The sequence below is a fragment of the Pseudotabrizicola formosa genome (genome assembly GCF_002900965.1).
Lineage (GTDB): Bacteria > Pseudomonadota > Alphaproteobacteria > Rhodobacterales > Rhodobacteraceae > Pseudotabrizicola > Pseudotabrizicola formosa.
Genome location: NZ_PJOM01000002.1, coordinates 342,631 through 573,316, shown reverse-complemented (window position 1 = coordinate 573,316; position 230,686 = coordinate 342,631). Strand labels below are relative to the sequence as shown.

212 protein-coding genes and 6 tRNA genes (2 of these 218 running past the window's edge) are annotated in these 230,686 nt (G+C 62.3%); 100 read left to right on the top strand and 118 right to left on the bottom strand.

What is annotated here, in order from left to right; genetic code table 11:
• Positions 1–793, top strand: the final stretch of a protein-coding gene (locus CXR43_RS06780) for an aminopeptidase P family protein (RefSeq protein WP_103333287.1). 1,001 nt of this gene lie to the left of the window's left edge; only the last 793 of its 1,794 coding nucleotides appear in the window; the start codon falls outside the window, past its left edge; its stop codon occupies positions 791–793.
• On the opposite strand, the gene CXR43_RS06775 is transcribed toward CXR43_RS06780, so the two are convergent.
• Positions 790–1,197 (bottom strand): SufE family protein, encoded by a 408-nt coding sequence (locus CXR43_RS06775; RefSeq protein ID WP_103333286.1) that lies wholly within the window; start codon positions 1,195–1,197, stop codon positions 790–792. The two genes, CXR43_RS06780 and CXR43_RS06775, sit on opposite strands and share 4 nt — an antisense overlap.
• Positions 1,198–1,332: 135 nt before the next feature.
• Between CXR43_RS06775 and CXR43_RS06770 the strand changes: the two genes are divergently transcribed.
• Positions 1,333–1,788 (top strand): hypothetical protein, encoded by a 456-nt coding sequence (locus CXR43_RS06770; protein WP_103334066.1) that lies wholly within the window; start codon positions 1,333–1,335, stop codon positions 1,786–1,788.
• A 23-nt stretch (positions 1,789–1,811) separates the two neighbouring features.
• On the opposite strand, the gene rnd is transcribed toward CXR43_RS06770, so the two are convergent.
• The gene (gene rnd, locus CXR43_RS06765) at positions 1,812–2,969 is read right to left on the bottom strand and encodes a ribonuclease D (RefSeq protein ID WP_103333285.1); all 1,158 of its coding nucleotides are present in this window, start codon (positions 2,967–2,969) and stop codon (positions 1,812–1,814) included.
• A 171-nt stretch (positions 2,970–3,140) separates the two neighbouring features.
• Here rnd and CXR43_RS06760 point away from each other — a divergent pair, with 171 nt between their 5' ends.
• Entirely contained in the window at positions 3,141–4,142 is a 1,002-nt protein-coding gene (locus CXR43_RS06760; protein ID WP_103333284.1) for a Hint domain-containing protein, read from the top strand.
• A gap of 120 nt (positions 4,143–4,262) precedes the next feature.
• Here CXR43_RS06760 and CXR43_RS06755 read toward each other — a convergent pair whose 3' ends face one another.
• The 3 genes from CXR43_RS06755 to purM all read right to left on the bottom strand — a co-directional run bounded on the left by CXR43_RS06755 (position 4,263) and on the right by purM (position 7,151).
• Complete coding sequence (locus CXR43_RS06755; protein WP_103333283.1) at positions 4,263–5,321, bottom strand: glycerophosphodiester phosphodiesterase family protein; 1,059 nt, start codon at positions 5,319–5,321, stop codon at positions 4,263–4,265.
• Positions 5,322–5,508: 187 nt separating this feature from the next.
• A complete protein-coding gene (purN, locus tag CXR43_RS06750) occupies positions 5,509–6,108 on the bottom strand; it encodes a phosphoribosylglycinamide formyltransferase (RefSeq protein ID WP_103333282.1) in 600 nt (199 codons plus the stop codon).
• The gene (gene purM / locus CXR43_RS06745) at positions 6,105–7,151 is read right to left on the bottom strand and encodes a phosphoribosylformylglycinamidine cyclo-ligase (RefSeq protein ID WP_103333281.1); all 1,047 of its coding nucleotides are present in this window, start codon (positions 7,149–7,151) and stop codon (positions 6,105–6,107) included. The genes purN and purM overlap by 4 nt, the downstream gene beginning before the upstream one ends.
• A gap of 157 nt (positions 7,152–7,308) precedes the next feature.
• On the opposite strand from purM, the gene CXR43_RS06740 reads away from it, so the two are divergent.
• Positions 7,309–7,384 (top strand) — tRNA-Ile (locus CXR43_RS06740).
• Between the two features lie 121 nt (positions 7,385–7,505).
• Here CXR43_RS06740 and CXR43_RS06735 read toward each other — a convergent pair.
• Together CXR43_RS06735 and CXR43_RS06730 are read right to left on the bottom strand one after the other, a co-directional pair.
• Positions 7,506–8,120, bottom strand: a complete 615-nt coding sequence (locus CXR43_RS06735; RefSeq protein WP_168219769.1) for a PEP-CTERM sorting domain-containing protein — start codon at positions 8,118–8,120, stop codon at positions 7,506–7,508.
• A 122-nt stretch (positions 8,121–8,242) separates the two neighbouring features.
• A complete protein-coding gene (locus CXR43_RS06730) occupies positions 8,243–8,986 on the bottom strand; it encodes a 2-keto-4-pentenoate hydratase (protein WP_103333279.1) in 744 nt (247 codons plus the stop codon).
• Positions 8,987–9,390: 404 nt separating this feature from the next.
• On the opposite strand from CXR43_RS06730, the gene CXR43_RS06725 reads away from it, so the two are divergent.
• Positions 9,391–10,098 (top strand): inorganic diphosphatase, encoded by a 708-nt coding sequence (locus CXR43_RS06725; protein ID WP_103333278.1) that lies wholly within the window; start codon positions 9,391–9,393, stop codon positions 10,096–10,098.
• 115 nt (positions 10,099–10,213) lie between these two features.
• Here CXR43_RS06725 and CXR43_RS06720 read toward each other — a convergent pair whose 3' ends face one another.
• Positions 10,214–11,338, bottom strand: a complete 1,125-nt coding sequence (locus CXR43_RS06720) for an ABC transporter ATP-binding protein (RefSeq protein ID WP_103334065.1) — start codon at positions 11,336–11,338, stop codon at positions 10,214–10,216.
• Between the two features lie 93 nt (positions 11,339–11,431).
• Here CXR43_RS06720 and CXR43_RS06715 point away from each other — a divergent pair, with 93 nt between their 5' ends.
• From CXR43_RS06715 to CXR43_RS06665, 11 genes are all read left to right on the top strand, one after another.
• Positions 11,432–12,127 (top strand): GntR family transcriptional regulator, encoded by a 696-nt coding sequence (locus CXR43_RS06715; protein ID WP_103334064.1) that lies wholly within the window; start codon positions 11,432–11,434, stop codon positions 12,125–12,127.
• Positions 12,124–13,101: an alpha/beta hydrolase gene (locus CXR43_RS06710; RefSeq protein WP_103333277.1), complete on the top strand. Its 978-nt coding sequence runs from the start codon at positions 12,124–12,126 to the stop codon at positions 13,099–13,101. The genes CXR43_RS06715 and CXR43_RS06710 overlap by 4 nt, the downstream gene beginning before the upstream one ends.
• Positions 13,101–14,324: an ABC transporter substrate-binding protein gene (locus tag CXR43_RS06705; RefSeq protein ID WP_246831296.1), complete on the top strand. Its 1,224-nt coding sequence runs from the start codon at positions 13,101–13,103 to the stop codon at positions 14,322–14,324. Before CXR43_RS06710 ends, CXR43_RS06705 begins: the two co-directional genes overlap by 1 nt.
• 96 nt (positions 14,325–14,420) lie before the next feature.
• On the top strand, positions 14,421–15,320 hold the full coding sequence (locus tag CXR43_RS06700; protein ID WP_103333275.1) for a carbohydrate ABC transporter permease: 900 nt from the start codon (positions 14,421–14,423) through the stop codon (positions 15,318–15,320).
• A complete protein-coding gene (locus tag CXR43_RS06695; protein WP_103333274.1) occupies positions 15,317–16,150 on the top strand; it encodes a carbohydrate ABC transporter permease in 834 nt (277 codons plus the stop codon). Before CXR43_RS06700 ends, CXR43_RS06695 begins: the two co-directional genes overlap by 4 nt.
• 11 nt (positions 16,151–16,161) lie before the next feature.
• Positions 16,162–17,049 (top strand): sugar phosphate isomerase/epimerase family protein, encoded by an 888-nt coding sequence (locus tag CXR43_RS06690; protein WP_103334063.1) that lies wholly within the window; start codon positions 16,162–16,164, stop codon positions 17,047–17,049.
• Complete coding sequence (locus CXR43_RS06685) at positions 17,046–18,056, top strand: Gfo/Idh/MocA family protein (RefSeq protein WP_103333273.1); 1,011 nt, start codon at positions 17,046–17,048, stop codon at positions 18,054–18,056. The genes CXR43_RS06690 and CXR43_RS06685 overlap by 4 nt, the downstream gene beginning before the upstream one ends.
• Before the next feature lie 643 nt (positions 18,057–18,699).
• Positions 18,700–19,578: a glycosyltransferase family 2 protein gene (locus CXR43_RS06680; protein WP_103333272.1), complete on the top strand. Its 879-nt coding sequence runs from the start codon at positions 18,700–18,702 to the stop codon at positions 19,576–19,578.
• Positions 19,575–20,678: a glycosyltransferase WbsX family protein gene (locus CXR43_RS06675; RefSeq protein ID WP_103333271.1), complete on the top strand. Its 1,104-nt coding sequence runs from the start codon at positions 19,575–19,577 to the stop codon at positions 20,676–20,678. The genes CXR43_RS06680 and CXR43_RS06675 overlap by 4 nt, the downstream gene beginning before the upstream one ends.
• Before the next feature lie 211 nt (positions 20,679–20,889).
• Positions 20,890–22,449 carry a glycosyltransferase family protein gene (locus CXR43_RS06670; protein ID WP_146036489.1) on the top strand — a complete coding sequence of 520 codons (1,560 nt, stop codon included), beginning with the start codon at positions 20,890–20,892 and terminating at the stop codon, positions 22,447–22,449.
• The gene (locus tag CXR43_RS06665; RefSeq protein WP_103333269.1) at positions 22,446–23,486 is read left to right on the top strand and encodes a hypothetical protein; all 1,041 of its coding nucleotides are present in this window, start codon (positions 22,446–22,448) and stop codon (positions 23,484–23,486) included. Before CXR43_RS06670 ends, CXR43_RS06665 begins: the two co-directional genes overlap by 4 nt.
• A gap of 24 nt (positions 23,487–23,510) precedes the next feature.
• Here CXR43_RS06665 and CXR43_RS06660 read toward each other — a convergent pair whose 3' ends face one another.
• The 5 genes from CXR43_RS06660 to CXR43_RS06640 form a co-directional block, all read right to left on the bottom strand.
• Positions 23,511–24,470, bottom strand: a complete 960-nt coding sequence (locus CXR43_RS06660; RefSeq protein WP_103333268.1) for an FkbM family methyltransferase — start codon at positions 24,468–24,470, stop codon at positions 23,511–23,513.
• A 139-nt stretch (positions 24,471–24,609) separates the two neighbouring features.
• Positions 24,610–26,394: an ABC transporter ATP-binding protein gene (locus CXR43_RS06655; RefSeq protein WP_103333267.1), complete on the bottom strand. Its 1,785-nt coding sequence runs from the start codon at positions 26,392–26,394 to the stop codon at positions 24,610–24,612.
• Between the two features lie 255 nt (positions 26,395–26,649).
• Positions 26,650–27,405 (bottom strand): SDR family oxidoreductase, encoded by a 756-nt coding sequence (locus CXR43_RS06650; RefSeq protein WP_103333266.1) that lies wholly within the window; start codon positions 27,403–27,405, stop codon positions 26,650–26,652.
• Positions 27,406–27,522: 117 nt separating this feature from the next.
• Complete coding sequence (locus tag CXR43_RS06645) at positions 27,523–28,518, bottom strand: MDR family oxidoreductase (protein WP_103333265.1); 996 nt, start codon at positions 28,516–28,518, stop codon at positions 27,523–27,525.
• Positions 28,515–29,285: a FadR/GntR family transcriptional regulator gene (locus CXR43_RS06640; RefSeq protein ID WP_103333264.1), complete on the bottom strand. Its 771-nt coding sequence runs from the start codon at positions 29,283–29,285 to the stop codon at positions 28,515–28,517. Before CXR43_RS06640 ends, CXR43_RS06645 begins: the two co-directional genes overlap by 4 nt.
• 200 nt (positions 29,286–29,485) lie before the next feature.
• Here CXR43_RS06640 and rocF point away from each other — a divergent pair, with 200 nt between their 5' ends.
• Complete coding sequence (gene rocF / locus CXR43_RS06635; RefSeq protein ID WP_103333263.1) at positions 29,486–30,409, top strand: arginase; 924 nt, start codon at positions 29,486–29,488, stop codon at positions 30,407–30,409.
• A 176-nt stretch (positions 30,410–30,585) separates the two neighbouring features.
• Here rocF and CXR43_RS06630 read toward each other — a convergent pair whose 3' ends face one another.
• The 3 genes from CXR43_RS06630 to corA form a co-directional block, all read right to left on the bottom strand.
• Positions 30,586–33,675, bottom strand: a complete 3,090-nt coding sequence (locus CXR43_RS06630; protein ID WP_103333262.1) for an efflux RND transporter permease subunit — start codon at positions 33,673–33,675, stop codon at positions 30,586–30,588.
• A 10-nt stretch (positions 33,676–33,685) separates the two neighbouring features.
• The gene (locus CXR43_RS06625; protein ID WP_103333261.1) at positions 33,686–34,852 is read right to left on the bottom strand and encodes an efflux RND transporter periplasmic adaptor subunit; all 1,167 of its coding nucleotides are present in this window, start codon (positions 34,850–34,852) and stop codon (positions 33,686–33,688) included.
• A 208-nt stretch (positions 34,853–35,060) separates the two neighbouring features.
• Positions 35,061–36,026, bottom strand: a complete 966-nt coding sequence (corA, locus tag CXR43_RS06620; protein ID WP_103333260.1) for a magnesium/cobalt transporter CorA — start codon at positions 36,024–36,026, stop codon at positions 35,061–35,063.
• A 106-nt stretch (positions 36,027–36,132) separates the two neighbouring features.
• On the opposite strand from corA, the gene CXR43_RS06615 reads away from it, so the two are divergent.
• Positions 36,133–36,206 (top strand) — tRNA-Cys (locus CXR43_RS06615).
• 74 nt (positions 36,207–36,280) lie between these two features.
• Here the strand turns inward: CXR43_RS06615 and CXR43_RS06610 are convergent.
• The 3 genes from CXR43_RS06610 to CXR43_RS06600 all read right to left on the bottom strand — a co-directional run bounded on the left by CXR43_RS06610 (position 36,281) and on the right by CXR43_RS06600 (position 38,049).
• Positions 36,281–37,351, bottom strand: a complete 1,071-nt coding sequence (locus CXR43_RS06610; RefSeq protein WP_246831295.1) for a tyrosine-type recombinase/integrase — start codon at positions 37,349–37,351, stop codon at positions 36,281–36,283.
• The gene (locus tag CXR43_RS06605; RefSeq protein WP_103333259.1) at positions 37,338–37,586 is read right to left on the bottom strand and encodes a hypothetical protein; all 249 of its coding nucleotides are present in this window, start codon (positions 37,584–37,586) and stop codon (positions 37,338–37,340) included. The genes CXR43_RS06610 and CXR43_RS06605 overlap by 14 nt, the downstream gene beginning before the upstream one ends.
• Positions 37,587–37,806: 220 nt before the next feature.
• Positions 37,807–38,049, bottom strand: coding sequence for a helix-turn-helix domain-containing protein (locus CXR43_RS06600; RefSeq protein ID WP_103333258.1), 243 nt, complete (start codon positions 38,047–38,049; stop codon positions 37,807–37,809).
• Between the two features lie 148 nt (positions 38,050–38,197).
• Between CXR43_RS06600 and CXR43_RS06595 the strand changes: the two genes are divergently transcribed.
• Positions 38,198–38,740 (top strand): hypothetical protein, encoded by a 543-nt coding sequence (locus tag CXR43_RS06595; RefSeq protein ID WP_146036488.1) that lies wholly within the window; start codon positions 38,198–38,200, stop codon positions 38,738–38,740.
• The gene (locus CXR43_RS06590) at positions 38,733–39,083 is read left to right on the top strand and encodes a hypothetical protein (RefSeq protein ID WP_103333256.1); all 351 of its coding nucleotides are present in this window, start codon (positions 38,733–38,735) and stop codon (positions 39,081–39,083) included. Before CXR43_RS06595 ends, CXR43_RS06590 begins: the two co-directional genes overlap by 8 nt.
• A 73-nt stretch (positions 39,084–39,156) precedes the next feature.
• On the opposite strand, the gene CXR43_RS06585 is transcribed toward CXR43_RS06590, so the two are convergent.
• The 4 genes from CXR43_RS06585 to CXR43_RS06570 all read right to left on the bottom strand — a co-directional run bounded on the left by CXR43_RS06585 (position 39,157) and on the right by CXR43_RS06570 (position 42,799).
• A complete protein-coding gene (locus tag CXR43_RS06585; RefSeq protein ID WP_103333255.1) occupies positions 39,157–39,546 on the bottom strand; it encodes a hypothetical protein in 390 nt (129 codons plus the stop codon).
• A 64-nt stretch (positions 39,547–39,610) separates the two neighbouring features.
• A complete protein-coding gene (locus CXR43_RS06580; protein ID WP_103333254.1) occupies positions 39,611–41,485 on the bottom strand; it encodes a phage major capsid protein in 1,875 nt (624 codons plus the stop codon).
• The gene (locus CXR43_RS06575) at positions 41,466–41,873 is read right to left on the bottom strand and encodes a hypothetical protein (protein ID WP_103333253.1); all 408 of its coding nucleotides are present in this window, start codon (positions 41,871–41,873) and stop codon (positions 41,466–41,468) included. Before CXR43_RS06575 ends, CXR43_RS06580 begins: the two co-directional genes overlap by 20 nt.
• Before the next feature lie 323 nt (positions 41,874–42,196).
• Positions 42,197–42,799, bottom strand: coding sequence for a hypothetical protein (locus tag CXR43_RS06570; protein WP_146036487.1), 603 nt, complete (start codon positions 42,797–42,799; stop codon positions 42,197–42,199).
• 847 nt (positions 42,800–43,646) lie between these two features.
• Here CXR43_RS06570 and CXR43_RS06565 point away from each other — a divergent pair.
• The 4 genes from CXR43_RS06565 to CXR43_RS17835 all read left to right on the top strand — a co-directional run bounded on the left by CXR43_RS06565 (position 43,647) and on the right by CXR43_RS17835 (position 46,445).
• On the top strand, positions 43,647–44,273 hold the full coding sequence (locus CXR43_RS06565) for a hypothetical protein (RefSeq protein ID WP_103333251.1): 627 nt from the start codon (positions 43,647–43,649) through the stop codon (positions 44,271–44,273).
• Positions 44,274–44,304: 31 nt separating this feature from the next.
• Positions 44,305–44,431: transfer RNA gene (locus CXR43_RS17840), tRNA-Cys, on the top strand.
• A gap of 182 nt (positions 44,432–44,613) precedes the next feature.
• Positions 44,614–45,726 (top strand): DegT/DnrJ/EryC1/StrS family aminotransferase, encoded by a 1,113-nt coding sequence (locus CXR43_RS06560; protein WP_168219768.1) that lies wholly within the window; start codon positions 44,614–44,616, stop codon positions 45,724–45,726.
• An 11-nt stretch (positions 45,727–45,737) separates the two neighbouring features.
• Positions 45,738–46,445, top strand: a complete 708-nt coding sequence (locus CXR43_RS17835) for an LbetaH domain-containing protein (protein WP_103333249.1) — start codon at positions 45,738–45,740, stop codon at positions 46,443–46,445.
• On the opposite strand, the gene CXR43_RS06550 is transcribed toward CXR43_RS17835, so the two are convergent.
• From CXR43_RS06550 to CXR43_RS06540, 3 genes are read right to left on the bottom strand one after another with little or no spacing between them, the layout of a single operon-like run.
• The gene (locus tag CXR43_RS06550; protein ID WP_103333248.1) at positions 46,420–47,982 is read right to left on the bottom strand and encodes a glycosyltransferase; all 1,563 of its coding nucleotides are present in this window, start codon (positions 47,980–47,982) and stop codon (positions 46,420–46,422) included. The two genes, CXR43_RS17835 and CXR43_RS06550, sit on opposite strands and share 26 nt — an antisense overlap.
• On the bottom strand, positions 47,979–50,288 hold the full coding sequence (locus CXR43_RS06545) for a rhamnan synthesis F family protein (protein ID WP_246831293.1): 2,310 nt from the start codon (positions 50,286–50,288) through the stop codon (positions 47,979–47,981). Before CXR43_RS06545 ends, CXR43_RS06550 begins: the two co-directional genes overlap by 4 nt.
• Positions 50,289–50,297: 9 nt before the next feature.
• On the bottom strand, positions 50,298–51,341 hold the full coding sequence (locus CXR43_RS06540) for a glycosyltransferase family 2 protein (RefSeq protein WP_168219767.1): 1,044 nt from the start codon (positions 51,339–51,341) through the stop codon (positions 50,298–50,300).
• Positions 51,342–51,903: 562 nt separating this feature from the next.
• Here CXR43_RS06540 and ytfQ point away from each other — a divergent pair.
• From ytfQ to CXR43_RS06515, 5 genes are all read left to right on the top strand, one after another.
• Positions 51,904–52,875: a galactofuranose ABC transporter, galactofuranose-binding protein YtfQ gene (gene ytfQ / locus CXR43_RS06535; protein WP_103333246.1), complete on the top strand. Its 972-nt coding sequence runs from the start codon at positions 51,904–51,906 to the stop codon at positions 52,873–52,875.
• A gap of 105 nt (positions 52,876–52,980) precedes the next feature.
• Positions 52,981–54,507, top strand: a complete 1,527-nt coding sequence (locus tag CXR43_RS06530; RefSeq protein ID WP_103333245.1) for a sugar ABC transporter ATP-binding protein — start codon at positions 52,981–52,983, stop codon at positions 54,505–54,507.
• Positions 54,504–55,520 carry an ABC transporter permease gene (locus CXR43_RS06525; protein WP_103333244.1) on the top strand — a complete coding sequence of 339 codons (1,017 nt, stop codon included), beginning with the start codon at positions 54,504–54,506 and terminating at the stop codon, positions 55,518–55,520. Before CXR43_RS06530 ends, CXR43_RS06525 begins: the two co-directional genes overlap by 4 nt.
• The gene (yjfF, locus tag CXR43_RS06520) at positions 55,517–56,494 is read left to right on the top strand and encodes a galactofuranose ABC transporter, permease protein YjfF (protein ID WP_103333243.1); all 978 of its coding nucleotides are present in this window, start codon (positions 55,517–55,519) and stop codon (positions 56,492–56,494) included. Before CXR43_RS06525 ends, yjfF begins: the two co-directional genes overlap by 4 nt.
• Position 56,495: 1 nt before the next feature.
• Positions 56,496–57,227, top strand: a complete 732-nt coding sequence (locus CXR43_RS06515) for a FadR/GntR family transcriptional regulator (protein ID WP_103333242.1) — start codon at positions 56,496–56,498, stop codon at positions 57,225–57,227.
• 84 nt (positions 57,228–57,311) lie between these two features.
• On the opposite strand, the gene CXR43_RS06510 is transcribed toward CXR43_RS06515, so the two are convergent.
• The 6 genes from CXR43_RS06510 to CXR43_RS06485 are packed head-to-tail and all read right to left on the bottom strand — an operon-like array spanning position 57,312 to position 64,451.
• The gene (locus tag CXR43_RS06510; RefSeq protein WP_103333241.1) at positions 57,312–58,694 is read right to left on the bottom strand and encodes an FAD-dependent oxidoreductase; all 1,383 of its coding nucleotides are present in this window, start codon (positions 58,692–58,694) and stop codon (positions 57,312–57,314) included.
• Positions 58,691–59,557 carry an isocitrate lyase/PEP mutase family protein gene (locus tag CXR43_RS06505; RefSeq protein ID WP_103333240.1) on the bottom strand — a complete coding sequence of 289 codons (867 nt, stop codon included), beginning with the start codon at positions 59,555–59,557 and terminating at the stop codon, positions 58,691–58,693. The genes CXR43_RS06510 and CXR43_RS06505 overlap by 4 nt, the downstream gene beginning before the upstream one ends.
• A complete protein-coding gene (locus CXR43_RS06500; protein WP_103333239.1) occupies positions 59,554–60,159 on the bottom strand; it encodes a cysteine hydrolase family protein in 606 nt (201 codons plus the stop codon). The genes CXR43_RS06505 and CXR43_RS06500 overlap by 4 nt, the downstream gene beginning before the upstream one ends.
• A complete protein-coding gene (locus tag CXR43_RS06495) occupies positions 60,149–62,212 on the bottom strand; it encodes a hydantoinase/oxoprolinase family protein (protein ID WP_103333238.1) in 2,064 nt (687 codons plus the stop codon). The genes CXR43_RS06500 and CXR43_RS06495 overlap by 11 nt, the downstream gene beginning before the upstream one ends.
• A complete protein-coding gene (locus CXR43_RS06490; protein WP_103333237.1) occupies positions 62,209–63,894 on the bottom strand; it encodes a hydantoinase B/oxoprolinase family protein in 1,686 nt (561 codons plus the stop codon). The genes CXR43_RS06495 and CXR43_RS06490 overlap by 4 nt, the downstream gene beginning before the upstream one ends.
• Positions 63,891–64,451 (bottom strand): tautomerase family protein, encoded by a 561-nt coding sequence (locus CXR43_RS06485; protein ID WP_103333236.1) that lies wholly within the window; start codon positions 64,449–64,451, stop codon positions 63,891–63,893. The genes CXR43_RS06490 and CXR43_RS06485 overlap by 4 nt, the downstream gene beginning before the upstream one ends.
• Positions 64,452–64,597: 146 nt before the next feature.
• On the opposite strand from CXR43_RS06485, the gene CXR43_RS06480 reads away from it, so the two are divergent.
• The 6 genes from CXR43_RS06480 to CXR43_RS06455 all read left to right on the top strand — a co-directional run bounded on the left by CXR43_RS06480 (position 64,598) and on the right by CXR43_RS06455 (position 70,351).
• Positions 64,598–65,410: a GntR family transcriptional regulator gene (locus CXR43_RS06480; protein WP_103334060.1), complete on the top strand. Its 813-nt coding sequence runs from the start codon at positions 64,598–64,600 to the stop codon at positions 65,408–65,410.
• A complete protein-coding gene (gene leuC, locus CXR43_RS06475; RefSeq protein ID WP_103333235.1) occupies positions 65,407–66,792 on the top strand; it encodes a 3-isopropylmalate dehydratase large subunit in 1,386 nt (461 codons plus the stop codon). The genes CXR43_RS06480 and leuC overlap by 4 nt, the downstream gene beginning before the upstream one ends.
• Positions 66,789–67,388 carry a 3-isopropylmalate dehydratase small subunit gene (gene leuD, locus CXR43_RS06470; RefSeq protein ID WP_103333234.1) on the top strand — a complete coding sequence of 200 codons (600 nt, stop codon included), beginning with the start codon at positions 66,789–66,791 and terminating at the stop codon, positions 67,386–67,388. Before leuC ends, leuD begins: the two co-directional genes overlap by 4 nt.
• A 63-nt stretch (positions 67,389–67,451) precedes the next feature.
• Positions 67,452–68,480 carry a TRAP transporter substrate-binding protein DctP gene (dctP, locus tag CXR43_RS06465; protein WP_246831292.1) on the top strand — a complete coding sequence of 343 codons (1,029 nt, stop codon included), beginning with the start codon at positions 67,452–67,454 and terminating at the stop codon, positions 68,478–68,480.
• Between the two features lie 60 nt (positions 68,481–68,540).
• On the top strand, positions 68,541–69,047 hold the full coding sequence (locus CXR43_RS06460) for a TRAP transporter small permease (RefSeq protein ID WP_103333232.1): 507 nt from the start codon (positions 68,541–68,543) through the stop codon (positions 69,045–69,047).
• Complete coding sequence (locus tag CXR43_RS06455; RefSeq protein ID WP_103333231.1) at positions 69,044–70,351, top strand: TRAP transporter large permease; 1,308 nt, start codon at positions 69,044–69,046, stop codon at positions 70,349–70,351. The genes CXR43_RS06460 and CXR43_RS06455 overlap by 4 nt, the downstream gene beginning before the upstream one ends.
• Before the next feature lie 152 nt (positions 70,352–70,503).
• Here the strand turns inward: CXR43_RS06455 and CXR43_RS06450 are convergent.
• Together CXR43_RS06450 and CXR43_RS06445 are read right to left on the bottom strand one after the other, a co-directional pair.
• Positions 70,504–70,579 (bottom strand) — tRNA-Thr (locus tag CXR43_RS06450).
• A 42-nt stretch (positions 70,580–70,621) separates the two neighbouring features.
• On the bottom strand, positions 70,622–72,280 hold the full coding sequence (locus tag CXR43_RS06445) for an ABC transporter permease (protein ID WP_103334059.1): 1,659 nt from the start codon (positions 72,278–72,280) through the stop codon (positions 70,622–70,624).
• 181 nt (positions 72,281–72,461) lie between these two features.
• Here CXR43_RS06445 and CXR43_RS06440 point away from each other — a divergent pair, with 181 nt between their 5' ends.
• Entirely contained in the window at positions 72,462–73,334 is an 873-nt protein-coding gene (locus CXR43_RS06440) for a hypothetical protein (protein ID WP_103333230.1), read from the top strand.
• A 34-nt stretch (positions 73,335–73,368) separates the two neighbouring features.
• On the opposite strand, the gene CXR43_RS06435 is transcribed toward CXR43_RS06440, so the two are convergent.
• Complete coding sequence (locus CXR43_RS06435) at positions 73,369–73,623, bottom strand: DUF2312 domain-containing protein (protein WP_103333229.1); 255 nt, start codon at positions 73,621–73,623, stop codon at positions 73,369–73,371.
• Between the two features lie 122 nt (positions 73,624–73,745).
• Between CXR43_RS06435 and CXR43_RS06430 the strand changes: the two genes are divergently transcribed.
• A complete protein-coding gene (locus CXR43_RS06430; RefSeq protein WP_103333228.1) occupies positions 73,746–73,961 on the top strand; it encodes a hypothetical protein in 216 nt (71 codons plus the stop codon).
• On the opposite strand, the gene CXR43_RS06425 is transcribed toward CXR43_RS06430, so the two are convergent.
• The gene (locus CXR43_RS06425; RefSeq protein WP_168219766.1) at positions 73,954–75,744 is read right to left on the bottom strand and encodes an enoyl-CoA hydratase-related protein; all 1,791 of its coding nucleotides are present in this window, start codon (positions 75,742–75,744) and stop codon (positions 73,954–73,956) included. The genes CXR43_RS06430 and CXR43_RS06425 overlap by 8 nt on opposite strands.
• A gap of 372 nt (positions 75,745–76,116) precedes the next feature.
• Positions 76,117–76,443: a TraR/DksA family transcriptional regulator gene (locus CXR43_RS06415; RefSeq protein WP_103333225.1), complete on the bottom strand. Its 327-nt coding sequence runs from the start codon at positions 76,441–76,443 to the stop codon at positions 76,117–76,119.
• Positions 76,444–76,710: 267 nt separating this feature from the next.
• Between CXR43_RS06415 and CXR43_RS06410 the strand changes: the two genes are divergently transcribed.
• Entirely contained in the window at positions 76,711–77,136 is a 426-nt protein-coding gene (locus CXR43_RS06410; RefSeq protein ID WP_103333224.1) for a protein tyrosine phosphatase family protein, read from the top strand.
• A gap of 109 nt (positions 77,137–77,245) precedes the next feature.
• Here the strand turns inward: CXR43_RS06410 and CXR43_RS06405 are convergent, their stop codons facing one another.
• The 6 genes from CXR43_RS06405 to CXR43_RS06380 form a co-directional block, all read right to left on the bottom strand.
• Entirely contained in the window at positions 77,246–78,349 is a 1,104-nt protein-coding gene (locus CXR43_RS06405) for a FliM/FliN family flagellar motor switch protein (RefSeq protein ID WP_146036485.1), read from the bottom strand.
• A gap of 9 nt (positions 78,350–78,358) precedes the next feature.
• Positions 78,359–81,046, bottom strand: a complete 2,688-nt coding sequence (locus CXR43_RS06400; RefSeq protein ID WP_103333222.1) for an ATP-binding protein — start codon at positions 81,044–81,046, stop codon at positions 78,359–78,361.
• A 12-nt stretch (positions 81,047–81,058) separates the two neighbouring features.
• Entirely contained in the window at positions 81,059–81,352 is a 294-nt protein-coding gene (locus tag CXR43_RS06395; protein ID WP_103333221.1) for a hypothetical protein, read from the bottom strand.
• A 4-nt stretch (positions 81,353–81,356) separates the two neighbouring features.
• Complete coding sequence (locus tag CXR43_RS06390) at positions 81,357–81,725, bottom strand: response regulator transcription factor (protein ID WP_103333220.1); 369 nt, start codon at positions 81,723–81,725, stop codon at positions 81,357–81,359.
• Between the two features lie 96 nt (positions 81,726–81,821).
• Positions 81,822–83,144 carry a helix-turn-helix domain-containing protein gene (locus CXR43_RS06385; RefSeq protein ID WP_103334058.1) on the bottom strand — a complete coding sequence of 441 codons (1,323 nt, stop codon included), beginning with the start codon at positions 83,142–83,144 and terminating at the stop codon, positions 81,822–81,824.
• A gap of 190 nt (positions 83,145–83,334) precedes the next feature.
• Positions 83,335–83,940 carry a TetR family transcriptional regulator C-terminal domain-containing protein gene (locus CXR43_RS06380; RefSeq protein WP_103333219.1) on the bottom strand — a complete coding sequence of 202 codons (606 nt, stop codon included), beginning with the start codon at positions 83,938–83,940 and terminating at the stop codon, positions 83,335–83,337.
• A gap of 204 nt (positions 83,941–84,144) precedes the next feature.
• Here CXR43_RS06380 and aptA point away from each other — a divergent pair, with 204 nt between their 5' ends.
• Positions 84,145–85,470 carry an omega-aminotransferase AptA gene (gene aptA, locus CXR43_RS06375; protein WP_103333218.1) on the top strand — a complete coding sequence of 442 codons (1,326 nt, stop codon included), beginning with the start codon at positions 84,145–84,147 and terminating at the stop codon, positions 85,468–85,470.
• A gap of 68 nt (positions 85,471–85,538) precedes the next feature.
• Here the strand turns inward: aptA and CXR43_RS06370 are convergent, their stop codons facing one another.
• On the bottom strand, positions 85,539–86,246 hold the full coding sequence (locus CXR43_RS06370; RefSeq protein ID WP_246831291.1) for a GntR family transcriptional regulator: 708 nt from the start codon (positions 86,244–86,246) through the stop codon (positions 85,539–85,541).
• A 99-nt stretch (positions 86,247–86,345) separates the two neighbouring features.
• Here CXR43_RS06370 and uxaC point away from each other — a divergent pair, with 99 nt between their 5' ends.
• The 13 genes from uxaC to iolB all read left to right on the top strand — a co-directional run bounded on the left by uxaC (position 86,346) and on the right by iolB (position 100,702).
• Entirely contained in the window at positions 86,346–87,752 is a 1,407-nt protein-coding gene (uxaC, locus tag CXR43_RS06365) for a glucuronate isomerase (RefSeq protein WP_103333216.1), read from the top strand.
• Positions 87,753–87,777: 25 nt separating this feature from the next.
• Positions 87,778–88,761 carry a TRAP transporter substrate-binding protein gene (locus tag CXR43_RS06360; RefSeq protein WP_103333215.1) on the top strand — a complete coding sequence of 328 codons (984 nt, stop codon included), beginning with the start codon at positions 87,778–87,780 and terminating at the stop codon, positions 88,759–88,761.
• Between the two features lie 92 nt (positions 88,762–88,853).
• Complete coding sequence (locus tag CXR43_RS06355; RefSeq protein WP_103334057.1) at positions 88,854–89,381, top strand: TRAP transporter small permease; 528 nt, start codon at positions 88,854–88,856, stop codon at positions 89,379–89,381.
• Positions 89,381–90,661 (top strand): TRAP transporter large permease, encoded by a 1,281-nt coding sequence (locus CXR43_RS06350; RefSeq protein WP_103333214.1) that lies wholly within the window; start codon positions 89,381–89,383, stop codon positions 90,659–90,661. Before CXR43_RS06355 ends, CXR43_RS06350 begins: the two co-directional genes overlap by 1 nt.
• 6 nt (positions 90,662–90,667) lie before the next feature.
• Positions 90,668–90,976 (top strand): cupin domain-containing protein, encoded by a 309-nt coding sequence (locus CXR43_RS06345; protein WP_103333213.1) that lies wholly within the window; start codon positions 90,668–90,670, stop codon positions 90,974–90,976.
• Between the two features lie 12 nt (positions 90,977–90,988).
• Entirely contained in the window at positions 90,989–91,813 is an 825-nt protein-coding gene (kduI, locus tag CXR43_RS06340) for a 5-dehydro-4-deoxy-D-glucuronate isomerase (protein ID WP_103333212.1), read from the top strand.
• A complete protein-coding gene (gene kduD, locus CXR43_RS06335) occupies positions 91,810–92,532 on the top strand; it encodes a 2-dehydro-3-deoxy-D-gluconate 5-dehydrogenase KduD (RefSeq protein WP_103333211.1) in 723 nt (240 codons plus the stop codon). The genes kduI and kduD overlap by 4 nt, the downstream gene beginning before the upstream one ends.
• Positions 92,522–93,934: a mannitol dehydrogenase family protein gene (locus CXR43_RS06330; protein ID WP_435530786.1), complete on the top strand. Its 1,413-nt coding sequence runs from the start codon at positions 92,522–92,524 to the stop codon at positions 93,932–93,934. The genes kduD and CXR43_RS06330 overlap by 11 nt, the downstream gene beginning before the upstream one ends.
• Positions 93,935–94,212: 278 nt before the next feature.
• On the top strand, positions 94,213–95,214 hold the full coding sequence (gene iolG / locus CXR43_RS06325) for an inositol 2-dehydrogenase (RefSeq protein ID WP_103333209.1): 1,002 nt from the start codon (positions 94,213–94,215) through the stop codon (positions 95,212–95,214).
• A complete protein-coding gene (locus tag CXR43_RS06320) occupies positions 95,214–97,112 on the top strand; it encodes a bifunctional 5-dehydro-2-deoxygluconokinase/5-dehydro-2-deoxyphosphogluconate aldolase (RefSeq protein WP_103333208.1) in 1,899 nt (632 codons plus the stop codon). Before iolG ends, CXR43_RS06320 begins: the two co-directional genes overlap by 1 nt.
• Before the next feature lie 3 nt (positions 97,113–97,115).
• Entirely contained in the window at positions 97,116–98,939 is a 1,824-nt protein-coding gene (iolD, locus tag CXR43_RS06315; protein ID WP_103333207.1) for a 3D-(3,5/4)-trihydroxycyclohexane-1,2-dione acylhydrolase (decyclizing), read from the top strand.
• A complete protein-coding gene (gene iolE / locus CXR43_RS06310; protein WP_103333206.1) occupies positions 98,936–99,835 on the top strand; it encodes a myo-inosose-2 dehydratase in 900 nt (299 codons plus the stop codon). The genes iolD and iolE overlap by 4 nt, the downstream gene beginning before the upstream one ends.
• Positions 99,836–99,895: 60 nt before the next feature.
• A complete protein-coding gene (gene iolB, locus CXR43_RS06305) occupies positions 99,896–100,702 on the top strand; it encodes a 5-deoxy-glucuronate isomerase (RefSeq protein ID WP_103333205.1) in 807 nt (268 codons plus the stop codon).
• Between the two features lie 20 nt (positions 100,703–100,722).
• Here the strand turns inward: iolB and CXR43_RS06300 are convergent.
• The 6 genes from CXR43_RS06300 to tgt form a co-directional block, all read right to left on the bottom strand.
• Positions 100,723–100,798: transfer RNA gene (locus CXR43_RS06300), tRNA-Val, on the bottom strand.
• A gap of 146 nt (positions 100,799–100,944) precedes the next feature.
• Positions 100,945–101,019, bottom strand: a tRNA-Val gene (locus tag CXR43_RS06295).
• A 12-nt stretch (positions 101,020–101,031) separates the two neighbouring features.
• A complete protein-coding gene (locus CXR43_RS06290; protein ID WP_103333204.1) occupies positions 101,032–101,451 on the bottom strand; it encodes an HU family DNA-binding protein in 420 nt (139 codons plus the stop codon).
• A 174-nt stretch (positions 101,452–101,625) separates the two neighbouring features.
• Positions 101,626–104,034: an endopeptidase La gene (lon, locus tag CXR43_RS06285; RefSeq protein WP_103333203.1), complete on the bottom strand. Its 2,409-nt coding sequence runs from the start codon at positions 104,032–104,034 to the stop codon at positions 101,626–101,628.
• 253 nt (positions 104,035–104,287) lie between these two features.
• Positions 104,288–104,878, bottom strand: a complete 591-nt coding sequence (locus CXR43_RS06280) for a hypothetical protein (RefSeq protein ID WP_146036484.1) — start codon at positions 104,876–104,878, stop codon at positions 104,288–104,290.
• Positions 104,879–105,008: 130 nt separating this feature from the next.
• A complete protein-coding gene (gene tgt / locus CXR43_RS06275; RefSeq protein WP_103334056.1) occupies positions 105,009–106,139 on the bottom strand; it encodes a tRNA guanosine(34) transglycosylase Tgt in 1,131 nt (376 codons plus the stop codon).
• A gap of 203 nt (positions 106,140–106,342) precedes the next feature.
• Here tgt and CXR43_RS06270 point away from each other — a divergent pair, with 203 nt between their 5' ends.
• Entirely contained in the window at positions 106,343–106,930 is a 588-nt protein-coding gene (locus CXR43_RS06270) for a PDC sensor domain-containing protein (protein WP_103333201.1), read from the top strand.
• Positions 106,931–106,981: 51 nt separating this feature from the next.
• On the top strand, positions 106,982–109,612 hold the full coding sequence (locus tag CXR43_RS06265; RefSeq protein WP_103333200.1) for a methyl-accepting chemotaxis protein: 2,631 nt from the start codon (positions 106,982–106,984) through the stop codon (positions 109,610–109,612).
• A gap of 108 nt (positions 109,613–109,720) precedes the next feature.
• On the opposite strand, the gene efp (CXR43_RS06260) is transcribed toward CXR43_RS06265, so the two are convergent.
• Positions 109,721–110,287, bottom strand: coding sequence for an elongation factor P (gene efp, locus CXR43_RS06260; protein ID WP_103334055.1), 567 nt, complete (start codon positions 110,285–110,287; stop codon positions 109,721–109,723).
• 125 nt (positions 110,288–110,412) lie between these two features.
• Between efp (CXR43_RS06260) and epmA the strand changes: the two genes are divergently transcribed.
• Positions 110,413–111,453, top strand: a complete 1,041-nt coding sequence (gene epmA, locus CXR43_RS06255; protein WP_103333199.1) for an EF-P lysine aminoacylase EpmA — start codon at positions 110,413–110,415, stop codon at positions 111,451–111,453.
• A gap of 4 nt (positions 111,454–111,457) precedes the next feature.
• On the opposite strand, the gene CXR43_RS06250 is transcribed toward epmA, so the two are convergent.
• A complete protein-coding gene (locus CXR43_RS06250) occupies positions 111,458–112,105 on the bottom strand; it encodes a TetR/AcrR family transcriptional regulator (protein ID WP_103333198.1) in 648 nt (215 codons plus the stop codon).
• A 125-nt stretch (positions 112,106–112,230) separates the two neighbouring features.
• On the opposite strand from CXR43_RS06250, the gene CXR43_RS06245 reads away from it, so the two are divergent.
• The 6 genes from CXR43_RS06245 to CXR43_RS17735 all read left to right on the top strand — a co-directional run bounded on the left by CXR43_RS06245 (position 112,231) and on the right by CXR43_RS17735 (position 118,919).
• Positions 112,231–113,481, top strand: coding sequence for a Zn-dependent hydrolase (locus CXR43_RS06245; protein WP_103333197.1), 1,251 nt, complete (start codon positions 112,231–112,233; stop codon positions 113,479–113,481).
• 75 nt (positions 113,482–113,556) lie between these two features.
• Positions 113,557–115,011 carry a dihydropyrimidinase gene (gene hydA / locus CXR43_RS06240; protein WP_103333196.1) on the top strand — a complete coding sequence of 485 codons (1,455 nt, stop codon included), beginning with the start codon at positions 113,557–113,559 and terminating at the stop codon, positions 115,009–115,011.
• Between the two features lie 5 nt (positions 115,012–115,016).
• Positions 115,017–115,814, top strand: coding sequence for an ABC transporter ATP-binding protein (locus CXR43_RS06235; RefSeq protein WP_103333195.1), 798 nt, complete (start codon positions 115,017–115,019; stop codon positions 115,812–115,814).
• A gap of 95 nt (positions 115,815–115,909) precedes the next feature.
• Positions 115,910–116,776 (top strand): ABC transporter permease, encoded by an 867-nt coding sequence (locus CXR43_RS06230; protein ID WP_103333194.1) that lies wholly within the window; start codon positions 115,910–115,912, stop codon positions 116,774–116,776.
• Positions 116,773–117,627, top strand: a complete 855-nt coding sequence (locus CXR43_RS06225; RefSeq protein ID WP_103333193.1) for an ABC transporter permease — start codon at positions 116,773–116,775, stop codon at positions 117,625–117,627. The genes CXR43_RS06230 and CXR43_RS06225 overlap by 4 nt, the downstream gene beginning before the upstream one ends.
• A 206-nt stretch (positions 117,628–117,833) precedes the next feature.
• Complete coding sequence (locus CXR43_RS17735; RefSeq protein WP_146036483.1) at positions 117,834–118,919, top strand: hypothetical protein; 1,086 nt, start codon at positions 117,834–117,836, stop codon at positions 118,917–118,919.
• A gap of 43 nt (positions 118,920–118,962) precedes the next feature.
• Here CXR43_RS17735 and CXR43_RS06220 read toward each other — a convergent pair whose 3' ends face one another.
• The 4 genes from CXR43_RS06220 to CXR43_RS17725 form a co-directional block, all read right to left on the bottom strand.
• The gene (locus tag CXR43_RS06220) at positions 118,963–119,313 is read right to left on the bottom strand and encodes an H-NS histone family protein (protein ID WP_168219765.1); all 351 of its coding nucleotides are present in this window, start codon (positions 119,311–119,313) and stop codon (positions 118,963–118,965) included.
• Between the two features lie 630 nt (positions 119,314–119,943).
• Entirely contained in the window at positions 119,944–121,986 is a 2,043-nt protein-coding gene (locus CXR43_RS06215; protein WP_103333191.1) for a hypothetical protein, read from the bottom strand.
• 623 nt (positions 121,987–122,609) lie between these two features.
• Positions 122,610–124,013, bottom strand: a complete 1,404-nt coding sequence (locus CXR43_RS17730; protein ID WP_146036482.1) for a hypothetical protein — start codon at positions 124,011–124,013, stop codon at positions 122,610–122,612.
• Complete coding sequence (locus tag CXR43_RS17725) at positions 124,003–124,383, bottom strand: hypothetical protein (protein ID WP_146036481.1); 381 nt, start codon at positions 124,381–124,383, stop codon at positions 124,003–124,005. The genes CXR43_RS17730 and CXR43_RS17725 overlap by 11 nt, the downstream gene beginning before the upstream one ends.
• A gap of 1,370 nt (positions 124,384–125,753) precedes the next feature.
• On the opposite strand from CXR43_RS17725, the gene CXR43_RS06205 reads away from it, so the two are divergent.
• The 3 genes from CXR43_RS06205 to CXR43_RS06195 all read left to right on the top strand — a co-directional run bounded on the left by CXR43_RS06205 (position 125,754) and on the right by CXR43_RS06195 (position 128,237).
• Positions 125,754–126,419 (top strand): hypothetical protein, encoded by a 666-nt coding sequence (locus tag CXR43_RS06205; RefSeq protein WP_146036480.1) that lies wholly within the window; start codon positions 125,754–125,756, stop codon positions 126,417–126,419.
• Positions 126,420–126,590: 171 nt separating this feature from the next.
• Positions 126,591–127,148 (top strand): DUF6634 family protein, encoded by a 558-nt coding sequence (locus tag CXR43_RS06200; protein ID WP_146036479.1) that lies wholly within the window; start codon positions 126,591–126,593, stop codon positions 127,146–127,148.
• 201 nt (positions 127,149–127,349) lie between these two features.
• Entirely contained in the window at positions 127,350–128,237 is an 888-nt protein-coding gene (locus tag CXR43_RS06195; protein WP_103333187.1) for a metallophosphoesterase family protein, read from the top strand.
• A gap of 9 nt (positions 128,238–128,246) precedes the next feature.
• Here CXR43_RS06195 and CXR43_RS06190 read toward each other — a convergent pair whose 3' ends face one another.
• A complete protein-coding gene (locus tag CXR43_RS06190) occupies positions 128,247–128,732 on the bottom strand; it encodes a ribonuclease toxin HepT-like protein (protein ID WP_103333186.1) in 486 nt (161 codons plus the stop codon).
• Positions 128,733–128,755: 23 nt separating this feature from the next.
• On the bottom strand, positions 128,756–129,205 hold the full coding sequence (locus CXR43_RS06185) for a hypothetical protein (protein WP_103333185.1): 450 nt from the start codon (positions 129,203–129,205) through the stop codon (positions 128,756–128,758).
• Positions 129,206–130,191: 986 nt separating this feature from the next.
• Here CXR43_RS06185 and CXR43_RS17720 point away from each other — a divergent pair.
• Positions 130,192–130,551, top strand: a complete 360-nt coding sequence (locus CXR43_RS17720) for a hypothetical protein (protein ID WP_146036478.1) — start codon at positions 130,192–130,194, stop codon at positions 130,549–130,551.
• Positions 130,552–130,667: 116 nt separating this feature from the next.
• Here CXR43_RS17720 and CXR43_RS17715 read toward each other — a convergent pair whose 3' ends face one another.
• From CXR43_RS17715 to CXR43_RS18220, 4 genes are all read right to left on the bottom strand, one after another.
• Entirely contained in the window at positions 130,668–131,069 is a 402-nt protein-coding gene (locus CXR43_RS17715; RefSeq protein ID WP_146036477.1) for a hypothetical protein, read from the bottom strand.
• A gap of 42 nt (positions 131,070–131,111) precedes the next feature.
• The gene (locus CXR43_RS06175) at positions 131,112–131,699 is read right to left on the bottom strand and encodes a thermonuclease family protein (protein ID WP_103333183.1); all 588 of its coding nucleotides are present in this window, start codon (positions 131,697–131,699) and stop codon (positions 131,112–131,114) included.
• A 48-nt stretch (positions 131,700–131,747) separates the two neighbouring features.
• Positions 131,748–132,008 (bottom strand): zinc ribbon domain-containing protein, encoded by a 261-nt coding sequence (locus CXR43_RS06170; RefSeq protein WP_103333182.1) that lies wholly within the window; start codon positions 132,006–132,008, stop codon positions 131,748–131,750.
• 363 nt (positions 132,009–132,371) lie between these two features.
• Entirely contained in the window at positions 132,372–132,749 is a 378-nt protein-coding gene (locus CXR43_RS18220) for an Ltp family lipoprotein (RefSeq protein ID WP_103334054.1), read from the bottom strand.
• A gap of 692 nt (positions 132,750–133,441) precedes the next feature.
• Here CXR43_RS18220 and CXR43_RS17710 point away from each other — a divergent pair.
• The 5 genes from CXR43_RS17710 to CXR43_RS06135 all read left to right on the top strand — a co-directional run bounded on the left by CXR43_RS17710 (position 133,442) and on the right by CXR43_RS06135 (position 142,977).
• On the top strand, positions 133,442–134,281 hold the full coding sequence (locus CXR43_RS17710) for a hypothetical protein (protein ID WP_146036476.1): 840 nt from the start codon (positions 133,442–133,444) through the stop codon (positions 134,279–134,281).
• Positions 134,282–134,761: 480 nt separating this feature from the next.
• Positions 134,762–135,394 (top strand): recombinase family protein, encoded by a 633-nt coding sequence (locus tag CXR43_RS06150; RefSeq protein WP_103333179.1) that lies wholly within the window; start codon positions 134,762–134,764, stop codon positions 135,392–135,394.
• 396 nt (positions 135,395–135,790) lie between these two features.
• Positions 135,791–139,963, top strand: coding sequence for an HTH domain-containing protein (locus CXR43_RS06145; protein WP_146036475.1), 4,173 nt, complete (start codon positions 135,791–135,793; stop codon positions 139,961–139,963).
• Positions 139,956–141,857 carry a hypothetical protein gene (locus CXR43_RS06140; protein ID WP_103333177.1) on the top strand — a complete coding sequence of 634 codons (1,902 nt, stop codon included), beginning with the start codon at positions 139,956–139,958 and terminating at the stop codon, positions 141,855–141,857. The genes CXR43_RS06145 and CXR43_RS06140 overlap by 8 nt, the downstream gene beginning before the upstream one ends.
• A gap of 304 nt (positions 141,858–142,161) precedes the next feature.
• Positions 142,162–142,977, top strand: coding sequence for a hypothetical protein (locus CXR43_RS06135; RefSeq protein WP_146036474.1), 816 nt, complete (start codon positions 142,162–142,164; stop codon positions 142,975–142,977).
• A gap of 363 nt (positions 142,978–143,340) precedes the next feature.
• Here CXR43_RS06135 and CXR43_RS06130 read toward each other — a convergent pair whose 3' ends face one another.
• Positions 143,341–144,687 carry a Fic family protein gene (locus CXR43_RS06130; protein ID WP_103333175.1) on the bottom strand — a complete coding sequence of 449 codons (1,347 nt, stop codon included), beginning with the start codon at positions 144,685–144,687 and terminating at the stop codon, positions 143,341–143,343.
• 263 nt (positions 144,688–144,950) lie between these two features.
• On the opposite strand from CXR43_RS06130, the gene CXR43_RS17705 reads away from it, so the two are divergent.
• Positions 144,951–145,994, top strand: coding sequence for a hypothetical protein (locus tag CXR43_RS17705; protein WP_146036473.1), 1,044 nt, complete (start codon positions 144,951–144,953; stop codon positions 145,992–145,994).
• Between the two features lie 322 nt (positions 145,995–146,316).
• Positions 146,317–146,502, top strand: a complete 186-nt coding sequence (locus CXR43_RS17700; protein ID WP_146036472.1) for a hypothetical protein — start codon at positions 146,317–146,319, stop codon at positions 146,500–146,502.
• A gap of 250 nt (positions 146,503–146,752) precedes the next feature.
• Here CXR43_RS17700 and CXR43_RS06125 read toward each other — a convergent pair whose 3' ends face one another.
• On the bottom strand, positions 146,753–148,075 hold the full coding sequence (locus CXR43_RS06125) for a tyrosine-type recombinase/integrase (RefSeq protein ID WP_103333174.1): 1,323 nt from the start codon (positions 148,073–148,075) through the stop codon (positions 146,753–146,755).
• Positions 148,076–148,354: 279 nt separating this feature from the next.
• Between CXR43_RS06125 and CXR43_RS06120 the strand changes: the two genes are divergently transcribed.
• Complete coding sequence (locus tag CXR43_RS06120) at positions 148,355–149,344, top strand: ABC transporter substrate-binding protein (RefSeq protein ID WP_103333173.1); 990 nt, start codon at positions 148,355–148,357, stop codon at positions 149,342–149,344.
• 168 nt (positions 149,345–149,512) lie between these two features.
• On the opposite strand, the gene CXR43_RS06115 is transcribed toward CXR43_RS06120, so the two are convergent.
• From CXR43_RS06115 to CXR43_RS06100, 4 genes are all read right to left on the bottom strand, one after another.
• Positions 149,513–150,796 carry a DUF3422 family protein gene (locus CXR43_RS06115; RefSeq protein ID WP_103333172.1) on the bottom strand — a complete coding sequence of 428 codons (1,284 nt, stop codon included), beginning with the start codon at positions 150,794–150,796 and terminating at the stop codon, positions 149,513–149,515.
• A 167-nt stretch (positions 150,797–150,963) separates the two neighbouring features.
• Entirely contained in the window at positions 150,964–152,397 is a 1,434-nt protein-coding gene (locus CXR43_RS06110; protein ID WP_103333171.1) for an NAD(P)(+) transhydrogenase (Re/Si-specific) subunit beta, read from the bottom strand.
• Positions 152,398–152,410: 13 nt separating this feature from the next.
• Entirely contained in the window at positions 152,411–153,988 is a 1,578-nt protein-coding gene (locus CXR43_RS06105; protein WP_103333170.1) for a Re/Si-specific NAD(P)(+) transhydrogenase subunit alpha, read from the bottom strand.
• Between the two features lie 119 nt (positions 153,989–154,107).
• Entirely contained in the window at positions 154,108–154,581 is a 474-nt protein-coding gene (locus CXR43_RS06100; RefSeq protein ID WP_103333169.1) for a methyltransferase family protein, read from the bottom strand.
• A 178-nt stretch (positions 154,582–154,759) separates the two neighbouring features.
• On the opposite strand from CXR43_RS06100, the gene kynU reads away from it, so the two are divergent.
• On the top strand, positions 154,760–155,956 hold the full coding sequence (gene kynU / locus CXR43_RS06095) for a kynureninase (RefSeq protein WP_103334053.1): 1,197 nt from the start codon (positions 154,760–154,762) through the stop codon (positions 155,954–155,956).
• Positions 155,957–156,172: 216 nt separating this feature from the next.
• Positions 156,173–157,225, top strand: coding sequence for a L,D-transpeptidase (locus CXR43_RS06090; RefSeq protein WP_103333168.1), 1,053 nt, complete (start codon positions 156,173–156,175; stop codon positions 157,223–157,225).
• A gap of 88 nt (positions 157,226–157,313) precedes the next feature.
• Here the strand turns inward: CXR43_RS06090 and CXR43_RS06085 are convergent, their stop codons facing one another.
• From CXR43_RS06085 to CXR43_RS06075, 3 genes are all read right to left on the bottom strand, one after another.
• A complete protein-coding gene (locus CXR43_RS06085) occupies positions 157,314–158,000 on the bottom strand; it encodes a D-lyxose/D-mannose family sugar isomerase (protein ID WP_103333167.1) in 687 nt (228 codons plus the stop codon).
• A gap of 70 nt (positions 158,001–158,070) precedes the next feature.
• Positions 158,071–158,862, bottom strand: coding sequence for a gamma-glutamyl-gamma-aminobutyrate hydrolase family protein (locus CXR43_RS06080; RefSeq protein ID WP_168219764.1), 792 nt, complete (start codon positions 158,860–158,862; stop codon positions 158,071–158,073).
• A gap of 178 nt (positions 158,863–159,040) precedes the next feature.
• Positions 159,041–160,264 carry a pyridoxal-phosphate-dependent aminotransferase family protein gene (locus CXR43_RS06075; protein WP_103334052.1) on the bottom strand — a complete coding sequence of 408 codons (1,224 nt, stop codon included), beginning with the start codon at positions 160,262–160,264 and terminating at the stop codon, positions 159,041–159,043.
• A gap of 123 nt (positions 160,265–160,387) precedes the next feature.
• On the opposite strand from CXR43_RS06075, the gene CXR43_RS06070 reads away from it, so the two are divergent.
• Positions 160,388–162,184 (top strand): ABC transporter ATP-binding protein, encoded by a 1,797-nt coding sequence (locus tag CXR43_RS06070; RefSeq protein WP_435530785.1) that lies wholly within the window; start codon positions 160,388–160,390, stop codon positions 162,182–162,184.
• Positions 162,181–162,942, top strand: coding sequence for a CAF17-like 4Fe-4S cluster assembly/insertion protein YgfZ (gene ygfZ / locus CXR43_RS06065; protein ID WP_103333165.1), 762 nt, complete (start codon positions 162,181–162,183; stop codon positions 162,940–162,942). Before CXR43_RS06070 ends, ygfZ begins: the two co-directional genes overlap by 4 nt.
• Before the next feature lie 88 nt (positions 162,943–163,030).
• Here the strand turns inward: ygfZ and efp (CXR43_RS06060) are convergent, their stop codons facing one another.
• Positions 163,031–163,594 (bottom strand): elongation factor P, encoded by a 564-nt coding sequence (gene efp / locus CXR43_RS06060; RefSeq protein ID WP_103333164.1) that lies wholly within the window; start codon positions 163,592–163,594, stop codon positions 163,031–163,033.
• Between the two features lie 217 nt (positions 163,595–163,811).
• Between efp (CXR43_RS06060) and CXR43_RS06055 the strand changes: the two genes are divergently transcribed.
• Positions 163,812–164,138, top strand: coding sequence for a DUF6280 family protein (locus CXR43_RS06055; protein WP_103333163.1), 327 nt, complete (start codon positions 163,812–163,814; stop codon positions 164,136–164,138).
• A 97-nt stretch (positions 164,139–164,235) separates the two neighbouring features.
• On the opposite strand, the gene CXR43_RS06050 is transcribed toward CXR43_RS06055, so the two are convergent.
• From CXR43_RS06050 to CXR43_RS05970, 17 genes are all read right to left on the bottom strand, one after another.
• Positions 164,236–165,066 carry a hypothetical protein gene (locus CXR43_RS06050; RefSeq protein WP_168219763.1) on the bottom strand — a complete coding sequence of 277 codons (831 nt, stop codon included), beginning with the start codon at positions 165,064–165,066 and terminating at the stop codon, positions 164,236–164,238.
• A 184-nt stretch (positions 165,067–165,250) separates the two neighbouring features.
• Positions 165,251–166,612 (bottom strand): TolC family outer membrane protein, encoded by a 1,362-nt coding sequence (locus tag CXR43_RS06045; RefSeq protein ID WP_103333161.1) that lies wholly within the window; start codon positions 166,610–166,612, stop codon positions 165,251–165,253.
• Between the two features lie 109 nt (positions 166,613–166,721).
• Positions 166,722–167,375, bottom strand: coding sequence for a protein-L-isoaspartate O-methyltransferase family protein (locus CXR43_RS06040; RefSeq protein WP_103333160.1), 654 nt, complete (start codon positions 167,373–167,375; stop codon positions 166,722–166,724).
• 134 nt (positions 167,376–167,509) lie between these two features.
• Positions 167,510–168,277: a hypothetical protein gene (locus CXR43_RS06035; protein WP_103333159.1), complete on the bottom strand. Its 768-nt coding sequence runs from the start codon at positions 168,275–168,277 to the stop codon at positions 167,510–167,512.
• Positions 168,278–168,331: 54 nt separating this feature from the next.
• Positions 168,332–170,254: a 1-deoxy-D-xylulose-5-phosphate synthase gene (gene dxs, locus CXR43_RS06030; RefSeq protein ID WP_103334050.1), complete on the bottom strand. Its 1,923-nt coding sequence runs from the start codon at positions 170,252–170,254 to the stop codon at positions 168,332–168,334.
• Positions 170,255–170,447: 193 nt separating this feature from the next.
• Entirely contained in the window at positions 170,448–170,690 is a 243-nt protein-coding gene (pufX, locus tag CXR43_RS06025) for an RC-LH1 core complex protein PufX (protein ID WP_103333158.1), read from the bottom strand.
• Positions 170,691–170,700: 10 nt separating this feature from the next.
• Positions 170,701–171,624, bottom strand: coding sequence for a photosynthetic reaction center subunit M (gene pufM, locus CXR43_RS06020; protein WP_103333157.1), 924 nt, complete (start codon positions 171,622–171,624; stop codon positions 170,701–170,703).
• Complete coding sequence (gene pufL / locus CXR43_RS06015; protein ID WP_103333156.1) at positions 171,617–172,465, bottom strand: photosynthetic reaction center subunit L; 849 nt, start codon at positions 172,463–172,465, stop codon at positions 171,617–171,619. Before pufL ends, pufM begins: the two co-directional genes overlap by 8 nt.
• 128 nt (positions 172,466–172,593) lie before the next feature.
• Positions 172,594–172,770 (bottom strand): light-harvesting antenna LH1, alpha subunit, encoded by a 177-nt coding sequence (gene pufA / locus CXR43_RS06010; protein ID WP_103333155.1) that lies wholly within the window; start codon positions 172,768–172,770, stop codon positions 172,594–172,596.
• 13 nt (positions 172,771–172,783) lie between these two features.
• A complete protein-coding gene (gene pufB / locus CXR43_RS06005) occupies positions 172,784–172,933 on the bottom strand; it encodes a light-harvesting antenna LH1, beta subunit (protein WP_100198094.1) in 150 nt (49 codons plus the stop codon).
• Between the two features lie 207 nt (positions 172,934–173,140).
• Positions 173,141–173,353, bottom strand: a complete 213-nt coding sequence (pufQ, locus tag CXR43_RS06000; protein ID WP_103333154.1) for a cytochrome PufQ — start codon at positions 173,351–173,353, stop codon at positions 173,141–173,143.
• A complete protein-coding gene (gene bchZ / locus CXR43_RS05995) occupies positions 173,350–174,837 on the bottom strand; it encodes a chlorophyllide a reductase subunit Z (RefSeq protein ID WP_103333153.1) in 1,488 nt (495 codons plus the stop codon). Before bchZ ends, pufQ begins: the two co-directional genes overlap by 4 nt.
• A gap of 88 nt (positions 174,838–174,925) precedes the next feature.
• Positions 174,926–176,467: a chlorophyllide a reductase subunit Y gene (bchY, locus tag CXR43_RS05990; protein ID WP_103333152.1), complete on the bottom strand. Its 1,542-nt coding sequence runs from the start codon at positions 176,465–176,467 to the stop codon at positions 174,926–174,928.
• A gap of 63 nt (positions 176,468–176,530) precedes the next feature.
• Complete coding sequence (locus tag CXR43_RS05985) at positions 176,531–177,535, bottom strand: chlorophyllide a reductase iron protein subunit X (protein WP_103333151.1); 1,005 nt, start codon at positions 177,533–177,535, stop codon at positions 176,531–176,533.
• Positions 177,532–178,476 carry a chlorophyll synthesis pathway protein BchC gene (gene bchC / locus CXR43_RS05980; RefSeq protein ID WP_103333150.1) on the bottom strand — a complete coding sequence of 315 codons (945 nt, stop codon included), beginning with the start codon at positions 178,474–178,476 and terminating at the stop codon, positions 177,532–177,534. The genes CXR43_RS05985 and bchC overlap by 4 nt, the downstream gene beginning before the upstream one ends.
• Positions 178,477–178,636: 160 nt before the next feature.
• Positions 178,637–179,752 carry a methyltransferase gene (locus CXR43_RS05975; RefSeq protein WP_435530784.1) on the bottom strand — a complete coding sequence of 372 codons (1,116 nt, stop codon included), beginning with the start codon at positions 179,750–179,752 and terminating at the stop codon, positions 178,637–178,639.
• 3 nt (positions 179,753–179,755) lie between these two features.
• Positions 179,756–180,625, bottom strand: a complete 870-nt coding sequence (locus tag CXR43_RS05970) for a polyprenyl synthetase family protein (RefSeq protein WP_103333149.1) — start codon at positions 180,623–180,625, stop codon at positions 179,756–179,758.
• Between the two features lie 124 nt (positions 180,626–180,749).
• Here CXR43_RS05970 and crtD point away from each other — a divergent pair, with 124 nt between their 5' ends.
• Both crtD and crtC read left to right on the top strand, forming a co-directional pair.
• A complete protein-coding gene (gene crtD / locus CXR43_RS05965; RefSeq protein ID WP_103333148.1) occupies positions 180,750–182,330 on the top strand; it encodes a 1-hydroxycarotenoid 3,4-desaturase CrtD in 1,581 nt (526 codons plus the stop codon).
• A 5-nt stretch (positions 182,331–182,335) separates the two neighbouring features.
• Positions 182,336–183,157 (top strand): carotenoid 1,2-hydratase, encoded by an 822-nt coding sequence (gene crtC / locus CXR43_RS05960; RefSeq protein ID WP_290426951.1) that lies wholly within the window; start codon positions 182,336–182,338, stop codon positions 183,155–183,157.
• Positions 183,158–183,297: 140 nt separating this feature from the next.
• Here crtC and tspO read toward each other — a convergent pair whose 3' ends face one another.
• The 3 genes from tspO to CXR43_RS05945 form a co-directional block, all read right to left on the bottom strand.
• A complete protein-coding gene (gene tspO, locus CXR43_RS05955; RefSeq protein WP_103333147.1) occupies positions 183,298–183,774 on the bottom strand; it encodes a tryptophan-rich sensory protein TspO in 477 nt (158 codons plus the stop codon).
• A gap of 231 nt (positions 183,775–184,005) precedes the next feature.
• On the bottom strand, positions 184,006–185,010 hold the full coding sequence (gene crtB, locus CXR43_RS05950) for a 15-cis-phytoene synthase (RefSeq protein WP_103333146.1): 1,005 nt from the start codon (positions 185,008–185,010) through the stop codon (positions 184,006–184,008).
• Positions 185,007–186,581 carry a phytoene desaturase gene (locus CXR43_RS05945; protein ID WP_103333145.1) on the bottom strand — a complete coding sequence of 525 codons (1,575 nt, stop codon included), beginning with the start codon at positions 186,579–186,581 and terminating at the stop codon, positions 185,007–185,009. Before CXR43_RS05945 ends, crtB begins: the two co-directional genes overlap by 4 nt.
• A 111-nt stretch (positions 186,582–186,692) precedes the next feature.
• Here CXR43_RS05945 and crtA point away from each other — a divergent pair, with 111 nt between their 5' ends.
• Genes crtA through bchO form a run of 4 tightly spaced genes read left to right on the top strand, consistent with a single transcriptional unit; the run spans position 186,693 to position 191,051 of the window.
• The gene (gene crtA, locus CXR43_RS05940; protein WP_103333144.1) at positions 186,693–187,448 is read left to right on the top strand and encodes a spheroidene monooxygenase; all 756 of its coding nucleotides are present in this window, start codon (positions 186,693–186,695) and stop codon (positions 187,446–187,448) included.
• The gene (gene bchI, locus CXR43_RS05935; RefSeq protein WP_103333143.1) at positions 187,448–188,518 is read left to right on the top strand and encodes a magnesium chelatase ATPase subunit I; all 1,071 of its coding nucleotides are present in this window, start codon (positions 187,448–187,450) and stop codon (positions 188,516–188,518) included. Before crtA ends, bchI begins: the two co-directional genes overlap by 1 nt.
• 3 nt (positions 188,519–188,521) lie before the next feature.
• Positions 188,522–190,183 carry a magnesium chelatase subunit D gene (locus CXR43_RS05930; RefSeq protein WP_103333142.1) on the top strand — a complete coding sequence of 554 codons (1,662 nt, stop codon included), beginning with the start codon at positions 188,522–188,524 and terminating at the stop codon, positions 190,181–190,183.
• A gap of 4 nt (positions 190,184–190,187) precedes the next feature.
• Positions 190,188–191,051: an alpha/beta fold hydrolase BchO gene (gene bchO / locus CXR43_RS05925; protein ID WP_103333141.1), complete on the top strand. Its 864-nt coding sequence runs from the start codon at positions 190,188–190,190 to the stop codon at positions 191,049–191,051.
• Between the two features lie 78 nt (positions 191,052–191,129).
• Here bchO and idi read toward each other — a convergent pair whose 3' ends face one another.
• The 6 genes from idi to CXR43_RS05895 form a co-directional block, all read right to left on the bottom strand.
• Entirely contained in the window at positions 191,130–191,678 is a 549-nt protein-coding gene (idi, locus tag CXR43_RS05920) for an isopentenyl-diphosphate Delta-isomerase (RefSeq protein WP_103333140.1), read from the bottom strand.
• Positions 191,675–192,868: a geranylgeranyl diphosphate reductase gene (locus tag CXR43_RS05915; protein ID WP_103334047.1), complete on the bottom strand. Its 1,194-nt coding sequence runs from the start codon at positions 192,866–192,868 to the stop codon at positions 191,675–191,677. The genes idi and CXR43_RS05915 overlap by 4 nt, the downstream gene beginning before the upstream one ends.
• Before the next feature lie 2 nt (positions 192,869–192,870).
• Complete coding sequence (locus CXR43_RS05910) at positions 192,871–194,166, bottom strand: BCD family MFS transporter (protein WP_103333139.1); 1,296 nt, start codon at positions 194,164–194,166, stop codon at positions 192,871–192,873.
• Positions 194,163–195,071: a chlorophyll synthase ChlG gene (chlG, locus tag CXR43_RS05905; protein ID WP_103333138.1), complete on the bottom strand. Its 909-nt coding sequence runs from the start codon at positions 195,069–195,071 to the stop codon at positions 194,163–194,165. The genes CXR43_RS05910 and chlG overlap by 4 nt, the downstream gene beginning before the upstream one ends.
• Before the next feature lie 210 nt (positions 195,072–195,281).
• On the bottom strand, positions 195,282–196,646 hold the full coding sequence (gene ppsR / locus CXR43_RS05900; protein ID WP_103333137.1) for a transcriptional regulator PpsR: 1,365 nt from the start codon (positions 196,644–196,646) through the stop codon (positions 195,282–195,284).
• Between the two features lie 91 nt (positions 196,647–196,737).
• Positions 196,738–197,526, bottom strand: a complete 789-nt coding sequence (locus CXR43_RS05895) for a cobalamin B12-binding domain-containing protein (protein ID WP_168219762.1) — start codon at positions 197,524–197,526, stop codon at positions 196,738–196,740.
• Positions 197,527–197,855: 329 nt separating this feature from the next.
• Between CXR43_RS05895 and bchF the strand changes: the two genes are divergently transcribed.
• The 15 genes from bchF (at position 197,856) to CXR43_RS05820 (ending at position 214,200) form a co-directional block, all read left to right on the top strand.
• Positions 197,856–198,359 (top strand): 2-vinyl bacteriochlorophyllide hydratase, encoded by a 504-nt coding sequence (gene bchF / locus CXR43_RS05890; RefSeq protein ID WP_103333135.1) that lies wholly within the window; start codon positions 197,856–197,858, stop codon positions 198,357–198,359.
• Positions 198,356–199,690: a ferredoxin:protochlorophyllide reductase (ATP-dependent) subunit N gene (locus tag CXR43_RS05885; RefSeq protein ID WP_103333134.1), complete on the top strand. Its 1,335-nt coding sequence runs from the start codon at positions 198,356–198,358 to the stop codon at positions 199,688–199,690. The genes bchF and CXR43_RS05885 overlap by 4 nt, the downstream gene beginning before the upstream one ends.
• The gene (bchB, locus tag CXR43_RS05880; protein ID WP_103333133.1) at positions 199,687–201,288 is read left to right on the top strand and encodes a ferredoxin:protochlorophyllide reductase (ATP-dependent) subunit B; all 1,602 of its coding nucleotides are present in this window, start codon (positions 199,687–199,689) and stop codon (positions 201,286–201,288) included. Before CXR43_RS05885 ends, bchB begins: the two co-directional genes overlap by 4 nt.
• A gap of 19 nt (positions 201,289–201,307) precedes the next feature.
• Positions 201,308–204,874 carry a magnesium chelatase subunit H gene (locus tag CXR43_RS05875; protein ID WP_103334046.1) on the top strand — a complete coding sequence of 1,189 codons (3,567 nt, stop codon included), beginning with the start codon at positions 201,308–201,310 and terminating at the stop codon, positions 204,872–204,874.
• 106 nt (positions 204,875–204,980) lie between these two features.
• A complete protein-coding gene (gene bchL / locus CXR43_RS05870) occupies positions 204,981–205,883 on the top strand; it encodes a ferredoxin:protochlorophyllide reductase (ATP-dependent) iron-sulfur ATP-binding protein (protein WP_103333132.1) in 903 nt (300 codons plus the stop codon).
• A gap of 2 nt (positions 205,884–205,885) precedes the next feature.
• Entirely contained in the window at positions 205,886–206,554 is a 669-nt protein-coding gene (gene bchM / locus CXR43_RS05865) for a magnesium protoporphyrin IX methyltransferase (RefSeq protein WP_103333131.1), read from the top strand.
• Complete coding sequence (locus CXR43_RS05860; RefSeq protein WP_103333130.1) at positions 206,551–207,990, top strand: PucC family protein; 1,440 nt, start codon at positions 206,551–206,553, stop codon at positions 207,988–207,990. The genes bchM and CXR43_RS05860 overlap by 4 nt, the downstream gene beginning before the upstream one ends.
• Positions 207,991–208,009: 19 nt before the next feature.
• On the top strand, positions 208,010–208,777 hold the full coding sequence (puhA, locus tag CXR43_RS05855) for a photosynthetic reaction center subunit H (protein WP_103333129.1): 768 nt from the start codon (positions 208,010–208,012) through the stop codon (positions 208,775–208,777).
• A gap of 65 nt (positions 208,778–208,842) precedes the next feature.
• Complete coding sequence (gene puhB, locus CXR43_RS05850) at positions 208,843–209,514, top strand: photosynthetic complex putative assembly protein PuhB (RefSeq protein ID WP_103333128.1); 672 nt, start codon at positions 208,843–208,845, stop codon at positions 209,512–209,514.
• Between the two features lie 12 nt (positions 209,515–209,526).
• A complete protein-coding gene (gene puhC, locus CXR43_RS05845; RefSeq protein WP_103333127.1) occupies positions 209,527–209,994 on the top strand; it encodes a photosynthetic complex assembly protein PuhC in 468 nt (155 codons plus the stop codon).
• A 12-nt stretch (positions 209,995–210,006) separates the two neighbouring features.
• The gene (locus CXR43_RS05840) at positions 210,007–210,303 is read left to right on the top strand and encodes a hypothetical protein (protein ID WP_103333126.1); all 297 of its coding nucleotides are present in this window, start codon (positions 210,007–210,009) and stop codon (positions 210,301–210,303) included.
• Positions 210,300–211,412, top strand: coding sequence for a magnesium-protoporphyrin IX monomethyl ester (oxidative) cyclase (gene acsF, locus CXR43_RS05835; RefSeq protein WP_103333125.1), 1,113 nt, complete (start codon positions 210,300–210,302; stop codon positions 211,410–211,412). The genes CXR43_RS05840 and acsF overlap by 4 nt, the downstream gene beginning before the upstream one ends.
• Before the next feature lie 99 nt (positions 211,413–211,511).
• The gene (puhE, locus tag CXR43_RS05830; RefSeq protein ID WP_103333124.1) at positions 211,512–212,360 is read left to right on the top strand and encodes a putative photosynthetic complex assembly protein PuhE; all 849 of its coding nucleotides are present in this window, start codon (positions 211,512–211,514) and stop codon (positions 212,358–212,360) included.
• The gene (gene hemA / locus CXR43_RS05825) at positions 212,350–213,561 is read left to right on the top strand and encodes a 5-aminolevulinate synthase (RefSeq protein WP_103333123.1); all 1,212 of its coding nucleotides are present in this window, start codon (positions 212,350–212,352) and stop codon (positions 213,559–213,561) included. Before puhE ends, hemA begins: the two co-directional genes overlap by 11 nt.
• 168 nt (positions 213,562–213,729) lie before the next feature.
• A complete protein-coding gene (locus CXR43_RS05820; RefSeq protein ID WP_103333122.1) occupies positions 213,730–214,200 on the top strand; it encodes a c-type cytochrome in 471 nt (156 codons plus the stop codon).
• 92 nt (positions 214,201–214,292) lie between these two features.
• Here the strand turns inward: CXR43_RS05820 and CXR43_RS05815 are convergent, their stop codons facing one another.
• From CXR43_RS05815 to CXR43_RS05770, 10 genes are all read right to left on the bottom strand, one after another.
• Positions 214,293–214,568, bottom strand: coding sequence for a hypothetical protein (locus CXR43_RS05815; protein ID WP_210402057.1), 276 nt, complete (start codon positions 214,566–214,568; stop codon positions 214,293–214,295).
• Positions 214,565–214,786 (bottom strand): ribbon-helix-helix domain-containing protein, encoded by a 222-nt coding sequence (locus tag CXR43_RS05810; RefSeq protein ID WP_210402056.1) that lies wholly within the window; start codon positions 214,784–214,786, stop codon positions 214,565–214,567. The genes CXR43_RS05815 and CXR43_RS05810 overlap by 4 nt, the downstream gene beginning before the upstream one ends.
• Before the next feature lie 184 nt (positions 214,787–214,970).
• On the bottom strand, positions 214,971–215,666 hold the full coding sequence (urtE, locus tag CXR43_RS05805) for an urea ABC transporter ATP-binding subunit UrtE (protein WP_103333120.1): 696 nt from the start codon (positions 215,664–215,666) through the stop codon (positions 214,971–214,973).
• A complete protein-coding gene (urtD, locus tag CXR43_RS05800; RefSeq protein ID WP_103333119.1) occupies positions 215,663–216,412 on the bottom strand; it encodes an urea ABC transporter ATP-binding protein UrtD in 750 nt (249 codons plus the stop codon). Before urtD ends, urtE begins: the two co-directional genes overlap by 4 nt.
• Positions 216,409–217,641, bottom strand: a complete 1,233-nt coding sequence (gene urtC, locus CXR43_RS05795) for an urea ABC transporter permease subunit UrtC (RefSeq protein ID WP_103333118.1) — start codon at positions 217,639–217,641, stop codon at positions 216,409–216,411. The genes urtD and urtC overlap by 4 nt, the downstream gene beginning before the upstream one ends.
• Before the next feature lie 82 nt (positions 217,642–217,723).
• Positions 217,724–219,667, bottom strand: coding sequence for an urea ABC transporter permease subunit UrtB (urtB, locus tag CXR43_RS05790; RefSeq protein ID WP_435530794.1), 1,944 nt, complete (start codon positions 219,665–219,667; stop codon positions 217,724–217,726).
• A 103-nt stretch (positions 219,668–219,770) separates the two neighbouring features.
• Complete coding sequence (urtA, locus tag CXR43_RS05785; protein ID WP_103333116.1) at positions 219,771–221,048, bottom strand: urea ABC transporter substrate-binding protein; 1,278 nt, start codon at positions 221,046–221,048, stop codon at positions 219,771–219,773.
• 425 nt (positions 221,049–221,473) lie between these two features.
• Positions 221,474–222,091, bottom strand: coding sequence for an urease accessory protein UreG (gene ureG / locus CXR43_RS05780; protein ID WP_168219761.1), 618 nt, complete (start codon positions 222,089–222,091; stop codon positions 221,474–221,476).
• Positions 222,088–222,723 carry an urease accessory protein UreF gene (locus tag CXR43_RS05775; RefSeq protein WP_103333114.1) on the bottom strand — a complete coding sequence of 212 codons (636 nt, stop codon included), beginning with the start codon at positions 222,721–222,723 and terminating at the stop codon, positions 222,088–222,090. Before CXR43_RS05775 ends, ureG begins: the two co-directional genes overlap by 4 nt.
• Before the next feature lie 8 nt (positions 222,724–222,731).
• Entirely contained in the window at positions 222,732–223,298 is a 567-nt protein-coding gene (locus CXR43_RS05770; RefSeq protein ID WP_103333113.1) for an urease accessory protein UreE, read from the bottom strand.
• Positions 223,299–223,402: 104 nt separating this feature from the next.
• On the opposite strand from CXR43_RS05770, the gene CXR43_RS05765 reads away from it, so the two are divergent.
• Positions 223,403–223,582, top strand: a complete 180-nt coding sequence (locus tag CXR43_RS05765) for a hypothetical protein (RefSeq protein WP_103333112.1) — start codon at positions 223,403–223,405, stop codon at positions 223,580–223,582.
• A gap of 7 nt (positions 223,583–223,589) precedes the next feature.
• Here CXR43_RS05765 and ureC read toward each other — a convergent pair whose 3' ends face one another.
• From ureC to CXR43_RS05715, 10 genes are all read right to left on the bottom strand, one after another.
• Positions 223,590–225,341, bottom strand: a complete 1,752-nt coding sequence (ureC, locus tag CXR43_RS05760) for an urease subunit alpha (RefSeq protein WP_103333111.1) — start codon at positions 225,339–225,341, stop codon at positions 223,590–223,592.
• 16 nt (positions 225,342–225,357) lie between these two features.
• Positions 225,358–225,672, bottom strand: coding sequence for an antifreeze protein (locus CXR43_RS05755; protein WP_103333110.1), 315 nt, complete (start codon positions 225,670–225,672; stop codon positions 225,358–225,360).
• A gap of 11 nt (positions 225,673–225,683) precedes the next feature.
• Positions 225,684–225,989, bottom strand: coding sequence for an urease subunit beta (locus CXR43_RS05750; RefSeq protein WP_103333109.1), 306 nt, complete (start codon positions 225,987–225,989; stop codon positions 225,684–225,686).
• A 10-nt stretch (positions 225,990–225,999) separates the two neighbouring features.
• Entirely contained in the window at positions 226,000–226,572 is a 573-nt protein-coding gene (locus CXR43_RS05745) for a HupE/UreJ family protein (RefSeq protein WP_103333108.1), read from the bottom strand.
• A gap of 13 nt (positions 226,573–226,585) precedes the next feature.
• Positions 226,586–226,888, bottom strand: a complete 303-nt coding sequence (locus tag CXR43_RS05740) for an urease subunit gamma (protein ID WP_103333107.1) — start codon at positions 226,886–226,888, stop codon at positions 226,586–226,588.
• A gap of 10 nt (positions 226,889–226,898) precedes the next feature.
• Positions 226,899–227,729, bottom strand: a complete 831-nt coding sequence (locus tag CXR43_RS05735; RefSeq protein ID WP_103333106.1) for an urease accessory protein UreD — start codon at positions 227,727–227,729, stop codon at positions 226,899–226,901.
• Between the two features lie 164 nt (positions 227,730–227,893).
• Positions 227,894–228,538: a sugar transferase gene (locus CXR43_RS05730; RefSeq protein WP_246831290.1), complete on the bottom strand. Its 645-nt coding sequence runs from the start codon at positions 228,536–228,538 to the stop codon at positions 227,894–227,896.
• A gap of 163 nt (positions 228,539–228,701) precedes the next feature.
• Positions 228,702–229,625, bottom strand: a complete 924-nt coding sequence (gene rbsK, locus CXR43_RS05725) for a ribokinase (protein ID WP_210402055.1) — start codon at positions 229,623–229,625, stop codon at positions 228,702–228,704.
• A 2-nt stretch (positions 229,626–229,627) separates the two neighbouring features.
• A complete protein-coding gene (locus tag CXR43_RS05720) occupies positions 229,628–230,080 on the bottom strand; it encodes an RbsD/FucU family protein (RefSeq protein WP_103333103.1) in 453 nt (150 codons plus the stop codon).
• 101 nt (positions 230,081–230,181) lie between these two features.
• Positions 230,182–230,686, bottom strand: partial view of a Crp/Fnr family transcriptional regulator gene (locus tag CXR43_RS05715; RefSeq protein ID WP_103333102.1) — the 3' portion only. The gene runs 170 nt beyond the window's last position; 505 of the gene's 675 nt are visible here — the last part of the coding sequence; the start codon falls outside the window, past its right edge; it ends in the stop codon at positions 230,182–230,184.

The window sequence follows — 230,686 nt, the reverse complement described above, 5'->3', positions numbered from 1 at the left end:
GCTCGACCGCCAGCCGGCGGGCAGCCTGACCGAAATTGACGTGGTGACCGCACTGGAAGGATTCCGCCGCGCCACCAATGCGCTGCATGACATCAGCTTTGACACTATCTGCGGCGCGGGGCCCCACGGGGCCATCATGCATTACCGCGTCACGCGAGAGACCAACCGGGCGGTGCGGGACAATGAACTGCTGCTGGTGGATTCCGGCGCGCAGTACCGCGACGGCACCACCGACATCACCCGCACGGTTGCGGTGGGCGACCCGGGCGAGGAAGCGCGGGCCTGCTATACCCGGGTGTTGCAAGGCATGATCGCGATTTCGCGGGCGCGCTTTCCCAAAGGCGTGGCGGGGCGCGATCTGGACCCGCTGGCCCGGTTTGCGTTGTGGGTGGCGGGGTTCGACTTCGACCACGGCACCGGGCATGGCGTGGGGGCGTTCCTGTCGGTGCATGAAGGGCCACAGCGGATCAGCCGGCTGTCCGAGGTGCCGTTGGAGCCCGGGATGATCCTGTCGAACGAGCCGGGCTATTACCGCGAAGGCGCGTTCGGCATCCGGCTGGAAAACCTGATCGTAGTGCAGGTCGCCTCGGATCTGGGCGACAAGCGGGCGCAGTACAGCTTTGAGACGCTGACCTTCGTACCGCTGGACCGCCGGCTGATCGTGACGGCCATGTTGTCGCCAGAGGACCGGCTCTGGCTCGACGCCTATCACGCACAGGTTCTGCACAAGATTGGCCCGCGGGTATCGGGCGCGGTGCGCGACTGGCTGACCGCCGCCTGCGCGCCGCTTTAGGCGGCTGCGGCGACCGATCGGATGCGGTCCACCATGGCGCGCACCCCGTTGGAGCGTTGTGCCGACAGGTGATCGTTCAGACCCAGCCGCCCCAGTTCGGCCGGCGCGTCGATGGAGGCCACCTGATCGACCGGCACCCCGGAATAGAGCGCGTGCAGGATGGCGATCAGGCCGCGCACGATCATCGCGTCACTTTCGCCCTGAAAATCGAACCGGCCTTCTGCCACTACGGGGCGCAGCCAGACCTGACTGGCGCAGCCATCGACCTTGAGCGCGGGCACCTTGAATTCATCGGGCAAGGGCGGCATCGCCTTTCCCAATTCGATCACATGGCGATAGCGGTCTTCCCAATCGTCGAGGAAATCGAAGGTTTCGGCAATGTCTTCAAAGGCGGGGGTGGCCATATGCGGGGCTCCTTTGCACAGGGAGGTAATGCCCTGCCCCGGATTGGTCCAGCCCCCTTGCCGCAAATCAACACCCGCCCTTTTCAAAAGCAGGCTGATCGGCTACCCAAGATCAAAGCCAAGATGGATGCACCGATGAAAACTCCTGTGACCGCCGCCCTTGTTGCCGTTCTGGTTCTGACATCCTGCGGGGCGGTGCGCGAGTCGCGGCTGAACCCGTTCAACTGGTTTGGGCGCTCTGAGCGGGTCGAGACCCTGGCATCGCAGCAACAGGCCGCCGATCCGCGTCTGCTGGTGGCGGATGTGACCGAGCTGAGTGTGGAGCCCTACACCGGCGGGGCCATCGTGCGGGCCACCGGGGTCATGGAAAGCCAAGGCTGGTGGGAGGCTGAACTGGTCGAGGTCAAAGGTGAGGACCCAACCCATCTGATGCTGGAGTTCCGCATCCTGCCGCCGGTGACGCAAACACCTGTCGGCAGCCAGCGGACACGGGAAGTGACCGCCGCAATGGCGATCAGCCCGCGCCGGCTGGAGGATATTTCGCGTATCACCGTGCAGGGTGAGCGGTCGGCGCGCACCACGGGCCGTTAAGGTTCCGGGGCGCGCGGATCAGGTCAAAGCCTTATCACCCGCACCTCATTGCCCTTGGCCGACAGGGCAATCTCGCCCCGGCACAGGGCAAGCGCGTCATTCCCGAAGGCTTCCTTGCGCCAGCCGCCAAGGGCTTCGACCTCGCGCCCACCGGCAGCGATGGCGTCCAGATCGGCAGAGGACGCGATCAGCTTCGGGGCCACCCCAAGGCTTTCGGACTTGGCTTTCAACAGCACCCGCAACAGGTCGGCCAGAGCGGGGTTGACCTGAATCTGCTCGCGCTCATCCGCGACCTTTGGCATGTCTTCCGGCTTCATCGCCAGCCCGGCCTTGACAGCGGCCAGAATGCCATCGGCAATCTCGGGCTTGCGCCCTTCGCGCATCAGCAGGCGCGACCGCCCCAACTCTTCCACCGACGTGGGCCGGGTGGAGGCCAGTTCCAGCAGGGCATCATCCTTCATCACCCGGCTGCGCGGCACGTTGTTCTTTTGCGCATACTCCTCGCGGAACCGCGCCAATTCCTTGACCACGGCCAGAAACCGACCCGAGGTGGTGCGGGTCTTGATCCGCAGCCAGGCCTCTTCGGGGGTGGTGGTATAGGTCTCGGGGTTCACCAGCACGGCCAGTTCTTCGCCCACCCAATGTGACCGGCCATTCTTGGCCAGTTGGGCCGCCAGCCATTCATAGATCACCCGCAGATGGGTGACATCGGCAATGGCATATTCCTTTTGCGCATCGGTCAGCGGGCGGCGCGACCAGTCGGTGAACCGGCTGGTCTTGTCGAGGTTTTCCTTGGCGATCTTGCGCACCAGCGTCTCATAGCCCACCTGTTCGCCAAAGCCGCAGACCATGGCGGCGATCTGGGTATCAAACAGGGGTTCGGGAAACACATTGCCTTCGACGAAGAAGATCTCCAGATCCTGCCGGGCCGCGTGGAACACCTTGACCGTCGCCTTGTGGCGAAACAGGTCATAGAGTGGCTCCATGCTCATGGCCTCGCCCTCGATCGGGTCGACCAGCACCGCATCGCCATTCTTGCCGGGCAAGGCCATCTGGATCAGGCACAGCTTTGACCAATAGGTCCGCTCACGCAGGAATTCGGTGTCGATGGTAACGTAAGGCTGGGCTTTGGCAGCCTCGCAAAAGGCGGCGAGGTCTTCAGTCGTGGTGATGGTGCGCATAGGTCGCGTCTTTCAAGGGGCCGCGGGGGCATCCCGCAACGGGTGTCCTTCCGCTATAGGCGGCGGCCTTCACCTTGAAAAGCCCCGGCTTTCCAATTTTAGGGGTTTTCACTGCGACAGGTGCTGGCAAGGCTGCTAGGTTTCCGGCAAGCAGCGCAGAAGTTTCCCAAGATGGCACAGACAGAACTTTTCCTGCGTGGCGATCAGATCGCCACGTATCGATCGCTTGCGTCCTCTGGCAATGGCGATAACATGACGGTGACCCTGGCCGGGGTGGAACCGCTTGGCGCGGCCGACCGCACCTTTCGGGTGGTGGTGCGGCAGGTCAATCCGGGCGAGACCCATTTCAGCAACGGCCAGTTCGTCGATATCTATGCCTGGCCGGAAACTGATCCGCCGGAACGCCCGCTGGTCCGAAACCTGAACCCACAGCATGATCAGTATCAGGGGCGCGCGTCCTCTGGCGGACATGAGATTTTCACCAATCCTGCCAAAATCCTGTTCCAGGTCGATGGGGTTTCTGCCGGCAGGGTCCAATACGGGCCGGGTATCAACCCGCCCCGGGCAGAGAAACTGCCGTTCAGCGCCTTTGCCGACAGCCCGCCCGCCATTCCCTGCTTTGTTGCGGGCACCCGGATTCTGACCCATCGCGGCATGCTGGGGGTCGAAGGTCTGCGTCCCGGCGATCTGGTGCAGACCATGGACAACGGCTATGCCCCGGTGGTCTGGGCCGGGCGGCGCACGGTCTGCGGGCTGGGCAGCATGGCCCCGGTGCGCTTTGCCGCCGGCGCAATGGGCAACCAGCGCGATCTGCTGGTGTCGCCCCAGCACCGCATGCTGGTCAGTGGCTGGCCATCCGAGCTGACGACGGGTGAGCGCGAAACCCTTGCCGCCGCCCGTCATCTGATCAACGGGCGCACGATCCGGCGCTTGCGCCGGCCCACGGTGACCTATGTGCATATCTTGTGCGAAGATCATCAGGTGATCTTTGCCGAAGGCGCCGCAACCGAGAGCCTGTTCGCCGGCGGGGTGGCGCTGTCCGCCTTTGACCGGCAGGCGCGCGATGAGATTCGCCGGCTGTTTCCAGAGTTATGCCCGGTGACCGGCACCGGCAGCGGGCTGGCGCGACCGCTCTTGCCAGCGGTTGCGGCGCGTCTGGCAGGTTTTTGTTAGCCTGTCCTGATGATCCGCAAGCCGGTTTGCCCGTTTCCGGGCAAACCCTTGGTTCTGAGCGGCGGCAGATCCGGGCGGAACGCACCTGTGCGGTTTGCCGCCACGCAACGTTGCCCAGGCTCAGGCTGCGAGACGCGCCGCTTTGCGCCGGGCAAAGGCCAGCGTGCCAAGGGCACCCAGCAGCAACAGGCCACCAGCAGGCAGCGGCACGGGCGATGGCGGCAAGATCGCATCGAGGCTGGCACGGGTGCGGTCGGTGTAATCGGTGAACCAGCCGTCATAGCCCAAGGCGAACAGACCGGCGATCTGCACATCCGAAGCCTCTTGGTCCAGAGGCCGCAGGGTATAGCCGTGAACGATCAGACCAAGCGCATGGGCGGCATCGACAAAGCCTTTGGTCAGGGCCTGCCCCGACAAGCTGACACCAACGCCGTCCGCAAAGGTGGCGATCTCGGCCAGGGTCATGCCGCCGATGCTGTACTCGCCAGTGACCAACAGGCTTACACTGCCAAGGGCCGCAAGACGCTGGCTGCTGTCTTCCTCTTCCTGAATCGCGGCAATGGCGCGCAGGGCGGCGAGGTCAAAGCTCTGGATGAACACTTTGTCATTGGCACTGTTGAAGCCGGCGGCGTTCAGCTGTTGCACGATCTGACGGCTGCCGAATGCAGAGGTTGGCGATTTGGCCTCTGGATAGATGCCAATCTCGGTGCCGTTGGCGGTATTATACTCCACCAGAAAATCGAGCACTTCCTGGAAGGTCGGGACACGATAGGGGTTATCCATCGATGGCGTGAAGCCGGGATAGCTGGTCCCCGCCTGCTGGCCGCGCGGCTTGACGGTCAGCTGCTGGATCTCAGCATAGGTGAAGTTGCGCACAGGGTCGAACTCACGGCCCGGGAACACGGTTGCGACATCGGTTGTGCCACGCAAGGTCGAGTCGTGCATGGCGACAAGGACACCATCCTTGGTCAGCGCCAGATCGGGCTCGATATAATCTGCCCCCATCTTGATCGCCAGTTCATAGCCGCCCAGCGTGTGCTCTGGCAAATACCCTGCCGTCCCGCGATGGGCGATGACGATGGGGGCCTGCCCGTCGAGTGTGTTCAGGGTTGCCGCAGCACCCGGACCGGGCAGGGCAAAGGCCGCGATCAACGCCGCGGCGAGGACGTGAAATTTCATGTCAGTTCCTTTTCAAGCCGTGCCCGTTAACGATTTGGACACGCTTGTGCGGCTACCAGCGGCGCATGACAGGTTTGTTGCGAGATTGCGAACAATTGTTCACAGTTTTGCGCCGCTGCGCCGGTCACCAGCAGCGGATCCCGCCAAAATGGGCGCAAAATGGAAACAGTTGTGCGCTGGCGGTCGGTTATCGGTCGGAGTCCAGAAACACTGGCTCCCGTTGCCCCGCTACAAAACGGCGCAGCACCTCAGGGTAGAGCCGATGCTCTTGCACCAGCACCCGGGCGGATAGTGTTTCCGCCGTATCGCCGGGCAGAACCGGCACCACCGCCTGCCCCAGCACCGGGCCTGCGTCCAGTTCCGCTGTCACCTCATGCACGGTGCACCCTGCTGCCGTATCGCCCGCGTCAAGCGCACGCTGATGGGTGTGCAGGCCAGGATATTTCGGCAGCAAGGAGGGGTGGATGTTCAGCATCCGCCCGTCAAACCGGCGCACGAAGCCGGGGGTCAGCACCCGCATGAACCCGGCAAGGCACAGCACATCCGGCTTTGCCGCAAGGATCGGCTGCAGCAACTCTGCTTCAAACCCCGCGCGGTCACGGCCAAAGCTGCGATGATCCACCGCTGCCGTTGGCACGCCGCAGGCTGCCGCCCGGGCGAGCCCCACCGCTTGCGGATCGTTGGAGGCCACCAGAACCGGCTGCGCATAGCCGCCGGCCTGCATGTCCTGCACCAGCCGCAGCATGTTGGAGCCACCCCCTGAAATCAGGATGGCAACCCGTGTCACAGCAGACGGCCCGTGTAGATCACCCCATCGCCCGGCACGACCTGCCCCATGCGGATCACGGTTTCGCCTTCGGCCCGCAGCAGATCGGTCAGCGCATCGGCGCGGTCCTGGGCCACCACCAGCATCATGCCGATGCCGCAGTTGAAGGTCTTGAGCAGCTCGGGTTCCGACATGTTTGCCGTCCGCGCCAGCCAGTCGAACACCGGCGGCAGATCCCAGCAGTCCAGATCGATCTGACAGGCCAGCCCTTCGGGAATCACGCGCGGCGGGTTTTCGGTCAGCCCGCCACCGGTGATATGGGCCAGGGCACGCACGCCCCCTGCCCGCACCGCCGCAAGCGCCTGCTTGACATAAAGCCGGGTCGGCGCAAGCAGCGCGGCACCCAGCGTGCCGTCACTGAACGGCGACGGCGCATCCCACGCCAGCCCCGACAGCTCTACCACCTTGCGCACGAAACTGTAGCCGTTGGAATGTACCCCGTTCGACGCCAGCCCCAGCAGCACATCGCCCTGCCCCACGCCCGATGGCAGATCGGCCCCGCGCTCCATTGCGCCGACGGCAAAACCGGCAAGGTCGAAATCACCGCCGTGATACATGCCCGGCATTTCCGCCGTCTCGCCGCCGATCAGCGCACAGCCGCTCGCTTCACAGCCCGCGGCGATGCCGGTGATGATGCGGGTGGCCTGATCCAGATCAAGCTTGCCAGTTGCGAAATAGTCGAGGAAAAACAGAGGCTCAGCCCCCTGACACACCAAATCGTTGACGCACATCGCCACCAGATCGACGCCGATGGTATCGACAGTGCCGGTGTCAATTGCGATGCGCAGCTTGGTGCCCACACCATCGGTGGCCGCCACAAGGATCGGATCGGTATATCCTGCGGCCTTGAGGTCGAACAGCGCGCCAAAGCCGCCCAGCCCCCCCATGGTGCCCGACCGCATCGTGCGCTTGGCAGCCGGCTTGATCCGCTCGATCAGCGCATTGCCCGCGTCAATATCCACGCCCGCATCGGCATAGGTCAACCCGTTGTGGCCTTTGGTCATTGCCCGTCTCCGTAAAGGGAATCCGCTGTTGGCGTCCTTTACGCGTTTCAGGATGCACGCGCAACAAACGAGGCCGGTCCTGGCCTGCGCCGCCGGTCTTGGCCAGCCGAGCCGTTCTTGACCTGCCCGTCTGATCTGCTAGGCAAGGCGGCGGTACGGGGCTGTAGCTCAATGGTTAGAGCCGGGCGCTCATAACGCCTTGGTTGGGGGTTCGAGTCCCTCCGGCCCTACCACCCCCCCCCCGCGTGTGACAGGTCCGATGGAAGGCCAGGGTTCAGGGGAGCGGCCAGCCTTGCATGAGGGCAAGGGGCATCGCCAAGCCCGCGCCGGCAGATGCGGCTGTGCCGAGATCGATCAGCTTGCCAGGGCTGCGGCTTTGCGGCGGCGCAGGGCCAGGACGCCAAGCCCGCCGAGCGCCGTCAGCATCAGGGCCAGTGTGGCAGGCACCGGCACCACCGCCGGAGCGGCGTCTGCCGGGGCAGGAAGCGCGCTGGAGGAAATGGTGTAGCGCAGCGGGTTGGAATGGGTGCCGTAAAGCCCAAGCCACAGCTGACCGGCAAAGTCATCACCCAGTTCGATGGTGCGCTGGATCGGCGTTCCGGCATTGTTATAGCCAAAACTCACCCCGCCACCGGCTGCGGCGGTGCCATCCCAACCCCAGCGAAACGCCGAGGTGCTGAACAGCACCGACCCACCGGCAGAATAGCTGTAGCCAAAGCCGGGAATGGCGTCAAAGATCAGGGTCAGCGTCTGCTGCCCGACGGGCAGAAACTTGAAGCTGAAAATGTCATAATCATTTGAACCGGACCATGTGCCTGACACAGAGGTGACACCCGCGCCGATGGCTGTGGGGGTTTGCCAGCTGTTGGAAAAATCGCCCAGATCACTTTCAAGCAGTGTTGTCGCCTGCGCCGCGCCCGCTGTCAGCGACAAAAGCACGGCAATGGGGGCCACAAGGGTCTTAAACATGATCTTCTCCAGACTGGGGTCACAGGGTCTTGCGGGCAGTCCTACGAGGCGGGTTTGGGCAAAATAAGGCAGAAAGACGGCCATTGCTGTGGAGCAGAGCGCGATGACGCAGCGTCTGGCGGTTAGAGCCGGGTGTCGCTGTGCAGATGCACCTCACCAATGCCGCCTGCGGTCGCGCGGATCTGCGGACCGGCCGGGATCGGCATCGGGCCAAGCCGCGCCCCGGTGATGATGATCTGTCCCCGGCGCAGCGGCAGGCCGCGCCGCGCGGCGTGATCTGCCAGCCAGATCACCGCCTCTGCCACCTGCGCGCTGCCGGGGCCTGTTTCGGTGCGCTGCAGCAGCTGGCCATCGCAGAAGATCTCCAGCGGCACGTCTGCCAGGTCTTGCCGGCCCCAAGGCACCCCGGCAGAACCGGCGACAAAGGCACGGTTGCTTTGGGCATCGGCCAGCCCGGTGAGGGCCGGTACCGCCGAACCATCGGCAAAGCGCGAGTCCAGGATTTCAAACGCCACACAAACCTCCCCCAGCGCCGCCAGCACCTGATCGGGTGTGGCGCGGTCAGGAACATCCTGTGCAAGGCGCAGCGCAAGCTCGACCTCCAGCAAGGGCGCTACCAATCCGCCGGGCAGCGCCCCACCGTCGGGCAGCAACCGCGATGCTGCGAGCGGGGCGGTACGGATCACCCCATCGCGGCGCGGGGCGACCTTCCAGCCGGCGACCGCTTCGCTCCCCAGAACGGCGGTCTGCACGGCATAGGCTTCGGCTTCGTCGCGCGGCGCGTACTGTGGCGGCAGCGCAGACAGGCGCGGGCCAGAAAAGGCACCGCGCAGGGCGCTGGCAAGCTGTGTAACATGGTCCGGCATCTGATCACTCCTGCAAGGGCTTGGGGGCCAGGACTTGCGTGCCCCGGCTATGAAACGAAGCGCTGCAGGGCGGGCCCCCAAGGCCCGTGACCTGCCCCCGTCCCGCCGCGCCTGTCAAGGCGTCAGTAGTGCCGGAGGCAACGGCTGAGCACGGTCAGGCGATGCGGAAAGGAAGAGCGGAATCATAGCGCAGCGTCACATCCTGCGGCGATGGCTGTGTCTGCTGTCGTTTGCGCCTGCAACGGGTCAACCGTTGTCTTGATGCCCCGCTTGGGCACCGAATGTGACAGGGACATGAAGGTTTCTCCTTCCGCCCGAACCGGGCCGCAGCGCGGCGAGGCTGTTATGGAACCGTCACATGGGCCTGCTATGCGCCTCTTTGACCCACATAAGGACGCTGTACCATGACCAAGACCCTGATGTTGACGACCGCTGCCTGTTTTGCCCTGCTTGCCCCGATCGCACAGGCGCAAAGCCTTGGTGATCTGGCATGGTCAGACACCACGCCGTTTGACGCCGCGATGACACAGCAGGACGATTTTACCATTGTGGGCAGCGAAGAGTTGATGGGCCTGAAGGCCATGAACGACGATGGCACCATCAAGGCCATCATCGAAATTCCGGCCGGCACCTCTGCCAAATGGGAAGTCAGCAAGGATGATCCGAAGGCCGTTTATTGGGAGCTGAAAGACGACAAGCCCCGTGTCATCAACTACCTGGGCTATCCCGCCAATTACGGATCGATCCCCGGCACTGCCCTGCCCAAAGAGCTGGGCGGCGATGGCGACCCGCTGGATGTGATCGTCCTGGGCCAGGCCGTGCCACGCGGCACCGTGGCCGATGTGCGGGTGATCGGGGTGCTGAAGATGCTCGATGGCGGCGAGCAGGATGACAAGCTGATCGCCGTGCTGGCCAAGGAGTCGCCCTTTGCTCACATCGAGTCGATGGCGCAGCTGGATGCCGAATTTGCGGGCGTAAGCCAGATCATCGACCTGTGGTTTGCAAGCTACAAGGGCCCCGATGGCGGTATGGAGGGCAAGGGTTTCGAAGATGCCGACACCGCCCGCTCCGTGCTCGAGGCGGCCGCCGCCAATTTTGAAGCCGCGCGCTGATTGCCAGCCAGGCAGCCTGCGTCACCTCAAAAAGGCCTTGCAGTCCATTGGTCTGCAAGGCTTTTTTTGTGCCAGTGCGGCGCCTTGGGCGCAAGTCTGCGCAGAGATACAACCATCAGGACAAGGCGACTTTTCCACTGGCCCCTGTCCGGTCGGGTTCCTGACCTTGTGGGGCTGACGCGATCCGGTTGCCGGTCATCGCATCGAACAGGTGCAGTTTGCGCCGGTCAAAGCGCAGCGCAAGCTCCATGCCGCGCGCCACCGGAACTTCGGGTGACAGCCGCACCACCGCCATCGTGCCCGCGATGCGGCAGGATACCATGGTGTCCGAGCCCAAGGGTTCAAACACCTCGACCCGGGTCACCAGATCCGGCGTTTCGAATCCGGCCAGCAAGATTGCCTCGGGGCGGGCACCGAGTTTGACTTTGGTGCCCGAAGCGGCCGAAACCGACAGCGGCAGGTGAAAGCCGTCAAGCTGAATGCCAGGCTGACCATCACCCGCAATGGTGCCTGCAAACATGTTCATCTGCGGCGAGCCGATGAATTCGGCCACGAAGAGGTTTGCCGGGTGTTCATAGAGCACAAGCGGCGGCCCCTCTTGCATGATGCGCCCGTCTTTCAGGATCACCACCCGGTCGGCCAGCGTCAGCGCCTCGACCTGATCATGGGTGACATAGACGGTGGTCCGGCCCAACAGCCCATGCAGCCGCTTGATTTCGGTTCGCATCTCCACTCGCAGTTTGGCGTCGAGATTTGACAGCGGCTCATCAAACAGAAATGCGGACGGCCGACGCACGATGGCACGGCCCATGGCGACCCGCTGGCGCTGCCCCCCCGACAATTCCGCGGGGCGGCGCTGCAGCAGCGGCTCGATCTGCAGGATCTGCGCCGCCTCGGCCACGCGGGCGGCGATGTCGGCGGCATCGGTCTTGCGCATCTTCAACCCGAAGCCGATGTTCTGTTCCACCGTCATATGCGGGTAAAGCGCATAGTCCTGAAACACCATTGCCACATCCCGGTCGCGCGGTTCCACCGCGTTCACCACCTTGTCGCCAATGGACAGCCGCCCGCCTGTCACATCCTCCAGCCCGGCAATCATCCGCAGCAATGTCGACTTGCCGCAACCGGAGGGCCCGACCAGCGCCACGAACTCCCCGTCCCCGATGGCAAGGTCAATGCCGTGAATGGTCTGCACCGCACCATAGCTTTTGGCGAGTTTCTCCAGCGTGATCGTGGCCATCTGCGCCCCCTTTTCCTGTGACAAAGGGCTTGCCAGCCCCAATTCTTGCAATTATCAATATTGATAATGATAACGCAGATCAAGCGAGTCGATATGGCCGCCGAGACTTTTTCCCAGACTCTGCCCCAGCCTGCTGTCCGGGCCTTTGCCTCGCGCCGCAGCCATGTGATCTATCGCAGCCTGCAACGCGAAATCGTGCTGGGGATGCTGGCCCCCCGCTCGGCGCTGCTGGAGCTGGAGCTGGCGAACCGGTTCGAAGTGAGCCAGGGCACGGTGCGCGAGGCGTTGTTGCTGTTGCAAGAAGAGGGTCTGGTGCACCGGATGGCGCATCGCGGCACGGTGATTGCCGATTGCCGGGCCGAGGATGCGGAGGAGCTGATCCGCCTGCGCCATGATATCGAATGCCGGGGCGTGCGGCGCGCGATGGCGCGGCAAGGCCGCGCGCTGGCCGACGCATTGCGCCACCATCTGGCAGCCATGCAGGCGGCAGCGGCGCAGGGGGATGAATACCTGCTGTCGGTGCATGACCGGGCGTTTCACGCCGGATTGTTCGAACAGGCCGATTTGCCCCCGGTGCAGCCGATGCTGACCCGCTGTCTGATCCATGCCCATCGGTTCAAGATCCTGCATCCCGAACAGCAGCGCGACCTTTTGGAAACCGCGAACCGGCATCAGGTGATCATTGATGCGGTGGCGGCGGGCGATGCGGAGGCGGCGGTGGATGCGCTTTCGCATCACATCACCACAATCGTGGATTTCGGGCCGAGCGTGATCGGGGGAAGCACATGAGCCGCAGCCAGCCTTCCCCCGCAATGGCGGCGATTCTGACGCGGCTGGCGGCAGAGGATGCCGGACTGCCCGATCCGACGTTGCTGCCAGCGGCCGAGGGCCGGGCACAGGCGGCACACGGCAATGCGCGCTGGAACCGGGAGCTGCCCGAGATGGCCGAGGTGCGGGAGGTGACGGTGACCGGTGCGGCGGGACCCCTGCCCTGCCGGATTCTGGTGCCGAAAGGTGCCGTACGTGGCACGATCTTGTATCTGCACGGTGGCGGCTGGGCGTTTTGCGACCGCGACACGCATGAGCGCGCGTGCCGCGTGCTGGCCGAGGCGGCGGGCGCGGTGGTGGTGAATGCCGATTACCGGTCGGCACCCGAACACCCCTTCCCCGCCGGGGTGGAGGATGCGGGCGCGATCTGGGCGGCACTGAAGGGCGGCCACGGGCCCTTTGCGGGGCTGGCGGGGCCGTATGCGCTGGCCGGGGATAGCGCGGGGGCCAATATCGCGATGGCGGTAATGCTGGACGCAAATGCCCCGCGGGCGGAGTGCGGGCTGCTGTTCTATGGCGTTTATGGCGCTGATTTCGCAACACCGTCCTATCAGGATTTTGCCGAAGGGCCGGGGCTGACGCGGGCCAAGATGCAGCGCTATTTCGACTGGTATGTGCCACAGGATCAGCGCAATACCCCGCGCGTGGCCCCGCTCTGCGCCGATGATGCGGCACTGCGGGCGCTCCCCCCACTCTATCTCAACGCCGCCGAGATCGACCCGCTGCGGTCGGACACCGAGCGGCTTTATGCGCGGCTGATGGCGCTTGGCCGGGCCGACAGGTTCCGCCTGCATGGCGGGGTTGTTCACGGCTTCATGCAGATGAGCCTTGAACTGGAAGAGGCGCGGCGGGCGCTGGCAGATGCGGGGGAGGCGTTTCGCAGCCTGACCAGTCAGCCGCCGCGCAAGGACACAACAAGGGAGAGAGACACATGATGACCACCCGTATCACCCACAGGGTTGCGGCGGCGCTGATGGCGAGCACTCTGCTTGCCGGTGCAGCCAGCGCACAGACCGTCAACTTCTGGTATCATTTCGACAATGCCGACAATCCGATGTCGGATCTGGTCGCCAAATTCGAAGCGGAGAACCCCGGCATCACGATCAATGCCGAGAATATCCCGTGGAACAGCTATTACGACCAGCTTTACACCGCCCTCGCAGCGGGCACCGCACCGGATGCGGCACTCGTCAAGCTGAACGCCCTGCCCCGCCTGCTGGAGATGGAGGCGCTGGAGCCTTTGGATGCACGGCTGGAAGCCTGGGAGGGCACGGCCGAGATTCAGGACAATCTGCTGAACCTGACAGCGGCGGCGGATGGCGGGCACTACTATCTGCCGGTGCAATATGTGGTGCTGTATCTGTACTATCGCACCGACATGTTTGCCGAACTGGGGCTGACCCCACCGACAACCTGCGAAGACTTCCGCGATGCCGCCATCGCTTTGACGCGCGACACCAATGGCGACGGGCAAACCGATGTCTATGGCTTTGGCTTTCGCGGCGGTAAGGGTGGGCATGACCACTGGGCGAGCTTTGTGCTGTCGCGCGAGGGCGTCGGCTTTGGCCCCGGCGAGCTGACCAGTGCCGCCGGGGTGGAGGGCAGCCAGTTCGTGGTCGATCTGTTCCGCACTGACAAGGTCTTTCCGCCATCCGCCCCGAATGACGGATTTCAGGAAATCATCGGCGCGTTCAAGAACGGTACAACGGCAATGACCATTCACCACATCGGGTCTTCCGCCGATATGGTCGCCACCTTGGGCGACAAGGTATCTGCCGTGCCGGTGCCGGAATGCGGCGGCGGGCGCTGGACATCCTTTGGCGATGAAAGCACCGCCATCTTCTCCTCTGCGCAGGATAAGGAGGCTGCGTGGAAATGGATCAGCTTCCTGTCCAGCCCGGAAAACAACGCGGCCTTCAACATGGCGACCGGGCAATTGCCGGTGACCAAGACCGATAGCGCCACTTGGGATCTGCATGAGGCGCGGTTTGTCGAGGCGACGGTCAATTCGCTGCCCTTTGCCAATCTGTTGCCGAACGTCAGCGAAACCGCCGATTTCGCCAATACCGTCTGGCCGGTGGCAATGCAGCGCGCGCTGATCGGAGAAATCAGCGCCGAGGCGATGAACGCCGAGATCGACTCGCTCTACAACAAGTGACGCGGTCGCTTTGAAAAAGTGACCGTGCCGCCAGAGCGAGTTCTGGGCAGGCCGCACCTCCCCGGCCTGCCCCCCCTTTATCTGCAAGGCAAACCCATGTCCGAGCTTTCCGCCCCGCCGGTGCCCTTGTCGCGCCGTGTGCTGCCCTATGCGATGCTGTCGCCCGCTGTTCTGGTGACGCTTGCCATCGTGTTCCTGCCGATGATTCAGGCCGTCTGGATGAGCCTGCACGACTATGTGCTGTTCCGCCCGCGCGTGTTCGATTTCGTCTGGTTCAAGAACTTCCAGACCGCGCTGGCCGATCCGGTGTTCTGGATCTCGCTGCGCCATACCGTGATCTGGATTGTCATCACCGTGCCCGCGCAAATGCTGCTGGGGCTGGCCACTGCGCTGTTGCTCAATCAGGACTTTCCCTGGCGCGGCTTGGCGCGAGCCTTGGTGATCATTCCATGGGCGCTGCCCTCTGTCGTCATCGCGCTGATGTGGGTGTGGATTTATGACAGCAATTACGGGGTGTTGAACGACCTTTTGCTGCGGATGAACCTGATCACCGCATCAATCCCCTGGCTGGCGAACCCCGATACCGCGCTTTACGCCATCATCCTGACGCTGACCTGGCAGGGGTTTCCCTTCTTTGCGGTGATGATTCTGGCCGGGCTGCAGGGCATTCCGAAAAGCTATTATGAGGCGGCGGCGATTGATGGCGCGTCGAACTTCCGCCAGTTCTGGCACATCACCCTGCCGGGTCTGGCAGGCGTGCTGATGACCGCCACGCTGCTGCGGATCATCTGGGTGGCCAATTCGATTGACGTGATCTTCGTGATGACCGGCGGCGGGCCGGGGTATTCGACCTATACCCTGCCGCTTTACGCCTTTGTCAACGCGCGCACCGGACTTGATTATGGTTACGGATCGGCGCTTGCGGTCAGCTTCACGCTGGTGCTGCTGGGCTTTGTCATCCTCTACCTGCGCCGGGCGGGGAGGAACATCGGATGATGGTGCGCAATAGGTCCGTTGTCAGGCGGATCCTGACCGTCGATCTGCCGGTGCTGCTGATCCTGTGTTTCACGCTGTCGCCCTATCTGTGGATGGCGCTGACCTCGATCACCGAAAAATCGCGGCTGTTCACCGATGGCCCTTCGATTGCGGGGGCGACGCTGGAAAACTATGTCCGGCTGTTCGCCACCGTAGGTTTTGGCCGCAATCTGTTTGACAGCTTTGTGGTGGCCGGCGGCACCATGCTGGTGGGCCTTGGGTTGGCGGTGCCTGCGGCCTATGCGTTTTCGCGCTTCCGCTTTCGGGGCCGGCGCCTTTTGATGTTGCAGTTTCTGCTGATCAACATGTTCCCGCTGGTGCTGCTGATCCTGCCCTTGTTCATCCTGATGCGGTCGCTTGGTCTGGTGGACACCTATCTTGCCCTGATCATCGCCAATTCCACCGTGGCGATCCCGTTCTCGGTCTGGATGATGACCAGCTATATCGACAATATCCCGCGCTCGCTGGACGAGGCGGCGATGACCGATGGCTGCACCCGCTTTGGCGCGCTGTTCCGGGTGGTGCTGCCGCTGTGCACGCCCGGCATCATTGCCACCGGCGTCTACATCTTCATCACCGCCTGGAACGAATATCTTTATGCGCTGACCCTTGGCGGGCGCAGCATCAAGCCGATCACCGTCGCGATCCAGACGCTGATCGGGGAATACCAGATCGAATGGGGGCTGCTGACCGCAGGCGGCATTGTGGGCGCAATGCCCGCGACGCTGCTGTTCCTGTTCGTGCAGAAACGTCTGATCGCCGGGATGACCCAGGGCGCGGTCAAAGGATAATGGAGAGTACCGTGAAAAATCAGGTCGGCATCATTTCGATGCAATTCGTGCGCCCCTTTACCGGCGCGCATCTGGGGCTGTTTGCGCAGATCCGCGCGCTGGGGTTTGACTTCATCGAACTGCTGGTCCCCGAACCCGAAGACGGGCTGGATCTGACCGTGGCACGGCGCGCGTTGGCCGATGCCGGCCTGTCGGTTGTGCTGGCCGCGCGGGTGAACACGCAGCGCTCCATCGCGTCTGATGATGCGGGGGCGCGCCAGGGCGGGCTGGATTACCTGGCGCGCTGCATCGAGGTGGCCGAGGGGCTGGGGGCCACAATCATCGGTGGCCCGCTCTATGGCGAGCCGATGGTGTTCGCCGGTCGCCCGCCCCTGCCCCGCAGCTCCGATGAGATGAAGGCGCGGGCAGATCGGATGATCGACGGTCTGTCGCGACTGGCGCCACAGGCGCGGGCGGCAGGCAAGGTATTTGCGGTGGAGCCGCTGAACCGGTTTGAAACCGATATGCTCAACACCACCCGGCAAGGCATCACTTTGGTCGATGCGGTCAATGATGCGGGTCTTGGTCTGATGCTGGACACGTTTCACATGAACATGGAGGATCAGTCGATCCCCGACGCGATCCGGCTGGCCGGTCATCGCACCGTGCATTTCCAGGCCAATGAAAACCACCGCGGCTTTCCCGGCACCGGCAATATGGACTGGCCCGCAATTATGCGCGCACTGTCGCAGGCGGGTTATACCGGGCCGGTGTCGCTGGAACCGTTCCGCCGCGATGACCAGCGGCTGGCCTTGCCCATCGCACAGTGGCGCGCCCCCGCCGAGGATGAGACGGCCAAGCTGAAGGCCGGTCATGCCCTGATCCGCGCGGCACTGGATTTTGCGGAGTATGCGCAATGACACAGCCCCTGAACATTGGCTGGATCGGCTGCGGCCGCCATGCGCGCTGGATGCTGTTGCCGCAACTGGGCAAGGCCGGGTTCCGGCTGGCGGCGCTGTGCGACCGGGATGCAGAGGCCCTGGCCCAGACCGCGGCGCAGTATGGCGTGACACAGACCTATAGCGACTGGCAGCAGATGCTGGACCAGCCGGGGCTGGATGCCGTCTTCATGGCAGTGGGGCCGCAGGTGCATTATGCCGCCACGCTGGCCGCCCTTGCCCGGGGCATCCCGGTGTTCATGGAAAAGCCCCCCGCCGCCAACCACGCCCAGGCGCTGGACTTGCAGCGCGCCTCGGAAGCCGCGGGAAAGCCGGTCTATGTCGGCTTCATGAAGCGCTATTCCACCGGCAACCGGATTGCCGCCAATATCTTGCGGGGGGCCGAGTTCGGCCCGATTCTGGGGATCACCGGAAGCTATATGACCGCACCCACCTATTTCGCGGGCGAAGAGGATTATTCCGGCTTCTACCTGCACCATTGCGTGCATTACATGGATTTGATGCCTTGGCTGGCGGGCAGCCCGCTGCGCGACATGACCGTGCGCCGGATCAGCCCGGGCAAGGGACGGGTTCTGTTCCACATGGGCTTTGCCTGCGAAAACGGCGTGATCGGCAATGTGGTGATGGGAACAGTGCAATCGCGCGGCACGCCGATGGAACAGATCACGGTGATGGGCGATCACAACCGCATCGAGGTTTCCAATGTGATCAACGTGGCCTGGCACCGCGACCCGCCGTTCAAGGCCGATGATCCGGCGGCGACACTGGACCCGGCCTGCGATACGCTGTGCTGGACGCCGAATTTCACCGCTGCGGCGAATGAGGATCACAAAGGCTATGCCGCGTTGCTCGCCGATGTGGCGGCGGGGCTGACGGGGGCACCATCTGCCGCGCCGACGATTGCCGATGGGGTGACCGCCATGGCAGCGCTGGACCGGATGATCGCGCTGCTGGAGGGGCAAAGCTGACCCGCCGCAGCCGATTTTGCGCGCCCTCTCCCGCCAGTCGGCCTTATGCGCCCGATGGAAAGCACCGGATGCCTCCTCGCTGGGGGCGTTCGCGGGCTGCGCTCTGATGCCGAGTCCCTCGCCTCTGTGTATGGCTGGGCCTGCCGGTCAAAGCAGCCTTTGATGCCCCCTCTGTGGGCGGCACCTTAGAGACCCGAAAAAGCTACGGACTGGCCGCAAGGCTTTCGCAAGGCTGTGCAAGCAAACCGGCAGACCGCCGCCCCCATCGGCCCGCGCAGGCTTTCGCCGCAACCAAGACCCTTGGCACAGGCTGCGCATTCGGGCATCAGCGGGAAACCGCCACAGCCAGACCCCAACCAGGTGCCTGGCATCACGCCGTTGCGGCAGCCATCTTGAATATCATATGAAGTCAATGGCATAAGCCTGCGCAGAGCCACAGTGCGGCAGGACCGTCCGGCCGGTCCAGGGCATGAAAAATTGCGCCCGTCACGGCGATAAGCCTCGAATCACCGTAGGTTGAGTAATCCCCAACATTGACTATCCCAATAGGCCTGCCTATGTGACACGCGATATACGCCTCTGATGTCGTTGTACGTTTCGAAGCAAAACCACCTACAGTTGAAGCGAAATGTAAAGGTTTTATATGTCAGAGCAGGCTCACTTTTCAGTGATCATCCCGACTCGTGACCGCCCGCGCCTGCTACCGCAATGCGTGGCCAGTGCTTTGGCCGCGACATGCGATGGGGATGAGGTCATCGTGATTGATGATGGCAGCCAGATTCCTCCTGCCAGTTTGCTTCGCCAGTTTGAAGGTTCACGTCTGCGCATCATCAGTGGCGAGGGCAAAGGTGCTGCACATGCCCGAAATATAGGCATCAAACGATCGCATGGCGATATCGTGATGTTTCTCGATGATGACGATGAAATGCTTCCGGGCTATCGCAATCATGTTTCTGCACTAGTCAAGGACGTGGTTCCACGCCCCTTGTTCGGCTATTCGTCAGTCTATAAGGCAGGCGATGCTGACCGCGCGTCGGCGCAATTGCCCGAAGGCTATTTCCATAACAATTATCCATTCACCTCGCTTCTGAACGCCTTTTCCATGGGGTTCTGGGCGCATAGGACGGTGTTTGAAAATCTTGGCCTCATCGATGAAACTCTGGTGACCAATGAGGACACTGAATTTCTGCTGCGCCTTCTGGCATCAGATTATATTGGCTGGTACTCCGGCGTTCCCGGGGTGCGCGTGGGCCGTGCAGACGCCAAGGCTGATTTGGCCAGTCTGACTCATCGCACGCCCGCGGCCACGCGCGCCGAGGCGTTTTCCGCCATTCTTGCCACACATTCCGAGCTGATCGGCACGCTGGATGGGGGGCAGAGGTACTTTCGACAGCGCATTGTAAAATATCTGGCCCGCGCAGGGCGGCTTCAAGACGCGCTGACGACAGCGGAGCGGCGACCGGGCGACATGATGCTTGCCATCGGAGAATTTGTCTCAGGACGCGTCAGGTCCAGACGATGAGGCTGCCGATCAGACATTGCTTTGCCTATTACCTTCCGCAGTTTCACGTCATTCCGGAAAATGAAGCATGGTGGGGTGCGGGTTTTACCGAATGGACAAAAGTAAGACAGGCAAAGACCTTCCATCCGCAGCAGGTTATCCTGACACCTGGTGAGCTGGGTTGGTATTCCTTGGACGACCCCGCCATCATGGAACGGCAATACCAACTTGCCCGCGCGCACAGCATTGATACATTTGCCTTCTGGCACTATTGGTTTGACGATGGAAACCTGCTGCTTGAAAAGCCTGCAGAGCGATTGCTTAAAAGCGAGTCTGACGTCGAGTTTTGCTTTTCTTGGGCCAATCATGACTGGTTGAAGCGATCCACGAATGAGGTATTGCGTCAGCAGACCTATTCAAAAGATGCGACCGCGCATTTCAGATATCTGGAACCGTTCTTTCATGATCGGCGCTATAGAAAAATTGACGGAAAGCCGGTTCTTCTTTTGTTTGCGCCACATTCTCACCCGTATCTCGAAAGCTATATCAACGATATGCATGAACATGCGCAGCGTTCGGGTTTTCCCGGCCTGTGCTTTATATTCGACAATGTGCGTCCGAAGGCCGATATGCTGGATTTGTGTGACTGGCATCTGCGTTCTGGCATGCCACTTAAATTCGAACGCTCTGTCAAAAGATTTCTGCGTAAAAACCTGGCCGCGTTCGGGGGCCCAAAAGGGCCTCATATCGCCGATTATGCCGCCTGCGTCAGCCACATGCGCCGCGAAACGCCGACCGACCCGCGCGACTTGCCGGTTGTCTTTCCCGGTTGGGATACTTCCATCCGCCATGGTGTCAGAGGGCAGGTTCTTTTAGGCAATTCGCCCGAATTGTTCGGGCAGTCGCTGGCGCCCTATCAGCAGGCGCTTTCGCTGCGTGACATGCGGGATCGGATGATGGTGATCAAATCCTGGAATGAATGGGCAGAGGGCAATGTGATGGAGCCCTCTGCAGAATTTGGCCGGGGTCACCTGAAAGCGTTCCAGCACCATTTTGAAATCCGGGCAGATCCGGCGCAACGCGGCCTTGAGTCGCCCGTTTTGGCACAGGCGACCCTGTAACCATGCATATCATCTCTGACTGGGCCAGCGATCAGGGCCTGTTCTACACCCTGCCCAACCGACAGGTATGGACCACATCCCATCAACCCCCCCCATGCGCTGTGAAGCTGCACCGGCCATCATGCCCGCCCCTTCTGCAGCGATCACCCGGCGCAAGCACTGGGCCCGTGGGGCAGCCCTCGTCCTGTCATAATCCTGTTTAGGCCATTCCATGCACCCACTTTTATACAAGCTGATGTTCCACAAGGCCGGAAAGCCAAGGGGTTGGACCAGATTTGTGTTCTTCCGCAAGAACGGCACAGCCCGCCCGTTGTTCTACAGGGTCATCCACAAGAAGAACGGGACGATCCGCCCCAGATGGGCCTATTGGGCGACACAGCCCCTGGATCAGCCTGCGGATCAAGGGCTGATCACTGCGCAGGACAGCCGGCCAGAGGTTCAGCCGCTGAGTGCTGCCGAGCAGACGCTCCGGGCCTTGCGGCCCTTTGAGCAGACTGTCGCTGACTGGCGCAAGACTACCGAGCTGCCTGACCTGCTGACGCCCGACGAGATCTATGCCAGACTGTCGGAGCTGGCATCGTCAGGGCTTGTCCTGTCACTTGGCCATGACAACTACCGCGTGATTCCGGGCGGTGTTCAGCTCTGCATCCAGCAGGAAGAGAAAGCCGCCACCGCGCGCAACCTGACCTATCTTCACCTGCACCCCTGGCAACCGCTGCCCTGCCTTGCCGACATCAGCGAGGGCGGCAGGGTGCCGGTCACGCTGCTGTTGAATGGCGAGATGTTGGGCACGACCCGCATGGAATCGGTGACGCAGGCCATTGAACGCTGTGTCGCGTCGGGAAAAAACGTGGACATGGTGGTTCATCATCTGATGGGTCATGCGCCGGAGGCGGTGGCCGATCTGGCGCGGGCGGCTCAGGTCCGCGACCTGCCGTTCTGGCTGCATGATTTCTTCACACTTTGCCCCAGCTATACGCTGCAAAGAAACGGGCTGGCCTTTTGCGGCGCGCCCGAGGTCACGTCAAACGCCTGCGGATTGTGCGTTTATGGCGTTTCGCGCCCCCAACACCTGGCCCGCATGGCGGCATTTTTCGAGGCCTTGCCCATTACGGCCATCGCACCATCAGACCACACCGCCGCCTTCTGGTCGTCTAGGTCACAGCTGCCGGTGCGTCGCCTGACAACGGTGCCCCATATGGTGCTGACGGAAACGGCGCGCCCGCGGCCACAGACAGCCATCGCCACCAACCATCCCAAGGCCCACCCGATCACGGTCGGCTATCTGGGGGCGATGGTGGATCACAAGGGCTGGTCGGTGTTTGTCAGAATGATCCACCGCTTCGGAGGGGGGGGCATCAGATTTGTGGTCCTGTCGGACAAGGCCGCCAATGTGGGCGAAGACGCCTCCGGCAAGGTGCATGTGACCAGCGATAGCCCTGACGCCATGTCGCGCGCAGTCAGAGAGGCGAAGATTGATGTCGTGCTGCATTGGGCCTCCTGGGCCGAGACGTTCTCGTTCACGACCTATGAGGCGATGCTGGGCGGGGCCTGGGTGCTGACCAACCCGCTGTCCGGGAATGTGCAGGCCTCGGTCCTGGCATCGGGCCGTGGGGCGGTGCTGGAGGATGAGGCGGCGCTTGTCGCCTTCTTTGCCGATGGCGGGCTTGAAAGGCTGGTGGCCGAGCGGCGCGCCTATGCCGAAAAGACCGAGCTTCAGGCTCGGACCAGCGCCATGACCTTCGATCTGCCGGGATGGAGCACCACATGACCGTTCACGCCTACACCAGCTTTACCTTCAGCTATCTGAACCGTGCCCGTGTGCTGGCCACCAGCCTGCGGCGTCAGCATCCCGACTGGGTGATCTGGGCGGTTCTGACCGACAAGCCACCGCCGGGTCTGGTGTTTGATCTGGCCAACGAAGCCTTTGACCGCGTCGTGACCGCCGAAGACCTGTATGGTGAAGAAACCGACAGCTGGCTGTTCGGGCTTGATATCGTAGAGGCCTGTACGGCCGTCAAAGGCCGGGCCCACCTGCGGATTCTTCAGGAACCCGACGTTGAGCAAGTGCTGTATTTCGATCCTGACATTGCGGTTTTCAACAGCATGCAGCCGGTGATTGATCTGCTGGCCGACAGCAGCATCGTTCTGACCCCGCATCAGATTGACCCCGAACCGGCCACAGATACGCACGCCATCCTCGACAATGAAATTGCATCACTGGACTATGGCAGCTTCAATCTGGGGTTTGTCGCAACCGATGCCGGGCCCGAAGCCAACCGCTTTGCCGCCTGGTGGGACGCGCGGCTGCACGACTGGTGCCACGACAGGCGCGACATCGGCGTTTTTGTCGATCAGAAATGGTGCAATCTGGTGCCGTGCTTCTTTGACGGTGTCAAAATCCTGCGCGACCCGGGCTATAACGTGGCAAGCTGGAACATCAGCCAAAGAACCATGCAGTTCGACGCTGCCGGTCAGGCTCTGATCAACGGCCAGCCGCTGCGATTTTATCACTTCACCAAACTCGGTCCTGTGGGGGATGTGATGACCCGCCGCTATGCGCGCGGCAATTCCGAGATTCACGAGCTGTGGTGGTGGTACCGCCATGAGGTGGCGCGGTTCACCGACACGTCGATCCCCAAGGGCTGGTGGTATTATGGCACCTTTGACAACGGCGATCTGATCGAAAAGCGCATGCGCGAGGTCTACCGCAGCCGCAAGGATCTGCAGGCGACCTTTCCCGATCCACGTCGCACCGGAAAAGGCACGCTGCATGAATGGCTGGAGGTCACCAAGGGCAAGGGCTGAGCGCCCACCCAGCCTTGGCGCCAGTTATGGGGTGTCGTTCAGAAATCCGCCCAGGGTTTCGCCGCGCTGCATCCGGCCCAGAAGCGCGACAAGTTCGGCGCGCGATGCCTGTGCCCAGGCGCTGTCGGCCCATCTTGGCGTGGCCCAAAGCGCCTGACGCAGATCCCAACTGGTCTTGACCGGCCGCACGATGACGTCTTCGCCAAACCCGCTCGCCTCAAAGGCTGCAAGGCGATCCTGCGGCGCGGCAAGCAGGGCTGCTTCATAGGCCATCGCATAGGGCACCTCTGCGCGCCCCCTGAAATTCGCCTGTCGGAACGCCGGAAAGGCCACATAAACCGGGTCATATCCGGCGGCCACCAGGGCCTCGAGCAGCAGCAGGCTGTTGAACGACTCGTTGCATTCGGCCCAGATCACCGGCTTGTGGTCCCGGATATAGTCAAAGTCACCCTTGATGCCTTCGACCTCCATCCCCTCGATATCCAGCTTGAGAACATCGTAGTTTCCGTGCACGGACCGCAGATGCCACAAGGGCTGGCACTCCACGCCCGATGCCAAAAGGGTGCCAGCCTCAGGTCCCTCAAGCTTGCGGTATTCCAGCGCACCACGGTTATCAGTCTGGTTTTCGGCGGGCACAAGGTGCCCGGCCTCGGCCCCAAGCGCGCAGGATACCAGGCTGTGGTCGCAGACAAGATTGCGGCGCAGGTTTTCCGCAAGGGCACCGGCCAGTTCGGCCCCCGGCTCGATCGCCACAAGACGTTTCAGCGGTCGCCCACCTTGGGCCGCGATCTGTGCGACACCGATGCCGAAGGTTCCCAGAAAGGCCCCGCCGTCCCAAAAGACATCGTCGCGGCAGACCAACTGCGCCAGAAGCTGCTGTTCCAGATAAGCCCATTCGCCCAGATCCTCGAGCGACCGGACGATCAGGTCATGCGGCCAATCCGGCAGGGTGATCGCGCCATAGATGGTCTCAACATTCCGCATGGTTGTTTGTATCCGTTAAGAAGAGCGCCCCCATTGTCAGGCAAAGGGGCGGCATTGCAAGGCCGGTGCCGGGGCAACGGCGGGAATTCGGGGCTGCCGGGGGTTCCGGGTGATGGTGGCGCACCGTTTCCGTTTGCTGTCAGGATTTTGCGAACTGACGCTCATAGAGTTCGGCGAACTTGCCGCCACGCGCAAGAAGCTCGTCAAACCGCCCGCTCTCGACGACCTGACCCTGTTCCAGATAGCAGATCATATCGGCGCGCAGCACCGTTGACAGCCGGTGGGCCACCACCACGGTTGTCACCCCCTGCGTCACCTGATTGAGCGCGTCGCGCACCAGCGTCTCGGACAGGCTGTCAAGCGCGCTTGTCGCTTCGTCAAGCAGCAAGACCTGCGGATGGCGCATCACGGCACGCGCAATTGCCAGCCGCTGACGCTGGCCCCCCGACAGAAACACGCCGTTTTCGCCCACTGGCGTATCATAGCCCTGCGGCAGCGCCCTGATGAACTCATCGGCATTCGCCACGCGGGCCGCCTCATAGATCGCATCGTCGCTGGCGTCAGGCTGCACCAGCCGCAAATTCTCGCGGATCGTGGTGGAGAACAGAAAGGTGTCCTGCCCGACATAGGAAATCTTGCGCCGCAAGGACGCGAACCGCACCTCGCGCAGGTCAATGCCATCCAGCAAGATGCGGCCATCATCCGGATCATACAGCCGCAAGAGCAGGTTGAGGATGGTGGATTTTCCACTGCCCGAAGGCCCGACCAGCGCGGTGGTTCCGCCCTGTGGCAGCTCCAGGCTAAGCCCATCCAGCACGCGCTGACCATTGGCATAGCTGAAACCCACATGTTCCAGCACAAGCTTGCCGGGCCCGTCCGGAAGATCGCGGGCGGTGGGAGATTCGACCATTGTCGCCGGACGATCCAGCAGGTCATACATCATCCGGACCCCGACCATCCCGGCCTCGATCGTGATCCGCATGCGCGCAAGCCGCTTTGCCGGCTCATAGGCCATCAGAAAGGCCGTGACGAAAGACATCAACTGTCCGGGCGTGCCCGCAGACTGCCCGAACAGGTTCACCGTGCTGAGAAACACAATCGAGGCAATGGCCAGACCGGCAATCGAATCCATCAGCGGTGTCGTCGCCGACTCGAGCCGAACCATCTTGTTGGCCCGCTTTTCCACCGCATGCACGGCCTCGTCCATCCGGTCGGTCATCAGGCGTTCCAGCGCAAAGGCCTTGATAATCCGCGCCCCGGTCGAGGTTTCCTGCACCACACGGAAAATCTCGGCCAGACCGGCCATTTCAAGCATCATCACCGCCCTCACCCGCGACAGGATCTTGCGGATACCCCACAGCGCAAGCGGGCCCACCACAAGGCTGACCACCGACAGGACCGGTTGCTGCCAGAACATCACCCCGATCAGACCGACCAGGGTCAGCAGATCGCGCACAAAGCCGGTCACAATCGTGTCAATCACGCCACGCGCCATCTGCGCGCTTTGCGTGACCCGCACCAGCACATCGGAAGACTCGGTTCCCGAAAAGAAGGCGATGTCCTGCTCCAGCAGCTGCCGGTACATGCTTTCCTGCTTCTGGGCGACGATCCGGTTGCCCGCCCGCGCCATCAGCACCATCTGTGCATAGGACGCAAAGCCGCGCACGATGAAGATGGCCGCCACCGCGCCAGAGACCAGCATGATCCGCGACCGATTTTCCGGATTGGTCATGGAATCGACGATTTCGCCCATCATCCAGGCCGTTGCCGCCGTCATGCCCGCCACGATCACCATGGCGATGATGGCAAGAAAGTACCGTTTGCGGTGTTCCGGGAAGCTTTCAAGCAGAAAACGTGCAAGCAGGCTTTCAGAAGAAAGCGACGCAACCTTCTGTGCCCAGCGGTTTTTGATACGGCTGATCATTGGCGTACGGGAAGCCTTCGCTTGCTGGCGGCTAAGGCCATCTATCGGGCTGTCAGTACCAGAGAGGCGCCCTGCTGTGCAACCGCAAAGCCACCGCCGGCCCCGGGCAGCCTGGCGCACCGGCGGATCGGCGCGACCTCATCTCTGCGGGAGTTTTGGTCCATCCAGGGCAGCGTGGCAGGCCCGGTGTCGCGGTCCAGCACCTGATCGTCGTCTCACAAAGACAGATCCCCGGTCTTGATCCGGGCCGCAGCTTCACAGCGAGGCGGTGATGCCACCATCGACGTACAGAATATGGCCATTCACAAAGCTTGCCGCATCCGAGGCCAGAAAGATGCAGGCCCCCTGCAGTTCCTCGACCCGGCCCCAGCGCCCGGCGGGGGTGCGCTTTTCCAGCCAGGTGGTGAAGGCCGGATCGGCCACCAGCGCGGCATTGAGCGGCGTGTCGAAATAGCCCGGCGCAATGGCGTTGCAGTTGAGCCCGTATTTCGCCCAGTCGGTCGCCATGCCCTTGGTCAGGTTGCCGACCGCCCCCTTGGTGGCGGTATAGGGCGCGATGCCCGGCCGGGCGAGCGCGGTCTGTACCGAGGCGATGTTGATGATCCGGCCCCGCCCGCGTGCGATCATGTGCCGCGCAACCGCCTGACCAACATGGAACACGCTGGCGATGTTGGTTTGCAGCAACCGCTCGAACGCATCGGCGGGAAATTCTTCCAGCGGGCCACGATGCTGCATGCCGGCGTTGTTCACCAGAATGTCGATGGGTTTGCCCAAGGCCTCATACCCATCCACGGCCTTGCGCACGGCCTCATGGTCCGTTGCATCAAAGGCCAGCACCTCTGCACCGGGCATACGCCCTGCCGCATCGGCAAGTTTCCCCGCGTCGCGCCCGTTCAGCACCACTTGCGCCCCCGCCGCCACCAACCCTTCGGCCAGCGCAAAGCCGATGCCCTGCGAAGACCCGGTGATCAGCGCCCGCCGCCCTGTCAGATCGAAAAGGGGATGTCCCATGGTCACTGTCCTTTCAGGTCGCTGTCGGCAAAACTGGCTGTGCATGCGTCCCGGGCGCGGCGATGCAAGCCGCCGGGGAGATGCGGCCACCGGGCTGCTGCGCCCGGTGGCCCGCGCTCAGGCGGTAACGTCGATCACCACGCGGCCCCGGATGCGACCGGCCACGATGTCTTGCGACAGGTGGGGCAGCGCCGACAAAGGCTCGGTCCGCGCAATGCTGGCAAGATGGGTCTTGTCCAGACGTCGGGCCAGCAGGTCCCAGGCCCGGTCACGGCGGGATTGAGGGGCCATCACACTGTCCACACCCAGCAGGGCCACGCTGCGCAAAATATGCGGCATCACCGTGGCCGGCAGGTCCATGCCGCCCGCCAGACCGCAGGCCGCAACAGCCCCGCCATAGGTCGTCTGCGCCAGAACATTGGCCAGAGTGGTGGAGCCGACAGAATCCACCGCGCCGCCCCAGCGTTCCTTTTGCAGGGCCCCGCCCTTTTCCGCCAGTGTCGCGCGATCGACAAAACCGCTCGCCCCCAGTCCGGCCAGATAGTCATGCGTCTCGGGCCGCCCGGTGGCGGCCGTGACCCGGTAGCCCGCCGCCGCCAGCAAGGAAACGGCTGTCGAGCCGACACCACCCGCAGCCCCGGTGACCAGCACTTCGGCCCCATCCGGCCGGATCGTGCCCCAATCTTCCAGCGCCAGCACGCACAGCGCCGCCGTATAGCCTGCGGTGCCGACCGCCATCGCCTGTTCCAGGCTGAACCCGTCCGGAAGACGCGTCAGCCACTCGGGTTTCAGCCGCTGGAACCGGCTGTAGCCGCCCCATTCGGTTTCCGACAGACCCCAGCCGTTGACAATCACCTGTGTCCCCACCGCCCAGTCGGGCGAGCGGCTTTCCACCACTGTACCCGCCAGATCGATGCCCGCCACCATCGGCAGGCGCCGCGCGATGCGCCCCTTGCCGCTGACCGCCAGCCCGTCCTTGAAATTGACCGTCGAATAGGCCACTTCGACCAGCACATCGTGATCGGGCAGATCGGCCAGTGTCAGGTCACGGAATTCTGCCTTTGGCTTGCCCTCATGATCAACGATCATCAGCGCGCGGAATGTTTCGGTCATCCGGTCTCTCCTCCTGTGTCAGTCTTTGTCGTGCTATGGGCCACCCGCCGGTCCAACGCCTGGTTCACCACCGCGCACATTCCGTCCAGATGGCGGCGGATCTGCTGTGCGGCGCGATCTGCATCACGCGCGGCAATCGCATCGACCACGCTGGCATGGCCGTCGACCGTGCGCCGCCGCTCCTGCTCGTCAAAGATCAGCATGTTGGTGACAGGGATGAAGCTTTCAATCACCGCATGCATCATCAGCCACAGCGGGCCATTGCCGGTTGCGGTGACCAGCGCGCGGTGAAACCGGACGTCTGAGGCGCAAAAATCGGTGTCAGACACCGACTCATCGCGCTGCAGGTCGATTTCTTCCTGCAGCCGGGCAAGATCTTCGTCTGTGCGGTTGGTCGCGGCCAGACGGCAACAGATGGTCTCCGTCTCGATGCGGGCGGCGACAATTTCATCAATTCCAAAGGTGCCCACGCCGACCAGCAGCGTGGAGGCTTCCGTGATCGAGCGGGCCAAAGCCTCAGGGTCGGGCCGGGTGACGAAATTGCCGCCCGTTGGCCCGCGCCTCGCGCGGATCAGGCTTTGCGCCGCCAGCACCTTGAGCGCTTCGCGCACCGTTGGACGCGAAATGCCAAAACGTTTGGCCAGTTCGTCTTCGCTCGGCAGGCGTTCATCCACCTGCAACTGCCCGTCGAGGATCGCATTGCGGATCAGATCTGCGACCTGCCGCGCCAGCCCTGTGCGGACGATCTCATTATACTGCAGTGCCATGCCGGAAGATCCCTTCGCTTGCCGCCTATCCTAGCACCGGAAATTTGGATGTAAAAGGTTTGACAAATATCAGCATGGAAACGGAACCGCCATCAACAGCCCTCCCACCGCTTTGTCAGACCGCCAACACGTTTTGCACTGGACACCGGACCAGAGCCGCCGCCATCTGGGTCGGTCCGGGCGGTGAACAGGAGCATGCAATGACCAGAACCATCCTCATCGGGGCCCCGATTGATGCGGGCCAACAACGGCCGGGCTGTCTGATGGGTCCGGCGGCCTATCGTGTGGCAGGTCTGGCGCAGGCGATTTCCGGCCAGGGACACGGGGTAGAGGATTGGGGTGATCTGACCTGTCCACAGATGGTGGCCCCCCCCTGCCCCAACCCTGCGGTGCATTCCCTGGCGCAGGTTCTGGGCTGGACGCAGATTCTGGCGGAGAAGGTTGGGGATGCGCTCACGGCTGGTGCGATGCCGATCATCCTTGGCGGCGATCATTCGCTGGCGCTCGGCTCGGTGTCCGGGGCGGCGGCGCATGCCAAGGCTGTCGGGCGGCCGTTGTTTCTGCTGTGGCTGGACGCGCATTCGGATTTTCACACCCCGCTGACCACGACCAGCGGCAATCTGCATGGCACCCCGGTGGCCTATATCGCCGGGCGGTCCGGGTTTGAGGCGTTTCCGCCCTTTCCGGCCCCGCTGCCCGCGGAGCGGATCTGTCTTTATGGCATCCGTTCGGTCGATCCGGCCGAACATGCGGCGCTGCTGGACCATGACATCGCCCTTCATGACATGCGGGTGCTGGATGAGCATGGGGTTGTCGCCCCGTTGCGGCTGTTTCTGGAGGGCGTGCGCGCGGCGGGGGGGATGCTGCATGTCAGCCTGGACGTCGATTTCCTTGACCCGGCGATTGCGCCGGCGGTCGGGACCACGGTGCCGGGCGGCACCACCTTTCGCGAGGCGCATCTGGTGATGGAGCTGCTGCACGAATCCGGGCTGGTGACCAGCCTTGATCTGGTGGAGTTGAACCCCTTCCTTGACGACCGCGGCATGACGGCGCGGCTGATGGTCGATCTGGTCGGCAGCCTGATGGGCAAGAAGGTGTTTGACCGCCCGACGCGGGCCAAGTGAGGCGGAAGGACTGCTTCCCCCTGTGTTACAGGCAAGAGTATCCTTTAGAATCAATATCTTGATTTTTCATTTTCATGAACTGTTAAGAAATCGGGGCCACGACTGCCGCCCCTACAGACAAAGGGCGGCAGCCTTTCGGATGCCGCCCTGTTGCCTGGCTGACCGTTGGGCCCGCGTTACTCTGCCGGCACACCCGATCCGAACTGCCGGTCGACCTTGCGTTTGTGCAGCAGGTAGCTGGCATCGTTGAGCGAGATCAGCGTGTAGAAGGCCGGCACCACGAACAGGGTGAAGAGCGTGCCGATCAGCAGGCCGGTAAAGATCACCAGACCCATGGCCTGCCGCGCGGCCGCCCCCGCGCCATCAGCGATGATCAGCGGCACCACGGCCAAAGCCATTGCGGCGGTGGTCATCAGAATGGGACGCAAGCGGGTTTTGGCGGCGGCCACAATGGCCTGACGCTGTGACATGCCATGCTCTTCGCGCTGCTGGTTGGCAAATTCAACCATCAGGATGCCGTGTTTCGTGATCAGACCGATCAGCGTGATCAGCCCGACCTGCGTGTAGATGTTCAGCGTCCCAGCCCCGAGATACAGGGGCAGGATTGCGCCAAAGATACACATCGGCACCGACATCAGGATGATGAGCGGGTCGCGGAAGCTTTCGAACTGCGCCGCCAGCACCAGATAGATCACGACCAGCGCCGCCGCAAAGGCAAGGATGATCGTGTTGCCTTCGGATTTTTCCAGCCGGGACTGGCCGGAGAATTCGATGAAGAACCCGTCGGGCAGCACCTCATCCGCGATCCGTTCCAGCTCTGCCAGCGCGACCCCGGTGGACAGGCCGATCATCGGCATGCCCGACAGCGTGGCCGAGTTCAGCTGGTTGAACTGCGAGATCGAGGCGGCGGACACCGTGGACTGGATGCTGACCACCGAGGACAGCGGCACCATGACCCCGCTGCCCGAGCGCACATAGAACTCTCCCAGCCGTTCGGGATTGTCGCGCCATTCGGGCGGCACCTGGGTGATCACATCATAGCTGTTGGAATCGCGGTCAAATTGCGCAATCGCCCCGCCCCCGACCAAAAGCCCGAGGGTGGAGCCGATATCGCTGACCGCGACGCCCAACTGGGCCGCGCGGTCGCGGTCGATGGTGACACGGACCTGCGGCGAATCGAAGGACAGGCTGTTCTGGACCACGATGAACATGCCCGATTGCATGGCCCGGGTGCGGATTTCCTCGGCCACCTCGACCACGCGTTCGGGCGCATAGATCGACTGGATCACCATCGAAATCGGCAGGCCGCCGCCCGAACCGGGCAAGGAGGGCGGCGCAAAGACATAGCTTTGCAGGCCCGGCGCGCCATCGAGAATGCCTTGCAACTGCGCCTGAATTTCGGCCTGTCCGCGCGTGCGTTCGGACCAGTCCTTCAGCGCCCAGATGTAGAATCCGGTGTTCCCGGCCCCGCCCATCCCGACCAGAGAGAACGAGGTCTGCACCTCTTCGATCGTGGCCGTGCGGTTGGCGATCTCGGAGGTGAAGGCATTGGTATAATCCAGCGTGGCATAGCGCGGACCGTTCATGATGGCGAACAGGGCGCCGCTGTCCTCTTCGGGGGCCAGTTCCGAGGAGGTGTTCACGAACATGAACCCGGTGGCCCCCAGAAGCGAGATCACCATCAGAATGGTGACCGGCCGGTAATCGAGCGAAGAGGCCACCCGGCGTTCATACCAGTTGGCCAGCCCGCCCAGCGTGCGGTCGACGATGCGCTGAAACCGCCCCGGTGCGCCATGGCTGAGCAGCCGCGCCGACATGGCCGGGGTGATGGTCAGCGCGACGATGCCCGAGATCACCACCGATCCGGCAAGGGTCAGCGCAAATTCGGCAAAGAGCGCGCCGGTCAGCCCGCCGGTAAAGGCCAGCGGGGCCAGCACCGCCGCCAGCGTGATGGTCATTGCCACCACCGGGCCGGTGATTTCCTTCATGCCCTTGATCGAGGCCGCTGCCGGTGTCATGCCCTCATCAATGTGGCGGTGAATGTTTTCCACCACCACGATGGCGTCATCAACCACCAGACCGATGGCCAGCACCATGGCCAGCAGGGTCAGCAGGTTGATCGAATAGCCCAGCATCAGCATGACCGAGCAGACCCCGATCAGCGACAGCGGAATGGTGACAATCGGCATCAGCACCGAGCGGAACGAGCCAAGGAACAGCAAGATCACCACCACCACGATCACCACGGCTTCGGCGATGGTCACGAACACCTCGGCAATCGAGGCCGAAATGGTTTCGGTCGAGTCGTAGACCAGATCGATGGTCATGCCAGTGGGCAGGGTCTGCACCAGATCGGGCAAGGCCGCGAGGACATTGCTTGCGACATCGAGCTGGTTTTCCCCCGGGGCCGGAATGACGCCGATGAAGATACCCGGCTCGCCGGCGAAGGTCACGATCGCCTCATTGGCCCCCGAGGCAAGCTCGATCCGCGCCACATCGCGCAGCCGCACCACGCCGGTATCCCCTTGCGCCACCGGCAGGGCCCCAAAGGCCTCAGGGGTCTGGATGGTGGAATCGAGGGTCAGAGAATAGCTGAAGAATTCGTTCTCGGTCTTGCCCGGGGCCGACAGAAAGTTTGACGACCGGATGGCGGCCAGAATCTCTGATGCGGTGACCCCGCGCGCCGACAGCATGAGCGGGTCAAGCCAGACCCGCATGGCATATTTCTGCGACCCCAGAATCTCCATCTGGGCCACGCCTTCGATATTGGTCACCCGCGGACGCACCACGCGTTCGAGATATTCCGTCAGCTGTTCCGGCGTCATGTTCGGGTTCTGCGCCGCCAGATACATCAGCGCAAAGGACTGGCCGGTGCCCTTGGCGATGACCGGATCTTCGGTATCCTGCGGCAGCTGGCCGCGCACCTGCTGCACCTTGGACATGACTTCGGTCAGCGCGATGTCGGGATCGGCCCCCAGCCGCATCTGCACTGTCACCACCGACGCCGATTGCCGGGATTCGCTGGTCACGTAATCAAGGTTTTCGGTGGTCGAGACCGCCGAGGCGATGGGGGCGGTGACAAAGCCCTGGATCAGTTCGGGGGCCGCCCCCGGATAGACCGTGGTGATGGTGATCACGCTTTCCTCGACCTCGGGGTACTGGCGTACCGGCAGACTGAACATCGACGCCAGGCCAAGGAAGAGGATCAGCGCCGCCAGCACGCTCGACAGCACCGGGCGGCGGATGAAAAGCTCGGAAAAATGCATCTTGGCTCTCCTATTCGCTGGCCGCGGGGGCGGCTTCGGCGGCGTCAGGGGACGGTTCGGCAGCCGTCTGAGGGGTGGCGGTTGCGCCTTGGGCGGCGGGCGACAGGCTCACGCTGTCGTCGATCACCACAGCCGCCTGATTGGACAGGCGGTTCTGGCCCGATGTCACGATCTGATCGCCGGCAGCGATGCCCGCCACCACCTCGATCCGGTCGCCCGACCGGCGGCCGAGTGTCACGAAGGCCTGCTCGACCTTCAGCCCCTCGCCCTCGGGCTGCACCACATAGATGGAATCGCCGTACAGGCTGGAGATCACCGCCGTCTGCGGCACGGTGATCACGCCCGCCTCTTCTGGCAGGGCCACGCGCACCCGCAGGAACTGGCCGGGGAACAGGCTGCCGTCGGTGTTGTCCACCACTGCACGCACCGAAACCAGACGGGTGCGCGGATCGACCTGCGGCTCGATGCCCGAGATCCGGCCCTCGGCCTGAAAATCGGCAACCGGGGTGCTGACCGAAATGGCCCGCCCCAGAGTGAGCGCGCCGATCTGCTGTTCGGGCACGGTGAAATCCACATACATCTGATTCAGATCCTGCAAGGTCGCATAGACCGTGCCGGGGGTCACATATTGCCCGCGTTCGACGCGCGGAATGCCGATGACACCGTCAAAGGGCGCGGTCAGGGTCTTGGCATCCAGCGCTGTGCGCACCTGCGCCACCTGCGCCCGGGCGCTTTCCACTTGTGCCAGTGCGGTTTCGACCGAATTGGCAGTCCCGACCCCGCGTTCTGTCAGGGTCTCGGCGCGCTGCGATTCTGTCTGGGCCACGCCCAGCGCCGCCTCGGCGGCGGCAAGCGAGGCGCGTTCGCTGTCATCGTCGATCTCCAGCAGAACCTGACCTTCGGTCACGGCCTCGTTCGAGGTGAAGTTCACCGACCGGACCAGCCCGCCCGATTCAATCGCCAGATCGACGCCGCGCGCAGAAATGGCGGTGCCGATCGCGTCGATCCCCGGCGTCCATGTCACTGGCTCTACCATCTGCACGGTGACCGGAACCGGCGGCGGCACCCGCCCGGCCATGAATTCGGCGATCATGCCGGCCCGGAAAGAGTTGAACCACACGATCCCGCCCACGATCAGGCCCAGCAGAATAACCGCGATGATAAGACGTTTTGCCATGGATGAAGTCTCGCTTCCAACGAAAGCGCAGGCGCGTCAGCAGACGGTCCGGCGCGTGATTTTCCGGCCCTTAGTGCAACCTGAAGGCAACAATATCAATACAGCAGTGTTGGCCCATACGCGAAGCCGACCCTGCAAATTTGAACATTGTTCTGCGCCTCCCACAGGGAATGCCGCATTTTTACGCAGCCGGGCCCAGGCAGCGCAGCTACAACCAGCCGCGCCGCCGGAAATACAGATAGGGCCCCACGGCAGACAGCACCATCACCCCAAGGGCGGCAGGATAGCCATAGGGCCAGCCCAGTTCCGGCATCACCGCAAAGTTCATCCCGTAGATCGACGCGATCAGGGTCGGCGGCAGGAAAGCCACCGAGGCGACAGAGAAGATCTTGATGATGCCGTTCTGCTCGATCCCGATCAGGCCAAGGGTTGCATCCATCAGAAAGCTAATCTTCTGCGCCATGAAGGCCGAATGATCCTCCAGCCCGCGCACATCCGATGTCAGATCCTTCAGCCTTGCCCGCAGATCCTTGGTGTCCGGCGCGTCGCGCAGGCGCTGGCCCCAGAACACCGTCAGCCGGTCCAGCGTGCCCAGACTGTCGCGGATCACCGAGACCATGTCGCCCTTGCGCCCGATTTCCTCCAGCACTGCGCGCCAGCCATTGCCCTTGCGCGCCTGGGCCCCGTCCTTGGCAAAGACACGGCGCGAGATCCCCTCGATATCGCGCCCCACCCGCTCCAGCACATCGGCCAGCCGGTCCACCATCACATCCAGCAGCGACAGCATCACCTGCTCGGGGCCATGGCAGGGCAGCCCGCCCTTGGCACCGCGCTGCACGAACATCTCGAAGGCACGCGGCGCGTGGTAGCGGATGGTCACCAGCTGGCGCGGTGTCAGCACCAGCGTGACCGGGGCCACGTCGGGCGCATCGCCCTCGCTGTTGGCTGGCAGCAGGATGGTCATGAACAGCGCCCCATCCTCGGCATAAAGCCGTGAGGATTGCTCGATCTCCTCCATATCCTCGCGCGTGGGCAGGTCGAGCCCCAGATGCTGTTCCAGTGTCTGCTCGTCACCCTGGTCCGGTGACACCAGATCCAGCCAGAGGGCGGTTTGCGGCATGTCCTGGGTCAGCGCCACCAGCCGCCCGTCCTGCCCTGCATAGCCGTAAATCATCACGCACTCCTGTTTCGCAAGTGCTAGCACAGGCGCAATCCGGGATGCCAGACCCGCAACTGGGGTCTTGCATGCCCGGCCCAGCTGCGCTACTTGACCCCTGAACGGCGGGTGGGCAGGCAGGCTATGCACCGGATTGCAAATCCGTGAAGATCGGTTCGATTCCGATACCCGCCTCCAAATCTTTCCAATGACTTAGCCGAAAAATTCTGCGCCTTCGGGCGGGCATTTTGCAAGACGTTTTGCAAATCCGTTCACGCTCCACCCCGTTTCGCAGCGGTCAGGGCCGCCAGAACCGTGTCGGATTCGCCGGGCGCTATGCGCGTATAGTGTTCAATGACGTTCTGCGCATGGCGCAACCCCCAGCCCATGAAGGATGCAATCTGCGCAAGGGTCAGGCCCGCATTCAACAGGCGCGTGGCGGCTGTGCCGCGCGCATCCTGAAGGCGCAGCGTCTCGGACAGGCCCGCCTTGTCGCGCCATTCCCGCACCACCTGCGAAGCGCGGCTTTCGGTCAGCGGGCGGCCGTTGACGTTCAACAGGATCAGAAGTTGGTCCTTCGGGGTTGCGTCAATCACCTCGGCCATTCGCGGCAAGACCGGGATATGGGCCACCTGCCCCCGCTTGTTGGTCTTGATCCGAATGCGCCGCCCGGCGGGCGTGTCTTCGATATGGCTGCGAGACAGGCGGATCAGATCGCCGGGGCGCAGGCCGGTTTCGCAGGCGGTCAACAGGATGCGCGCCGCCCATGCTGGCGCTTTGGCGGTGAAGGCGGCAATGTCGTCTTGCGTCCAGACCACCTCGGCCCGGTCGGCCTTGTATGCCTTGGGCAGTCGGTCGCAATGGTGTTCGCGGATTTTGCCAGCATCCCGCGCCCAATTCAGAATGATCGTGACGACGGTTCCGGCATAGTCAAACTGTTTGGCCGAGTAGGACCACTTTTGCCGCCATTCGTTCACCTCGCCCCGCGAAGCCGGTTCTTCAAACAATGCGGCGGGGTCGTTCTTAAACTCTTCCGCGAAGCGCAGCGCCCATGTGCGATAGTCAAGCTGCGTCCTCGGGCGCTTGCTCTTAAACTCGGCCGAAGACAGATAGGCGTCCACCATCGCGGGCGTCAGGTTGCCGCCTTTTGGCAAGCCCAGCTTCTGGGCTTCGACGTAGGCGGCGAAGAGGGCCGGATCGGTCGGGTTGGGGTGGGCATCGGTCCAGAACCGCGCATCCTTTCGGCCGCGCAGATAGAAGTAATACTTCACCGATCCGTCCGCCAGCTTGGCCCGGACCCGGTTAATCTCGGACGGAAGGCGCTGGCGATTACGCTGCACCACGGCGCGCCCTTCTCTGGGCTACCAGACCCGCGCCCATGGCCGAGGCCGCGCTCTCGCCCTGCAACACCCCTTGCGCTTCATCCAATCTGCGCCGCACAAGCGCCGGGTCATAGACACCGCGCCGTCCAGGCACCGGATGAATGCGCATCAGTGCGCACCAGTCGCGGAATGCGCCATTGACGCCAGAAAACAGCATCTGGCGCGCAAGGTCTTCGGCAGAAATCAATTCAGGCATGTTCTTTCACCTCCGACGCAGGGGTGGCCGCCGATAGTGCAGCATCGTGCAAAAGAAATGTCGATTGCCGTTGTGCCGCCTTCCGCATGTCACCTACCTGCCTGCAAACGTCTTGATGTGCCTAAAATGCAAGGCAAGGCGGCAAGGTGCGGTTAAGGAAATCGGGTCAGATTTGCAGCGCGCGGCGGGTTTTCGTTAGGGTAGTGTTAGGGAAAGCCTGCTAAGCGCCCGCGCCACCGGGCTTGGCCAAGCGCACCCCGGCACCCCCGCCATTTTCGGGGATAAACTCCACCCCAGCGGCTTCCAGCGCCGCGCGGATCGCGGCAACCGCTTGATCTGAAACAGTTCGCCGCTCTTTCTCGAAGTCAATTACCGTTGACTGCCCCAGCCCGGCGGCCTTCGCCAGCCCGGTTTGTGTCATCGAAAGAAGGCCACGCGCGGCTCGGGATTGTGCTGGGGTCATAATCAACGTTTTTCATTGACGGCAAGAGGCCGCGAGTCTATCAACGAAAAACATTGATAGCCCAAATCGGGAACCACAACAACACCGAAAGCCCCTGCTTTTCGGCCCCGGCGAAGCTATGCGCAACGCAGAAAGGTGACACATGGAAATGCTACAGTTTGACCGCAGCGCTTACACGGCCATGCAGGCCCGCCTTGCCCGTTCGGACGGCAGACAGATCAGCTTGAACGAATACACGGCCGCCGGGCTTTTCGCCCTGTCGGTGGACTTCTCGGACGCCATGGATAGTCTTTGCGCCCGTGAACGGATCGAAAACCTGCAACAGCTTTCCGCATGGATCGACCTTGCCTCGGCCGGGGAAGAATACAACCTGACCCCGGCGGGCATCTGGGCCGGGCTTCAGGAGTGCGCGGCGCGGGGAATGCTGACAGTCGCGGTCAATATCGAAGACGCGGAACAGGTCTTCGTCCAGCTTGCCGCCGATCCGGCCACCACCCGCAACGGCGGGGCCATGTCGCGCCTGCGCACAGCCGTCACCCTGTTGCGGCTCGGGCGGGCCGAGGTGATGCCCGCGCAGGCCGCCCGCACCCATCGGGAACGCATCTGGCGCTTGACGGCATGGGGCGGCGTGATCCCCGGACCCGGCGAAGAGGCAGAGAAGGCGCAGATGGCAGGGCGGCTTGATGCGTGAGCGGCGGGGCTTTCGCAACCGGAACCTTCTGGACTTCCTGTGCGCGGTGGCGGCCGTGCAGGAAGCCCCGGAGGTGCCCTTGGCCCACGCGGCCGGGCTTGACCCATTCGGCCTTGATATGGCCGTAGGCATGGCGCTACGGCAGGGCTTCATTCACCCGGTGGCACCGGGGCGCTATATCGTGACCCGGCAGGGCATCGGCTGGGCCACCGGCCAGCTTGCGCAAGCCCGTGCCATGCTGGCCTTGGAAAGCCGCGCCCTGCGGCCGGAACGGCCGAGGTTGGAAATGACAAAGCGGCCGCATGGCGGCCGCCCTGAAGTGCTTATCCCCGCGCCCATGTGAAGGCATTCGCGCCCCCCTTTCGCCCCGCCTTGCCCCGATCCGCGAAAGGGGCAGAGAAGCCGGGGGGCGGCCGTCAGGCGGCGGTGGCCGAGGCCAGCGCGCCCTTGCCGGTGAAGTTGAAGGTGACAGACACCCACCCGTCCTTGGCCCCCGACAGGGGCACCCCGGACACCACCGCGTTGCCGCTGAAGTAGCGCGCCCCGGTCGCATCCCCGCCGGGATACAGGTTCAGCGCCACCACGTCGCCCACATCGAGGCCGCTTTGCGTTGTGTCCGCCGGATCATAGTAGCATTCCAGCGACCCCGACCAGCCTTTGACGCCAACCCCGGCGTCCTTCCACTCTTCACCCATGCTGTAGGCTTCGGCCACATCGGCCGTCACGTCCAGATTCCAGCTTTGGACGTGGGCAAAATCGGCTGCGCCGATCTTCACCACCCCGTCCTTTCCGTGAATGATTGCCATGTCTGGCCCTTTCCGAAATTGAGGGAAAGCCCGCCCCGAGGTGGGGCGGGCAGGTGCCGCAGGATCAGCCCGCGACGGTCACGGCATCGGTGATGACGGCGAAGGATTGCGCATGGCGCACGGCAATGTCCCATTCCGAATGGGCGATGATGCGCACGTTGCCCTTGGCGGCTTCGGTCACGTCATCGACCACAATGTCGATGCCGCCCCACTGGCCGATCAGCAGGTCCGACCAGTTGCCGAAGATCAGGGTCGACAGGTCTTCGCCGGTGCCCTTTTCACCATCCGAAGGCACAAGATTGCTGAAGGCCGCCTTGTAACCTGCGATGGTCCAGTCGGTGCCGATCCGCTGAAGGATCATCTGTTGCGCGCCGTCCGCCGTCTGGGTGGAAAGCAGGGTCCCCTTCACAAAGTGGTTGGTCAGCCAGCCATAGGACGTGCCTGCCACGTTCTCGGCTTCTACCTCGGCCATAAGCCGGGTCAGGAACGGGAAGTGCGGGACCCCGCCATTTGCACCGATTGCCACCGATCCGATGCCCACGGTATTCAGGATGCCGCGCAGCACGGTGGCGCTACCCGCGCCCGAGATTGCCGCCCGGTCCAGTTCGATACCGATGGACCGGCGCAGGTCATTGCGCAACAGCACGTCCAGTCCCGGCAGGGACTGCTTCAGTTGCCGCCTCGAAAGCTGACTGCGGGCAGACAGTTGCTTCAGGGTCAGTGGAACGCTGTCGAAGACAGGTGAGGACTCGGAGGCAGCGGCGTCTTCCCCGATCCACTCGGCAGCGGTGCCCGACACCATGCGCGGGATCGACACGTTTTCCACCAGACCCGGCAGGGTAGTGGCCCCGAGGCCCATCACGGCAACCTCCGGGCGCAGGGCGTCGATGAAAGCCGAAGCCATGTGATCGGTGCCGATCAGCGCCGGGGCGGTGGCCGTGGTGATGACCGCGCGGCCGAACACGGCCGGGGGCACATAGAAGCCCGAGGCGGACTTGCCCACGGCGCGGGTGGTTTCCTGTGCCACTTCACGCTCGAAGCCCGCGTCCGACCAGTTGCCCGACAGTTCGGCGGCAATGGCGCGGGTCAGGCTGTATTCGCGTTCGCCACCGCGACGGATCGCCGGGGCAAACATGCGCTGGCGCGTGGCGGTGGCCGTATCGGACCCGATGAAGTCAAGGGCTTGGCGCTGGAAATCGGCCAGGGTGGTGCCGTCTTCGATGGCGGCGGCCAGCATGTCGCCGGGCATGTTCATTTGGCGGGCGGTGGCTTCGATTTCGCGGACGCGATGGCGTTCGGCGCGAGTGGCTTCCATCGCGGCCGTGGCCGAGGCGAAAGGGGCCGGATTGACCGGCGCAGCGGGGTTCGGGGTGGTCATAGAAGATCCTTTCAGGGCGGGGGTAAACGAACGGCCGATGCCCACGGAAGGGTCGGCAGGGGTGGCGACAAGAGAGACTTCCAGCAATTCCCAGCCGGTCACGCGAACCACCGGGACGCCTTCCAGATCGCCCACCACCTCAAAGGCATGGGCGGCGTATCCGACAGACACGCTTTGCACCTCGGCCGCGCGAACGCGGGCCAGCATGGCCTCGCCCTCGGGGGTAGCGGCGAAGGTGACAATGGCTTTCCCCCGCGCCCCTTCGATCCATGCGCGGGCAACGGTGCCCACCTTGGAATCAAGGTCGCGGCGGTGGTCCTTCAGAAGCGGAACAGCGCCCGCCGCAATGCGCGACAGGTCCACCTCTTGGGGCCGGTGGCCGAGGACTTCCCAGCCGGGGCCAAAGCTGTAGTCGCGCAGAACCGGCGCTTCCGAGGAAAACGACAGCGCCACGGTGCGGTCGTCGCCCCCTTCGGCCTGCACCTCGGCCAGCACGGCCGCGCCGATGCGGGTTGCCGCATCCCCGGCACCCGCGCCCATGTCAGTGAAGCGCGCGGTCATACTGCCCTCCTTGTTTCACGGTGGCGCAGCCCTCGGCCTTGGCCTTGGCGGCCAGCACGGCGACCCGATAGGGATTCACCCCGATCAGACCCGCACCCGAGGCTTCGGCCTCGGCGGTGAAGGTGGCGAGGCGGGCGTCATCATCCGACACGATGCCCACCGGGGCTTTCCGGTCCAGCCGGTAAAGCACAAGGGCGCGCGGCCCACGGGTCAGGGCGGCGTCGATCCGGTCGGCCGCATCGCGCAGAACGGCCAGCGCAACCTCGCGCTTCAGGCCGAGGCCATGCAATTCGCGGATCAGCACGGCCAGACAGGCCGCCACCACGTCCGCCCGATCCACCGCCACAAATCCGGGCGGGGTCTTTTGGTTCACTTCATGCCGCAGCATCCGATTTTCCCTTTCATTACAACAACCCCAATGCAAACACCCAGCCTGCAAAATCTTCAGACTGCCCAAAGTAACGTGGCCGCGAATTACCCCACGTTGCTTATGGGGGAAGGACCCAAAGGGGGGGTGGGGGGCCGAGTCTAGGGCGATTTGTGCCGGGTCCAAAGATGCGAACGGGAAGGCGGGACGCTCTTCCACCAAAGAACGGTCCTGCCCCGCCTTCCCTGCCCGCAAGGTGCCAGCGCGTGTTTCCCCAACCGCGCCGACTGATCCGGGCGGGAAGCCTTCCAAACCCGCCCGAAAGGAATTGAACGCGGCCAGCATCACGCGGCCACCTGCGCCGCCGGGCGCATGAAGGTTGTCGGGTCTTCGCCCAGCCAAAGCGCGATTGAGCGGCAAAGGTGCGAGAGGTTCAGCACCACCAGCGGCTCGCCCTCTTCCTCATGCCCGGCCAGTCGCGCGGCCTCTGCCATGGAGCCATGGTAACGATCACCGACAAAGGCAAAGGCCGTGCGGCCACCTGCGTCTTCCGTGATCGGGCTGGGAGAGTTGATAATCAGAATGGTTTCGCCCTCGGGGTAGAGGGGCGACCACCGCACCGGATGGCCCTCGGGCGCATCGGTGCCGAACGCAAAGCGGAAGCCCAGCCGGAACGCCTCTTCAGCCTTGACCCCGTATCGGATCAGCCGGAAGCCGATGGACAGCACCACCACCGCCTCGTCTGTCAGATAGCGGCGCAGCCACCGCTGATTTTCGCAGACCGGCGCGCGGTTGGGGCCGATGTGATCTTCAAGGCTTTCGCCCGCCTCGCCAAAGATCGCGGACAGGATAGCACCCGGCCCGTAAATGTAATTGTTGAGCGTGGTCCGCCCGGTGCCGATGATGTGCAGCGCATGGGCAATCGGGTGGCGCTTTTCGGTTTGCATCGCTTCGGCGTCCTTATCCTGTGGCGACTGGTTCAAGTCGCGGCAAGATCAGACATGCCAGATGAAAGCTAACGCGCCCCAACAGCACCGGGCGGTTATGGTCACACAACGCAACACACAACTTTGCGCCCGGCCAGACCCGTGGTGACGGGCCTCGGGGCAAGCCTTGCCCCGGAACAGGGCAACGGCAGGGCAGCTTCAATCTCGGCCTTTTCCCATTAGTGTCATGGGCTTGCGACAGATCGGGGCAGTTGGGGCAACAAAGCCCTATAGTCGGACCTACAAATTCCTTGTTTCCTCAAGTTTTTTAGGTTCGGCGTATAGATTACCTGCCCTATCTGCCCCAAAGAATATCTAAGATCATAAAAACAAATAGAAAAACGACATTTAATCGGCAAAATTCCTGCCCCAAGCCTGCCCCAAACCCCACCCCCTCGGGGCAGCACCTGCCCCAAACTGCCCCGCAAGCCCCCGCTTCCGCCTCGCATCCTCTTCGCCCGGCGAACGCCGGGCGGCATTGTTCCTCTTCCCCCGGTCAAAGATCGGGGCAGATCGGTTTATGTGTGGGAACAAGGGGGCGCGGGGCAGAGAGGGTGCGGGTGGCGCGGCGAGCGCCCGAAACGACGCGGCCCGCCAGACCTGAGCAAGGTGCGAAGCGGGCCGCTAACGCGCTACTCTTCCGGGGCAGGGCGTAGTGGAACGATGCCGCTACAGATCATTCCAAACTTCTAAGATGGCGCGCGACGGTTGGACCACTTCGAGTCTACCCGAGATGCCAGTAGGAAGGGGCTTGCCGTTGCAGGGTGGTCATACCTATGGTTGCCAAGCATCAGCATAGGCGGGGAAAATGCCAACAATCCAAGAGCAATTCGGTCAGGCTGCAATCAATACGTTCGTGGATTTCTGCCGTGCAGATATTCGCGCGGTCGCAGATTTGGAAGCCGTTGAGTTTGCACATGTAGCAGATCCGGCGTTGCGCAGGTATTTGGCACAAACCCATTACGGGGCTAGGTGGCTGTATAAGCTGGGATTGAGCGTCTTGGTGCAAGGCGATGAATCCATTGCGCACGTCCGCACCCAAGTTATCGACTACGGGTCAATCTGCGAAGCTTTGCTTAGTGACTGCATTCTGCATGGCATCAGAGGCAACGCCATGACGGGAACCAAGTATCTGACCAAGGACGGTGGCCCCGCGAGAGCGGGGAACAATATTGGCTGGAATGCTGCGACGGCACCGGCACAAATCACTAAGAGAAACTTTTGGTGGTTGATCGAAGTGGCAGGCGAGGAAGGTATCCTGACACCAGCCCAGAAAGGGGCCGTGACGAAACTGCGCAAGCTGCGCAACACTGTCCACATCACCGAGCTTGCGACGACGCAAGGGCACTACTACCGCACTCTCGCTAAGCTTTCACTTGGCACGGTCCAAGACGTGATTGCGGCAACGCGGGCCTATAAGGTTGCCCATCCCTAGCCGCAGGTTCCCCCTTAGTCGTTTTGCATGGGGCAGCTAAGCCGTTGATTTCAGGAAGGGCCAAAACGATGCCTTTTGAAGAATTTCCCTTACATTTCAACGAAAGCCGTGGGATTGCAAATCCGTGAAGATCGGTTCGATTCCGATACCCGCCTCCATATTCCTTTATCAATTGGTTGATCCAGTGCCCGCGCGGCATGCACCCCTTGCAGGGGGTGTTGAACCTGTGCCTGAAAGCGGTTCAGATGGGGCAAGCGGGCGCGGCGCGGGTCCGGGTGCCTGCGCTGGTGCCGGGTTTGCGGCCAGGATGCGGGGCCAGTCTGTAGGAGAGCAAGGCCTGATGTCAGAACGCCCCGGCCCGATTGTCTTTGGCAGGCCCCTGATGCCGCGACAGCAGGATCTTGAGCAGCTGTTGGGTCCGGTCTTTGGCTCGGCGCAGCTGACCAATGGCGGCGCGCTGCATGACCGGCTGGAAGCGGCACTGCGCCAAGACCTGGGCGGCCATGTATCGCTGGTGTCTTCTGGCACCATGGCACTGATGCTGGCCCTGCGGCTGGGCAACCTGGCCCGGGGCGGCGAGGTGATCACCCCGCCGCTCAGCTTTGCGGCCTCGGTGCAGGCGATCGACTGGTGCGGCTTCAGGCCGGTGTTTGCCGATGTGGAGCCGGCGTTTGGCACGCTCTGCCCGCTGGCGGTGGAGACCGCGATCACCCCGCGCAGCGTGGCCATTCTGGCGGTGCATTTTCAGGGCATCGCCTGTGATGTGGCCGCGCTGGAGGATATCGCGCGCCGCCATGGGCTTTGGCTGGTGTTCGATGCGGCACAGGCCCCGGATATAGAGCTGTCGGGGCGCAACATCTGTCTGTCGGGCGATGCCAGCGCGCTGTCGCTGCATGCCACCAAATTGCTGAGCACGGCAGAGGGTGGCGCCGTGGTCTTGCGTGAGGCGGGGCTGGCGCCAAAGCTGGCCCAACTGCGCAACTTCGGGCTGGACGGGGGGCAGATGACCGGCCCCGGGATCAATGCCAAGATGTCGGACCTGCACGCCGCCTTCGGGCTGGCGGTGCTGCCCCGGGTGGCGCAAGAAAGGGCGGCGCGCCGTCAGCTGCGGCGCTGGTATGACGCCGGTTTTGCCGGGATGCCGGGGGCCAGCGTGCTGCCGCCCCGCCCCGGCAGCAGCGAAAGCCATCTGTATTACACGCTGGTGATGCCGTCCGAGCAGCGCGATGCCACCATCGCCAGCCTGCAGGCCGATGATATCCTGCCGCGCGCGCCGTTTCCGCTGCTCTGCGGTCCGGGCACGATGTTTGAGGGCGCGGTGGTGCACAGCAGCCGCGCCCGCGCCGTTGCACAGACGCTGGCCGGACATTACCTGTCCCTGCCGCTCTACGGCGCGATGGGGCGCGCGGGGGTGGACCGGGTGGTCAAGGCGGTGCGGCGGGTGCTGGGATGAGGGAGGGGCAGATGCAGGGGGTCGAAGCGTTCGACGAGGTGGTGCTTTACGGCGCGCGCGGCCACAGCCAGATGATCCTCATGGTGCTGCAGGGCCTGTGGCAGGACAGGGTGCGCCTGCGGGCGGTGGTCGATGATCTGGACCATGGTTTCCTCCATCCGGCCCTGAATGTGCCGGTGATCTCGGGGGCCGAGCGTGCCGCGCGCTTTGCGCAGGTGCCGGTGCTCCTGTCGATGGGCGACGGGCGGGTGCGGGCAAGGATTGCGGCGCGGCTGGCAGAGGAAGGCGCGGTGCTGGCCACGGCGATCCGGCGCAGGCCCGATCTGGTGGCCGCCAATCTGCAGGTGGGGCCGGGCTGCGTGATCTATCCCGAAACGCCGATCAGCCCCAATGTGGTGCTGGGGGCCGGGGTGCAGGTGCTGGCGCAGGCGATCGGCCATGATGTGACGGTGGGTGATTTTGCGACCCTTGCCATCGGGTCGATCCTGAATGGCCATGTGCATGTCGGTGCCATGGCCACCATCGGGTCTGGCGCCATTCTTTGCAACGGCAGGCCGGGGCGGCCATTGCAGATCGGCGACGGCGCGGTGATCGGGGTGGGGGCGGTTGTCCTGCGCGACGTGCCGGCGGGCGCGCGGATGATGGGCAACCCGGCGATGCCGCTGCGCGATTGGGCGCGGCTGCAGGCGCTGGTCAGGAAGGGCCGGGGAGCAGGGTAAGGAGCGCGTCCAGATAGCGCTCCGGATCCAGATAGGGGCGCAGCATCGCGCGACGCTTGCGCCGCGCGGCCGGCGTTTCGCTGCGCGCGAAGGCCAGCGCCGCCGCAGCAAACCCTGCCCTGTCGTCGCAGGCCACGAATTGCCCCAGCGGATCGATCAGACCGCGCAGGCCAATGTCGGCCCCATAGCCGACGAAGGGCGTGCCGGTGGCTGTGGCATGGATCAGGGTCGTCGGCCCGGGATCTTCGCGCGAGGTCAGCAGATAGGCGCTTGCCGCCGCATAGCAGGCCAGCGAGTCGGGCACAAAGCCGGGCAGGATCAGCGGCAGGCCCTTGCCCCGCGCCGCCTCTGCCAGGGACAGCGACCAGTCGGTCATTGCCCCAAGCCAGACAAAGACCGCATCGGGGCATTGGGCCTGAATGTCCTGCGCGGCCTGCACAAAGAGGTCAAACCCCTTGCGATGGTCTGCCAGCCCTGCCCCCACAAACAGCGCCCGCCCGGCGCGCTGCCGGTGCCAGCGGCGGAAAGCCGACAGGGGCGCGGGCGGCAGCGCGGCACCGGGAGACTGTACCGCCAGCGGCCCCAGATCGGGGGCGAGGGCCGTCGCCATGCGGGGAAAAGACGCGATCAGCCGCGCGCCGGCGCCTTGGGCGGCGATCAGGTCCGGCAACAGGCCGCGCGCTGCCAGATAACCGCGCATCTCGTGGATCATCAGCGCGGTTGGCAGCCCGGCCTGCGCGGCCGCACCGGCAATGAAGGCCGCTTCGGCGCTGTGGACAAGGGCCGGAACACCGGACCCGATGCCAGACAGCAGCCCCGCCACATCCCAGCCATCGGCCAGCACGAACACCGGGCCCAGGCGTTCCAGATCGGGGACCAATGGGCCACCGTCGCGCAGCACGAAGAGCGGCGCATGGCCGCGCTTGCGCAGCAGCCTCGCCATGTCGCGCACCAAGAGCGGCGTGCCCGCCTCTTGCGCGTCATGCACCCCAAGGACGACCGGGCGCGACAGATGCGCCACGGCCTGCGCCGCCGCTGCCGCCGATTGCGCGGCGCTGCGCGGGTCGGGCCTTGGCAGATGGCCCGCCGCCTGCCCTGCCGCGATGTAATGCGCAAAGGCGCACCTGTCGGTCAGCCGCAGATAGCGGCGCGTGTAATAGCGCGCGTCGAACCCGTCGGACGGGTTGCGCCCTTCGCAGTCGCCATGGCGCGCGAAATGTCCCGCCGGGGACAGGTCCGCCGCTGCAACATCGGGATAACGCCGCAGATAGGAGGCGGGGTCGAACAGCGGATGCGGGCTGCGCCAGCCCCCCGCCCCATCGCGCGCCAGAAAATCATCCAGCGCGGTGGCGGCCCCTTCGGCCTGCCAGTCGGGGTAGCGCGCCTTGTAATGGCGGGTGGAAAAATAGGGCGACGGATCAAGCCCCAGCCTGTCGCCCTGCATGCGGAAATGCGCCAGCGGGTCAGGCACCGGTGCGGCAAGCTGGCGCTGGTAATGGCTTGCGTCGAAAAAGCCCTGACAATCGGCTGCGGTCATGCGCCCAACATCCCGGCGTGCAGGGCGCGGCGCACATCTTCGTTGCGGCTGGCCAGGATCTGCTGGCCCTTGTGCTGCTGGCTGGCCTGGGGCGCCACCCGGATCATCCGGTAGCCGCCCGCCTGACAGACCACGCCCAGCAACCGTTCGATGGCATGGGCGGGGGTGGCATCGACCTGACCGGATTCGTCAGGGAAATGGCTGGCCGTCAGCCCCAGCCCCAGCAGCGGTTGCAGCGCGGCGGCCCTGGCCCAGAACATCGAGCCCACCGGAAAATCCAGCTCTGCATCGGGCGGCAGGGCAAGGTCTGGCCCGATGCGCGCGGCAATCTCACGCGCGATCTCCAGGTTGTCGCCCCAATGCGCCGCCGCCAGCACCGAGCGGTAGGTCAGAGGGGCCACCATGCCGAGGTCGGGCAGCGACTGGAACAGCGACAGGATGCGGAACACCTCTTCGCGGTTGGGCAGCAGGCAGGTCAGGCAATGGTCAAGCCATTGGTCCAACCCTGACGCATGCGGGGATTTCTTGCCATGCAGGTGCAGCACGATGTCATGATCGGCATGGGCATCGGCAAAGCCGACCAGCTTGCCGCAGATATCGCGCCCCCGGTTCGGCAGCACCCGCAGCTCTGCCTGTGGCAGCTCTGCCCTGATCGCCCGCGCCTTTTCTGCCGTGTCGGTTGAGACATAGAGCCGGTAGGGCAGGTCCAGCGCCGCGAAGCGATTTCGAAACACTGTTGCAAGGTCGGGATAATACAGATGGAGAAACACCCCGACCGACAGATCGCCGCGCGCCAGCGCCTTGCGCGGCCAGAGCCGCAGATGGCGCTTTTGCCGATCGCGCGAAAAGCCGGCGGGGGTATGGGCATAGAGCGGCCTGTTGGTCAGCAGGCGGATGGCGGTCTGCACCGGGTCCAGCCCGTCATCGCCATGCGCCAGCGCCAGACAGGCTCCGGCCGGGCTTTCCAGCAGCCGCCGCGCCCGGGCGCACAGCGGTGCCAGCGTGGCCAGCGCCGCAGGGGAGGCCCGGTTCAGCGCGGCGGATTGCGCGGCGCGGTGATCCTGCATCCCGGCGTGGATGACGCCCTGCCCTGCGTGATCGGGCGGGGCCAGAACGGTCAGCCCGGCAAAGGAGGCCTGTCGCGCGATGACTGCGCCGATGCGCCCCACCGCCAGGGCCGCCCGGCGCATGGCCGCTTCCACCCCCAAACCCGGCGGCGTGGATGTGGGGTCTGACAGGATCAGGGTCACATCCGGCTGGCCCTGGGCGATCAGCGCATCCAGACGGGTCTCAAACCGGCTGATGCTGTCTTCCTCCCCGTCCGGGCAATCGGTCAGGCTGACCGGCGTCCGCGCCCCCCGCAGGGGCTGTGGCGGCATCAGGGCAAAGGCCGGGCGGGCGCGCGCGTTGTGCTCAAGCAGCCCTTCCGCGCAGCGGGCAAGGACGGCGGCACGGTTTGCAAAGCTGTAGTGCGCCGCCACGCTGGCCGCGACGCGCGCCCGCTGTTGCAGGCTGGGGGCGGGGGCCAAGAGGCGCCTCAGCAAGGGGCCAAGCGCATCCCCTGCCCCGCATTGGTGCAGCCCGTGCAGATGCGGATCGGCGAATCCCGCCACCGGGTCTGACACCACCTGCGCGCCACAGGCCAGCGCGTCAAAGCTGCGGTTGTTCATGAAGCCCAGCTCGGCCATATAGGGCATGTGGCTGTTGAGCACGATGCGCGACCGGGCATAGACCTGCGCCAGTTCGGCACTGTCCAGCCTTGTGCCGCACAGATGGCGGTCGGGCACCACGCCCTCCCAGCCCTGCCCCCAGATCCTGACATCAAAGCCCAGTTCAAGCGCCGCCCGCACCGTCAGGCGCGGGGCGCGGGGCGCGTGGTTGCCGACAAAGCTGATGTCGAAATCCACCGGCAGATCGCCCGCGGCCCCAGGGGTGAACAGGCGGGTGTCGGTGGCCTGCGGCAGGTGCACGGCGGTCAAACCGCTTGCCAGACAGCGCCTGACCAATTCGTCCGAGGCCAGAAAAAGCGCCTGATAGCGTGCGAGACAGGCCAGCGGGGCCATATTGGGCGGGCTGATCATCCACAAAAGGTTGGGCACTCCGGGCACCGGCTCATCCAGATGCGGACCAATGAGGCGCAAGACCACATCGCGCTGCCCGGTCAGCGCCGGGGTTTCATCGCGGAAAAACAGCTGCGACGCATGGCCGATCTGCGCGAGGGCCTCGGCCAGGCTGTGCGCAAAGGGCAGATCGCCCCAGCTTTCGGCATTGGTCCGGCGCGCGTTCAGGCCGATATGAAAGTGCATCGCCACCGCCTAGCCCTGTGGCCCGCGCAACTCGGCAAAGGCGCGGTAGAGGTGCAGCGCCAGATTGCGCGGCAAAGCGGCTGAATCGGCAGCATGCAGGCAATCGCAATACAGCCGGTAGCCTTCTTCTGTGCGCAGCAGCGCCGCACTGCGCTGGCGGTGCCAGTCGCAGCCGCGCTGGTGCAGCGCCTCAACCCCCGGCACTTGCCGCAGCCTGGCCATCTCTGCCGCCAAGGCATCGGACCAATGGGAGATGGCGGTATTTCGGACAGTGTTGAAATTCCGCTCCACCCAATAGCTCAGGTCAATCGCCTTGCCGGTCCGGTTGGCCAATCCGCGCGCGGTCTTGACCAGAAAGCTTTCGACCGAGCGCAGCGAATAATGGTTCAGCTCGATGATGCGGCGGCCGGGCGTCAGGGTGGGCAGGGCGATCTGGGCTTCGCGCGCGGCAAAATCATCCGTCAGCCGCTGGCCGGAGCCATCGGCCCAGACCGGCAGCGGGCCGGTGGGCTGCCGTTTTGGCCGGTGGACGCCCGGCTTGTGGAACCGCGCCGGGCGGAACAGGGTCTTGATATAGCGCGCGGCAATGGGGTGGGACAGGTCTTCGGGGGCCGAGCGCTGGAACTGCGCGGTCACCGGGGCGTCGTCAAACCGCACATGCCCGCTGGCCCCGAACAGCCGCCAGGGCATGGCAATGGCATCGGTGCCCTCTGGCACGGCGGCAATGGCATCGGCCAGCCGGTGCCCCGGCGCATGGATCAGGGGGAATTCATCGACATCGACACACATCGCCCAGTCCATCCCCGCCAGCATGCGGTCGCGCGCCACCCGTTGCAGGGCCTGCCATTGCACGCTTTTGCCCGGTGCTGCGCGATGGGGGATGTGGCGCAGCAGGCCCTGCGCGGCCAGACAGGAAAGCAGATCATCGCTGCCATCTTCGCAATCATTGGAAAAGACCACGAAATCCGACACGCCGATCAGCCGGTGATAGGCGATCCATTCCAGCAGAAACGGGCCTTCGTTGCGCACACAGGTGAAGGCAAGGATCTTCAACGGCACACTCCCTTTGCCGGGCTGCGACCAGACCATCCGCCCGGCGGGCCTCTGGCGCTACAGTCCGGGTTCAGGCCGGTCCTGTCCATCCGGCCAACGGGCATGATGTGTCGCAGCCAAAGGAAACTTACAAGATGTTGCGATCCGGGCACGTCATGCCTGCGACAGCAGAGGCGCGGGATCACGGCAGCGTGATTCGGCGGCAGGATGGCCTCGAAGGATCGGCACCGGGCCACCTCGGGCGGGGCCGGACCCCCAGACCCTGCCGAGCAAGGCCGCGCAAGCACCACCGCATGCCTTGCCCCTTCTGCCGCGCCTCCTTGAGACCGCAGATGGGAGAGCCGATGCCTTTGCAGACTTAAAGCCTTGCAGCACAAAGGCTTGACCTGCGCTTTGCCCATCGCCGGACACGGCTTGCCCGCCCCGCACAGCAGCAGAAAACCCCTGTTTTCGCGCCGAACCTGAGGGCCCACATTAGATTTTACATATAGTATTACTTTTGCTAGCCTCCTCTCAGGTCGACGGGAGGAGACGTCTGCCGCACAATCCTAGGGAGGGATTCATGTCCATTATCAAAAAGCTCGCGCTGGTCGCGGGCATCGGCGCACTCATGTCTTCAACCGCCTCTGCCGAGGGTCTTGCGGGCAAGGTGATCGGCTTTTCGCAGATCGGGTCCGAATCCGGCTGGCGCGCGGCGGAAACCTCGGTGACACGGGCCGAGGCCGAGCGGCTTGGCGTCGATCTGAAATTCGCCGATGCCCAGCAGAAACAGGAAAACCAGATCAAGGCATTGCGGGGCTTCATCGCGCAAGGTGTTGACGCGATCCTGATTGCCCCTGTCGTCTCGACCGGGTGGGAAGAGGTGCTGACCGAGGCGAAAGAGGCCGAAATTCCGGTGGTGCTGCTCGACCGTGGCATCGACGCGCCCGAAGATCTGTATCTGACCTCCGTCGCCTCCGATCAGGTGAAAGAGGGCCGCGTGGCCGGTGAATGGCTGGTGGGCGAAGTGGGGGACCGCGACTGCAAGGTGGTGGAACTGCAAGGCACCGTCGGCTCATCCCCCGCCATCAACCGCAAGCAGGGCTTTGAAGAAGGCATCGCGGCCGCCAGCAACATCAGCATCATCCGCAGCCAGACCGGCGATTTTACCCGCTCCAAGGGCAAGGAAGTGATGGAAGGCTTCCTCAAGGCCGAAGGCGGCGGGGCCGAGATCTGCGCCGTTTACGCCCATAATGATGACATGGCCGTGGGGGCGATTCAGGCGATCAAGGATGCTGGCCTTAAGCCGGGCAGCGATATTCTGGTGGTGTCGATCGACGCCGTGCCCGATATCTTTGCCGCCATGGCCGCAGGCGAGGCCAATGCCACGGTGGAGCTGACGCCGAACATGGCAGGCCCGGCATTCGAGGCGCTGGATGCGTTCCTGAACGCAGGCACCATGCCTGAAAAGTTCATCATCACCGAATCCAAGCTCTACACCCCGGCGGATGATCCGCAGGGCGAATACGACCGCCGCAAGGGTCTGGGCTACTGATCTGCCCCGCAACGGCAGCTGTCGGCGGGGGAAATCCCGCCGACAGCATTGCTTTGGCTGTGAAAAACAAGACCTAATAGCGGGCAGGACTCGGGGGAGCAGGACATGACGGATGCGGCACATCCGGTGCTGGAGGCACGCGGGATCGTCAAGATATTCGGCCAGCACAGGGCGCTGGACGGGGTGAATTTCGCGGTGCGCGCGGGCGAAGTGCACGCCCTCTTGGGCGAAAACGGGGCCGGAAAATCCACGCTGATCAAGATCCTGACCGGGGCCTATCAGCCCGATGGCGGTGATATCCTGCTGGAGGGTGCCCCGGTGCGCTTTACCGATCCGCTCAATGCGCAAGGGTCTGGCATCGGTACGGTCTATCAGGAGGTGAACCTGCTGCCCAACCGGTCAGTGGCGGAAAACCTGTTTCTGGGCCGCCAGCCGACGCGCTTTGGCCTGGTGCAGCGCAAATCCATCGTGACGCAGGCCGCCGCCCTGATGGCGACCTATGGTCTGGACATCGACGTGCGGGCGGAACTGGGCAGCTATTCGGTGGCGGTGCAGCAGATTGTCGCCATCGCCCGGGCGGTGGAACTCTCGGGCAAGGTGCTGGTGCTGGATGAACCCACCGCCAGCCTTGACCGCAATGAGGTGGACAAGCTGTTTGATGTGGTGCGCAGCCTCAAGGCGCGCGGGCTGGGCATCATCTTCATCACCCATTTCCTCGATCAGGTCTTTGCGGTGTCGGACCGCGTGACCATCCTGCGCAATGGCCAGCTGATCGGCACCCGCGACCTGAGCACGGTGACCGCAACCGAGGTGGTGCGGATGATGCTGGGCAAGGACCTGGCCTATGCCCATGCCGCCCCCCCGGTGGACGAGGCGGCCAAGGGCCCGGTCAAGGTGACCTTCACCGGCCTTGGCCGCGCGGGCCGTGTGGCCCCTTTCACCCTGTCGCTGCATGCGGGCGAAGTGGTGGGGGTGGCGGGTCTTCTGGGCTCTGGCCGCACGGAAATGGCGCGGCTGATGTTCGGGGTGGATACGGCTGATGAGGGCGAGACCATCGTGGATGGCAGGCCGGTGCGCGTGCGCAATCCGGCGCAGGCAGTGGCGGCAGGCTTTGGCTTTTGCCCCGAAGACCGCAAGCTGGACGGGATTTTCGGCGAATTGTCGGTGCGCGAGAACATCATCATCGCGCTGCAGGCCAAGCTGGGCTGGTTCCGCGCCCTGCACCGGGATGAACAGGATGAAATCGCCGGGCGCTATGCCGATGATCTGGACATCCGCGCCGCCAATCATGACATGCCGGTAAAACTGCTGTCGGGCGGCAATCAGCAAAAGGTGATCCTGGCCCGCTGGCTGGCCAATGACCCGACCTTCCTGATCCTGGATGAACCCACACGCGGCATCGACGTGGGCGCGCATGCCGAGATTGTACGCACCATCAACCGCCTGCGCGAAGAGGGGCTGGCGCTGCTGGTGATCTCTTCCGAGCTTGACGAGGTGGTGGCCTATTCCAACCGCGTGGTGGTGATGCGCGACCGCAAAATGGTGGCGGAACTGCACGGGGCCGATATCACCCCGGCGGTCATCGTCGCCGCCATCGCCGACAACACCCTGACAACGGAGCCCGTGACATGAAACGGCAGGCCCTGACATCGGCGCTGCTGCGCCCGCAATTTGCCGCCCTTGCCGCCGTGTTGTTCATCAACTGGCTGCTGTTTCCGGGATTTTTCACCGTCACCTGGCAGGATGGCCGGTTCTTCGGCAGCCTGCTCGACGTGCTCAACCGCGGCGCGCCGGTGGCCATTCTGGCCATTGGCGTCACGGCCGTGATTGCCACAAAGGGCGTGGACCTGTCGGTGGGTGCCGTGATGGCGATTTCCGGGGCTGTGGCGGCGGTGATGGTCTCCACCGGCACGCCCGCCGCGATTGCGATTCCGGTGGCGCTGCTGGCGGGGCTGATCTGCGGGTTCTGGAACGGGGTTCTGGTGACCTACCTCGACATCCAGCCGATCATCGCCACGCTGGTGCTGATGGTGGCCGGGCGCGGCCTTGCGCAGCTGATCACCGAAGGGTCGATCGTCACCTTCTCGGACCCGGTGCTCAGTTATATCGGCACCGGCGCGCTGTTTGGCCTGCCGATGCCGGTGGTGATCGCCTTTGTGCTGATGATTGTCACCACGATTGCCGTGCGCCGCACCGCGCTTGGCCTGCTGATCGAGGCGGTGGGGGTCAACCGCTCTGCCGCGCGCTTTGCCGGCATTTCCAGCCGCTTGCTCTTGCTGCTGGTCTACAGCTTTGCCGGATTCTGCGCGGCCATTGCCGGGCTGGTGGTGGCAGGCGACATTCGCGGCGCCGATGCCAACAATGCGGGCCTGTGGCTGGAGCTGGATGCCATCCTGGCCGTGGTGCTGGGCGGCACATCCTTGCTGGGCGGGCGGTTTTCCATTCCCATGTCAGTCGTCGGCGCGCTGATCATTCAGGCGATGAACACCGGCATCCTGATTTCGGGCTTTTCGCCGCAGTTCAATCTGGTCGTCAAATCGGCGGTGATCATCCTGATTCTGGTGCTGCAATCGCCACAGGCCGGACAATGGCTCAGCCGCCGCTTCACCCCCCTGACCCCGCCCCCGAAAAGGAGCGCCAAATGAACCGCGCGCTGCGCCCGCTGCTGGCGACAACCGTGATCTTCCTGCTCGCCTATCTGGCGGCGGTGCTGCAATACCCGTCGATGCTGTCGACCCGCGTGCTGGGCAATTTCCTGACCGACAACGCCTTTCTGGGCATCGCGGCGGTGGGGATGACCTTTGTCATCATCTCGGGCGGGATTGACCTGTCGGTGGGGGCGGTGATCGGGTTTTCCACCGTGCTGATCGCCACGCTGATCATGTGGTCCGGGCTGCACCCGGCCTTGGCCTTTGCCATCACGCTGGCGGTGTCGGCGGGGTTCGGCGCGCTGATGGGGGCGGCCATCCATTACCTCAAGGTGCCGTCCTTCATCGTCACGCTGGCGGGGATGTTTCTGGCGCGTGGCGGCGCCTCGGTGCTGTCGCCCGACAGTATCGGCATCAAGCATGAGGTTTATACCGCCATCTCGCGCGCCTATATCCTGCTGCCCGGCGGCGGGCGGCTGACGGTGATCGGAATGGTGATGCTGGCGGTGTTTGCCCTTGGCATCCTCCTTGCGCATCGCACCCGCTTTGGATCTTATGTCTATGCGCTTGGCGGGAATGAGACCTCGGCCGCGCTGATGGGCGTGCCGGTGGCGCGCACCACCATTCTGGTCTACACCCTGTCCTCCACCCTTGCCGGGATCGCGGGGATCGTGTTCTCGCTCTATACCTCTGCCGGCTATTCGCTGTCTGCGCTGGGGGTAGAGCTGGATGCCATCGCCGCCGTGGTGATCGGCGGCACGCTGCTGACCGGCGGCTATGGCTTTGTGGCGGGCACCTTCATCGGGGTGATGCTGCAAGGGCTGGTGCAGACCTACATCGTCTTTGACGGCACCCTGTCCAGCTGGTGGACGAAAATCGTCATCGGCGGGCTTCTCTTCATGTTCATTCTGTTGCAAAGGCTGGTGTTCTCGGCCTCTGGTCCCCGGAAGAAGGCGTTTAGGAAATCCTGACATGAGCGAACCGGGGAGCCTTGTGCGCGCACTCTCCGGACGGCAGACGGCGCGGAACTACCATTCCTATGTGATTGCCGAGGTGGGTCTGGGCATCGCCTCGGGCCGCTTTGCCGTGGGCTCGATCCTGCCCAATGATGCCGAGATGATGGACAGCTACGGCGTGTCGCGCACCGTGCTGCGCGAAGCGCTGAAAACGCTGGAGGCCAAGGGGCTGGTCGAGGCGCGGGCCAAGGTCGGCACGCGGGTGCTGTCGCGCAGCCGCTGGAACCTGTTCGACCGCTCGGTTCTGGGCTGGATTCAAGAGGCCGGGCCGGATGCCGCCTTCCTTGCCAGCTTCACCGAGCTGCGCGAGACGGTCGAGATGCAGACGGCCACCCTCGCCGCCACCCGCCGCACGGCCGAGCAGGTGCGGATGCTGCACTACTGGCTGAACCAGCGCGCCGCCATGGGGGCGATGCCGGAACCCTTTGCGCTGGCGGAATTCGAATTCCACCGCACCCTGTTCGAGGCCAGTCAGAACCCGTTCCTGCGCGCCGCATCAGGGCTGGTGGAATTTGGCGTGGTGCAAAGCACACAGGCCCGCATCCGCGCCGGGGTTACCGAATTTGCCCAGGAAAAATCTGCCCATTACAAGGCCTTGGCTGATGGCGTCACCGCAGGCGATCCACAGGCAGCGGCCCGGGCATTGGCCGCGATCCTGGCGCAGGATCATGCCTGGACGATCCCCTGACACGGGCGCTGCGGACCTGCCTGCGCGTCAGGTGACCCTGGCGCGGCAAAGCGGGACCGGCACGCCCCTCAAATCAGGCCCCCGTCACGCGGCGCTTGAAGTTTCATCCCCGCGACCCGCGCGATAGCCCAGCACCACCGCCGACAAGAGCCCATTGCCCGACAGATACCCGGCATCGCCCGACCCCGATACCCCACAGGCCGCGCCACCGCCGGCCCAGAGGTTGCCCAAGGGCTTGCCTTGCGCCGACAGAACGCGACCCTGACCATCGGTCACCAGACCGCCCTGGGTGTGGAACAGCGCTCCGGTCACCCGCACCGCCACAAAGGGTGCGGTCAGGGAGGACACGCCCGCCAAGGCGCGGCCAAAGCCATCCGGCGCACCGGTTTTCGCCGCCTCGAAGGCCGCGAGCGTATTGGCAAGCGCATCGGGCGGCAGCCCCGTCGCCTGCGCCAGCGCCGCAACGGTGGGGGCCGTCTTGACCGCGCCCTGCGCCTCGGCATCGCGGAAATCCTGAAACTGGCGCGCGACGCCGGCAATACGGGCATCAAAAATCGCCCAGGCCAGCCCTTCGGGCTGGGCCAGCACCGCGCACGCCGCCTCGGAATAGCCCTGCGCCTCGTTCCAGAACCGCTTGCCCTGCAGATTGACCTGACAGCCGCCTTCCATGATCGTGGCCCAGGTGATCAGAATGCCATGCGGATGCGCCACATTGCCATGGCCCTGATAGGCCCCCGCATGGCGGACCGCCGCACCCAAGGCAGCGCCCCATGTCATCGCCTCGCCCTGATTGCCGGGATGGCCGAAATAGAGCGCATCGGCGATGGCGGGCATGTGCTGTGCCACCATCGCCTTGTTGCCGCCAAAGCCGTTGCAGGCCAGGATCAGCCGGTCACAGCCGATGCTGTCTGCGCTGCCATCGGGCCGGGTGATCTGCACCCCGGTGACCCGGGCACCATCAGCGTACAGGGCCGTCACCTGCGCCTCGGTCAGAATGTCGATGCCCATCGCCTCGGTCGCGGCCCGCAAGGCGTTCACCAGCGCAAGCCCCGACCGGCTGGGCAGGCCATGCATCCGACGGGCCGAATGGCCCGGATAGGTGAAATCGGTGATCACGGACAGCTCCAGCCCGTGGCGATCGGCCAGCCAATGCAGCACCTGTGCTGCGCCCGTCGTCAGCGCGGCCTCAAGCGCGGGGTCGTTTTCGTGATGGGCCTTGGCGGCAATATCCGCCGCAAACTGCGCGGGGCTGTCGGTGATGCCGGCCGCCGCCTGCCAGCGCGTGCCGGCCGCCGGGATCAGCCCGGCCGACAAGGCGGTGGAGCCCCAAGGCACCGCATCGCGTTCCAGCACCAGCACTTCTTGGCCCGCCTCTTGCGCGGCAAGCGCGGCGATCAGCCCGCAGGCCCCCGCGCCCACGATCAGCGTCTGGACCCGCGCCTCATGCGCCACCGGCGGCAGGATCATGGGTTGGTCCCGTCAAACCGGGCCCCCACCGCCAGCAGGTCAGCCGTGCCGATGCGGTCGTTCAGCCCGTCGAAATCATACATCCGGTTGGCAAAGGGCGTGTTCGACCCATGCGCCATCAGGCTGGCATAATAGTCGCCTGCGGTGCGCGCCAGGGCGCGCACGATTCCGCCGGGAAAGATCACCAGATCAAAGCCCAGCGCCTGCAAATCCGCGGCCGACCGGATCGGCGTGGCCCCGCCCTCGACCATATTGGCCATCAGGGCGGCGCGCCCCCGGAAGGTCTGCGCCACCTGGGCCAGTTCATCGCCGGTGCGCGGGGCTTCGATGAAAAGCGCATCGGCACCCGCCTCCAGATAGGCGCCCGCCCGGTCTATGGCCGCCGCGAAACCCTCGACCGCGATGGCATCGGTGCGCGCGATGATCAGGGTCTGGTCACTGGCCCGGGCCTCTGCCATGGCCGCGATCTTGCCCACCATCTCGGCGCAAGAAATAAGCGATTTGTCGGCCAGATGCCCACAGCGTTTCGGATAGGTCTGATCCTCGATCTGCAGCGCACTGGCGCCCGCGCGTTCATAGGCCCGCATGGTGCGCTGCGCGTTCAGCGCATTGCCAAAGCCGGTATCGGCGTCAATGATCACCGGCAGCGCCACACGGTCACGGATCAGCGCCATGGTATCGGCCATTTCCGACATGGTCGTCAGCCCGATATCGGGCCGCCCCAGCCGGGTATAGGCCACGGCGGCACCCGACAGATACAGGGCCTCGAACCCGGCATCGGCGGCGATGGCTGCGGTCAGTCCGTCATAGACACCGGGGGCGATCAGGATCTGCGGCTGCGCCAGGCGGGATTTCAGGGTCATGCGGCACCTTTCAACAACTCTGCGGCCTGTGCACAGGTCATCTGCTCGGTGACAGAGGCCAAGGACAAAAGCGTGGCGTCGTGTACATCGTCGCGAAAGGCCGCGCAGCCATCGGTCAGCACAACCGTATGCAGGCCCCGCAGATGCGCGTCGCGCAGCGTCGAGGCCACCCCGCCATTGGTCACGATGCCGCCCACGATCAGCGTGTCGATGGCCAGATGGCGCAAGATATATTCCAGCCGGGTCTGATACAGTGCGGAATAGGCCACCTTCTCCACGGTGAAATCGGCCGGTTTCAGGCTCTCGACCAGATCATGGCCAAAGCTGCCGGGGGCGAAATCTCCTGCCGTCAGAAACGGACGCAGCTGGGCCAGATGCGGCGCGATCAGGGGCCCGTCCGGCCCCGGCACCAGGGTGAACTGGGCCGAGATATACACACCCCCCGCCGCGCGCAGCGCATCGCGCACCGGGGCGATGCGGCCCGGCAGCGCGCTGATCGCCGCGGCACTTTGGCCTGCACGGCCATAAGCGCCCTCGGGATGCAGGAAATCATTCTGCAGGTCTATGGTCAGAAGCGCGGTCTTGCGCGGATCAAGCTTCATCGTCACCCTCCCGCGTCAGGATCACATTGCCATAGGCATCGACTGTGCCGATCAGGCCCGGTTCGACAAGGATCGTGGTGTCGGGCTGTTCCAGCACGGCAGGGCCCCGGATGACGGTGCCCACCGGCAGGGCCAGCCGGTCATAGATGGCCGCCGCGCACCACCCGCCGCCAAAGTGGACCCGCCGCGTGGTGCGCGGCGTCACCGGACCGCTGGTCGTGGGGGCCAGCGTGGCCAGATCAAACTTCGGCCGCTGTCCGATCACCGCGGTCCGCAGGTTCAGGATGCGGCTGACACCCCCGGGCAACAGCCGGCCAAAGACGCGCAGATAGGCCGCCTCGAAGGCCGTCGTAATGGCATCAGGGGTCGGCGGGGTGACCGCATCGCCGCTGATCGTGACCGGCAAGGGCACCGAGACGGTATGGGTCTGACCGACATAGGCCATGTCCAGCTCGACGGTAACGGTGCGCGCGGCAAAGGCCCCGCCGCTGGCCGCCAGCATCGCCTGCCCCTCCGCCAGATGCCCGCCAATCAGCGCCGCAAGCGCCGCGCCATCCGCCGCCGCCGTCAGCTGGTTGACCGTCTGCACGAAATCCGCCCGCATGTCGGCAATCACGCAGCCCATGGCCGATGTGACACCCGGATAGCGCGGCACGATGGCCCGCGACAGGCCGACCTCGGCCAGCATCGCTCCGGCATGCAGGGCGCCGCCGCCGCCAAAGGGCATGAAGGCAAAATGTTTCGGATCATGGCCCCGTTCAATGCTGACCAGACGGATGGCACCGGCCATCCGCGAATTGGCAACGCGGATGATCGCCTCGGCCGCCTCTTCGGTGCCAAGCGACAGCGGCGCGCCCACATGCCGGTCAATCGCTGCCCGCGCGGCGTCAACATCCAGCCGCCCGCCGCCAATCGGCCGGTCGGGGTCGATGCGGCCCAGCACGATATTGGCATCCGTCACCGTGGGGCGGGTATTGCCGCGCCCATAGGCAACGGGGCCGGGATCAGAGCCCGCGGATTCCGGGCCGATGTTCAAAAGCCCGCCCTTGTCCACCCAGGCAATGGACCCGCCGCCCGCGCCGATGGTCGTGATCTCGATCATCGGAACCCGCACGACCATGCCGAAGTCGACGGCGGTCTGCGCCGCCAGCGCCGCCTGCCCGCCCGAGATCAGCGCCACATCAAAGGACGTTCCCCCCATGTCGCCGGTGATGATATCAGGACAGCCGGCGGTCTGCGCGATATAGGCCGCCGCAATCACCCCTGCGGCCGGCCCCGACAAGGCGGTACGCACCGGCAGCCGACAGGCCGTCTCCACCGCCATGACACCGCCGTTTGACTGCACGATCAGAAACTCACCGCCAAACCCCTTGCCCTTCAGCGCGCTTTCCAGGCGGCTCAGATAGCCTGCCACCTCGGGCTGCAGATAGGCATTGAGCGCGGTGGTGGAAAACCGCTCGAATTCGCGGATCTCGGGCAGGATTTCCGACGAAGAGGCCACATGCGGAGTGGGCCAGATCTCGCGCAGCGCCGCCACGGCGGCCTGTTCATTGGCCGGGTTGGCATAGGAATTGACAAACAGCACCGCCACCGCAAGACAGCCCTGATCCAGCAAGGCCCGCCCCGCCGCGCGCACCGCGTCCAGATCCACCGCCGTGCGGATGGTGCCATCGGCCAGCGTGCGCTCGGGCACTTCAAGCCGCAGGTCGCGCGGCACCACGGGCGTGAAATCGCCGCGCAAGCCCCAGGTGCGCGGCCGGTCGCGGCGGCGCATTTCCAGCACGTCGCGAAAACCGGCCGTGGTGATCACACCGATGCGCGCGCCCTTGCGCTCCAGCAGCGCATTGGTGCCTGCGGTGGTGCCATGCACCACGGTCGCCACCTTGCCAAGATCCGACACCCGCTGCGCGATACCGGCCAGGAACCCCGCCGACTGGTCGGGGCGCGAGGTGGGCACCTTGGCGACTTCGGCCCGGCCGGTCGCCGCATCCAGCACGAAGATATCGGTGAAGGTGCCGCCGACATCGACACCGATCAGAATGGACCCGCTCATGCTGTGACACTCCGCCATGCGCTGCCATAGGCGGCGTCCGCCGCCGCTGCGCTCACCAGACCCAGCGCCACATCGCGCGCCACCAGCCCCGGGTCGCGCCCCTCTGCCGGGCCATAGCCACCGCCGCCCGGCGTTTCAAGCCGCACCGCATCCCCCCGCGTCAGCCGCATGCCTGTCCCTTTCGATACCATGGCAGGTGTCGCCCAATCCGGCCCGTTGGAATAGCTGAACCGGTTCAGGGCGGCATCCCCCCCTCCGGCGGCCCCCTTGGGCGCATGTCGCCCACGCTCGCCAAACAGGAAGACCTCTGCACTCTCCTCCAGAAGTTCGATCTCGTACACCGCGCCAAGACCACCGCGCTGCGCCCCTGCCCCGCCACTGTCTGGCCGCAGCGCCCATTGCCGGAACATCACCGGATAAGCGGATTCGAGGATCTCGACCGGCGGGATCGTCGCGGTCGAGATCGGCGCATTGCCATGGTTGAGCCCATCGCCCTGCGCGCTGCCGCCATGCCCGCCGCCATAGAACGAGAACATCACCCAGCGCCGCCCGTCACGGCGATATCCCGCCAGCGACAGCGCATTGATCGTGCCATAGGCATTGGCCACCACCAGCTCGGGCGCGGCCTGTGCCATGGCCGAGAAAATCACATCGATCATCCGCAGGATGGTTTCGGTATAGCCACCCGTGGGCGCGGGAAACTCTGCCGCAAGCAGGCTGCGATCGGGCACGATGATGTCAAGCGGGCGCATCACGCCGGCATTCGCGGGAAGGCCCGGAAAGATATGCTTGATCGCCACATAGACAGCAGCAATCGCCGTCCCCTTCGAAATGTTCACCGGCCCCGCCGTGGCAGGCGCAGTCCCGGTGAAATCAAGGCTCAGGCGGTCCCCAGCCACCGTCAACGCCACCGTGATCGGCAGGGCAACATCGGTGATCCCGTCATTGTCCAGATAATCGGTCGCCTCCCAGCGTCCATCGGGCAGCGCCGCAACCTCGGCCCGGATCAGGGTTTCCGCCCGGTCCGACAGCGCGTCCAGCGCGGCGCGCACCGTTGCCGCCCCGTATTCCGCCAACAATCCATCCATCCGCCGCACGCCCAGATCCAGCGCGCTCAACTGCCCGTTCAGATCGCCCTGCGCCGAGGCCGGCAGGCGGGTGTTGCGCAGGATGATGTCGATCACGTCCTGCTGCACCGCACCGGCGCGCATCACCTTGACGGGTGGCAGCACGAAGGCCTCCTGGAACACCTCGGTGGCGCGCGGGTTGTAATTGCCCGGCACCGCCCCGCCCACATCATGCCAATGGCCCACCGATGCCAGATAGCAGAACAGCTGGCCCTGATGGTAATAGGGCCGCACCAGCCGCATGTCGGACAGATGCGTGCCGCCGATATGCGCGTCGTTGAAGATATAGACATCGCCATCCGCCAGATCCCCGTCGGCGGCCGCCTTGTCGATCACGGCCTTGACCGCAAAGGCCATCACGCCCACGAAAATCGGCAAGCCGGATTTGCCCTGCACCAGCGTGTCCCCGGTCGTGGCATGATACAGCCCGTGGCTGGCGTCATGCGCCTCGGCGATGATCGGGTTGAAGGCAGAGCGGAACAGTGTCGCGTCCATCTCGTCGGCGATCTGCTCCATGCGGCCTGCCAGTACAGCCAGGGTGATGGGATCAATCATTGCGCAGCCCCCCGGGCCTGACTTTCGGCGATGTCATTCCACACGTCCTGGCGCAGGATGCGCCCGTCCTCTAACACGAAGCGGTCAATGAAGCGGATGCCGGAAAACGCCGCACCATCGGGCCATTCGCCGTGCAACCTGCCAAAGCAATAGACAATCGATCCCATGGCATCGAACCTTTCATAGGTCTTTTTCACAAAACGGTAGCGCGGCTTGGCCCAGGCCACCAACTGCTCCAGCGTCTCCATCCGCACACCGCCCGGAAAGGTCATGGCAAAACCCGGTGCCAGATGGGCGCGGGCCGAAGGCAGATCACGCGCCTCCATCGCTGTCAGAAAGCGGCGCACCACCTCGCCCGCATCCGCCAGCGCCGGCCCGGCCGTCCGATGCGCGCCGCCTCGCAGATAATTCGCGGCGGGCATTTCCGACAGGATCACGGTCACCGCCTCGGCCGGGGCCGCCACCACAGAACGTACGGCCTCGGTCATGGCCTGGCCAAGCCGGGTTTTGACCGACGCCTCATAGCCTTCAAGGATCTGCACGGTGACAATGGGCATGGTGCGACTCCGACAAAATAACCTGTATGATTTTTAATACCGCTTTTGGCACTCAGGCAATACATTTAGTTGCGCCTTGACCAGACATTTTAGTTGCTTTGTTGCAGACCGGGGGTAACATCACCGAGTCGAAAGGGCAGGTCATCATGGTGCTGGCAGCGCGGATTTCAGCAGACGGCAGCAAGGCGCAGCGGGTTTACCTGCTGATGCGCGACGAGATCACGCGCGGCGAGCTGGCGGCCGGCACGCTTCTACCGGGCGAGGTGCGCTTGGCCGAACAGCACGGGGTCAGCCGCGTCACCATCCGCCGCGCGCTGGATGCGCTGGCCCAGGAAGGGTTGATCGACCGCCGCCCCGGCTCTGGCACCCGGGTGACAGGCGCGGCCCCACAGGGGGCGGCAATCGCTGCGGATTTTGCAACCCTGATGCCCCAGCTGGTGCGGATGGGCCAGCAGACGACCGCGCGCCTGCTGGCCTATGCCTATGTGCCGGCACCGCCCCTGGTGGCAGAGGCGCTGCGCCTGCCCGAAGGCGGCCGGGTCCAGCGCGCGGTGCGGGTGCGGCGGATGGAGGGCGCCCCCTTCTCGCATCTCACCACCCATGTGCCCGAAGATATCGCGCAGGATTTCTCGGAAACCGATCTGGCCGCGACCCCGCTGTTCCGGCTGCTGGAACGTGCGGGCGTTCAGGTGGACCATGCCAGCCAATCGATCTCTGCCAGCCTTGCCACCCCAGATGTGGCCGAGGCGCTGGAGGTGTCGGTGGGCGCGGCCCTGATCACCCTGACCCGGGTGGTGTTCGATGCCTCGGGGCGCGGGGTGGAACATCTGTCTGCCTTGTACCGGCCAGACCGGTTCCGGCTGGACATGACATTGAACCGGGTGGGCAAGGCCGGGGCGCGGCAATGGGAACCGGTGCTGGTGCCGATGACAGACCTGGCCTCGGGGGCGGCGGAATGAAAACGCTGTTCGACAAGCTCTGGGAGGACCACCTGATCCTGACCCGCGCGGATGGCGCGTCGCTGTTGTGGGTTGACCGGCATTACGTGCACGAAGGCTCGCACCACGGCTTTCGCACCTTGGCCGCGCGCGGGATGGAAGTGGCAGAACCTGGGCTGACCGTCGGGGTCGCCGACCACTATGTGCCGACGCGCGGGCCTGTCGCCACCCCCGATATTGCGCGCATGGTGCAGACCCTGGCCGACAATACGGCGGCGCATGGCATCCGGCTGTTCGGGCTGGGCCATGCCGGTCAGGGCATCGTGCATGTGATGGGGCCGGAACAGGGGCTGACGCTGCCCGGCATGCTGGTGGTCTGCGGCGACAGCCATACCGCCACGCATGGCGCCCTCGGGGCCTATGGGTTTGGCATCGGCGCGACCGAGGTGGCGCATGTGTTGGCCACGCAGACAACCTGGCAACGCAAACCGGCGCGGATGCGGATCACCTTTACCGGACAGGCCGGCCCCGGGGTCGGGGCCAAGGACATGGCCCTGGCATGGATTGCCCGGCTGGGCGCGGATGGCGCGCGCGGCCATGCGGTGGAATATGCCGGGCCCGCCGTCCGTGCCCTGTCGGTCGCGGGCCGGCTGACGCTGTGCAACCTGTCGATCGAGGGGGGCGCGCGCACCGGCCTTGTGGCCCCCGATCAGACCACCTTTGACTGGTTGCGCGGGCGGACCTTTGCCCCTGCCGATTTCGACGCGGCCTGCGCAGACTGGGCCAGCCTTGCCTCTGACCCGGACGCAGCCTTTGATCGCGAAGTCACGCTGGACATGGCCGAGGTCGCCCCGATCGTGACCTGGGGCACCAGCCCCGAGGATGCGCTGCCGATCACCGCCACCATCCCCGACCCCAGCCGCGTGACAGACCCGGCCCAGGCCAGCCGTATCGCCGCAGCCCTTGACTACATGGGTCTGACCGCCGGTCGCCCGCTCGACAGTGTGGCGGTGGATCAGGTGTTCATCGGATCTTGCACCAATGCCCGGATCGAGGATCTGCGCGCCGCCGCCGCCGTTCTGGCCGGACGGCAGGCCAAGGTGCCGGGCATGGTCTCGCCCGGCTCGGCTCTGGTCAAGGCGCAGGCCGAAGCCGAGGGGCTGGACCGGATTTTCACCGCCGCCGGGCTGGATTGGGTGGGGTCGGGCTGTTCGATGTGCGTCGGCATGAATGGCGATGTGGTCGCGCCGCAAAGCCGCTGCGCCTCTTCGACCAACCGCAATTTCCGCGGCCGTCAGGGCCCGGGCGCACGCACGCATCTGATGTCGCCTGCCATGGTGGCCGCCGCCGCCGTGACCGGCCACCTGACCGATGTGCGCCCGCTGCTGGAGGGGCGTATATGACAGGCTGGACCCTGCATCACGGCCTTGCCGCCGCCTTGCCGCTCGAAAACATCGACACCGACCAGATCATTCCGGCGCGCTTCATGTCGGCCCCAAGGGAGGAAGGCTATGGCCGCTTCCTGCTGCATGACCTGCGCCGCGACGGCGACGCGCTGCGGCCGGATTTCACCTTGAACCACCCGCAGGCCCAAGGGGCCAGCCTTCTGGTGGCGCGGCGGAATTTCGGCGGCGGCTCCTCGCGTGAGGCGGCGGTGTATGCGCTGCATGATGCCGGGTTCCGCGTGGTGATCGCACCCAGTTTCGGCGACATCTTTGCCGCCAATGCGGTGAACAACGGCCTGCTGCCCGCCCGCATCACCGAAGATCAGGCCGACCGCCTGCTGGCGGCCTGCCCTGCCGTGATGACCGTTGATCTTCAGGCCCAGATGCTGACGACCGGCTCTGACAGCATCCCTTTCGCGCTGGACCCGGTGTGGCGTCAGAAGCTGATCAACGGCTGGGACGACATCGACCTGACGGCGTCGCACGCCGCCGCCATCACCGCCTTTACCAAGACCAGACAGGCCCGCGCACCCTGGGTCTGGCCCAATGACTGACACCGCCACGCGGGCGGCGCAGACCAAACCGGGGATCAACCCCACACCAACAGGGAGACGACCATGACACTGATGAACCTGACCCCCGTCAAGATTGCGGGCCTGAGCCTTGCAAGCCTGCTCTTGGCCACCACCGCCATGGCGCAGGACAAGCTGACAGCCGTGCACGCCTTTTCCCCCAACCTGATCTACACCCAAAGCTTTCTCGACTTTGTCGCCAAGGTCAACGAGGCCGGCCAGGGCGTGATCGAGATCGAGGTGCGCGGCGGCCCCGAGGCGATCCCCACCGCGCAGCAGCCCGATGCGGTCCGTGACGGCATCGTCGACATGGTCCATACGCCGGGCAGCTTCTATGCCGGGTCCTTGCCGGAAAAGGACGCGCTGGTCGGATCGAACATCACGGCGGTCGAGGCGCGCGCCAATGGCGGCATTGACCTGATCGATGCGATCCATCAGGAAAAGATGGGCGTCAAATACCTGGGCTGGTTTGACAGCGGCGTGTCCTACAACCTGTGGATGGTCAACGAACCCAAGTTCAAGGACAACGGCGATCTTGACCTGTCGAATGTCAAATTGCGCGGCAACGCCGTCTATAACGCGTTTTTCACCAACTATCTTGGCGCGCAGGTGATCGACCTGCCCACCGGCGAGGTCTATGGCGCGCTGGAAAAAGGTGTGGTGGACGCCACCGGCTGGACCCAGATCGGCTTGATCGACCTGAAATGGAACGAATTCGTCAAGTATCGGGTAGAGCCGTCGTTCTTTTCCACCGACATCGGGGTGATCGTGAACCTCGAGAAGTGGAACAGCCTGTCGGAAGAGGCCAAGCAGATCCTGACCGAACAGGCCATTGCGCATGAAGCCGCCAGCGTCGCGGCCCAGACCGACCGGCGGGATGACGAATTTGCCCGCCTCGACGCCGCCGGCATGACAGAGGTGACCCTCGAAGCCGAGGCCGCCAGCCGCTATCTGGCCGCGGCGCGCGATGAGACCTTCAAGCGGATGCGCGAACAGATGGAACAGCACCCGATGGGTCTGACCAATTACGACACGCTGATCGCCAAGTTCTACGACCTGTCCGCCGGGCAGTAACGCGCTGCGGCGGCACCCGCGCGGTGCCGCCGCCTCCCTTGTCCTGAAAGAAGGCGATCGATGCAGGTGCTCTGGAAACTCTATGACAGATTGGTGGATGGCATGGCGCTCACGGCGGCGATCTTGCTGGTCTGGCTGATGGTGGCGGTGACGGCCTCGGTTGTCATGCGCAACCTTGGCGCGCAGCCCTTTGCCTGGCTGTTCACCTCTACGGAATATGCCATGCTGTATATCACCATGCTGGGCGCGCCCTGGCTGGTGCGGCAGCGCGGCCATGTGCACATCGAACTGGTGACCGCGGCCCTGCCCGCGCCTGCACGCATCGCGCTAAGCCGCGCAGTCGCTGCGGCCTGCACCCTGATCTGCCTCTATCTGGGCTGGAAAGGCTATCAACTGGTCCAGACCAATCTCGCGCGCGGTGATTTCGACGTGCGATCCTATTACTTTCCGCGCTGGCTTCTGACCATCGCCTTTCCGGTCAGTTTCGGCCTGATGGCGGTGGAATGCGCCCGCTTCGTCTTTGGACGTGAGGTCATGCACTCGGGCGAGGCGGGGATACACGAATGATGTGGTTTGAAGCGCTGGCCCTGCTGTTGGGGGCAATCCTTGTGCTGATGGCCATCGGAATGCCGGTGGCACTGGCCTTTCTCGCGGCCAATATCCTGGGGGCCTGGGTGTTCATGGGCGGCGAGCGCGGCGTGACCCAGATGCTGAACAATGGCCTGGGCGCACTGACCTCCTATGCTCTCGTCCCCATCCCGCTCTTCCTGCTGATGGGCGAGATCTTCTTTCACACGGGCCTGGGTGCCCGCATGTTCAACGCCATCGACCGGCTGCTGGGCCGCATTCCGGGGCGGCTGAGCTATGTCACCGTCCTGGGCGGCACCGGCTTTGCCACGATGTCGGGGTCGTCGATGGGGGCAACAGCGCTGCTCGGCTCGCTGCTGGTGCCCGAGATGAACAAGCGGGGCTACAAGAAACACATGTCGATCGGCCCGATCCTGGGCACCGGGGGCCTGGCTATCATCATCCCGCCCTCGGCCCTGGCAGTTCTGCTGGCGACCATGGCAAAGGTCGATATTTCCGCCTTGCTGATGGCAGGGGTGATCCCCGGCCTGGTGCTGGCCAGTTTTTATGTGATCACCATATGGATTCAGACCAGGATCGACCCCGATGCAGCCCCGGCTTATGACGTGACACCGATCCCGCTGGCGGAAAAGCTGCGTCTGGTCCTGCGCGATGTGGTGCCCCTGGTCGGCGTGATGGCGCTGATCGTGGTGATGATGCTTTTCGGAATCGCCACCCCCTCCGAGGCCGCAGCCTTTGGCGCGCTCGGCGCGATCCTGGTGGCTATCGCCTTCCGCTGCCTGACCTTCGAGGCGATGCGCAAATCTGTTGTCGGTGCCTTGAAGGTCACGCTGATGGCCTATCTGATCGTCTTTGGCTCGGCCACCTTCAGCCAGATCCTGGCGTTTTCCGGGGCCTCGGGCGGATTGATCACCTGGGCAACCAGCTTTGACCTGGCACCCATCGTGATGCTGCTGGCGATGTTTGCGGTGCTGTTGGTGCTGGGGATGTTCATGGAACAGATTTCCATGATGTTGCTGACGGTGCCGGTCTTCTTCCCGCTCGCGGCCTCCTTGGGGTTTGATCCGGTCTGGTTCGCGCTGATCGTGCTGTTGGGGCTGGAGATCGGCTTCACCTCGCCGCCATTCGGGCTGCTGCTCTTCGTGATGAAGGGGGTCGCCCCGCCGGACACCACAATGCGCGACATCTATCTGGCGGCGCTGCCCTATATCAGCTGCACCTTGCTTCTGGTGGCGGTTCTGATCCTCTATCCCCCGCTGGCGCTGTGGCTGCCGGGCCTCTAGCCACCCTCCGCCTGCGACCATCGCGGCAATCCGCTCCCGAGCGCTTGCACGGCAGCTTTGCAAGGCTAACGCACCCTTGGCCGCCAGACCTTTCCAAAGGGCTGGCGCGCGCCCCGGCAAGGCAGCAAAACGGTTCAATGCTCTGATGTGAATGGTGCCCCCAGCAGGACTTGAACCCGCGACCCCCTGATTACAAATCAGGTGCTCTACCAGCTGAGCTATAGAGGCATGCCCTTGAAATAACCGCGCAGGCGGGCAGGTGCAAGCCCCTCAGCGATGAGTTCGGGCCAAAAGCGCCACCGCCAGCAGCCCGACGGCCATCACCACCAGGGCGGCGGGGGCGGCCTCTTCCAGCCGCTCGAGGCTCGCCAGTTCGAACACCCGCGTGGACAGGGTGTTGTAGTTGAACGGGCGCAACAGCAAGGTGGCGGGCAGTTCCTTGACGCAATCGACAAAGACCACCAAAAGCGCGGTGGCAACCGACCCGCGCATCAGCGGCAGATGCACGGACCGCAGCGCACCGCCGGGCGTGCGGCCCAGCGAGCGCGCGGCCATGGGCAGCGACGGCGAGATCCGGCCAAAGGCCGCGTCCACAGCCCCCTGCGCCACGCCAAAAAACCGCACCGAATAGGCCAGCACCAGCGCCGCCGCCGTGCCGGTCAGCATCAGCCCCGGGTCCCAGCCACTCACCGCCAGCACCGCATCGGCCAGCTGATGGTCCAGCGCGGCCAGCGGGATCAGGATGCCCACCGCCAGCACCGCGCCCGGGGCCGCATAACCCAGGGTGGTGACCGGCAAGATCCAGCGCGCCACGCTGCGGTTGATCAGGCGCAGCCCATAGACCAGAAAGATCGCCGCCCCTACCGTCAGCCCCGCCGCCAGCCCGCCTGTCACCAGCGTATTGCCCAAAGCCTCGGCCAGTCCGGGCGACAGCCAGACCTCGGGGCGGCGCAGGCCGTGCCAGCCCATCACCGCAACCGGCAGCAGGAACCCGACACTGACCGGCACCATGCACAGCCCAAAGGCCAGCCAGCCGCGCGCGGGCGACAGTGTTGCAGGTTCCACCGGGCGCGCCGACCGGCCCACCCGGTGAAAACGGGCGCCGCGCCGGCTGATCCGCTCCAGCCCCAGCAGCACCAGGATCAGCGTCAGCACCACCCCGGCAATCTGCGCCGCCCCCCCGGCATTGTTGCCATTGAGCCAGGTCGAGAAAATCCCGGTGGTCAGCGTCTGCACCCCGAAATGCTGCACCGTGCCGTAATCGGCCACCGTCTCCATCAGCGCCAGTGCCACCCCGGTGGCAATCGCGGGCCGGGCCAGCGGCAGGCCCACGCGGGCAAACAGCCGCCACGGGCCGCACCCCAAAGCGCGCGCCACCTCATAGGACCCGCCCGATTGCTCGCGGAAGGCGGCACGGGCCAGCAAATAGACGTAAGGGTACAGCGCCGCCGACAGCACCACCACCGCCATCCCGCGCGACCGCACCTGCGGGAACCAGTAGTCGCGGGCGGTCTCAAACCCCATCACCTCGCGCAGGCCGCTCTGCACCGGGCCCGCATATTGCAGGAAATCGACCAGCGCATAGGCCCCGACATAGGCCGGAATCGCCAGCGGGAACAGCAGCACATAATCCAGCCAGCCCCGCCCCGGAAAGCGGTACATCGTGGTCAGCCAAGCCGCCCCCGTGCCCACCGCCGCCGTCAGCACCGCCACCCCCAGCATCAGGATCAGCGTATTGGCCAGATAGCGCGGCAACACCGTGGCCAGCAGATGCGGCCAGATGTTCTCGGTCGGGTGAAAGGCAATCCACAGCACCGAGGCCATCGGGGCCAGCACCACGACCGCAATCGCAAAGGCGCCCAAAGACCACAGGTCAGGGCGCGGTATCGCCCGCGCAGGTCGCGGAACTTGAGTGTTTTGCTGGGTCATCCTGCGCCCCAGATAGCACCGGCCGCCCTGCCCTGTCCAGATCACCTGGCCCGCCGGGCCGTCGCGGCGCAGCCGTGGCACGCAAGCCCCTGTCGGCAATTCTTCCGATGCCCCCCTGTGCGCGGGTCTGAATGTGCCTATAGTCGGGCACAATCAAGAACCGGCACAGGTCCATAGCTTTATGCGCATCGTCTACCACCTTGGCGCCCATTGCACCGATGACGAACGTCTGGTGCGCTGCCTTCTGAAAAATCGTCAGGTGCTGGGCGAGCAAGGGATCGTGGTGCCGGGGCCTGCACGCTATCGCACCTTGCTGCGCGACACGGCGATGACCCTGAAAGGCCAGCCCGCCAGCCGCGACACCCAGGCGCTGGTGCTGGACCAGATCATGGATGAAGACCGGGCCGACCGCCTGATCCTGTCATGGGAAAACTTCCTGTCCTTCCCGCAATGGGTGCTGAAAAACCGGCTCTACCCGGCAGCGGCCGAAAGGGTCAGCGCCTTTACCCAGATCTTTCCCGACATCGAGGCGGAATTCCATCTGGCGATCCGCAACCCGGCAACCTTTCTGCCCGACCTGTTTGCCAAACAGCGCGACAAGAGTTTTGACCAGTTCATGTCCGACATCGACCCCGCCGACATCCGCTGGTCGGATGTGATCGCCGACATGCTGAGCGCAAGCCCCGACGTGCCCTTTACCGTCTGGTGCGACGAGGACACGCCGCTGATCTGGCCCGAAGTGTTGCAGGCGGTCTCCGGCCATGCCGCAGGCACCGTGCTGACCGATACCAACGAGCTTTTGGGCACCATCATGTCGCCCGAGGGCCTGACCCGGATGACCGCCTATATGCAAAGCCACCCGGCGCAGACCACCGTGCAGCGCCGCCGCATTGTCTCGGCCTTCCTCGACAAGTTCGCCCTGCCGGAACGGGTCGAGATGGAGGTCGAGCTTCCGGGCTGGACGCAGGACACCGTGGCCAGACTGACAGAGGGCTATTATCAGGATGTCGCCCGCATCCGCGCCCTGCCGGGGGTCACCTTGCTGTCGGCCTGATCCGGCAAGAGGGTGCCCGCACGGCGCGCTGCTGTCAGGCCATCCCCAGCGCGGTCTTGTACATTTCCAGCACCGCTTCTTCCTCGGCAATCTCGTCGGGCTTGCGCTTGCGCAGCGCAATCACCTTGCGCATCACCTTGGTGTCATAGCCCCGGCCCTTGGCCTCGGCGAACAACTCCTTTTCCTGCTCGGCAATGTCCTTCTTTTCAGAGGCCAATTGCTCGGCCCGCTCGATGAACTGGCGCAGCTCGTCCGCAGTCACGGAATAATTGTCGGTGGGATCGCTCATCTTTGCCTCGTGCTGTGCTGATTGCCCCCTTCCCTAGCGTGGCCCCGTTACGGGTTCAAGGCTTGCACCGCGCCCAAAGCTGGGCTAGGCGGCGCAGAGCCATTGCCATGGGAGGCCGACGGATGGACATGCTGATCTGGGGAGGCGCGGTTCTGACCATGATCGGCGTGCTGACGCTGCTGTGGTGCATCTTTCTGGCGATGCGCGCCCGCAAGTCCGGCCTGCCCGATGGCCAGATCAAGGCCCAGCTTCAGCGCGCGGTGATCCTCAATCTTGGCGCTCTGGCCGTGTCAGGTCTCGGGCTGATCGTGGTGATCGTGGGGGTCGTGCTCAGCTGACTTTGGCCAGAAAGCCGCGCCCGGCGGATACCAGCGTATCCAGCGCCGGGGCTGGCACCCAGATATCGGCCTCCTCGCCCCAGATCCGCAGATCACGGCGCAAGATCAGCAGCCCCCGCTGATCGGCCCAATGCAGCGGGCCACCGCAGTCGGCAGGCAGGCCCAGGCCGTGAACCGCCACAAGATCGATATCGGACGCCGCCATCGCCAGCCCCGAGGCCAGCAGCCGCGCGCCTTCATTGGCCAGCGCCCCCAGCCAGCGGCGGATGATCTCTTCAGCCGGCATGTCGCGCGCCTCCGTGCTGGTCTCAGGCTTTGGCACCGCCGGGGAGGGCATGCCAAAGCCGGTCAGCGCCGCATGGATCGCCCCCGGGGCCACGCCAGAGGCCACCAGCGCCCGCAGCGCCGCAGCACTTGCCGCCGCCAGCCGGCCCGAAATCCCCAAGGGCGACTGCACGCCCGTCAGCACCACCGTCTGACCAAGCCGCCGCAGAAAGGCCAGCGCCATTGCCGCCTTCGCCGCCGGACAACTGGCGGGCAGGCCCAGTTCCGCCACCCGCCCCGACAGCACCAGACGAAAGGCCCCCGCCGGCAGATCGGCGCGCCCCATCCCCAGCACGACAACCGCATCGCGCAAGGCGGGCACAGCCATCTCCGCCCCCAGCACCACCAGATCGGCCTGCTCCAGCCCGGTCGCATCTGCCACGGGGCGCAGCCTTGCCCAATCGGCATCGCGCTGCACCGCAGACAAGGTACCGGCCTGCACCGCTGCCTCCTGACGTTGGGCAATGGTCTGCAGCATCGGCACCAGCCGGTCCCGGTCCGGTTCCAGCACCGTCACCGGCAATCCGCGCGCCAGCGACATCAGCGCCAGCGCCGCCAGCTGCGGCGATGACCCCAGCAGCGCCGGGCGCTGCACCGGCTCCGGCACCACCGCGCGCAAAGGCTCGGGCAGGCGGCTGGCCAGACGCTCCGCCCGCAGCAGATGCGCCAGCGCCGCCGTCTGCGGCAAGGCATCGCGCTCCAGCGCAAGGGCCGCCTCATAGGCATAGCCCTGCTCGGGCGGCAACAACAGCGCCGCTTCGGCACAATCGGCCAAAGCCATGGCAAGGCTTCCGGCTGCGGCATCGGCCCGCACCTGCCTGACCGCCGCCAGAAACGCCCGGCCATCGGGCACCACGGGGCGCGCGGGCAGCTCTTCCGTCCGGATCAGGGTCATCACGCCGGCCAAAGCCGCCTCGGCTGTCGCCTCTTCGATCACATGATCGACCAGACCGATGATCAGCGCATCGGCGGCCGCAACCGGCTTGCCGCTGATCAGCAGGCGCAGCGCATTCTCCGCGCCGATCAGCCGTGGCAGCCGCTGGGTTGCCCCTGCGCCCGAAATCCGCCCCAACCGCGCCGCCGGAAAGGCCATCCGCATCGCCGGGGTGGCCAGCCGGACCTGTGCGGCCAGCGCCATTTCCGCCGCCGCCCCCGCAACCAGACCATCCAGCAACACGATCACCGGCACCGGGCTGGTCTCGATGGCCAGACACAGGCTTGCCAGCGACGGGGCGACCGCGTCATCAGCCTCCGGCAGGTCTGGCCCGGCATCGGCATGTGCCGCAAGCATCTGGTCCGCGGCGCGCAGCACGATGGCCTCTGCATCCTTGTCCGCCGCCCGCAGCGCCGCCAGCAGCGCTGCCCGCTGTTCCGCATCAAGCCAGCCGCCGCCAGACCGACGGTTCAGGCAGATATCTGCCACCCCGCCCGAAACGGTCACGTCCACGCCGTTTGCCACTGCCCCGCCCTTTTCACCTGCCCCGGCGGTTACAGTGCCTTGCAACACCGAGCGCGGTCAAGGCGCTGTTCATATTTCGTTAACAATGATGAACGAAACACCGAGGCGAAGATCAATGTGACATCAGGGGATTAGCGGCTGCGCCACAAGGATCACCCCCGGCCAGGGCGCTCCGCCGCGGCCCGGTCGGCCTCGGCTGCGGCTGGCAGGCCGGGCAACACCGTGCCCAAGGCCCGCATTTCACCCAGCAATGTCTGCAGCCTGCGGTCACGCCCCTTTTGACACCCGCCGCAGCAAGCGCCCCCGCTGCCGCAGGATGAGGCACGCTCTGTGGTCTCCGCCATCGTTTTCCCCTGATCTGTGAAGGTAATGTCACGCATGGGCGACACAGCCGCGGCACAGCGGCGTGAAGGGCAGCACATCAAGCCGCGCCTCGCCGATAGGACCGCCGCAATGGGCGCAGATCCCGTAACTGCCGGTGTCCACCCGGCGCAACGCGGCCTCTATGGCCCGCAGCTCGGCCTGCGCCGACTGGCCCAGACCTTCGAGCACCTCATCCGCCTCGCGCTCGGTCGCAAGATCAGACCAGTCCGGGTTGTGATGACTCACCAACTCCGTCCCGATTCCCTCCAGACGTTCGGCCAAAACCGACATGCGTTCCAACAATTGCGTTTTGCGGTCTTGCAGCGATTTTGCCATGCTCTACTCCCTGATCTTCTGGCACTATCGCGTCAAATGCGGCGGCTTTCCTTGATGCAGGTCAAATCAGACCCTCAGACCGCAACAGGATGCGGGCGGCACGCGGCCCCGTCGCAGACCGGCTTTGACACCTGCCCCGCGCAGTCCTGCCCCGGCGCGCGGGACTTTCCCGATCGCAAGCAGGGCTCCGGCCTTTCCTGTCGCATCGGTCGCGGCTATGGTCGCCCCGCGCCCGCCGCAAAGCCGTTCTTCCAAAGGAGACTTCCCATGGACATCCGCCCGCTGACCCCTGATTACGCCGTCGCCCCCCAGATCGACCCGCAGGATTTTGCCGCAATCAAGGCTGCGGGCTACACCCGCGTGATCGACAACCGCCCCGATGCCGAAATTCCAGCCTCCCATCACGCCAGCACCATGCAGGCCGCCGCCGAAGCGGCCGGGCTGGAATTCGTGGTGAACCCGGTGATCGGCGGCGCGCTGACCATGGCCAATGTCACCGCTCAGGCCGAGGCCATGGCAACGGCGACAGGCCCGGTGCTGGCCTATTGCGCCAGTGGCAACCGGTCGTCGATCTGCTGGGCCTTGGCCAAGGCCAAGGAGATGCCCGCCGAAGAGCTGATCGGCCTTCCCGCGCGCCATGGCTACAACCTCGAAGGCCTGCGCCCACAGATCGAGGCATTGGCAAAGGCCTGATCGGGCGCAAAAGCCGGGGCAGAGCGGTCTGCGCCCGCGCCCCTGTCCCGCAACGCGGGATGGGCGCATCGGCGCGGGCAAGCACTGCCCGCTGTCCGCCGACAGGGGGTCAATCGGTGCCGGTGGCAGAAAAACCCGCAAAGTCGAAATCCATCGGGGCCATCGGCTCAAGCTCCGGCATCGGGTCCGGCTCCGGCGCGCCCCAGGCGGCAACGGTGGCGGGCGAAGGACCGTCCAGCCCCATGCCATCTGCTGGCGACGCAGCCGCCTCCCCCCCCTGTGCCGTCAGGCGCAGGGCGCGCATGCCGCGATGCTGGCCCAGCTTGCCCTCTCCCACCTGACGGCCGTCAAGGCCGTCAAGGCTGATCCGTTCCAGCGCGGCATTGGGCAAGGGCAGCACCATATCGACGGACAAGGCCATCACCTCGACCAGTGGCATCGACAGCCGCGCCAGCACCGCCTCGATCTGGCAGGGTGCCGCATCCACCCGGCTGGCAAGGGCGGCGGCAAAGGCCGGGCGCGATACCGAAGAGGGCATGGCATGCGCCGCAAGCTGCGGCTTGCGGCCCCGCCCGGTGGCAGGCAGGATCAGCCACATATCGCCCACCCGCGCCCCGTGCGACACCGACAGGCGGGCGGTCAGCGTGCGATAGGTGACATCCTCCAGCAACAGGCCCAGGGGGCGCGCCTCTTCGATAAAGCTGGCAAAGCGAAAGCCGCTGGTCCACACCAGATCGCCATCTTCGGCCAGCGCCTCCTCCAGATGCGACAGCGCCAGATCTGCCAGTGGCGACAGCATGGCCGCATCGGTGCGGGTGGGCTTGCGCGGATCGGGGGCCTGGGTGCCACATTTGCCCACCGTCAAGGCCTCGATCATCGCGGCCAGCAGGTCAGGCGACAGGATCAGCAGGCCCAACCCGTCCTCGGGGCCTTCCAGCATCAGGATCAAGGCCCGTTCGGGCGGTATGTCCAGCAGTTCGGCCAGCGACAGCCGCGATGACGATACGCTGACAAAATCCACCGGCAGATCCATCATGTCGCGCGTCGCCCGCGCAAAGCCGATGCGCCAGGCCCGTTCGGCCCCCGGCCCGCCGGCGGTCGCGGCCTGCTGTCTGGCCTGCAGTTTCTTGCGCAACACCTCACCCGCCACGGCGACCCCGATCCTTATCCGCTTTGCGCCAGTGTCGCGCAGCAGCGTTACCAAAGGGTTCACGCTTGCGGCCTAATCCGTCTTGCGCTCCAGCCGCAGCGGCACCGCCACCCGGAACGCGGCCCCGCCCTGCCCCGGCAGATAGGTGATCGTGCCGCCCAGATTGGCCATCACCTCGCGGCAGATCGCAAGGCCAAGCCCCGCCCCGCCCGCCCGGGTCTGGTCGGTCAGCCGCGCGAATTTCTCGAATATCAGTGCCTGACTGGCCTTGGGAATGCCCGACCCGTTGTCGGCAAAATCCACCGTCACCCGCCCGCCCCGCTGCCGCACCGAAATCCGCAGCTCGGGCATGTCAGAGTCGCAATATTTGCGCGCGTTCGAGATCAGGTTGATGAACACCTGCACCAGACGGTCGGCATCGGTGCGGATGAAGATATTCTCCATCGGCAGATCGCGGTGAATGACAAAGCTGCGCTCGGGCTTGGTGTGGCTCGCGCTTGCCAGCGCGCGGTCGATCATCTGGCTCAGGTTCGCCAGCCCCAGGTTCAGCTGCACCGTGCCATTTTCCAGCACCGACAGATCCAGCAGATCGTCCAAAAGCCGGGTCAGGCGCTTGGCCTCGTCATGGATGATGCGGCCGTAATTCGTCACCATCTCGGGCGGCAGATCCCCCTCGGTCAGAATCTCGGAAAACGCGCGGATGCTGGTCATCGGCGTGCGCAGCTCATGGCTGATCTGGCTCAGGAAGGCATCCTTCTGGATCGACAGCTGCATCAGCTTTTCATTGGCCTCGCGCAGCGCGCGCGCGGTGCGGGTCACCTCTTCCTGCTGGCTTTCCAGCCGGGCGGAATATTCCATGATCTGCGCCGATTCACTGGCCACCGCCATCAGATCCTCGACCGTCACCGTCGCGCGCCCGGCCAACTGGCTCATCATCGCATGCGCCGTTGCCGCCCCCACCGACCCCGCCAGCCGCCGTTCCAGCCGCGCCATGAACTCTGGCGTGGGGTCGGGCAGATAGCCCGCCTTGCCCTGCCCCTTCGCCTCGGCCTCGAAAAACACCAGCGCGTCATCATCGCCCATGATGCGCTGCGACATCACCAGCAGATCTTCGGGGTCCGCCAGCCCCCGTTCCCAGCCGCGCGGGCTGCCCGAAGGGGTGTCAAACACCCGCACAAAGGCCGCCCCCTGCATCCGTTCGACCGGGCCGGGAAAGGTGAACAGCGACCCGGTCAGGAAAGCGGCGGTGTTCAGAACCATCGACCAGAACAGCGCGTGCAAAAGCGGGTCCATCGTCGCCACACCAAACAGCGCCTGCGGGCGCAGCCAGTCGATGCCGAAGGGCCCTTGGACAAACACCAGCGCCGGGATCACCGCACCCGGGCCAAAGGAGGGCAGGAACAGCGTATAGGCCCAGACCACAAAGCCCACCGTCATCCCCAGCGCCGCCCCGATCCGCGTCGCCCCGCGCCAGAAAATGCCAAAGATCATCGCCGGCAGGAATTGCGCAACACCCACAAACGCAATCAACCCGATCGCCGCCAGCGCCGTCGATCCGCCCGACATCCGGTAATAGGCATAGCCCAGCCCCAGCACCACCCCGATGGACATCCGCCGCGACAACAGCACCAGCCTGCGCACATCGCCCGACACGGCCTTTGCAGGCCGCAGCCGCAGCCAGACCGGCATCACCACATGGTTGGACACCATGGTGGCCAGGGCAATCGACTCGACAATCACCATCGAGGTGGCCGAGGAAAACCCGCCCAGAAACGCCAGCATCGCCAAGGCACCCTGCCCTTCGGCAAGCGGCAGGGTCAGCACGAACATATCCGGGTTGGCGGTCGCGGGCAGCCGTTCCAGCCCCATCACCGCAATCGGCACGATGAACAGGCTCATCGCAAACAGATACAGCGGAAAGGCCCAGGACGCGGTCGCCAGATGCCGCTCATCGGCATTTTCCACCACCATCACCTGAAACATCCGCGGCAGGCAGATCACCGCCGCCCCGGCCGCGAACAAGAGCCCCGTCCAGCGGCCCGGCTGCAGCTTCCAGTCGGCAACATCCGATGCCGAGATCCGCGCGATCATATCGGCAGGCCCGTCCGCCATGCCCCAGACCACAAACACCCCCACCGCGATCAGCGCGATCAGCTTCACCACCGCCTCGACCGCGATGGCGGTGACGATGCCATGGTGCTGCTCTTTCGCATCCAGATTGCGGGTGCCGAACAGGATGGTGAACAGTGCCAAGCCCCCCGCCACCCAGACCGCCGTCGCCTCGGTTCCCGGCGGCGCAAAGCCATCATCGGTCGGGCTGGCAAAGACGCTGAAGGACAGGGTCACCGATTGCAATTGCAGCGCAATATAGGGCGTCGCCGCCACCACCGCGATCACCGTCACGATCACGCCCAGCAGGTTTGACTTGCCAAACCGGCTGGAAATCAGGTCGGCAATCGAGGTCACCCGCTGCTGCCGCCCGATCCGCACCAGCTTGCGCAGCACCCACCACCAGCCGATGAACACGATCGTCGGCCCCAGATAGATGGTCAGGAATTCCAGCCCCGACCGGGCCGCATAGCCAACCGCGCCGTAAAACGTCCAGGCCGTGCAATAGATCGACAGCGACAGCGTATAGATCAGCGGCGATTGCAGCCAGCCAAGCCGCCCCCGATCCGCCCGCCGTTCCGCGGCCCAGGCCACGCCGAACAGAAAGATCACATAGGCCAGACAGGACAGGACCAGAATGTTGAACGGCATCGCGGCGCGCCCCTACCGCCCCGGACCCGGATCAGCGGTCGCAGCAGGGTCATCGCCCTCGTCGGCGGTGTTCAACCCGCGCGAGATCAGCATGGCAAAGGCGATCAGCAGCGCCCAGACCACGAACAGATAAATGCCATCCGGCGCCGTGTCGCGCCGCACCGTGTCTTGCGGGGCCCAAAGCACCGGCATCAGCATCAGGAACAGCCCCACCACCGGCAACAGCCGCGCCGCATCGCGCCGCCGCCGCTGGCGATAGCTGGACCGGCGCAGAAACAGCGGCGGGTTACGCGATGAGGGGGCCACCCCGTCAGCCCCCGGTCAGGGCGCGGACGGCGGCGCGCATCTCGTCATTCGAAAACGGCTTGGTCATGAAATGGTTGGCCCCGGCGCGTTCCGCCGCCTCGCGGTCGCGGCCCTGCCCCTTGGCCGTCAGCATCATCACCGGCAGACCTTGCGTCACCGGATCGGCCCGCAGCTGCGCCAGAATCTCCAGCCCGCTGACACCCGGCAGCATCAGGTCCAGGATCACCAGATCCGGCATCTCGGCGCGCACGGCGGCAACCGCGCCCGCCCCGTCGGCAAGCGCCGTCACATCACAGCCGTCACGCGACAGGATGAATCGAATGGCCTCGGTGATGTTCGGCTCATCCTCGATGAGCAGCACACGCGCCGTCATATGCTCTCTTATCCCCCTTCCGGCCCAGGGCCGGCTCCGGCCAAACTATCCGGCGAATGGGCGGGTATGTCAAAGACCTATTGCAAATGGGGGATATTACACCGCCGCCTCTGCCATCACCGATGGCTCGCGCCGGGCCGGACAGCGCGCGCGCGGGCAGATCCGGCACGAGCTGCCGATGGCCAGAACCGCGCCATGACCGGGGTCTGCCGCCCGATACACCTCCTCTGGCAGAATCAGCATCGCCGCTTCGCGCAGCACCGGGCCGGCAAAGCCCTGCGGCAGCCGTGCCTCGCAGATCGACAGCGTGCGGAACTTGCGCAAGCTGCGCCCTGCCGGCTCCACCAGCGCCAGCACCGGCAGCATCGGCCGGGTCAATGCGGCAAAGAGCGGCCACAACGGGCAGGCCGCACCAAAGCGCGGCAGGGCAAAGCCATCAACGGGCTTGCGAAACAGCAAGGTGCCCGAGGCATCGCAGATCACCAGCCCCGCCTGTGATCCGGGCAACAGCGCCAGCCGCCGCATCACCGCCAGCACCGGCAGACCATGCCGCTGCGCCAAAAGGCAGGGGTCGTCCTCGCCCGCCTCCAGCGCATGGCGCAAGGCGGCATCCGGCAACAGCCGGAAATCCGCCTCTGCCTGCCGCAGGAAGGACGCCCCCAGCGACCGTGCCGCAGCCGAGGCAAGCCCCCCGACCTCTGCCATCAGCAGGTCCATCCCCTCTTGCCGCGCCAGCTCTGACAGCTGCCAGCCGCGCGCCGAAAGCCAGCTTTCCACCTCTTCCTGCGGAGCCGCAAGGCCCGCATCCACCGCCGTTTCCGGCCCGTCCAGATAGGCCACCAAGGCCTCGGCCCCGGTGGCCAGCCGTTCACTGTCCTGATGCAGATTGCGGTGAAACCGCGCGCGCCATTCGGGGTCGATATCATCGGTATCGGCCAGAATGGCGGCGGTGGACCGCACCGAGGCCAGCGCCGACAGCACCTCATGCAACGACGCCGACAGATGCGGGTCATGGGTCAGCCGGTCATTCAGCGCACCGACCGCGCGTTCCAACTGTGCCGCCCGGTGATGCTGCGCCGCCAGCACAGCGGCCCAGCCCGGAAAGCGCCCGGCAAAATCCTCGATCCGGTCCAGCTCGGGCTGCACCCCCGGGGTGGTGGCGGCCGCCGCACGCAGATCATCAATCAGCACCCCGCCCGCACCCTCGGCCAGGATCGCGCTGTCCGTGCCCAGCACCCCGGCCAGCCGCGCCAGCACCTCTGTCCCCACCCGGCGGCGGTTGTGTTCGATCAGGTTCAGATAGCTGGCCGAAATCCCCGCCGCCTGCGCCACATCGCCCTGCCGCAACCCCAGCGCCAGCCGCCGCTCCCGGATCAGGCTGCCGGTCAGGCTGGCAGAAGAGGTCTGACTGTTGGGCATGGCGCTCCACCGGCTGGCATGCGCCATCTTTACAATCATCAGTGAAGTTTACAATCGCTTGTTAAGATGCCAGCCCCGCCCCAGGGGGCGCGCCTCTTGCCTCGCCCGCACGCCCGCACAAGGTGCCATACCCAAGCCATACCTGCTCCATACGTGAACCAGACGCAGGCCATACCCGGAAAACGGCCCCTCAGGGGGCCAGCAACCGCGCATAGAGCGTTTCCAGAAACGCCCCCGCCTCGGCATAGGGGTCATGGCCCTCGCCCAGCACGCTGCGCACCTGCACGTCGAAATCGGCATAATGCTGGGTCAGCGCCCAGATCGAAAACACCAGATGCACCGGGTCCAGCCGGGCAATCCGCCCCTCATCCATCCACTGCCGCAAAACACCGGCCTTTTCCGCCACCAGCGCCGTCAGCTCGCCCTCAATCGCCTCGCGCATGCGCGGGGCGCCTTGCAGGATCTCGATGGCGAAGAGCCTGCTTTCACGGGGATAATTCCGGCTCAGCTGCAGCTTGCGGCGCATATAGCCCATCACCTCGGCCACCGGATCGCCCTTGGCATCCATCTCGCGCAACGGATCAAGCCAGGTGTCCAGCAGCCGGGTCAGCAAGGTCTGGTGGATCGCCTCTTTTGACGGGAAATAATACAGCAGATTGGGCTTCGACAGCCCCGCCACCTCGGCAATCTGGTCCAGCGTCGCCCCCCGGAAGCCTTGGGACGAAAAGACCTCAAGTGCCGCCTCAAGAATGGTTTCCGAATTTCGCAGCTGGATACGGGTCTTGGGTCTGGGCATTGTGTCGTCAATCCTGAGGCCGGCAGGTCAGAGTGGCGCAGAACGCGCGCTCTTGCAATTGGCAGAACGGCGGCGGGCTGTGCTAAGATCATGCAGATCCGGGCGCAGACTTGACTGGCCGTCCCGGGCTGATAGCAACATCTGACCACCCGGTCAAAACCCATCCGCGCGCCGCAAGGCCGCCCCAACAGGAACCCCGATGCCATGGCGCTGGACCGCAAAGCCCCCAATGACCTGAACGCCTTCTGGATGCCCTTCACCGCCAACCGCCAGTTCAAGAAGAACCCGCGGATGTTCGTGGCGGCCAAGGACATGCATTACACCACATCCGATGGCCGTCAGGTGCTGGATGGCACGGCGGGTCTGTGGTGCTGCAACGCGGGCCATTGCCGGCCCAAGATCACCGAGGCAATCCAGCGGCAGGCAGCAGAGCTTGATTACGCCCCGGCGTTCCAGATGGGCCATCCGGTCGCCTTCGAACTGGCCAACCGCATTGTCGAGATTGCGCCACAGGGCATCGAGCATGTGTTCTACACCAACTCCGGCTCGGAAAGCGTTGAAACGGCGCTGAAACTTGCCATCGCCTATCACCGCGCCAAGGGGCAGGCCACGCGCACCCGGCTGATCGGGCGCGAACGGGGCTATCATGGCGTGAATTTCGGCGGTATCTCGGTGGGGGGCATCGTCAACAACCGGCGGCATTTTGGCAGTCTTCTCAACGGGGTGGACCATCTTCCTCACACACATCTGCCCGACCAGAACCGCTGGTCCCGCGGCCAGCCGGACCATGGCGCATGGCTGGCCGATGATCTGGAAAAGCTGGTGGCGCTGCACGGCGCGGAAACCATTGCGGCGGTGATTGTCGAGCCTGTGGCCGGGTCCACCGGCGTGATCCTGCCGCCAAAGGGCTATCTGGAAAAGCTGCGCGCCATCACCAAAAAACACGGCATCCTGTTGATTTTCGATGAGGTGATCACCGGGTTTGGCCGCCTTGGCGCGCCCTTCGCGTCGCAGTATTTCGACGTGCTGCCCGACATGATGACCACCGCCAAGGGCCTAACCAATGGCGTCATCCCCATGGGCGCGGTGCTGACCACGGCGGATGTCCATGATGCCTTCATGGACGGGCCCGAACACATGATCGAACTGTTCCACGGCTATACCTATTCCGGCAACCCCATCGCCTCGGCTGCCGGGATCGCCACGCTGGAGACCTACAAAGAGGAATCGCTGTTCGAGCGCGCCGCCGAAATCGCGCCCTATTGGGAAGAAGCGCTGCATTCCTTGCGCGACTCACGCCATGTGATCGACGTGCGCAACATGGGGTTGATCGGCGCGGTGGAACTTGACCCGATTGCGGGAGAGCCTACAAAACGGGCATTCAGCGCCTTTCTTGCGGCCTATGACAAGAATATCCTGATCCGCACCACCGGCGATATCATCGCGATGTCGCCGCCGCTGATGATCAGCAAGCCGCAGATCGACACCTTGATCGGCACCCTGGCCGATGTCCTCAGCACGCTGGACTGACCGGTCCACACCCAAGACCGCCGGGGCGCATGGCGCCGCCCCGGCAAACTTGCGACCATCCCCTCCCATCAGATGTCGAGGGCGGGCGCGCCTTCGAAAAATGCCTCGTTCTCGCAGCGGATCCGGCGCACCTGCTCTTTGATGCGTGACAGGTGCACATGCATGGCCGCAATCGCAGCCTCCGGGTTGCGCGCGCGCAACGCCTCCATCACCTTGAGATGATCGCCGAAAGCGTCCTGTGATGCAAAGGACAGCGACAGGAAACGCACCCTGTCCATATGTGCCTTGTTCTCGCGGATGATATCCCAGGCAAAGCCATGGCCGCTGCGTTCACAGATTTCGCGGTGAAAGAGGTCATCGAGCGCATGAAACCCCATGGCATCGCGCGCCTTGACCGCGTCGCGCTGCTGATCGATCACCCGGTCCAACGCGGCAAAATCACCCTCGTCCAACCGCTCGCAGGCCATGCGCACGGTTTGCGCCTCGATGGCGGCACGGATGAACCGCGCCTGCATCACCGCCGCTTCGGAAATCGCCGATACAACCGTGGCGCGCTGCGGGCGGATGGTCAGAAAGCCCAGGGTCGACAGCCGGTAGAAGGCATCGCGGACAGGCTGGCGCGACACGCCCATGATGCGCGCCACATCCACCTCTGACACTTTGGTGCCCGGCGGCAGATCGAGTGACAGGATCTGTCGGTGCAGCTCTTCAAACACCGCATCGGTCACGGAAGGCCGCTGCACCGGCTCTGACAATTTCAGCAGCGTGCTTTCCATGGTTCGCTCCGTTGACAGCTTTCGCATACTAGCATATTAGTTTACGGGTGCGTTGAAAAGAGCTTTCGCCATTGACGCATTTCGGGAGGGGATTACCGCGTGGCATTGCTGGACAAAGACCGTCTTTTTCCGATCGACTCGGGGGCGCGTGGCCTGGCCCGCGCCTTGTATGAAACGGTTTGCACGCTGCCGATCATCAGCCCCCATGGGCACACCGATCCGCGCTGGTACGCCACCAATGACGCCTTCCCTGACCCGGCACAGCTGTTTGTGACCCCCGACCACTACGTCTTTCGCATGCTGTGTTCGCAGGGCATCGCGCTGACCGATCTGGGGGTGCCCCGGGCCGATGGCGGGCCCACGCAAACCGATGGTCGCAAGATCTGGCAGCTGTTTGCGCAGAATTATCACCTGTTCCGGGGGACGCCGTCGCGGATGTGGCTGGACCATGCCTTCGAGACGATCTTCGGGTTTGACACGCCCTTGTCCGGTGACACCGCCGATGCCTATTACGACCGTATCGCCACCGCCCTTGCCACGCCGGAGTTCCGCCCGCGCGCCTTGTATGATCGGTTCAAGATCGAGGTGATTTCCACCACCGACGGCGCGCTGGATGATCTGGGCTGGCACCAGCAGATCCGCGACTCGGGTTGGACCGGCAGGGTGATCCCAGCCTATCGCCCAGATGCGGTGGTCGATCCCGAGTTCGACGGGTTTGCAAGGAACGTCGCGCAACTGGGCGAGATGACAGGCGAAAACACGGCGACATGGGCTGGCTATCTGGCCGCGCACCGTGCCCGAAGGGCCTATTTCAAGACCTTCGGCTGCACCTCTTCTGACCATGGCCACGCCACTGCGCGCACGATGGACCTGCCGCAGGATCAAGCGGCGCTGCTGTTTGAAAAGGCCCTGCGGGGGGAATGCACCGCCGAAGATGCGGATGCCTTCCGCGGCCAGATGCTGACCGAGATGGCGCGGATGAGCCTGGAGGACGGGCTGGTGCTGCAGATCCACCCCGGCAGCCGGCGCAACCACTCTGACCCGATGCTGGCCATGTTCGGCCGCGACAAGGGCTTCGATATTCCCGGCCGCACCGATTATGTCGCCGCCCTGCGCCCGCTGCTCAATGCGGTGGGGATGGACCCCCGGCTCTCGGTGATCGTCTTTACCCTGGACGAAACGGCCTATGCCCGCGAACTGGCCCCCTTGGCCGGGGTCTATCCTGCCCTGAAGCTCGGGCCGGCGTGGTGGTTCCACGACAGCCCGGAAGGGATGCGCCGGTTCCGCGAGATGACGACGGAAACCGCAGGTTTTTACAACACCGTGGGGTTCAACGACGATACCCGCGCCTATCTGTCGATCCCCGCGCGCCATGATGTGGCCCGCCGGGTGGATTGTGCCTTTCTGGCCACGCTGGTGCGCACCGGCAGGCTGTCCGAGACTGACGCATACGAGGTCGCACATGACCTTGCATACCGGCTTGCAAAGCAGGCCTACCGGCTGTGAAGCCTTTCAACGGGAGGAGACTACAATGAAAAAGTTAAACACCATGGCCGCTGCCCTGCTGGCATCGGTTGCCTTTGCCGGGGCCGCCTTCGCCGAATGCGAGCTGACCCTGAAATCATCCGACACCCACCCGGACGGCTACCCCACGGTTGCCGCCGTCAACCATATGGGCGAGCTGCTCAAAGAGCGCAGCGGCGGGCGGATCTGCGTTGAGGTGTTCCACTCGGCCCAGCTGGGCGAGGAAAAGGACACGATCGAGCAGACCAAATTCGGGGTGATCGATTTCAACCGCGTCTCGATGGGGCCGTTCAACAACATCATCGAGGAAACCAAGGTCGTCTCGCTCCCCTTCATCTTCCGCGGCACCGACCACATGCACCGCGTGATGGACGGACCCATCGGCGATGAGATCCTGGCCGCGTTTGAGCCGCATGGCTTTGTCGGCCTGGCCTATTTCGACGGTGGCTCGCGCTCGTTCTACAACAAGTCGAAACCGATCACCTCGGTGGATGACCTGAAGGGCATGAAGATCCGTGTCATGCAGTCGGATGTCTTTGTTGACATGATGACCGCGCTGGGGGCCAATGCCACGCCGATGCCCTATGGCGAGGTCTATTCCGGCATCCAGACCGGCGTGATCGACGGCGCGGAAAACAACTGGCCATCCTTCGAATCCTCGGGCCACTATGAGGTTGCAGGCTATTACACGCTGAACGAGCACCTGATCGTGCCTGAGGTGCTGGTGATGTCGAAGGTGAGCTATGACAAGCTGAGCCCGGAAGATCAGGCACTGGTCAAGCAGGCGGCAAAGGATTCGATCGCGGTCAACCGCGAGCTTTGGGCCGCGCGCGAGAAAGAGTCGGAAGAAAAAGTCCGTGCCGCCGGCGTGGAAGTGATTTCCGAGATCGACAAGACCCCGTTCATCGAAGCGATGGTCCCGGTCTATGAAAAGCACGCCAATACGCCGAAGCTGCAGGATCTGGTCACCCGCATCCAGGCGACCGAGTAACTGAACCGTCGGAACCGGGGGCTTCGCGCCCCCGGACCCCCGCGGGATATTTAAGAACAGATAATGAGCGCCGCATGCGGCAGGGGGCCTTGATGCAACCGGGTTTGTTACGTCTGGCCGTCTGGCTGGGCTATGTCGCCAAGGCGGCGCTGTGGGTGGCGGGGGCCGGGCTGGTCCTGATGACCGCCATCATCGGCGCGCAGGTGTTTTTCCGCTATCTGCTGAATGATTCCATCATCTGGAGCGAACCGGCGGCGGTGATCCTGATGGGCTGGTTCATCTTTCTGGGGGCGGCTGTCGGCATCCGCGAAGGCTATCATCTGTCGTTTGATGTGATGCTGTACCTGGTGTCCGAGCGGGTCAAGCTGATCCTGTATTCGATATCAGATCTTGTGGTGGCCGCCTTTGGTTTTGGCATGGTCTGGTTCGGCTGGCAGCTGATGGCCTCGGCTTACGGGATTACCCTGCCCTCTCTGGGCATCACCGGGGCGGTGGATTTCATGCCGCTGGTGGTCGGCGGGGTATTGATGGTGATTTTCTCGCTCGAACGGCTGGCACGACGGGCGGCCGGGCTGCCGACGGCCCGTTTTGGTGAAACCGAGCTGGAAGAGGTGGCGTGATGGAGCTTTGGGTTCTTTTCGGCACCTTCGGGGTGCTGCTGGCGATCGGGACACCGGTGGCCTTCTGCCTTGGCGTGTCGAGCTTTGCCACCGTCCTCTACCTTGGCCTGCCGCCGGTGGTGGTCTTTCAGCGGCTCAATTCCGGCGTGTCGGTCTTTGCGCTGATGGCAATCCCGTTCTTCATCTTTGCCGGTGAGGTGATGGTGCGCGGCGACATTGCGCGGCGGCTGATCGCGGTTGCCGGGGCGGCTGTCGGGCATTTCCGGGGTGGGCTGGGGCAAGTGAACATCGCGTCATCCGTGCTGTTCGGGGGCATCTCCGGCTCGGCGGCGGCGGATGCCTCGGCCATCGGCGGGCTGATGGTGCCGCAGATGAAAGAGCGCGGCTATGACGTTGATTATGCGGTGAACATCACCGTGGTCAGTTCGATCATCGCGCTGATGATCCCGCCAAGCCACAACATGATCATCTATTCGATCTCGGCGGGCGGACGGCTGTCGATTGCCGATCTGTTCACGGCGGGCATCATCCCCGGCCTGTTGCTGGCGCTTTCCCTTGCTGCTGCCGCCTGGTGGGTGGCGCGCAAGAAGAACTACCCGACCGAAGCCTTTCCCGGCTGGTCGATGCTGGGCCTGTTGCTGGTGAATGCGCTGCCGGGGCTGTTTTTGATCTTCATCATCTTTGCCGGGGTCCGGTCCGGTGTGTTCACCGCATCGGAATCGTCCTGTATTGCCGCGATCTATGCCTTGGGCGTGACCACTTTGGCCTATCGCACCATGGGCTGGAATGATTTTGTGGGGGCCGTCAAGGCAGCGGTGCGCACCACTGCCATGGTGCTGCTGGTGATCGGTTGCGCGGCGTCTTTCGGTTGGCTGCTGGCCTATCTGCAAGTGCCCTCTGCCATGATCGCCCTGATGCAGAGCCTGAGCGACAACCCCATCGTGATCCTGCTCTTGATCAACGTGATCCTGCTTATCCTTGGCACCTTCATGGACATGAGCCCGCTGATCGTGATCACCACGCCGATCTTTCTGCCGGTCGCCGCCGCCTTTGGGGTCGATCCGGTGCATTTCGGGGTGATCCTGATCCTGAATCTGGGCATCGGGCTGTGCACTCCGCCGGTGGGCGCGGTGCTGTTCGTGGGCTGCGCGGTGGGGCGGATTTCCGTCTGGCAGGCGGTGCGCACGATCTGGCCGTTCTATGGCGCGGCCTTTGCCACCTTGATGCTTGTCACCTATATTCCGGCGCTGTCCCTGTGGCTGCCCGCCCTGTTCCGTTGAGGTGCCATGAGCTTTCCCGTCGTTGAAACCGGTGAAAACGTCACCCGTCAGGTGCTGGCCGATGCGCCAGAGCTGATGACCGTGGCCTTCCGCTTTGCTGCCGAGGGCGCAGAGGGGGCGCTGCACCACCACAGCCATGTGCAATCAACCTTTGTGCAATCGGGGCGGTTTCGGTTCACCATCGTCGACCGCACGTTCGAGGTCGGCCCGGGCGATGCCTTTGTCATCCCCTCCAATGCGGTTCATGGCTGCGTCTGCCTTGAACCCGGCACGTTGATCGACGGGTTTACCCCCCGCCGTGATGATTTTCTCTGAAAGGACCACCCTATGCTGACCGTTGAAACCCGCCAGGCGATTTCCGCCACTGAAGCCAAGGGCATGGATACCACTGCCCTGCGCGCGAATTTCCATGGCGAAGGGTTGTTTCAGGACGGCCAGATCCGTCTGCTCTATACCCATTACGACCGGATGATCGTGGGCGGTGCGGTGCCTGCCGGCACTGATCTGGTGCTGGACCATGTGAAAGAATGCGGCACCGCAAGCATTCTGGACCGGCGCGAAATGGGCATTGTAAACATCGGCGGCGATGGGTCGGTGACCGCGGGGGGTGAGACCCATGCGCTGTCCAAGGGCGATGTGCTCTATCTGCCGATGGGCGCGGGGGCGGTGACCTTTTCGGGTCAGGGACGTTTCTACATCAACTCCTGCCCCGCGCATCAGGCCTATCCGGCGCGGCTGATCAAGCTGGAGGACGCCAAGAAGCTGACTCTGGGCGCGGCAGAGACCGTCAACCATCGCACCATCAACCAGTTCATCCACCCCGAGGTGATGACCTCGTGCCAGCTGGTGCTGGGCTACACGCAGTTCCATGGCGGATCGGTCTGGAACACCATGCCCGCCCATCTGCACGACCGGCGGATGGAGGCCTATCTGTATTTCGACATTCCCGAAGGCCAGCGGGTGTTTCATTTCATGGGTGACCCGGCCGAAACCCGGCATCTGGTCATTGCCAATGAAGAGGCCGCGATTTCACCGCCCTGGTCGATCCACTGTGGCGCAGGAACGGCCAGCTATACGTTCATCTGGGCGATGGCGGGCGACAATGTCGATTACCGCGATGTGGAAATGGTGAAGATGGAGGATCTGCGGTGAACCCGTTTTCGCTGGCGGGCCAGACCGCGCTGGTGACCGGGGCCAACACCGGCATCGGTCAGGCGATTGCCGTTTCAATGGCGCGGGCCGGGGCGCATGTGATTGCGGCGGGGCGGTCTTCTTGCGCTGAAACCCTGGCGCTGACCGGGGGCGAGGAACTGACGCTGGATTTCGCCGATCCGATGGCGGCGCGGGAGGTGTTCGCTTCCCGCAGCATCGACATCCTGGTGAACAATGCGGGCATCATTCGCCGCGCGGACGCGGTCGATTTCACCGAAGAAGACTGGGATGCGGTGATGGATGTGAACCTGAAGGCGGTGTTCTTCACGGCCCAGGCCTTCGCCAAGGTGGCCCTGACCCGAGGGGGCGGCAAGATCGTCAACATCGCCTCGCTGCTGTCGTTTCAGGGTGGCATCCGGGTGCCGTCCTATACCGCGTCCAAACATGGCGTCGCGGGGATCACCAAGCTGTTGGCCAATGAATGGGCAGCCAAGGGGATCAACGTCAACGCCATTGCGCCCGGCTATATCGAAACCAACAACACCGAAGCCTTGCGCGCCGACCCTGATCGCAGCCGGTCGATCCTTGAGCGCATCCCCGCCGGTCGCTGGGGCCAAGCCAAGGATATCGGGGAGGCTGCGGTGTTTCTCTCTTCTCCCGCTGCCGCCTATATTCACGGCGCGGTTCTGAACGTCGATGGAGGCTGGCTTGCCCGCTGATCGCCTGACCCGCAGCGCGCGCCCTGTGCCGGTGGGCATCGTCCACCTTGGCCTTGGCGCATTTTTCCGCGCGCATGGCGCGGTCTATATCGAAGAGGCGCTGTCGGCGTCGGGTGGCGATTGGGGCATCCTCGGCGTATCGCTGCAATCACCCACCATGCGCGACCAGCTGACCCCGCAGGGCGGCACCTATATGGCGCTGGAGCTGGGACCGGAAGGCGAGACGCTGCGCCATGTGCAATCGGTGCAGGGCGTGCTGGTGGCGCGTGAGGATGCGCAGGCTGTGCTCGAAGCGATGGCTGATCCCGGTGTGAAGATCGTCAGCCTGACGGTGACGGAAAAAGGGTATTGCCATGAACCGTCTACGGGGAGGCTGAACACCGTGCACCCCGACATCGTTCACGATCTGGCCCATGCCCTGCCCGTCTCGGCCCCCGGCTTTCTGGTGCGCGCCCTTGCGCTGCGCCACGCGCGCGGCCTGCCGCCATTCACCGTGCTGACCTGCGACAACCTGCCCAACAACGGCCAGGTGGTGCGCGGCGTGGTGCTGGATCTGGCCCACGCCATCGACCCGGCCCTTGCGGCGTGGATCGAGGCTGAGGCGAAGTTCCCCTCCACCATGGTGGACCGCATCGTGCCTGCCACCAAGCCCGAGGACATTGCCCGGGTGGCGGCGCTTGCTGGCGCGCATGATGCGGCTCCGGTGATGCATGAACCGTTCCGGCAATGGGTGGTCGAGGATGCGTTCGTCGGTGGCCATCGCCCCGATCTGGCCGCGGCTGGCGTGCAGCTGGTGCGCGATGTGACCGAATTCGAGCACATGAAGCTGCGCATGCTCAACGGCACCCATTCGTCTCTGGCCTATCTGGGCTATCTGTCGGGGCATGAAACCATCGCCGATTGCATGGCGGACCCGGTGCTGGACCAGTTCGTGCAGGCGCTGTGGACGCGGGAAATCATCCCCGCCCTGACCCCGCCCGAAGGCGTCAGCCTGGCCAGTTATGCGCAGGCCCTGCGCGCGCGCTATGCCAACCCCGGAATCCGCCACCGGACATGGCAGATCGCGATGGATGGCAGCCAGAAACTGCCCCAGCGCATCCTTGGCACGCTGGACACCAATTTGGCCGCAGGTCGTCCCTGCCCCGGCCTGATGCTCGCCGTGGCCGCCTGGATGGTCTATGTGCGTGGCACCGATCTGGCCGGTCAGCCAATCGAGGTGAAAGACCCGCTCGCCCCCCGCCTTCGCGACGCCGCCAACAGTGATGATCCGGTGGCCGCGCTGCTCGCCCTGCGCGAGGTGTTTCCGCAAGCCTTGGCCGCCCGATTGGCCGGACCTCTGGGCGATGCCTATGCCGATCTGCTGAACAAGGGTGCGAAGGGCGCAATGCAAGCCCGGTTGTAATCAAGGGGCGGGCGTCCTTGCTGCCCGCCCGCGCCCTGCGCCGCGTCTTGAAAATGATGGAATTTCGTCAGAACGACCTGTCATTTTTCGTCAAGGATGATGGATATCACCACCTGCCCCGTTGACCGGGCCGCCGCTCTGGCACAAGGTCCGCGCAACCCGCAGCAGGGAGGCCGCGCGTGTCTTTCCGGATATCCGCACAAAGCAAGCCTTTCTGTGGCTGCCCTTCAGCATGACCAGACATTCCGGGCCGCGACGCCCGGCCAGAAAGGACCATCATGACCGTCAGATTTGCAATCCTGGGCGCAGGCCGCATCGGCAAGGTACACGCAGGCGCCGTCGCCTCGGTGCCGGGTGCCACGCTGGTTGCCATCGCCGACCCGGTGCCAGACGCTGCCCAAGCCATCAAACACGCCTATGGCTGTGACATCCGCAGCATTGACGCCATCGAGAGCAGCGCTGATGTCGATGCTGTGGTGATCTGCACCCCCACCGACACCCATGCCGACCTGATCGAGCGCTTTGTCCGCGCGGGCAAAGCCGTGTTCTGCGAAAAGCCGGTCGATCTGTCACTGGCCCGGGTCAAGGATTGCATCGCCACGGTCGAGGCCACCAAGGGCACCCTGATGGTAGGTTTCAACCGCCGGTTTGACCCTGATTTCATGGCCGTGAAGGCCGCGATTGACGCTGGTAAAGTCGGCAAGGTTGAAATGGTCACCATCACCAGCCGCGACCCCGGCGCGCCGCCGCCAGACTACATTACCCGATCAGGCGGCATGTTCCGCGACATGACGATCCATGATTTCGACATTGCCCGCTGGTTGCTGGGCGAAGAGGTGACCGAAGTCTTTGCTTCGGCGTCTGTGCTGGTCGACAAGCGTATCGGTGAGCTGGGCGATTTCGATTCCGCCAACGTCATTCTGCGCACGGCATCCGGCACCCAGGCGATCATCACCAACACCCGCCGCGCCGCCTATGGCTATGATCAGCGGATCGAGGTGCTGGGGTCGGAGGGCATGGCCGCCGCAGAAAACCATGGCGAGAACCGCATCACCCTGGCCGATAAATCCGGTTTCCATTCCGCCCCGCTGCTGAACTTCTTCATGTCGCGCTATACAGCCGCCTATGCCAATGAAATTGCGGCCTTTGTCGCGGCAGTCGCCGATGGCGCGCCAACACCCACAACCGGACATGACGGGCTGATGGCGCTTGCCCTTGCCGAGGCGGCGCTGAAATCCATCGCCGAGGGGCGCATGGTCAAGGTCTCCGAGGTGCTGTGATGCGGGATCTTGACCTCATCACCATCGGCCGGTCCTCGGTGGACCTGTACGGCGCGCAGGTCGGCGGGCGTTTGGAGGATATGGCCAGCTTTCAGAAATACGTCGGAGGCAGCCCCACCAACATGTCGGTGGGCACGGCACGTCTGGGGCTGAAATCGGCGCTGCTGACCCGGGTGGGGGATGAGCACATGGGCCGCTTCATCCGCGAACAACTGTCGCGCGAAGGGGTATGCGTCGATGGGGTCAAGACCGATCCGGAGCGGCTGACCGCGCTGGTTTTGCTGGGGATACGGGATGAGCATCGCTTTCCGCTGATCTTCTACCGGGAAAATTGCGCCGATATGGCGCTGTGCGAAGAGGATATCGACCCCGCTTTCATCGCCCGCGCCCGGGCCGTGGTTGCCACCGGCACCCACCTGTCGCACCCGCGCACCGAAGCCGCGGTGCTGAAGGCGCTGCATCTGGCGCGTAAAAATGGCGCGCAGACCGCGCTGGATATCGACTACCGGCCCAACCTCTGGGGGCTGGCGGGGCATGGCGACGGCGAAAGCCGGTTCATCGAATCCGCTGCCGTCACCGCCAAACTGCAGGCGACGCTGCACCTGTTTGACCTGATCGTCGGCACCGAGGAAGAGTTCCACATCGCGGGCGGCAGCACCGATACGATCACCGCCTTGCGTGCGGTACGGGCGGTGAGCGGGGCGACGCTGGTCTGCAAGCGCGGGCCGATGGGCGCAGTGGCCTTTACCGGCGCGGTGCCCGATACGCTGGACGAAGGTGAGGCCGGTCCCGGCTTTCCCATCGAGGTGTTCAACGTGCTGGGGGCCGGTGATGGCTTCATGTCAGGATTGCTGAAAGGCTGGCTGGATGGCGAGGCCTGGCCCGTAGCGCTGAAATACGCCAATGCCTGCGGGGCCTTTGCCGTCAGCCGCCATGGCTGCGCCCCGGCCTATCCATCGTGGGAGGAGTTGCAGTTTTTCTTCAGACGCGGCGTGGTAATTCCGGCCTTGCGGCACGATCAAAAGCTGGAGCAGATCCACTGGTCCACCACCCGCAGCGGCGACTGGCCCGAGATGCGGGTGTTTGCCTTCGACCATCGGATGCAGCTGGAATCTCTGCCCGGCGCGGATGCAAGAAAAATTGGCGCTTTCAAGCAGTTGTGCCTGAAAGCTGCGATTCAGGTTCAACAGGGCCGTCCTGGTTACGGCATCTTGTGCGATAACCGTCTGGGCCGCGATGCCCTGCATGCCGCGGCTGACTCGGGCCTGTGGATCGGGCGCCCCGTGGAATGGCCCGGCTCGCGCCCCCTGACGCTGGAACCCGAGCTTGGGCCAGATTTCGGCGGGCTGTCGGAATGGCCGCTGGCCCATGTGGTCAAGGTGCTGTGTTTCTATCACCCCGATGACACCGACCAGATGAAGGCCGAGCAAGAGGCGACCGTCACCCGCCTGTTCCACGCCGCACGCCGCAACCGGCTGGAGTTTCTGTTGGAGGTGATCCCGTCCAAGGCAGGCCCGGTGACCGACCAGACCACGGCACAAGTGATCCAGCGCTTCTATGATATCGGCGTGTTCCCCGACTGGTGGAAGCTGGAACCGATGCAGACCGCCGCCGGCTGGCAGGCCGCCGTTGACGCGGTCACCCGCAATGATCCGCACACCCGCGGGATCGTGGTGTTGGGCCTGGGCGAGTCGGAAGAGGCGCTTGCCGCCAGCTTTGCCGCCGCCGCCGAGTTTGATCTGGTCAAGGGCTTTGCCGTGGGCCGCACCATCTTTGCCGAGGCCGCACATGGCTTCATGGCGGGCACGATCGCCGCAGATCAAGTGGTCGAGATGATGGCCGCCACCTACACCCGGCTGTGCACCCTGTGGGATGCACAGCGCGCCGCGAAAGGATAGCCCATGGCCACGATCCGACTGACCGCCGCACAGGCGATGATGCGCTATCTGTCCGTGCAAAAGAATGAAGACGGCGAGACTTATCTGGCCGGATGCTGGGCGATCTTTGGCCATGGCAATGTGGCGGGTATTGGTGAAGCCTTGCACGGCCTCAAGGACACATGGCCGACATGGCGCGGCCAGAACGAACAGTCGATGGCGCATACCGCGATCGCCTATGCAAAACAGATGCGGCGCACCCGGGCGATGGCCGTTACCTCCTCGATCGGACCGGGGGCGTTGAACATGGTGACAGCCGCCGCCCTGGCCCATGTGAACCGCTTGCCGGTGCTGCTTATTCCGGGCGATGTGTTTGCCGGGCGCGGACCCGACCCGGTGCTGCAACAGCTGGAAAGCCCGAGCGACGGCAGCCTGTCGGTCAATGATTGCTTTCGCCCCGTCAGCCGCTATTTCGACCGGATCACCCGGCCCGAGCAGTTGCTGACCGCCCTGCCCCGTGCAATGCGCACCATGACCGACCCGGCAGAGTGCGGCCCCGTCACCCTGTCCTTCTGTCAGGACGTGCAGGCCGAAGCCTATGACTGGCCAGAAGCCTTCTTCACACCAAAAGTCTGGCGCATCCGCCGCCCGCATCCCGACCCGGTGGAACTGGACAGCATCGCTGCCCTGATCCGTGCCGCGAAACGGCCCGTGATCATCGCCGGCGGAGGTGTGCATTTTTCGGGTGCCGACGCGGCCCTTGCCGCATTCGCACAGCGCTTTGACATTCCGGTGGTGGAAACGCAGGCCGGGAAGTCGGCGCTTCCATGGGACCACCCGCTGAATTTTGGCCCGGTCGGCGTGACCGGGGCCAGCTCTGCCAATACGGTCTGTGAGAGCGCGGATCTGATCCTTGGCGTTGGCACAAGGTTTCAGGATTTCACCACCGGATCATGGGCCTTGTTCAAGAACAAGGATCGCAAGCTGGTATCAATCAACGTCGCCCCCTATGACGCGATGAAACACGGGGCCGAACCGCTCTGCGCCGATGCGCTTGTGGCCTTGCAGCAATTGCAGGCCGCCCTTGGCGATCACCGCTGCCCCGCCCCGCCCCCCGGCCTGAAAGAGGCATGGTTTGCCGCCGTCGATCCGCTGACCGAGGCACCCGGCGATGGCAATGCCCTGCCCACCGACCAGCAGGTCATTGGCGCTGTACAGCGCGCAAGCCAGTTGGAAACCGTGGTGATGTGCGCCGCAGGCACCATGCCCGGCGAGCTGCACAAGCTGTGGAAAGCCCCGAAACAGGGGGCCTATCACATGGAATACGGGTTCTCCACCATGGGTTATGAAATCGCCGGGGCGATCGGCATCAAACTGGCCCAGCCCGCCCGGGACGTGATCTGCATGGTGGGCGATGGCAGCTATATGATGATGAATTCCGAAATGGCCACGGCTGCGATGATGGGCCTTTCCTTCACCACCGTCATCACCGACAACCGGGGCTATGGCTGCATCAACCGGTTGCAGATGGGCACTGGCGGGGCAGAGTTCAACAATCTTTACGCCCATGCCAATATCACCCATGCGCCGCGCATCGACTTTGCCGCCCATGCGGCAGCGATGGGGGCGGTTTCGGTGAAAGTCGGGAGCATCGCCGCGTTGGAGGCTGCTCTGGCCCGGCGCGACACCGTGGCTGGCCCCTATGTCATCGTCATCGACACCGACCCCTATCCCAGCACCCCGCATGGCGGCCATTGGTGGGAGGTGGCAGTGCCCGAGGTGAGCGCACGCCCGCAAGTGAACTTTGCCCGCCAACAGTATGAAACTCAACGGAAAGACCAAGCATGATCCGCTTTGGAACCAATCCCATCGCCTGGGCCAATGATGATGACCAAAGCATCGGGGCCGATATTCCGACCCATCGCATTCTGGATGAGGCCGGCCGCCAGATCGGCTTTGACGGGATAGAGAATGGTCACCGCTGGCCCGATGATCCCGAAGCCCTGCGCGCATTGCTCGCCGATTACGGGCTGACCTTCATCTCGGGCTGGTATTCCACCAACCTGCTGGTGCAATCGGTCGAAGACGAGATCAATGCCTGTCAAGCGCATCTGACAAAGCTGTTGCACAACGCGTGCAAGGTCATGATCGTCTGCGAAACCTCGAACGCCATCCATGGCGCGGATGTGCCCGTCAACGACCGCCCGCGCCTGACCTCCGATGAAATGCTGGCCTTCGGCAAGAAGCTGGAGGCTTTTGCCGCCTATCTTGCAAGCCAAGGCATCACATTGGTCTACCATCACCACATGGGCACGATTGTTGAGTCGCCCGCAGAGATTGATGCGCTGATGGCGGCCACTGGCCCCCAAACGCACCTGCTTTTCGACGCTGGCCATTGCGCCTTTGGCGGCGGCGATCCGGTGGCGGTGCTGATCCGCCATGCCGCCCGCGTCCGCCATTTCCATGCCAAGAACATCCGTCCGGCCATCACCGCCCAGGTGCGGTCAAAGGGCATGTCCTTCCTGCAGGGCGTGCTGGCCGGGGCTTTCACCGTGCCCGGCGATCAGGAGGGCGGCGTGGATTTCGCCCCGCTTTTGCAGATTTTGGCCGATGTGGGGTATGAAGGCTGGATCGTGATCGAAGCCGAGCAGGACCCGGTGCAGCGCAATCCGCTGCTGTATCAGACCTTGGGTCTGGCGACGCTGAAACGGCTGTCAAAACAGGTTGGGTTGATCCGGAGCTGAGGGCACAGGGGGCTCCGCCCCCCGCCTGCGGCCCCGGGAAGTACTTTGGAGAGGTGCAATATGAACAAGCTGTTGATCAAGCCGCAGGGCACTACCGGCAAGGTGCATGACATCACCCCGGACAGCGCGGGTTGGGGCTATGTCGGGTTCCAGCTCTACCGGCTGGAGGCGGGCGAGACGGCCAGCGGATCGCTGGGCGATCGTGAGGCGATCTTTGTCTTCGTCGAAGGCAAGGGCCAGTTTTCCGGCGGCGGAAAAGACTGGGGCGTGCGCGGCGACCGGATGGATGTCTTTGAAAAGACCCCGCCCCATTGCATCTACCTGCCTGACGGGTCTGATTGGGCGGTAACGGCCACCACACCGCTGACGCTTGCCGTCTGCACCGCACCGGGGACTGGCGGCCATGCCGCCGCCTCCATCGGGCCCCAGGATGTGCCGCAGGTCACCCGCGGCAAGGGCACCAATACCCGCCACATCAATGCGATTGCCATGGAAGAGCGCGACGTGGCCGACAGCCTGCTGGTGACGGAAGTGTTCACGCCCGCAGGTCACTGGTCCAGCTATCCGCCACATCGGCATGACGAAGACAACTTCCCCCATATGACCTATCTGGAGGAAACCTATTACCACCGCCTGAACCCGTCCCAAGGCTTTGGAGTCCAGCGGGTGTTTACCGAAGACGGCACCCTGGACGAAACCATGGCGGTTGCTGATGGCGATGTGGTCCTGGTGCCGCGCGGCCATCACCCCTGCGGTGCGCCTTACGGCTATGAGATGTATTACCTCAATGTCATGGCAGGCCCCCGTCGCAACTGGCGGTTCCAGAACCACCCAGAGCATGACTGGATCGCAAAACGCGACGCCTGACCCTTGTGCAAAGCGGAGGATGGTGGGTAATGACGGACTCGAACCGCCGACATCTTCGGTGTAAACGAAGCGCTCTACCAACTGAGCTAATCACCCGCTGAGTGATCATCTACCGTCTTGGAGGGGGGCTTTCAAGGGTGCTTTTCGCGATATGTCGGGCATCTGCGCAACGCGGCAAGGCATGCGCCCCAAACCAAAAAAGGCGATCCCGACGGGGATCGCCTTTTGGATAAGCGGAAAGATGGTGGGCGATAACGGATTTGAACCGCTGACATCTTCGATGTGAACGAAGCGCTCTACCGCTGAGCTAATCGCCCGATGGCAGCGTCTTAGACGGCTTCGCCTGCCTCTGCAAGAGCCTCTTTTGGCTGTTTCGACTTTGGCGTTCCGGCACTGCGCACCTTGAGCGTCATCATCGAGCGGCCTTCACGATCGACCGATTTGGCCACCCTTACCTTGCCCACGCCGGGCAGGTTCAGCTCCTGCCCTTTGGCGAGTGCGTCGCCCAGAGCGGACAGGGTCGCCTCGACGATGTCCTTGACGCCCTTCTTCTTGCCGCCCGTCGTTTCAGTGACCCGGCTGACCAGTTCGCGCAGCCGCAGCGCAGCACCGCGCGCGTCCTTGCTGTCGGTGGCGGGGGGCGTGTCCTGGTCAGCCAGCCTTGCCGCAGCCACAGGCTCTGCTGCGAGCTTTGGCCTTGGTGCAGGGATGCCCTTCGGGCCGGGTTTCACTGGGGGCTTGCTGGCCATGAAAAACGCTCCGTCTGTCGGTTTGGGAATGAGCTGTGCGGCAGATTAGCCATGATCACGCGCGAATGTCACTGACAAAGACTCAGGCCCGGAGGCAGGACTGGCAAAACCCGTCTGGCATGAAAAAGCGCCCCCGACCGGGGGCGCTTTGAAGGTTCAGACGTGACCCAAGGCTTAATGCGCGGTCTGCGACAGGTGGGACAACTCCCCAGCCCGGCGGGCGGCAGCGGCGGCTTCCTCGGCCGCCTCATCCCATTCGATCGCTTCGGGCTGGCGCACAAGCGCCGCAGCCAGCACTTCGCGGACATGGCTGACAGGAATGATCTTCAATCCCTGCTTCACGTTGTCCGGGATCTCGGCAAGATCCTTTTCGTTTTCCTGCGGGATCAGCACGGTCTTGATGCCGCCGCGCAAGGCCGCCAGCAGTTTCTCCTTCAACCCGCCGATCGGCATGGCATTGCCGCGCAAGGACACCTCACCCGTCATCGCAATGTCGCGCCGCACCGGAATGCCGGTCAGCACCGACACGATAGAGGTCACCATGGCCAGACCGGCCGATGGGCCGTCTTTCGGGGTGGCCCCGTCGGGGACGTGAACGTGAATGTCCATCGTCTCGAACTTCGGCGGTTTCACACCGATCTGCGGGCTGACCGAGCGGACATAGGAAGCGGCGGCATCGATGGATTCCTTCATCACATCGCCCAGCTTGCCCGTGGTCTTCATCCGCCCCTTGCCGGGCAGTTTCAGCGCCTCGATATGCAGCAGATCGCCGCCGACGCTGGTCCAGGCCAGACCGGTCACCACACCGACCTGATCTTCCAGCTCGGCCAAACCATAGCGGTGACGCTGCACGCCAAGGTAGTCTTCCACCTTTGCGGCATCCACCGCCACCGATTTGGTCTTGCCCTTCAGGATATCGGTCACCGCCTTGCGGGCGAGTTTCGCGATTTCCCGCTCAAGGCTGCGCACCCCGGCTTCGCGGGTGTAATACCGGATCACATGGGTCAGTGCCGCGTCATCGACGCTGAACTCACCCTTCTTGAGGCCATTGGCGGCAATCTGCTTGTGCAGCAGGTGCTGCCGCGCAATCTCGCGCTTTTCGTCCTCGGTGTAGCCGGCCAGCGGGATGATCTCCATCCGGTCCATCAACGGGCCGGGCATGTTGTAGCTGTTGGCCGTGGTGATGAACATCACGTTCGACAGGTCGTATTCCACCTCCAAGTAGTGATCGACGAAGGTGCCGTTCTGTTCCGGGTCCAGCACCTCAAGCAAGGCGCTCGCCGGATCGCCGCGGAAATCTTGCCCCATTTTGTCAATTTCATCAAGCAAGATCAACGGGTTGTTGGTCTTGGCCTTTTTCAGGCTTTGGATGATCTTGCCCGGCATCGACCCGATATAGGTCCGCCGGTGACCACGGATTTCCGATTCGTCACGCACACCGCCCAAGGAGATGCGGATGAACTCGCGCCCGGTGGCCTTGGCCACCGACCGGCCCAGCGAGGTTTTGCCCACACCCGGAGGCCCGACAAGGCACAGGATCGGACCTTTGAGTTTGGTCGAGCGCGCCTGCACCGCCAGATATTCGACGATACGCTCCTTGACCTTGTCGAGGCCATGGTGATCAGCGTCCAGCACCTTTTGCGCAGCACCCAGATCTTTCTTGACGCGGGATTTCACATCCCAAGGCACGCCAAGCAGCCAGTCCAGATAATTGCGCACGACGGTCGCCTCGGCGCTCATCGGGCTCATGGACTTGAGCTTCTTGATCTCGGCATCCGCCTTTTCGCGGGCCTCTTTCGACAGTTTGGTGGCGGCAATGCGCGCCTCGAGTTCGGCGATTTCGTTCTGGCCTTCCTCGCCATCGCCCAGTTCGCGCTGGATCGCCTTCATCTGTTCGTTGAGGTAATATTCCCGCTGCGTCTTTTCCATCTGGGTCTTGACGCGCGTCTTGATCTTTTTCTCAACCTGCAGCACGCTCATTTCGCCCTGCATGTGCCCGTAGACCTTTTCCAGCCGCTCAGACACATCCAGCGTTTCCAGCAGTGCCTGCTTCTGGGCGACTTCCACCCCCAGATGGCCCGACACAAGGTCAGCCAAGCGCGCGGGTTCGCGCGTTTCAGACACGGCAGACAGCGCCTCTTCGGGGATGTTCTTCTTGATCTTGGCGTAGCGCTCAAACTCATCCGCCACGGCGCGCAGCATCGCCTCCACCGCCGAGGCATCGCCGGGGGTTTCCGACAAAGGCGCGGCAGTGGCTTCAAAGAAGCTGGCGTTATCGACGAATTCGGTGATCTTCACCCGCGTCTTGCCCTCGACAAGCACCTTGACCGTGCCATCAGGAAGTTTCAGCAATTGAAGAACATTGGCCAGCACGCCGACGCGATAGATGCCATCGGTGGACGGGTCATCAACGGTCGGGTCAATCTGGCTGGACAGCAGGATCTGTTTGTCATCCTGCATCACCTCTTCCAGCGCCCGCACGGATTTTTCACGGCCGACGAACAACGGCACAATCATATGCGGGAACACCACGATATCGCGCAACGGCAGTACCGGGTAGCTGGTCGAAAATTGCTCGCTCATCTTTTGGTATCCTTATCTCGGCAGGAAGGTCACGGCCCCGTCCATCGGCAGCATCCCGACCTTCCCCTCTCTGGCCCCTCTATCTGGGGAGTCTGTGGGGGGGTGTCAACCAGGGCAGCCAAGTGGCCGGGAAAGGCCAGCCGTTTGGGACGATGATGCGCCTTGGCGCTTGCGCGGGCAAGGACAATCCGGGACAAATCCGTGCGGTCTGGCGGCCTGATCGGCGCATCGCCCGGGCCGGAGCCGCGCCGGCTCAGCTCGGGTTGCAACCCGGCATCAGATTCAGCTCTCCGACATCCCCCGCCTCTGCCCCGTCAAGAATGCCCGCCACCGCCGCGCCGATCCGGGTGACGCAGGACGGGCAGACCGTATAGCGGACCAGAACCGGATGCTGCACACCCGGCAGGGTCGGGTCTGTCCACGATCCACCTGGGGCGTGGACCATACCGCAGACCGAGCATTTCTCATCGCGCGCTGCCGGATCAAAGGTCCAGGCTTCCATCGGCGGAGTCAGCCGGATCGCATCGCGCAACTCGTGCACCATGATCACCCTTGCGTCCTTCATCGGCTTGATCGTCAGCCGGAAGCGGCGCAGCTCCTCGGGGCCATCGCAGCGATAATCCATCCTCAGGCTGCCCTGAGTGTCAATCACCGCCGCCACCATCTGCTCAACCGTGCCTGCGGTCGCCGCATCGGTGATGTGATCGGTCAGCCGGGTTGCCAGAATGTCATTGGCAAGGACCGACGATCCGCCATTGCGCAAGGCAAAATCGTCCCAGTCACCGCCAACCCAGAGGATGCGAAGCGACGAGTCAACCACGCAGAAACACTGTAGAAATTTCAAGCCATTTGTCCGTATTTGCAGGGTGCTGCGCGGTCACACTAGCAGCACGCTGCAAAAAATGCGCGTGGAAGTTTACAGTTTTCGCAGTTTTTGCATGCCGTCGTATGCGAAGGGCAACAGCCCGGACCGGTCAGACCGGGTCGATGTCCCCCATCGCCCGCTGCGCGTGAAACGCCGCGACAAATCCGGGCAGAGTTCCGGTGGCAATGGCGTCGCGCAACCCCTGCATCAACTCCTGATAATAATGCAGGTTGTGCCAGGTCAGCAGCATGCCCGAGATCATCTCTTGCGCCTTGAACACATGATGCAGATAGGCGCGGCTGTAGCTGCGGCAGGCCGGGCAGGTGCAGTCTTCGTCCAGCGGGCGCGGGTCATCCATGTGGCGCGCATTCTTGATGTTGACCTGCCCCCGCCGGGTCCAGGCCTGCCCGGTGCGGCCAGATCGGGACGGGAGCACACAATCCATCATGTCGATGCCACGCTCGACGGCACCCACAATATCATCGGGCTTGCCAACCCCCATCAGATAGCGCGGCTTGTCCTCTGGCAGGAAGCCCGGCGCATAGTCGAGCACGCCGAACATAGCCTCCTGCCCTTCGCCCACCGCCAGCCCGCCGACCGCATAGCCATCAAAGCCGATGTCAACCAGCGCCCGCGCCGATTCCTCGCGCAGGTCGCGCGTGACGCCGCCTTGCATGATGCCGAACAGTGCATGGCCTGGCCGGTCGCCAAAGGCATCGCGCGACCGCTGCGCCCAGCGCATCGACAGCGCCATCGATTTCGCCACCTCGGCATCAGTTGCGGGCAAGGCCGGGCATTCGTCGAAACACATCACGATGTCTGACCCCAGCAGCTTCTGGATCTCCATGCTGCGTTCGGGCGACAGCATGTGTTTGGAGCCGTCAATATGGCTGGAAAACCGCACGCCCTCTTCGGTCAGCTTGCGCAGAGAGGCCAGGCTCATCACCTGAAACCCGCCGGAGTCGGTCAGAATGGGGCGCTCCCAGTTCATGAACCGGTGCAAGCCCCCCAGATGCGCAATCCGCTCCGCCGTCGGGCGCAGCATCAGGTGGTAGGTGTTGCCCAGCAAGATATCGGCCCCGGTGGCCCGCACCGACTCCGGCAGCATTGCCTTGACCGTGGCCGCCGTACCCACCGGCATGAAGGCTGGCGTCCGGATCTCGCCGCGCGGGGTGCGGATCACACCCTTGCGCGCCATGCCATCGGTCGCCTCGACCGTAAACCCGAACCGTTGCGCCATCGCTTTGCCCAATCCTGCCTTGATCAACCGCCCGAATACCCGATCCGTCCGGGAATCCAAGGCCCGGCTCAGGGGCGCGCCGCGGCAAGGCGGAAAAATTGCACGGATTTTAGCGATCGTCCCGCTGTTAAGGGGGCGGCAAGCCGGCTGCCTTTAATTGGAGTCTGCTGCCCGGATGACCGGGCCTCTTAGGGGGTTTCACAATGCGCCGTCACGCTGCCACACTGCTTTTTGCCTGCGCCCTCGCCGCGCTTGGCCCGCCAGTTTTCGCAACTGAAAACGGCTTTCCCGAGGATAAGGCCCGCGCCTTCGTGACCGAGGCGCTCAACACCTGGGCCGCTGACCCGGTCCTGATCTCTGCGGTGCTGGCACAGAACCTGCGCCATGCCGGGCTGACACAGGCCGATATCGACAGGCTGGATCAGGGATGGATGTCAGAGCTCGGGGCATCCGTGCAACCCACCATCAGCAGTGTCCTTGGCACCCCTGCGTCAGACATGCTGCGCAACCAGGTCGAATTGGCCGCCGGCAGTATAAGCGAAGTGTTCGTGATGGATTCGCTTGGCCTCAACGTCGCTTCCGCCGGCACCACCTCTGACTATTGGCAGGGGGATGAGGCGAAGTTTCAGGAAACCTATCCCAAGGGTCCCGGAGCGCTCCACATCGGCGAGGTTGAATTCGACGAAAGCAGCCAAGCCTATCAGGTTCAGGTGTCGTTTTCCCTGACAGATCCTGCCGATGGCAGTGTCATCGGCGCGGTCACCGTCGCCCTGAATGCAGAACAGTTCTGACCTCAACGTCCCTGACATCTTCTTTAGCTGTCGCATCCAAGGATTGTCCCGATGCCCACCCTGTCTTCCCCTTTCCAGTTGCGGTCGGTCTTTCTCAAGGCGACGGTGATCACCGCGCTTACCGTGGCCGTCGTGGTCGCAAGCTCGATCTTCGGCAGCAATGCCAACACCAAGGCGATGCTGAATGCCGCGTTGCGGGACATGGCAGGAATGGTTACCAATATGTCCGGCCATAATGCTGGCGGTGCCCTGCGGTTCAACAAACAAGATGCGGCAGCCGTAATCGAACAGGAACTGTTCGATCTGGCCGGCGAGGATCTGACAGAAATTGTGACATTGCGTTTGGATGGTACGGTGTTCTCGCAGGCGCGCCGTCCGGGGGCCGGGGTAACGGATAATACCCCGGTGCAACTTGGCACTGACCTGCTGGCCAAAGTGTCCGTCTGGATGTCACAAAATCGCAAACCGGCGCATGACGAAGAGCTGATGTTCAGTGAAGACGGTCTGAGCGTCGCCCATCCGGTGTATTTCGGCGCAGAGTCGCAGATCGTCGGCGTGATCGTCACGCGGTGGTCCGATGATCGGATCACGTCAGAGTTGGCCGCGACGACCCGGAAAAGCCTGCTGACGGGGGCGGCCATTTTCGCGGCGATGTTGGTTGCAGCAGCGCTTTTGTTCCGCTGGTTCATCTCGCGTCCGCTGCGCAACCTCAACGAGGCAGTGAGCAGGGTCGCGGCCGGAGATTATGCCGTGGACGTGCCAAACCGTGGCGCTCATGATGAAATCGGCGAGATTGCGCGTGCGCTCGAAGGCTTTCGTTCAGATCTCGCCGCGTCGCTTGAGGTGACGCGGGTCGGCATGTTCAAGGGATCGGCGTTTGAAGGGGCATCGGCCGCTCTGACCATCACCGACGCGGAGTTCCGGATCCTGTATGCCAATGCCGCAGCGCAGTCGCTGATGACCGCGCATTTCTCGGCAGGCCCGGGCTCGGCCATGCCGCTGATCGGGCGGCCCGCCACCAGCCTCGACCCGGCCCTTGCCAACCTGTCCGGGCTTGGAGCCGCAGGCTCACCGCAAGCCATCGGGTTTTCCCGCGGGCGTGATATGTTTGCTGTCTCAATGGCCGCCATCCGCGACGCCGACGGCGTCCTGACCGGTTATGTGCTTGAATGGCGCATGACCACGCAAGACCGTCGCAATGCTGCAGTGCTTTCGGCAATCGACGCAGGCCAACTCCGTGCCGAATTGTCGAAATCGGGCCAGATCGAATCCGCGAATGACCGCTTTGCCGCTTTGCTGGGACAGTCTGCTGCAACCATCGCAGGGCGCGACTGCCGCAGCCAGATGACGCTTGAAGACCCTGCTGCCGGCGATCTGTGGGCGCGGCTCCGATCAGGTGATCCGGTCGACGGGCTGATCCGTCTGAGCCTGGCGAATGGAGACGCTGCCTTGCTGGAGGCGCGCATCACCCCGGTCAAAGACGATAAGGATACGGTCCAGTCCTACCTTCTGCTCGCCGCAGACGTCACCCGACAGCAATCCGATCAGCGCGAAGCGGAGGCAAGACGGCGGGATATGGAGGCGGCACAAAGCAAAGTCGTCGATTCCCTGCGCGCCGCTTTGGCCCAGCTGTCGAACGGTGACCTGACCGCCACCTTGGGTGAAACCTTTGATTCGCGCTATGAAGGGCTGCGGTCCGATTTCAACGAAGCAACAGAGCGGTTGCGGGCGGCAATGTCGGATGTCGTTGACAGTTCGGCCGCCATCCGCGGCGAAGTGGGCGACATCAGCAGCGCGGCCGACAATCTCAGCCGCCGCACAGAACAGCAGGCGGCCACGCTGGAACAAACCTCTGCCGCGCTGGACCAGATGACACATTCGGTCAAATCCACCGCCGAAGTCGCCCGCAACGCCAACACAAGGGTCGAAGAGGCCAAGCAGAATGCCGAAACCTCAGGCCGCGTTGTCCGCGAGGCGGTGTCGGCCATGGGAGAGATCGAGCAAAGCTCGTCCAAGATTTCCCGCATCACCTCGGTGATCGACGAAATCGCCTTCCAGACCAATCTGCTGGCGCTCAATGCCGGGGTGGAGGCCGCCCGCGCGGGTGAGGCCGGGCGTGGCTTTGCAGTGGTCGCATCGGAAGTGCGCGATCTGGCGCAACGCTCATCAGAGGCCGCGCGCGAAATCGCGGGGTTGATCACCGCCTCTTCCGATCAGGTCAAGCGCGGCGTCAGCCTTGTGGCCGAGGCTGGGCGCAGCCTCACCGGCATCCAATCCGCAGTGGGAGAGGTGCACAGCCTGGTGTCGGAAATCGCCAGTTCGGCCAAGGAGCAATCCAACGGCATCACCGAGCTGAACACCGCCGTCAAACACCTGGATCAGGTGACACAGCAAAATGCCGCAATGTTCGAGGAAACCTCTGCCGCATCGCAGTCTCTGAACCGGGCAGCCGTTGCCTTGGCCGAGACCACCGCGCGCTTTACCCTGAACAGCAGCAAACGGCGGGACGCCGGATACGATCCGATGGCCAGCCGCACGGCGCGCTCCTGGGGTCCGCCGAAAGCAGACAGCAAAGCTGCCCCGGGCACCTTCCAATCCTCACGCACCCCCCCGGCCCGGCCACCCGCCCGAGCCGCACAGGCGGCAGTCGCTGCAGACCGCGACAGTTGGGAAGATTTTTGATCTCGCCCGCAATCTGATCGCGAATAAAAATGCCGGATCCGATGGTCGGATCCGGCAGGTTCATCCGTTCAAGGCATGGACACCGGCAACAGGCGGTGCACAGCCAGATCAGTCCTTGGACCGACCCACATATGAATAATCGTCGGTATTGATCTCGATCCGGGTGCCTGCGCCGATATGCGGCGGCACCATGACCCGCAGCCCGTTCGAACAGATTGCCGGCTTGTAGGAGGAGGATGCCGTCTGGCCCTTCACCACCGGTTCGGTTTCAGTGATCTCGACGATCACACGCTGCGGCAGTTCAATGGCAATTGCGACACCTTCATAGGTGCGCAGATAGACCTTGATACCTTCGGTCAGGAAAACCTTGTCATCGCCGACAACATCGGCCGATACAGCGATCTGTTCATAGGTGTTGGGCTCCATGAAATGATAGCCTTCGCCGTCCTCATAGAGGAAATCATATTCCCGCTCATCCACGGTGGCCTTTTCGACCATCTCGGTGGTGCGCCACCGCTCCGCCACTTTTACCCCGTCAGAGATTCGGCGCATGTCGACGCTTGTGGTCGGCGTGCCCTTGCCGGGGTGGAAGTTTTCAGCCTTCAGAACGGCATAGAGCTTGCCATCCATTTCAACGACATTGCCCTTGCGCAGCGAGGATGCGATGACTTTCACGGTCAGGTTTTCCTTGTGGTTTGAGAGGCCGAAGGATAGCCCCGGCACCGATTGTCTGCGCGCCTAACCCATCTGACGGCGAATTTCAACGCAAGGCACGCAAAAAGACCGCAGGAAGGGTTTGCATGTCCGGTTCAGACACCTGGTGGTCCGCCACCCGCCATGCCGATCGCCGCCCGTTGCTGCTGGCGCGCAACCGGATTCAGGCGCAGATCCGCGCCCATCTGGCAGGGGACGGCTTTACCGAGGTGGACCCGGCCGCGCTGCAAACCAGCCCCGGCAATGAAACCCATCTGCATGCCTTTGGCACCGACGCCATCGGCACTGAGGGCACGGCGCGGCGCATGTATCTGCACACCAGCCCGGAATTCGCGATGAAAAAGCTGCTTGCAGCGGGAGAGACGCGGATTCATGCCTTCGCCCATGTCTGGCGCAACCGTGAGCGTGGGGCGCTGCACAGCCCGGAATTCACCATGCTGGAATGGTACCGGGTGGGGCAGGAATACTGCGCCTTGATGCAGGACTGCGTGGCCTTTCTGCGACTTGCGGCACAGGCAGCGGGCGCACAGCACTTGCGGTTTCGCGGTACCACCTGCGACCCTTGGCTTGAACCGGAGCGCCTTTCGGTGGCCGATGCGATGCAGCGCCATGCCAATGTGGATCTTTTGTCCAGCTTGTCGGCAGACGGCAGCGCTGACCGCGCGGCGCTTGCCCGTCAGGCGGCGGCGGCCGGTGTGCGCGTGGCGCATGACGACACCTGGTCCGACATCTTCAGCCGTTTGCTGGCGGAAAAGGTCGAGCCGCATCTGGGCCATGGCCGCCCCACCCTCCTCGACCGATATCCGGTGGTGGAGGCCGCCCTTGCCCGCCCCTGTGCCGACAACCCGCGCGAGGCGGAGCGGTTTGAGCTTTATGCCTGCGGGGTGGAACTCGCCAACGGCTTTGGCGAGTTGACCGATGCGGCCGAACAACGCCGCCGCTTTGTCGCCGAGATGGAGGAAAAGGCCCGCATCTATGGCGAACGCTATCCGCTGGATGAGGATTTCCTGTCCGCCCTTGCCCAAATGCCGCCCGCCAGCGGCTGCGCGATGGGGTTTGACCGGCTGGTGATGCTGGCCACCGGCGCGCCACGCATCGATGATGTGCTGTGGGTGCCGGTGGGATAGCGCCTCAGATCACCCCGATCCCGCGCAGGATGACCGACTTCACCGTCTCGGTCGCCTCTTGCCATTGCGCGTCGGTCAGGGGTTTGCCGCCGTTCAGCGTCTCGATCTGGTGGCCAAAATCGGCGTAATGCTGGGTCATTGCCCAGAGCATGTACAGAAGGTGGCGCGGGTCGACCGGTGCCATCTTGCCCTGATCCACCCATCGCTGAATCACCGCCATCCGCCCCGCTGTCCAGTCGCGCAGCGTGGTTTCCAGATAATCCTGGATCACCGGTGCCCCGTGCATCACCTCGGACGCCCAGACCTTGGAGCCAAAAGGATGGCGGCGCGAGATCGCCATCTTGGCCTCGATATAGCCCCCGATTCCCTCGACCGGACCGGGCGCATGATCAAAGGTGTCGGCGGCATGCAGCCAGATTTCAAAGATATTGCGCACCACCTGCCGGTAAAGTGCCTCTTTGGTTGGAAAGTAATAGTGCAGATTGGCTTTGGGCAGCCCCGCCATATCGGCAATCAGCTGCATCGTCGCCCCGCCATAGCCGGCCTCGGCAAAGACCTTTTCGGCGGCATCCAGGATTACACGCTCATTTTCGCGCCGGATTTCGGTGCGTCTGCCCCTCTGAATGCGCGAAACTTGTGCGTTCTGTGTCATCAGCCCGTTGGAAATTATGTTGACCGGATGGTCAGGTTGTGGTGCGCTTGGATCTGACCATACGGTCAGGAAACGAGTCGCGGCAAGGGTGCAAAGACACCTCGCTTCACAGGGAGAGCCAGCTGATGCCAGCACCCGGAGAAAACCTCCGCATCAATTCCGAACGGCTGTGGGACAGCCTGATGCAGATGGCAACCATCGGCCCCGGCAGCGCCGGGGGCTGCAACCGCCAGACCTTGACCGATGCCGATTCCGAAGGTCGCCACCGGTTTGCAGACTGGTGCAAGGCGGCAGGCATGACCATGGGCGTCGACACCATGGGCAACATGTTCGCCACCCGTCCGGGCACAGACCCAGAGGCCCTGCCCGTCTATATGGGCAGTCATCTGGACACCCAGCCAACGGGCGGGAAATACGATGGCGTGCTCGGCGTGCTGGGCGCTCTGGAAGTGGTGCGCACGCTGAATGATCTTGGCGTGAAAACCCGCCATCCGATCGTGGTGACCAACTGGACCAATGAGGAAGGGGCCCGCTTTGCCCCGGCGATGCTGGCCTCTGGCGTCTTCGCGGGCATTCACAGCCAGGAGTATGCCTATGACCGCCGCGACCCCGAGGGCAAGCGCTTTGGCGACGAGCTGGCGCGGATTGGCTGGGTCGGCGATGAACCGGTCGGCGCTCGCAAGATGCATGCGATGCTGGAACTGCACATCGAGCAAGGGCCGATTCTGGAGGCCGAAGGCAAGACCATCGGGGTGGTGACCCATGGTCAGGGGCTGTGGTGGCTGGAAGTCACGCTGACGGGAAAGGATGCCCATACCGGATCGACCCCGATGGCGATGCGGGTCAATGCGGGGCTTGGCATGGCGCGGATCACCGAACGGGTGCATCAGATTGCCATGAGCCACCAGCCGAACGCCGTGGGGGCCGTGGGTCAGGTCTTTGTCCACCCCAATTCCCGAAACGTCATCCCCGGCAAGGTGGTGTTCACGGTGGATATCCGCAGCCCCGACCAGGCCAAGCTGGACGCGATGAAGGCCGAGGTGATGCGGGCAGCCCATGCGGTGGCGGTTGACCTGGGCTTGGGCTGCGCCATCGAGGATGTCGGCCATTTCGACCCGGTCACCTTTGACGCGGGTCTGGTGAAGACCGTCCGGCAAGCGGCTGAAAAGCTGGGCTATTCCCACATGGATATTGTCTCGGGTGCCGGGCATGATGCCTGCTGGATCAACCGCGTGGCGCCTACGGTGATGATCATGTGTCCCTGCGTCGACGGGCTATCGCACAATGAGGCGGAGGAAATCAGCCCGGACTGGGCGGCGGCGGGGACGGATGTGTTGCTGCATGCGGTGCTAGAGGTGGCTGAGGTGGTGTCCTGAGGCCAGCCCCGGGGGCCTCGCGCCCCCGGACCCCCGCGGGATATTTGTGAACAGATAATATGAGGGAGCGGTGCCATGGCGTCGACGGTGATCAAGGGCGGGACGGTGGTGACGGCGGATCTGTCCTATGCGGCGGATGTAAAAGTTGAAGGCGGGGTGATTGTCGAGATCGGCCAAGGACTTGCTGGCGATACCGTGCTGGATGCCACCGGCTGCTATGTCATGCCCGGCGGGATTGATCCGCACACCCATCTGGAAATGCCCTTCATGGGCACCTATTCGGCGGATGATTTCGACTCCGGCACGCGGGCGGCGCTTGCGGGGGGGACCACGATGGTGGTGGATTTCGTGCTCCCGGGGCAAGGTCAGGGGCTGATGGACGCGGCCAAGGTGTGGAGCAACAAATCCACCCGCGCCCATTGCGACTATTCCTACCATATGGCGGTGACCTGGTGGGGCGAGGCGGTCTGGCAGGGGATGGAAGACAGCGTCAAGGCGGGGATCACCAGCTTCAAGCACTTCCTTGCCTATAAGGGCGCGCTGATGGTGAATGATGACGAGCTGTTTGCCAGCTTTCGCCGGGTGGGGGAGCTTGGCGGCCTGGCCATGGTGCATGCCGAAAATGGCGATGTGGTGGCGGAACTGACCGCGAAACTGCTGGCCGAGGGCAATAGCGGGCCGGAGGGCCATGCCTACAGCCGCCCGCCGCAGGTGGAGGGCGAGGCGACCAACCGGGCCATCATGATCGCCGATATGGCGGGTGTGCCGCTCTATGTTGTGCATGTATCCTGCGAAGACGCACATGAAGCGATCCGCCGCGCGCGCCAGCAGGGCAAGCGGGTGTATGGCGAGCCATTGATCCAGCATCTGACGCTGGACGAGTCGGAGTATTTCCACGCCGATTGGGACCATGCCGCGCGCCGGGTGATGAGCCCGCCGTTCCGCAACAAGGCGCATCAGGACAGTCTTTGGGCCGGGTTGATGTCGGGGTCATTGTCGGTTGTCGCCACCGACCATTGTGCGTTCACGACAGAGCAGAAGCGGTTCGGCAAGGGGGATTTCTCCAAGATCCCCAATGGCACCGGGGGGTTGGAGGACCGCTTGCCGATGCTCTGGACCCATGGCGTGGGCACCGGGCGGATGACACCGAACGAATTTGTGGCGGTGACCAGCACCAATATTGCCAAGATCCTGAACTGCTACCCGAAAAAGGGCGCGGTTCTGGTGGGGGCGGATGCCGATCTGATCGTCTGGGACCCGGAAAAGGAGAAGACCATCACCGCAAGCGCGCAGCAATCTGCCATTGATTACAATGTGTTCGAGGGACAAAAGGTCAAGGGTCTGCCCCGCTTCACCCTGACGCGCGGCCATGTCGCGGTGACCGAAGGGGCGATGAGCAGCCGCGAAGGCCACGGCCAGTTTGTGGCGCGCGAGGCGCGGGGCGCGGTCAACCGGGCGCTGAGCCAGTGGAAAGACCTGACGGCCCCGCGCCCTGTGATCCGGACCGGCGTGCCGGTGACGGGCGTCTGAGCCAGATGAAAGACACCTTTCATACCGACCGGCCGGTGATCGAGGCGCGGGGGCTGAACCTGACCTTCCAGACCGGCGACGGGCCGGTGCACGCGCTGAAAGACGTGGATCTGACCATCAACAAGGGCGATTTTGTCAGCTTCATCGGGCCTTCGGGCTGTGGCAAGACCACGTTTCTGCGCTGCATCGCGGCACTGGAACATCCGACCGGCGGCACGCTGACGGTGAATGGTCTGACCCCGGATGATGCGCGCAAACGCCGTGCCTATGGCTATGTGTTTCAGGCGGCGGGATTGTATCCGTGGCGGACAATTGCAGGAAATGTGAAACTGCCCCTGGAGATCATGGGCTTTTCCAAGGCCGAGCAGGAGGAACGTGTTCGAAAAGTGCTAGAGCTGGTGGAGCTGTCGGGCTTTGGGGCCAAGTTCCCCTGGCAGCTTTCGGGGGGGATGCAGCAGCGCGCCAGCATCGCCCGGGCGCTGGCCTTTGACGCGGATATTCTGCTGATGGATGAACCCTTTGGCGCGCTGGATGAGATCGTGCGCGACCGGTTGAATGAAGAGTTGCTCAAGCTTTGGGCCCGCACATCCAAGACCATCGGCTTTGTCACCCATTCGATTCCCGAGGCGGTGTATCTGTCGACCAAGATCGTGGTCATGTCGCCGCGTCCGGGACGGATTACCGATATCATCGATTCCCCCCTGCCCAAGGATCGGCCACTGGAGATCCGCGACAGCCCGGAGTTCATCGAGATTGCCCACCGCGTGCGTGAGGGGCTGCGGGCGGGGCATCTGGATGAGTAACCCGCGCAATCCGACCGCCAGTCTGCGTCTGGTATACGTCTGGTTTGCGTATGGCAAACGTAGGGCTGTGTGTGCGCAGCTTTGGGAGGGGGCACATGGGTAGAGCTGCCCCGATCCTGACCGTGCTCTGCGGCATTTTTGTCCTGTGGTATCTGGCCGCGATCTGGATGAATGCGACCTGGGTTTACGATCAGGCCAGCCGCAGCAACACGAGCGTGACGCTGGCGCAAGTCATCCCCCAGACCATGGCGCAGGAACGGCCCTTGCTGCCGCCGCCGCATCAGGTGGCACAGGTCTTGTGGGACGGGGTGACCGGTCAGGCGGTGACCTCGAAACGCAGCCTCGTCTATCACGGCTATGTCACGCTGCGGGGCACGATGATGGGCTTTGCGCTTGGCACCCTTCTGGGGGTCGCGCTGGCCATGGCCATCGTGCGGTTCCGGGTGATGGAGCTGAGCGTGATGCCCTGGGCCATCATCAGCCAGACCATTCCCATTGTGGCCTTGGCCCCGATGATCCTGACCGTGTCGAACCAGATCGGGATCGACAACCGCGAGGTGCCCAAGGCCATCATCGCGGCGTATCTGTCGTTCTTTCCGGTGCTGGTCAGCATGATCAAGGGGCTGCGCAGCCCGGATCAGATGCAGTTGGACCTGCTGTCCACCTATGGCGCGTCGGAACCGCAGACGTTTTTCAAGCTGCGGCTGCCCGCATCCCTGCCCTATTTCTTTGCCTCCTTGAAAGTGGCGGTCGCGGCGGCGCTGGTGGGGACGATCATCGGTGAATTGCCGACCGGCGCGGTGGAGGGCCTGGGGGCCCGCATGCTGATCGGGTCGCAGTTTGGTGAGCCCTTGATCATGTGGGCGGCGCTGTTTGCTGCCGCGATCCTTGCGGGCGGGCTGATCCTGATCGTCGGCTGGATCGAGCGGGCTGCGCGCGCGCGAATGGGGGTGCCGGCATGACCTGGCTGGTGGGTGCGGTTGTCTTTTGGCTGGCGGCATGGGCGATGAATGTGCGGCTGGCGGCCAGCCGGTTCGGGGCCACGCGCGCCGGGCGGATCACGGTGGCGGCGCTGTTTGGCGTGACCCTCCTGGTGCTGTGGGAAGGGCTGGTGCGCGGCTTTGCGGTGCCGACCGTCATCTTGCCCGGACCGTCAGTGATCGGGCCGAAGATTGTATCGTCCTTGCCGATCCTGTGGGGGGATTTCGTGCAGACCGTGATCCGGGGCGCACTGTCGGGGTTTGCCATCGGCGCGGTGGCAGCCTTTGTCACCGCCATTGCCATTGACCGGTCACCCTTTCTGCAAAAGGGGTTGCTGCCGGTGGGCAATTTCGTCTCGGCGCTGCCGATTGTCGGCCTCGCCCCGGTGCTGGTGATGTGGTTCGGCTTTGACTGGCAGTCGAAAGCGGCGGTGGTGGTGGTGATGGTGTTCTTCCCCTTGCTGGTGAACATGGTGGCGGGGTTGCAGGCGACCGACCGGCTGCACCGCGACCTGATGGAGACCTATTCGGCCAGCTATACCCAGCGGTTGCTGAAACTGCGCCTGCCCGCCGCGATGCCCTTTGTCTTCAACGGGCTGAAGATCGCCGCCACCCTGGCGCTGATCGGGGCCATTGTTGCCGAATTTTTCGGCAGTCCGATCATGGGCATGGGGTTCCGCATCTCGACCGAAGTGGGAAAACTGGCGCTGGATATGGTCTGGGCCACAATTGCGGTGGCGGCTATGGCGGGATCGGTTCTCTATGGGCTGATCGCGCTGATCGAATCCCGGGTGACCTTCTGGCACCCGAGCCAAAGATCAAAAAGTCAATAAAATAGGGATTTTCAACCGTTAGCAAAGCAATCAGTTAGCAAATGTTAGCATCATGAGCGTGCAAAAAAAATGTTGCTAGCGAGCAGTTTGTGGAAAATCGATCACTTCCGGGGTGAAAGCTATGGATTTAAGTAACCACCGCCCTGCCCCACGGCACCAGCAAGAAGTGAAAACTCTTTAGGGTATAACGATAGGGCATTAAATTGGTGACCAGCCGCAGCCTGAAAGTCAGCCGCATGCTCACTCCAACCATCTACTTTGATAACTCGTCGTGGAACGCATTGGCAGAAGGCGATAAGTCCAAGATCAGGACCGGACTGCTCAGCTCCAACGTTGTTACTTGCTACTCGATTGAGAACCTCTTGGAGATGCTCTCGACGACGAACCAAGAGAAGTTGGCAAACTTAGAAACGGTAATGAATGAACTCGATTGCCGTTTCTTGACAAGAGAAAATGGCGAAGCCTTTGGAAAGACATATAAAGCAAGTTATTTCGAACTAAACGCCCAACAACGCTGGGAGAGATTCAAGGAAGCAAAATTAATGTCGCCGATTGGGACATTTGGCCTAACAGATCTTCTTCAAAAGATGGTTGGTGGCATTCCATCAAAATCAAATGAAGACATAATGACTGAAGCATTAGAAAACATGAAAAAAATGCTCGACGATGCGGTCAACGATCTCGATGATGATAATGATAATGATAATGATAATGATAAGATGCTGATACAAACTCTGAAGGAAAATCTCCTTCAAAAGGCAAAGAAAGCTTCAACCGCCCTCATTGAGCAATTAGAAAATAGCGAAAAGTTAGAACTTCCGGAACTGGACCACGTTCATATCGCAAACTTCACCGGCCCTGGCGTTGTAGAGAGAATATTCAAGGAAGCTGAGAATCCAAAGTATACAGGCGTAATTGATTTAATAGATGGATTCTGCGGGCATATTCCCAAGAGTCGCGAAGAAGGAAGAAAATGCAATGCCACTTATGATATGATCGTCAACTTGGCCCAACTTCTGTTTTTGCTCCGGTACAAGCGTGAAGCAAAGAATACTCGCGATGGAGAAAGAGCAAGGGTTGACTTCCAAGGAAGCATGACCGACTTCTACCATATTGCAAATTCCTCAGTGTGTTCAATTTTTCACACTTACGACAAAGCTCAAGCACATATAGCAGCAGCAGTATTTGATCACTTTGATATAAAAACACTCGTAACATTAAATCATCACAACGATGAAACGCCCGCCACCTTATATAAACCACGCTCACTATCTGGAATGCCATCCAACTGATGGCCCTCAGAGTGAGTTCTGAAGGCCATCGAGTCTGATTATATCACTTAATCAAGAAATCTTTTTTCTCCTGACCAAGAGCAATCAGTTCCTGCATCCAAGCAGGAGGATTGGGACCACGACCAGACCACACCTTAGTAGGATCGGTCGGGTGTGCATACTTTGGCTCAACGGGTTTGCGAGGCTTCTTGTCGCCACCAGTTGACGCCGTAGACCCCTGCGGACGGCTACCACCGAATAGATCGCCAATCTCGAACCCGAACTGGCGAGCTGCTTCCTTCGCAGCCTCGATAGCTTTCTGACGATCTTCGACCTCTCTCTGGGAAATCAAGGCATCCACCGACTTCCTGTGCTCCCGAAGTTCCGGCAAAGTCATCTTCTCGATATCAGCCATTATGTTCTCCATTTTTCTCGATATACTATGGGTGAACATAAGTATACCAAGACTCATTTTGTCATCATAAATGTGCCTGTATTCATGCCAAACAGAAGAAATCCACGTGACAACATTGCTTTAAATGGCCGTAGAACACCGAAATCTGTGACTGATGGATGATTGGATACAAGTAAAATCTTCGATCACGAGAGATCATTTACTTCAGCTTGATAGCTCCATCGATCTCTTGTGTCTCATCTTCTGTGAGCTCTCTCTAGGCGTTTTTGTTGTGTAGGTACTCTATCCGAACAACACGAGATGCTTCTACACGTTCCGCAGCCCGTTCTTCATTGTGATCTCGAATTTCCGTCGCTTACCAATTATGCCGTGAAGCACGCGATAACTCTGCTCTTTCATGCCTCCTCTAGTAATTACAAATTTTATCTTTTTACGCTATATCAAACGAAAGATGACAAGAAGCAACCAACACAAGAAACCGGACCAGACCGAAACTCCCCTACCACAAATCCCCCCACAATACCGAAAGATCATTTCCAATGGCGATATTTTCTGACATAGGCTAAACCAAACCTCCAGTTCCTTCTTTGAGTTGCATATCTTCTCCCCTCAATGGATACCTCCCCACTATTAGTAGTGACAAGCGACTTGACACGGATATTCTTGACCTGATGGACTTGAATCCCCGTTATGCCCCAGCTCTCGACAAACTATATGACCGATAGCTTCCCTTACATTATTCATCACGTTATAAATGGCTTGCCTTGATAGCTCAAAATCGTTTGCAATCTGCTTGATAGAAATTCCTGCTGAAATATACTCCAATATCTCTCTGTTACGCTTAGCACGCATTCTGGACAGTTCTACTGCTTTCTTCATTCGATCTTTTACTTCTGGATTTATCATTCTCTTGTTTCTAACGTATTCTCTATTTCTCTCCCGTTTAATGTCCTTCGTCACTATTGCCCTTAGATCGAGCTTTATAATGTCTTGCTCGCTCAAGTTATATGCGTTCACAAGTCTGTCTGCAGACAGCTTGTATCTTGGGTCGTCTTCTCTGGATAACCAAGCAACGCCGTTTTCCCGCTTCTGATTCATGGCAGCCTTTGCACGCTTGATTGCTGACGACATCACAGACAAAGCCTGAGCTTCGTTCCAGTCATGAAGCTTCGCCATCTTCTTGACCTCGTCAACAAGTCTCTCAGCCGAAACCACGTAACCCAAGCAAACCGTGACATGGAAAAGCCACAGGTCGTAGACGCCGAGACCAGCCCGTCCGGCGAGGTTCAGCTTCAGGAGGTCTTCCAAGACAATCTGGTAGTATCTCGCAGCATTGAATGCCTTGGATCTCAGGTTCGCTCTCTGTTTCATCTTGCCCTGGAGCACGCGGAGGTCTGCCTCCTTTGCGAGCATCTTCTTCTCTGCTCTCTCGAGCCTCTGCTTTCGATACTCCTCTTCAGCAATAGGCATGTGGTCATCACAGAGTGCTCTAAAGCTAACCTTCTCAGGTTTATCTTTGGTTCCATTCACCCACATAGGTTTGCAAACTGTGCCGGACTTTGAGTTCACTGATCCAAATATTCTCAGGAACCTTGCAGCATCCTTCACCTGCTCATCCGGGACACTGACATCTTGATCCGTCATCATTGTATTAATGAAGTCTCGGATATGTTCCCAGAGCTTTGACCATTTGGCAGCAGCACGATCACCAATGACTTCTTCAAACACGAAAACGACATGCAAACCATTACCGGAATCGGTAATATATGTTGGCAATCTCTTGCCATTCCTCTTGAAGTGGGCCAGCAATGCAGCCGCAAACACTTCCTTTGTGCATCCAAATCGGCTTTCAATCTTATCGATATCGAAGTATGTGGATGTAATGTTAGACAGGTTTTCCCTTGATCTAAGTCCACTGAATTCGTTCATTGTTATGTAGCAGTCATTCTGACCGTTACAGCTCTCAACTTCCGACTTTAGTTTGAGTTCATTAATGTTCAGAACGCCAGAGAGCCCAGGATCACAGCTGAGATTGTATGTTCGGTTATACATCCCTGACTTGATTTCACCTGTCTTCTGGTCGATGACTGGAATCTTCTTGTGGATGGATATCTTTGTCCGACGGTATCCGTTGTGGCCGTGAGCAATTTTATAATGGTCCATAGCAGTAAACGAATCTGCAAATTTTGCAAAATTTCTTATACAATTTGTAAACTCTAAGTTGAGAGCATTCTTGGTGAAGAATATTCTGTCGCTTGCCTCTGGAAGCAGAGGAAAATCAAGACTTCCCACCAGAGTTACGACTTCACGTGGCTTAAAGGAATCGAACTTGTCATCTCTATCGATTAGATCGAAATCATCACCCTGCTCAGCCGTAGGTGCCTTCTGGGGCTCATGAAAGACACTCAGGAACGACACCTTTGCGTTCCTATCAATGAAGTGGCCCTTGGCCAGTGGAACCATGTTAGATACTTCAGGAGCGTCCTTCCTGATTCCTTCGTAAGTGCAACGGGCATCAAACCTGTATTCGTCCAGGTAACGAGTAGCCCGGCTCAGAGTGCGTCTGTTGTGTTTTTCCCCGGTATCCCTCGCAACATCACGGGCTGCACTGTCCTTCTCAATTTTCTTGATGGCCGACGTTATCTTTAGCTTTAGTTCACGATCATATAGCATCCATCAACAGCACTTTCTTGGCGTATGCAAATGCGTTGGTATTCGCATTCCCTGCGTTCAAGAAGGTCAGATCTGATATGGCATATACTCTCATAATCAACCTTCAATATTTTCGAAACCCTTATCACTTGACGCCAATCATTGGATAAGAGCATTGATAACAATATTCGACATGCGAGCTGAATAAGTCAACAGCAATCTCATATGATCCACTTGAAACTCCATCGGGCTTAACGAATCATTAAGCTTTGCAAATTTGCAATACAATAATTTAAAAACTACTCATCTTTGCAATTAATTGTATTGACTATTTCTAATAATCTATATAGATATGATATTGCCAATCAACACTGTTTCAATCCAGTGTCCCTTATCACTTGAAAGAAAACCCTCGCAGCAATGCGGGGGTTTTCTTTCAATAGTTCATTGACTAAGTTATATAGGACCAAAAGAGCCAAAGAGTTAAACCCTCAAAGAGGAAACACTCTCAAACGCTACTTCCGGCAAGCTACCATCCCCGGCCACCAGGGGTTTCTCGAACTCTGGTCGTTTGTCGTTCTAGACCTGCTTAAGCTTCGCAGAACTCCGCATCAGTAGCCACTTTATGCATGCTCGATCGAATTCTAGCTTGCGAGGTTGCTCTGGATCTTCTCGTATGAGTTCATGATGGCTTGTTGTGCTCTCATGAGATCCTGGATTGCTCTGGTCTGTGAAGCGATAGCCGATGACTGCTGTTCAGGACTTGGGTTTGCGCGTTGATCATCTGCAACATCGCTGTCTGCCGCTCCTGGCTGTCCTGGAGCAGCTTCTCGATCACTTCCGTTAGTTCTTGGAAGGGATTCTCTCCACCGCCGGAACCCGTCCCGGCCTCCTGCATCACTAACAAAATCACTGTCGTCTCGTCCAAGATCTCCTAAACTCTGAGATCTTTCGATATCTCGCTTGGGTTTCTCATATGTCGTGTCATATGTGTTTCCTTTTAGTATTTCCAATAATATGGGTTCAAATTGCCTCTGTGTAAGACCGAGAAAGCATCGTAAGGTGCCAATCCGGCTCAAATGGCGAACGTTATCGATAATTCGGTGAGCAGATACAAACATCACTCTTGTCGGCTCATTATATGTAAGGGTAAAATCGAGCTCCCTCAGGCTTCGTTGTATCTTTCTCGTGAATTCTCTTAGATCATTGATGATATTGATTTCTTCAAAAACAGATGAAACACGAGATCTTACTTCGTCGAGATCGATACCTAGTCTCTTAGCAGATTCGGCATAAGCAGTCTTCTTGCCCGAGAATGCACGATATCTGCGATATTTCTCGTTTACCTCATCTTCTGAAAGACTGGCGTCTAAGGCATATTCAAGTAATGCGTTCCGGAATGGTTCCGTATTGTAGCTGACAAGGATCTCGTTGTTTTCATATGCCGCTATCGCATCAAACTCATCTTGCAAGCTCATTTCCAAAGGTTCTGGTGCGACTACAAGTATACTATCATCAAAGTCGTCTGCTGAGATGTAAAAAGCTTCATTTTCCAGCCGTTCGAGAACTTCAGGATTGAAAGACCCGGGAATGATTTCATGCTCAAATATGAGTTCTAGCTTTCGGGAAACCACTTCATTTCTAATGTAATTATGCTGGGCATCAAGCACGCTACCGTCTCTGCTGACCTCGGGTATTGCGATGTGATAATGGAATTCTCGTCCATCTCCGTCTCTCGAGCGTTCTTTTTCATGCCTGACAACAACCCTGCGAGCAAATGACTCCACAGGTAGTCTGAATTCCTTCCTGATCTCATCGAGAACGATATCTAACTCTTTAGCGCTTAAGATTTCACCGGGAGATACGATGATGTGACGGTTTCCATAAGTTCGTTTGTGAGCTGCCGCCACTAGATCATTCAAGCGCACTAAGTCGGGATTTCCGGAGAGCACATCTATTGCGATATCGTCGCCTTCTTTCATAGTCTTCAAATATTTTCCGAATGCATCGCCGTCACCAACAAGTATTCTCGTCTGCTTAAGTATCATTTGCGCTCTCATCTCCTGAGAACAATATAGTATTTATGTCAGCAACAAGTGAGAGAACACCGAGATGTGGCTCCATCAGCATTCGGACTTGTTTTGCATTCACGAGATTATCTTTATACATTAAATCAAGCCTGCCTTTGATCTCTTCTACCTTTGCATGCAAGATGGAAAGACTGATAGCAGCATCCGCTATCTTTAATGCACTGTCTGCGATATCCAAAGGCTTAGGCTTCTTGCGTGGTTTTCTCTTCGGAACTCTTTCGGTTCCCAAGCCTGCGGCCTCGGAAAGTGCTACTCGTGCCCAACTCGACTGTGTCATGTTAGATTGCTTAGCAGCATGATTTACAGCATGCATTAGATCATCACTCATTCTGATGGTGACCGTTCTTTGCATCTGGCGAGATTCTGAACGTGGTTTCTTCATTTTTGGGGCTCGGAAATTAATTTGAATAGTGGGTTTTGGCGTGGTCACGGGGGCGGCGGTTTGCAATATGGCTTGCTATATATAGGGAAGCCAATATTAAAAAATTGTTTACGTTCAAGGAAACACTTTTGTTGAGCCGAGTAATAGATATATTTTGTTTGGCAGTGGGCTTAATGGACAATGATGGTCATTACCAGGCTTCACAACAGTAGGCCTGAAGCTATCGCAGGTATGGTTGACATGTAAAGAGGATGACGCTCCACGACTAAGTTACGAATGTGCATTCTCGGCCAAAATGATTGCGAAACTCAATGCACATTAAGTAAATATTAGCCAAGCCACCGCAAGCAAGATCTCTGATTTTAAAACACCAAAAGGATACTATTTGAAATAGAGCAAGCAGATGCGCCCCCAAGTATAATATTTTTGGTGAGAGCCGACTGATGGTGTTGCCGTTGAGCTCAGACGTGGCTCCGAGATCTTGCTTGCTTAGTGCGGATGGAAGCCTTCGAGATAAATACCGATTATCTGACTTTCATTTATGAAGATGTAGCACCACGGGATGCCGCTCCAAGAATACTGATTAAATATATTATATTGCGCATAAAAAATCTATTGACTGCCGATGCGCCTTATATTATATCTCAGCAATACCGCCGAATAGGCGGCTTAGAAAGCGAAGTCTCGGAAGCGTAAGCTGCCGTGGTCGCAATCAAGGTGCAGGCCGCGTTTTCAGGGTCACCGCCGAATAGGCGGCTTAGAAAGCGAAGTCTCGGAAGCGTAAGCTGCCGTGGTCGCAATCAAGGTGCAGGCCGCGTTTTCAAGGTCACCGCCGAATAGGCGGCTTAGAAAGCAAGGTTGTGAGGTAGAGATAGTCTCGATCAAACAGTCGAGGCGCGGCCTGCACGATTAAACTATTCCGCCGAATAGGCGGATTACCTTGGGAGCCAGTTGGTTCCCCTTTTTTTTGCCGGTATGTGCTTCGCACTTTACGGGCGATTTGATGTGTAGTGTTGAGAGGTTTTCTCTCCTTGTGTGCACTGGCAACTCATTGATACACTTTCGTCTCCGAAAGGAAGTACAGGGCATCTATCTGAATCCGCATTTACAATTCCTGAAGCTTCTGTGACTTCCAAATGCGATATATATAATTGGAAGATAATGTCGGATCCGTGCAAAGGCTGCTTTTTCAATGTTGAGGGAGGCTGGCTAAATGAGCACCTTTTGTACCACAGTCGCGGAGATCTTCGGACCCTAGGGGCTCCGGTGACGCGTTGGGCCCGGTAGTCGACAGGGACATCAGACCGGAGCCCCGCATGCCTCGCAAACTCGAAGATTTTACCCCCGCAGAACACGCTGTGATCGACCACCTTTATAGCTTTGTCGGACCTCTCGGTTACAGCGACTATCTCAAACGTCGATATGAGCAAGAATTGGACCGCAGCTTTTTTGAGATGATGCAAACAGGAAAACCCGTCGCACCGTCAACTGAGATCTTCGACGTGATGATCAGACGGGTTCTGGATCGGCATCATCCGGACCCGGACAGTATCCTGAACCCCAACCTTGCCCACCGCGCCTTTGCGGGGCTCAAAGGACTGGTTGTTGAGGCCTGTGAAGCTTTTGTTCATCACGATGCCGTCCTTGAACATCTCCTCAGCGAGATCGACACGAGCGGCATGAGCGACGAGCAGACAGCAGATCTCGTGGTGAAAATTCTGGTCCACGAGATGGTTTCTGATCAGGAAAAAAGGGCGTCCTCAAACCCCTATGCTGCGCCGGCCAAGTGGCAGCAGGATCTGGACCACCCGGAGGAGGACCTGCCCAAATCCCTGATTTGGGGGACCGTTCAGGAATGTCTTTGGGGCAGCGTTGTCGGGATCACAGAGCAGATGTCAGACGTGCTGGCGCGCGGCAGATGTGCTGTCGCATGGCGGATTTGCCGGATACGGCAGGGTGAGGTTGAGAAGCAAGCCAAGTGAGGCTAAGCGCGCACATCTCCTGTCTCTTATCGTTTCCTCTTGCTTGGCGTCATGTGACCCCTCTGCGGCTGGCGGCGCGCAGGGGCCGTCAGGCGGGTCAGAAGGCTTCTGAAATCGCGGACCCAAACGGATCACGTTTAACCAAAATTCAACCAACTCCGGAATCCAAGCATGTTCAATGATGAATTTCCAAACCCTCGGGCACCTATGCTGAATGAGATCGAGGTTGTCCGGGCCTTGTCGCAAAGTGACCCGGAGGCGTATCTGGCGAAGGGGACGCTTGACCCGATCATCGCGTCCTTTTTTGTGCAATACGTACAAGACCACGTGAATGAGCCCACAAAAATAGCCGGCAGGAAAGCGACAATTTTCGGTGACTTTCTGGATCTGATGGAGCGCCTGAGCACAACACCTCCCAGCCCGGCCAAATTGGGCGTGGCACCCTTGCTAGCGCGCTGGTCCGCAGGTGTGATGGATCCAACGCCCCGTCTGTTCGGTATTGTCACCGGCCATCCGCGTCTTCGGGAGGGTGCGCGAACATTCACATCGCCGTATCTGCAAGTGAACCCGGAAGAGGGCTGGGCACGCACCTGGAGCAGGTATTACAAACTGGGCGACTATGATCCCCGGTTTTTCGCAGAACTGATCCTTGATGGCGTCATCCCGTCGTCTTCGGGGTTGATTGATCTTCAGATCAGTGGACCATCTTCCGGCAAAACCGAGCATTGACAGTGTTGGAAGGAGACGACGCAGCCGGGTTCGCCAGTCCGCGTCTCAGTCTTGAACGAGCGCTGTCGGCTCGACAGAAATCTGGTGCCATTGACAGCAAGCCGACACTCGCCCCCGAGTGCCATTTTTCTCAGCACATTATCACGCTGCTCGCATGACCGCTTCATGCGCCAACTCTTATGCCCATTCTAGAGTGTCACCATGGAACCCATCGTCATTCCTTACGTCACCGGTCGCCTGCTCGTCGTGGCTGATCTGCACATGGATCATTATCTGCGGTCCGCCATAGATCCCTTTTCCGCTCACGGCCTCGATCAGATCGACTGGTCAGGCATAGATGCGCTCATTGTCGCGGGCGATCTTGCCAATAATCCGACACAGACCTGGCCAACGGTGTTCAGGTATTTGCGTAAATATATTCCGTCGGAACGGACCTTCGTTTTTCCAGGGAACCACGATTTCTATTGGCATTCGTTCGACCGAGAAGGCGAGCTGCGTGAGATGACCGAGGCCGCAGGCGCGACCTATGTGCAAAAGCGCGTGCTACATCATGGATCGACCTGTGTCCTGTGTTGCACTCTTTGGACCGACTTCGCCCTTGGGGGCAATACAAGAAAGGCGATGCATGAGGCGCAGGCACTCTTGACAGACTATCGCCTTATCGCAAGCCGGTGGTCGTTCGATCCGTCATCGACTGTGCCTGGCCTTGCGCGTCCCCGTGCTGCAACGCCAGCAGACATATTGGCCTTGCATCGTGATCATCGCGAATGGCTTGATGCCAAGCTTTCTGAACCACGGGCATCGACACGGAGAAGAACAGTCATTGTTACGCACCATGGGCCCCATCCCGCCACTGCGGGTAGCCAAGACACGCTGACGGCCGCTTTCCATTCCGACCTGTCAGACATGATCGCGCGCCATCGACCCGACTACTGGTTCTTCGGCCATTCTCACCGCCGTCTTGCGGCAGTCGTCGGCAACACAGACGTTCGTAATGTTTCGGTGGGATACCCTGATGAGTCAGGCTTCCCCGGGGATCGCCCGCTTCGAGATCTGTGCGTTTTTGATAATCCCGTCGAAAGGCGTTGACCTAGACCCCTATTTTGAAGGTTCCTGGTCGACGAAATTGATGAATTTGAAGAGCAGTTCGTCCAGGTTTTGGCTCATATATGAGGCTGAGGTCACGGCAGCAACGGCGTGCTTCAGGTCAAGATGACTGTAACCCGTCATCACCAAATTTCTAAACCTCCTAAGCTCGTCAGCATGCTTGTGCGAGGTTTCATCAAAAATTGGTGGACGGCATCCCACTTGAATTTTGACTCTCGATAGAAGGTCTTTTTGCCAGAATCCACCAGTCGGCCTTGCCTCATCGAAAACGATCAGCAAGCGAAGCAACCCATTTTCTAGGGATGTATACCCGCTTTGCATCGCATGCAGAAACGCCATTAAGTAGGCCTTAGTCTGAATGTCGTCGCTAGTAGATGCGGCAGCAAACTCCGGGGATGCATAGAGCTCGCATGCAAGCTTCAAGTGGTACGCTGCGCTTGCAAAGTCTTGCTTAATCAAGATCCATCTAGCGTCCATTTTTACTACCTCCACTGTGTATTCTATCGCGGAACACAATCGATTTCGTCAGCTTCCTCACTAATTCTGAACACGATGTGGATCAAGCTCGTGTATAATGCATCAATGTCTGTTCCTTCTTCATAACCCATACCCGCAGCCATCACATCATGAAACTTATTGAGTTCATAAACCTCTTTTTTGACGCTTTTGGGGATCAGCAATGGTCGTTTCTTAGATGGCTTTGAGAGATATTCAATCACGTCTCTCGTCTCCCATTCTATTTTTAAAATCCCGTCATATTCCTTGGCTACGAACTCGAATAGATCATTCAGGCCAACATAAGATCGATACACACAGATCGCCTTTTGGTTACCCATCAGGTCCGACATCACAGTATCATCGAATTCCTTCTTATTCTTGACCGTCTGTATAATGGAATGCGTATTCGTGATCTCACGCTTAATGCGATCCAGAATGTCGTATGCTGTCATAATAAATTCCCCAAGGAGCTACCCATATAACTCAATATTCAGGCTTTGTCATCTATGAGGATTGTGCAAGTAAATGAAGGGCTCATTTTCCATCAAGCTTCCTTGATTAGGCCACATTCTTGTTGAAAAGGTGGGTGAACACTACAACCAGTGGTGTCCTGAACGCGAGGTTCAAATGAATGCTTTGATGAAGACATTGGCAGGCCGAGCTGCTGCAGGTTCTCTTGGAGCCGTTTTGGGCGCATTCCTGGGCGCAGGGACTGGAATCGTTGGTGGCTTCGGTGGCGTTCAGGGGGTATTGGTGTTCGCGGTGATTGGAGCGGTGATTGGGGTCTTTGCGGTCCCCGATGCTATGAAAATGTGGTCAAAAGCCAGCAAGATATGGGCTGACCTCAGAAGATAGCTTTGCCACTAGCCGCTGCTATCACACGGGAACTCCTCTGACAGCGCAAAATAGACAGCGTGATGCCATGATGTGCCCCATGCAGTGGGGTTGTCCGTCATGTAGTTCACAAATGCTTGGAAAAGTGCAGACCATAGATTGGAATCTTTCATCTTCCTCCGGATGATCTCCTTTGCAGAACCTATACATGGTTTCTGCATTGTAGTCCTTGGCGACCTCTTGTGCTGTCACAGGAAGTAGAGTCATTGGAAAAAACAAAACTGATGCCAGAAGGTATTTCACTATCGTTGATACTCCGTCGATAATCACTCAGTACCGTAGCTAGAGATGGGTATGTACGCAACCTTCATGTGTTCCCCCATGCCTTTCGACCGTGTCTTGGCAGCAATGGGCCGCAATCTGGCCTCTCTTTCAACATTTTTATCCTGTTCCAGTGCTTAAGAATGCGTGTAGACAACGTGTTCAGAAGCCGAGGGGAAGATAATCGTCTATGTTGAGGTGGATTGTAAGATTAATCGGACTTGGTTTCATAGGGTTTATGGGTCTTGCTATTTACCAGGCATATGAGAAGGGATATTACAATATGCCGGAAATCACACCAAACGATTATGCATTCTCTTTTGCGGGGTTTCGCGGTATCGTTGTGAATGCAAATGTCAGTGAACCCATTGATGAATATATTCCAGACGCATATCGAAGATTGAGTTTTGCTAACAAAGACCGGAGGTATTTCGGGGTGCCGTTCGAAGTCCAGGAGTGGATGAAAGACGCCTGGTCATTTTGTGTCTCACCCACTGACGAAGAACGTGTTTACTACGACAATGCGATGCCAGAAAACATTAAGAGCCAACTCGAATTCTCGCAGTTTGAAGCAGTTTGCTCTCTTGATGTCGATGGCAGCAAAGTTGTTAGAGGCCTTTTGTACTCTGTTCCGAAGCTTTAGGTGGTTCACCAGAGATGCCGACATAGAGCCAGATACCGAACTCCTGCAAAGCTTCGTGGTCTGATTCCCAATCGATATGGTTCTCATCCAGAGCATCGATTTCACGTTGACGCCACCTATCCCTTTTTCTGACGCAACCAGTGCCGATAAACGAGGATGAAATAGGTCACGAAGAATATTGTCATAAAAGGGTAGCATATACGCATAAACATAATAAATCTTGGAGTTCCTCCAAATACTTTCATTGTGAAATATGCATCCAACGTGACCAACGTGGTCAGGATTGCCCCAATACCGGCACCCAGGACAGTCCAAATCGTTGCTTCACCGGAATTCCGCCGATAATCTTCGACCATGTATTTCATGAAAGCAAAATATCCGGGCACCACGACAAACACCAATCCCAATAAAATCCATATCGGCCAATCTAGTGGACTCGAATTCAAAGCAATATTGAAATCAGATAGAATACGAGCCCAAATGCTCGAGAACCATTCTCCGATATCCCGAAGCGTCATGATGGAACACCTGTCATAGACGCATGCACCCCAAGACACACGCTATTGGCTCGTTGGATTCGAGTTATTGTCGGCATCATATTTCTCCCAGATATGCATGTGTCCTTTCTGTCGAGCATCTGCCAACCACAGTTTGACTCGAACACCTGGCACCTCCAGATCGCGGTATTGTCCACCGGAATGTTTGGGCCAGTCAATCGCCAGGCCAAGCTTCACAAGTTCAGCGGACAGATCGCTACCATCAGGTAGATAGCACTTAGCGACAGTGCGCCCATGAGTATCCTGTGATACGATCACTGCCCTGATATTCCGCCCTTTACATAAAGAAATCATCGCCCACTTCGCATCTTTCCCGAATGGATGATTCATTTCAGGTGCATCTATCCCGAACAGCCGAATTTGGGTTTTCTGGATTACTATCGTATCGCCATCGACGACATATGCAGAACCCGACAATTCCGTATTTATCGAGGCTTCCTGTATGCTTCTGAGTTCATAGGACTGTTGCTTCGGTAAAGGTGCTTTATAAGCGGTAAATTTCTTCCTTCGGTATCTTTTACGACGCGTTTTGCGTTCAAGCTGATAAAGGATGTAGCCGACTATGAAGATCGTAAATAGGACGGTTTCCAAAAACTACCTCACTTGTGCAGAACACTAGGAGCAAATACTCTAACTGATTCACACATCCCGCTGGCAGTGCTTGCATACCTTCGCATCTTGCTTGATGAGTTCAGCACAACTCGGACACTTTTTCATTCCAGCGCTGAGCTGCTTGTTTTCAATTGCACGGTCATCAGCCCGCATGATAATGGCGTGTGGAAGAGCCACGATGAATATTGCAGCTCCATAAATCCACCATAGAAGAAATGATTTTCCTTTGCTGCTGGCTATGGCGGCAGGAATAAGCCCAATCAGGACTGCAATTATGAGAATTTCCAAGTAGTCTCTCCATTATCGATCATATTTTCGTCCACCAGTTGACCATGAATACAATGTCTCGCTGTATGGAAGGCGTAGGTAGATGGTTGTTGCTTCCAGAAACTTACCCATCGCCATACTGCGGCAGAGTAAGCTCACTCCTCCCATTTCGCGTTCACACAAGGCATCAGCACTGTCCACGAATTTCATCTTGCCCACTCGCGACGTTACAAGTGTTCGACCCTCGGGCACCGCTCCGATGGGCTGGATCACAAAGATTGTGAGAAATAGAGAGGCATACAAGGCAACTGCTACCAGCACTCCTAAGCAGATCATGATGATTGACCTGGTGGCGGACTTACCCGGGACAGATGTGTTCACGGCTCAACAGGCTCCAGCTTGCTGAGCACCATAGGTGGCCTGGCTTTGTGTATAGTTGTCACCCGCACTCGAAGAAAGCTGCTGGATGAGGCCGTTGCAAGAGAACCCGGAAATTTGCAGGTATATAGCTGCAGATCTGGCCGCTTGTGTGTTCCAATCCACTGACAAGCTATCGACTGCTGCGGTAGCGTCAGCAACGCTGTATCCGTCACCGGCACTCGATGACAGCTGCTGGATAAGTCCAACACGCGAGAACCCTGAGATGCTTAAGTAGAGCTCTGCGGACCTGACGGCGTTCTTCTGGGGTCCAGTCAAGCTTTGAGCTGATGCGACCGATGACGCAAGCAGAAGCAGGGAGAAGGCGATACCAGTCAATTTCATCATGTGTAGTGGGTTCCTGAGCAAGGGTTTATGAACAAAAGCAGTAAATCATCGCCTAGAGTCGCAATTAGACTAAATCTTGTCGGAAATAAGGTATTCGACACGAAATCACCTCCGTTTTCTCATGTTTAGTTTCATCAGCCCTACCCTATTGGGTTTGTAAACAAGGTATCAAAAGCTTATTTCCGATAAGCAACCCTGATTGGAAGTAAGGAAACTATGTCTCCGATGACAGATTTTCAGGTCCCAGAAATGCAGCAATCAATCGGGGCACATAATGGGAACCGAACAGCTATTAGGTTGCTTTGGGGGCAATAGGTGCCCGATAATACAAAGAAGGCCATCCCATTGGGGGTGGCCTTTTGATGTTATTTCACTAAGTAAGTCTCAGTTTGGTTTAACTGAGCTTTCCTGAATCCGCTTGTATTCGTTTACAGATTCAATTAGCCGGTTAGCGACACGCACCTTGTACTGCAGCCTTGCCATGGAAAAGGCACGCATGTTCCAGAACTAATTCGCAGTATTTGATGTTGACTAGGTGTCTAAACTATGTTCGATGTGACGATAGATAGGGTAGAGAGGTCTTAAGACAAGATTTGTCTCGAATTTTTGCGGTTGGAAGAACTTCCATCGCCTATCTGACCAAAATAATCAAGCTCCGTGTATTGGGGTTTATAACCTCGGAGACCATAATGTTTAAACTTATCTCAATATTCGCAGTCACGCTGATCACACCAAATGTATCTCTAGCACAGACTTCCCTGGATTGGAATCTTGGAACTGTTGTAGAGCAGAGTCCTGTCGAACAAAGTGTTCAAGAAAAGCCAATTGAGCGATGGGAACCGAAAGGTGATTTATTCAGAGATTACAAAATTGCTCATGCCGCTTGCAAGGTAGACAGTGATTACGAAGGCAAAGACTGCAAAGAACGGTTTCAACTTGAAAGAATGCTACTTTATTTAGGTCTCTGCAAAATTAGGGATGCGGGCACAAATTTCACGCCTTGCTCTGACCACCAAGAATACAATATCAGCATGGTCCTGGATGGCTTCAATGCAGGATTTGATAATTTTGAAGGACGAAAGTTCTTTTCGTCAGATTTTACAGCTTTATTGCCTCAAATGGATGGAAGTGCTCTCTCTGAAAAAGTTGGGAATCTTTTGATATCCTGCCGACCAGGCGAAGCACCACTTCTTTCTGTTAAAATGGAGCACTACTATCCGGAGTTTCCAGCAGGAGACAACCGGATCTTCGCAGTTTTAGATGACAGAATTATCTCCATCGGCTTCATGCAAGAAAAAGCAGATGTGGGAGAATTTGTAATTGACGGTTCGGAAATGGCCGGTGAGCTACTTAATGCCTTTTCGAGAGACCTATCATTGGATTCACCAGTTTTAGAAATCTTCTCGCAAGCAGATGAGAACGTTTCCCTTAAATTGAGTATGATGTCGTTGTGGACAAACTATGTTGCCATTAGAAACCAGGCAGCAATCAGAAGCAACATACAAGATTTGATGGCGGCTTGCAGTTAGCAGATTCAGCGGTCTCTTTGGCCTTCATCATCGCGATCATATCCTGCACCTGAGCCAACGCGTCTTCTGCGCTCAGGAGGGTCAGATCTGCCGCCCTTGGGGCGCAGAATGATATCGATGGTCTTGGCTCTTCCATGGCACAACCTCCCAGAGTGTCGTCGCGGGTTGCCTAATAGCCGTGGGCATGTCTTCACCTTGAGACCCATTGTAAAACCCGCCAATCAGCATCTTACTTTCACCTTGCAGCGAAAACGAGAAAACCTAGCTGTTAAAGAGCATCTCTCGCTAAGATTGTTCGTTCGATGGTTCGATCATGACTGTCACGGATGAACTGACAAGAAAGTTGACTCCAGACAACAGGGAGCCCTGAAATGTCTTATCTGAATTTATTCATGAGATCAGACATTTTAATTCTGAATTAAACCCCGTCGTCCATATAGACAGCAGCCTTATAGAGCCTGATGTCCGAAAGGGGTTTTCATGTCATCCAAAATATTCGGATACCGTAGAGTGTCCACTGAAGAACAATCGTTAGATCGCCAAGTTCTCGGTGATGTGGATGAGCTCTTTGATGAGAAAATCTCAGCAGTCGCAAAAGAGCGTCCAGAACTCCAACGCATGATCTCGATTCTGCGACCCGGGGACCACATAAAGGTTTACTCAGTGGACCGCTTGGCTCGTTCTGTCAGTGATATGATCGCCATTATCAGTATAATATATTCCAAGGGCGCCAGCATAGAGTTTATGCAAAATGCACTCCGGTTTGATGCGAAAAATATTGATCCCTATCAGAAGGCGATGTTGTCGATCATCACAACATTTGCCGAACTGGAACTCGACATTCAGCGTGTCCGTCGGACAGAGGGCATCAAGAAGGCCAAGGAGCTGCATCCTGAGAAGTATCAGGGGAGCAAGCCTGTCGTTGACCGTGGCGCCGTTGAGGCACTGTGGAAGGCCGGAAAGACTCGGGGAACTATTGCCAAGGTAATGAAGATCAACCCCAAGACGGTTCAGAGGATACTGACAGAAATTGGGTATGAGAAAGGTCTACGCACATGTGTGGTGCGGCCATGCATGTTTCTGTCTCCACAAGCAAGTTCAGAGTCGCCATGATTCGTTTAACAGCGTCAGCAGCAACATTTCACTTCATCTTGGCCGGAGCAGTCGTTCCCGAAACAACGGCCTACGGAAGCTTTGCCTACCTTGATTCATCTCCAGGCGTCCCATTCCTTGCGGGCGAAGTCCACGTGGTCGGCCCTGAGCCGTCTTTCGGTTCTCGGTTCGTCTTTCCGGCGCAAGGTCGCCAAACCGGACATTTGTACCCACCGCAGCATTAGTTTGCCGCGAGCCCTTCTTGTGGTGGCCTATCCAGACGTGACGGTCGTGTCCGGACTTCTCTGGGTTGCATGGTGGAGGTCATGGGCTCTTGCGCATCCAGTTCCGGCTGCATAGGATATCAAACTAGATATCGTAATATTGCCTCGTGAATAGTCTATAGAAGGTGTTGAATTGCCAACCCCTGCTACAACCGATCTTCCTCCACCGTCCTGTTGGGACGAGTTTGAGGTCATATGCGCTGATCTCTGGGGTGAGATATGGGGTGATCGCCACACCCAGCTATACGGTCGCAGAGGGCAACGGCAAAACGGCGTAGATATCAAAGGCGTGGACAACGAAGGCAAGCAGTGTGGCGCTCAATGCAAAGGTAAGAAAAATTGGCCCCCATCAACGTTAACCATAAATGAAGTTGATAGTGAAATAGCCAAGGCAAAGAAATTTCGCCCAGACCTAAACGAATTCATCTTACTTACGACTGCGCCGAACGATGTAACAGTCCAAGACCATGTTGCGGCAATAAACAAATCCAAATCCACCGGCATTGCTTTTCGTGTCGAAGTCTACTCATGGGATGAGATCCGTAGGCGGCTTTCGAACTACCCAGAATTGCTTCAGAAGCACTATCCAAAAATTTTTAGAAAACCGGTTGCAGCTGAAGTTTTTGATAGGGAATTACAAAGCAACTTAAACAGGATCGTCAGCGCGCGTTATTTCGGAGGGTTCGATACTGAGCAGAATGCTTTGCGGCTTTCTGAGCGGCTTACACACGGAGATCTCTTGGATGCATCTCCCTCCACGAGAATGGTTGGCCTCGCTTGGTGCGCTCGACTGTTGTCGCTTTCCAACCGTGACGTTGCTCGATCAGTTCTAGCCTCTGCCAAAGCTCTCGGATCATGTGAAGAAATCGCCATCGCTGACGCGTTCTTGACCTCTGCAGAAGGTAAGGTGAGCGATGCGCTTGCTTCCCTGAATGGTATCGACACTTCAGGAACCCGATCAGCAGCATTCATTATCCAAATCAACCATGCCGGGCCGAGCGATGCGCTCCGTTGGAGCGCTGAAGCTGGATATGGCTGGAAGGACTATGACAATGGGGGGAGAACACGGTTAATACTTGCTGCTTCAGAAACAGGAAACTGGAGCCTTCTGGAATCTTGCCTCGAGGCACTAGACTCGGCGAATGAATCTCTGCCCCCGGCCCTTGCCTCCGTCTCTGCGCGAGCAAGCTTACAGCTCGCACTGCCGGAAGAGATGAGGGCATCCCTTGATCACACACCGCCATTCTTTGCCCGAGGATTCCGTCTGTCGTCTGGCGTTCGTGCAGATGGCTATCGTGATCAGGCCATCAAGTTGTTCCAGATTGCTGGAAAAGAACTACATGCCATTGGCTTGGACGGCTCTGCATTGATCCAGGAAGACTTTGAACTCTGGCTCAGGCTGTCCGCGACGAACAGCCGAGAAGAGGCAAAGACAGAACTAAGTGAGCAACTAAAGGACAGAGCGCTTAGGATGCGCCGTGCAAATTTGGCTCTCCAGTTCGGCATCGAAATCGATCGTGATCAATTAATGAAAGAGCTCGATCAGGAGATTGCGCGAAGTGGTGGCGGCAATATCGACACCGGATGCACTGCTCTTGCAATTGCATTGACGGCTAGTTCCCCAAAGTCGGCTCTTTCCGAGTTCAGAAAGCGACGCGCAACAATTGAAAGAGCTATTGCCGAAGAGAACTTGCTTGGTATCGAAATCGAGCTTTTGGCTCGATCTGAAATGGGTGTCGAGGCAAGACATCTACTCAACAATAAGCGCGAGTTGCTTGGTGATGGAAAGGTCGACGACCTTGATCGAATGATCAGAGTTGCGGAGGGTGCTGACCCCTCCGCCTTGCTCAGGGCTCAGTATGAAAGAGAAAACAACCTGCAGACCCTAGCCCACCTGGTTGACGAGTTGTTTGATAGCCAAGCATGGGAAACGTGCCATCGATATAGTGCCGAACTATTCAAAAGGACAGGGAGCTTTGCTGATGCGAAGCGATACATACGGGTCTTGACCGAAACAAAGCGGTTTTCGGATGCAGTTGAAGTATTAGACGCATATCCTCATCTCTTGGAAGATCGAGAACTCGGGAAGGTCTTCTGTTGGTCGCTGTACGAGATAGGCGACGTGGTCAGAAGCATCAAGGTTTCCGAAGGAATGTTGTCGAAGGAGCATGACCCTGAGTTATCTAGAATGCTGACCAACGCATATGTTGCGAAGGGAGATTGGGAAAAGCTGCCACAACAGATCGAAAACACATGGGACATTCGCGTTCATCTTTCTGCCCAGGAACTCCTGCAAGCCGCTCAACTGGCACAAGTCACAGGACACAGTCGTGAAAAGGAGCTTGTCAGGGCCGCTGTTGCCAAATCCGAGACGGATGGCTTTGCGTTTGCAGGAGCCTACTTTTTGGCATCCAAAGGCGGTTGGGAGGAAAGTGATGAAGTCGCGTCATGGCTGCACAAGGCGATTTCGTTGTCCGACGAAAATGGCCCTATGTATCGAGCTGACTTGCGAGAAATCGTAGACAAACAGCTAGGCTGGAATGAGCACGCCACTCGCACTGCCGACACGCTCCGCGCCTCTCAATGCCCAATTTTTATGGCTGCAGAAGCACTCAATCGGCACCTCGTCGACTTCACTCTCAGTCGATCAGAGGCAAATCAATGCCAGGATAGGCGGTCTGATGTCATAGCTATTCCGAGCTTTAGCGGAAAGAGACCACCTTGCTCTATAGTCGAGATCGAAATCGGTCTTGAAGCGACATCGCTCATGACACTTCAGAGCCTAGATATGCTTGAGGCCGTCTTTAAGCACTTTGAACAAATTAAGATTCCTCATTCAACTATTGGCTGGCTATTGGAGGAAATTTCTGAAGTTAGATATCACCAGCCTAGCAGGATCGAACGCGCCGATGCCCTTTGCCATCTCATCTTGGATAGCAAGGTCAAGGTTCGCTCGGCACACCCATTTCGCTTAACCAAACTCGAACAAGAGATTGGTAATGAATTGGCAGTTTTGGTGGGGAATGCTGACAGAGATCGCTCAAAGGGTAACCAGGCATTCGTCGTTCGAGGATTTCCAATTTCAAAGGTAGGCAGCTTAGGCGATGAAGCCGCCACCTTGTCAGGTTGGGATCATCTCTTCGTATCAACTTCTTCTGCAGTCGAATTTCTTCACGAGAAAGGTCGGATCTCCACCACCACACGCGATACCGCTCTTGAGTATTTGGCCCTTCAAGAAACGTCTTGGCCCGAGGAAGTTGCCATCAGTGGTGGTAGTAACTGCTATCTAGACGATTTGACCGTCTCCAATTTGCAGCATCTCAATTTGCTCGACCTCTTCTGTGGTTGTGGAGTCAACGTCATAATTGACGAGGCAACTCAAGCTGACGCAATGGCGCTACGAAAGCACATGCAGCATTTGTCGAAGGTTGAGACTTCTCTAGTAGAACTGCGCCAGACGTTGTCTCGCGAGATATCTGCTGGTCGAGCTACTGTCCTCGCGAACGACAGTCGCGAAGATGAACTCGACGATAATCGACGGTTGTGGTCCCATCCAACAATGTCGGTTTTTGGCTCCCTGACCTCACCGGATGCCATCGTAGTAGACGATAGATTCTTGAACAGACATGCAACGGTGGATGGAAGCAATGGTAGGAGCAAGGTCTATTCGACCTTGGACATCCTAAAATCACTTCAGAGAAGCAAAGAAATTAGCAACGACGACTTCTTTCGAGCTTTGAATGACTTGAGGCAGCGCGGGCACCTATTTGTTCCGCTAGAGATAGAAGAATTGCGCGCTTATGTCAGCGAGGTGACGGTCAAGGAAGGGCAGTTGCGGGTCGGCAGGAACCTACTTCAGATTCAGGCATATTACCTCTTTGCTAGATTTTCCGAGTGTCTCACTGTTCCAGACGATATTCACTGGCTGCTGCGGTCAAACCGGGTTGTGAACGATGTCATTAGAGAACAATGGAAAGGTGCCAAGGACCTCCAACTCAGCAGGGCTATATCTAGCTGGCTGTTTGACCTTGTTGATCTGAGACTTTGGGCAGGTGACAACAGCACGGATGTTCAAAATAACAGCGTCGAAGGTCTTTTGATCGCGAACATAGTAGGCTTGCTGGCGACGCCTGAAGGTGCATCCAAAAGAGACCGAGAAGCCTATCTCGCTTGGGTAGAAGATGACATTGTTCAGCCCTTGAAAAACCGGCATCCACAAGTTTTTCAGAAGATCGTCAGCTATTCGAAAGAGTTAATGGAGAACATGCTAACGGGGCAAGATAGAGAGCGGCTGACTCATGACTGATCGAGAGGTCGCCTTGTCCGCAGCGGTTACTTTGGAGCTATTTCCAGAGTCGATCCGTCAAGCGATTATCGCTGAGCACAGTTTCATGAGCCGGTTTGGGCTGCCGGTTTCAACAATGGTGACATTTCTTCCAGACGGCAACAAATTCGTTGCCGAGGACCTGTACGATTGTGCCCTGTCGGTGTTCAAAGGCACAAAACACGTAGAGCTGAAGGAAGCCGACACTGATGCTGTTTGGGTTGCGGACGGATATGACCCGGAGCAAGCAACGTTCCTCCTAACAAATGGAAAGTCCAAGATCTCTATTGACGGGTATTGGCCACTACAAGTCGATCCCGATAAACGCTTAAGAATTTTTGAAAATCTCGCCTCCAAGTTTCAACTTCCACGCAGTGTTGTCGAGCACTGGTCTGCAAGAGCCAAAGCAAGCAAGCTGAGCTGCCCAGAGCTTGTCTTACTAGAACAGGATGTTGAACGGTCGTTTGTGGCCGTTGCTTCGCGGATCCGCCGAGAGATCGCGAATGGAATTAGTAACTTGCAAACGCTGGTACCAAGCGATCCTGTATTTTGGCGGTTAGCATACCCAACTACAACTGACGCTCACGCGCTCGCCGATTTCATAGAGCGGGTGGTAAAGCCTCGTATTGACGCGGGAACAAAGGCTTATGGCGTGGAGTTTTATCCAGAGGCCTTAAGGCTCTGCATACATAGTTCTGTTGCCACAGTGATTGGAATCGAGAGCTTATCAGGTGATGATTTCGCGAGACTGGCTGACCATGTAGAACAATCAGGTTCTTTGTTTTCGAAGCTAGGTTTGGTCGAGGCAATGCTAGCCCGAGATGATGTAAGCATTTCAATGCAAGAACGGATCGCTGGCATCATCGACTTCTTTCTGAATGAGCCGGAAGAAGGTCGTTTTGAATTGCTGAGTAACCTGTTCTTCTTTGTAAGCGGTCGGTTAAGCCTTTCATCAGGCTTCGATGGATCACCGGTCTTTGCTAGGCGCCTGGTCGAGTTCTCACACGCCTCGTTTCTGGAAGAAATCCTGATTTCTGAAAGGGTCGATGCTACCAAAGCTGCTTTCGAACTGGCGCAACGGGTTGCGCGCCGCGCATTTGTGGTAGGACATCTCGATGCTCATTTGGAAGCCGGATGGGTGCCAGAGTTTGCCACCCCACACCAACTCAAAACGGAATTTATCTCTCGGCTAAGCAACGCCATCACATCAAAGAAGAGTTCTCTTGAAGGGACGCCACTAGAAAAATACGTTGAGGATGGTTCCGACACGTTGTTATCGGATAAGCTGAAGTTTCCCTACTCCTTCCTTCCTGGTCCGCTCGAAGGTGGAGCGGAGCAACCGGCGAGTTTGCCTGATAATTGGAAGACCCTTATTGAGTCAGAGCTAAGGAATGATCCTCCAGGTATTAAAGGTTTCAATGGCCTCGTTAGTGGCGGCGCTGTATTCAAACTTCCAGCCGAAATAGTTTCGCTGTCAGTGGCGGCTCTCAGACGTGTCGACCTCGGCGCCCAAAGTGACGAAAGCTTTTCAGTTGGTGCCTTCGTAGATGGTTTAGCGCGCGTCGCAGCCGTCTGTAGAAACGAGCAGCTTGCAGAGGAAATCTGGCAGTTGACCCGTCGAGTAATGCGACGAAAGCCTGAGGCTTTGAAGTGCGAGGCTCTTTTCTCACTCCCAACAACACTGTCTGCTGTCTATGAGGGCAAACTGCGTGATAGCAAGCTTGTTGAGATGATTGATTTTGTTGCTCATTGTCGGCTCACTAATGAGCAGAGTTCCTATCTAGGAGCATGTCTAGAAGAGTTGCTGGACCTTCGACCCGAATTCTGGCCAAGGCTAGGAAAGGCAAGCGCTTTGCTAAAAGCTCAGCAAATTTAGTATCCAGAATCGCACCATCTGATCGGTTTTGAATGTCGGTTTTCTGGGGCAGTACCCATCCTCGCGCACACGCAGCGAACTTCCGCTTTCCGCCCATGGCCGTCTGTCGAACACGCGCCGACGCTACAGTGCGGTTTCCCCGAAGCGGCCGCTCATGGCCTGGCGCAGCAAAATCCGGAGACGAATGTCATCGATGGCGGACGGAGCTACCGTTCGGATGAGCCCGTGCCAAGTCGCTATTGTTCACGCCACCAACTCTGTAAGCTGTTCTTCGAGTTGCACGATACAGGGAACATAGCGGGATATGGCACGTGGATCGGCTCATCGGCGGATGAGGGAAGGAAAGCCCTGCATCCTGTGCGGCGGAAATCGCCTATCAGAAGATACGGAACACGCTCCTCCTAAATCCCTCTTCCATGACAAGCAAAGACCACAAGGCTATGAGTTTCCGTCATGTAAACGCTGTAACAAAGGCCCAGCACCACTGGACGCACTAGCGGCCTTCATATTTATGTCCGGTCGCACAGAGGCTCTGCTAAAAACAGCTGCCTTCACAGAGCATCAAATGAACTTAGCAAGAACGGTGGCGCGAAATTTCAGGCCAATATTTGCGAAGGTTGAGAATGCTGACATCAAATCAGAAAGCGGCTTCATCATCGCGGGCGCGAAGCTCTTGGAGCTTACACCTGAGGCATCAAAGCACCTGGCAACATGGTCCGCAAAGCAAGCTTACGCCTACTGGTATCATCATACAAAACAAATACTTAGCAAAGATGCGGTTGTTGGCATCGATATTCTGACAAAATGTAACGAGGATGATGATTTTGCCAATGAAGTTGCGCGCCTTCTTGGCCCAGGGCACTCAATGGTCCATGCCAAGAAACCAGTCGACGATCAGTTTTTCTACAGGTTTGTGCGTGATGAAGTCACAGAGGTGTCATTCGTTCAAGCCGTATACCACAAGAACGGCGGCTTCTTCGCTATCATTGATGAGAAAAATCACCATCCTGAAGTATTGGAGAAGACGGCTCATCGCTTCCAAACCTCAGATAATAAGGGGATACATCGGATATTCCCGAAGGAGCGCTCTGCCGTTCTATACGGGCCACGCAAATCATAGCATTGCCGCATGGCGATTGGCCGGAAGGCTTCCGTGGCTGCCCGCTACGACACACGCCGGAACTGAAAACGTAGTGATTTTGGGGTGGCGGCAGCGGTCCGTTGCTTCGATACCATGACTGTCTGTTAAGGGCTCAAAGCGGTCATGCAGCAGCGCGGCGAGCCCTTCTTGAGGCCCGCGCCGCCATATCGACCTGATCGGCCCTTAGACGACCTTAAGCTCGCAGCATAAGACAAACCGAAATCGAACTTGAGAAGATCTTGATTGCTCTCTATGTCTTCGAACCGTTACTTCCAAACCAATCAACGGTCAATCTCAGGTTGGGAGCCGAATCTTCTCATCCATCTAAAACTCACTCTGTGACTAAGACAACATCTGCCCGACGGATTCAACAATTGACGACGCAACCTTATCTGCGAGGTCAATTGTGGAATCCTTTGTTACGCCGTCATCGGACTTAATTGAATTCCAGATGTCACCTTGATCCAACGCAATTGTCGCTTCCTTGAAGTAGGGTGCATCTTCGAAGGCCTGCCGCCACTTCCGCTCGTAATTCTGATCGTAGATCGACCAATACAGAGAAGGGCCCCCTTCACCTTTGAGAAGCTCCCGCATTTGGAATGAACGATGCCCTATGAAAGCAAGGAAGGAGCAACGCCCAACACCGCCGACCTTAATCGAAACCCGAAAGGCCCAGCTACTACCTATTGATTTAGATGCGCATAGAGTCAGGAAATCGTCTAGGTCCGCGACACCCCCGAAGTCCCTTAAGTAAATCTGAATCGACGGGTCAGGAAGTTTCTCAGCAAGTTTTAGCTCAACCCGTGATGAAAGCAAGTCAACACTCCTCCTCCAGACCTCCAATTTCAGTGCTTGCGTCCGCCGGAGCTTCGCCATGACCGGATTGAATGCTTGCTGTTCCACAGCAGCTCTCTCAAGCCCGAGGAACGCACCAGAGGTTCGCTCCATGATAAGGTCCATAAACGAGGCGATGTCACCTGCGGAGTCGGATTGTGACAGTGCGTCGATATATCGGTCGCGTTCCTTTTTTCTAATGATCAGTGGTGGATATCCTGCGCGTATCAGTTCTAGGTTAGAGATTGCACGTGCTGTCCGGCCGTTGCCGTCGATAAACGGATGGATGTGGGCCAGCCAAGCATGCAGCACTGCGGCTCGTATTGGCGCGGGTGCATCTCGATTGTCACGTGACCACGCTTCCCACTGCTCCATCTGTGACATCACCTCTTTCCACGTTTTTGGGGGGACGTGATCAGAGCCACTGATCTTTACCCTTTCATTCCTAAATTGCCCGCCGCCAGGGCGATCACCTAGGATGAGCGAGTGGATCTCAAGAAGCTGCGGAATATCGGTCGGTTCTTTAATTCTTGCAAACTCAGCGGTCCGGGAGAGGGCCGCATCTAGCGCCAGCGCGTCTCGGACATACGCCGGATCGTGTCCGGTTAATGTTATGCCTTTTAGCACCGCGACTTCGGTCTCGCCGATGCTAAGCGTGCTGCCCTCAATTGCGTTGGATTCCGCGACCTGTTCAAAGCGTTTGGAGCCATAATACCTTCGAAGTGTCTCTTCGGTCATGTGCCCGGCTTGACGAAGCAAGAATACGCGCTGTTCGATCTCGTCAATGTTGGAAACGATCTGATTTTCGGCTGCTTGAGAAAGCGCGTAGGGCGAACCGTCGAGGGGAATTTTCATGCCAGCAATCCTCACTCAAAAAGCGGCCATTCCCGCGCCTGTATAAGCTAACTAAGTCACACGTGCTGGACAAGCTCAGACAGACGTCTGCTTAGGTTTCTTATCTTGGAGCGCTACGGCAACTGCATCAGTCCGCTCTCCGCCCCTTGCGAAGATGCTCTTGGACAGACGAACTCGGCCCTTTGCGGACAGTCGGACGAAGTTTCCGCCGCAGGGCCGCATTCCTGAGACTTGCCGTCAAAAAGGGGCGCGGACAACCCCCATTGGACAATGCTGCACTGCGCCTATGCGGTCCCCCCCCTCTTGGCGGGCGTCGAAGTTTTCTTTATATCAAACAATATCGAGTCACACCTCGCGAAGAGAAGCATCACGGAGCTAGCGGTTTTTCCGAAGCAGCCGCGCAGTCAGCTCGGCGACAGAATCAATCTCACTTGGTATTGATGCGCGGCCTTGTAAGGTCTTTTCGGCGAGGAGCGGAGTATGAACGTCATCAGATTTATCTCCTTGTGAGATATGTCATCTTTACTATTGGCGCGGAGATCGCCACGCTGGAGCCAATACATGTCCGATTCATTCATGCTTTTTTGATCGATTTTCCCGAGCTTAGGCCCTATCTGGAATCCGTTCGAACTGGTCTCATACCACTTCCATCCAGGTCGCCCGAGGCCACATCAAAGCTCGTAGTAAAAGCAACCAAGGAAACAATTCTGACTGCTAAGATTCGTGGTGGATTTCACATCTACCGTGTTCAGATACAGTTAAACGGCAAAGCTTCCTTTGGTTTGGTGTCAGCGTTCCGGGATGACTATGAAAATCCGCTAACTATATACACGCCAATTATGGAAGATAATGGCCTCCGTCATGATTTGCTGGCGTGCCTATCATCAAACAAGCTGGAAATCCACTTTTTTGATGAGATCAAAAGAGAGCGCTTTGCATATAGATCTCGCGATCTCGTTAAATCTGATGTTGAAAGAGTTTTTGCGACTGCGGAAATCTATCCCAATATGGATAACTTTCTCGAAGCGCATCATGCGGCGGTAGCTTGGTTCAGCGCACGATGCGAAGTCGACGACGAAAACGCTCTCGAAGCCAAATTGGGAGAGCCACTTTATGACGACGACTTCTCAATCGCTAACATGGAAGACGTCCATCAGAATCTACTATATTCTCCAATAGTATCTAGTCTAGTTCGTAATGATCCCGGACTGGAGTCCGAGGATGACATCGCTCAATGCTTAGCTCGCTCTTTCAAGTCTGGCCTTGTATTGGTTGGGCCCAAAAAGCAAGCTGACGGACTCGAATGAGCTGACATCATAGCAATTGATGACGAGCATATACTCACTGTACAAGCCAAGGACAGCCCCAACAATGAGACAATCTTGTCAAGATCTATAGATCGCAAAGCCCTTTCTGTTAAGAAACTTGCTGAACAAGGATTTAGTCAACTTCGAGGGGCTATTAAAGTGATCCAAGATGGGCCCTTGGAATTAGTAACTGACCTTTCCGAGATAACTGTGTCTTTGGAGGGCAGGACGGTTTACGGCATCGTTGTCGTTAAAAGAAGTCTTCCCGCAGCATAATAATTGGTACGTAGATATGGCTTATGCTCTGACCAAGGATAAGGGCATGATGAGTATTCTTCCATCGTATCGACAATTACATGAGTTAACCCATCACTTGGCAACGGGGAAAGATCTGGTGGCCGCTCTTACTATGATCTTCTACCAAGCTCGTGAACATGGTCAGTTTGCTGATATTTTCTTCAGAGATGAGAAGAGATCAGCACATTACAGCTTTCCAGTAAATTCATAAACTTCTCCTGCATAACTGCTGTCAGTGACGATAGGCGTAAATTTTCTATCTAAGCACAACCGAATTTACGACCTGCCATTCTCCGTCATCATGAATGATCGAAGAGGCCGTTCGTTGAAGTCCGCAAGAATGGGAAGTAATTCGATGTTGCGGCACTTGCGATCTTGAGAGAACACTGCCTGAGGAAGCAACCGTAAAATTGAGGCCGGTGAATTCAAGTATTTCATCTTGCACCTGATATTGCATTCTCCTACCCTGTCTTCCCAAACATCGTCCCAGCAACCTTTATTGCATCATATCTCGTGTCCTCAAGGATTTGAGCATAAATGGTGGTCGCGGGTGAGTTTGGAGCGTGTAGCAGCATCGAACCCACTACATGTAACGGAACACCATTCTTGAGCAGCATGGTCGCAAAGGTGTGCCGCAACTTATAAATCGTCAGCTTTCCCGTTCCCTGCGTCTCAAAGCGATTTTTATACTTATTGAAGATATCGCGGTGATCAGCTTCTGAAATCTGTCTGTCAGACCGCATCGAACGCGGCCCTAAGGGTGGAATTGCATATCGAGACCTAGGATTTGCATCTGAGGCCGCTTTCAGAACATCATATGCACCATCATGCAGTGGAACCGTTTCATAAGCGGATGCTGTTCTCTTGTCCGTTTTATGCTGACGAACAACGAGTTCTTTTCTTTCCCAGTCAACAAAATTTCTTTCACCATCATCTTTCTTGAGAAGGCTCCTCAAAATAATTGGACGCTGGCCGGTCATTAGGACCATCAGCAAAAATCTGACATGGTTATGGTCCGCTTCTTCGAAGTTCTCGAGACTACCAAAGAATTTAAAGGCTTCCTGTGCACCATTATCAGTCAGAACAACACGAGATACCTTTTCTGGAAACGGTTTAATATTTCGAATAATATTATGTGTCAGGCGTCCCTCCTTGATCTCGCGATCAAAACACATAACGAGTTCTTTGCGAACACGATTAAACGAAACTTTTCGATCTACGAATTTATTCTTGAATGCGATGATATCTTTCTCTGAGACATCTACGCAGTATGCTGTGTCGCCAAAGTGTTCATATACATACTTTTGGTATGTGGTTCTCAAACGACGCTGATGCCGTTCCGTGATGCCATCCTTGTGCTCGCAATGGTTGATCCATGCGTAGCCGATCTGTCCTGGAAGCTCTCCAATACCATCAAGACTGACAGCAATCTGTTCCTTGGTTTTTTCGTCAGAAATTTGCTTGCTTAGGTGCTTTTTGTAGTCTGAGTAGTTCCACCCTTCCCTACCCTTCTGAACGCACTCCATGGCCTCTTGACGGGCCTCGTCGATGTCCCACGAACGATACTTACCTAGCTTGTAATATTTGTTAGAGGTCGAACCATTGGCATGATGCACACGGTAGTAAACGCACAAAATCTTGTCGCCACTGGGCATGACAGAACAAGTGAGTGCGTCACATGCTGTATCTTTGTAGTTTTCTCTGGACTTTCCGGGTGTGCAATCGGGTAAGTTGTTGATTGAGTTCCAAGAAAACTTGACGCGATTCGTGGAAAGTTTACCCATATGTCGCTTTCTGACAATCAGTGTCGCAAACGGAGGCCGTTAGCAAATGTTAGCATCGTCCCTTGCCAGATTTAATATTTGCTTAATCCTTAGGTGTCAACAACAGCACCCGATTTCGTGCCAAAACACTGAAACGTATAGAAATTTCTTGCCAATACTCAAAAGTGGGTTCTGTCGGCTGCTAACAAAAACAAAGCGCGGGTGACCTTCTGGCACCCGTCGCAGCGAAAATAACACGGCAACGCCCCCGCGAGAGGGGCACAACACGGAGGTCTGGAAATGAAGAAGACGATGTTTGCGGCCAGCATGCTGGCACTTTCGGCCGGAATGGCCAGCGCCGAGGATGTGACGCTGCAGTTGAAATGGGTGACGCAGGCGCAGTTCGCCGGCTATTACGTCGCCAAGGACAAGGGGTTCTATGAAGAAGAGGGCCTGAACGTCACCATCAAGCCGGGCGGCCCCGATATTGCGCCAGAGCAGGTGATCGCCGGCGGCGGCGCCGATATCATCACCACCTGGATGCCTGCCGCTTTGGCGGCGCGCGAGCGGGGCTTGCCGCTGGTGAACATCGCGCAGCCCTTTGCCGATGGCGGGTTGAAGTTCACTTGCCTGAAAGAATCCGGCGTCACCACCACCGCCGATTTCCCGGGCCGTACGATGGGGGTCTGGTTCTTTGGCAATGAATACCCGTTCTATGCCTGGATGGCGAAGCTGGGTCTGGCCACCGATGGGTCTGAGGGCGGGGTGACGGTGCTGAAACAGGCGTTCAACGTCGATGCGCTGCTGCAAAAGCAGGCCGATTGCATCTCGGTCATGTCGTATAACGAATATGGTCAGGTCATTGACGCGGGCATCACCGAGGATCAGCTGGTGACCTTCACCTATGCCGATGAGGGCGTGGGCGTGCTGGAAGACGGGCTCTATGTGCTGGAAGACCGGCTGGCCGACCCGGCCTTTGTCGAGACCATGGCGAAATTTGTCCGCGCCTCGATGAAGGGCTGGAAATATGCCGAAGCCAACCCGGATGAGGCCGCGCAGATCATCGTCGACAATGACGATTCCGGCGCGCAGCGGCTGGAGCACCAGCAATACATGATGTCGGAGGTCGCCAAGCTGACCGCAGGCAGTGATGGCAAGCTGGACCCGGCGGATTATGAGGAAACCGTGGCCACCCTGCTGGCCGCCGTGTCGCCCGACAATCCGGCGATCACCAAGGCCCCGGAAGGCATGGCCTGGACCCATGCGGTGACGGATCTGGCGCTGGACTAGGGTTTAGGGTGGCGACGCCCGGAGCATGGTTTCGGGCGTCGCCTTTGCGGAGCCTGCGGACGGGGGGCCAGCCCCCCGGACCCCCCGGGATATTTATGAACAGATAATAGGCATTGCCGCGTCTCAAAATCCTCCTGCCGGAGGCTGCGGCATTGGCCGCCGGGGCCGTCAATCCAGATGATGGCGGATCCGGCGCACCATGAGCCAGACCCCGAGCAGGACCAGCGGGGTCAGCACCGCAAGGCCCATGCCTTTGGACACGCCTGCGGCCTCGGTCAGCGGATAGATCACATAGCTGGCCAGATTGATCGCATAATAGCTGATGGCAACCGTTGACAGCCCTTCGACCGTGCGCTGCAGGCGCAGTTGCACATCGGCGCGGCGGTCCATCGATTCCAGCAATTTCTGGTTCTGGGCCGAGCGGTCCACCTCGACCCTTGTGCTCAGGAGTTCGGCGGCGCGGGCGGCGCGTTCGGCCATGCTGCGCAGCCGGCTTTCCGCCGATTTCACCGTGCGCATTGCCGGATCATAGCGGCGCATCATGAATTCGGCGAAGGTCTGGCGGCCGCCCAGGCGGATTTCGCGCATCACCTCGATCCGCTGGTTCACGATCGCCTCATAGGCGGCGGTGGCGCCAAAGCGGAAAGTGTATTTCACCGACAGGCTTTCCAGTTCTGCCGATATCGCCAGCAGGTCGTGCAGCATCGCCTCGGCGCTGCGCTCGGCGCCGTCGAGCGCGCTCACCAGATCCGAAAGGCGCGGGTCGAGCGCGTTCAGCCGGGTATTCAGATGCCGCACCCGGGGCAACGCCAGCATCGACATGGCGCGGTAGGTTTCCACCTCGCACAGGCGCTGCACGATCCGCCCGATGCGGCGCGGCGAGGTGCCGGCCCGCACGAAGACCGCAAAGCGCATGTGGCCTGCGGCATCGATACGGAAATCGCCCGCCACGATGGCCGCGCCATCCACCACCTTTGACACTGCAAGGCTCTCGCCCACGAACCAGTCTTCCAGCTGGGCCAGGGCCTGGGCCTCATCCTCGGGCATCTGCTCGATGCGGATCAGCACCGAGCACAGCCGCTTGCCCGGGGCCTTTGAGAGCCAGTCTTCGGGGAAGACCGCCGCCTCGGCCGGATCAAAGGGGCGCGCGCCCACACCTTTGCCGAAGACCGAATAGGTCACGAATTCGGTGTGGCTTTCCCATTTCAGCTGGTTGCGCCCGATCTCGCCAAAGAAATGCGTGGCTTCGGGCTGCGGATGGGCGCTGCCGTTGCGGTCCAGCAGATCCAGCAGGTGGCTGCGGTCGCGGTTGCGGTCGCGGTTGGCGGCATCCTCGGGTTCCTTGATCGCCAGATAGACCGCCGTGCCCGGCACCTCGATGGCGGGAAAGGGGCGGGCGTGCAGCTCGTTCACGATGGAGTAGCGCTGCGGATGGTCGGCGAAAGTGGGCATGCGGGGGACTCGTCACAGGGGGGCTCAGCGTTGACTTAGGGCGCGCGCGCAGGTTCGGGAAAGCGAATTGCGGGAATACCGGCGTATGCCGCCCGCCTGTTGCGCGAATGCCAAAGGCCCCGGCAGATGCCGGGGCCTTTGAGGGGGTGTTTCCCAAAAAACGGGCCTCAGTCGATCAGCGGCAGCAGCGCGTCAAGCGACTTTTTCGCATCGCCATAGAACATCCGGGTGTTGTCCTTGTAGAACAGCGGGTTCTCGATTCCCGAATAGCCGGTGCCCTGCCCGCGTTTGGAGACGAACACCTGTTTGGCCTTCCAGCATTCCAGCACCGGCATGCCGGCGATGGGGCTGTTGGGGTCTTCCTGCGCGGCCGGGTTCACGATGTCATTCGAGCCGATGACGATGGCCACATCGGTGGAGGGGAAATCTTCGTTGATCTCGTCCATTTCCAGCACGATGTCATAGGGCACCTTCGCCTCTGCCAAGAGCACGTTCATATGGCCGGGCAGACGGCCCGCGACGGGGTGGATGGCAAAGCGCACCGTCTTGCCCTTGGCGCGCAGCTTGCGCGTCAGTTCCGACACCGATTGCTGCGCCTGCGCCACCGCCATGCCATAGCCCGGGATGATGATGATGCTGTCGGCATCATTCAGCGCCGCCGCGACGCCTTCGGTGTCAATGGCGATCTGTTCACCGGTGACTTCCATCTGCGGGCCGGAGGTGCCGCCGAATCCGCCGAGGATGACAGAGATGAACGAGCGGTTCATCGCCTTGCACATGATATAGCTCAGGATCGCGCCCGAAGAGCCGACCAGCGCGCCGACCACGATCAGCAGGTCATTGCCGAGGCTGAAGCCGATTGCCGCCGCCGCCCAGCCGGAATAGCTGTTCAGCATCGACACCACCACCGGCATGTCGGCGCCGCCGATGCCCATGATCAGGTGATAGCCGATGAAGAAGGCCAGCAGCGTCATCAGGATCAGCGACCAGATCCCGGCGTCGTTGAAATACATCACGCCAAGGATCACCGAGCCAAGCGCCGCCCCTGCGTTGAGCAGATGGCCGCCGGGCAGTTTCTTGGCCGTGGTATCAACCTTGCCCGCCAGTTTGCCAAAGGCCACGACCGAGCCGGTGAAGGTGACCGCGCCGATGAAGACGCCGAGGAACACCTCGACCCGCAGGATCGAGATTTCCACGGCGGTTTTCTTGGCCAGCAGCGCGGCGAAGCCTTCGAGCCCGACGCGGGCGGCAGGGTCCATCGCCAGCACGCGCGACAGTTCCAGATCGGCGTTGAAGCCGACGAAGACCGCCGCCAGACCGACGAGGGAGTGCATCGCCGCCACAAGCTGCGGCATTTCGGTCATCTGCACGCGTTGGGCCACGACATAGCCGATGGCGCCGCCCCCGGCGATCATCAGAAGGGACAGGAACCAGTTGCCCGCCCCCGGCCCCATGAGCGTGGCGACAATGGCCAGCGCCATGCCGACAATGCCGTACCAGACCGCGCGCTTGGCGCTTTCCTGCCCCGAAAGCCCGCCCAGCGACAGGATGAAGAGAATGGCCGCAACAACATAGGCGGCGGTGGTGAATCCGTAATCCATCTTGCCCCCTCCCTTACGATTTCTGGAACATGGCAAGCATGCGCCGGGTGACAAGGAAGCCGCCGAAGATATTGATTCCGGCCATGAAAACGGAAAGCGCCGCCAGCAGGATCACCAGGAACGACCCCGAGCCGATCTGCATCAGCGCGCCAAGGATGATGATGGAGGAGATGGCATTGGTGATGGCCATCAACGGCGTGTGCAAGGAATGCGACACGTTCCAGATCACCTGGAAGCCAACGAAGACGGCCAGCACGAAGACGATGAAATGCTGCATGAAGCTGGCCGGGGCCACGAGGCCAAGGGCCAGCAGCAGCACCGCGCCGATGGCCAGCAGGCCAACCTGATTGCGGGTCTGGGTCTTGAAGGCGGCAATCTCTTGCGCGCGTTTTTCGGCCGGGGTCAGCTCCACCGCCTTGGGCTTGGGCTTGGCCGCCGCAATCGCCGCGACCTTGGGGGGCGGCGGCGGATAGGTCACCGCGCCCTGATGGGTGACGGTGGCGCCACGGATCACGTCATCTTCCATGTTATGCGCGATCACACCGTCTTTCTTTGGTGTCAGATCGGCCAGCATGTGCCGGATGTTGTTGGAATAGAGCGTCGAGGACTGTGCTGCCATCCGGCTGGGGAAATCGGTGTAGCCGACGATGGTTACGCCATTGTCGGTGACGATCTTTTCATCCGGCACGGTCAGGTCACAGTTGCCGCCACGCTCGGCGGCAAGGTCAATGATCACCGAACCCGGCTTCATCATCTGCACCATATCCGCCGTCCACAGCTTGGGCGCAGGGCGGCCCGGGATCAGGGCGGTGGTGATGACGATATCCATGTCGGGGGCGAGTTCGCGGAACTTGGCCAGCTGTTTGGCGGCAAAGGCGGGGCTCGAGGGCGCAGCATAGCCGCCGGTCGCCGCACCATCGGGCAGTTCGGAGGCGTCGAATTCTAGGAACACAAAGCTCGCGCCCATCGATTCGATCTGTTCGGCCACTTCGGGGCGCACGTCGAAGGCATTGACGATGGCGCCAAGGCTGGTCGCGGTGCCGATGGCGGCAAGACCGGCCACGCCAGCCCCCACCACAAGCACCTTGGCGGGCGGCACCTTGCCTGCCGCCGTCACCTGCCCGGTGAAGAAGCGGCCAAAGTTGTTGCCCGCCTCGATCACCGCGCGATAGCCCGCGATATTGGCCATTGATGAGAGCGCATCCATCTTTTGCGCGCGGCTGATGCGGGGCACCATATCCATGGCGACCACAGTGGCGCCCTGTGCTGCGACCTGCGCCAGCAGATCCGGGTTCTGGGCGGGCCAGAAGAAGGAAATCAGGGTCTGGCCCGATCTCAGCAGCTTGGCCTCTTCCGCCTCGGGGCCGCGCACCTTGACCACCACATCGGCGGCGTCGTAGAGCGCCTGCGCCGAGGCCACGACCTCAACCCCGGCCTTTTCGTAGGCCGCGTCGGAAAATCCGGCCTTTGCCCCTGCCCCGGATTCGATCACGCAAGCATGGCCCAGTTTGATCAGCTGAAGCGCCGACTCCGGCGTCATGGCGACACGGTTTTCGCCCTCGAATATCTCTTTCGGTGCCCCGATCTTCACAGTATCTCCCCCGATGTTCAGGTCAGCGCCGCGCGTCAGGCGCAGGTCCGCTTCTCTATTGCGGTCCTATGAGCGCCGCGCAAGATTATTTCATAGACTTCTGGTCATTTGCGGCATTTCTATCGCAAACTGCGACCAAACCAGCGCCCGGTGCGGGCGGCCCACTGCGTATAGGCCGGGCCAAAGGCTGCCCTGAGCACCTTTTCCTCGCGCAGGATGAAGCGGTGCTGGATCAGGAACATGAAGCCGAACACCAGCGGCACGGCGACCGGCACATCCCACCACAGGATGGCTGCCGACAGGATCAGCGCATCCGCCAGATAGATCGGGTTGCGCGACCAGGCAAAGAGCCCGCCGGTCACCAGCGTCTGCGGCTGTCTGCGCGGGACCACGGTGGTGCGGGCGGTCAGCAATTGCGTGACCGCCGCCGCCATCAGCCCCAGTCCTATGACCCCAAGGGCCGCGCCGGCCTGTCGCCCCGAGGGGCCGAACAGGCCCCAGGGCATGAGCTGGTCAAATCCCCAGACCACGAGCATGCACAGCGCAAGCCAGACCGGCGGCAGGTCGATCCAGTCGGTCAGGGTCTTTGGCATTGCAGCGCTCCGTGTCCTATGTCACCGGACTATGTCCACTCTTGTCGCAAAGGCAACACGCAAGGCCGCTGGCGCGGCGCTGTGACCGCGCCGCTTGCCCCATTGTCAGCGCGACAGGAATCACGCAAATGTGCGCAAGATGAACAGCCGTGCGCAGACAACCAAGGAACGCCCGCCGATGCCCACCGATTTCGCCGCCACCCGCGCCCGCTTTCACCTGCCGCAGGGCGTGATCTATCTGGACGGCAATTCGCTGGGGCCGCTGCCGCGCGCCGCCGCCGCGCGGGTTGCGGCCTGCGTGACCGAGGAATGGGGCCAGATGCTGATCCGTGGCTGGAACGCGGCAGGCTGGATGGAGCAACCCACAAGGCTGGGGGACCGGATCGGTCGGCTGATCGGCGCAGAACCGGGATCGGTGGTGCTGGGCGATACGCTGTCGATCAAGGTCTATCAGGCGCTTGCCTCGGCGCTGGAGATGGTGCCGGGGCGGCGGGTGATCCTGTCGGATACCGGCAATTTCCCCTCTGACCTGTACATGGCCGAAGGGCTGTGCCGCACTCTTGGGGAAGAGTACCGGCTGGTGACGGTTGCCCCCGAAGAGGTGGCGGCGGCGATCACCGAAGAGGTGGCGGTGCTGATGCTGACAGAGGTGGATTACCGCAGCGGGCGCAAACATGACATGGCGGCGCTGACGGCGCTTGCGCGGGACAAGGGCGTGATCACGGTCTGGGATCTGGCGCATTCGGCGGGGGCCCTGCCGGTGGATCTGGCGGGCTGCGGCGCCGATTTTGCGGTGGGCTGCACCTATAAATACCTCAATTCCGGCCCCGGCGGCCCGGCCTTCATCTATGTGGCCCCCCGGCATCAGGATGTGGTGCGCCCGGCCCTGTCGGGCTGGCTGGGGCATGCGGCGCCCTTTGCCTTTGATCTGCACTACCGCCCCGGCACGGGGGTGGAGCGGATGCGGGTGGGCACGCCGCCGATTTTGCAGCTGGCCGCGTTGGAGGCCAGTCTGGACATCTGGGACGCGGTTGACATGGCCGATCTGCGCGCCCGATCGGTCCAGCTGTGCGAGGCCTTCATTGCGGGGGTAGAGGCCGCCTGCCCCGGCCTGACCCTTGCCTCGCCGCGCGATTCGGCGCAGCGCGGGTCACAGGTCAGTTTCCGCCATCCGGACGGCTATGCCATCATGCAGGCGCTGATTGCCCAAGGCGTGATCGGCGATTTCCGCGCGCCGGATATCCTGCGCTTTGGCTTTACGCCGCTTTATACCTCGGACGCCGATGTGCAGGGCGCAGTGGCGATTCTGGCGCAGATCATGGCCAGTGGCAGCTGGGACCGGCCCGAGTTCAAGGCCCGCGCCAAGGTCACCTGAGCCGTTTTCGCAGCAGGCCGGCGCAGGGGTGCCCGCCCCGGCCTGCGGGCTGTGGCCACCGGCGCCCCCCGGAAATCACAGTTCCGCGAGCGGGTGGCCGAATGCGCGCCGCTTCGCGCAAGGGCTTTGACCTCTGGTAACGGCTCGGTTAGGTTTGCGGTGCTAGCGTCGCGGTCAGCGCCTGCGGGTTTTTTGAATTTCTGACGGGATTTCCATATGTCTTCTTTCGCGCTTCGGGCCTTGCTTGCCATCACCGTCTCGGCAGGCCTCTCTGCCTGTGTGCCCACCACCACAACACCAACCGGTCCGGCAGTGACGGTGCCCGCAGCGGAAACCATGTATCTGGCCACCAAGGACAATGGCATCGACATTCCGGCCATCGATCCGGCCAAGGTGCCCGACCAGTTCAAGCGGCAGGTGGTCGATTTCCCGACCGAAGAAGTGCCGGGCACGGTGATCATCAATCCGGCGACCAAGCATCTGTATTTCATCACCGGCAAGAACAAGGCGATCCGCTATGGCATCGCGGTCGGGGCGGCGGGCTTTCAGTGGTCGGGTCAGGCGCTGGTGACCAATCGTCGCCAATGGCCGACCTGGACCCCGCCGAAAGAGATGATCGAGCGCAAGCCCGAGCTGTCGAAATGGGAAAAGGGCCAGCCCGGCGGGCCGACCAATCCACTGGGATCGCGCGCGCTGTATCTGACCACCAATGGTGTGGATTATGGCTACCGCATCCATGGCACGCCGGAATGGTGGTCGATCGGGCGCAATGCCTCTTCGGGCTGCATCCGCATGATCAATCAGGATGTGATTGATCTGTACAACCGCGTGCCGGACGGGGCCAAGGTCATCGTGCTGACCGCCAGCGGCCAGATGCCCAAGGGCCTGACCCTGCCACCGCCCGCGCCGAAAAAGAAGAAAGCCGAAGCGGCGGAACCGGCGGTTGCGACCACGGCAGAGGCTGATGGCAGCGTGACACCTGCAGCGGTGACGGGGCCAATGTCCACGGCACCGACGGCCTGGCCCAGCCTGCCAACCCCCGCCGCGGTGTCGCCGGCGCTGATCACACCGGCAGCGCCATCGGCGCCGGCCGCGACCACGACCCCTGCGGCCACGGCGGCCACACCTGCCCCCGTGGCGCCGGCCACATCGGCACCCGTGGCCCCGGCCTCGCCTGCCCCCGCCGCAGCGACGCCCGCAGCGCCGGCAGCCACCCCGGCCCCGGCTTGCGCCGTGCCGCTGGTGAATGGCTTGTGCCCGCAGGGCTGAAGGGACCGGACAGAGCGCAAAACGCGCGCACCCTGTGGTGCGCGCGTTTTTTCATGCCCAGATGGTCTATGCCCGCTGCCCGGCGCGGTCAGACCAGCCAGCGATCGTAATCGCTGACCAGCAGATGGGTGGGGGCCACGTCTTCCTCGATCTCGGCAAAGCGGCCGATGGGTTCGACAAACACATTGTCGGTCAGATCGTCATTGACGGTGGACACCTCGCCGATCAGCACATCGCCGCCCTCACCCCAGAAGGCATGCCAGTCGCCGGGCATCAGCGTCACACTCTCACCCGGGGCCAGTTTCAGTTTCTCGCCCGGGGCATAGGCGCGCTCCAGCCCGTCGCAGCGTACCATGCCGCCCCGGTCGCGGGCAAAGCGGCCCTGATCATCGCTGCCATAGAGCTCGACCACCAGCGTGGCCCCGCCCCGGTTGATGATGTCCTCGGCCTTGATGACATGGGTGTGCATCGGCGACAGCTGATCCTGCCGCGAGATCAGCAGCTTTTCGGCATAGCACATGCCGCCGCCACGCTGCAGATCGGCAAGCGCGCCATTGCGCAGGGTGAACAGGAACAGGCCCATCTCGTCAAACCGGCCCTGCCCGTAATCGGTGATGTCCCAGCCCATGCGGGAGGCGATGATCCGCCCCGCCTGCGCCTTGTGCGCGACGAACTGGTCAGGCGTCCAATAGGCAAAGGGTGGCAGGACAAAGCCGAAATGGCGGATCATGTCATCGGCCTGCGCCATGATGTCATTGATGCGCGAACGGGTCATGGAATGGGTCACGGCAGCCTCCCTGTGGAACCGCCGCCGTTATAGCGCAAGGGTTAGCGCAAACAAGCGGTCAGGCGCTGCGCAAGGCCACGGGCCGGCGTCCCGCCGCCCAATCGGCCACCGCACGGCCAAAGGCGGCGAACAGCGGGCGCGACACCGGGTCGCCTGCCGCATTCCATTCCGGGTGCCATTGCACCGACAGGGTAAAGCCCGGCGCGCCCTGCACATAGATCGCCTCGGGCGTGCCATCGGGGGCGGTGCCGTCGATCACGATGCGGGCACCGGGGCGGTTGATGCCCTGACCGTGCAGCGTGTTGGTCATCACCTCTTGCGCGCCCATCAGCTGATGGAACACCCCGCCCGGGGTGAAGCGGACCGTATGGCGCAGGGCGAATTTCTCCTCCAGCGTGCCATCGGGGGGCATGCGGTGGTTCATCCGGCCCGGCAGGTCGCGGATTTCGGGGTAAAGCGTGCCACCCATCGCCACATTCACCTCCTGAAAGCCGCGGCAGATGCCGAACACCGGCTGGCCCCGTTCGACACAGGCCCGCACCAGCGGCAGGGTGATCGCATCGCGGCAGCGGTCAAAGCTGCCATGGGCGGGGGTTTCATCCTCGCCATATTCGCTGGGGTGCACATTGGGGCGCCCGCCGGTGAGCAGGAAGCCGTCGCACAGATCGAGCAGCTCTTCGACCACCACAAGGCGGGGGTCGGAAGGGATGATGATGGGCAGGCAGCCTGCGACTTCGGCCACCGCTTCGGAATTCATCGTGCCCCCGGCGTGGACCGGATAGGTCTCGTTCAGCAGGCTCATATTGCCGATGATGCCCACCACGGGGCGGCGGGTTGCCGGAGGAGTCATAGACGTGCAGCCATGTTCATGTTCCATGGCGTCACAATAGGCCCAAACCCGGGCCGGGCCAAGTCTGCACCCGCGCACAGCCCATCCGCACCCCGGCGGCAGGGGCGGAATAAGCCGTGGATGCGGGCAAAACGGGCAGATGCCGCGCGCCTGCCTTTGGGCCGCGCCCTTTCGCGCTTCAGCCCGCAGCGATGACCCGGGCGGCGGCGTCCAGCGCCCCGGCCCCATGCGGAATGTCGAGCGCCACCATGCCGGCCTGCATCACCGCCAAAGCCCCCAGCGTCATATGCGCATTCACATGGCCCATATGCGCCACCCGCAAGAACCCATGCCAGGCCGGATCAGAGGGCAGCGCCATGCCAAGGCCGATGCCCAGCGTGACCCCGGCCTGCGCTTCGGTCCAGTCGCGCAGGCGCGTGGCATCGGGGGCGCCCAGCCTTGCCGCCGTGACCGCGCGCGAGCGGTATTTCGGATCTGCCACATTCAACCCGATGCGCGGATGGCCCACCCCCCAGGCGTCAAACGCGGCCCAGACGCTGCGCGCCAGAACCTCATGCCGGGCCCAGACCTGAGCCATCCCCTCTTCATGCAGCATGGTCAGCGCCTCGCGCAGGCCAAAGAGGTGGTGCGTGGGCGCGGTGCCGGCCCAATATTGCCAGAACTCTTCCGGCTCGGCGCGTTTGCGCCAGTCCCAATAGGGGGTGCGCAGATCGGCCTTGGCCCCGGCGGCACGGGCCTTTTCCGAGAACCAGACAAAGGACATGCCCGGCGGGGTCATCAGCCCCTTCTGGCTGGCGGCCACGGTCAGATCGATGCCCCAGGCGTCCATATGGTATTCGTCGCAGCCCAGCGAGGCGATGCAATCGACGCACAGCAGCGCCGGATGCCCGGCCGCATCCATCGCCGCGCGCAGGGCGGGAATATCGGTCAGGATGGAGCTGGAGGTATCGACATGCGTGGTCATCACCGCCTTGATCCGGCCCTCGCGGTCGGCGCGCAGCCGGGCCTCGACCCGGGCCATGTCAACCGGCGTGCTCGTGCCGAAATCCATCACCTCGACCTCGACCCCCATGGCGCGCGCGCTTTCCGCCCAGCCCAGGCCAAAGCGCCCCGTGGCCAGCACCAGCGCCAGATCGCCGCGGCTGAACAGGTTGGCATTCGCCGCCTCCCATGCCGCATGGCCATTGCCGATAAAGGCCGCCACATGCTGCGTGGTCCCTGCCACCGCCCGCAGATCGGGCCACATCTGCGCCACCATCTCGGTCAGATCGCCCGCATAGATATTGGGGGCTGCACGGTGCATGGCATTGAGCACCCGGTCGGGCATCACCGAAGGGCCGGGGATGGCCAGATAGGGGCGTCCGCGCGAAAGGTCTGGCCGGGTGGAATTGGGTTGCGTCATCATGCGCCTCTGGCTGTCAATCCGCCAATGGCTAGGGCCAGTCTGCGGCAAGGTCAATCTGCCCCGCGCCGAATTGCGGGCCGGTCCTTGCGGCGGCAGCGGCTTTGCCATTACATCAGGCGCATGATGCTGTCGGCCCCCCCTGCCCGCGACCTGCCGCCGCCAAGCCCCCATTCCGGTGATGGCCCGCTGGTGCGCTGGTTCTGGGCGCGCTATCTGCGGCCCGAGGCCGGGCTGCTGGCGCTGGCCTTTGTGATCATGGTGATCGAAGGCAGCACGCTGGGCGCGCTGTCCTATCTGCTGGAGCCGCTGTTCGACCGTGTGTTCGGCAGTGGGGGCAGCGCGGCGCTGTGGCTGGTGGGCGGCGCGATCTTTGGCCTGTTTGCGCTGCGTGCCGTGACCTCGCTGGCATCGAAAACCCTGCTGGCACGCGTGTCGCAGCGGGTGGCGGCGCGGATGCAAAGCCATTTGCTGGCCCATCTGTTGCGGCTGGACATGCGCTTCTTTCAGGACAATGCGCCGGGCGCCCTGATCGAGCGGGTGCAGGGCGATACCATGGCGGTCCAGGGGATCTGGATTGCGCTGGTGTCGGGCATCGGGCGCGATGTGGTGGCGCTGATCGGGTTGCTTGCGGTCGCGCTGAGCATCGACCCGTGGTGGACGCTGGCCGCGCTGATCGGCACGCCGCTGCTGATCTTGCCGGCGGCGGTCTTGCGGCGCTATCTGCGGCGCAAGGCCATTCACCTGCGCGATCAGGCGGGGGAACGCGCCACACGGCTGGACGAGATCTTTCACGGCATTCAGGCGGTCAAGCTCAACGGGATCGAGGCGCATCAGACCGCGCGCTTTGATGCGATCCTGTCGCGCATCGTCTCTGCCGAGACCAAGGCCGCCTTTGGCCGGGCGGTGCTGCCGTCTCTGGTCGATCTGATCACCGGTTTCGGCTTTCTGGCGGTGCTGATCCTGGGCGGGCGCGAGGTGGCGGCGGGCACCCGCAGCACCGGCGAGTTCATGGCGTTCTTTTCCGCCATGGTGCTGACCTTTCAGCCGATCCGCCGGCTGGGCGACATGGCGGGGCTGTGGCAGACCGGGGCGGCCAGCCTGCACCGGATTGCCGGTCTGTTTGGCCTGACCCCATCGCAGGCGCGGCCCGTGACCGGCCAGAGACCGGCGACGCTGCCGCCGGCACTGAGCTTTCACGATGTGCATTTCGGCTATGGCGATCAGCCGGTGCTGCGCGGTCTGACCTTTACCGCCGAGGCCGGCAAGCTGACCGCGCTCGTTGGCCCGTCGGGCGCGGGCAAATCCACCGTGTTCCATCTGCTGACCGGCTTGTCCGATCCGGCGCAGGGCGTGGTGACGATCGATGGCGTGGCCACCACCGACATGGCCCTTGCGGATCAGCGGGCGCTGTTTGCCGCCGTCAGCCAGGATGCGGCGCTGTTTGATGAAAGCCTGCGCGACAACCTGACGCTTGGCCGGCAGGGGGTCAGCGCCGGGCAGATCGACGCCGCCCTTGCCACCGCCCAGGCCACCGCCTTTGTCGCGGCCCTGCCAGAGGGGGCAGACACCGCCGCAGGCCCGCGTGGCAGCAATCTGTCGGGCGGTCAGCGCCAACGGATCGCAATTGCGCGGGCCTTGCTGCGCGACACGCCGGTGCTGCTGCTGGATGAGGCGACCAGCGCGCTGGATGCCGCATCAGAAGCCGCGCTTGCCACCGCGATGGCACAGGCGGCACGGGGCCGCACGACGCTGGTCATCGCGCACCGCCTGGCCACGGTGCGATCGGCGCATCGCATCATCGTAATGGATCAGGGCGTCGCGGTGGAAAGCGGCAGCCATGGCGAGTTGCTGGCGCGCGGTGAGCTTTATGCCAGGCTGCACGCCTTGCAGTTCCAGCAAGAGGAGGTCAGCACATGACCGCAGAGACCGCCACCGACCGTCAGGTCTGGACCCTCACCGGCCGTGACCGGTTCAGCTTTCTGCAAGGGCTGATCAGCAATGACATGCTGCCGCTGGAACAGGCCCCCGGCATGATCTGGGCCGCCCTGCTGACCGCCCAAGGCAAGTATCTGGCCGATTTCTTCGTGATCCGGCCTGTGGATGGCGACCATCTGCTGATCGACATCAAGGACAGCATTGCCGCCGATACGTTGCGCCGCCTCACGATGTACCGGCTGCGCGCCGATGTGCAGATCGCGGTCAGCGATCTGGCGGTGACACGCGGTCTGGACAACCCGCCCGGGGGCGCCTTTGCCGACCCGCGCCACCCGGCGCTGGGATGGCGGGGCTATGGTCAGGCCGGTCAGGCCCCGGTGATCGACTGGGATGCCATCCGTGTGGCCCATTGCATCCCGGAGACCGGGATCGAACTGATCGCCAATGACACCTACCTGTTGGAGGCGGGGTTCGAGCGGCTGCATGGCGTCGATTTCCGCAAGGGCTGCTATGTGGGCCAGGAGGTGACGGCCCGGATGAAGCACAAGACCGAGCTGAAAAAAGGGCTGGTCACCGTGGCCATCGACGGGGCGGCCCCGGTCGGCACAGCGGTGATGTCGGGAGAAAAGGAAGCGGGCACCCTGTTCACCAAGTCGGGCGGCAAGGCGATTGCCCATCTGCGCTTTGACCGGATGCAGGACATGACGGCCGGAACCGCCCGCCTGCACCCCATCGGCTGAGGTTTTTTCTGCATAGCCGCGAAAATTCTGGCCTGAAGCGCGGTGCCGAAAACGGTTTGTTCAGAGTTTTTGCAGACCGTTCACACCGTCAGGCGCGTTCAGAATATTCCATGAGTTCAGTATGCACGATGATATCTTCATCCTGACCGATAAAGGGCGGGATCATGATACGAACGCCGTTGTCGAGGATCGCAGGCTTGAAGCTGTTCGCCGCGGTCTGGCCCTTCACAACCGGCTCGGTCTCGACAATGCGGCATTTCACCTTTTGTGGCAGGGTCACGGCCAAAGCCTCATCGCCGTAATAGCGGATGGTTGCCGTCATCCCGTCCTGCAGGAACGGCCGCCGCTCGCCCAGAAGGTCGGCGTCCAGCTCGATCTGCTCATAGGTTTCGGAATCCATGAACACCAGACGCCCGTCGGTTTCGTACAAAAACTGCTGGTCCTTGTTTTCCAGCTTAACCTCTTCAATTTTATCTTCAGACCGGAAGCGCTCGTTCAGCTTGCGGCCATCGCGCAGGTTTTTCAGCTCGACCTGGGCAAAAGCCCCGCCTTTGCCGGGCTTTACATGGTTGGCCTTGACCGCAGCCCACAGGCCGCCATCATGTTCCAGCACCATGCCGGGCTTGATTTCATTACCGTTGATTTTGGGCATTTGTGGCCAAACCTTGACAAAAGGTTGAAGTCGAAAACGCCTCACCTATATCTGGGTGGCTCAAACGGGGCAAGCCAACTAGATACGGTATTCCCTTGCGTCAGCCATGCGTCAAACGCATGACAGGATTGCAAAACAGGTGGTGCCGAATCACTTCGAAACGTTTAGGTTCGCCCGACGCACAGAAAGACAAGAGCAAGAATAAAGGACCCTCCGAATGACTGGTTTCGTTGACAGCACTGCTTTCAATTACGAACAAGGCCAGCGCGCGCGCAAGCTTTTTGCGGCCGTTGTGCTTGCTGCGCTGGACGATGCCATCGCAGATGATAAAAAATACGGCAACGGGCCTGAACAGATTGCGCGTTGGGCACGGTCGCGCGATGGGCGCGAAGTGTTGTCCTGCGCCGGCATAGACCCGAACGAACGTGTCGTTAAGGGCCTGATGGAATTCGTGTCCAAAGGCGTGCGCACCTCTGTGGCACTCAGCCGCGAAGAATCCGAACGCCGCCACGCGCTGGAATCGGAAATGGGCGAAGCCGCCTGATCCGGCCCCGGCACGATCGGCACCCCGACCCCAGATTGCCAAAACGCGCCCCGAGGGGCGCGTTTTGCGTTGGTGCAGCGGCAAGGTGCCGCTGTGCCTAGTCGAAGTCCCGCAAGGCCAGGGCCCGGGCAATTTCTGCCCGCACCAGCTTGCGCACATTGCGGGTGATCCGTTCGCCCAGCGTGCTGGCCAGTTCTTCGCGGATCAGATCGCGGACCAGATCCCGCAGCACCGCCTCGTCAAAGGCCATGCCGTCGGCCTGGGTGCCGTAAAGATCGGCGATGACCTGATCTTCGGTGCCCTGCTCCAGATCGGCGCGCACCGCGGCCTCGGCCGCATCGGCCCAGTCGATATCATCCTGCGGCGGCATCACCTCGCGGCGGATCACCCGGCGCGGTGCCACCTCTGCGGTGTCTTCCGCCGCGTCCGGCGCCGAAGACTCCGGCACCTGATCCGCGTCTTCTGCGAACCCGGCCATCGGCACATCGCTGAACCCGGACGGCGCATCCTCTGCCGCCTCCAGTGTGAGGCGGCGACGGGCGACAAAGGCCGGGGCCGTTGCTACGGTGTCGACTTCGGAACTCTCCTCGGCGGCGGCCCAGACTTCAGGATCGCCAAAGGGCGATTCCCACTCTTCTTCGGGGACAGAGGCACCCAGCCGCGCCACGACCTCATCCACCGGGGCGCCGGGGCCGGTTCCAAGCGGGGCAGCGGTGCCAAAGGACCCGGCGGGCCATGCGGCCTCATCCCCGGCGGGAAGCGGCGCATCCGTCGCCGTGACCACGCGCAGCGCAGGCGTCAGAATCAGCTTGTCCGTCGGACCGGCCTGCCCCTGCCCTTCTGGCGGACGGCTGCTACCCGGGCGCAGATCATCCGACACCAGACGGCGGATGGAGGACAAGACATCCTCGATTTCATGTGTGCTCATCGGTTCCGACATTGCGTCCCCTGCCTGTCATGCTGCCGCGCCTCCGGCTTGGCCCAGGGCCCGAAGGTCCCGCAGCCTGCCGGTTGTGTTAACGACTTTAGTGCCGCTTTGCCGAGAGTACAAGAAAATGGCGCAGCCTCTGCGCGCCGCTTTGCCAAAGCGGCGCGGCCCGCGCCGCTTTGGCCTATTTCAGCTTTTCCAGAATCCGGTCAAGCTTTTTGCCCTGCGCCGAATGGACCGGGGCATTCTTGACCGCATTGTAATAGCCCGCCGGGTCATAGGTCGGAATGCCCAGTTGCAGATGTTCGACCGACAAGAGCCCCATGGCCTGCAACACCCGGTACACCCCCAGATAGCGCTCTGCATCGGCCTGAATGCGGGTCACGCGGGCATCGAGCAATTCCTGTTCGGCGTTGAGCACATCCAGCGTGGTGCGCGCGCCAAGATTGGCCTCTTCGCGCACACCGTCAAAGGCGGTTTGCGCCGCGCGGATCTGTTGATCCCCCGCCTGCACCTGGGCATTGGCAATCGCCAACCCGGCCCAGGCATTGCCCACCGCCTCGGCGATCAGCACGCCGGCCTGCCCCAGATCGGCGCGTGCGCCATCGCGCGCCGCAATCGACTGGCGCAGCAAGGACGACTGGCCGCCACCGGAATAGACCCGCTGGTTCAGGGTCAGGCCAAAGGTCTGGCTTTCCACCCCACGGTCATCAATCCCGACCCCGGCCCGCGCCGAAACCGTGGGCCGGAACCCGGCCTTCTGCAGCTCGACCCCCAGATCGTTGATGGTGACGCGCCGCTGCGCGCCCAGAATAGACGGGTGGGTGCGCAGGGCCACGGCGCGCGCCGCCTCCATCGAAGAGGGCAGTCCGGGCGAGCGTGGCAGCGCCGCCAGATTGCGTGGATAGGCCCCGACCGCCGCCTTGTAGGCTTCGCGCGCCACCAGCAGGTTGCCTTCCGCCGCCGCCAGACCGGCCCGCGCCGCCGCCAGCCGCGCCTCGGCGATCGACACATCGGTCCGGGTGATTTCACCCACATCGAACCGGTCCTGCGCGGCGCGCAATTCCTGCGTCACCAGCCGCACGTTGGACTCGCGCAGCGACAGCAATTGCTGGTTCACCTGCACGCTGACATAGGCCTCAACCGCGGCGAACAGCACATCCTGTTCAACACTGCGCAGCAATTCTCGGGTGGCCAGCACGGATTCCTTGGCAATTTCAATCCGCAGCGCGCGGCGTCCGAAATCCAGCAGGGTCAGCGAGGCCGAAAGGTCAAAGGTGGTGCGAATCCCGTCAATGAAGGGGGCGCTGGCGGTCTGCTGGCTGCGCGAATAGCCGCTGGACAGGGCAAAATCCACCACCGGGCGCAGGGTCGCCATCGCCTGTGCCACATCCTCATCGGCGGCCCGCAAGGTTGCCGCCTGGCTGTCGAGCAGGTTAGAGGTGCGATAGGCGGCGATGAAAGCGTCTGTGAGCGTTTCCGACTGGGCGACAGGAGCCGCCAGAACACTGACCGCAAGTGCCGTCGCTGCAAAGAATCCACGCATGTTCAACCTGCTCCAATGAATTTCGCCCCGGTTACACGCTCCGGGATCTGCTTTCCGTCATCGCACCCATCACACCACTGTACCACAACCCGCAGGTCAAAACAGCCTGTCAGAGCCGGAACCCGCCCGCCGCGCCAAAGCCCGGCAAGACCGGGGCAGAGGCGTTGAACACAAACCGCCAGCTGACCTTGCCATCGGCTTTATAGCCGACGCGGGCCACGCCAAGCGCGCCTTCCATGAACACCGCCGCAATCCGGCCGCCATCCTTGAGCTGATCCAGCAGCGCGGGGGGAATGACCTCTACCCCGCCCTGCACGGTGATCACATCATAGGGGCCGTGCTTGGCCGCGCCGGCCGCCAGCGGCCCGACGATCACGGCGGCATTGTCGACCGAGGCCTGCGACAGCAGGTGCTGCGCCTCGGCGGCCATCGCCTCATCCTCCTCGACCGCGACCACGGCATCGGCCAGCCGCGCCAGCACGGCGGCCGAATAGCCAAGCCCGCAGCCCAGATCGAGCACCATTTCATCAGGCTGGATGTCCAGCGCGTCCAGCAGCTTGGCCAGCGTGCGCGGCTCCAGCACGACACGGTCCTGCTGCAACACCAGATTTTCGCCCATATAGGCCGCCTCACGCTTGTCACGCGGCACAAAGGTTTCGCGCGGCACGCTCAGCATGGCGTCGATGATGGGAAACTTTGTCACATCCGAAGGCCGCACCTGGGTGTCAACCATCATCACGCGGCGGGCAGAAAAATCGGTCATCGGCTGAACTCATTGGTCTGGATCGGCTGAGGGTTGTCTTGCCACATCTGCCCGGCGGGGGCAACGCCGCAGTCAGACCACGCCCTGCCGAGCCGTGCGAATTTTACCGATCTGCGCTCTTTGCGCCCACCGGTCTATTCCAAAGGCATTTCAAGCCGTTGCAACGAGGGCGCGATCACCGCAAACCCGGCTTCGGCGGCAGGCGTTATCTCAAAGGTGCACAGATTGCCCTGCGCCACCGCACGGCAAGGGCCGGTCTCCCCGGTGATCCAGTCCACCGGGTTAAGAAACCAGACCGCGCCGCCATCGCCCGCGACATCCTCATAGAACACCGTCGACACGTCGGGGGCCAGTGTGCCGCTCCCCAGATCGGCATGCGAGGGCTGATCCATGGCCCAACCCTGCGGCAGGGTCACCTGCAGCCCCGTTGCCGCATCCGTGTGGTCACAACGCGGCTCGGTGCAGCGCAAGGCGACCTGCGGATCAAGCGCCAGCACCGGCACCTCGATCACCGTGGTCTGCGGGGTTATCAGGACCGTGCTTTCATACAGCTCCGCCGCGCTGAAGCCGGAAATCACATAGGCCCCCGGCTCCAGCGCCACCTGCCAGGGCCCGTCCAGCGGCGCCGGGGTGATGATCATCGCGGCCAGCACATCAGCCCCTTCGGGCAGGGTCAGCGGCACGGCGGACCAAGACACCGGGCGCCGCTCTGCCCCTTCGGGCAGCAGGGCTGTCACCTGCACCGTGACCGGTTCGGCCCGGCCCGCCACCGGCACCAAAAGCATCACCGCCAGAGCAAAGGCGCCGGCGATCTCCCTCTTCCACATCGACCCGGTCCCGCACATGAACACCACGGCCCCAGACTGCGCCACCCCTGCGGCGAAGACAAGGCCACCGCCCATCGCATCCTGCCACCTGTGGCTTTCCAGAAGACGCGCGCCAAAGACGCGCGGGGGTCAGACCAGCCGCAAGCTCTTGGCCCCGGCCTCAGGCCGCAAGGCACCCCGCGCCGTGCTGGCAATATCGCGGGCAGACAGGCCCGCCCAGTCATACATCTGCGCCGGGGCGGCCTGATCGATGAACTGGTCCGGCAGGACCATGGTGCGGATCGCGCGGCCCCGTTCCAGCTGCCCCGACCCGGCCAGATAATGCAGCACCAAGGCCCCAAAGCCCCCCGTACTGCCCTGCTCAACCGTGATCAGCGCCTGATGGTCCGCGATCAGCGCGTCGATCAACGCGTGATCCAGCGGCTTGGCAAAGCGGGCATCGGCCACGGTCACGCTGACGCCTTCGGCCTCCAGCAGGTCTGCCGCCGCCAACACCTCGGAGAGATGCGCGCCAAAGGACAACAGCGCCACGTCAGACCCCTGTTTCAGCACCCGCCCCTTGCCGATGGGCAGGGCGGTCCCGCGCTCGGGCATCTCGACCCCCATGCCTTCGCCGCGCGGATAGCGGAACGCGATAGGACCAGAGTCATGCGCCACGGCGGTGGCGATCATGTGGCACAGATCGGCCTCGTCGCCGCAGGCCATCACGGTCATGTTGGGCAGATTGGCCAGGAAGGCCACATCAAAGGCCCCGGCATGGGTGGCGCCGTCCTGCCCCACCAGCCCGGCCCGGTCGATGGCAAAGCGCACCGGCAGATTCTGCAGGGCCACGTCATGCACGATCTGGTCATAGCCGCGTTGCAGGAAGCTGGAATAGATCGCGCAGAACGGCTTCATCCCACTGGCGGCAAGGCCGGCGGCAAAGGTTACGCCATGCTGTTCGGCAATGCCCACATCGAACACGCGCGCCGGAAAGCGCCGCGCCATCACATCCAGCCCCGTGCCCCCCGGCATGGCCGCGGTGATCCCCACGATGCGCGGGTCGCGCGCGGCCTCTTCGGTCAGCCTTTGCCCGAAAACGGCCGTGTAGCTGGGCGCGTTGGATTTTGACTTCACCTGCGCGCCGGTGGCCACGTCGAATTTCGCCACACCATGATATTTGTCATCCGCCCCTTCAGCGGGGGCATAGCCCTTGCCCTTGACGGTGACCGCATGGATCAGCACCGGCCCGGTCGCCCGCGCCCGCGCAGCACGCAAGGTGGCCAGCAGTTGCGGCATGTCATGCCCGTCCACCGGGCCGATATAGGTAAAGCCAAATTCCTCGAACAGGGTTGCCCCGCCGGGCATGCCCGTCACCATCTGCCGCGCCCGGCGTGCACCGTCGCGCACCGCCCCCGGCAGATGCGCCTCGACCCCCTCGGCCACCGCCTTGAGCGTGGCAATCGGGCCCTTGGCGGCGATGTCGTTCAGATAGCGCTGCAAAGCCCCGACCGGGGGGGCGATGCTCATGTCATTGTCGTTCAGGATCACGAACATCCGGGTTTTCAGATGGCCGGCGTGGTTCATCGCCTCATAGGCCATGCCGGCGGTGATGGCACCGTCTCCGATGACCGCAATGGTATCGCCCACCGGCATGCCCATCTCGCGCCCCACCGCAAAGCCCAGGGCCGCAGAAATCGAGGTGCTGGAATGGGCCGCGCCAAAGGGGTCGTAGTCGGACTCGGCGCGTTTGGTGAACCCGCTCAGGCCGCCCGCCTGCCGCAGGGTCAGCATGCGGTCGCGCCGCCCGGTCAAAATCTTGTGCGGATAGCATTGGTGGCCGACATCCCAGATCAGCTTGTCCAGCGGCGTGTTGAACACCGCATGGATGGCAACCGTCAGTTCGACCACGCCCAGCGATGACCCCAGATGCCCGCCGGTCTTGCTGACCACGTCAATCGTCTCGCGGCGCAGCTCGTCGGCCAGCGTTTTCAGCTCGGCATCGGTCAGCGCCTTGAGATCGGCCGGGCCGGACACTTTGTCCAGCGTGGGGGTATAAGAGTCTTCGCGCATGGTCGCCTCCTCCAAAGCGTGATCTTTCCCTCCCTTTGGAAAGAAAAAAGTGCCGTATGGATCAGCTCCACACGGCACCAGGTCCCTGTCGCCAACAGGAAGGGAACCGGGCTGTGGTTATGCCCCGGATCCGGACCGGCATTGATGGCCCGAATAAGGTTGGCACGGGCGGCAAGCCGCCCGGGCGCAGGTGTCAGGCCAGATCGTGCCCGGCCGGTGCCAGCGGCTGCTCAAGGCTTGAGCGTGGCATCGGATCGGGCGTCTGGCGGCTTTCTTCGGGCAGCAAAAGCCCGATGCCGTAGAACACCGCAAAGAACAGCAGGCAGCCGATAAAGACAGCAGCAGCCAGCATGGCCCCGTACATCATCTGGCCAAAGACCCAGGTCCGCAGGCGGCTTTTAGGATTTTCGTCCCGGTAGAATGGATGGTCAGACATGGCTTTCCCCTTAATCTAGCGGCGCGTAGCCGTGTTCCTGCGCCCAGACAAACCAGTTGTCCACCACAGTGCCGGTCAGCAGGATGCCGATACCGCCGGTCAGCGTGACCAGCACGGCAAACCACCAGGCCCAGCGGTGAATCCCTTCCATCGTGGCGTTGAAGCCCATGGTCCAGCGCCAGAACAGCGCCGCCCGTTCGGAGGCCGTGCCACGGTCAACGATCTGCTCCAGCTCGCGGTCACCGCCGAAACGGGACACCGCCAGGATGGTCGCCCCATGCATGGCAAACAGCAGGGCCGAGCCATAGAGGAACGCGATCGAAAGCGCGTGGAACGGGTTATAGAACAGGTTGCCATAGGTCAGGCTGAACAGGTTGGTCCAGTCCAGATGGCTGAAGATGCCATAAGGGACGGCGTGGCTCCACGATCCCATCAGGATCGGACGGAACAGGCCCAGAACCAGGAACAACCAGATGGCCGAGGCAAAGGCCCAGGACACATGCTTGCCCATCCCCAGCGCTTGCGCCCGAAGGTAGGTGCGCACCCACCAGGCGCAGACAGAGACCAGCAGGAAGAAGCTGGCAATGATCCACAGCCCCCCTTCGGCAATCGGGGCAAAGCCCAGACCATATTCCTCGGCCGGTGGCTCAAGGCTGAACCAGAACAGGTCGCGCAGGAACACGGCCGGGTTCAGACCCGCCTGATACCAGTACCAGGCGCCGACGGTGAAGAACCAGATCGCCCCCGACACCAGCGAGATCACGCCCATGGTGCCCAGATAGACCGGCCCCAGCTGGGCGTTGCCGATCCAGCCGGCAAGGTTCGAGAACCCGGCACCGCTGGTGCGGTTGTGCAGTTCCACCCCTTCGACAAGACCCATTTCGGGCTCGGCGCGGACCTGGACCTGAGTGAAGATGTTTTGATACTCAGCCATTGATGCCTCCCTCGATACCGGCCCACCAAGGCAGGTTCAGCCACCAGTCCCACCAGACGATCCATTGATCGAACCAGATGGTGCCGGAGATAACGATACAGATTGCCGACCAGAACCCGGCGTTCAGGGCCAGCAGCAGGCCCACACGGTGGATGCCCAGCGTGCCGACGGAATACCCGATCAGATCGCGGAAATAGGTATCCTCGTGATCTGGGGTCCGCATTTCCTTGCCCTTTTCGGGATTGGCCGCCGACAGGATCAGCGCGCCGTGCAAGGACAAGGCCAGCGCCGTGGTGAAGAAAAAGCTCACCGCGATCATATGCGCCGGGTTGTAGTGGAAGTTGCCATATTGGTAGCCGGTGTTCGACACCCAGTCGAGGTGCGTCCAGATCCCGTAGGGAAAGGCATAGCCCCAGGCGCCCATCATGACCGGGCGGATCACCACCAGCGTGAGGTAGGCAAAGATCGCCACCCCGAAGGCCACGGGCACATGATAGCCCATGCCCAGCTTGCGGCAGATTTCCACCTCGCGCAGCGCCCAGGCCGTAAAGGCCCCGGTCGCGCAGATGGTGATGATCTGCCACAGCCCGCCGTCGCGCAAAGGTGCGGCAGCCAGGCCCATTTCGACAGGGGGCGGCGCGATCGAGATCAGCCAGGGGTTCCATGTCCCCTGCAGGCTCGCGCCGTAGAATATCAGAATCGTGCCGAGGGCTGCAAAGAAGAAGCCCACGACTCCAAAGAAGCCGACGTAGAAAGGGCCGACCCAGAAGTCGAACAGATTCCCGCCAACAAGCGTGCCGCCTGGCACGCGGTATTTTCGTTCGAAGCTGAGCAGTGCCATGCTTCCCTCTCCGCGTTTATGGAGGCGGTCCCGTCATGGGCGGAATGCGCCATGGGGAGCCGACTTTTAATTCTTGGGTGTTTTCGCGGGCGGCCTGACCTGCAGGCCGCCCGCGAGGGGGTCACAGATTATTCCGCAACCACAACGCGGTCGTATTTCACCGCTGCGATGTCGAGCCAGTTGTAGGACGGGGTCGACAGCAACACGAGGTGGATCATCGCCGCCAGAAGGAACAGGAACACGCCCTGTGCCACGAAAACGCGGCGGGGATCGAAGATCAGCCAGATTTTATAGAATTTTGACATTGTGTGATCCTCCTCAGAACCAAGGGCGCCAGATGTAGACTGCCAGATGAGCAACCACGGCAATCGCCGTGAAAAGCCAAAGGCCGCTCATGTAAACAGAATGCAATTCTTGCGCCTGCTCGTCGGTAAGACCTGTGAAGCTCAGGTCGGTTCTATCAGCCATAGTATCCTCCGGATTTGGAGACTGCGCCGCATACCCTGCGGCGTAGGTCACGGATCGGCGGAGTGCCTTTCCGAGTTTTTCACTTGCCCACGATGATCTGCGGACAGGCGAAGCGGTGACTCCCGACGGGCGCGGCGGAAGGAAGCGGACAGGCCCTTGCGGGGCCAGAAGACTCCGGCCTGTTGGGGCCGGAAAAGCGGTGGCCCCTCAGGGCCGGAATATTGCGGGCGTGATCGCCTTGGCTTCCAGCCAGGCGCGGGCCAGCGGCCCATGCACCGGCAGGCGCTGCTGCCGGATCACGGCCCAGACCCAGGCCCCGAGGGACAAAGGCACCGCGACCATGAAGATCAGCGTGAAATAAATGTAGAATTCGGCTTTTGGCGTGCGGTGCGCATGCCCGCCTGCGGTCTGGTCACTCATGACGTGCCTCCCTTGGTTTTCTGGGTCGCAGGCGGCCGGGCATCCCCGGCCAGTCCTTCGACGAATTCGACAATCACCCGCTCGGCGCCGTGGTCGAGCGCGGCCTTTTCCGCCGCATCCCGCAGGGATTTGGCGGCAGAGATCCGGGTCAGAACCGGATGTTCGGAAACGATGCGATCAAGCGCGGCCTGCGCATCCAGATCCCACGGAAAATCGCGGCGCAGCGTGGTGGGCGTGGCCGCCGCGCTGTCCATCTCGGTGCCCAGCGGCAGGATGTGGAACAGCGCCTCAAAGAGGCCGTTGCAGACCTCCTGCAAGATCCAGACCGCACCCGCATAGCCCATGAAGGGCGTGCCGGTGTGGCGCCGGATCGCGGCCCCCGGAAAGCTTGCGGCGATGAAGGAAGGCGCCGGTCCGTGACCGCCCTTCATCTCCGCCAGATACATCTTCTCGTTGATCGACCCCATCACGATCAGCGGCCGATGCTTTTTCAGATCGGCCCGGATCACTTCATTGTCGGTCTTCTTGCCCGCCACACGGGACACGGCAAAGGCACAAGGCAGGCCCAGATCATCTTCCAGATAGGCCCGCACGCCGCGCGCATAGGTCTCATTGGCGACGATGGCAAAGCTGGCGGTGGCAAAGAAATCCTGCGTGACCGAGCGCCACAGATCCCAGACCGGCTTCAGCGTGGAATGCTTTTCGCGCTCGATGAAGGGTTCGACATCGAGATTCAGAAGCTCGCCCAGCGTGCGCAGGAATTTGGTGGTCGATTCAAGGCCGAAGGGCGCTTGCAGGTAAGGCTTGTTCAGCACCTCGGCCAGACCGCGACCGAATTCGCGGTACATCACGATGTTCACATCGGCATTCACCAGATTGCGCATCTCGGCCAGATGGGCGCCAAGCGGCATCACCATATTGACCTCGGCACCGATGCCTTCCACCAGACGGCGGATCTCATACAGGTCCGACGCCATGTTGAAGGTGCCATACATCGGGCCAAGGATGTTGACGCGGGGCTTTGCCCCCTCTTCGCGCTTTTTCTCTGGCGGCATCCGGCCCTTGGTCATGCCGAATTCGGTGAAGATCCAGGTCATCGCGCGGTCAGCGCATTGCCATTGATCCTCATCAATCGTGCGCGGCAGAAAGCGCTGGATATTGGTGCCCGCAGGCGTGACCCCGCCGCCGATCATCTCGGCGATGGAGCCGGTGACGACAACCGCAGGCAGCGCCGGGTCGAGCGTTTTCCACGCCCGCGCCATCGAGGCCTCGGTGCCCGAGGTCATCTCATCCTCACCCAGGCCGGTGACGACGATGGGAAGCTCATGCGGCGGCAGCGCGTCGGTGTAATGCAGCACCGAGGTGACCGGAAGGTTCTCGCAGCCCACCGGGCCATCGATCACCACCTGCAATCCCTTGACGGCGCAAAAGGCATAGATCGCCCCCCAGTAGCCGCCGGCACGGTCGTGGTCCTGTATCAGCATGCGGACCTCCCTGCAGAGCGGTCGGCAGCGGGGGTTTCACACCCCCGCACCCCCGTGGGATATTTGGAAACAGATAATGGCAGGACGATCATATCATCTCCTCCGCCTTGGCGGCGCGGGCCAGCTTGTCGAGCTTCTTCTGATGGGCGGCGCGGAAATCAGGGCGCAGGTTTGGCGTACCTTCCCAGATCCCGGCGGTGTCGGCTTTGCCCACACCTTCAAAGAAGGCTTTCATGCCGACCATCCGGGCTTTGTTGCCCATGGCGGCATTGATCACCTGTGCCAGCGACCCCGCACCAGCCGGGCCCATCAAGGGCCGCGCCGAGATGAGGTTCGTGAAGTAAAGCGAGGGAATGCCAAGCTCTTTTGCCTTTTGCACCACGGGCGTGGTGCCGATGGCAAGATCGGGCTGGAAGCCTTCCATCGCGGCGCAGTCATCTTCCAGGCTGGCGCGGAACTTGACCGACACACCCTTGTCGGCCAGCCAGGCGCGGTCGGCCTCGCTCCAGTCGCTGCGGGCGCAGGCGGTGCCGACATAGGCCACATCCGCGCCGCTTTCGATCAGCAGTCGGGCGACCAGCAGTTCAGAGCCTTCATAGCCCGACAGCGTGATCCGCCCCGTGATCGGGTTGGCGGCAAGGGCGGATTTGATCGCCGCCCCAAAGGCGTTCTGCGCGGCGATGATCTTTTCGGGGGCAACATCATAGGCTTCGCCGATGTTCTTCAACCAGGACATCGTGCCGTCATAGCCCACGGGGCCGGAGCCCACGATGGTGCGGCCTGCCGCCTGAAACTCGCGCACGGCGGCCGTGTAGAACGGGTGGATCGCGGCCACGACCTTGCAGTCGAGGGCTGCATAAAGCTCACGCCATTCGCGGCAGGGGACGACCGGACCGGCAGCCAGACCCATCGGGGCCAGCATCGCGCCGATCATCATCGGGTCAGCGGGGAACATCTCGCCCAGAAGGGCAACGGCAGGACGGTCAGACCGGCCCGAGGCGGGGGCGGCCACGGGGCCAGCCATGATTTCGTTGCGGGCATAGGCGAGCATGGCCCCGGCCAGCACGTCCTTGGCCTCCGCATGGGTCGGCACGCCGAAGCCCGGTACGTCGATGCCCACGATGCGCACACCGTTGATCTCAGATGGCAACAGCCGCAGCGGCACACCGCTGGCGGTGGGCACGCAAAGATTGGTCACCACTACCGCATCATAGCGGTCGGGATCGGCCAGTTCGTGCACCGCGTCGCGGATGTCCTCAAACAGCTTGCCGGTCACCAGCGATTCCGAGTTGAACGGCACATAGCCGACCGAGCGGCGCGCGCCGTAGAAATGCGACACAAAGGTCAGCCCGTAGACGCAGCAGGCCGAGCCTGACAGCACTGTGGCCACCCGCCGCATCCGCAGGCCCACGCGCAATGACCCAAAGGCCGGGCACATGGATTGTGGTTTGTCATGCGGGCCTTGCGGGTAATCCTTCGCGTAACGGTCGAGCAGTTCGGAATTGCCCGCAGCACGCGCTGCGGCCTGCATCTGGCCGGCACCGGCATGGCATCCCGTGCCGTCCACCGATGGCAGGGCTGCCCCGGCCTCCGGGGTCTGGTCGGCGATGACATGGCGCAGGCCGGTCATGTGCGGCCTGCCTTGCGCTGCATCTCGCGCAGCGCGGCTTCCACTCGGGCCAGGGTTTCCAGATCAAACATTGTCATACACCACTTCCAGCGAGACCTTGGTGGTGGCGAATTTGCCGCGCATGTCGGCATCGGTGGCCGGGGTCAGCACGAAATCGGCGCCGGTATGTTCGGCGCTGAACAGGCCGAGCAGCGCATCCTGTGACAGCGGGGCCGGACGCACCGGGGGGGCGAGGCCGACGGCGGTGGCCAGATCGGCAAACATCGGGCCCCATTGCGACTCGTAGCTGCCGACAATCTGATAATTGGCCGATTTCTTGCGCAGGTCATCATCCTGCGGAATGGCGGCCAGCACCGGGATCTTGACTTCCGCCGCAAAGGCCGCCGCCTCGCCGGTGCCGTCATCCTTGTTGATGACCAGCCCCGCCACGCCAACATTGCCGCCCATCCGGCGGAAATATTCCACCGCCGAGCAGACGTTGTTGGCGACGTACAAGGATTGCAGATCGTTCGAGGCGACCAGGATCACCTTTTGCGCCATGTCCCGCGCGATCGGCAGGCCAAAGCCGCCGCAGACCACATCGCCGAGGAAATCCAGCAGCACATAGTCAAAGTCCCAATCGTGGAACCCCAGCTTTTCCAGCAATTCAAAGCCATGGATGATCCCGCGCCCGCCGCAGCCGCGACCGACCTCCGGCCCGCCCAGCTCCATCGCAAACACACCGCCGCGCTTGAAGCACACATCCCCGATCTTGACCTCTTCGCCCGCCAGTTTCTTGCGGGTCGAGGTCTCGATGATGGTCGGGCAGGCCTTGCCGCCGAACAGCAGGCTGGTGGTGTCGGATTTCGGGTCACAGCCGATCAGCAGTACGCGCTGGCCCATTTCGGCCATCATATGGCTCAGGTTGGCCAGGGTGAAGGATTTGCCGATGCCGCCCTTGCCATAGATCGCGATGATCTGGGTTTTCTTGGTGGGCGCGCCCTGCGGGATTTCCAGGTTTGGCTCTTCATGCGCCTCGTCGCGCAGACGGGCGTCGAAGTCTTTCAGGTTCGGAATATCGAGGGTCATGCGTGGCCGCTCCAGTCTAGGATCATCTTCAGGCAATCAGCGTCTTCGAAGGCCGTCTCATAGGCCCCCGTCGCATCTGCAGCCTTACGGGTGTGGGTGATCAGGCCCGACAGCGACAGAGCGCCGCTTTCAATCAGGACCCGGGTGGCGGTCAGGTCATCGGCAGTCCATTCACTGGCAATCCGGAAGCGCGCCTCTTTCATGAAGGCGGGCGGGAAGGCGAAGGACACAGGCTCGGTGTAGAACCCCGCCAGCACCACTTCTCCGCCTTTGGCCAGACGCAGGACCAGCTGGTCCAGCAGGCCCTTGGCCCCGCTGGCATCATAGATTGCCTTGTAATCGCGGCGGGTGTCTTCGGCCGGATCGATCACCTCATAGCCATGGGCCCCCGTCCGGCGGGCAGGATTCACCTCCCAGACCGTAGGCGCAGGCGCACCGGCCGCGATGGTCAGCCGCGCCAGCAGCCGGCCCAGCGTGCCATGGCCGATGATCAGCTCCGGCAGCGCCGTGTTGAACCCGGCCAGCGCATGGCGTGCGGTGGCGGCCAGCGCCAGCAGCGCACCTTCCGCGCCCATGCTGCGGTCCATCCGGGCCACGCGGGCGGCGGGCGTCACCAGAAGGCGCGAGGCCCCGCCGAACAAGCCGCGCACGTCGCCGGCAAAGCAGTTGGCCCCCGGAACGAACACATATTCGCCGACCCGAAAGCCGCTTTCGGGCGCGGCCTCGACCACCTCGCCAAAGGATTCGTAGCCCGGAACCAGCGGATAGCCCATGCCGGGAAATGGCGGCATCGTGCCAGACCAGAACAATTTCTCTGTGCCGGTGGAAATGCCCGAATGGGACACCTCGACCACCAGATCGCCAATCGCCGGGGCCTGCAGGCCCACCGTTCCGAGTCCCAGCTTGCGCGGACCAGACAGAATGACGGCAGTTGTTCTCACGTGGTCTTCCTCCCTTTCCCAAAGTCGCGACACAGAGTCGCGGGCCCCAGGGGTCTTTGCTCTAAGTGTAAGTTTAGACTTACAATCGGAAGTGTCAATTTAAATGGACACATTTGTGCAAGATATCTGGGCAGACCGGCGGGAATGCCGGTCTTTGCCCTTACCCCGCAGGCTTTTGCGCGGTGATCACCGAGGTGACATAGGGCCTTGGCCCCGTCAGTGGCCGGATGGCGGTAAAGCCCGCCGCCGCCAGCAGCGCGGAAATCTCGACTGCCGAGCGGGTGCGTCCGGTCTGCATGGCCAGCGTATAGATCGCGAAATAGACATCGGTCGCCGGGTCTGGCCTTGCCCCGCCCGACATCGGTTCCGAGATCAGCACCCGCCCCCCCGGTGGCAAGGCACGAAAGGCGGCGGCCAGCAGCGCCGACACGGTTGCATCGGCGTGATCATACAGCACCCGGATCAGGCTGATCATATCCGCGCCTTCGGGCAGCGGATCGTCGCGGAAACTGCCGCCCTGCACCGCCAGATTGGGCAGGGACGGTGCCGCTGCCACCACGGCGGGCAGGTCGAACAGGGTCAGCCGCAGGGCGGGGTAGTCTGCCGCCACCGCGCGCAGAAAGGCTCCGGTGCCGCCGCCCACATCCAGCAGATGCCGGGTGCCGCGCAAGGAGACCAGCCGCAGCGTATCGGCGGCCACCAGCGCCTGACTGTCGGCCATCAACCGGCTGTAGCGCGCGGCAAGGGCCGGGTCGGCAGCGCCGCCCGCCCCAAAGACATAGGGCCAGAACCCGGCCAGTTCCGGCTGGGTCTGACCTTTGAAAAACGCCACCGGATCGGACAGATCGCGGTAGAGCACATCATGGTGGCGCACCATCGCCTCCAGCCCCGGCACGGTCAGGAAGGCCCCGCCGCGCGGGGTCAGGTGCCACAATCCGCGGGCCTGGCGCAGCAGCTTCAGCGCGGCACCGGCCTGCAGCAGAATCGCCATCCGTTCGGGCGGCACCTGCGTGCCATGCGCGATGGCTGCAGTGGTCAGCGGCTCGTCGGCCAGACGGTGCAGCACCCGCAATTCCACCAGCGCCAGCAGCGCCTGAGATTGCACAAAGCCCGACACCACATCAAAAAGCGCGCGCCCCTCGGCACGGGATTTCAGCCTAAGGCCCGGAATACGTTCGATAATGGCATGAAAGCGCGGCGACATCGCCACCCGCACCAGCCAGCCCGGCCCCGGCCTGCGCCCCCGCTCTGGCCCGGTCACCGGTATATCCGCCACGGCTCAGCCCCTGGCGGCGGTCAGCCGCGCCGGGGTCATCTTTTCGGCATAGGCGCGCACCATCTGCGCCAGCATCGCCTCGCCGGGGCAAGACGGGATCGAGGCAATCGCCCCGCCCAAGATATCGCGCAGATGCGCCACGGCACCGGACACCCCCAGTTCGGCCACCGCCGATGGCCGGCCATGGGCGGCATCCTGCCCCGCCGGTTTGCCCATCTCCTCGGCCCCCATCAGTGCGTCCTTCAGATCATCCGCCACCTGAAACGCCGCGCCGATCCGCGCGCCCAGCTCTTCCCAGGGCTCGCCGTCCTGCCCCGCCGCAATCGCGCCCATCTGGGTGGCGGCGATGAACAGCGCACCGGTCTTGGCGCGGTGATAGGCGTCCAGATTGATCTGCGTCTCGCTTTCCCAGCCCTGCCCGGCACAGATGCCCATCGGCATGCCTGTGCGCTGCGCCAGATGGCGCACCAGCTGCAAGGCGCGGTCTGGCGCATCGGCACCGCCCCGCGCCAGAACCTCAAAGGCCAGCACGATCAGCGAATCGCCCGCCAGCACCGCAAGCGGCTCGCCAAAGGCGCGGTGCACGGTCGCCTTGCCCCGGCGCACATCGGCATTGTCAAAGGCGGGCAGGTCATCATGCACAAGGCTGGCGCAATGGATCAGCTCCAGCGCCACCGCCGCCGCATCGGTCACCCCGGGCCGGTCATCGCCGCAGGCCAGCGCCACCGACATCAGGATCGTGGGCCGGATCCGCGCGCCGCCCGGAAACACCGCATAGGGCAGCGCCGCCCCCAGCCGCGCCGGGGCCGCCCCCGATTGCACCAGAGCCATTGCCTGCCCCATCGCCGCTTCGATCCGTCCGTCCAGTGCCATGTGCCGCCCTTTTCCCGACGTTTTACCGCCCCATCGTGGCAGGACAGGCGGCATGTGTAAACTAAAACTTACACATCACTGTAATTCCCTATGGACAATGGCCGCTGTCCGGCCAGAATGCCCCATGGTCAAATCCAACACCCCGCTTGACACTGACACCGCCATCGTGATCGGCGCCGGCATGGGCGGGCTGGCCGCCGCCATCCGGCTTGCCGCGATGGGGCTGGCCGTCACCGTCATCGACGCGGCCGACACGCCCGGCGGCAAGGCCCGCGCCATCCCCTCGCCCGCTGGCCCGGTGGATACCGGCCCCACCGTGCTGACGATGCGCGGCGAATTTGACGCGCTCTTTGCCTTGGCGGGCCAGAGGCTTGACGACCACATCCGCCTGATCCCGCAACCCGTGCTCGCCCGCCACTGGTGGCAGGGCAGCCCGACGCTGGATCTGTTCCCCGAGGCCGAGGCCAATATCGCCGCCATCCACGCCTTTGCCGGGCCGCGTGAGGCCGCCGCCTTCGCCCGCTTTGACCGGATGGCACAAGAGCTGCTGGCGGCCTTTGACGGCCCCGTGATGCGCGCCGCCCGGCCAAACCTTGCGCAGATCGCCCGCACGGCGGCGCGGCAGCCCCGCCTCTGGCCCGCTCTGCTGCCCGGGGTCAGCCTGGAACGCCTGCTGAAGCTGCAGTTCCGTGACCCGCGCCTGATCCAGCTGTTCGCCCGCTATGCCACCTATGTCGGCGGCAGGCCCCGCCACGCCCCCGGCGTGCTCGCCCTGATCTGGCAGGCCGAAGCGCAGGGCGTCTGGGCGGTGGAGGGCGGGATGCACAGCCTTGCCGCAGCCCTGGCACGGCTGGCCGACTCCATGGGCGTGCGCTTCCGATATGCCACACGCGCGCGGCGGATCGTCACCCAACAGGGCCGCGTCAGCGCGGTAGAGGTGGAAGGGGGCCTCAGCCTGCGCTGCCGCCATTGCGTGTTCAACGGCGACCCTGCCGCCCTGACCGATGGGCTGCTGGGCCCCGCCGTCCAGACCGCCGTCCCCAGGGGCAAGACCAGCCCCCGCAGCCTGTCGGCGCAGGTCTGGGCCTTTGCCGCCACGCCGCAAGGGGTCGATCTTGTGCATCACAACGTCTTTTTCACCGACGACCCAACGGCCGAATTCGGCCCCATCGGGCGCGGCCAGCCTGCCGAACAGCCCACGCTCTATGTCTGCGCGCAGGACCGCACCCCCACCGCCCCCAAGGGGCCGGAGCGGTTTGAGATCATCCTGAACGCCCCTTCCGGCCTTGCCGCCACATCTGATGAGGAACCCCGATGCCGCCAGCGCACCTTTCCCCGGCTGAAAGCCTTCGGCCTGACCTTCTCGCCCGACCCGGAGCCTTCGGCGCTGACGACGCCCAGCCATCTGGCGCAGCTGTATCCGGCGTCACAGGGCGCGATCTACGGCCGCTCGCCCGAGGGGCTGCTGGCGGCATTCCAGCGCCCGGTGGCGCAGACCCGGCTGCCGGGGCTGGTGCTGGCGGGGGGCGGGGCGCATCCGGGGGCGGGGGTGCCGATGGCAGCCCTCTCCGCCCGGCACGCGGCCGAGGCGATCAGGCAGGACCGGATTTCCGCGTCGAGGTCGATGCCAACGGCTATGCCTGGTGGTATATCGACGGGGTCAGCACCTGTGGCACCCGCGCCGTCTCGGTCATCGCCTTCATAGGCTCGGTGTTTTCCCCCTGGTATGGCTGGTCAGGACGGCGTGACCCGGAAAACCATTGCTGCATCAACGTGGCCACCTATGGCCCCGGCAGCCGGTTCACCATGACCGACCGGGGCCGCAGCGCCTTGCGCCGGTCCGCCGATACGTTCGAAGTTGGTCCCAGCCGGTTGCACTGGACCGGCACGCAACTGATCATCGACATCAACGAATGGGGCGCGCCGCCCATGGTGACCCCGGTGCGCGGCCAGATCATCCTGACCCCGCAGGCGGTGACGGGCACAGAGGTATTGCTGACCCCCGACGCCGCCCATCTCTGGCGCCCCTTCGCCCCCACCTGCCACATCGCGGTGAACCTGACCCAAGGCCACGCCTGGGAAGGCCATGGCTATTTCGACGCCAATTTCGGCAGCCGCGCGCTGGAACAGGATTTCGATTTCTGGACCTGGGGCCGTTTTCCGATGCAGGACCGCGCGCTGTGCATCTATGACGCCACCCGCCGCGATGGCACGACGCTGGATCTGGCGGTGGAGATCGACAGCACAGGGACCGTGACCGAGACCACAGCCCCGCCCCGCACCCGCTTTGCCCGCAGCCTGTGGCAGGTGCGGCGCGAAACCCGCGCCGATGCAGGCACAGTGCCGCGCCAGCGGCTCAACATGCTGGATGCGCCTTTCTATTCCCGCTCGCTGGTGGAAACCCGCATCAACGGCGAAACCACGACCGGCGTGCACGAGGCGCTGGACCTGCGCCGCTTCCGCCAGCCGCTGCTCAAACCCATGCTGGCGGTGCGCGTCCCGCGCCGCGCGGACTGGTCGTTCACAGACTGACCGCGGCCCCCCCTGCGCCGGGTATCACCCCCGGGGGCTGTCTGCCGCCCGAGGCCAATCGGCCTCTCGCACCAAGGACGACCCCGATTGGCTCCCCCCGAGGATATGTATCAACAGAGAAAGGCCGAAGGGCAGAGCGATCAGCCTGCCGCCACATCCGGGTTGCGCCGCCAGACCGAGGCATTCAGCGCGCCCGCGATCGTGACCCAGAGCAAATAGGGCGCAAACAGCCAGCCCGCCAGCGGATCAATCTGCCAGAACACCAGCATGGTCGCCGCCACCGCCAGCCACAGCAGGCCCAGCACCATCAGCCCGGCCTTGATGCGCCGCAGGCCGAAAAACACCGGCGTCCACAGCGTGTTCAGCGCAATCTGCACCGCCCAGAGCCCCAGCCCCTGCCCCACCAGCGGGTCAAACCCGGCCTGCATCGCCACCCGCATGGCCGCGACGGCGATACAGATATACAGGATCGTCCAGGCGACCGGAAACATCCAGTCCTTGGGCGTCCACCACGGTTTCGACAGGTTGCGATACCATTCGCCGGGCTGGAACATCGCCCCGGTCGCCGCTGCCGCGCCACAGCCCGCCAGAAAGGTGAAAAACAGCGTGAAATCCATGGCAGGGCCTTTTGGGTGAGATGGCCCTCTATGTAACCCGTATCGACCGAAGCGCAACCCAAAGCAGGGATGCCCGTCCGAGCACTGACGCACCCGGCCGTGATCTTGCCACAGCCCCCTGCCCGGATCAGCCGGGAAAGTATTTAAAATCAGTTAATTCAGACCTGCCAAGCCATTGATTTCAAATGTTTTCCAATCCTGTAACACAGGGGGAAGACCTCCCCCCCCTTTTCAGGCCATCCCGCGTGAGCGTGCCTCCAGCTGCGACAGCACCTCGAACAGCGCCTCGGACCGGCCCCGCGCCCCGGCCTTGCGGGCGGCGGCATCGACCAGAAAGGCCACCTCTGCCGCAGGCTTGGCATGCAGCACCGCCGGGCGCGGCAAGAGCGGCGAGGCCGCGGCGCGCAGACCGGCCAGCATCATCCAGCCCAGCTTTTGCCCCCGGCCGGTGCGCGCGCGCTGACCCACGGAATCAAACCCCGCCCGCGCCACCTGCCCGCCGATCCCGGCATAGATATGCCGCGCGGCAAAGATCCCCGGACGGCAGGCCAGCGGCAGCACCGCCACCCCGGCTTCGGACCGCTGGTACAGCCGGTCCGCCTCGCGCAGCAGCCGCGCCGTCACCCGGCGCACCCCGTCGCAGGCGGCGGGGTCGGCCAGAAAACGGGACAGCTCCACCCCTTCGTCGCGCAGCCAGTCCAGCGGCAGGAACACCCGCCCCGCCCGCGCATCCTCGCCGACATCGCGGCTGATATTGGTGAGCTGCATCGCCAGCCCCAGATCGCAGGCGCGTGCCAGCGCATCGGCCTCGCGCACCCGCATCAGCACGCACATCATCGCCCCCACCGCCGCCGCCACCCGGGCGGAATAGTCGAGCACCCCCGACAGCGTGTCATAGCGCCGCCCCATCGCATCCCAGGCGAGCCCTTCCAGCAGCGCCTCGGGCAGCACGCGGGGCATGTCGAAGTCTTCGACCACCGAAGCAAAGGCGCGGTCGGCAAAACCGTCACGCGGACGGCCGAGGTACACCAGATCCAGCCGGTCGCGCAGCCGCAGGACCGCGCCTGCCTTGTCGGTGCCCTCATCCACCTCATCATCCGCCACCCGGCAAAAGGCATAAAGGGCCAGCGCCGGGTCACGCACCCTTGCGGGCAGCACGCGGGACGCGGCATGGAACGACAGGCTGCCGGTACGGATCGCGGCGCGGCAGGCCGCCATATCTGCGGGCGCAATCATTCTGCGGCCATCCGCAGCGTATATTGCGCCGCCGTCTCGTGGCGCACCTTCGGGTCGGGCACCAGCTTGCCCAGCACCTCTGCCGTGCCGATCACCCCGGGCATGCCTGCGCCGGGATGCGTGCCCGCCCCGGCCAGATAGAGGCCCGGAAGCTCTTCGGACACATTATGCGGCCGGAACCAGGCCGATTGCAGGATGCGCGGTTCGATGGAAAATCCCGCGCCAAAGGGCGACAGATAGCGGTCGCGGAAGGTTTCGGGGGTGAAGGTGACGCTCTCAGATATCCGCCCGGTCACCCCGGGCAACAGCCGGTCTTCCAGCACCTTGAGCATCTTGGCGCGGTAGGGTTCCTCCTCTGCCGCCCAGTCCACGCCGTTGTCATGCCCCAGATGCGGCACCGGCGACAGGACATAGAAGGTGTCATCCCCCGCAGGGGCGCAGCTTGAGTCGGTGACCGATGGCCGGTGGACATAAAGGCTCATGTCATCGGCCAGTTTGCCGCGGATGAAGATGTCCTTGATATGCTCGCGGTAGCGCGGGCCCACGACGATGGAGTGATGGCCCACATCTTTCCACATATCGCGGGTGCCCTTGGTCCCGAAATACCAGACATACAGCCCCATCGACCAGCGCGCGCGTTTCAACTTGGCCGGTGTCCAGCGTTTCTTGGGCGCATTGCGCAGCAGCCGGTCGTAGGTGTGGCCCGCATCGGCGTTGGAGACGACCACATCGGCGCGGACCGTCTCCCCCGACACCAGCAGCACGCCAGAGGCGCGACCGCCGGCAGTGGTGATCTCGTCCACCTCGGCCCCCTGCACCACCTCGCCGCCCTGCGATTGAATCACCCGCACCATGGCATCGGCAATCGCCTGCACCCCGCCCATGGCGTAATGCACGCCAAACGCCTTCTCCAGATGGCTGACGAGGATATACATCGAGGTCACGTTGAACGGATCGCCACCGATGAACAGCGGGTGGAACGACAGGGCAAAGCGCAGATGTTCATCCTTCACGCGCGACGCCGCATGGGCATAGACCGAGCGGTCAGCGCGCATTTTCGCGAAAGTCGGAATGGCCTTCACCGTGTCCCAGATCCGGTGCATCGGCTTGCGGCCCATGTCTTCATAGCCGAACCAGTAGCGTGCCTCGGAATCCTTGAGGAACCTGGCGTAACCCTTTGCATCGGAGGGGGAAATCCGCGCCACCTCTGCCTTGATTGCGGCATCGTCCTGCCGTGCGGTGAAGGTTTCACCATCGGCAAAGCGGATCTCGTAGAACGGGTCCATCGGCTTGAGCGCCACATCGGCATCGAACTCCCGCCCGCAGATTGCCCACAGGTCGCGCAAGCCCTGCGGCACCGTCACGATGGTTGGCCCCAGATCGAATCGGTGGCCGCCCTGGGTGATCGAGGACCCGCGCCCGCCCGCCCGGTCCAGCCGGTCGAGCACGGTGACCCGGTAGCCCTTGGCCCCAAGGCGCATGGCCGAAGCAAGGCCGCCAAGCCCCGCCCCGATGACGATCGCCTGATCGGCGGCAGGCGGTGGAGCGGGTGTGTTTGATGAATCGCGCATATCGGGATGATAACCTGTCTAGTTCAATTTACAACAATAGGCTTTATGCGCAGAAATCCAGAGTTGATCCTTCCTCTTGCCCCCAAATAATGTCAGACTAAGTTTACACTCATGCATCCTGGATGCTCAGACTCGGAGGACCGGTCCATTCCCATCGCCACCCTTAGCCTGTTCCGCTTTGACGGAACCCTCCCCCGGCTCTGGGTGCTTGGCCAGATGGGGGCGGCGCGCCTGCGGTTGCGGCGCGAGCGCCGGGCGCAGTTCTGGAAGCTGTGCGGATCGGGAACCGGGCAAGGCTTTACCCCGAGACCCAACTGGGGGGTCTGGGCGATTCTGGCGACCTGGCCGGATGAAGAAACCGCGCGCGATGCGGTCGCCACCAGCCCGGTCTTTGTCCGCTGGCGCGCCAAGGCCGCAGAAAGCTGGACCCTGTTTCTGGACCCCACGTCGGCGCGCGGGGCCTGGGCGGGGGTGAACCCCTTTGCCGGGCCCGGCAAAAGCCAAACCGGCGGCCCCATCATCGCGCTGACCCGCGCCACCATCCGGCCTGCCCGCGCGCTGCGGTTCTGGAACCGGGTGCCCGATATTTCCGCCACGATTGGGGCCGACCCGAATGTGATCTTCAAGATCGGCATTGGAGAGGTGCCCTTGCTGCATCAGGTGACCTTTTCGGTCTGGCCCGATGCCGCCAGCATGGCCAGTTTCGCGCGCGGCAACGGCCCGCATGGCCGCGCCATTGCCGCCGTGCGCGACGGCAACTGGTTTGCCGAAGAACTTTATGCCCGCTTTGCCCTGCTGGGCACGGTGGGAAGCTGGGATGGCGGTGATCCGCTGGCCGGCCGGAGCCAACAGAAGGACGCTGCCTGATGCCCGCTGACACCGCCCCCAAAGCCACGGATGCAAAGATCCACGCGCTGCCCAAACGCAGCACCGCCCGCCAGCCCTTCCCGTTCTCGGCCATCGTCGGGCAAGAGGCGATGAAACAGGCCATGGTGCTGACCGCGATCGACCCGGCCATTGGCGGTGTGCTGGTGTTCGGCGATCGGGGCACCGGGAAATCCACCGCCGTGCGGGCATTGGCCGCGTTGTTGCCGGAGATCGAGGCGGTCGAGGGCTGCCCCGTCAACTCTGCCCGCCCCGACCAATGCCCCGACTGGGCACAGGTGACCGGCAGTCAGATCATCCGCAAGCCGACGCCGGTTGTCGACCTGCCTTTGGGCGTGACCGAAGACCGGGTTGTGGGCGCGCTGGATATCGAACGCGCGCTGACGCGCGGGGAAAAGGCGTTTGAACCGGGGCTTCTGGCCCGCGCCAACCGGGGATATCTGTATATCGACGAGGTCAACCTGCTGGAGGACCATATCGTTGACCTGCTGCTGGACGTAGCGCAATCGGGTGAAAACGTGGTTGAACGCGAGGGCCTGTCAATCCGCCACGCCGCGCGCTTTGTGCTGGTGGGGTCGGGCAACCCCGAAGAGGGCGAATTGCGCCCGCAGCTGCTGGACCGGTTCGGCCTGTCGGTCGAGGTGACCAGCCCGCGCGATGTGGAAACGCGGGTCGAGGTGATCCTGCGCCGCGATGCCTATGAAACCGGCTATGACGCCTTCATGCCCGGTTGGCAGGCGGCGGATGCCACGTTGCGCGACCGGATTCTGGCCGCCCGCGTGACACTGGCCGCGATGAAGACCCCCAATATCGTGCTGCATGACTGCGCGTCGCTTTGCATCGCGCTGGGGTCGGATGGCTTGCGCGGCGAGCTGACGCTTCTTCGTGCCGCCCGTGCACAGGCGGCGTTCGACGGGGCGGATACCGTGACCCGCCACCACCTGAAGGCGGTGGCCGCCATGGCCCTGTCGCACCGGTTGCGCCGCGATCCGCTGGATGAGGCCGGGTCGGGCGTGCGGGTGGCGCGGATGGTGGCAGAGGTGCTGCCGTAAGCCATGGAGTGGGACCGCATCACCCTTGCACTGCAGTTGCTGGCCATAGATCCGCAAGGGCTCAAGGGCCTGTGGCTGCGCGCGCGCAGCGGGGCGGTGCGTGACCGGGTGACGGCGGCGCTGACGACGCTGCCGCTGCCCTTGGTGCGCCTGCATCCCGCGATTGCCGATGATGCGCTTTATGGCGGGCTGGACCTGTCGGCCACCTTGTCCATGGGCCGGCCGGTGGTCACGCCGGGCCTGTTGGAGCAGCCTGGCGCGCTGGTGCTGACCATGGCCGAACGGGTAACACCGGGCCTGTCGGCGCGGCTGGCCCATGCGCTGGACGCGCCCCGCCATTGCCTGATTGCCCTGGATGAGTCGGCAGAAGAGGGCGAGGGCCTGCCCTCTGCGCTGACCGACCGGCTAGGGTTGTTTCTGGATCTGGACGGCATCAGCTGGTCAGAGAGCGCTGATATCGTGATGGATGCCAAGGCCTTGGCCCAGGCCCGCGCCCTGTTGCCCGATGTAGACCTGCCCGCAGATGCGGCTGCGGCGCTGACCCGTGCGGCGGCGGAACTGGGGATTGGCTCGCTGCGCGCGCCGCTGCTGGCGCTGGCCGCCGCCCGGGCCCATGCCGCCCTGTCAGGCCGCAGGGGTGTGGAGGACACCGATCTGCAACAGGCGGCAGAGCTGGTCTATGGCCACCGCGCCCTGCCGCTGCCCGACTCCGCCCCGCAGGACCAACCCGAACCGCCGCCGCCCGATCCGGGCGAGGATGCGCCTTCGGAAACCCAAAGCGAAAGCCAGTCGATCCCCGAAGAGATGCTGGTCGAGGCCGCCCGCGCCGCCTTGCCTGCCGATCTGCTGGCCCGGCTGACCGCAGGCCGTGCCGCGCGCGCGGCCAAGGGGGCCAGCGGCACCGGGGCCGAACGCGGCGGCAACCGGCGCGGTCGCCCCCTGCCCTCACGCCCCGGCAGGCTGGGGTCGGGCGCGCGGATTGATCTGGTGGCCACCTTGCGCGCCGCCGCCCCTTGGCAACCGCTGCGGCGGCGGGCCGCGCAATCCGATGCGGTGCTCTTGGTCCGCACATCGGACATCCGCATCAAGCGCTTTGTCGAAACCTCGGACCGGGTGCTGATCTTTGCCGTCGATGCCTCTGGCTCTTCGGCCGTTGCCCGCTTGGCCGAGGCCAAGGGTGCGGTAGAGCTGCTGCTGGCCGCCGCTTATGCGCGGCGCGATCATGTGGCGCTGGTGGCGTTTCGTGGCACCGGGGCCGAGGTGATCCTGCCTCCCACCCGCAGCCTTGTGCAGACCAAGCGCCGGTTGGCGGGCCTGCCCGGCGGCGGGGGCACCCCGCTTGCGGCAGGGATGAAGCTGGCCCTGGCCACCGCGACACAGGCCCGCGCCCATGGGCTGACGCCCACCATCGCGCTGCTGACCGACGGGCGCGGCAACATCGCCCTGGATGGCACCGCCAACCGGGCGCTCGCCGAGGAAGACGCAAGCCGCCTTGCCCGTGCGATCCGCGCCACCGGCCTGCCCGCAATCGTGATCGACACCGCCAACCGCCCGCAACCCGGCCTTGCCGCGATGGCAAAAGTGATGGATGCGCCCTATCTTGCCCTGCCCCGGGCCGATGCCCGGCGCCTGTCGGGCGTGCTGTCTGCGGCCTTGGGGGACTGACGCGATGGACAGCGCCCGCCTGCCTGCCGACTGGCCCTACCGCGCCACGGCCCGCCATATCCGCGTCAGCCCGCATGACTGGTGGGTGATCGACACCGGCCCGCGGGACGGGCCGGTGGTCTTGCTGCTGCATGGTGCGGGCGGGTCCGGCCACAGTTTCCGCGCGCTGATCCCGTATCTGTCAGACAGGTACCGGGTGATCGTGCCTGATCTGCCCGGTCAGGGCTGCACCCGGGCAGGTGGCATGCGGCGGCTGGGGCTGGACGCGATGGCCGAAGACCTGACGCGGCTGTGCCTGACCGCAGGCTGTGCGCCGCAAGCGGTGATCGGCCATTCGGCGGGGGCCGCGATTGCGCTGCGCATGGCGGATCTGATCCCTTTGCGCGCCATCGTCGGCATCAACGCGGCGCTTGGCACCTTTGACGGGGCCGCCGGGGTGATGTTCCCGCTGATGGCCCGCGCCCTGGCGGCAACGCCTTTCGTGGGGTCGGCGGTGTCGCGGCTCTGGGGCAATCCGACAACCGTGACCAGGCTGCTGACCGGGACCGGATCGCCGCTGGATGCGGCAGGTCAGGCACAATATCTGACGCTGGTGCGCGATTCCGCCCATGTGAGCGGGACGCTGGGCATGATGGCGCAATGGCGGCTGGACGGGCTGATGGCGCGGCTGCCATCGTTGCAGGACCCTGTCCTGCTGATTGCGTCGGACCGCGACACGGCGGTGCCGCCAAAAGTGTCGCGCGATGCGGTGACCCATATGCCAGATGCCACCTATGCCGAGATCAGCGGCTTTGGCCATCTGGTGCATGAAGAGGCGGCAGATCAGGTCGCGGCGGTGCTGTTGCCATGGCTTGCCGGGCGGCTCTGATCCGGCACCGGGCGAACGCTGCTCCCCTGAGCATTCGCAAAGGCGGCACTGAACTTGGCAGGGTAAGGGGGGCGCAGGTTAGCGCCCGACGCCGACCGTCGCGCCGAAAATGCGCGCCATGTGTTCGGTCATGTAGATCTTCAGCCATGGGGTGAATTTGGCCGGGCTCCGCAGCACCTCGGCCGACAGATCGTAAAGATCAACCCAGCGGGTCTCCATCACCTCATCCGGGTCGGGCTGCACCACCAGACCGGCCCCGGCCTCGGCCACAAAGATGTCAACCAGCTCATGCTCGATCAGGCCGGCGCCCACATCGGCCCGGTACTCCACCCGGTCGGCAAAGGCCGGGAACAGGCCGGTGATGCCCAGTTCTTCGCGCAAGCGGCGCACGGCGCAAGCTGCCGCATCCTCGGTCCAGCGGGGATGCGTGCAGCAGGTATTGGCCCAAAGCCCCGGCGTGTGGTATTTTGACAGCGCCCGGCGCTGGATCAGCACCCGCCCGGCGTCGATCACAAAGACCGACACCGCCTTGTGCCGCAGCCCGCGCTGGTGCACCTCCAGCTTGCCCACAGGGACAAGCTTTCCATCCACCCAGGCCGGGATCAGCTCTTCGGTTTGTGTTGTCATGACCACTTCGGTGATACCAACCCCAACAGATGCGCCATGTTCTTGATCCCGATCTTGATATGCGCCATGGGTCGCGCCTTGATCAATGACTTGTTCATATAGGCTTCAAACGTCAGCTTTTGAACATCAAGGTCGTGGCACAGGCTGACAAAGCGTTCGCGCCGGTCATCGCTGCGGTAATAGGCATCCTGCATCGAGCGCAAGACCCGGAACACCGTGCCATGTTCACGCATGAACATCTTGCGCGCCAGTTTCAGATCGCGTGCCCGCCCAGACTGCAAGGCCGCCTGTGCCGCCGTGGCGGCGACGCGCCCCCCGGCCATGGCGTAGAAAATCCCCTCGCCCGAAGACGGGGCCACCACCCCTGCCGCATCGCCCGCAAGCACCACATCGCGGCCATTGTCCCAGCGGTCCAGTGGTTTGAGCGGGATGGGCGCGCCTTCCTTGCGCACCGTCTCGCACCCCGTCAGCCCCGACATGGCACGCAGGGCGGCGGTGGCGTCCTTCAGATCGACGCCGTCGACCTCGGTGCCCATGCCGACACTGACATGCTTGCCATGCGGGAAGACCCAACCATAAAAATCAGGGCTGATCTTGCCGTCATAGATCACATCGCAGCGCTTGGGGTCATAATCGGCATTGGCGGCAAGGCCCCCGACAGGAGCCTTGAGGATCTCGTGATAGGCGATGACATAGGGGATCTTGTCCCCCCCCGGCACCTCGGCCCGCGCCACGGCCGAGCGAGCCCCATCGGCCCCGATCACCAGCCTTGTGCGGCTGCGCTTTTCGGTGCCCGTGGCCTTGTCGCGCCAGATCACATGGGTGCCGGCGCTGTCACGTTCGATCCGCAGAAAGGTGCCGGTCAGCCGGTCCGCCCCGGTCATCGCGGCGCGGTCGCGCAGAAATTCATCGAACTCCTCGCGGTCGACCATGCCGACATAGCCGCCCTCGATATGGATATCGACCGCGCGGCCCGTGGGGCTGATCATGCGGGCGGTGTTGATCTTGGCCACGATCATTGCATCGGGAATGTCGAAGTCGCGGATCGCGCGCGGCGGGATCGCGCCACCACAGGGTTTGATCCGGCCCGCGCGGTCGAGCATGGCGACACGGTAGCCCGCGCGCGCAAGATCCTCGGCGGCGGTCGCCCCCGATGGCCCGCCACCCACAACGAAAACATCATATTGCATGGTCATTCTCCCGGAATGGCAAGGGCGGAAGGGTCCGTCGAGCGGCCCCCCCTTGTGGCATCGATCACCCGAAGGGCAATCGCTGCGGCGACGACAAAGAGGATGGCTTCACCAACAAAGACGAGGCCGAAGGCAGAGGGGGCAGGCAGCCAGAGGCGCAGCAGATCCACCGAAGCCGCGCCCAGCAAGCCGCCAAAACCGGCGGCCACGGCCTGCGCCGCCCCCCAAAGGCCCATGCGCGTGCCTTCGCGCGCGCCACGGCCCTGCCCGGCCAGCGCCATCATCGATCCGATGGCCGCCACCGCAAACATGCCGTTGAAAAAGCCCAGCGTGATCACGGCGGGCACCAGCAGGCCAAGGTCCAGCTGCCCCAGCACCGCAATCCCGCACAGGGCGGCCGCCGATCCGATGCAGCCTGTAACGACCCATTGCCGCAAAGACCCGATGCGCAGGCCCGTCGCGGCAATCCCGACCGCCAGCATGCCCAGGAACACTCCGCCGTTCTGCGCGCCGGACAGCTGCGTGCTCTGGCCAACATCAAAGCCGAACACCATGCCGGCATAGGGTTCCAGGATCAGCTCTTGCATGAAATAGGCGCTCATCGACAGAAACACGAAAAGCGTGAAGGCGCGCGACTGCGGCTCGGCCCAGATTTGTGCCAGCCCCTGCCGGAACGGGGCCGGATCAACCTCACGCTCGGCAATCACGCGTGACTCGATGCCCCAGACGGCAAGGATGGTCAGCAGCACGGCACCAAGGGTGACGATCCCGACGATCTCCAGCAGCAGCCCGGGCGTATAGGGGTTCAGGAAATGCCCCACCGTGCCCGCCGTCACCGCGATACCAAGGATCATCATCAACCAGGTGATCGTGGCCGCCGCCGGTCGCCGCTGTGGTTCGGTCGCGGTGGCCAGAAGCGCCAGCAACGAGGTGCCCGAGGCTCCCACCCCCACGCCGATCAGCGCATAGGCCAGAACCGACAGGACCAGCCCTGCCACCGGCTGCGCCGGGATCAGCACCACGCCGAAGGCGGCAAGAAAGGCCCCCGCCGCAAGTGCCGCCATACCGCCGATGATGAACATCGTCCGGTTGCCGCGGGTGTCAGAGCGGAAACCCCAATTGGGCCGGGTGATCTGGATGCCGTAATGCAGGGCCACCAGCAGCCCCGGCACCAAAGCGGGGAGCGCGAGTTCCACAACCATCAGCCGGTTCAGCGTGCTGGTGGTCAGCACCACAATCGCGCCAAGGCACATCTGCACAAGACCAAGGCGGAAGATCTGAACCCAGCTGAGCTTCATCCCGCAACCCCAAGATTTCGCAGGGCAAAAGCCGCGATCATCATGCCCGAGACATAGAACAGCACACCGGTGCCGTTATACCAGGGCGCGTATTTCTTCGGGTCGCGGAACAGCCGCTTCATCGCCACCATCTGCGCCAGAACCAGCACCGTCACGGCCAGAGCGTGCCAAGGGGCTGACCACAGCAGCAAAAGCGCGATCACGATCATCTGTGCCATTGCCATTGTGGTGCAGGCGATGCGTGCCGCGACCTCTGGCCCCAGCACCACCGGAAGCGAGCGCACCCCGTGCTGACGGTCGCCTTCCAGCGCCTTGAAATCATTCAGCGTCATGATGCCATGCGCGCCAAGCGCATAAAGCAGGGCAATGATCACCACCTCAAACCGCGGGGCCGCCGACAACAGCACCGCCGCCCCGGTGAACCATGGCAGGCCCTCATAGGACAGGCCCACAAGCCCCGGCCCCCACCAGCCAGAGCGCTTCAGCCGCACCGGTTCTGCCGAATAGGCCCAGGCGGCGATTACCCCCACCACGGTCGCGCCAAATCCCCAAGGGCCCAGCAACCAGCCGATGGCAAGGCTGAGCACCGTCATCGCTAGCGCGATATACAGCCCCCAACGACCGGGAATCCGGCCCGAAGGAATCGGGCGGTCCGGCTCGTTCACGGCATCGACATGCCGGTCGCACCAGTCATTGGCGGCCTGGCTCATGCCGCAGACAATCGGTCCCGCCAGCACCATGCCAAGGATCACGATACCCCAGTTCCCCGACAGCGCCACGCCAGAGGACACCGCGCCGCAAAGATAGGCCCAGATCGGTGGAAACCATGTAATGGGTTTGATCAGCTCCAGCATGGCGCGGGGCTGTGGGCTGGTGCGGGTATGGGGCGTTATGCTGACAGTCATCTGTCAATTACACCTGACAATTGAGAGTCGGGCAAGGGGCTGACAGGCAAATAGTGTAAATTAATCCTGACAGATTCTGCAGTCAGGCAGGCTTTGGGGCAAAAATCGTTCGTTCGGCCATTCCGGCCAAGCGCGCGGGCGCGTCGCCTGCCCCATCACAAGCCCTTTATGCCACGAAATCGCGCGGTGGAGCAGACCCGCAGGTACAGGTCAGTCGCCGTCCTTGTTGATCAGCCCGTATTTGCGCAGCTTCACATAAAGCGATTGCCGCGACAGGCTGAGCATGTCGGCCGCTGCCACACGGTTGTTGCGGGTCAGCTCCAACGCGGTTTCGATGCACATCTTTTCGATCACATCGGTGGTTTCGGCGACAATATCCTTGAGCGTGGACGAACCGACCAGCTCCATCACGTTGCGCATGCCCTCTTCGTTGTGCAGGCCCGCGGGGCGGCGCAGCGAATCCGCCCGGCTGACATCGCGCACCACCAGCGCCAGCACCGGATTGGGGCGGTCGTTCAGCCAGCTGGCCGACAGTTCCACCGCCGTCTGGCCGGAAAAATCGGTGGTCAGCTTGGTTGCATAGAGGCGCAGCTGCCCGGTGCGCCGGACATTGTCCATCAGCACCCGCAGATCGACCGCGCCGCGCGCCAGATAATCGGCCAGAGACCGGCCACGCATCGAGGCGATGTTGGCACTGTCGGTCAGGTTCAAGAACGCCTCATTGGCAGAAATGATCAGCCCGTCACCATCGGTGAACACGATCCCATCGACGCCAGCCTGATACATAAGGGCAAGATTGTCGGTCAGGTCATCGCCCTGCGGCGTGACAGAATCGGCCAGGTCGATCTGGCACAGCAAAAGCCGCTCGCCCGCAGCGCGGAACATGGTCGGCGTGACCTGCAACCGCTTCTGCGACCGACGGGCCGACAGTTCGATCGGGCCGCCACTTTCGGCGACCGCCAGATTGGCCATGCTTTCGAGAAATTCTCCCCGCCTGCGCCCTTCAAACTCCTGCGCGATGGCGGCCCCCACCATTTCGGCCCGGCTGCCGCCCAGCAACACCGCCGCCGCCGGATTCAGATCGGTGATCCGGCCGGTTGACATCGACACGATGACAATCGGGTCGCGCCCCACCTCCATCAGCACGCGGTAGCGGGTGTCCGCCTCGCGCTGCGTCTCGTAATCCCGCTCCAGCGCCAGCTGCGCCGAGATCAGCTGCTGCTGCACTTCGGCAATCGGGCGCAGATCGCGGCCGATCATCAAGACCGAATCGTCCGACCCGATCCGGTGCAGGCTGTAGCGCACCGGAAATTCCCAGGCGGTGCGGTCGGCATGGTTGAGCTCGATCACCGGGGGCACCCGCCTGCTGCCCAAATCGGCCAGCCGCGCCTCCAGCTTGCGCCAGCTTTCGCCGGCCAGAATGCTTTGCAGGCTGGCCCCTTCCCAATCTGCCACCCGCGCCTGAATGCCATGCGCGGGGTTGACCAAGACCGAGACGACCTTGTGCAGGGGAGAGACAAGCAGCGCAAGATCACTGGCAGAGGCGATGATCTCAGCCAACAGCTCCGGAGCCATCAGCGGCAGCTTTCCACTGTTCAAAAGGTGCCGTCCATCCGTTGTCACCAGATTATCCGTTCTTTTGCTGCGCCAGACAAAGCCGGGCGCTTTACGTTATCACTGTCATGGCAGGACGTCGGCAGGTCAGACCCAACACCTCTACCGCTTTTGACAGATCGTTCGTTACGATATCCACCTGCGACACAACCGCACCACCCCCCGAATGTTCCAGAACCGCCCCTCCCAGAGCGATCGGCAATGCGCCAGATGTTTCTTGCCTGAGCGTTTTCACCAAGCCGGTGCAAATTTCAAGCATTTCGTCATAGGCAACTGAAATCATTGCCGCATCAAATCGCCGTTGGGCCAGAATTGTCGCAAGTCCGGCCTCTGTCGGTGCAATCCGCAGGCAAACGGAAATCCCCTTGCGCCGCAGCCAGCCCGCCACCACCAGCGCCCCCAGCGTATGCTGCTCGTTTCCCGGCACGATCAGCAGGACCGTCGCCGCCCCCGGGGCATTGGTGCCGTCCGCAGACCAGCCCCGGCCCACATCATGCAGCAACACCTGCAAGCGCGAGCACCCGATGCTGACCTGCGAAAACGTGGCGGTATCATCCAGCCATTCCTGGCCCAGCATGCGGGCCAGTTCGGGAATATAGTGATCGGCCAGCATGTCATTGCTGATCCGCCACCGCCTGAAATCAGGCCGCAAGCCAGCCAAGGCCGTCAGATCCTGCGACTTCACGGCGGCCATCATCGCCGCCAGCAACGGTTCCTTGAGCGCGGCGCGGGGCAGATCCGCACGCGACGCCACCCGCGCCATCACATCCGCCGCAAATTGCGAAATGCCCGCTCCGTTCAACCCGCGCAGCCCATTCACTGAAAAATTGCCATCCTGCATGCCAGACTCCGAGACCATCCTGAAGGTCGCGCGTCAACAGCAAAACCGCAAGTGCAGTCCGGGCATGCAGGCGCCATTGGTCAGACTCTCCCAAATGGGAAAGGAGTTGTCAAATCAAATTGACACTTTTGAGCTATAGCATTTTCAGCCCCAGCGCAGAACCGAGCGGTAAATTCTTCTTTTTCAGTCTGATAGCGGTGAATTCCCCCGAATGCCCCCGCTGAACGCCCTAAAGCGCCACTGCAAGCGGTGTGTAAGTTTATGTTGACACTTTCGCCTCCGCGTCTAACTTGTAAGCAGGACAAGATTACAGGGAGGGGCCGCGGCACATGCAGCCAAAGCCAACACACTCACCGCACAAGCGGCTTTACACCCCGGCCGAACGGGCGCGGCGCGATGCAACCAAATGGACGCTGGTCCAAGGCATCCTGGCACCGCTGCAGTTTCTGGTCTTCGGGGTCTCGCTGGTGCTGGTGCTGCGCTTTGTCTGGACCGGTGAGGGCTACGGTGCCGCCACGGTGTCGATCCTGATCAAGACCGCGTTTTTATATGTGATCATGGTCACCGGCGCTGTCTGGGAAAAGGTTGTGTTCGGCCAGTATCTCTTTGCCCCGGCGTTCTTTTGGGAAGATGTGATCAGCTTTGTCGTGATCGCGCTACATAGCTTCTATCTCTACGGCCTGATCACCGGCGCGCTGGACCCGGCGGCGCAGATGGCCACCGCCCTTGCCGCCTATGCCGCCTATGTCGTCAACGCCGGGCAGTTTCTGTGGAAACTCCGGATGGCCCGGCGCGACGCCGACACCACCCCCGTCACAGGAGTGGCCGCATGAGCCTGGATTCCCCCGCACTCGCCCCGAACCGCGGCTGCCGCGACACCCCCGTTCTCAAGGAACGTGGCCAGCGTGAGGTGTTCTGCGGGCTGACCGGAATCATCTGGCTGCATCGCAAGATGCAGGATGCCTTCTTTCTGGTGGTGGGCTCGCGCACCTGCGCCCATCTGCTGCAATCGGCGGCAGGCGTGATGATCTTTGCCGAACCCCGCTTCGGCACGGCAATCCTGGAAGAAAAAGACCTGGCGGGACTCGCCGATGCCAATACCGAGCTTGACCGCGAGGTTGCCCGCCTGCTGACCCGCCGCCCCGATATCAAACAGTTGTTTCTGGTCGGGTCCTGCCCCTCCGAGGTGATCAAGCTGGATCTGGCCCGGGCGGCAGAACGGCTGTCGGGGCTGCATGCGCCGCATGTGCGGGTCTACAACTACTCCGGGTCCGGCATCGAGACGACCTTTACCCAAGGCGAGGACGCCTGCCTTGCCGCCATGGTGCCGACCCTCGCCAGCACAACGGCGCGCGAAGTGCTGATCATAGGCGCCCTGCCCGATGTGGTGGAAGACCAGTGCCTGTCGCTGCTGGCGCAGCTGGGCATCGGCCCGGTGCGCATGCTGCCTGCCCGCCGCGCCGCCGATCTGCCCGCCGTGGGACCACAAACCGTCTTCGCCCTGGTGCAACCCTTCCTCGGCGACACCCATGCCGCGCTGATCCGGCGGGGCGCCCGGCATCTGCCCGCCGCCTTCCCCTTCGGCGAGGAAGGCACCACGCTCTGGCTCTGGGCCCTGGCACAGGAGTTCGGCATCAGCCGCGACCACTTCGACGCCGTCACCGCCGCCCCGCGCGCCCGTGCGCGAAAGGCCGTCGCGGCCCATGCCGAAACGCTCAACGGCAAGTCGGTGTTCTTCTTTCCCGACAGCCAGCTCGAAATCCCGCTGGCCCGTTTCCTGGCCCGCGAATGTGGCATGACCCCGCTGGAGGTTGGCACCCCTTTCCTGCATGCCGCCATCACCGGCCCTGATCTGGACCTGCTGCCCGAAGGCCCGGTCATCTCTGAGGGTCAGGATGTCGACCGCCAGCTGGACCGCCAGCACGAAGCGCGGCCTGACCTGACGATCTGCGGCCTCGGCCTTGCCAATCCGCTGGAAGCCCAGGGCCACACCACCAAATGGGCCATCGAGCTGGTCTTCACCCCAGTGCATTTTTACGAACAGGCCGGCGACCTCGCCGCGCTGTTCAGCCGCCCCCTGCGCCGCAAGGCTTTGCTGACCGCCCCCATTGCCTGTTCCCAAATATCCCGGGGTCCGGGGCAGAGCCCCGGAGGCCAGCCATGAAGCTCACCCTCTGGACCTATGAAGGCCCGCCCCATGTAGGGGCCATGCGCGTCGCAACCGGCATGACCGGGTTGCACTATGTGCTGCACGCGCCGCAAGGCGACACCTATGCCGACCTTCTGTTCACCATGATCGAGCGGCGCAATCACCGCCCACCGGTCACCTACACCACCTTTCAGGCCCGGGATCTGGGGGCGGACACCGCCAACCTGTTCAAGGATGCCGCGCGCGACGCCTATACCCGCTTCAAGCCGCAGGCGATGATCGTGGGCGCATCCTGCACGGCGGAACTCATTCAGGATGATCCCGGCGGTCTGGCGGGGGCGCTGGACCTGCCCTGCCCGGTCATCCCGCTGGATCTGCCCAGCTATCAGCGCAAGGAAAACTTCGGCGCGGATGAGACCTTCCATCAGCTGTGCCGCGCGCTGGCGCGTCCGATGCCGCGCACGGAGGCCATCACCTGCAACATCCTTGGCGCCACCGCGCTTGGCTTTCGCCACCGCGATGACGTGGCCGAGGTGACAAAGCTGCTGGGCCTGATGGGCATCACCGTCAATGTCGCGGCCCCCCTGGGATCGACCCCCGCCGACATCGCCCGCATGGGTCAGGCGCATTTCAACGTGCTGCTCTATCCGGAAACCGGCGAAGGCGCGGCGCGCTGGCTGGAAAAGACTTGTGGCCAGCCTTATACCAAGGTTGTCCCGCTTGGCGTCGGGGCCACCCGCGATTTCCTGCATGAAGTGGCAAGCCTCACCGGCCTGTCGCCAAAGGTCGACGAATCCGCCCTGCGCCTGCCTTGGTGGTCGGCCTCGGTGGACTCCACCTACCTGACCGGCAAGCGCGTCTTCCTGTTTGGCGACGCGACGCATGTCATTGCCGCCGCCCGCATCGCCGCCACCGAGATCGGGTTCGAGGTGGTCGGCATGGGCTGCTACAACCGTGAATTCGCTCGCCCCATGCGCGCTGCCGCCAAGGCTTACGGCCTGGAGGCGCTGATCACCGATGATTATCTCGAGGTCGAGGATGCCATCGCCGCCGCCGCCCCGGAACTGATCCTGGGCACCCAGCAGGAACGCCACATCGGCAAGCGCCTGGGCATTCCCTGCGCCGTCATCTCCTCTCCGGTGCATGTCCAGGACTTCCCCGCCCGCTATTCGCCCCAGATGGGATTCGAGGGCGCGAATGTGATCTTTGACACCTGGATCCATCCGCTGGTCATGGGTCTGGAAGAACATCTGCTGACCATGTTCCGCGAGGATTTCGAGTTCCATTCCGATGCGGGCCCCAGCCATCACGGCGGCAAGGCCGATCTGCGCGAGGTGTCCGACGAGGCGCCTTTGGCCAGCGTGGCTGGGGGGGCTCTGCCCCCCGGCTTCGCCTCCCCCCGGGATATTTCAGAACAGATAATGGCAGAAGCGACGGTATCGCCCTCGGGTGAGCCGGTCTGGCTGCCGGCGGCCGAGCGCGAGTTGAAGAAGATCCCGTTCTTTGTGCGCGGCAAGGCCAAGCGCAACACCGAAGGCTATGCGCGCGAAAAGGGCGTGGCCGAGATTTCTGTCGAAACCCTCTATGAGGCAAAGGCCCATTATGCGCGATGACCGCTTCCCATCGCCGGAAATGACTGCGCCACAGGGCGACGGGGTTTACCGTTTCGTGATCGTGACGCTGGATGCCCATGCGGCAGGCCCGGCCGCACGGATCGCGCCACGCCTGGCGCAGGATTTCCCGGGGATCGAGGTTTCGGTTCATGCGGCCGCCGAATGGGCGGAAAATCCAAGCGCGCTCGCCGCGGCCAAGGCGGCGGTGAACAGCGCGCATTTCGTCGTGGCAAATCTTTTGTTCATCGAAGAGCACATCACCGCCATCCTGCCCGAGTTGCAGGCCGCCCGCGCGCGCTGCGATGGGTTTGTCGGGGTGATCGCAGACCCATCCGTCGTCAAGCTGACGAAGATGGGTGATCTGGATATGAGCGTCGAGGCGTCCGGCCCGATGGCGCTGCTGAAAAAGCTGCGCGGCAGCAAGGCCCCGTCGGCAGGGTCGGGCCAGAAGCAGATGGCGATGTTGCGGCGGTTGCCGAAGATCCTGAAGTACTTCCCCGGCAAGGCGCAGGATCTGCGCGCCTGGTTCTTGTCGATGCAATATTGGCTGGGCGGGTCGGATGACAATCTGGAAGCCATGGTGCGCTTTCTGGTCAGCCGCTATTCGGGCAAGCGCGACTGGGCCAAGGTCAAGGCGGCAGCACCGATCGATTACCCTGATACCGGCCTCTATCACCCCGGGCTTGCAAGCCGCATCACCACCGATGCCAGCGTGCTCCCCCGCCCCGAGGGCGCTGTGGCCACCGTTGGCATGCTGATGCTGCGCAGCTACATCCTTGCGGGTGACACCGCGCATTACGATGCGGTGATCACCGCGTTTGAGGCCAAGGGCATCGCCGTGCTGCCGGCCTTTGCCGGCGGGCTGGATGGTCGCCCGGCGATGGAGGCGTTCTTCACCGGGCCTGCCGGGGCCAAGGTCGATGCGCTGGTCTCGCTCACCGGGTTCAGCCTTGTCGGCGGCCCGGCCTATAATGACAGCCCGGCGGCTGTGGCGGCGCTTGCGGCGCTGGACGTGCCCTATATTGCGGCCCATCCGCTGGAATTCCAGACATTGGGGCAATGGGGGGAATCGGGGGGCGGGCTTGGCCCGGTGGAAACCACCATGCTGATCGCGCTGCCCGAGATTGATGGCGCCACCAACCCCACCGTCTTTGCCGGGCGCCATGACGCGAACGGCTGCAAGGGCTGCGCCAAGAATTGTCAGCCGCAGAGTGCCGAGGCGCTGACCACCCGCGCCATGGCCCCCTGCTTTGAGCGGATCGACGCGCTGGCCGACAAGGTGGCGCGTCTGGCGCATCTGCGCCGGTCGGATGTGGCCAGCCGCAAGGTTGCCATCGTGCTCTACGGCTTTCCGCCCAATGCCGGGGCGGCGGGCACTGCGGCCTATCTGTCGGTCTTTGAATCGCTGCACAACACGCTGCATGCGATGAAGGCCGCCGGTTACCGCGTGGACCCGCCTGAAAGCGTGGAGGATCTGCGCGAGGCGGTGCTGGGCGGATCGGCCCGGATGTATGGCCAGCCTGCCAATGTGGCCGCCATCGTTCCCGCCGCCGAAGTGGTCGCCAAGACCAAATGGCTGCGCGATGTGGAGGCCGCCTGGGGCCCGGCTCCTGGCCGCATCCAGACCGACGGGCGCGGTGTGTTCGTGCTGGGCCGCGAGATGGGCAATGTCTTTGTCGGACTTCAGCCGGTGTTCGGCTATGAAGGCGACCCGATGCGCCTGCTGTTCGAGAAGGGCTTTGCGCCCACCCATGCCTTCACCACCTTTTACCGCTGGATGCGCGAAGACTTCGGCACCGATGTGCTGCTGCACTTCGGGATGCATGGCGCGCTGGAATTCATGCCGGGCAAACAGGCGGGCATGTCGGAAACCTGCTGGCCCGACCGGTTGATCGGCAACCTGCCCAACATCTACCTCTATGCCGCGAACAACCCGTCCGAGGCGACGCTGGCCAAGCGCCGGTCGAACGCCATTACCATCACCCATCTGACGCCGCCTTTGGCACAATCGGGGCTGTATAAAGGGTTGGCCGATGTCAAGGACACGCTGACCCGGCTGCGCGCCCTGCCGATGGACGCGCCGGAACGGCTGGAGATGATTGACCTTTTGCTGGTGCAGGCGCTTGCCGTCGATCTGGACGCCAGCGATCTGGACACGCTGTGGATCAAACTGCTGGAGACCGAAGGGGCCCTCATCACCGATGGGTTCCACGTTCTTGGAGCCGTGATGAGCGACGCAAACCGCGCCGCCATGCTCGAGCTGATGCCCGATACGGCTGACAAGGCCGAAGCCGAGCGGCTGCTGTGCGAGGACCACGAGATTCCTGCCCTGCTGCGCGCCCTGTCGGGCCGCTTCATCAGCCCGGTGCCGGGGGGTGACCTGATCCGCGCGCCCGAGATCCTGCCCACGGGCCGCAACATCCATGCCTTTGACCCGTTCCGCATGCCGACCGCTTTTGCCATGCAGGACGGGGCGGCACAGGCCGAACGGCTGCTGGCCGCCGCAGACCGGCTGCCGCGCAGCGTGGCGCTGGTGCTATGGGGGTCTGACAACATCAAATCCGATGGCGGGCCGATTGCACAGGCGCTGGCCCTGATGGGCGCGCGGCCGCGCTTTGACCATTATGGCCGGCTGTGCGGCGCGGACCTGATCCCGCTGGCCGAGCTTGGCCGCCCGCGCATTGATGTGGTGATGACGCTGTCGGGCATCTTCCGCGACCTGCTGCCCTTGCAGACCCGGATGCTGGCCGAAGCGGCCTGGAAGGCCGCCACCGCCGACGAGCCGGAGGCACAGAACTTTATCCGCGCCCATGCGCTGGCCTATGCCGCCGAAATGGGGGTGGAGATGGATGTGGCGGCGTTGCGGGTGTTTTCCAATGCCGAAGGGGCCTACGGGTCGAACGTGAATGTGCTGGTCGGATCCTCGGCCTTCGGGGCCGAGGATGAGCTGGCCGATGCCTACGAGTCGCGCAAGAGCTTTGCCTATGGCCGCTCGGGCAAGCCGGTGCAGAATGGCCAGTTGCTGCAAAAGGCGTTGAAAGATGTCGATCTGGCCTATCAGAACCTGGAATCGGTCGAACTGGGCGTCACCAGCGTAGACCATTACTTCGACACGCTGGGCGGCATCGCCCGCGCGGTCAAGCGCGCCCGCGGCGGGGTGGATACGCCGGTGTTCATCGGCGACCAGACCCGGGGTGCGGGCACGGTGCGCACACTGAAAGACCAGATCGCGCTGGAAACCCGCTCGCGCAGCCTGAACCCCAAATTCTATGAGGGATTGCTCAGGCACGGGGCCGAAGGCGTGCGCCAGATCGAGGCGCATGTGTCCAACACCTTTGGCTGGTCGGCCACCACCGGGCACGTTGACCCTTGGGTCTATCAGCGCCTTTCGGAAACCTTCGTGCTGGATGAGGTGATGCGCAAGCGGCTGGCCGGGTTGAACCCGGAGGCCAGCAACCGGATGGCACAGCGCCTGCTGGAAGCATCAGACCGCAACTACTGGCAACCCGATGCCGAGACATTGGCCGCGTTGCAGCGGGCAGCGGATGAGATGGAAGACCGGTTGGAAGGGATCGCGGCAGAATGACGATGTGCTCCCTTGAGTTCACCTTCGGACCGGGGCTCTGCCCCGGACCCCGGGATATTTTCGAACAGATAATAGGGGCGCGCCCGCCTCTGGAAAGGAGGGCACAATGAGCCCACGTGATGAGATCCCGAACCTGAGAGGCCTTGATGGCGACGGGTCGGTGCAGGTGCATCAGGACAGCGATGTGAAGATCGAGGGGGCCAAGGTGTTCTCGGTCTATGGCAAGGGCGGGATCGGGAAGTCGACCACCAGCTCGAACCTGTCGGCCGCATTTTCCATGATGGGCAAACGCGTGTTGCAGATCGGCTGCGACCCCAAGCATGACAGCACCTTCACCCTGACGGGTCGGCTGCAATCGACGGTGATCGACATTCTGAAAGAGGTCGATTTCCACGCCGAGGAATTGCGCCCCGAGGATTATGTGGCTGTTGGGTTCAACGGCGTGAAATGCGTGGAGGCTGGCGGGCCGCCGGCGGGCACCGGCTGTGGTGGCTATGTCGTCGGGCAGACGGTGAAACTCTTGAAGCAGCACCATCTGCTGGAAGACACCGATGTGGTGATTTTCGACGTGCTGGGCGATGTGGTCTGTGGCGGGTTTGCGGCCCCCCTGCAGCATGCCGACCGCGCCGTGATCATCACCGCCAATGACTTTGACAGCATCTATGCGATGAACCGGATCATCGCGGCGGTGCAGGCGAAATCGAGCAATTACAAGGTGCAGTTGGCCGGTTGCGTCGCCAACCGCTCGCGCGAGACCGATGAGGTGGATCGCTATTGCGCCCGCGTCGGCTTCAACCGGCTGGCCCATATGCCCGACATCGACGCCATCCGCCGGTCGCGCCTGAAGAAGAAGACCCTGTTCGAGATGGACGATGCCGAAGACGTGGTCATGGCGCGGGCCGAATACATGCGGCTGGCCGATACGCTGTGGCGGTCGGTGCAGGGCAAGGGATCAACCCCCGACCCGCTGCCCGACCGCGAAATCTTTGAATTGCTGGGATTCGATTGAGAATGACCGACTATTCCACCACCCGTGCCAGGGTCGAAGACTATTTCGACCGCAGCGCCACCAAGGTTTGGGAGCGTTTGTGCTCTGACGCGCCGGTCAGCCGCATCCGGCAGACCGTGCGCGCCGGGCGCGATGCGATGCGGGCGACCATGCTGGCGCAACTGCCTGCCGACCTGACGGGCAGGCGGGTGCTGGATGCCGGTTGCGGCACCGGGCTGATGACGGCGGAACTGGCGGCGCGCGGGGCTGAGGTGGTGGCGGTGGATATCTCGCCGCAGCTGATTGCCATCGCACGTGACCGGCTGGAGCCGCGCTTTGCGGGTCAGGTCAGCTTTGCCGCCGGGGATATGACGGATGAGGCCTTCGGCCGTTTTGACCATGTGATCGCGATGGACAGCCTGATCTATTACAATGGCAGGGATATTGCCGCGATCCTGCACCGTCTGGCGCAGCGCACGGGCGGGCAGATCGTGTTCACCGTCGCCCCGCGCACGCCCTTCCTGATGACCTTCTTTGGCTTGGGCAAGCTGTTCCCGCGCGCCGACCGGTCACCCACCATGATCCCGCATGCCTTTGAAACGCTGGCAAAAGCCACCGGACCGGGGCTGGCGCGGGTGGGGCGGATCAGCAGCGGATTCTACATCAGCGAATGTCTGGAGTACCGGCCATGATCCTGCGCAAGAAGGACATCGCGAAACTGGGGGCTGGGTGGATGCCCTTTGCCGATGCGGCCTCGGACGGGCTGCCGCTGCGGCAACTGCTGCGGCTGAGCCTGTTCCAGATCTCGGTCGGGATGGCGACGGTCCTGCTGCTGGGCACGCTGAACCGGGTGATGATTGTGGAACTGTCGATCCCGGCCATGCTGGTGGCGCTGATGATCGCCATTCCGGTGCTGGTGGCGCCCTTCCGTGCGCTGCTGGGGCACCGGTCTGACACCCACCGTTCGGCCATCGGCTGGAAGCGGGTGCCGTACCTGTGGTTTGGCAGCCTGTGGCAGATGGGTGGCCTTGCGGTGATGCCCTTTGCGCTGATCGTGCTGTCGGGCGACCAATATCTTGGCCCGCGATGGGCGGGAGAGGTTCTGGCGGCCCTGGCCTTTCTGATGACCGGCATCGGCATGCACATGACCCAGACCGCCGGTCTGGCGCTTGCCGCGGACCGGGCCAGCGATGAGACGCGGCCGCGGGTGGTGGCGCTGCTCTATATCATGTTCCTTGTCGGCATGGGGGTGTCTGCGGTGATCGTGGGCTACCTCTTGCGCGACTATGACCCGATCACGCTGGTGCGCGTGGTGCAGGGCTGTGGCGCGGCGACGCTGGTGTTGAACATCATCGCCCTGTGGAAGCAGGAAAAGGTCGCTCCGATGACGAAAGCGCAGCGCGCCGAACCGCGCCCGCAGTTCCGCGATGCCTGGCGCGATCTGATGGCGGGCGGCACGGCGGGGCGGCTGCTGGCGGTGGTGATGCTGGGCACCCTTGCCTTTCAGATGCAGGATGTGTTGCTGGAGCCCTATGGCGGCGAGATCCTTGGCCTGTCGGTCGGGGCCACCACGCTGCTGACCGCCGCATGGGCGGCGGGCGCGCTGACCGGCTTTCTGCTGGCCGCACGCTGGCTGACCCGGGGGATGGACCCCTACCGGATGGCGGCGCGCGGCATTCTGGCCGGGGTGGCCGCGTTTTCCTGCATCGTCTTTGCGGCCCCGCTGGACAGCACGCTGATCTTCTACATCGGGGCCTTCGGCATCGGCTTTGGCGGCGGGCTGTTCGGTATCTCCACCCTCACCGCCGCGATGACCATGCCCGCGCGCGGGCTGGCGGGGGCGGGTCTGGCGCTGGGGGCCTGGGGGGCCGCACAGGCTACCGCTGCGGGCCTTGCCATCCTGATCGGCGGCACCTTGCGCGATCTGGTCAGCCATCTGGCCACCAGTGGAAAACTGGGCGCGCTCACCGACCCCAGTATTGGCTATTCTGCCGTCTATCATCTTGAAATCGTACTTCTTTTTGCAACCCTCGTCGTGCTTGGCCCCTTGGTCAAACTCGGCATCCTGACTTCACCGAAACCGGAGGCCGACGCGGGCAAGCTTGCCCTCGCCGACTTCCCCACCTGACAACGCGGAGGACCATTCCATGGTTGGCGTCAATTTCTTCGGCAATTTCGATCTGGCGAGCCTGTCGATCTGGCTGTTCTGGGGCTTTTTTGCCTTGCTGATCTATTACCTGCAGACCGAAAACATGCGCGAAGGCTATCCGCTGGAAACCGAAGATGGTCTGCCCGCGCCAAACCAGGGCCCGTTCCCGGTGCCCAAGCCCAAGACCTTCCTTCTGCCCAACGGCAAGGGCAGCGTGACCGTGCCATCCGCCGCGAATGAGGCGGAACACCGCCGCACCGATCTGGCGCTGGCCCGCACCGCCGTGTCGGAAGGCTTCCCGCATGCGCCCACCGGCAATCCGATGCTGGATGGGGTGGGCCCGGCATCCTGGACCCCGCGCCGCGACGAGCCGGAACTGGATGGCCATGGCCATGCCAAGATCGTGCCGATGGCGCAGGCCAAGGGCTTTGCCGTCAGCGCCGGGCGTGACCCGCGCGGTCTGCCGGTGCAGGCCGCCGATCTGGAAGTTGTGGGCCGCGTCAGCGACATGTGGGTGGATGCGCCCGAACAGATGGTGCGCTACCTGGAAATCGAGCTGAACTCGGGCGAACGCCGCCTGATCCCGATGACCATGGCCCGGATCTGGGCCGACCGGGTGCGCGTGCGCTCGATCACCTCGGACCATTTCGCAGATATCCCGGCGACCAAATCGCTGACCACGGTGACCAAGCTCGAGGAAGACAAGATCTCGGCCTATGTCGCCTCGGGCTGGATGTACGCGACCAAGCGCAAATACGGCTACTGACAAAGAAGGGGGGCGGCGCGCGCCCGCGCCGCCCCGTCTTGACCAACAGATACGGAGGGTTCGAGATGTCGGACCATGATACGAAGAGCAAGACCGTCGACCGAGTCGTCGACAGGGATTTCGATTTCGAACTGATGCCCGGCGTGCCTGCCGGTCTGCCGAAAGGCGAAGAAATCCTGTGGCAGGGCAAGGCGAATGCCATGGCCCTTGCGCGGGAAGCCTACAAGATCAACTGGATCGCCGGCTATATGCTGATCCTCGTGCTCTGGCGCGCCGGTGGGGCCTATGCCGATGGCGGTGCCGCGCTGATGCTGGCAACCGGCCTGCCCTATCTGGTGCTGGCGATTGCGGCATATGGCGTGATCTACCTGCTGGCCTGGGCCCAGGCCCGCGCCTCGATCTACACCATCACCTCTGCCCGCGTCATCATGCGGATCGGAGCGGCCCTGCCCGTGACCTATACCATCCCCTTTGTGCGCATTGCCACCGCCCGGCTGGACCTCAAACCCGGCGGCACCGGCACCATTGCCATTGAAATCACCGATGGCGCGCGGCTGTCCTATGCCGTGCTGTGGCCGCATCTGCGGCCCGGCTTTGCGAAGGTCACGCAGCCCGCGTTCCGTTGCATCCCCGATGCGCAGAACGTGGCGCGCCTGCTGGCAGATGCCGCACAGGCCAAGCTGAACGAACCGGTTGTCACCATGGCCCCCTCGGGTGCCGTGCTGGCCGCAGAATAAAGGGCGCAGAGAATGGCACAATTCCGCACCCTTGCCGACCGCCCCTCCCCCGAACGCGAGATGATCCCCCGGGTTCTGCTCTGGGCCATGTTCGGGCTGGCGATGATCACGCTGACCGTGGTCAGCCTGTCGGTCCTGACCAACCACCCGCATGTGGGTGTTCCGCCAGCCTCTACCGTCGTCCAAGAACGGTGGCTGGTTCTTGAAGGCCAGTCAGCACAAGCGGTTGTGGTCCGCGATGCTGACGGCACCCTGTTGCTGGATCTGCCGCATGGTGGTTTCATCACAGTGATCCAGTCTGCCATGGCGCGCGCGCGTCTGGTGGCCAAGATCGAGGGCAATCCGCCGATGCGGGTTGTGCGCTATGACAACGGCCGCCTTGTGGCCGAAGATCCGACCACAGGCTGGAGCGCAGAGCTTTATGCCTTTGGCGGCGACAACAAAGCCGCGTTCGAACGGCTGCTTGATCAAACAAAATAAGGGAACCAAACAATGGCATTCTTCAGCAAAGTAAAGGAACAGGTGCCCTGCACCGTCGAGGTCAGTCACCGGTTCGAAGCGCTTCACGCCCATGTCAAATTCAACAACGGCGCGGTCGTCCATCCGGGCGACGAGGTTCTGGTGCATGGCGCGCCAGTGCTGGCCGCCTATGGCGAACTGATCATCGAAGACCGCATCGCCACCATCACCCGCGCCACCTGGCTGGAACGCCAGTGGGTCAGGCTGACGGGCGATTTCGACTTCATGGAACTGTGCGAATTTTCCTTCAGCGAGGAGTTGACGGTATGAAAGACTCAACCCTTGAAAAAGACCATGCCACCACGCATGGCGAATTGCATGCCGAACTGGCCGGCAAGTTTGACACCACCGCGATGGCGACCGATGCCACGCTTCTGAACCCGCGCTTCTACACCACCGATTTCGACGAGATGGACCGGGTGGATGTCACCCCGGTGCGCGCGGAATGGGACGCGCTGATCGCGCAGATGCGGTCAGACCCGAACAAGGGCCATTTCAAGAAGAACGCCGATTGGGACCATGTGGACTGGGCCGGGATGGAGCCGCATCTGCGCGCCGAATTCATCGACTTTCTGGTGTCGTCCTGCACGGCAGAGTTTTCCGGCTGCGTGCTCTACAAGGAAATGAAACGCCGCGGCAACAACCCCGACATCTGCGAGCTGTTCAACTACATGGCCCGCGACGAGGCGCGCCATGCCGGGTTCATCAACGATGCCCTGCGCGAAGCAGGCGTGGCGGTGAACCTCGGCTTTCTGACCAAGGCCAAGAAATACACCTATTTCCGGCCAAAGTTCATCTATTACGCCACCTACCTGTCGGAAAAGATCGGTTATGCCCGCTACATCACCATCTACCGCCATCTGGAGGCGCATCCCGAACAGCGGTTCCACCCGATCTTCAAATGGTTCAAGGAATGGTGCAATGACGAGTTCAGCCATGGCGAAGCCTTCGCCCTGCTGATGCGCACCGACCCCAAGCTGACCACCAGCTTTACCAACAAGCTGTGGATCCGGTTCTTCCTGACGGCGGTCTATTCCACGATGTGGGTGCGCGATCACGCCCGCAAGGATTTTCACGAGGCGCTGGGGGTGGACATCGACTGGTATGACCAGGAGGTGTTCCGCAAGACCTCTGCCATCGCGCGGCAGGTGTTTCCGGTGGAAATCGACATCGACCACCCGCGCTGGATTCCGGGCCTGCGCCGCATGAACGCGGCCATGCTGGATATGGAACGCGGGCGCAAGACGGGCGGCCTCAAGGGCCGTCTGACCAATGCCTGGGGCACGGCACGCGCCCTTGCGGCCTTTGTCTCGCTCTACACGATCCCGGTCATCAAGACGACGCCGCCCGCATCCGTGCGGCTGGAGCCGGCGTATTGACCGATCGCCATCATATCGCCGCGACAGCGGTGATTGCGGCTGCGGGATGGGCGCGTCCCGCCGCCGTGTGTGGCCCCTCTGGACACAGGGGGGCCACGCATGACTGACGCATGGACCCTGACCAACCCGTGGATTGCGGCTCTGTCCGCCATTTTCCTGTGGTGGTTTTCCACCGGCATCATCCTGTGGCGCGTGCGCCGGGCCGATAACGCGGGCCGGGACGCGCATCTGTGGTCGGTGCTGCTGGGCCTGCCGCTGTTGCTGGCGGGGATCATCGGCCTGAACGAGACGCGGGCCGACACGTCGGCCCTCGGGGCCTACCTGTCGTTTCTCTCGGCGCTGGCGGTCTGGGGCTGGGTCGAGCTTGCCTTTCTGTCGGGCATCATTGCCGGGCCGAACACGGTGCCCTGCCCGCCGGATGCGCCGCTGCAAGCGCGGTTCTTCCGCGCCATCGGCACCATCCTGTGGCACGAGCTGCTGCTGATCGCCCTGCTGGCCGCCATTGTGATCCTGACCCTTGATGCCGCCAATATCTTCGGCCTCTGGACCTTTGCCATCCTGTTCTTTGCGCGCATTTCCGCCAAGCTGAACCTGTTCTTCGGCGTGCCGCGCATCCATACCGAATTTCTGCCCCGCCCACTGTCGCATCTGGCCAGCCATTTCCGGCGCGCGCCGATGAACTGGGTGTTCCCGCTGTCGGTCACCGCGCTCAGCTATGCGTCCTACTGTTTTCTGGAACGCGCCTTTACCGCCACCACCAATGGCACGCTGATCGGCTTTACCCTCCTGTCTGCCCTGACCCTGCTCGCGCTGTTGGAGCATTGGTTCATGGTCATCCCGCTTCCCGACCAGAAGCTTTGGCGCTGGATGCTGCCCGAGCGCAAATCGCAACCGCAGGCGATGCAGACCCTGCACCCGACGTTGAAAGAAAAGACCCATGGACTTTGACGCCCTCTTCACCAGCCATCTGGACACCCTGAAAGCTGAAGGCAATTACCGCGTCTTTGCCGATCTGGAACGCCGCTGCGGCAATTTCCCCCGCGCCGACAACCACAAGGACGGGGCGCTGCGCGATGTGACGGTGTGGTGTTCCAACGATTATCTGGGCATGGGTCAGAATCCGTCGGTGGTGAACGCCATGGTCGATGCCGTGCGCGCCTGCGGCACGGGCGCCGGCGGCACCCGCAACATCGGCGGCACCAATCACCACCATATCCTGCTGGAATCCGAACTGGCCGATCTGCATGGCAAGGAGGCGGCGCTGCTGTTCACCTCGGGCTATGTGTCGAACTGGGCCGCCCTTGGCACGCTTGGCGCGCGCATTCCGGGCGCGGTGATCCTGTCGGATGAAAAGAACCATGCCTCGATGATCGAAGGCATCCGCCATTCCCGCGCCGACAAGGTGCTGTGGCGCCACAATGACTGGCGCGATCTGGACCGCAAGCTGCATGCGGTGGGCGACCGGCCCAAGATCGTGGCCTTCGAGTCCGTCTATTCCATGGATGGCGATGTCGCCCCGATCCGCGAGATTGTCGAGGTCTGCGAAGCCCATGGCGCGCTGTCCTACATAGACGAGGTCCATGCCGTCGGCATGTATGGCCCGCGCGGTGGCGGCGTGACCGAGCGCGAGGGCCTGGCCCATCGCATCGACCTGATCGAGGGCACGCTGGGCAAGGCCTTTGGCTGCGTCGGCGGTTATATCACCGGATCGGCGCCGCTGGTTGATTTCATCCGCAGCTTTTCCAGCGGCTTCATCTTCACCACCGCCCTGCCCCCGGCAGTCGCTGCCGCCGCCACCGCGTCGATCAGGCACCTCAAGCAATCTTCGGCCGAGCGCGATGCACAGGCAGACCGCGTGGCCCAACTGCGCACCCGGCTGGACCGTGCCGGTATCCCGCATCTGGCCAATGACAGCCACATCATCCCGGTGATGATCGGCGATCCGGTCAAATGCAAGATGATCAGCGATATCCTGATGAACGACTGGGGTATCTATGTGCAGCCGATCAATTATCCCACCGTGCCAAAAGGCACCGAACGGCTGCGCATCACCCCCGGACCGCTGCATTCCGATGCCGATATCGACCATCTGGTGACCGCGCTGGCCTCGCTGTGGCGGCAATGCGCGCTTGCCCACGCGGTCGCCTGACGTCTGGTGCCTGAAATCGTGCCGGGAACGCAGGGGCCCTGCCATGGGTTTCATCCATCTGAAAAAAGATACTCGCCCGCTGCACGCGCGCGTGACTTGCCTTTTCGCCAACGGGATGCATTTGTATCCCATAGAATTCACTTCGGAGGACCCTTTATGAAACTCGCTATGACTGTTATGACATTTGCCTCGCTCGCCTTCACTGCGCCCGCCATGGCTCAGGCGACCGGGGATGCCGCTGCCGGTGAACGTGTGTTCAACAAGTGCCAGACCTGCCACGTGATTGCGGATGCCGATGGCAACGTGCTGGGCGGCCGCGCCGCCAAGACTGGCCCGAACCTGTATGGCCTGCCGGGCCGTGTTGCAGGCAGCCAGGCCGATTTCAACGGCTATGGCGATGATCTGGTTGCCCTTGGCGCAACCGGCTTTGTCTGGGACGAAGCCTCGTTCCTCGAATATGCGGCCGATCCGGCCAAGTTCCTCAAGGCCCGTCTGGATGACAGCGGCGCCCGCTCGAAGATGGCGTTCAAACTCGCCAATGAAAAAGAGCGTCTTGATGTCTATGCCTACATCGCGTCGCTCTCGCCCGCAGCAGAGCCTGCCGCCGAGGGCGAGGCCGCACCGGCTGTTACCAACTGATCTGCCCGTACAGGCAAGGCAAAGGCCCCGGATCGCTCCGGGGCCTTTTGCTTTTTTGGGGAAACGTTCTGCGGGAAGGAGAAGATGCGGGTTCACTTCTTGACCAGATAGCCGATCAGACCCCCCGCGGCCCCGGTCAGGAATGACATTGCCCATTTCTTTTCCTCGGATGCCGCAGTTTCCGATTGAACGGTCGTAACGCAGATCCATGCCAGCACAGCAAGAAAGGACAGCGCCGCAAAGAACAGGGTCAGGTCTTTGATCACGCGCACCCAGGCGTCCTTGTTCGACTCTTCGGGCTTCACTGTCGCGGTATAGGTATGCCCTTTCGGAGCGGCAGACAGATCATAGATCTGAGGATTGGTCACAGACCGACAAACTCGGTTTCCATCTGGCGCGTTTTGGGTTCGACCAGACCAAGTTTCAGACCCCGCTTTTTGCCATCCTGCGCCGCAATGAAAAGCTGGAGCGCCTTGCGGATCACTTCACTTTTGTTGCTTTCACTTTCGGTGACAACCTGCTCAATCGCGCTGTTAAGGTCATCCGACAGCACAAGGTTAAATCGCACACTCATTCCGGGATCCACGCTTTGCTTCCTGATGAGCAGAATATGCACATTTCCTGCGCATAACGCAAGACCGGGGGCCTTTCATTCGGTGCACTGGCTCGGTATCTGTCGGCAGAAGTTAAAAACTTCTTACTACGCACACCTCAAGTCCTTGATTATAAACATTTCACAGTGCCTGCCCGCTGTGTTACACCCGTCCCGCTCAGACCGAAACCGTGGCCCGCAGCACCTCTTTGGACAGCGTCGCCTTGTCCCCTTCCAGCGCCACTTCGCCCCGCTTGAGCACATAGAAGCGGTCAGCCAGCCCATAGGCAAAGTCGAAATACTGCTCGACCAGAATGATCGCCATATCCCCCTTGCCCTTGAGGTATTCGATCACCCGCCCGATCTGCTGGATGATGTTGGGCTGGATGCCTTCGGTCGGCTCGTCCAGCAGCAGAACCCGGGGCTTCATGATCATCGCGCGGGCAATCGCCAGCTGCTGCTGCTGCCCGCCCGACAGATCGCCGCCGCGACGGTGCAGGAAGTCCTTGAGGATCGGGAACAACTCAAAGATCTCATCCGGGATGCGATGCTCGGCCCGGGGCAGCAAGGCATAGGCGGTTTCCATATTCTCGCGCACCGTCAGCAGCGGAAAGATCATCCGCCCCTGCGGCACAACCGCCAGCCCGCGCCGCGCCATGGCCTGCGGCTGCACGATTCCGACCGGTTCATCCGCCAGCCAAAGCTTGCCGCCCGAGCGCGGGTGCGTCCCCGCAAGCGCCTTGAGCAGCGAGGTCTTGCCAACCCCGTTGGTGCCCATCACGCAGGTCACCTCGCCCGCGCGGGCCTCCATGCTGATGCCATGCAGGATCTGGCTGCCGCCGTAATGCAGCGTCAGGTTTTCGGTTCTGATCATCGTTCCGACCGCCCCAGATAAACGTCGATCACCTGCGGATTGCGGGTGACATGGTCCAGTGTGCCCTCGGCCAGCACAGACCCTTCGTGCAGTACGGTCACCTTGCAGTTCAGGCGGCGCACGAATTCCATATCATGCTCCACCACAACCACCGCGCGGGTCTTGGCAAGGTCCACCAGCAGCCGTGTGGTATGCTCGCGTTCGGCCAGCGTCATGCCCGCTGCCGGTTCATCGACCAGCAACAGCTTCGGCTCCTGCGCTAGGAGCATGCCGATTTCCAGCCATTGCTTTTGTCCGTGGCTCAACTCCCCCGACTTGCGGCCAAGCGCGTCGCCCAACCCCACCTCAGTCGCCAGTTCCGCCACGCGGGCGTGGTCGGCGGGTTTGGGCGACCAGAACAGCACCGCCAGCGGCCCACGTGCCGCCTTCAGCGCCATCATCAGATTGTCGGCGACCGTCTGATCCTCGAACACCGTGGGGCGCTGGAACTTGCGGCCCACCCCGGCCCGGGCGATCTGGGCCTCGGACATCGCCAGCAAGGATTGCAACCGATCCCCCCACAGCACCTTGCCCTCGTCGGGCCGGGTCTTGCCGGTGACAATGTCCATGAATGTGGTCTTGCCCGCCCCGTTCGGGCCGATGATGGCGCGCAACTCTGCCGGGCCGATGTTGAACGACAGGTTGTTGATGGCGCGGAACCCGTCAAAGGTGACGGACACGCCGGAGACTTCCAGAAGCTGCGTCATTTCTTGGCCTCTTTTTCCAACAGCGACCCGTCACCCGGCCCAAGGTCCGCCCCCTTGCGGTCGGGCGTGCGCAGGCCCTGCCACAGGTCGACCAGCCCGCCGATGCCCTTGGGCGCGAACAGGGTAACGCCCACAAAGGACAGGCCCAGCAGGATCAGCCACCAGTCCACCCAGTTGATGGTATAAAAGCCCAGGTTGATCGAGGGGGCCCGCCCGCCAGTGAACCAGGACGACAGCAGCGAGACAAAGGCCGCGCCGATCACCGCGCCATAGAGCCGCCCGCGCCCGCCGATGGCCACCCAGACGGCAAGGTAGATGCTGGCAATCGGGGCCAGTTCCGCCGGGTTGATGATCCCCGCCTGCGGGTAGTAAAGCGCGCCGGCAATGGCCGCGATGATCGCGGTCAGGGTAAAGACGAACAGCTTGTAGCCCTCGACCGAATAGCCAAGGAAGCGCACCCGCGCCTCGTCATCGCGGATGGCGCGGATGACGGAGCCGAACTTGCCCGACACCACCCAGGCCACCAGCAGATAGCCCAACCCGAGGGCAAAGGCCGATGCCCAGAGGAACCAGACCGACACCCGGTCTTGCGACACCCCGTCCAGACCGGGGATGTTCTGCAATCCTGACAGACCGTTGTTGCCGCGCAGGCCGGAATCGTTCTGGAACAGATAGAGCGCGAGGGCCAGGGTCATCGCCTGAGTCAGGATCGACAGATACACCCCCGTCACGCGGCTGCGAAACGCCAGCCAGCCGAAGATCAGCGCCAGAAGTCCCGGGACCAGCACCACCAGCAGCAACTGCAGCGGCAGCGAATGGGCAAACAGCCACACGGGCGGCAGTTCCGATGCCCCCACCACGCCAAAGATCTGTGCCGCGATGCCGTTCTGGATCTCCTGCGCCGTGGCGGGAAGCGCCTCGTTGGACAGGGCGGTGATGACGATCGCCTCGGTCCGGGCATACATCAGCCACATGCCGATCATGTAGCCACCAAGCGCGAAGAACGCCATGTGACCAAGGCTGAGGATACCGGCGTAGCCCCAGATCAGATCCATCGCGAGGGCAACGAGACAGAGGCACAGGGTCATGCCAAGGGTCTTGATGAAGGAGGTGGACAGGAACGCCACGCCATAGGCCTGGGAGAGCAGGGTGACGCCGAGGGTGAACCCGGACAGGATCAGCAGGAACCACAGAACCGAAGGATTTCGGGAAAGATATGTGCGGGTCATTGCATGCTCCTGCCGTCGGACCGGGGGGCCAGCCCCCCGGACCCCCCGGGATATTTGCGAACAGATAATGAGAACAGCATGCTCAATCCCCCGCCGCGCGGCCCTTGAGGGCGATGATGCCCCTTGGCCGGAACTGGATGAAGAGGATGATGAACAGGATCATGTAGGTCTGGGCTGCAAGCGTGTTGGAGGGATTCAGGAACTCGATTCCCTTTTGCAGCGTGCCGATCATCAGCGCGCCTGCCAGCGTGCCCCAGATATTGCCCACCCCGCCGACCACCACGGTCATGAAGCTTTGCACGATATAGGCCTGACCGATTTCTGAGGTGACCTGCGCGAACAGGCCGATGGCGATGCCCGCAATGCCTGCAATACCGGAGCCGAGGCCGAAGGTCAGCATGTTGATCCGGTCGGGGTTGATGCCCATGGAGGCGGCCATGGATGGGTTTTGCGTCACTGCCCGCACCTCCAGCCCCAGCCGGGTGCGTTTCATCAGCCAGAGAAAGAACAGCAGGAACAGGATGGCGAGGACGAAAATCGCCACCCGGATATAGCTGATCGACACGATATCGTTGAAGGTCAGCGCGCCATCGAGCCAGGCCGGAGAGGTCAGCGGACGGGCCTGTGTGCCGAAGATGTTCTTGGCCAGCTGTTGCAAGGCGATGGAGATGCCGAAGGTGGCGAGCAGCGTTTCCAGCGGCCGCTTGTACAGATGGCGGATCACCAGCCGCTCCATTGCCACGCCGGCCATGAAGGTGACAAGAAACGCCAGCGGCAGCGCCACGATCAGCGACAGGGTGTAGTTGGGGATGAACAGCTGCACCACATAGCCGGTGTAGGCCCCCATCATGATGAATTCGCCATGCGCCATGTTGATCACCCGCATCACGCCAAAGGTGATGGCCAGACCGATGGCGGCCAGAAAATAGATCGAGGCCAGCGACAGCGCGTCGAGCGACAGGTCTGCCACCTGCATTGCGGCGAGCTTCACCTCGATTCCGGTCAGCACGTCCTGCGCGGCGGTGGTCACGGCACTGTCGGGTTCGGAGTAGGTTTCCACGAACTGATGGCCCGCAATGATCTGCGTCACCTCTTCATCGGTGGCGGCCACAGGCACGGTGCCGGCCTGTTCCAGCGCGGTATAGGCACGGTTGCGCGCGCTTTGGGTGTTCAGCTCGGCCAAGGGGATGCCTGCGACAGCCCCGTCAACGATATTTGCGGCGAGCGCGGCCTTCAGCTCGGGCGTGGTCAGGCGCGCAGGGGCAAGGTCGGCGGCGACCAGCAGGTCATAGGCCTCGGTCTCGGACAGGTCGCTGCCGGGGTCCAGATCGCGGGCGATATTGCCCTCAATCGTGGTACCCAGCGGCGCGGCGCGGCGGGTGGTGGCCAGAAGCGGGTTGAGCGCCGCGCGCAGATCAAGGCCCAGATCGCCGGAAAAGCTTTCAATCGCTGCAATGCGCGTGGCGCTGTCAGGGTCAAAGCGCAGGGTGAGCAGACGGTTCAGCCGGTCTTTCTGCGCGCGCAGGGCGGGGTCAGTCTCGGCCTCGATCGAGGCGCGCAGAGGGTCCAGCAGCTCTGGGGCAGGATCGCGGGCGATGGTGGTCAGCGCATCGGCCCGGCGGGCGGGATCTGGATCGTTGAGCTGGAATTGCACCAGCGCCGTAGCGATCACCGCGCGCACGCCGGAATTGGGACGCAGTTCGGTGATGTCGGCACGGGGTGCTGTGCCTGCATCGGCGCCGTCAAGGCTGCGCAGGGCATAGCCATCCTGCCCCGTGGACAGCAGCACGAAGGCCCCGTCTGATTTGCGGATGCCAAGGCCACGGTCGGCCCATGCCGACAGGATCGTGACCGCCTGCGGGTCGCCACTTGCAGCCAGGGCCGCGATCACCGGACCAATGGTCTGGCGCGAGGGGCGTTCGATCTGGGCGCGGTTTTCTTCGACGATTTCGGCGGCAGAGGAGGCTTCGGCCACCGGCGGGCTGGTCTGGGCAAGACCGCCAAGCGGGATCAGCGACAGCAGCACAAGAAAGACGGCAGCAATGGCGGCGCGCATGGGTGGGCCTTGTTTTGGAATGAGGGGTCGTGCGGAACGGGCGGGAGGCACGTTGCCCCCCGCCCGGATGCGGTCAGTAGTTGGATTTGATCTGAACGCAGGTCTTGGTTTCGGTGTTGTACATGCCGCAGTCCAGTTCGGCCCAGTCAGCCTCGAGCACAGCCGATTCCGGCAGGAAATCGGTCCAGGCGTCGCCGGGGACAGGGTCGGTGGAGGATACGATGTCAAACTGGCCATCAGCGCGGATCTCGCCGATCAGGACCGGCTTGGTCAGGTGATGGTTCGGCAGCATCTTGGCGATGCCCCCGGTCAGGTTCGGGGTTTCCAGACCATACATCGCTTCGCGCACCGCATCGACATCGGTGGTACCGGCCTTTTCCACGGCCTGGACCCACAGGTTGAAACCGATCACATGCGCTTCCATCGGGTCGTTGAACACGCGGTTTTCACCGGCAAAGGCTTTCCACTTGGCGATCCATTCGGTGTTCAGCTCTGACTCTGCCGACTGGAAGTAGTTCCAGGCCGCCAGATGGCCGACGAGGTTGGACGTATCGAGGCCCGACAGTTCTTCCTCACCCACCGAAAAGGCCACGACCGGGATGTCGTCGGCGGAAATGCCGGCGGCGGCGAGTTCCTTGTAGAAACCGATATTGGCATCGCCGTTGATGGTGGAAATCACGCCGACCTTCTTGCCATCGGCACCCAAGGCGACCACATCAGCCACGATCTTGGACCAGTCGGAATGGCCAAAGGGCGTGTAGTTCACAAAGATATCGCTTTCGGCGATGCCCTTGGATTTCAGATAGCTGTCGAGGATGTTGTTCGTGGTGCGCGGATAGACGTAATCGGTGCCCAGAAGCGCGAATTTCTCCACGCCCAGTTCTTCAAGGAAGTAATCGGTGGCAGGGATCGCCTGCTGGTTCGGGGCGGCCCCGGTATAGAACACGTTTTTGGACGACTCCTCGCCTTCATACTGCACCGGGTAGAACAGCAAGCCGTTCAACTCCTCGATCACCGGCAGCACCGATTTGCGCGACACGCTTGTCCAGCAGCCGAACATCACATCGACATTCGACACGGTCATCAGCTCGCGCGCCTTTTCGGCGAACAGCGGCCAATCAGAGGCCGGGTCGACCACCACCGCTTCCAGCTGCTTGCCCAAGACGCCTCCCTTGGCGTTCTGTTCGGCAATCAGCATCAGCATCACGTCTTTCAGCGTGGTTTCCGAAATCGCCATCGAGCCTGACAGCGAATGCAGAACGCCCACCTTGATCGTCTCATCCTGTGCCATGGCCTGCCCTGCCGTGACGGCAATGGCAGAGGCCAGCAGCGCTCCCTTGAAATTCGACATGGTTTTCCCTCATTGGGCCGCGGCAGGAACGGACTTTCCCTGTGATGCGGGACGGCCTATCCTTGCGCGGCAACTCTGTTGCACCCCGTGCGGTGGTGGCGGAGGTCCAAGTCGCGGCCGCCACCGCACATTCATGTTTCTTGTGCGGCTCAAAGCCGAGCTGCCTTGTCACGAAACCGTCATTGCCGCGATGCGGCAAGCCGCGGGAAGCCTCTGACAAGCAGGCGCGCGTCTTGCCGCAGGTTTTGCCGATGGATTGGGCAGATGCGCAGGGGGTCGCGCTAAATTGAGGCAAATTGCAGGAATCAGCCGCGACTCAGGCGTCGGTTTTGATCACAAAATGATCATTGCAAAAAAATCCCCGGCAGGCCGGGGATCGTGTTTCATTTCAGGTCGTCAGGCTGACCTAGCGTCAGCTTGCACCGTCAACGCAGGGTCAATCCGCCCTCGCGCTGCAAGAATGCCACCACCTCAGCCACGCCATGCCCGTCGCGCAGGCGCGCCATGATATAGGGGCGCGCGCCGCGCGCACGCGCGGTGTCGGCGTTCAGCAAGACCGGGTCAACGCCGACATAAGGCGCAAGGTCGGTCTTGTTGACGATCAGCAGATCAGACCGTGTCACCCCCGGTCCGCGCTTGCGGGGAATGTCCTGCCCGGCGGCGGTGTCGATGACATAGATGGTGATATCGGCCAGTTCGGGCGAATAGGTCGCGGCCAGATTGTCCCCGCCGGATTCGATCAGGATCAGATCAAGGTCAGGGTGCAGACGACGCAGGTCGGCAATGGCGGCCAGATTGATGCTGGCATCCTCGCGGATTGCGGTATGGGGACAGCCCCCCGTTTCCACGCCGCGGATGCGATCGGCCGGCAGCACTTGTGCGCGCAACAGGTAATCGGCATCTTCGCGGGTGTAGATGTCATTCGTGATCACCGCCATCGAACAGCGCGCCGCAAGCGCGCGGGCCAGATGTTCGGTCAGGGTGGTCTTGCCCGCGCCCACCGGGCCGCCGATGCCTACCCGCAGGGGGCCATTCATGCTCATGTCCTGAAAATCCTTACATCCAGTGTTTCATGTGCCAGGGCCGACAGATCCGCCCCCAAAGCGGAAGACCCCAGATCATCGAGGGTCAGCCGGGTGGCCTCTGTCGCCAGCGCATCGATCACCGGGTGCAGGGCGGCCAACACCCCCTGCCCCGCCTCTTGCCCCAGGGGCATGAAGCGCATGGCGACCGACGTGAGGTTGCTGGCAAAGGCATGCAGATAGAGGGCCGCCACCTGCGCGGGCGGCAAACTGAGGGGGGTCGCCGCCTCTCCGACCGCGACGGGCAGGCAGCGGGCCGGCAAGGCGCGCCCTGTCAGCGCGGCCACCGTTCGGGCAAAGGCGGTGCCTTGCTCCAGCGTTTCGGACAGCCGTTCGGAAGAGGGTTGCAAGGCGCGGGCCAGATCATCCAGCGCGCTGTGATCTGCCTCCGGGCCGAGCGCCTGCACCAGCAAAATCGCATCCTGCCGCCCCGCTCCGAAGTGCAACACCTCGGTCAGCCATTGGCGCAGGGCGGCGGCGTCCGTCACCTGACCGGCGGAAATTGCCGACTCCAGCCCGTGCGAATAGGCAAAGCCCCCGGTCGGAAACGCCGGGGACAGCCATTGCACAAGGGTCAGCAGGTCATGGCTCATGCGATGCGTCAGGCCTTGCCATGCGGATGAGCGTGGGGATCGGCGTGATCATGGTCGTGATCGTGACTGTGGCCATGGCTATGGGAGTGGCTGTGCGCATGCGCATGGCTGTGGCTGGCGTCCGGCCCGTGATCATGCCCCATCGGGCGTCCGATGCCGTAAGCCCCGACTTCTGGCGTAAAGGGGGCAGACAAGGCCCGCACCTCGGCCCCAAGCTGGCGCAGCATCGCTTCCAGTACATGATCGGCGCGGATCACCAGCCGCGCAGGCTCTACCTGACAGGGGGTGTGGCGGTTGCCGATGTGCCAGGCATAGCGGGCCAGCTCTGGCCCGGTGATTTCCAGCACCGCTTCTTGCGCGGCGGTCACCTGCACCGTGCGGCCATCTTCCAGTTCGAACCCCCACACGGCATCCAGATTGGTCACCTCGGGCAGATCGACCAGAAAGCCCTCTCCCCGCGCGGTGACCAGCCGCTTGCGCCGGATCAGCCGCTCATCATAGCTCAGCACCACGGCCTCATGGCTGGTGTCGGGGGCGTCCTTGAGCAGGCGGCGGACGGCAGGCAGATCGGTCATGTCTTATCCTCGGGTCTACGAAATGGGGTGGCAGGGCACCGGTAGGAAGTTTTTAACGCCTTCGGGGGCAAACTCGGAACAGGCTACCGCTGAGGGAGAGTTGGATGCAATCACTGGACCTTGCAAAAGAACTGGCAGAGGTGCGCGCCCAGATTTTGAAGCTGAAACGGCGTGAACTGCAGCTGCAAAAGGAACTGCTGGCAGCAGATGGGATGGAGTCTGCGGTACGCCCCGGCTGGCCCATCCGGCGCAAGCGCCCCTCCTTGACCAGCACCCTGCAATGAGGCTGCGTCAGTACAGGAAATAGCGCTGCGCCAGCGGCAACTCCTCTGCTGGTTGGCAGGTCAGAAGCACGCCATCCGCCCGCACCTCATAGGTTTCCGGGTCCACCTCGATGGACGGGGTGGCGGAATTCAGCTTCATGTCAGATTTCTGCACCCCCCGCGTGCCCTTGACCGCCACGGTTTCCTTGGCCAGCCCAAGCCTTGCGCCGATACCATCCTCCTGCGCCGACTGGCTGGTAAAGATCACCGCATTGCGCTCTACGCTACGGCCGTAAGCCCCGAACATCGGGCGGCTGTGCACCGGTTGCGGCGTCGGGATGCTGGCATTTGGGTCACCCATCTGCGCCAGAACGATCACGCCGCCCATCAACACCATTTCCGGCTTTGCCCCGAAAAACGCCGGCGACCAGAGCACCAGATCGGCCCGCTTGCCGACCTCGATGCTGCCGATATGGTCAGCGATACCATGCACGATGGCCGGATTGATGGTATATTTCGCGATGTAACGGCGAACGCGCAAATTGTCATTCGCCCCCTGCTCACCCTCCAGCCGGCCGCGTTGCAGCTTCATCTTGTGGGCGGTCTGCCAGGTGCGGGTGATCACCTCGCCCACCCGTCCCATCGCCTGACTGTCGGAGGACAGCACCGAAAACGCGCCCAGATCGTGCAAAATGTCTTCGGCGGCAATCGTCTCGCGGCGGATGCGGCTTTCGGCAAAGGCCACATCCTCGGGCACGCGGCGGTCCAGATGGTGGCAGACCATCAGCATGTCCAGATGCTCTTCGATGGTGTTGACCGTATAGGGCATGGTGGGGTTGGTCGAAGACGGCAGGATGTTCTGCGAGCTGACCACCTTGATGATATCAGGCGCATGCCCGCCGCCCGCGCCTTCGGTGTGGAAGGCGTGGATGGTGCGGCCCGCGATGGCCTTGAGCGTGTTCTCCACGAAGCCTGACTCGTTCAGCGTGTCCGTATGGATCATCACCTGCACATCCATGGCATCCGCAACGGTCAGGCAGCAATCAATCGCGGCGGGCGTGGTGCCCCAATCCTCATGCAGCTTCAGGCAGGACGCGCCCGCCCGCACCTGCTCTTCCAGCGCGGCGGGCAGGGACGCATTGCCCTTGCCGGCAAAGGCCAGATTCATCGGCAGGGCATCCGCCGCCTGCATCATCCGCCCCAGATGCCAGGGCCCCGGCGTGCAGGTGGTGGCCAGCGTGCCATGCGCCGGGCCAGTGCCGCCGCCGAGCATGGTGGTCAGGCCCGAATGCAGCGCATCATCAATCTGCTGCGGGCAGATGAAATGGATATGGGCGTCCATGCCTCCAGCGGTCAGAATACGCCCTTCGCCCGCGATGATTTCGGTCCCCGGCCCGATGATCACATCCACTCCGGGCTGGGTATCCGGGTTGCCGGCCTTGCCGATCACCGCGATCCTGCCGTCGCGCAGGCCGACATCGGCCTTGTAGATGCCGGTGTAATCTACGATCAGCGCATTGGTGATGACGGTATCCATCGCCCCCTGCGCCCGGGTGATCTGGCTTTGGCCCATCCCGTCGCGGATGACTTTGCCACCGCCGAATTTCACCTCTTCGCCATACATCAGGCCGTTCGCGCCAAAACTCGCGGCCCCGCTGCGTTCGGCGATCAGGTCGCGTTCCACCTCGATGATCAGATCGGTATCGCCCAGCCGCAGCCTGTCGCCCACGGTCGGCCCGTACATATCGGCATAGGCGGCACGGGAAAGCACGAAGGGCATGGGCGGAACCTTTCTGTCAGAACGGGTTTTTGGGCCCGCTGCGGGTGAGGCGGCGGGCATTGGCAGCGGTGGCGCGGCTGACCGGGGCAAGCGCTGCCTCGGCAATCTGCGTGGCGGACCCGCCCGACAGGGCGATTTTCTGGGCAGCAGCGCCGGCCGTTACCGTGGCGCGCATCTTTTCAGACACCATCCGGGCGTTTTCACTGGGCGAGACGGTCCAGACCCCGGCCATCCCCATCATGCGCATGGCGATCACGCTTTGCGCCTGCACCAGCATGGTCGCGGTATTCATCGACAGGCGCATCAGATCGAATGGGGAAAACGGCGGCATGGGGCAGGCTCCTATAAAGCGCCCATGACATGGGCGTTGAAGCCGTAGACATGCCGCGTGCCGGCCAGAGGCACAAGCCGAACCTCTCGGGTCTGGCCCGGCTCGAAGCGCACAGCCGTCCCTGCAGGAATGTCGAGTCGCTGCCCGCGCGCGGCACCGCGGTCAAAGGACAGGCCCGCGTTGGTTTCGGCGAAATGGTAATGGCTGCCCACCTGCACCGGACGGTCGCCGGTGTTGGCGACGATCAAAACGGTGACCGGTGCCTGCGCGTTCAGGATCACATCGCCTTCGACGGGAAAGATCTCTCCGGGGATCATGCCGGCACCCTTATGCCAAGGCGAGCGCGAGGCCCGCAAACGCTGTGCCAGCCCCAAGCGCCCGCGTGGCCCCACGAGCCGATTGCGCGTTCAACGCCAGCCCAAGGCCAAGCCCTGCAAGATGCAGCGCCATGCTGGCAAGGGCGAAGCCCGCGCCATAGGCCATCAGCCCGGCGCCCGGGCCTTCGGTGCCATGCGCATGGCCGTGGACCAGACCAAAGACGGCCACGATGCCCGCCCCGATGGCCAGCGGTGCGCGCCATGCCAGTGCCGCCAGCACCCCGAGCAGCACGATGGAGGCCAGGATCATCGGCTCCACCCCCGGCATTCCGATGCCGGCTGCGCCGAGGGCTCCGCCCGCCAGCATCGCCCCGACAAAGGCCAAGGGCAGCGCCAGCAGCGCCCGACCGCCAGTCACCGCCGCCCAAAGGCCGACGGCCACCATGGCCAGCACATGGTCCGCCCCGCCCATCGGATGCATCATCCCCGACAGGAAAGGCGAACCGCCATGGTCGCCCACATGCGCCAAAGCCATCTGCGGCAGCAGGGCAACCATGCCAGACAGGAGGACAGTTTTCTTCATCACAGGGCCTTTCTCAGCGGATCGGGTGGTGAACGGTGACAAGTTTGGTGCCATCGGGAAAGGTGGCCTCGACCTGCACGGAATGGATCATCTCGGGCACGCCGGGCATGCATTGATCGGCGGTGATCACGGTTGCCCCCGCCTCCATCAGATCGGCGACGCGGCGGCCATCGCGCGCGCCTTCGACCACGTAATCGGTGATCAGGGCAATCGCCTCGGGATGGTTCAGCTTGACGCCACGCGCCAGCCTGCCACGGGCAACCATGGCGGCAAGGCTGATGAGCAGCTTGTCTTTTTCACGCGGGGTCAGGTTCATGGGCTCTCCTTCACATCTGCCAGACGCGCGGCAGGGGCTGGCCCCGGCGCAGCACGGCCAAACACCGGGCAATCTGGCGGCGCAGCGGCCAGCCATCGCCCGCCATCATCCGCAGCATCAACCGGCTCTCCGGGGCAGAGGCGGCGGCGGTCACCCCCGGCTCATCCAGCACGGCGCGGACAGGGTTCAACAAATCGGCCACGCCTTGCCCGATCATCGCGACCGATGCAAAGGCCCGCGCGCCCCCAAGTCCAGCGGCCCCGGTCTGCAAGGCCCTGTCGGTCAACGCCAGCGGCTCCACCATCACCGGGCGGCCTGACTGGCGGATCTCGCGCCAGTCGCTCAAACCAACCCGCGCCACCGTCTCACCCATGGCGGCCCGGCCCAGGACCACGCATTCCAGCAGCAGGCAGCCTGCCCCGGGGCCCAGATCAAGGGTGGTGCGGCGGTCAAGGTGGCTGCCGTCAAACAGAATGGTTTCCTGCGGCAGCCAGTCCAGCCAACCCTGCGCATCAATCGACATGGTGACCCGCACCTGCGCAGGGCCGCCCGATGAACGATAGGCCCGCTCGGCCGTCTGGGTGGTTGCAACGGCCCGTGCCCGCGGCCCCAATGTGACGGCGTAAGACAGAACATCGCCCCCGGTCAGCCCGCCAGAGGTGTTGAGAAAGACCACCTCAGGGGGGCCTTGCCGCCCCACCGCGCCATGCGGCAGGATGCATTTTGCCGACCCCTGCTGGCGCAGGCCTGTCAGCCGCAGCCCCGCAGCGCCATGCGCCAGAGACACCCAGGCGTCACCCCGGCTGCGCTGCATCGGCTGGTTGATCGGTATCGTCAGCATGGTCCCCCGCTTTGGCACAGGCTGGGGTGCGGCAAGAGCAGGCTCAATGCAGGACAGCGCCAGAGGGAGAGGAAGAGGCGGGTTAGGCCGCGATTGCGCCAGAATATAAGGCGAAATGCTTAATTTTTAGTCTTTTTGAAAAAGCCTTTGGGCCAACTGCCCGTTCAATATGCGCCACGTGCCAAAGCGACAGCGCCGAAGGTACGCAGGATCAGGGCCAGATCCCCGCGCAGGCTGGCCGTGCGCAGATAGGCCACATCCATTTCAACCATCTCGTCAAAGCCAATATCGGCCCGTCCTGACACCTGCCACACACCGGTCAGGCCCGGCAGCCCCGCCAGCCGTTGCATCGCGACGGGCGGATAGACTGCCACCTCTTCCGGCAAGGCCGGACGCGGGCCGACCAGCGACATTTCGCCTTTCAGCACGTTCCAAAGCTGCGGCAATTCATCGAGCGAGGACCGGCGCAAAAAGCGCCCGACCGGGGTGACGCGCGGGTCATCCTTGTGCTTGAAACACACTCCGGCGCGGTCTGACTGGGCCAGAAGGGCGGCGCGCGCACCTTCGGCATCGGGATACATGCTGCGGAGTTTCACCATCCGGAACCGCCGGCCGTCACGTCCGACGCGGGTCTGGAAAAACAGCACCGGTCCCGAAGAGGACAGTTTGACCGCCAGCATCAGCACGACAAGAAGCGGCACGATCACTGGCAAGGCGAGGAGGATCAAACCAATATCCAACACACGCTTATGCCGTGCGGGTGCCAAAGTTGACACGGTTTTTGACGAGGAAACAGACAGCGGCGACATGGCAAACATCCTTTGGAACGCGCACCGGACGGCCCCGACACCCGCTTTCATCGCCAAAATGACTACAACTGTGTCAATATTTAAGCAATTCTTTAACCCCGGTCACAAAAATCATCCCATGGCCCGGAAATCCGTGGTCAGACCGCCGCCACCGCCCGCGCTTTCACTGCCCGCGCAGAAAGGCATCCACCTCGGCGCGAGAAGGCATCGCGCTGGCGGCCCCATGGCGCGTGACTGAAATGCCGGCGACTGCGGCACCAAAACTCAGCGCTTCTTGCATGCTGGCCCCTTGCGACAGGGCGGTGGCAAGGCCGCCGTTGAACGCATCCCCGGCTCCGGTGGTATCAACCACCGGTCCCGGCGCGCGGGCGGGCACGTGAAGGCTTGTCCCCTCCTTGCGATACAACACCCCCTTGGCCCCCAAGGTAATGATCGCCGCCCCGACGCCGCGTTCAATCAGCCGGTCTGCTGCCGCCTCTGCATCGGCGACCGAGCTGACGGTCACCCCGGTCAACCCCTCTGCCTCGGATTCGTTGGGGGTGATCAGATCACACAGGCCCAGCATCCGGTCGGTCAGGGCCGCAGCAGGGGCCGGGTTCAGAATGGTGCGCACCCCGGCGCTGCGCGCAATCTGCAAACCGTGCAGCGCGGCGTCCAGCGGCTGCTCCAGCTGTGTCATGAACACGGAAGCCGCTTCGATCAGCGGACGCCGCGCCTCGACATCGGCGACCGAAATACGCGCGGCCGCCCCTTGCGCGACAATGATCGCGTTCTGCCCCGTCGCTGCTTCCAGAAAGATGAAGGCCGACCCGGTGTAGCTGTCAGGATCTTCGGTCACCTCTGGGACGACACCGGCCTCTTTCCACAGATCGTGCGCCATGGCGGCAAAGGCATCCTGGCCCAACCGGGTGATGATATGCACCTCCCCCCCCGCGCGCGCCGCCGCGACAGATTGGTTCGACCCCTTGCCCCCCGGTCCCAAGCGGAAATGCTGGCCCAGGATCGTCTCTCCCAGCCGTGGCAGCCGATCGGCGCGATAGGCGGCATCTGCCACGAAAATCCCCAGAACGACGATCTTTTTCGACATCTTTATGCCTCCGGCCCGATCACGCCCTTGCGCAGCATGATGCAGCCATAAAACCGCCGCTCCCCCGTCTGGATCACCGCATAGGCCCCTTTGGCCAGGTCATAAAAGGCAAAACGCTCGATCCCCGGCAGGGGGCGCGGCTGGCCCTCGGCGCGATCCACCTCGGCCTGCACCTCTGCCTGCACGTCGGGCACCGTCTCTGGCTCTCCCACCACCTGCATGCGGCCGGCAAAATCGGGCACAAAGGTATCCAGTGGCAAGACGGTCAGGATTGCCTGCACCGCCTGTGCGGCTGTCAGATTTTCCATCCGCAACAGGCGGCCCGCTGTGGTGCCGCGCGCAACACTGTCAGCGGGGAAATTGGTATCCACCACAACGACATAGTCGCCATGCCCCATTGCCCGCAAAGCCCCCAGAACATCGGCATTCAGCCGGTGATCAATTCCCTTCAGCATCGTCTTCCCTCTTGCTGCGGTGCATGCAGGGCACCGCTTTGCCCGGCAGAGTGCCCTGCCCGGCGGCGCGCTGCAAGAGGGGCAAGGGGTGGAGAGGCGGCCTAAAGGATGGGTCGCTTCTCCGCCGGTCCGTCGCCCAGATTGGCCAGATCGGCCAAAGCCTTGCGGTCCGGAATGTGCAGCACCCCGCGCGACCAGTCCATCAGCCCGGCGGCGCGGAATTTCTGCAGCCGCTTGTTCGTGTGCACCAGCGACAGACCCAAGGCATCTGCCATATCCTGCTGGCGGTAAGGTAGGGACATCTTGTTATCCTGCACCAGCCCAAGGCTTTCCCCACGCCGGAAGATGCGCAGGAACGCCCAGGCGAGCGCGGCAGAGGCATCACGCTGACCGATGGTGGCGACGGTTTCGCCCAGAAAATGTTCTTCAACCGCCGCGATCCACGTCAGGTCATAGGCGCGGGCCGGACTGGTCTGGAACAGGTTCCACAGAGCACTGCGGTCAAAGACACAGAGCACCATTGGGGTGACCGCTTCGACCGAGTGGCCCATTTCCCCCATCAGACCGGCCTGCAGGCCCAGAAAATCGCCCGGAAAGATAAGGTTG

Coding starts and splice junctions, on each gene's coding strand:
- CXR43_RS06270 (WP_103333201.1), top strand. CDS start 106,343: ATGCGCCGTCACGCTGCCACACTGCTTTTTGCCTGCGCCCTCGCCGCG.
- CXR43_RS06675 (WP_103333271.1), top strand. CDS start 19,575: ATGAGGCTGCCGATCAGACATTGCTTTGCCTATTACCTTCCGCAGTTT.
- CXR43_RS06510 (WP_103333241.1), bottom strand. CDS start 58,694: ATGATCCTGCCGCCGGTGGCGCATGAGGCGCGGGTCCAGACGCTGATC.
- CXR43_RS06110 (WP_103333171.1), bottom strand. CDS start 152,397: ATGGATTACGGATTCACCACCGCCGCCTATGTTGTTGCGGCCATTCTC.
- CXR43_RS06205 (WP_146036480.1), top strand. CDS start 125,754: ATGCCTCGCAAACTCGAAGATTTTACCCCCGCAGAACACGCTGTGATC.
- crtB (WP_103333146.1), bottom strand. CDS start 185,010: ATGATTGCGCCCGCAGATATGGCGGCCTGCCGCGCCGCGATCCGTACC.
- CXR43_RS06515 (WP_103333242.1), top strand. CDS start 56,496: ATGAGCGAACCGGGGAGCCTTGTGCGCGCACTCTCCGGACGGCAGACG.
- CXR43_RS06505 (WP_103333240.1), bottom strand. CDS start 59,557: ATGACCCTGAAATCCCGCCTGGCGCAGCCGCAGATCCTGATCGCCCCC.
- CXR43_RS06490 (WP_103333237.1), bottom strand. CDS start 63,894: ATGATTGATCCCATCACCCTGGCTGTACTGGCAGGCCGCATGGAGCAG.
- CXR43_RS05765 (WP_103333112.1), top strand. CDS start 223,403: ATGCAATCACTGGACCTTGCAAAAGAACTGGCAGAGGTGCGCGCCCAG.
- CXR43_RS06135 (WP_146036474.1), top strand. CDS start 142,162: ATGGCACGTGGATCGGCTCATCGGCGGATGAGGGAAGGAAAGCCCTGC.
- CXR43_RS06525 (WP_103333244.1), top strand. CDS start 54,504: ATGAAACGGCAGGCCCTGACATCGGCGCTGCTGCGCCCGCAATTTGCC.
- iolG (WP_103333209.1), top strand. CDS start 94,213: ATGACCGTCAGATTTGCAATCCTGGGCGCAGGCCGCATCGGCAAGGTA.
- yjfF (WP_103333243.1), top strand. CDS start 55,517: ATGAACCGCGCGCTGCGCCCGCTGCTGGCGACAACCGTGATCTTCCTG.
- CXR43_RS06640 (WP_103333264.1), bottom strand. CDS start 29,285: ATGGCACTGCAGTATAATGAGATCGTCCGCACAGGGCTGGCGCGGCAG.
- CXR43_RS06710 (WP_103333277.1), top strand. CDS start 12,124: ATGAGCCGCAGCCAGCCTTCCCCCGCAATGGCGGCGATTCTGACGCGG.
- bchZ (WP_103333153.1), bottom strand. CDS start 174,837: ATGCTGATACAGGACCACGACCGTGCCGGCGGCTACTGGGGGGCGATC.
- hemA (WP_103333123.1), top strand. CDS start 212,350: ATGGACTTTGACGCCCTCTTCACCAGCCATCTGGACACCCTGAAAGCT.
- puhE (WP_103333124.1), top strand. CDS start 211,512: ATGACTGACGCATGGACCCTGACCAACCCGTGGATTGCGGCTCTGTCC.
- CXR43_RS06045 (WP_103333161.1), bottom strand. CDS start 166,612: ATGCGTGGATTCTTTGCAGCGACGGCACTTGCGGTCAGTGTTCTGGCG.
- CXR43_RS06120 (WP_103333173.1), top strand. CDS start 148,355: ATGAAGAAGACGATGTTTGCGGCCAGCATGCTGGCACTTTCGGCCGGA.
- CXR43_RS06590 (WP_103333256.1), top strand. CDS start 38,733: ATGCGTGAGCGGCGGGGCTTTCGCAACCGGAACCTTCTGGACTTCCTG.
- CXR43_RS06630 (WP_103333262.1), bottom strand. CDS start 33,675: ATGCATTTTTCCGAGCTTTTCATCCGCCGCCCGGTGCTGTCGAGCGTG.
- ygfZ (WP_103333165.1), top strand. CDS start 162,181: ATGACCGCAGAGACCGCCACCGACCGTCAGGTCTGGACCCTCACCGGC.
- CXR43_RS17710 (WP_146036476.1), top strand. CDS start 133,442: ATGTTTAAACTTATCTCAATATTCGCAGTCACGCTGATCACACCAAAT.
- CXR43_RS06250 (WP_103333198.1), bottom strand. CDS start 112,105: ATGACACAGAACGCACAAGTTTCGCGCATTCAGAGGGGCAGACGCACC.
- CXR43_RS06320 (WP_103333208.1), top strand. CDS start 95,214: ATGCGGGATCTTGACCTCATCACCATCGGCCGGTCCTCGGTGGACCTG.
- puhB (WP_103333128.1), top strand. CDS start 208,843: ATGTCGGACCATGATACGAAGAGCAAGACCGTCGACCGAGTCGTCGAC.
- CXR43_RS06730 (WP_103333279.1), bottom strand. CDS start 8,986: ATGCCGGACCATGTTACACAGCTTGCCAGCGCCCTGCGCGGTGCCTTT.
- CXR43_RS06430 (WP_103333228.1), top strand. CDS start 73,746: ATGGACATGCTGATCTGGGGAGGCGCGGTTCTGACCATGATCGGCGTG.
- tgt (WP_103334056.1), bottom strand. CDS start 106,139: ATGGCGCAACGGTTCGGGTTTACGGTCGAGGCGACCGATGGCATGGCG.
- CXR43_RS06755 (WP_103333283.1), bottom strand. CDS start 5,321: ATGAAATTTCACGTCCTCGCCGCGGCGTTGATCGCGGCCTTTGCCCTG.
- CXR43_RS06545 (WP_246831293.1), bottom strand. CDS start 50,288: ATGCACTTTCATATCGGCCTGAACGCGCGCCGGACCAATGCCGAAAGC.
- CXR43_RS06125 (WP_103333174.1), bottom strand. CDS start 148,075: ATGGGTAAACTTTCCACGAATCGCGTCAAGTTTTCTTGGAACTCAATC.
- bchY (WP_103333152.1), bottom strand. CDS start 176,467: ATGACCGGCCTGCGCCATGTCATCGCCGACCAGACCCCGGAGGCCGGG.
- urtE (WP_103333120.1), bottom strand. CDS start 215,666: ATGATCAGAACCGAAAACCTGACGCTGCATTACGGCGGCAGCCAGATC.
- ppsR (WP_103333137.1), bottom strand. CDS start 196,646: ATGGCTCCGGAGCTGTTGGCTGAGATCATCGCCTCTGCCAGTGATCTT.
- crtD (WP_103333148.1), top strand. CDS start 180,750: ATGGTCAAATCCAACACCCCGCTTGACACTGACACCGCCATCGTGATC.
- CXR43_RS17725 (WP_146036481.1), bottom strand. CDS start 124,383: ATGAGTGATGATCTAATGCATGCTGTAAATCATGCTGCTAAGCAATCT.
- pufQ (WP_103333154.1), bottom strand. CDS start 173,353: ATGAGTGACCAGACCGCAGGCGGGCATGCGCACCGCACGCCAAAAGCC.
- CXR43_RS05910 (WP_103333139.1), bottom strand. CDS start 194,166: ATGAAGCTCAGCTGGGTTCAGATCTTCCGCCTTGGTCTTGTGCAGATG.
- CXR43_RS06595 (WP_146036488.1), top strand. CDS start 38,198: ATGCTACAGTTTGACCGCAGCGCTTACACGGCCATGCAGGCCCGCCTT.
- leuD (WP_103333234.1), top strand. CDS start 66,789: ATGACAGGCTGGACCCTGCATCACGGCCTTGCCGCCGCCTTGCCGCTC.
- chlG (WP_103333138.1), bottom strand. CDS start 195,071: ATGACTGTCAGCATAACGCCCCATACCCGCACCAGCCCACAGCCCCGC.
- CXR43_RS06550 (WP_103333248.1), bottom strand. CDS start 47,982: ATGACCGCAGCCGATTGTCAGGGCTTTTTCGACGCAAGCCATTACCAG.
- dctP (WP_246831292.1), top strand. CDS start 67,452: ATGACACTGATGAACCTGACCCCCGTCAAGATTGCGGGCCTGAGCCTT.
- bchB (WP_103333133.1), top strand. CDS start 199,687: ATGAAGCTCACCCTCTGGACCTATGAAGGCCCGCCCCATGTAGGGGCC.
- iolD (WP_103333207.1), top strand. CDS start 97,116: ATGGCCACGATCCGACTGACCGCCGCACAGGCGATGATGCGCTATCTG.
- CXR43_RS05840 (WP_103333126.1), top strand. CDS start 210,007: ATGGCATTCTTCAGCAAAGTAAAGGAACAGGTGCCCTGCACCGTCGAG.
- CXR43_RS06070 (WP_435530785.1), top strand. CDS start 160,388: ATGATGCTGTCGGCCCCCCCTGCCCGCGACCTGCCGCCGCCAAGCCCC.
- CXR43_RS05895 (WP_168219762.1), bottom strand. CDS start 197,526: ATGCAGGATGGCAATTTTTCAGTGAATGGGCTGCGCGGGTTGAACGGA.
- CXR43_RS06195 (WP_103333187.1), top strand. CDS start 127,350: ATGGAACCCATCGTCATTCCTTACGTCACCGGTCGCCTGCTCGTCGTG.
- purM (WP_103333281.1), bottom strand. CDS start 7,151: ATGACCAAAGGCCACAACGGGTTGACCTATGCCGATGCGGGCGTGGAT.
- CXR43_RS05970 (WP_103333149.1), bottom strand. CDS start 180,625: ATGGCACTGGACGGACGGATCGAAGCGGCGATGGGGCAGGCAATGGCT.
- CXR43_RS05985 (WP_103333151.1), bottom strand. CDS start 177,535: ATGACCCTCGATATTCCGAACCTGAAAGACTTCGACGCCCGTCTGCGC.
- CXR43_RS06190 (WP_103333186.1), bottom strand. CDS start 128,732: ATGGACGCTAGATGGATCTTGATTAAGCAAGACTTTGCAAGCGCAGCG.
- CXR43_RS17730 (WP_146036482.1), bottom strand. CDS start 124,013: ATGATACTTAAGCAGACGAGAATACTTGTTGGTGACGGCGATGCATTC.
- tspO (WP_103333147.1), bottom strand. CDS start 183,774: ATGGATTTCACGCTGTTTTTCACCTTTCTGGCGGGCTGTGGCGCGGCA.
- CXR43_RS06130 (WP_103333175.1), bottom strand. CDS start 144,687: ATGAAAATTCCCCTCGACGGTTCGCCCTACGCGCTTTCTCAAGCAGCC.
- CXR43_RS06440 (WP_103333230.1), top strand. CDS start 72,462: ATGCGCATCGTCTACCACCTTGGCGCCCATTGCACCGATGACGAACGT.
- CXR43_RS18220 (WP_103334054.1), bottom strand. CDS start 132,749: ATGAAATTGACTGGTATCGCCTTCTCCCTGCTTCTGCTTGCGTCATCG.
- CXR43_RS06580 (WP_103333254.1), bottom strand. CDS start 41,485: ATGACCGCGCGCTTCACTGACATGGGCGCGGGTGCCGGGGATGCGGCA.
- CXR43_RS06150 (WP_103333179.1), top strand. CDS start 134,762: ATGTCATCCAAAATATTCGGATACCGTAGAGTGTCCACTGAAGAACAA.
- CXR43_RS06735 (WP_168219769.1), bottom strand. CDS start 8,120: ATGTTTAAGACCCTTGTGGCCCCCATTGCCGTGCTTTTGTCGCTGACA.
- CXR43_RS06680 (WP_103333272.1), top strand. CDS start 18,700: ATGTCAGAGCAGGCTCACTTTTCAGTGATCATCCCGACTCGTGACCGC.
- CXR43_RS06460 (WP_103333232.1), top strand. CDS start 68,541: ATGCAGGTGCTCTGGAAACTCTATGACAGATTGGTGGATGGCATGGCG.
- CXR43_RS06665 (WP_103333269.1), top strand. CDS start 22,446: ATGACCGTTCACGCCTACACCAGCTTTACCTTCAGCTATCTGAACCGT.
- CXR43_RS06435 (WP_103333229.1), bottom strand. CDS start 73,623: ATGAGCGATCCCACCGACAATTATTCCGTGACTGCGGACGAGCTGCGC.
- kynU (WP_103334053.1), top strand. CDS start 154,760: ATGCCCACCGATTTCGCCGCCACCCGCGCCCGCTTTCACCTGCCGCAG.
- CXR43_RS06760 (WP_103333284.1), top strand. CDS start 3,141: ATGGCACAGACAGAACTTTTCCTGCGTGGCGATCAGATCGCCACGTAT.
- CXR43_RS06085 (WP_103333167.1), bottom strand. CDS start 158,000: ATGACCCGTTCGCGCATCAATGACATCATGGCGCAGGCCGATGACATG.
- CXR43_RS05885 (WP_103333134.1), top strand. CDS start 198,356: ATGAGCCTGGATTCCCCCGCACTCGCCCCGAACCGCGGCTGCCGCGAC.
- CXR43_RS05735 (WP_103333106.1), bottom strand. CDS start 227,729: ATGCTGACGATACCGATCAACCAGCCGATGCAGCGCAGCCGGGGTGAC.
- CXR43_RS17715 (WP_146036477.1), bottom strand. CDS start 131,069: ATGACGCTTCGGGATATCGGAGAATGGTTCTCGAGCATTTGGGCTCGT.
- ureC (WP_103333111.1), bottom strand. CDS start 225,341: ATGCCCTTCGTGCTTTCCCGTGCCGCCTATGCCGATATGTACGGGCCG.
- CXR43_RS06485 (WP_103333236.1), bottom strand. CDS start 64,451: ATGCCCATTGTCACCGTGCAGATCCTTGAAGGCTATGAGGCGTCGGTC.
- CXR43_RS05820 (WP_103333122.1), top strand. CDS start 213,730: ATGACTGTTATGACATTTGCCTCGCTCGCCTTCACTGCGCCCGCCATG.
- rocF (WP_103333263.1), top strand. CDS start 29,486: ATGACCAGAACCATCCTCATCGGGGCCCCGATTGATGCGGGCCAACAA.
- CXR43_RS06600 (WP_103333258.1), bottom strand. CDS start 38,049: ATGACCCCAGCACAATCCCGAGCCGCGCGTGGCCTTCTTTCGATGACA.
- CXR43_RS06605 (WP_103333259.1), bottom strand. CDS start 37,586: ATGCCTGAATTGATTTCTGCCGAAGACCTTGCGCGCCAGATGCTGTTT.
- CXR43_RS06655 (WP_103333267.1), bottom strand. CDS start 26,394: ATGATCAGCCGTATCAAAAACCGCTGGGCACAGAAGGTTGCGTCGCTT.
- CXR43_RS06770 (WP_103334066.1), top strand. CDS start 1,333: ATGAAAACTCCTGTGACCGCCGCCCTTGTTGCCGTTCTGGTTCTGACA.
- corA (WP_103333260.1), bottom strand. CDS start 36,026: ATGATTTACGGCTATGCAGGGCAGGACGGGCGGCTGGTGGCGCTGACC.
- CXR43_RS06695 (WP_103333274.1), top strand. CDS start 15,317: ATGATGGTGCGCAATAGGTCCGTTGTCAGGCGGATCCTGACCGTCGAT.
- CXR43_RS06220 (WP_168219765.1), bottom strand. CDS start 119,313: ATGGCTGATATCGAGAAGATGACTTTGCCGGAACTTCGGGAGCACAGG.
- ureG (WP_168219761.1), bottom strand. CDS start 222,091: ATGAGCATGAATGGCCCCCTGCGGGTAGGCATCGGCGGCCCGGTGGGC.
- CXR43_RS05740 (WP_103333107.1), bottom strand. CDS start 226,888: ATGAACCTGACCCCGCGTGAAAAAGACAAGCTGCTCATCAGCCTTGCC.
- CXR43_RS06380 (WP_103333219.1), bottom strand. CDS start 83,940: ATGCCCAGACCCAAGACCCGTATCCAGCTGCGAAATTCGGAAACCATT.
- crtA (WP_103333144.1), top strand. CDS start 186,693: ATGCATCCTGGATGCTCAGACTCGGAGGACCGGTCCATTCCCATCGCC.
- CXR43_RS06385 (WP_103334058.1), bottom strand. CDS start 83,144: ATGCCCAACAGTCAGACCTCTTCTGCCAGCCTGACCGGCAGCCTGATC.
- CXR43_RS06645 (WP_103333265.1), bottom strand. CDS start 28,518: ATGACCGAAACATTCCGCGCGCTGATGATCGTTGATCATGAGGGCAAG.
- urtC (WP_103333118.1), bottom strand. CDS start 217,641: ATGACCCGCACATATCTTTCCCGAAATCCTTCGGTTCTGTGGTTCCTG.
- CXR43_RS06705 (WP_246831296.1), top strand. CDS start 13,101: ATGACCACCCGTATCACCCACAGGGTTGCGGCGGCGCTGATGGCGAGC.
- CXR43_RS17720 (WP_146036478.1), top strand. CDS start 130,192: ATGCCGGAAATCACACCAAACGATTATGCATTCTCTTTTGCGGGGTTT.
- CXR43_RS17835 (WP_103333249.1), top strand. CDS start 45,738: ATGCAGGGGGTCGAAGCGTTCGACGAGGTGGTGCTTTACGGCGCGCGC.
- CXR43_RS06345 (WP_103333213.1), top strand. CDS start 90,668: ATGAGCTTTCCCGTCGTTGAAACCGGTGAAAACGTCACCCGTCAGGTG.
- CXR43_RS06570 (WP_146036487.1), bottom strand. CDS start 42,799: ATGCAAACCGAAAAGCGCCACCCGATTGCCCATGCGCTGCACATCATC.
- CXR43_RS05750 (WP_103333109.1), bottom strand. CDS start 225,989: ATGATCCCCGGAGAGATCTTTCCCGTCGAAGGCGATGTGATCCTGAAC.
- bchL (WP_103333132.1), top strand. CDS start 204,981: ATGAGCCCACGTGATGAGATCCCGAACCTGAGAGGCCTTGATGGCGAC.
- CXR43_RS06040 (WP_103333160.1), bottom strand. CDS start 167,375: ATGACCGATTTTTCTGCCCGCCGCGTGATGATGGTTGACACCCAGGTG.
- hydA (WP_103333196.1), top strand. CDS start 113,557: ATGGCGTCGACGGTGATCAAGGGCGGGACGGTGGTGACGGCGGATCTG.
- CXR43_RS06495 (WP_103333238.1), bottom strand. CDS start 62,212: ATGAGCGGGTCCATTCTGATCGGTGTCGATGTCGGCGGCACCTTCACC.
- CXR43_RS06720 (WP_103334065.1), bottom strand. CDS start 11,338: ATGGCCACGATCACGCTGGAGAAACTCGCCAAAAGCTATGGTGCGGTG.
- ytfQ (WP_103333246.1), top strand. CDS start 51,904: ATGTCCATTATCAAAAAGCTCGCGCTGGTCGCGGGCATCGGCGCACTC.
- CXR43_RS05755 (WP_103333110.1), bottom strand. CDS start 225,672: ATGCCGCCGTTTTCCCCATTCGATCTGATGCGCCTGTCGATGAATACC.
- CXR43_RS06400 (WP_103333222.1), bottom strand. CDS start 81,046: ATGCCGTTCAACATTCTGGTCCTGTCCTGTCTGGCCTATGTGATCTTT.
- CXR43_RS06035 (WP_103333159.1), bottom strand. CDS start 168,277: ATGGGCGGTGGCCTTGTCTTCGCCGCAGGGGTGGCGCAGTCTGGGGCC.
- epmA (WP_103333199.1), top strand. CDS start 110,413: ATGTCCGGTTCAGACACCTGGTGGTCCGCCACCCGCCATGCCGATCGC.
- CXR43_RS06115 (WP_103333172.1), bottom strand. CDS start 150,796: ATGCCCACTTTCGCCGACCATCCGCAGCGCTACTCCATCGTGAACGAG.
- pufL (WP_103333156.1), bottom strand. CDS start 172,465: ATGGCACTGCTCAGCTTCGAACGAAAATACCGCGTGCCAGGCGGCACG.
- CXR43_RS06290 (WP_103333204.1), bottom strand. CDS start 101,451: ATGGCCAGCAAGCCCCCAGTGAAACCCGGCCCGAAGGGCATCCCTGCA.
- lon (WP_103333203.1), bottom strand. CDS start 104,034: ATGAGCGAGCAATTTTCGACCAGCTACCCGGTACTGCCGTTGCGCGAT.
- CXR43_RS06480 (WP_103334060.1), top strand. CDS start 64,598: ATGGTGCTGGCAGCGCGGATTTCAGCAGACGGCAGCAAGGCGCAGCGG.
- CXR43_RS06445 (WP_103334059.1), bottom strand. CDS start 72,280: ATGACCCAGCAAAACACTCAAGTTCCGCGACCTGCGCGGGCGATACCG.
- pufM (WP_103333157.1), bottom strand. CDS start 171,624: ATGGCTGAGTATCAAAACATCTTCACTCAGGTCCAGGTCCGCGCCGAG.
- CXR43_RS06660 (WP_103333268.1), bottom strand. CDS start 24,470: ATGCGGAATGTTGAGACCATCTATGGCGCGATCACCCTGCCGGATTGG.
- bchM (WP_103333131.1), top strand. CDS start 205,886: ATGACCGACTATTCCACCACCCGTGCCAGGGTCGAAGACTATTTCGAC.
- CXR43_RS05775 (WP_103333114.1), bottom strand. CDS start 222,723: ATGAGCCATGACCTGCTGACCCTTGTGCAATGGCTGTCCCCGGCGTTT.
- iolB (WP_103333205.1), top strand. CDS start 99,896: ATGAACAAGCTGTTGATCAAGCCGCAGGGCACTACCGGCAAGGTGCAT.
- leuC (WP_103333235.1), top strand. CDS start 65,407: ATGAAAACGCTGTTCGACAAGCTCTGGGAGGACCACCTGATCCTGACC.
- CXR43_RS05770 (WP_103333113.1), bottom strand. CDS start 223,298: ATGACCGATCTGCCTGCCGTCCGCCGCCTGCTCAAGGACGCCCCCGAC.
- pufX (WP_103333158.1), bottom strand. CDS start 170,690: ATGTCTGACCATCCATTCTACCGGGACGAAAATCCTAAAAGCCGCCTG.
- puhA (WP_103333129.1), top strand. CDS start 208,010: ATGGTTGGCGTCAATTTCTTCGGCAATTTCGATCTGGCGAGCCTGTCG.
- pufA (WP_103333155.1), bottom strand. CDS start 172,770: ATGTCAAAATTCTATAAAATCTGGCTGATCTTCGATCCCCGCCGCGTT.
- CXR43_RS05945 (WP_103333145.1), bottom strand. CDS start 186,581: ATGCGCGATTCATCAAACACACCCGCTCCACCGCCTGCCGCCGATCAG.
- CXR43_RS06090 (WP_103333168.1), top strand. CDS start 156,173: ATGTCTTCTTTCGCGCTTCGGGCCTTGCTTGCCATCACCGTCTCGGCA.
- CXR43_RS06055 (WP_103333163.1), top strand. CDS start 163,812: ATGACTGGTTTCGTTGACAGCACTGCTTTCAATTACGAACAAGGCCAG.
- CXR43_RS06575 (WP_103333253.1), bottom strand. CDS start 41,873: ATGCTGCGGCATGAAGTGAACCAAAAGACCCCGCCCGGATTTGTGGCG.
- CXR43_RS06360 (WP_103333215.1), top strand. CDS start 87,778: ATGAAAAAGTTAAACACCATGGCCGCTGCCCTGCTGGCATCGGTTGCC.
- CXR43_RS06075 (WP_103334052.1), bottom strand. CDS start 160,264: ATGACGCAACCCAATTCCACCCGGCCAGACCTTTCGCGCGGACGCCCC.
- CXR43_RS06725 (WP_103333278.1), top strand. CDS start 9,391: ATGACCAAGACCCTGATGTTGACGACCGCTGCCTGTTTTGCCCTGCTT.
- CXR43_RS06200 (WP_146036479.1), top strand. CDS start 126,591: ATGTTCAATGATGAATTTCCAAACCCTCGGGCACCTATGCTGAATGAG.
- iolE (WP_103333206.1), top strand. CDS start 98,936: ATGATCCGCTTTGGAACCAATCCCATCGCCTGGGCCAATGATGATGAC.
- CXR43_RS06585 (WP_103333255.1), bottom strand. CDS start 39,546: ATGGCAATCATTCACGGAAAGGACGGGGTGGTGAAGATCGGCGCAGCC.
- CXR43_RS06225 (WP_103333193.1), top strand. CDS start 116,773: ATGACCTGGCTGGTGGGTGCGGTTGTCTTTTGGCTGGCGGCATGGGCG.
- bchF (WP_103333135.1), top strand. CDS start 197,856: ATGCAGCCAAAGCCAACACACTCACCGCACAAGCGGCTTTACACCCCG.
- CXR43_RS06370 (WP_246831291.1), bottom strand. CDS start 86,246: ATGGAAAGCACGCTGCTGAAATTGTCAGAGCCGGTGCAGCGGCCTTCC.
- CXR43_RS06235 (WP_103333195.1), top strand. CDS start 115,017: ATGAAAGACACCTTTCATACCGACCGGCCGGTGATCGAGGCGCGGGGG.
- bchI (WP_103333143.1), top strand. CDS start 187,448: ATGCCCGCTGACACCGCCCCCAAAGCCACGGATGCAAAGATCCACGCG.
- urtA (WP_103333116.1), bottom strand. CDS start 221,048: ATGTCGAATTTCAAGGGAGCGCTGCTGGCCTCTGCCATTGCCGTCACG.
- CXR43_RS06230 (WP_103333194.1), top strand. CDS start 115,910: ATGGGTAGAGCTGCCCCGATCCTGACCGTGCTCTGCGGCATTTTTGTC.
- CXR43_RS05930 (WP_103333142.1), top strand. CDS start 188,522: ATGGAGTGGGACCGCATCACCCTTGCACTGCAGTTGCTGGCCATAGAT.
- CXR43_RS06185 (WP_103333185.1), bottom strand. CDS start 129,205: ATGACAGCATACGACATTCTGGATCGCATTAAGCGTGAGATCACGAAT.
- CXR43_RS06415 (WP_103333225.1), bottom strand. CDS start 76,443: ATGGCAAAATCGCTGCAAGACCGCAAAACGCAATTGTTGGAACGCATG.
- CXR43_RS06500 (WP_103333239.1), bottom strand. CDS start 60,159: ATGAAGCTTGATCCGCGCAAGACCGCGCTTCTGACCATAGACCTGCAG.
- CXR43_RS06565 (WP_103333251.1), top strand. CDS start 43,647: ATGCCAACAATCCAAGAGCAATTCGGTCAGGCTGCAATCAATACGTTC.
- idi (WP_103333140.1), bottom strand. CDS start 191,678: ATGACAACACAAACCGAAGAGCTGATCCCGGCCTGGGTGGATGGAAAG.
- rbsK (WP_210402055.1), bottom strand. CDS start 229,625: ATGTCGAAAAAGATCGTCGTTCTGGGGATTTTCGTGGCAGATGCCGCC.
- efp (WP_103333164.1), bottom strand. CDS start 163,594: ATGCCCAAAATCAACGGTAATGAAATCAAGCCCGGCATGGTGCTGGAA.
- acsF (WP_103333125.1), top strand. CDS start 210,300: ATGAAAGACTCAACCCTTGAAAAAGACCATGCCACCACGCATGGCGAA.
- puhC (WP_103333127.1), top strand. CDS start 209,527: ATGGCACAATTCCGCACCCTTGCCGACCGCCCCTCCCCCGAACGCGAG.
- CXR43_RS05730 (WP_246831290.1), bottom strand. CDS start 228,538: ATGTCGCCGCTGTCTGTTTCCTCGTCAAAAACCGTGTCAACTTTGGCA.
- CXR43_RS06455 (WP_103333231.1), top strand. CDS start 69,044: ATGATGTGGTTTGAAGCGCTGGCCCTGCTGTTGGGGGCAATCCTTGTG.
- CXR43_RS06560 (WP_168219768.1), top strand. CDS start 44,614: ATGTCAGAACGCCCCGGCCCGATTGTCTTTGGCAGGCCCCTGATGCCG.
- CXR43_RS06390 (WP_103333220.1), bottom strand. CDS start 81,725: ATGACGGCGCGTGTGCTGCTCATCGAGGATGAGCCGAACATCACCGAG.
- CXR43_RS06625 (WP_103333261.1), bottom strand. CDS start 34,852: ATGGCAAAACGTCTTATCATCGCGGTTATTCTGCTGGGCCTGATCGTG.
- CXR43_RS06140 (WP_103333177.1), top strand. CDS start 139,956: ATGACTGATCGAGAGGTCGCCTTGTCCGCAGCGGTTACTTTGGAGCTA.
- CXR43_RS05720 (WP_103333103.1), bottom strand. CDS start 230,080: ATGCTGAAGGGAATTGATCACCGGCTGAATGCCGATGTTCTGGGGGCT.
- CXR43_RS06100 (WP_103333169.1), bottom strand. CDS start 154,581: ATGCCAAAGACCCTGACCGACTGGATCGACCTGCCGCCGGTCTGGCTT.
- dxs (WP_103334050.1), bottom strand. CDS start 170,254: ATGCGCGAAGACTCTTATACCCCCACGCTGGACAAAGTGTCCGGCCCG.
- bchO (WP_103333141.1), top strand. CDS start 190,188: ATGGACAGCGCCCGCCTGCCTGCCGACTGGCCCTACCGCGCCACGGCC.
- CXR43_RS06410 (WP_103333224.1), top strand. CDS start 76,711: ATGGACATCCGCCCGCTGACCCCTGATTACGCCGTCGCCCCCCAGATC.
- CXR43_RS17700 (WP_146036472.1), top strand. CDS start 146,317: ATGATGAGTATTCTTCCATCGTATCGACAATTACATGAGTTAACCCAT.
- CXR43_RS06350 (WP_103333214.1), top strand. CDS start 89,381: ATGGAGCTTTGGGTTCTTTTCGGCACCTTCGGGGTGCTGCTGGCGATC.
- CXR43_RS06355 (WP_103334057.1), top strand. CDS start 88,854: ATGCAACCGGGTTTGTTACGTCTGGCCGTCTGGCTGGGCTATGTCGCC.
- CXR43_RS05915 (WP_103334047.1), bottom strand. CDS start 192,868: ATGCAATATGATGTTTTCGTTGTGGGTGGCGGGCCATCGGGGGCGACC.
- CXR43_RS06715 (WP_103334064.1), top strand. CDS start 11,432: ATGGCCGCCGAGACTTTTTCCCAGACTCTGCCCCAGCCTGCTGTCCGG.
- aptA (WP_103333218.1), top strand. CDS start 84,145: ATGGCGCTGGACCGCAAAGCCCCCAATGACCTGAACGCCTTCTGGATG.
- CXR43_RS06670 (WP_146036489.1), top strand. CDS start 20,890: ATGCACCCACTTTTATACAAGCTGATGTTCCACAAGGCCGGAAAGCCA.
- CXR43_RS06530 (WP_103333245.1), top strand. CDS start 52,981: ATGACGGATGCGGCACATCCGGTGCTGGAGGCACGCGGGATCGTCAAG.
- CXR43_RS06650 (WP_103333266.1), bottom strand. CDS start 27,405: ATGGGACATCCCCTTTTCGATCTGACAGGGCGGCGGGCGCTGATCACC.
- CXR43_RS05860 (WP_103333130.1), top strand. CDS start 206,551: ATGATCCTGCGCAAGAAGGACATCGCGAAACTGGGGGCTGGGTGGATG.
- CXR43_RS05745 (WP_103333108.1), bottom strand. CDS start 226,572: ATGAAGAAAACTGTCCTCCTGTCTGGCATGGTTGCCCTGCTGCCGCAG.
- CXR43_RS06050 (WP_168219763.1), bottom strand. CDS start 165,066: ATGAGCACACATGAAATCGAGGATGTCTTGTCCTCCATCCGCCGTCTG.
- CXR43_RS06080 (WP_168219764.1), bottom strand. CDS start 158,862: ATGACTCCTCCGGCAACCCGCCGCCCCGTGGTGGGCATCATCGGCAAT.
- CXR43_RS06700 (WP_103333275.1), top strand. CDS start 14,421: ATGTCCGAGCTTTCCGCCCCGCCGGTGCCCTTGTCGCGCCGTGTGCTG.
- CXR43_RS06245 (WP_103333197.1), top strand. CDS start 112,231: ATGCCAGCACCCGGAGAAAACCTCCGCATCAATTCCGAACGGCTGTGG.
- CXR43_RS06775 (WP_103333286.1), bottom strand. CDS start 1,197: ATGGCCACCCCCGCCTTTGAAGACATTGCCGAAACCTTCGATTTCCTC.
- CXR43_RS06685 (WP_103333273.1), top strand. CDS start 17,046: ATGACACAGCCCCTGAACATTGGCTGGATCGGCTGCGGCCGCCATGCG.
- CXR43_RS06265 (WP_103333200.1), top strand. CDS start 106,982: ATGCCCACCCTGTCTTCCCCTTTCCAGTTGCGGTCGGTCTTTCTCAAG.
- rnd (WP_103333285.1), bottom strand. CDS start 2,969: ATGCGCACCATCACCACGACTGAAGACCTCGCCGCCTTTTGCGAGGCT.
- kduI (WP_103333212.1), top strand. CDS start 90,989: ATGCTGACCGTTGAAACCCGCCAGGCGATTTCCGCCACTGAAGCCAAG.
- CXR43_RS05875 (WP_103334046.1), top strand. CDS start 201,308: ATGACTGCGCCACAGGGCGACGGGGTTTACCGTTTCGTGATCGTGACG.
- urtD (WP_103333119.1), bottom strand. CDS start 216,412: ATGACGCAGCTTCTGGAAGTCTCCGGCGTGTCCGTCACCTTTGACGGG.
- pufB (WP_100198094.1), bottom strand. CDS start 172,933: ATGGCTGATAGAACCGACCTGAGCTTCACAGGTCTTACCGACGAGCAG.
- CXR43_RS06215 (WP_103333191.1), bottom strand. CDS start 121,986: ATGCTATATGATCGTGAACTAAAGCTAAAGATAACGTCGGCCATCAAG.